The 230,686-nt window shown below is 68.8% G+C and carries 195 protein-coding genes, 2 tRNA genes and 1 pseudogene (1 of these 198 cut by a window edge); 68 read left to right on the top strand and 130 right to left on the bottom strand.

Annotated elements, in window-relative coordinates:
- Both B7K20_RS00990 and B7K20_RS00985 read left to right on the top strand, forming a co-directional pair.
- Positions 1–176 carry the 3' portion of a WXG100 family type VII secretion target gene (locus tag B7K20_RS00990; RefSeq protein WP_084099645.1) on the top strand. It extends 112 nt beyond the left edge of the window, so 176 of the gene's 288 nt are visible here — the last part of the coding sequence; its start codon lies off the left edge, out of view; its stop codon occupies positions 174–176.
- A 29-nt stretch (positions 177–205) separates the two neighbouring features.
- Complete coding sequence (locus B7K20_RS00985; RefSeq protein ID WP_084099644.1) at positions 206–472, top strand: DUF4031 domain-containing protein; 267 nt, start codon at positions 206–208, stop codon at positions 470–472.
- A 221-nt stretch (positions 473–693) separates the two neighbouring features.
- Here B7K20_RS00985 and groL read toward each other — a convergent pair whose 3' ends face one another.
- From groL to B7K20_RS00970, 3 genes are all read right to left on the bottom strand, one after another.
- Complete coding sequence (groL, locus tag B7K20_RS00980; RefSeq protein WP_084099643.1) at positions 694–2,319, bottom strand: chaperonin GroEL; 1,626 nt, start codon at positions 2,317–2,319, stop codon at positions 694–696.
- Positions 2,320–2,575: 256 nt separating this feature from the next.
- Positions 2,576–3,208 (bottom strand): LytR C-terminal domain-containing protein, encoded by a 633-nt coding sequence (locus B7K20_RS00975; RefSeq protein ID WP_084099642.1) that lies wholly within the window; start codon positions 3,206–3,208, stop codon positions 2,576–2,578.
- Between the two features lie 9 nt (positions 3,209–3,217).
- Positions 3,218–3,508, bottom strand: a complete 291-nt coding sequence (locus B7K20_RS00970) for a DUF3263 domain-containing protein (RefSeq protein ID WP_084099641.1) — start codon at positions 3,506–3,508, stop codon at positions 3,218–3,220.
- Between the two features lie 106 nt (positions 3,509–3,614).
- Between B7K20_RS00970 and B7K20_RS00965 the strand changes: the two genes are divergently transcribed.
- Positions 3,615–4,283 carry a uracil-DNA glycosylase gene (locus tag B7K20_RS00965; RefSeq protein ID WP_084099640.1) on the top strand — a complete coding sequence of 223 codons (669 nt, stop codon included), beginning with the start codon at positions 3,615–3,617 and terminating at the stop codon, positions 4,281–4,283.
- Here B7K20_RS00965 and B7K20_RS00960 read toward each other — a convergent pair.
- The 6 genes from B7K20_RS00960 to B7K20_RS00935 all read right to left on the bottom strand — a co-directional run bounded on the left by B7K20_RS00960 (position 4,280) and on the right by B7K20_RS00935 (position 10,029).
- Complete coding sequence (locus tag B7K20_RS00960; protein WP_159449284.1) at positions 4,280–5,692, bottom strand: signal peptidase I; 1,413 nt, start codon at positions 5,690–5,692, stop codon at positions 4,280–4,282. The genes B7K20_RS00965 and B7K20_RS00960 overlap by 4 nt on opposite strands.
- A 31-nt stretch (positions 5,693–5,723) precedes the next feature.
- Positions 5,724–6,182 (bottom strand): hypothetical protein, encoded by a 459-nt coding sequence (locus tag B7K20_RS00955; RefSeq protein WP_084099638.1) that lies wholly within the window; start codon positions 6,180–6,182, stop codon positions 5,724–5,726.
- 403 nt (positions 6,183–6,585) lie between these two features.
- A tRNA-Thr gene (locus tag B7K20_RS00950) sits at positions 6,586–6,658 on the bottom strand.
- A gap of 240 nt (positions 6,659–6,898) precedes the next feature.
- Positions 6,899–7,738, bottom strand: a complete 840-nt coding sequence (locus B7K20_RS00945; RefSeq protein ID WP_084099637.1) for a thioredoxin domain-containing protein — start codon at positions 7,736–7,738, stop codon at positions 6,899–6,901.
- Positions 7,739–7,780: 42 nt separating this feature from the next.
- Positions 7,781–8,266: a MauE/DoxX family redox-associated membrane protein gene (locus B7K20_RS00940; RefSeq protein WP_084099636.1), complete on the bottom strand. Its 486-nt coding sequence runs from the start codon at positions 8,264–8,266 to the stop codon at positions 7,781–7,783.
- 119 nt (positions 8,267–8,385) lie between these two features.
- Positions 8,386–10,029, bottom strand: a complete 1,644-nt coding sequence (locus B7K20_RS00935) for a serine/threonine-protein kinase (protein ID WP_159449283.1) — start codon at positions 10,027–10,029, stop codon at positions 8,386–8,388.
- Between the two features lie 165 nt (positions 10,030–10,194).
- Here B7K20_RS00935 and B7K20_RS00930 point away from each other — a divergent pair, with 165 nt between their 5' ends.
- Positions 10,195–11,346 (top strand): ABC transporter ATP-binding protein, encoded by a 1,152-nt coding sequence (locus tag B7K20_RS00930; RefSeq protein WP_084099634.1) that lies wholly within the window; start codon positions 10,195–10,197, stop codon positions 11,344–11,346.
- Between the two features lie 215 nt (positions 11,347–11,561).
- Positions 11,562–12,881, top strand: a complete 1,320-nt coding sequence (locus B7K20_RS00925; RefSeq protein ID WP_084099633.1) for a DUF4032 domain-containing protein — start codon at positions 11,562–11,564, stop codon at positions 12,879–12,881.
- Positions 12,882–13,064: 183 nt separating this feature from the next.
- On the opposite strand, the gene rlmB is transcribed toward B7K20_RS00925, so the two are convergent.
- The 5 genes from rlmB to B7K20_RS00900 all read right to left on the bottom strand — a co-directional run bounded on the left by rlmB (position 13,065) and on the right by B7K20_RS00900 (position 17,259).
- Entirely contained in the window at positions 13,065–14,015 is a 951-nt protein-coding gene (gene rlmB / locus B7K20_RS00920; RefSeq protein ID WP_084099632.1) for a 23S rRNA (guanosine(2251)-2'-O)-methyltransferase RlmB, read from the bottom strand.
- Between the two features lie 182 nt (positions 14,016–14,197).
- Positions 14,198–15,613, bottom strand: a complete 1,416-nt coding sequence (gene cysS / locus B7K20_RS00915; protein WP_084099631.1) for a cysteine--tRNA ligase — start codon at positions 15,611–15,613, stop codon at positions 14,198–14,200.
- Between the two features lie 10 nt (positions 15,614–15,623).
- Entirely contained in the window at positions 15,624–16,112 is a 489-nt protein-coding gene (gene ispF / locus B7K20_RS00910) for a 2-C-methyl-D-erythritol 2,4-cyclodiphosphate synthase (protein ID WP_200808994.1), read from the bottom strand.
- Positions 16,109–16,780, bottom strand: a complete 672-nt coding sequence (locus B7K20_RS00905) for a 2-C-methyl-D-erythritol 4-phosphate cytidylyltransferase (RefSeq protein WP_084099630.1) — start codon at positions 16,778–16,780, stop codon at positions 16,109–16,111. The genes ispF and B7K20_RS00905 overlap by 4 nt, the downstream gene beginning before the upstream one ends.
- Positions 16,777–17,259, bottom strand: a complete 483-nt coding sequence (locus B7K20_RS00900) for a CarD family transcriptional regulator (protein ID WP_084099629.1) — start codon at positions 17,257–17,259, stop codon at positions 16,777–16,779. The genes B7K20_RS00905 and B7K20_RS00900 overlap by 4 nt, the downstream gene beginning before the upstream one ends.
- A gap of 275 nt (positions 17,260–17,534) precedes the next feature.
- Here B7K20_RS00900 and B7K20_RS00895 point away from each other — a divergent pair, with 275 nt between their 5' ends.
- Positions 17,535–18,005: a hypothetical protein gene (locus tag B7K20_RS00895; RefSeq protein WP_084099628.1), complete on the top strand. Its 471-nt coding sequence runs from the start codon at positions 17,535–17,537 to the stop codon at positions 18,003–18,005.
- A gap of 415 nt (positions 18,006–18,420) precedes the next feature.
- Here the strand turns inward: B7K20_RS00895 and pstB are convergent, their stop codons facing one another.
- The 6 genes from pstB to B7K20_RS00865 all read right to left on the bottom strand — a co-directional run bounded on the left by pstB (position 18,421) and on the right by B7K20_RS00865 (position 24,513).
- Positions 18,421–19,200 carry a phosphate ABC transporter ATP-binding protein PstB gene (pstB, locus tag B7K20_RS00890; protein WP_084099627.1) on the bottom strand — a complete coding sequence of 260 codons (780 nt, stop codon included), beginning with the start codon at positions 19,198–19,200 and terminating at the stop codon, positions 18,421–18,423.
- 20 nt (positions 19,201–19,220) lie between these two features.
- The gene (gene pstA / locus B7K20_RS00885) at positions 19,221–20,213 is read right to left on the bottom strand and encodes a phosphate ABC transporter permease PstA (protein ID WP_084099626.1); all 993 of its coding nucleotides are present in this window, start codon (positions 20,211–20,213) and stop codon (positions 19,221–19,223) included.
- Positions 20,213–21,211: a phosphate ABC transporter permease subunit PstC gene (gene pstC / locus B7K20_RS00880; protein WP_084099625.1), complete on the bottom strand. Its 999-nt coding sequence runs from the start codon at positions 21,209–21,211 to the stop codon at positions 20,213–20,215. The genes pstA and pstC overlap by 1 nt, the downstream gene beginning before the upstream one ends.
- Before the next feature lie 102 nt (positions 21,212–21,313).
- Positions 21,314–22,471 carry a phosphate ABC transporter substrate-binding protein PstS gene (locus B7K20_RS00875; RefSeq protein ID WP_144018456.1) on the bottom strand — a complete coding sequence of 386 codons (1,158 nt, stop codon included), beginning with the start codon at positions 22,469–22,471 and terminating at the stop codon, positions 21,314–21,316.
- A 237-nt stretch (positions 22,472–22,708) separates the two neighbouring features.
- Positions 22,709–23,404: a response regulator transcription factor gene (locus tag B7K20_RS00870; protein ID WP_084099623.1), complete on the bottom strand. Its 696-nt coding sequence runs from the start codon at positions 23,402–23,404 to the stop codon at positions 22,709–22,711.
- Complete coding sequence (locus B7K20_RS00865) at positions 23,401–24,513, bottom strand: cell wall metabolism sensor histidine kinase WalK (RefSeq protein ID WP_144018455.1); 1,113 nt, start codon at positions 24,511–24,513, stop codon at positions 23,401–23,403. The genes B7K20_RS00870 and B7K20_RS00865 overlap by 4 nt, the downstream gene beginning before the upstream one ends.
- A 145-nt stretch (positions 24,514–24,658) precedes the next feature.
- Between B7K20_RS00865 and phoU the strand changes: the two genes are divergently transcribed.
- A complete protein-coding gene (gene phoU, locus B7K20_RS00860; protein WP_084099621.1) occupies positions 24,659–25,318 on the top strand; it encodes a phosphate signaling complex protein PhoU in 660 nt (219 codons plus the stop codon).
- 224 nt (positions 25,319–25,542) lie between these two features.
- Here phoU and B7K20_RS00855 read toward each other — a convergent pair whose 3' ends face one another.
- From B7K20_RS00855 to dacB, 31 genes are all read right to left on the bottom strand, one after another.
- Complete coding sequence (locus B7K20_RS00855) at positions 25,543–26,286, bottom strand: phosphoglyceromutase (protein WP_084099620.1); 744 nt, start codon at positions 26,284–26,286, stop codon at positions 25,543–25,545.
- 48 nt (positions 26,287–26,334) lie between these two features.
- Positions 26,335–27,336 carry a metalloregulator ArsR/SmtB family transcription factor gene (locus B7K20_RS00850; RefSeq protein WP_084099619.1) on the bottom strand — a complete coding sequence of 334 codons (1,002 nt, stop codon included), beginning with the start codon at positions 27,334–27,336 and terminating at the stop codon, positions 26,335–26,337.
- A gap of 75 nt (positions 27,337–27,411) precedes the next feature.
- Positions 27,412–28,467, bottom strand: coding sequence for a beta-propeller fold lactonase family protein (locus B7K20_RS00845; RefSeq protein ID WP_159449282.1), 1,056 nt, complete (start codon positions 28,465–28,467; stop codon positions 27,412–27,414).
- A 77-nt stretch (positions 28,468–28,544) separates the two neighbouring features.
- Positions 28,545–28,865 (bottom strand): Lsr2 family protein, encoded by a 321-nt coding sequence (locus B7K20_RS00840; RefSeq protein ID WP_084099617.1) that lies wholly within the window; start codon positions 28,863–28,865, stop codon positions 28,545–28,547.
- 155 nt (positions 28,866–29,020) lie between these two features.
- Complete coding sequence (locus B7K20_RS00835; protein ID WP_084099616.1) at positions 29,021–29,266, bottom strand: hypothetical protein; 246 nt, start codon at positions 29,264–29,266, stop codon at positions 29,021–29,023.
- A gap of 1 nt (position 29,267) precedes the next feature.
- Positions 29,268–30,728, bottom strand: coding sequence for a lysine--tRNA ligase (gene lysS, locus B7K20_RS00830; protein WP_084099766.1), 1,461 nt, complete (start codon positions 30,726–30,728; stop codon positions 29,268–29,270).
- A 245-nt stretch (positions 30,729–30,973) separates the two neighbouring features.
- Positions 30,974–31,897 carry a carboxylating nicotinate-nucleotide diphosphorylase gene (gene nadC, locus B7K20_RS00825; RefSeq protein ID WP_234985641.1) on the bottom strand — a complete coding sequence of 308 codons (924 nt, stop codon included), beginning with the start codon at positions 31,895–31,897 and terminating at the stop codon, positions 30,974–30,976.
- A gap of 46 nt (positions 31,898–31,943) precedes the next feature.
- Entirely contained in the window at positions 31,944–33,632 is a 1,689-nt protein-coding gene (locus tag B7K20_RS00820; RefSeq protein ID WP_084099614.1) for an L-aspartate oxidase, read from the bottom strand.
- A 147-nt stretch (positions 33,633–33,779) separates the two neighbouring features.
- A complete protein-coding gene (gene panD, locus B7K20_RS00815) occupies positions 33,780–34,241 on the bottom strand; it encodes an aspartate 1-decarboxylase (protein WP_234985640.1) in 462 nt (153 codons plus the stop codon).
- Positions 34,238–35,098 carry a pantoate--beta-alanine ligase gene (gene panC / locus B7K20_RS00810; RefSeq protein ID WP_084099613.1) on the bottom strand — a complete coding sequence of 287 codons (861 nt, stop codon included), beginning with the start codon at positions 35,096–35,098 and terminating at the stop codon, positions 34,238–34,240. The genes panD and panC overlap by 4 nt, the downstream gene beginning before the upstream one ends.
- A gap of 180 nt (positions 35,099–35,278) precedes the next feature.
- On the bottom strand, positions 35,279–36,160 hold the full coding sequence (locus B7K20_RS00805; protein WP_084099612.1) for a Rossmann-like and DUF2520 domain-containing protein: 882 nt from the start codon (positions 36,158–36,160) through the stop codon (positions 35,279–35,281).
- Positions 36,157–37,821, bottom strand: coding sequence for a PH domain-containing protein (locus tag B7K20_RS00800; RefSeq protein WP_084099611.1), 1,665 nt, complete (start codon positions 37,819–37,821; stop codon positions 36,157–36,159). The genes B7K20_RS00805 and B7K20_RS00800 overlap by 4 nt, the downstream gene beginning before the upstream one ends.
- A complete protein-coding gene (locus tag B7K20_RS00795; protein ID WP_084099610.1) occupies positions 37,821–38,300 on the bottom strand; it encodes a PH domain-containing protein in 480 nt (159 codons plus the stop codon). Before B7K20_RS00795 ends, B7K20_RS00800 begins: the two co-directional genes overlap by 1 nt.
- A gap of 429 nt (positions 38,301–38,729) precedes the next feature.
- Positions 38,730–39,140, bottom strand: a complete 411-nt coding sequence (locus tag B7K20_RS00790; RefSeq protein ID WP_084099609.1) for a hypothetical protein — start codon at positions 39,138–39,140, stop codon at positions 38,730–38,732.
- Complete coding sequence (locus tag B7K20_RS00785; protein WP_084099608.1) at positions 39,140–39,526, bottom strand: hypothetical protein; 387 nt, start codon at positions 39,524–39,526, stop codon at positions 39,140–39,142. The genes B7K20_RS00790 and B7K20_RS00785 overlap by 1 nt, the downstream gene beginning before the upstream one ends.
- A gap of 568 nt (positions 39,527–40,094) precedes the next feature.
- The gene (locus tag B7K20_RS00780; RefSeq protein WP_084099607.1) at positions 40,095–40,562 is read right to left on the bottom strand and encodes a DUF3180 domain-containing protein; all 468 of its coding nucleotides are present in this window, start codon (positions 40,560–40,562) and stop codon (positions 40,095–40,097) included.
- 1 nt (position 40,563) lies between these two features.
- On the bottom strand, positions 40,564–41,652 hold the full coding sequence (folK, locus tag B7K20_RS00775) for a 2-amino-4-hydroxy-6-hydroxymethyldihydropteridine diphosphokinase (protein ID WP_084099606.1): 1,089 nt from the start codon (positions 41,650–41,652) through the stop codon (positions 40,564–40,566).
- A 4-nt stretch (positions 41,653–41,656) separates the two neighbouring features.
- Positions 41,657–42,472 (bottom strand): dihydropteroate synthase, encoded by an 816-nt coding sequence (gene folP / locus B7K20_RS00770; protein ID WP_084099605.1) that lies wholly within the window; start codon positions 42,470–42,472, stop codon positions 41,657–41,659.
- A 3-nt stretch (positions 42,473–42,475) separates the two neighbouring features.
- A complete protein-coding gene (folE, locus tag B7K20_RS00765) occupies positions 42,476–43,042 on the bottom strand; it encodes a GTP cyclohydrolase I FolE (protein WP_084099604.1) in 567 nt (188 codons plus the stop codon).
- The gene (gene ftsH, locus B7K20_RS00760; protein ID WP_084099603.1) at positions 43,039–45,090 is read right to left on the bottom strand and encodes an ATP-dependent zinc metalloprotease FtsH; all 2,052 of its coding nucleotides are present in this window, start codon (positions 45,088–45,090) and stop codon (positions 43,039–43,041) included. The genes folE and ftsH overlap by 4 nt, the downstream gene beginning before the upstream one ends.
- 207 nt (positions 45,091–45,297) lie before the next feature.
- A complete protein-coding gene (locus B7K20_RS12805) occupies positions 45,298–45,741 on the bottom strand; it encodes an endonuclease domain-containing protein (protein WP_144018453.1) in 444 nt (147 codons plus the stop codon).
- Between the two features lie 655 nt (positions 45,742–46,396).
- On the bottom strand, positions 46,397–47,557 hold the full coding sequence (cysC, locus tag B7K20_RS00750; protein WP_084099601.1) for an adenylyl-sulfate kinase: 1,161 nt from the start codon (positions 47,555–47,557) through the stop codon (positions 46,397–46,399).
- Positions 47,557–48,597 carry a sulfite exporter TauE/SafE family protein gene (locus tag B7K20_RS00745; protein ID WP_084099600.1) on the bottom strand — a complete coding sequence of 347 codons (1,041 nt, stop codon included), beginning with the start codon at positions 48,595–48,597 and terminating at the stop codon, positions 47,557–47,559. The genes cysC and B7K20_RS00745 overlap by 1 nt, the downstream gene beginning before the upstream one ends.
- 2 nt (positions 48,598–48,599) lie before the next feature.
- A complete protein-coding gene (locus B7K20_RS00740; protein WP_084099599.1) occupies positions 48,600–49,844 on the bottom strand; it encodes a sulfate adenylyltransferase subunit 1 in 1,245 nt (414 codons plus the stop codon).
- A complete protein-coding gene (gene cysD, locus B7K20_RS00735) occupies positions 49,844–50,755 on the bottom strand; it encodes a sulfate adenylyltransferase subunit CysD (protein ID WP_084099598.1) in 912 nt (303 codons plus the stop codon). Before cysD ends, B7K20_RS00740 begins: the two co-directional genes overlap by 1 nt.
- On the bottom strand, positions 50,752–51,567 hold the full coding sequence (locus B7K20_RS00730) for an inositol monophosphatase family protein (RefSeq protein WP_234985639.1): 816 nt from the start codon (positions 51,565–51,567) through the stop codon (positions 50,752–50,754). The genes cysD and B7K20_RS00730 overlap by 4 nt, the downstream gene beginning before the upstream one ends.
- A gap of 120 nt (positions 51,568–51,687) precedes the next feature.
- Complete coding sequence (locus B7K20_RS00725) at positions 51,688–58,143, bottom strand: carboxypeptidase-like regulatory domain-containing protein (protein WP_084099597.1); 6,456 nt, start codon at positions 58,141–58,143, stop codon at positions 51,688–51,690.
- A 168-nt stretch (positions 58,144–58,311) separates the two neighbouring features.
- Positions 58,312–60,147 carry an O-antigen ligase family protein gene (locus tag B7K20_RS00720; protein WP_159449281.1) on the bottom strand — a complete coding sequence of 612 codons (1,836 nt, stop codon included), beginning with the start codon at positions 60,145–60,147 and terminating at the stop codon, positions 58,312–58,314.
- 80 nt (positions 60,148–60,227) lie between these two features.
- Positions 60,228–60,767 (bottom strand): hypoxanthine phosphoribosyltransferase, encoded by a 540-nt coding sequence (gene hpt, locus B7K20_RS00715; RefSeq protein WP_084099763.1) that lies wholly within the window; start codon positions 60,765–60,767, stop codon positions 60,228–60,230.
- A gap of 56 nt (positions 60,768–60,823) precedes the next feature.
- Positions 60,824–61,828, bottom strand: coding sequence for a tRNA lysidine(34) synthetase TilS (gene tilS / locus B7K20_RS00710; protein WP_084099595.1), 1,005 nt, complete (start codon positions 61,826–61,828; stop codon positions 60,824–60,826).
- Positions 61,829–61,831: 3 nt separating this feature from the next.
- Entirely contained in the window at positions 61,832–63,208 is a 1,377-nt protein-coding gene (dacB, locus tag B7K20_RS00705) for a D-alanyl-D-alanine carboxypeptidase/D-alanyl-D-alanine-endopeptidase (protein ID WP_144018452.1), read from the bottom strand.
- 93 nt (positions 63,209–63,301) lie between these two features.
- On the opposite strand from dacB, the gene B7K20_RS00700 reads away from it, so the two are divergent.
- From B7K20_RS00700 to B7K20_RS00685, 4 genes are all read left to right on the top strand, one after another.
- Positions 63,302–63,826 (top strand): inorganic diphosphatase, encoded by a 525-nt coding sequence (locus B7K20_RS00700; protein WP_084099593.1) that lies wholly within the window; start codon positions 63,302–63,304, stop codon positions 63,824–63,826.
- Positions 63,827–63,893: 67 nt separating this feature from the next.
- On the top strand, positions 63,894–65,213 hold the full coding sequence (locus B7K20_RS00695) for an O-antigen ligase (protein ID WP_144018451.1): 1,320 nt from the start codon (positions 63,894–63,896) through the stop codon (positions 65,211–65,213).
- Positions 65,210–66,007, top strand: a complete 798-nt coding sequence (locus B7K20_RS00690; protein WP_084099591.1) for a WecB/TagA/CpsF family glycosyltransferase — start codon at positions 65,210–65,212, stop codon at positions 66,005–66,007. The genes B7K20_RS00695 and B7K20_RS00690 overlap by 4 nt, the downstream gene beginning before the upstream one ends.
- The gene (locus B7K20_RS00685; RefSeq protein WP_159449280.1) at positions 66,004–66,858 is read left to right on the top strand and encodes a glycosyltransferase family A protein; all 855 of its coding nucleotides are present in this window, start codon (positions 66,004–66,006) and stop codon (positions 66,856–66,858) included. Before B7K20_RS00690 ends, B7K20_RS00685 begins: the two co-directional genes overlap by 4 nt.
- Here B7K20_RS00685 and B7K20_RS00680 read toward each other — a convergent pair.
- Together B7K20_RS00680 and B7K20_RS13335 are read right to left on the bottom strand one after the other, a co-directional pair.
- Positions 66,824–67,801, bottom strand: coding sequence for a sulfotransferase (locus B7K20_RS00680; RefSeq protein ID WP_084099589.1), 978 nt, complete (start codon positions 67,799–67,801; stop codon positions 66,824–66,826). The two genes, B7K20_RS00685 and B7K20_RS00680, sit on opposite strands and share 35 nt — an antisense overlap.
- Before the next feature lie 42 nt (positions 67,802–67,843).
- The gene (locus B7K20_RS13335) at positions 67,844–67,966 is read right to left on the bottom strand and encodes a hypothetical protein (RefSeq protein WP_255372748.1); all 123 of its coding nucleotides are present in this window, start codon (positions 67,964–67,966) and stop codon (positions 67,844–67,846) included.
- Between the two features lie 215 nt (positions 67,967–68,181).
- Here B7K20_RS13335 and B7K20_RS00675 point away from each other — a divergent pair, with 215 nt between their 5' ends.
- Positions 68,182–69,477, top strand: a complete 1,296-nt coding sequence (locus B7K20_RS00675) for a right-handed parallel beta-helix repeat-containing protein (RefSeq protein ID WP_084099588.1) — start codon at positions 68,182–68,184, stop codon at positions 69,475–69,477.
- Here the strand turns inward: B7K20_RS00675 and B7K20_RS00670 are convergent.
- The gene (locus B7K20_RS00670) at positions 69,474–69,995 is read right to left on the bottom strand and encodes a DapH/DapD/GlmU-related protein (RefSeq protein WP_159449279.1); all 522 of its coding nucleotides are present in this window, start codon (positions 69,993–69,995) and stop codon (positions 69,474–69,476) included. The two genes, B7K20_RS00675 and B7K20_RS00670, sit on opposite strands and share 4 nt — an antisense overlap.
- A gap of 241 nt (positions 69,996–70,236) precedes the next feature.
- A complete protein-coding gene (locus B7K20_RS00665) occupies positions 70,237–71,748 on the bottom strand; it encodes an NlpC/P60 family protein (protein ID WP_084099586.1) in 1,512 nt (503 codons plus the stop codon).
- A gap of 198 nt (positions 71,749–71,946) precedes the next feature.
- Between B7K20_RS00665 and B7K20_RS00660 the strand changes: the two genes are divergently transcribed.
- The 7 genes from B7K20_RS00660 (at position 71,947) to B7K20_RS13420 (ending at position 78,372) form a co-directional block, all read left to right on the top strand.
- Positions 71,947–73,146, top strand: coding sequence for a homoserine O-acetyltransferase (locus B7K20_RS00660; RefSeq protein WP_084099585.1), 1,200 nt, complete (start codon positions 71,947–71,949; stop codon positions 73,144–73,146).
- A 374-nt stretch (positions 73,147–73,520) separates the two neighbouring features.
- Positions 73,521–74,636, top strand: coding sequence for an acyltransferase family protein (locus B7K20_RS00655; protein WP_084099584.1), 1,116 nt, complete (start codon positions 73,521–73,523; stop codon positions 74,634–74,636).
- Positions 74,637–74,752: 116 nt separating this feature from the next.
- A complete protein-coding gene (locus B7K20_RS00650; protein WP_159449277.1) occupies positions 74,753–75,064 on the top strand; it encodes a transposase in 312 nt (103 codons plus the stop codon).
- Positions 75,061–75,981, top strand: coding sequence for an IS3 family transposase (locus B7K20_RS12800; protein ID WP_371327856.1), 921 nt, complete (start codon positions 75,061–75,063; stop codon positions 75,979–75,981). Before B7K20_RS00650 ends, B7K20_RS12800 begins: the two co-directional genes overlap by 4 nt.
- Positions 75,926–77,128 carry an IS30 family transposase gene (locus B7K20_RS00640; protein ID WP_234985655.1) on the top strand — a complete coding sequence of 401 codons (1,203 nt, stop codon included), beginning with the start codon at positions 75,926–75,928 and terminating at the stop codon, positions 77,126–77,128. The genes B7K20_RS12800 and B7K20_RS00640 overlap by 56 nt, the downstream gene beginning before the upstream one ends.
- Positions 77,112–77,462, top strand: coding sequence for an integrase core domain-containing protein (locus tag B7K20_RS00635; RefSeq protein ID WP_159449276.1), 351 nt, complete (start codon positions 77,112–77,114; stop codon positions 77,460–77,462). Before B7K20_RS00640 ends, B7K20_RS00635 begins: the two co-directional genes overlap by 17 nt.
- A gap of 193 nt (positions 77,463–77,655) precedes the next feature.
- Positions 77,656–78,372, top strand: coding sequence for an SGNH/GDSL hydrolase family protein (locus tag B7K20_RS13420; protein WP_084099579.1), 717 nt, complete (start codon positions 77,656–77,658; stop codon positions 78,370–78,372).
- A 20-nt stretch (positions 78,373–78,392) separates the two neighbouring features.
- Here B7K20_RS13420 and B7K20_RS00625 read toward each other — a convergent pair whose 3' ends face one another.
- The 9 genes from B7K20_RS00625 to B7K20_RS00585 all read right to left on the bottom strand — a co-directional run bounded on the left by B7K20_RS00625 (position 78,393) and on the right by B7K20_RS00585 (position 88,562).
- On the bottom strand, positions 78,393–79,244 hold the full coding sequence (locus B7K20_RS00625; protein WP_159449275.1) for a glycosyltransferase family 2 protein: 852 nt from the start codon (positions 79,242–79,244) through the stop codon (positions 78,393–78,395).
- Positions 79,245–79,282: 38 nt separating this feature from the next.
- Positions 79,283–80,371, bottom strand: coding sequence for a glycosyltransferase family 4 protein (locus tag B7K20_RS13415; RefSeq protein WP_084099577.1), 1,089 nt, complete (start codon positions 80,369–80,371; stop codon positions 79,283–79,285).
- Positions 80,368–81,507, bottom strand: coding sequence for a glycosyltransferase (locus tag B7K20_RS00615; protein ID WP_084099576.1), 1,140 nt, complete (start codon positions 81,505–81,507; stop codon positions 80,368–80,370). The genes B7K20_RS13415 and B7K20_RS00615 overlap by 4 nt, the downstream gene beginning before the upstream one ends.
- A complete protein-coding gene (locus B7K20_RS00610; RefSeq protein ID WP_144018450.1) occupies positions 81,504–82,727 on the bottom strand; it encodes a lipopolysaccharide biosynthesis protein in 1,224 nt (407 codons plus the stop codon). Before B7K20_RS00610 ends, B7K20_RS00615 begins: the two co-directional genes overlap by 4 nt.
- A gap of 56 nt (positions 82,728–82,783) precedes the next feature.
- Positions 82,784–83,899: a glycosyltransferase gene (locus tag B7K20_RS00605; RefSeq protein WP_159449274.1), complete on the bottom strand. Its 1,116-nt coding sequence runs from the start codon at positions 83,897–83,899 to the stop codon at positions 82,784–82,786.
- Positions 83,896–84,849 carry a glycosyltransferase family 2 protein gene (locus B7K20_RS00600; protein ID WP_084099573.1) on the bottom strand — a complete coding sequence of 318 codons (954 nt, stop codon included), beginning with the start codon at positions 84,847–84,849 and terminating at the stop codon, positions 83,896–83,898. Before B7K20_RS00600 ends, B7K20_RS00605 begins: the two co-directional genes overlap by 4 nt.
- Positions 84,812–85,657, bottom strand: coding sequence for a glycosyltransferase family 4 protein (locus tag B7K20_RS00595; RefSeq protein WP_159449273.1), 846 nt, complete (start codon positions 85,655–85,657; stop codon positions 84,812–84,814). Before B7K20_RS00595 ends, B7K20_RS00600 begins: the two co-directional genes overlap by 38 nt.
- A 251-nt stretch (positions 85,658–85,908) precedes the next feature.
- On the bottom strand, positions 85,909–87,018 hold the full coding sequence (locus B7K20_RS00590; protein WP_159449272.1) for a glycosyltransferase family 4 protein: 1,110 nt from the start codon (positions 87,016–87,018) through the stop codon (positions 85,909–85,911).
- An 11-nt stretch (positions 87,019–87,029) separates the two neighbouring features.
- Positions 87,030–88,562 (bottom strand): hypothetical protein, encoded by a 1,533-nt coding sequence (locus B7K20_RS00585; protein WP_084099570.1) that lies wholly within the window; start codon positions 88,560–88,562, stop codon positions 87,030–87,032.
- A gap of 621 nt (positions 88,563–89,183) precedes the next feature.
- Between B7K20_RS00585 and B7K20_RS00580 the strand changes: the two genes are divergently transcribed.
- On the top strand, positions 89,184–90,563 hold the full coding sequence (locus B7K20_RS00580) for a polysaccharide biosynthesis tyrosine autokinase (protein WP_084099569.1): 1,380 nt from the start codon (positions 89,184–89,186) through the stop codon (positions 90,561–90,563).
- A gap of 1 nt (position 90,564) precedes the next feature.
- On the opposite strand, the gene B7K20_RS12795 is transcribed toward B7K20_RS00580, so the two are convergent.
- The 3 genes from B7K20_RS12795 to B7K20_RS00565 all read right to left on the bottom strand — a co-directional run bounded on the left by B7K20_RS12795 (position 90,565) and on the right by B7K20_RS00565 (position 93,588).
- Positions 90,565–91,080 carry a hypothetical protein gene (locus B7K20_RS12795; protein WP_144018448.1) on the bottom strand — a complete coding sequence of 172 codons (516 nt, stop codon included), beginning with the start codon at positions 91,078–91,080 and terminating at the stop codon, positions 90,565–90,567.
- Positions 91,081–91,247: 167 nt separating this feature from the next.
- Entirely contained in the window at positions 91,248–91,769 is a 522-nt protein-coding gene (locus tag B7K20_RS00570; protein WP_084099567.1) for an LPXTG cell wall anchor domain-containing protein, read from the bottom strand.
- Positions 91,770–91,815: 46 nt separating this feature from the next.
- Complete coding sequence (locus B7K20_RS00565) at positions 91,816–93,588, bottom strand: DUF4012 domain-containing protein (RefSeq protein WP_084099566.1); 1,773 nt, start codon at positions 93,586–93,588, stop codon at positions 91,816–91,818.
- A gap of 60 nt (positions 93,589–93,648) precedes the next feature.
- Here B7K20_RS00565 and B7K20_RS00560 point away from each other — a divergent pair, with 60 nt between their 5' ends.
- Positions 93,649–94,185, top strand: a complete 537-nt coding sequence (locus B7K20_RS00560) for a hypothetical protein (protein ID WP_084099565.1) — start codon at positions 93,649–93,651, stop codon at positions 94,183–94,185.
- A gap of 22 nt (positions 94,186–94,207) precedes the next feature.
- Here B7K20_RS00560 and B7K20_RS00555 read toward each other — a convergent pair whose 3' ends face one another.
- From B7K20_RS00555 to B7K20_RS00540, 4 genes are read right to left on the bottom strand one after another with little or no spacing between them, the layout of a single operon-like run.
- Complete coding sequence (locus B7K20_RS00555; protein ID WP_159449271.1) at positions 94,208–94,678, bottom strand: CAP domain-containing protein; 471 nt, start codon at positions 94,676–94,678, stop codon at positions 94,208–94,210.
- 5 nt (positions 94,679–94,683) lie between these two features.
- The gene (locus B7K20_RS00550; RefSeq protein WP_159449270.1) at positions 94,684–95,181 is read right to left on the bottom strand and encodes a CAP domain-containing protein; all 498 of its coding nucleotides are present in this window, start codon (positions 95,179–95,181) and stop codon (positions 94,684–94,686) included.
- Between the two features lie 44 nt (positions 95,182–95,225).
- Complete coding sequence (locus B7K20_RS00545) at positions 95,226–95,786, bottom strand: hypothetical protein (protein ID WP_084099562.1); 561 nt, start codon at positions 95,784–95,786, stop codon at positions 95,226–95,228.
- Positions 95,783–98,659 (bottom strand): FAD-binding and (Fe-S)-binding domain-containing protein, encoded by a 2,877-nt coding sequence (locus B7K20_RS00540; protein ID WP_084099561.1) that lies wholly within the window; start codon positions 98,657–98,659, stop codon positions 95,783–95,785. The genes B7K20_RS00545 and B7K20_RS00540 overlap by 4 nt, the downstream gene beginning before the upstream one ends.
- Positions 98,660–99,042: 383 nt before the next feature.
- Here B7K20_RS00540 and B7K20_RS00535 point away from each other — a divergent pair, with 383 nt between their 5' ends.
- Positions 99,043–102,660 (top strand): hypothetical protein, encoded by a 3,618-nt coding sequence (locus B7K20_RS00535; protein WP_144018446.1) that lies wholly within the window; start codon positions 99,043–99,045, stop codon positions 102,658–102,660.
- Between the two features lie 71 nt (positions 102,661–102,731).
- On the opposite strand, the gene B7K20_RS00530 is transcribed toward B7K20_RS00535, so the two are convergent.
- Positions 102,732–103,532: a L,D-transpeptidase gene (locus tag B7K20_RS00530; RefSeq protein WP_159449269.1), complete on the bottom strand. Its 801-nt coding sequence runs from the start codon at positions 103,530–103,532 to the stop codon at positions 102,732–102,734.
- 100 nt (positions 103,533–103,632) lie between these two features.
- Positions 103,633–105,183: a sugar transferase gene (locus B7K20_RS00525; RefSeq protein ID WP_144018445.1), complete on the bottom strand. Its 1,551-nt coding sequence runs from the start codon at positions 105,181–105,183 to the stop codon at positions 103,633–103,635.
- A 112-nt stretch (positions 105,184–105,295) separates the two neighbouring features.
- Between B7K20_RS00525 and B7K20_RS00520 the strand changes: the two genes are divergently transcribed.
- Positions 105,296–106,975 carry a DUF389 domain-containing protein gene (locus B7K20_RS00520; RefSeq protein ID WP_159449268.1) on the top strand — a complete coding sequence of 560 codons (1,680 nt, stop codon included), beginning with the start codon at positions 105,296–105,298 and terminating at the stop codon, positions 106,973–106,975.
- Between the two features lie 10 nt (positions 106,976–106,985).
- On the opposite strand, the gene B7K20_RS00515 is transcribed toward B7K20_RS00520, so the two are convergent.
- The 4 genes and pseudogenes from B7K20_RS00515 to hpaD all read right to left on the bottom strand — a co-directional run bounded on the left by B7K20_RS00515 (position 106,986) and on the right by hpaD (position 110,315).
- Positions 106,986–107,792 (bottom strand): HpcH/HpaI aldolase/citrate lyase family protein, encoded by an 807-nt coding sequence (locus tag B7K20_RS00515; protein ID WP_084099556.1) that lies wholly within the window; start codon positions 107,790–107,792, stop codon positions 106,986–106,988.
- Positions 107,777–108,565, bottom strand: a complete 789-nt coding sequence (locus B7K20_RS00510) for a 2-keto-4-pentenoate hydratase (RefSeq protein WP_084099555.1) — start codon at positions 108,563–108,565, stop codon at positions 107,777–107,779. Before B7K20_RS00510 ends, B7K20_RS00515 begins: the two co-directional genes overlap by 16 nt.
- Positions 108,562–109,260 (bottom strand): annotated as a pseudogene (locus B7K20_RS00505) (hypothetical protein); the annotation flags it as partial. The gene B7K20_RS00510 and the pseudogene B7K20_RS00505, both read right to left, overlap by 4 nt.
- A 56-nt stretch (positions 109,261–109,316) precedes the next feature.
- Complete coding sequence (hpaD, locus tag B7K20_RS00500; protein ID WP_084099553.1) at positions 109,317–110,315, bottom strand: 3,4-dihydroxyphenylacetate 2,3-dioxygenase; 999 nt, start codon at positions 110,313–110,315, stop codon at positions 109,317–109,319.
- Positions 110,316–110,454: 139 nt separating this feature from the next.
- Here hpaD and B7K20_RS00495 point away from each other — a divergent pair, with 139 nt between their 5' ends.
- The 4 genes from B7K20_RS00495 to B7K20_RS00480 are packed head-to-tail and all read left to right on the top strand — an operon-like array spanning position 110,455 to position 113,899.
- Positions 110,455–111,504, top strand: coding sequence for a LysR family transcriptional regulator (locus B7K20_RS00495; RefSeq protein ID WP_159449267.1), 1,050 nt, complete (start codon positions 110,455–110,457; stop codon positions 111,502–111,504).
- The gene (locus B7K20_RS00490; protein ID WP_234985638.1) at positions 111,495–112,178 is read left to right on the top strand and encodes a GntR family transcriptional regulator; all 684 of its coding nucleotides are present in this window, start codon (positions 111,495–111,497) and stop codon (positions 112,176–112,178) included. Before B7K20_RS00495 ends, B7K20_RS00490 begins: the two co-directional genes overlap by 10 nt.
- A gap of 42 nt (positions 112,179–112,220) precedes the next feature.
- Positions 112,221–113,072, top strand: a complete 852-nt coding sequence (locus tag B7K20_RS00485; RefSeq protein WP_234985637.1) for a polysaccharide pyruvyl transferase family protein — start codon at positions 112,221–112,223, stop codon at positions 113,070–113,072.
- The gene (locus B7K20_RS00480) at positions 113,069–113,899 is read left to right on the top strand and encodes a methylenetetrahydrofolate reductase (protein WP_084099551.1); all 831 of its coding nucleotides are present in this window, start codon (positions 113,069–113,071) and stop codon (positions 113,897–113,899) included. The genes B7K20_RS00485 and B7K20_RS00480 overlap by 4 nt, the downstream gene beginning before the upstream one ends.
- A gap of 119 nt (positions 113,900–114,018) precedes the next feature.
- Here the strand turns inward: B7K20_RS00480 and B7K20_RS00475 are convergent, their stop codons facing one another.
- The 6 genes from B7K20_RS00475 to B7K20_RS00450 form a co-directional block, all read right to left on the bottom strand.
- Entirely contained in the window at positions 114,019–115,326 is a 1,308-nt protein-coding gene (locus tag B7K20_RS00475; RefSeq protein WP_084099550.1) for a DUF3500 domain-containing protein, read from the bottom strand.
- Positions 115,323–116,147 carry an ATP-binding cassette domain-containing protein gene (locus B7K20_RS00470; protein WP_084099549.1) on the bottom strand — a complete coding sequence of 275 codons (825 nt, stop codon included), beginning with the start codon at positions 116,145–116,147 and terminating at the stop codon, positions 115,323–115,325. Before B7K20_RS00470 ends, B7K20_RS00475 begins: the two co-directional genes overlap by 4 nt.
- A gap of 3 nt (positions 116,148–116,150) precedes the next feature.
- Complete coding sequence (locus B7K20_RS00465; RefSeq protein ID WP_159449266.1) at positions 116,151–118,049, bottom strand: dipeptide/oligopeptide/nickel ABC transporter permease/ATP-binding protein; 1,899 nt, start codon at positions 118,047–118,049, stop codon at positions 116,151–116,153.
- Positions 118,046–118,990: an ABC transporter permease gene (locus B7K20_RS00460; protein WP_084099547.1), complete on the bottom strand. Its 945-nt coding sequence runs from the start codon at positions 118,988–118,990 to the stop codon at positions 118,046–118,048. Before B7K20_RS00460 ends, B7K20_RS00465 begins: the two co-directional genes overlap by 4 nt.
- Positions 118,991–119,088: 98 nt before the next feature.
- Positions 119,089–120,660, bottom strand: a complete 1,572-nt coding sequence (locus B7K20_RS00455; RefSeq protein WP_084099546.1) for an ABC transporter substrate-binding protein — start codon at positions 120,658–120,660, stop codon at positions 119,089–119,091.
- A 532-nt stretch (positions 120,661–121,192) separates the two neighbouring features.
- The gene (locus B7K20_RS00450; protein ID WP_084099545.1) at positions 121,193–122,239 is read right to left on the bottom strand and encodes an amidohydrolase family protein; all 1,047 of its coding nucleotides are present in this window, start codon (positions 122,237–122,239) and stop codon (positions 121,193–121,195) included.
- Positions 122,240–122,579: 340 nt separating this feature from the next.
- Between B7K20_RS00450 and B7K20_RS00445 the strand changes: the two genes are divergently transcribed.
- A complete protein-coding gene (locus B7K20_RS00445) occupies positions 122,580–123,077 on the top strand; it encodes a MarR family transcriptional regulator (protein ID WP_084099544.1) in 498 nt (165 codons plus the stop codon).
- On the opposite strand, the gene B7K20_RS00440 is transcribed toward B7K20_RS00445, so the two are convergent.
- Complete coding sequence (locus B7K20_RS00440; protein WP_144018442.1) at positions 123,064–123,942, bottom strand: LysR family transcriptional regulator; 879 nt, start codon at positions 123,940–123,942, stop codon at positions 123,064–123,066. The two genes, B7K20_RS00445 and B7K20_RS00440, sit on opposite strands and share 14 nt — an antisense overlap.
- Before the next feature lie 168 nt (positions 123,943–124,110).
- On the opposite strand from B7K20_RS00440, the gene B7K20_RS00435 reads away from it, so the two are divergent.
- The 15 genes from B7K20_RS00435 (at position 124,111) to B7K20_RS00365 (ending at position 140,227) form a co-directional block, all read left to right on the top strand.
- Positions 124,111–125,199 carry a hypothetical protein gene (locus tag B7K20_RS00435; RefSeq protein WP_084099542.1) on the top strand — a complete coding sequence of 363 codons (1,089 nt, stop codon included), beginning with the start codon at positions 124,111–124,113 and terminating at the stop codon, positions 125,197–125,199.
- Positions 125,196–126,107 (top strand): aldo/keto reductase, encoded by a 912-nt coding sequence (locus tag B7K20_RS00430; protein ID WP_084099541.1) that lies wholly within the window; start codon positions 125,196–125,198, stop codon positions 126,105–126,107. The genes B7K20_RS00435 and B7K20_RS00430 overlap by 4 nt, the downstream gene beginning before the upstream one ends.
- Complete coding sequence (locus tag B7K20_RS00425; RefSeq protein ID WP_084099540.1) at positions 126,104–126,661, top strand: carboxymuconolactone decarboxylase family protein; 558 nt, start codon at positions 126,104–126,106, stop codon at positions 126,659–126,661. Before B7K20_RS00430 ends, B7K20_RS00425 begins: the two co-directional genes overlap by 4 nt.
- 127 nt (positions 126,662–126,788) lie before the next feature.
- Positions 126,789–128,414, top strand: coding sequence for an ABC transporter substrate-binding protein (locus B7K20_RS00420; protein WP_084099539.1), 1,626 nt, complete (start codon positions 126,789–126,791; stop codon positions 128,412–128,414).
- 65 nt (positions 128,415–128,479) lie between these two features.
- Entirely contained in the window at positions 128,480–129,418 is a 939-nt protein-coding gene (locus tag B7K20_RS00415; RefSeq protein ID WP_084099538.1) for an ABC transporter permease, read from the top strand.
- Positions 129,415–131,370, top strand: coding sequence for a dipeptide/oligopeptide/nickel ABC transporter permease/ATP-binding protein (locus tag B7K20_RS00410; RefSeq protein ID WP_084099537.1), 1,956 nt, complete (start codon positions 129,415–129,417; stop codon positions 131,368–131,370). Before B7K20_RS00415 ends, B7K20_RS00410 begins: the two co-directional genes overlap by 4 nt.
- Positions 131,367–132,413 carry an oligopeptide/dipeptide ABC transporter ATP-binding protein gene (locus tag B7K20_RS00405; RefSeq protein ID WP_371327853.1) on the top strand — a complete coding sequence of 349 codons (1,047 nt, stop codon included), beginning with the start codon at positions 131,367–131,369 and terminating at the stop codon, positions 132,411–132,413. The genes B7K20_RS00410 and B7K20_RS00405 overlap by 4 nt, the downstream gene beginning before the upstream one ends.
- Positions 132,410–133,654: a Bcr/CflA family efflux MFS transporter gene (locus B7K20_RS00400; protein ID WP_159449265.1), complete on the top strand. Its 1,245-nt coding sequence runs from the start codon at positions 132,410–132,412 to the stop codon at positions 133,652–133,654. Before B7K20_RS00405 ends, B7K20_RS00400 begins: the two co-directional genes overlap by 4 nt.
- Positions 133,655–133,838: 184 nt before the next feature.
- Positions 133,839–134,573, top strand: a complete 735-nt coding sequence (locus B7K20_RS00395) for a dienelactone hydrolase family protein (protein WP_084099535.1) — start codon at positions 133,839–133,841, stop codon at positions 134,571–134,573.
- Positions 134,574–134,637: 64 nt separating this feature from the next.
- Positions 134,638–135,969 (top strand): FAD-dependent monooxygenase, encoded by a 1,332-nt coding sequence (locus B7K20_RS00390; RefSeq protein ID WP_084099534.1) that lies wholly within the window; start codon positions 134,638–134,640, stop codon positions 135,967–135,969.
- An 18-nt stretch (positions 135,970–135,987) separates the two neighbouring features.
- Positions 135,988–136,770: an SDR family oxidoreductase gene (locus B7K20_RS00385; protein WP_084099533.1), complete on the top strand. Its 783-nt coding sequence runs from the start codon at positions 135,988–135,990 to the stop codon at positions 136,768–136,770.
- On the top strand, positions 136,767–137,273 hold the full coding sequence (locus B7K20_RS00380; protein WP_084099532.1) for a DUF4440 domain-containing protein: 507 nt from the start codon (positions 136,767–136,769) through the stop codon (positions 137,271–137,273). The genes B7K20_RS00385 and B7K20_RS00380 overlap by 4 nt, the downstream gene beginning before the upstream one ends.
- A gap of 4 nt (positions 137,274–137,277) precedes the next feature.
- The gene (locus tag B7K20_RS00375; RefSeq protein ID WP_084099531.1) at positions 137,278–138,144 is read left to right on the top strand and encodes a fumarylacetoacetate hydrolase family protein; all 867 of its coding nucleotides are present in this window, start codon (positions 137,278–137,280) and stop codon (positions 138,142–138,144) included.
- A gap of 3 nt (positions 138,145–138,147) precedes the next feature.
- Positions 138,148–138,546, top strand: a complete 399-nt coding sequence (locus B7K20_RS00370) for a RidA family protein (protein ID WP_234985636.1) — start codon at positions 138,148–138,150, stop codon at positions 138,544–138,546.
- Between the two features lie 214 nt (positions 138,547–138,760).
- Positions 138,761–140,227 (top strand): NAD-dependent succinate-semialdehyde dehydrogenase, encoded by a 1,467-nt coding sequence (locus B7K20_RS00365; RefSeq protein ID WP_084099530.1) that lies wholly within the window; start codon positions 138,761–138,763, stop codon positions 140,225–140,227.
- A 112-nt stretch (positions 140,228–140,339) separates the two neighbouring features.
- Here B7K20_RS00365 and B7K20_RS00360 read toward each other — a convergent pair whose 3' ends face one another.
- The 8 genes from B7K20_RS00360 to B7K20_RS00330 all read right to left on the bottom strand — a co-directional run bounded on the left by B7K20_RS00360 (position 140,340) and on the right by B7K20_RS00330 (position 151,664).
- Entirely contained in the window at positions 140,340–142,505 is a 2,166-nt protein-coding gene (locus tag B7K20_RS00360; protein ID WP_084099529.1) for a bifunctional diguanylate cyclase/phosphodiesterase, read from the bottom strand.
- A 115-nt stretch (positions 142,506–142,620) separates the two neighbouring features.
- Positions 142,621–143,817 carry an MFS transporter gene (locus tag B7K20_RS00355; RefSeq protein WP_200808993.1) on the bottom strand — a complete coding sequence of 399 codons (1,197 nt, stop codon included), beginning with the start codon at positions 143,815–143,817 and terminating at the stop codon, positions 142,621–142,623.
- Between the two features lie 94 nt (positions 143,818–143,911).
- Positions 143,912–145,153 (bottom strand): MFS transporter, encoded by a 1,242-nt coding sequence (locus tag B7K20_RS00350; protein WP_084099527.1) that lies wholly within the window; start codon positions 145,151–145,153, stop codon positions 143,912–143,914.
- 144 nt (positions 145,154–145,297) lie between these two features.
- Positions 145,298–146,542 carry an MFS transporter gene (locus B7K20_RS00345; RefSeq protein ID WP_159449264.1) on the bottom strand — a complete coding sequence of 415 codons (1,245 nt, stop codon included), beginning with the start codon at positions 146,540–146,542 and terminating at the stop codon, positions 145,298–145,300.
- Positions 146,539–147,858, bottom strand: a complete 1,320-nt coding sequence (locus tag B7K20_RS13010; RefSeq protein ID WP_159449263.1) for a hypothetical protein — start codon at positions 147,856–147,858, stop codon at positions 146,539–146,541. Before B7K20_RS13010 ends, B7K20_RS00345 begins: the two co-directional genes overlap by 4 nt.
- Before the next feature lie 126 nt (positions 147,859–147,984).
- Positions 147,985–148,752 carry a GntR family transcriptional regulator gene (locus B7K20_RS00340; RefSeq protein WP_084099525.1) on the bottom strand — a complete coding sequence of 256 codons (768 nt, stop codon included), beginning with the start codon at positions 148,750–148,752 and terminating at the stop codon, positions 147,985–147,987.
- 178 nt (positions 148,753–148,930) lie between these two features.
- Positions 148,931–149,974, bottom strand: a complete 1,044-nt coding sequence (locus B7K20_RS00335; RefSeq protein WP_084099524.1) for a family 43 glycosylhydrolase — start codon at positions 149,972–149,974, stop codon at positions 148,931–148,933.
- Between the two features lie 211 nt (positions 149,975–150,185).
- Positions 150,186–151,664: an oligosaccharide MFS transporter gene (locus B7K20_RS00330; protein ID WP_371327852.1), complete on the bottom strand. Its 1,479-nt coding sequence runs from the start codon at positions 151,662–151,664 to the stop codon at positions 150,186–150,188.
- 299 nt (positions 151,665–151,963) lie between these two features.
- Here B7K20_RS00330 and B7K20_RS00325 point away from each other — a divergent pair, with 299 nt between their 5' ends.
- Positions 151,964–152,602 carry a hypothetical protein gene (locus B7K20_RS00325; RefSeq protein WP_084099522.1) on the top strand — a complete coding sequence of 213 codons (639 nt, stop codon included), beginning with the start codon at positions 151,964–151,966 and terminating at the stop codon, positions 152,600–152,602.
- Positions 152,603–152,628: 26 nt separating this feature from the next.
- On the opposite strand, the gene B7K20_RS00320 is transcribed toward B7K20_RS00325, so the two are convergent.
- A complete protein-coding gene (locus B7K20_RS00320) occupies positions 152,629–153,642 on the bottom strand; it encodes a tocopherol cyclase family protein (RefSeq protein ID WP_084099521.1) in 1,014 nt (337 codons plus the stop codon).
- A gap of 54 nt (positions 153,643–153,696) precedes the next feature.
- On the opposite strand from B7K20_RS00320, the gene B7K20_RS00315 reads away from it, so the two are divergent.
- Positions 153,697–154,266, top strand: a complete 570-nt coding sequence (locus B7K20_RS00315) for a dienelactone hydrolase family protein (RefSeq protein WP_084099520.1) — start codon at positions 153,697–153,699, stop codon at positions 154,264–154,266.
- Here the strand turns inward: B7K20_RS00315 and B7K20_RS00310 are convergent.
- Positions 154,263–154,514, bottom strand: a complete 252-nt coding sequence (locus B7K20_RS00310; protein ID WP_084099519.1) for a hypothetical protein — start codon at positions 154,512–154,514, stop codon at positions 154,263–154,265. The two genes, B7K20_RS00315 and B7K20_RS00310, sit on opposite strands and share 4 nt — an antisense overlap.
- 97 nt (positions 154,515–154,611) lie before the next feature.
- Between B7K20_RS00310 and B7K20_RS00305 the strand changes: the two genes are divergently transcribed.
- Positions 154,612–154,839 (top strand): RNA-binding S4 domain-containing protein, encoded by a 228-nt coding sequence (locus B7K20_RS00305; RefSeq protein WP_200808992.1) that lies wholly within the window; start codon positions 154,612–154,614, stop codon positions 154,837–154,839.
- 201 nt (positions 154,840–155,040) lie between these two features.
- On the opposite strand, the gene B7K20_RS00300 is transcribed toward B7K20_RS00305, so the two are convergent.
- From B7K20_RS00300 to tmk, 4 genes are all read right to left on the bottom strand, one after another.
- Positions 155,041–155,116: transfer RNA gene (locus tag B7K20_RS00300), tRNA-Thr, on the bottom strand.
- 42 nt (positions 155,117–155,158) lie between these two features.
- Positions 155,159–156,709 (bottom strand): alpha/beta hydrolase, encoded by a 1,551-nt coding sequence (locus tag B7K20_RS00295; protein WP_084099518.1) that lies wholly within the window; start codon positions 156,707–156,709, stop codon positions 155,159–155,161.
- 43 nt (positions 156,710–156,752) lie between these two features.
- Positions 156,753–157,895 carry a DNA polymerase III subunit delta' gene (locus B7K20_RS00290; RefSeq protein ID WP_084099517.1) on the bottom strand — a complete coding sequence of 381 codons (1,143 nt, stop codon included), beginning with the start codon at positions 157,893–157,895 and terminating at the stop codon, positions 156,753–156,755.
- The gene (gene tmk / locus B7K20_RS00285) at positions 157,892–158,551 is read right to left on the bottom strand and encodes a dTMP kinase (protein WP_084099516.1); all 660 of its coding nucleotides are present in this window, start codon (positions 158,549–158,551) and stop codon (positions 157,892–157,894) included. Before tmk ends, B7K20_RS00290 begins: the two co-directional genes overlap by 4 nt.
- A gap of 145 nt (positions 158,552–158,696) precedes the next feature.
- On the opposite strand from tmk, the gene B7K20_RS00280 reads away from it, so the two are divergent.
- On the top strand, positions 158,697–159,293 hold the full coding sequence (locus B7K20_RS00280) for a GDSL-type esterase/lipase family protein (RefSeq protein WP_159449262.1): 597 nt from the start codon (positions 158,697–158,699) through the stop codon (positions 159,291–159,293).
- A 5-nt stretch (positions 159,294–159,298) separates the two neighbouring features.
- On the opposite strand, the gene B7K20_RS00275 is transcribed toward B7K20_RS00280, so the two are convergent.
- Both B7K20_RS00275 and B7K20_RS00270 read right to left on the bottom strand, forming a co-directional pair.
- Positions 159,299–170,878, bottom strand: a complete 11,580-nt coding sequence (locus B7K20_RS00275; RefSeq protein ID WP_159449261.1) for a PA14 domain-containing protein — start codon at positions 170,876–170,878, stop codon at positions 159,299–159,301.
- 350 nt (positions 170,879–171,228) lie between these two features.
- Positions 171,229–172,245 carry a Gfo/Idh/MocA family protein gene (locus B7K20_RS00270; protein WP_084099514.1) on the bottom strand — a complete coding sequence of 339 codons (1,017 nt, stop codon included), beginning with the start codon at positions 172,243–172,245 and terminating at the stop codon, positions 171,229–171,231.
- Positions 172,246–172,366: 121 nt separating this feature from the next.
- On the opposite strand from B7K20_RS00270, the gene B7K20_RS00265 reads away from it, so the two are divergent.
- Positions 172,367–173,002: a DUF998 domain-containing protein gene (locus B7K20_RS00265; RefSeq protein WP_084099513.1), complete on the top strand. Its 636-nt coding sequence runs from the start codon at positions 172,367–172,369 to the stop codon at positions 173,000–173,002.
- A gap of 16 nt (positions 173,003–173,018) precedes the next feature.
- Here B7K20_RS00265 and B7K20_RS00260 read toward each other — a convergent pair whose 3' ends face one another.
- The 5 genes from B7K20_RS00260 to B7K20_RS00240 all read right to left on the bottom strand — a co-directional run bounded on the left by B7K20_RS00260 (position 173,019) and on the right by B7K20_RS00240 (position 179,366).
- Positions 173,019–174,884 carry a hypothetical protein gene (locus tag B7K20_RS00260; RefSeq protein WP_144018441.1) on the bottom strand — a complete coding sequence of 622 codons (1,866 nt, stop codon included), beginning with the start codon at positions 174,882–174,884 and terminating at the stop codon, positions 173,019–173,021.
- Entirely contained in the window at positions 174,881–175,417 is a 537-nt protein-coding gene (locus B7K20_RS00255; RefSeq protein ID WP_159449260.1) for a sigma-70 family RNA polymerase sigma factor, read from the bottom strand. Before B7K20_RS00255 ends, B7K20_RS00260 begins: the two co-directional genes overlap by 4 nt.
- A 69-nt stretch (positions 175,418–175,486) precedes the next feature.
- On the bottom strand, positions 175,487–177,025 hold the full coding sequence (locus B7K20_RS00250) for a hypothetical protein (RefSeq protein ID WP_084099510.1): 1,539 nt from the start codon (positions 177,023–177,025) through the stop codon (positions 175,487–175,489).
- Positions 177,025–178,629, bottom strand: coding sequence for a hypothetical protein (locus tag B7K20_RS00245; RefSeq protein WP_084099509.1), 1,605 nt, complete (start codon positions 178,627–178,629; stop codon positions 177,025–177,027). The genes B7K20_RS00250 and B7K20_RS00245 overlap by 1 nt, the downstream gene beginning before the upstream one ends.
- Positions 178,629–179,366 (bottom strand): hypothetical protein, encoded by a 738-nt coding sequence (locus B7K20_RS00240; protein ID WP_084099508.1) that lies wholly within the window; start codon positions 179,364–179,366, stop codon positions 178,629–178,631. Before B7K20_RS00240 ends, B7K20_RS00245 begins: the two co-directional genes overlap by 1 nt.
- A 216-nt stretch (positions 179,367–179,582) precedes the next feature.
- Between B7K20_RS00240 and B7K20_RS00235 the strand changes: the two genes are divergently transcribed.
- Positions 179,583–180,227: a DUF998 domain-containing protein gene (locus tag B7K20_RS00235; protein WP_159449259.1), complete on the top strand. Its 645-nt coding sequence runs from the start codon at positions 179,583–179,585 to the stop codon at positions 180,225–180,227.
- A gap of 125 nt (positions 180,228–180,352) precedes the next feature.
- Here the strand turns inward: B7K20_RS00235 and topA are convergent, their stop codons facing one another.
- Positions 180,353–183,016, bottom strand: coding sequence for a type I DNA topoisomerase (topA, locus tag B7K20_RS00230; RefSeq protein ID WP_084099506.1), 2,664 nt, complete (start codon positions 183,014–183,016; stop codon positions 180,353–180,355).
- 174 nt (positions 183,017–183,190) lie between these two features.
- Here topA and B7K20_RS00225 point away from each other — a divergent pair, with 174 nt between their 5' ends.
- Together B7K20_RS00225 and B7K20_RS00220 are read left to right on the top strand one after the other, a co-directional pair.
- Positions 183,191–184,642 (top strand): oligosaccharide flippase family protein, encoded by a 1,452-nt coding sequence (locus B7K20_RS00225; protein ID WP_159449258.1) that lies wholly within the window; start codon positions 183,191–183,193, stop codon positions 184,640–184,642.
- A 58-nt stretch (positions 184,643–184,700) separates the two neighbouring features.
- Entirely contained in the window at positions 184,701–185,525 is an 825-nt protein-coding gene (locus B7K20_RS00220) for an inositol monophosphatase family protein (protein WP_084099504.1), read from the top strand.
- Between the two features lie 57 nt (positions 185,526–185,582).
- Here B7K20_RS00220 and B7K20_RS00215 read toward each other — a convergent pair whose 3' ends face one another.
- The 3 genes from B7K20_RS00215 to B7K20_RS00205 form a co-directional block, all read right to left on the bottom strand.
- Positions 185,583–188,576: a leucine-rich repeat domain-containing protein gene (locus tag B7K20_RS00215; protein WP_144018440.1), complete on the bottom strand. Its 2,994-nt coding sequence runs from the start codon at positions 188,574–188,576 to the stop codon at positions 185,583–185,585.
- Between the two features lie 121 nt (positions 188,577–188,697).
- Complete coding sequence (locus B7K20_RS00210; RefSeq protein ID WP_084099502.1) at positions 188,698–189,972, bottom strand: alpha/beta fold hydrolase; 1,275 nt, start codon at positions 189,970–189,972, stop codon at positions 188,698–188,700.
- 303 nt (positions 189,973–190,275) lie between these two features.
- The gene (locus tag B7K20_RS00205) at positions 190,276–191,847 is read right to left on the bottom strand and encodes a methyltransferase (protein ID WP_084099501.1); all 1,572 of its coding nucleotides are present in this window, start codon (positions 191,845–191,847) and stop codon (positions 190,276–190,278) included.
- Between the two features lie 111 nt (positions 191,848–191,958).
- Between B7K20_RS00205 and B7K20_RS00200 the strand changes: the two genes are divergently transcribed.
- On the top strand, positions 191,959–193,428 hold the full coding sequence (locus tag B7K20_RS00200; RefSeq protein WP_084099500.1) for an oligosaccharide flippase family protein: 1,470 nt from the start codon (positions 191,959–191,961) through the stop codon (positions 193,426–193,428).
- A 9-nt stretch (positions 193,429–193,437) separates the two neighbouring features.
- On the opposite strand, the gene B7K20_RS00195 is transcribed toward B7K20_RS00200, so the two are convergent.
- Genes B7K20_RS00195 through B7K20_RS00185 form a run of 3 tightly spaced genes read right to left on the bottom strand, consistent with a single transcriptional unit; the run spans position 193,438 to position 198,710 of the window.
- Positions 193,438–194,835, bottom strand: a complete 1,398-nt coding sequence (locus B7K20_RS00195; protein ID WP_084099499.1) for a M20/M25/M40 family metallo-hydrolase — start codon at positions 194,833–194,835, stop codon at positions 193,438–193,440.
- The gene (locus tag B7K20_RS00190; protein WP_084099498.1) at positions 194,832–196,370 is read right to left on the bottom strand and encodes an MFS transporter; all 1,539 of its coding nucleotides are present in this window, start codon (positions 196,368–196,370) and stop codon (positions 194,832–194,834) included. Before B7K20_RS00190 ends, B7K20_RS00195 begins: the two co-directional genes overlap by 4 nt.
- A 36-nt stretch (positions 196,371–196,406) precedes the next feature.
- A complete protein-coding gene (locus tag B7K20_RS00185) occupies positions 196,407–198,710 on the bottom strand; it encodes a sodium-translocating pyrophosphatase (RefSeq protein WP_084099497.1) in 2,304 nt (767 codons plus the stop codon).
- 201 nt (positions 198,711–198,911) lie between these two features.
- On the opposite strand from B7K20_RS00185, the gene B7K20_RS00180 reads away from it, so the two are divergent.
- From B7K20_RS00180 to B7K20_RS00165, 4 genes are all read left to right on the top strand, one after another.
- Complete coding sequence (locus tag B7K20_RS00180; protein WP_084099496.1) at positions 198,912–199,451, top strand: sigma-70 family RNA polymerase sigma factor; 540 nt, start codon at positions 198,912–198,914, stop codon at positions 199,449–199,451.
- Positions 199,448–201,274 carry a hypothetical protein gene (locus B7K20_RS00175; protein ID WP_084099495.1) on the top strand — a complete coding sequence of 609 codons (1,827 nt, stop codon included), beginning with the start codon at positions 199,448–199,450 and terminating at the stop codon, positions 201,272–201,274. Before B7K20_RS00180 ends, B7K20_RS00175 begins: the two co-directional genes overlap by 4 nt.
- A gap of 128 nt (positions 201,275–201,402) precedes the next feature.
- On the top strand, positions 201,403–201,654 hold the full coding sequence (locus B7K20_RS00170; protein ID WP_084099756.1) for a DUF4242 domain-containing protein: 252 nt from the start codon (positions 201,403–201,405) through the stop codon (positions 201,652–201,654).
- A gap of 16 nt (positions 201,655–201,670) precedes the next feature.
- Entirely contained in the window at positions 201,671–204,244 is a 2,574-nt protein-coding gene (locus B7K20_RS00165; protein ID WP_084099494.1) for an AAA family ATPase, read from the top strand.
- Positions 204,245–204,248: 4 nt separating this feature from the next.
- Here the strand turns inward: B7K20_RS00165 and B7K20_RS12790 are convergent, their stop codons facing one another.
- From B7K20_RS12790 to B7K20_RS00150, 5 genes are all read right to left on the bottom strand, one after another.
- On the bottom strand, positions 204,249–204,647 hold the full coding sequence (locus B7K20_RS12790) for an Rv3654c family TadE-like protein (RefSeq protein ID WP_234985635.1): 399 nt from the start codon (positions 204,645–204,647) through the stop codon (positions 204,249–204,251).
- Positions 204,644–204,940 carry a TadE family type IV pilus minor pilin gene (locus tag B7K20_RS00160; RefSeq protein ID WP_234985634.1) on the bottom strand — a complete coding sequence of 99 codons (297 nt, stop codon included), beginning with the start codon at positions 204,938–204,940 and terminating at the stop codon, positions 204,644–204,646. Before B7K20_RS00160 ends, B7K20_RS12790 begins: the two co-directional genes overlap by 4 nt.
- A gap of 26 nt (positions 204,941–204,966) precedes the next feature.
- Positions 204,967–205,134: a DUF4244 domain-containing protein gene (locus B7K20_RS00155; RefSeq protein WP_084099492.1), complete on the bottom strand. Its 168-nt coding sequence runs from the start codon at positions 205,132–205,134 to the stop codon at positions 204,967–204,969.
- Positions 205,135–205,261: 127 nt separating this feature from the next.
- Positions 205,262–206,212 (bottom strand): type II secretion system F family protein, encoded by a 951-nt coding sequence (locus B7K20_RS12785; protein WP_144018439.1) that lies wholly within the window; start codon positions 206,210–206,212, stop codon positions 205,262–205,264.
- Positions 206,196–207,233 (bottom strand): TadA family conjugal transfer-associated ATPase, encoded by a 1,038-nt coding sequence (locus B7K20_RS00150; RefSeq protein WP_234985633.1) that lies wholly within the window; start codon positions 207,231–207,233, stop codon positions 206,196–206,198. Before B7K20_RS00150 ends, B7K20_RS12785 begins: the two co-directional genes overlap by 17 nt.
- 148 nt (positions 207,234–207,381) lie before the next feature.
- Here B7K20_RS00150 and B7K20_RS00145 point away from each other — a divergent pair, with 148 nt between their 5' ends.
- Both B7K20_RS00145 and B7K20_RS00140 read left to right on the top strand, forming a co-directional pair.
- The gene (locus B7K20_RS00145) at positions 207,382–208,182 is read left to right on the top strand and encodes an HAD family phosphatase (RefSeq protein ID WP_084099490.1); all 801 of its coding nucleotides are present in this window, start codon (positions 207,382–207,384) and stop codon (positions 208,180–208,182) included.
- A 215-nt stretch (positions 208,183–208,397) separates the two neighbouring features.
- On the top strand, positions 208,398–209,357 hold the full coding sequence (locus tag B7K20_RS00140) for a hypothetical protein (protein ID WP_144018437.1): 960 nt from the start codon (positions 208,398–208,400) through the stop codon (positions 209,355–209,357).
- 18 nt (positions 209,358–209,375) lie between these two features.
- On the opposite strand, the gene B7K20_RS00135 is transcribed toward B7K20_RS00140, so the two are convergent.
- Both B7K20_RS00135 and B7K20_RS13005 read right to left on the bottom strand, forming a co-directional pair.
- A complete protein-coding gene (locus tag B7K20_RS00135; protein ID WP_084099488.1) occupies positions 209,376–209,645 on the bottom strand; it encodes a hypothetical protein in 270 nt (89 codons plus the stop codon).
- A 66-nt stretch (positions 209,646–209,711) separates the two neighbouring features.
- Positions 209,712–209,888, bottom strand: coding sequence for a hypothetical protein (locus B7K20_RS13005; protein ID WP_159449257.1), 177 nt, complete (start codon positions 209,886–209,888; stop codon positions 209,712–209,714).
- Positions 209,889–210,062: 174 nt separating this feature from the next.
- On the opposite strand from B7K20_RS13005, the gene acs reads away from it, so the two are divergent.
- The gene (gene acs, locus B7K20_RS00130; protein WP_084099487.1) at positions 210,063–212,066 is read left to right on the top strand and encodes an acetate--CoA ligase; all 2,004 of its coding nucleotides are present in this window, start codon (positions 210,063–210,065) and stop codon (positions 212,064–212,066) included.
- Between the two features lie 77 nt (positions 212,067–212,143).
- Here the strand turns inward: acs and B7K20_RS00125 are convergent, their stop codons facing one another.
- From B7K20_RS00125 to B7K20_RS00105, 5 genes are all read right to left on the bottom strand, one after another.
- Positions 212,144–213,823 (bottom strand): ABC transporter ATP-binding protein, encoded by a 1,680-nt coding sequence (locus B7K20_RS00125; protein ID WP_084099486.1) that lies wholly within the window; start codon positions 213,821–213,823, stop codon positions 212,144–212,146.
- On the bottom strand, positions 213,820–214,869 hold the full coding sequence (locus B7K20_RS00120) for an ABC transporter permease (RefSeq protein WP_084099485.1): 1,050 nt from the start codon (positions 214,867–214,869) through the stop codon (positions 213,820–213,822). The genes B7K20_RS00125 and B7K20_RS00120 overlap by 4 nt, the downstream gene beginning before the upstream one ends.
- A 1-nt stretch (position 214,870) precedes the next feature.
- Positions 214,871–215,956, bottom strand: coding sequence for an ABC transporter permease (locus B7K20_RS00115; protein ID WP_084099484.1), 1,086 nt, complete (start codon positions 215,954–215,956; stop codon positions 214,871–214,873).
- An 88-nt stretch (positions 215,957–216,044) separates the two neighbouring features.
- Complete coding sequence (locus B7K20_RS00110; protein ID WP_084099483.1) at positions 216,045–217,715, bottom strand: ABC transporter substrate-binding protein; 1,671 nt, start codon at positions 217,713–217,715, stop codon at positions 216,045–216,047.
- A gap of 232 nt (positions 217,716–217,947) precedes the next feature.
- Positions 217,948–218,139 carry a hypothetical protein gene (locus B7K20_RS00105; protein ID WP_144018436.1) on the bottom strand — a complete coding sequence of 64 codons (192 nt, stop codon included), beginning with the start codon at positions 218,137–218,139 and terminating at the stop codon, positions 217,948–217,950.
- 98 nt (positions 218,140–218,237) lie between these two features.
- On the opposite strand from B7K20_RS00105, the gene B7K20_RS00100 reads away from it, so the two are divergent.
- Positions 218,238–218,696, top strand: a complete 459-nt coding sequence (locus B7K20_RS00100) for a GNAT family N-acetyltransferase (protein ID WP_234985632.1) — start codon at positions 218,238–218,240, stop codon at positions 218,694–218,696.
- 21 nt (positions 218,697–218,717) lie between these two features.
- Here the strand turns inward: B7K20_RS00100 and B7K20_RS00095 are convergent, their stop codons facing one another.
- The 4 genes from B7K20_RS00095 to B7K20_RS00080 are packed head-to-tail and all read right to left on the bottom strand — an operon-like array spanning position 218,718 to position 222,504.
- Positions 218,718–219,416 carry a phosphatase PAP2 family protein gene (locus B7K20_RS00095; RefSeq protein WP_084099481.1) on the bottom strand — a complete coding sequence of 233 codons (699 nt, stop codon included), beginning with the start codon at positions 219,414–219,416 and terminating at the stop codon, positions 218,718–218,720.
- Positions 219,417–219,446: 30 nt separating this feature from the next.
- Positions 219,447–221,099: an ABC transporter permease subunit gene (locus B7K20_RS00090; protein WP_084099480.1), complete on the bottom strand. Its 1,653-nt coding sequence runs from the start codon at positions 221,097–221,099 to the stop codon at positions 219,447–219,449.
- Complete coding sequence (locus B7K20_RS00085) at positions 221,099–222,010, bottom strand: ABC transporter ATP-binding protein (RefSeq protein WP_084099479.1); 912 nt, start codon at positions 222,008–222,010, stop codon at positions 221,099–221,101. The genes B7K20_RS00090 and B7K20_RS00085 overlap by 1 nt, the downstream gene beginning before the upstream one ends.
- Complete coding sequence (locus B7K20_RS00080; protein ID WP_084099478.1) at positions 222,007–222,504, bottom strand: GbsR/MarR family transcriptional regulator; 498 nt, start codon at positions 222,502–222,504, stop codon at positions 222,007–222,009. The genes B7K20_RS00085 and B7K20_RS00080 overlap by 4 nt, the downstream gene beginning before the upstream one ends.
- Before the next feature lie 94 nt (positions 222,505–222,598).
- Between B7K20_RS00080 and B7K20_RS00075 the strand changes: the two genes are divergently transcribed.
- Both B7K20_RS00075 and B7K20_RS00070 read left to right on the top strand, forming a co-directional pair.
- Positions 222,599–224,815: an RNA degradosome polyphosphate kinase gene (locus B7K20_RS00075; RefSeq protein WP_084099477.1), complete on the top strand. Its 2,217-nt coding sequence runs from the start codon at positions 222,599–222,601 to the stop codon at positions 224,813–224,815.
- Entirely contained in the window at positions 224,812–225,786 is a 975-nt protein-coding gene (locus B7K20_RS00070; protein WP_084099476.1) for an NUDIX hydrolase, read from the top strand. The genes B7K20_RS00075 and B7K20_RS00070 overlap by 4 nt, the downstream gene beginning before the upstream one ends.
- Positions 225,787–225,952: 166 nt before the next feature.
- On the opposite strand, the gene B7K20_RS00065 is transcribed toward B7K20_RS00070, so the two are convergent.
- Together B7K20_RS00065 and msrB are read right to left on the bottom strand one after the other, a co-directional pair.
- Entirely contained in the window at positions 225,953–226,552 is a 600-nt protein-coding gene (locus tag B7K20_RS00065) for a hypothetical protein (protein WP_084099754.1), read from the bottom strand.
- 32 nt (positions 226,553–226,584) lie between these two features.
- Positions 226,585–226,986 carry a peptide-methionine (R)-S-oxide reductase MsrB gene (msrB, locus tag B7K20_RS00060; RefSeq protein ID WP_084099475.1) on the bottom strand — a complete coding sequence of 134 codons (402 nt, stop codon included), beginning with the start codon at positions 226,984–226,986 and terminating at the stop codon, positions 226,585–226,587.
- 487 nt (positions 226,987–227,473) lie between these two features.
- On the opposite strand from msrB, the gene B7K20_RS00055 reads away from it, so the two are divergent.
- From B7K20_RS00055 to B7K20_RS00030, 6 genes are all read left to right on the top strand, one after another.
- Complete coding sequence (locus B7K20_RS00055; RefSeq protein WP_234985631.1) at positions 227,474–227,755, top strand: DUF1540 domain-containing protein; 282 nt, start codon at positions 227,474–227,476, stop codon at positions 227,753–227,755.
- Positions 227,756–227,908: 153 nt separating this feature from the next.
- A complete protein-coding gene (locus tag B7K20_RS00050) occupies positions 227,909–228,745 on the top strand; it encodes an AzlC family ABC transporter permease (protein ID WP_084099473.1) in 837 nt (278 codons plus the stop codon).
- Positions 228,742–229,059, top strand: coding sequence for an AzlD domain-containing protein (locus tag B7K20_RS13000; protein ID WP_159449256.1), 318 nt, complete (start codon positions 228,742–228,744; stop codon positions 229,057–229,059). The genes B7K20_RS00050 and B7K20_RS13000 overlap by 4 nt, the downstream gene beginning before the upstream one ends.
- Positions 229,060–229,141: 82 nt before the next feature.
- Positions 229,142–229,582, top strand: coding sequence for a MarR family winged helix-turn-helix transcriptional regulator (locus B7K20_RS00040; RefSeq protein ID WP_084099752.1), 441 nt, complete (start codon positions 229,142–229,144; stop codon positions 229,580–229,582).
- Complete coding sequence (locus B7K20_RS00035) at positions 229,579–230,244, top strand: NAD(P)H-dependent oxidoreductase (RefSeq protein ID WP_084099472.1); 666 nt, start codon at positions 229,579–229,581, stop codon at positions 230,242–230,244. Before B7K20_RS00040 ends, B7K20_RS00035 begins: the two co-directional genes overlap by 4 nt.
- A gap of 39 nt (positions 230,245–230,283) precedes the next feature.
- A complete protein-coding gene (locus B7K20_RS00030; RefSeq protein WP_084099471.1) occupies positions 230,284–230,634 on the top strand; it encodes a YciI family protein in 351 nt (116 codons plus the stop codon).
- Positions 230,635–230,686: the final 52 nt, after the last annotated feature.

Here is a 230,686-nt window from a genome sequence, read left to right as displayed (position 1 = left end):
CCCTCGAGGGCACGTGGCAGGGCGGCGCGGCGACGGCGTTCGCCGGCGTCCTGGACCAGTGGCATGCGGCGCAGGCACAGGTCGAGGGCGCCCTCGACGCCCTCTCCGTGGCCCTCGGCACTGCAGCGACCGCCTACCAGGATGCGGAGGACGCCGCGACGCGCATGTTCGGGTGAAGCCCTCGCGGGGGCGTAGGGTCGCCTCCGTGACCGTGCTGATCGACCCGCCGCTGTGGCCCCGCCACGGCAAAATCTGGGGGCACATGGTCTCGGACGCGTCCCTGGAGGAGCTGCACGCCCTTGCGGCCGCGGCGGGCATCCCCGCGCGGGCCTTCGACCGCGACCACTACGACGTGCCCGAGGACCTTCACCCACGGCTCGTGGAGCTGGGAGCACAGCTCGTGGACGCACGCGAGTTGGTGCGCCGCCTGCGCGCCTCCGGACTGCGCGTGACGGGCGCCCAGCGCCGCTGATCTCCCGCTGCCACCATCGGTGTGGCCCACACATGGGAACCGAGTGACGGGTGAGGCCCATGGGGAGCCGCGGCAGGCCCCCTCGGCCACTATGCGTCACAGCTGTGGGCCAAACCGATGGCCACCTCCACACACGACGGAGGCGCAGACACGACGAAGACCCCAGGGCGAACCCTGGGGCCTTCGTGTGCGTATCAGCGCGGACGCTGAGGCGGCGGGGCTTAGAAGCCCATGCCGCCCATGTCGCCACCGCCGGCCGGCATGGCCGGCTCGGGCTCGGGGATGTCCGCGACGACGGCCTCGGTGGTGAGGAACAGGGCCGCGATCGAGGCCGCGTTCTGCAGCGCCGAGCGGGTGACCTTCACCGGGTCGTTGACGCCGGCGGCGAGGAGGTCCTCGTACACGCCGGTCGCAGCGTTCAGGCCGTGGCCGGTCTCGAGGCCCTTGACCTTCTCGACCACAACGCCGCCCTCAAGGCCGGCGTTGACAGCGATCTGGCGCAGGGGCGCGGAGATAGCGGCCTCGACGATGCGGGCACCGGTGGCCTCGTCACCCTCGAGCTCGAGCGAGCCCAGGGCGGCGGCGCCAGCCTGGATGAGGGCCACGCCACCACCGGCGACGATGCCCTCTTCGACGGCAGCCTTCGCGTTGCGAACGGCGTCCTCGATGCGGTGCTTGCGCTCCTTGAGCTCAACCTCGGTGGCCGCGCCCGCCTTGATGACGGCAACGCCGCCAGCGAGCTTGGCGAGGCGCTCCTGGAGCTTCTCGCGGTCGTAGTCCGAGTCCGAGTTCTCGATCTCGGCGCGGATCTGGTTCACGCGACCGGCAACCTGCTCGTCCGAGCCGGCGCCGTCCACGATCGTGGTGTCGTCCTTGGTGACGACGACCTTGCGGGCCTGGCCCAGCAGGTCGAGCGTGGCGCCCTCGAGCGACAGGCCCACCGACTCCGAGATGACCTGACCACCGGTGAGGATGGCCATGTCCTGCAGCATCGCCTTGCGGCGGTCACCAAAGCCGGGGGCCTTGACGGCGACGACCTTGAGGTTGCCGCGCAGCTTGTTGACGACCAGGGCCGCGAGGGCCTCGCCGTCGACGTCCTCGGCGATGATCGCGAGGGGCTTGCCCGCCTGCATGATCTTCTCGAGGATGGGCAGGAGGTCCTTGAGCGACGAGATCTTCGACTCAAGCAGGAGCACGTAGGCGTCCTCGAGGACAGCCTCCTGGCGCTCGCCGTCGGTGACGAAGTAGGGGTTCAGGTAACCCTTGTCGAAGCGCATACCCTCGGTCAGCTCCAGCTCGATACCGAGCTGGTAGGCCTCCTCGACGGTGATGACGCCTTCCTTGCCGACCTTGTCCATCGCCTCGGCGATCTTGTCGCCGATCTCCTGCTCACCGGCAGAGATGGCGGCGGTCGCGGCGATCTGCTCCTTGGTCTCGACCTCCTTGGCGGAGGCGAGGAGCTCGGCGGTCACGGCGGCGACAGCCTTCTCGATGCCCTTCTTCAGGGCGATCGGGTTGGCGCCAGCCGAGACGTTGCGCAGGCCCTCGCGCACGAGCGCCTGGGCGAGCACGGTGGCGGTGGTGGTGCCGTCACCCGCGACGTCGTCGGTCTTCTTGGCAACTTCCTTGACGAGCTCGGCGCCGATCTTCTCGTACGGCTCCGACAGCTCGATCTCCTTGGCGATCGAGACACCATCGTTGGTGATGGTGGGCGCGCCCCACTTCTTCTCGAGCACGACGTTGCGGCCCTTGGGGCCGAGGGTGACCTTGACGGCGTCGGCGAGGGCGTTCATGCCCCGCTCCATGCCGCGGCGGGCCTCCTCATCGAAGGCAATCATCTTTGCCATGGGTGTGAGTCCTCTTTCGATGACGGTGGCTGGTCAGTCGCCCGCGACGGACGACGCCTGCTGCGGACGTTCACGTCACGACCGCGCTGGGCGCCTCGACTGCTAGCCGAACTTCGTTAGCACTCTCGGGTCGAGAGTGCTAACGCCGATTCTGGCACTCTCCCCTGCCGAGTGCAAACCGTTCAGGGACAGTTCACGCATAGCGTGACGCTTCGACTCCAACCGGCCGATGCCGTGGCAGCCTTCGTACGAGCCGTCAGTTCCCGGGGTTCGTGGCGAGCAGGACCTCGATCTCGGCGCCGCCAGGGGTGCCGTCGCCCGAGATCGCGTCGATGCCGAGCGCGTCCGCGACCTCCTGGGCCGTGTCGGCCAGGGTCTCGTCGCCGTAGGTCACCACGTTCGCGCCGCCGGGGATGTTCCCCGCGGCGATGTTGTTGGCCTCGATATTGGTGAAGCCCGCGTCCTCGAGGATGGCCTGCTGTTCCCCCGCGAGCCCGGAGATTCCCGCACCGTTGCGCACGTGCACCTGAGCGTCGTAGTTGATGACGGGCTCGGGCTCCTCGGACGGGGTCTCCGAAGGCTCGGCCGAGGTCGATGCCGACGCGGAGGGCTCCGCCGACGGCGTCGCCGAGCCGCTGGGCTCCGGGGAGGCGGTCGCCTCAGCCGTGGGCGTCGTCGTGACGGTGGCCGCGGGCTCGGGCTCGTCGGAGCCTTGGCCGGAGTTCCACAGCATGACGGCGACGAGATAGGCGATCAGTCCGGCCGCGATGAAAGCGAACAGCGGAGGCAGTACCCGACCCCACCACGGGATGGGGGTGCGGTGAACACCAACAGGACCCCCCTGGTCGGCGATGTCGTCGAACTCGTCGCGGTCGTATTCCTGTGGCACGTCGTCACTCTAGCGAACGGTCGCTCCGCCCCAGGAACGCGTGGACCGGCCGCGTTGGCGCGCCGCGCGCATGCGACGCAGGCGCTTGACGAGCATCGGGTCGGCCGCGAGCGCCGCGGGCGAGTCGATGAGGGCACCCAGCACTTGGTAGTACTGCGTGCTGGACAGGTGGAACAGCTCGCGGATGGTGTCTTCCTTCGCGCCGCCGTACTTCCACCACTGGCGCTCGAAGGCGAGGATGGCGGCGTCGCGTTCGGACAGGCCCTCGGGCTCATGCGCCGCGATTGCTGGCTCACCCATGCGCCACCTCCCTCACGCGTGCTGGTGGACCCCAGCCTAAGCGGCAGGTGAGGCCGAATCGTGCAGGCGACCACGGCACGGCCCGCGTGTCGTTAGGGTGAGCGCCATGGTGCAGCCGTGGCGGGATCAGGTGGCCGATGACTGGGCGGCTGCGCTCGAGCCGGTAACCGCGCAGTTCGACGCGGTCGGCGAGTTTCTTCGTGCCGAAGTCGACGCCGGTCGCGGGTACCTTCCGGCGGCCGATGCCGTGCTGAGGGCCTTCCACGCCCCCGTCAGTTCCGTACGGGTGCTGATCGTTGGCCAGGATCCGTATCCCACGCCCGGCGATGCGGTGGGACTGAGCTTCTCCGTGGCTCCCGGTCACCCGATGCCGCGCTCGCTGCGCAACATGGCGCGCGAGCTGGCCGACGATACGGGAGAGGTGCTCGCCTCCGGCGACCTGTCTCCGTGGGTCGATCAGGGCGTGATGCTCCTCAACCGCGTGCTCACGGTCGCGCCCGGCGAGGCAGGTTCTCACCGCCGGCGCGGATGGGAGGCGATCACGGAGCATGCGATCCGGGTGCTCGCGGCGCGAGGCGGGCCGCTTGTCGCGGTGCTGTGGGGACGGGACGCGCAGAATCTGGCGCCGCTCCTGGACGGTGTGCCGTGCGTCATGTCGGCACACCCGAGCCCGCTGTCGGCATCACGGGGTTTCTTCGGATCACACCCGTTCTCAGCCGTGAACCGGCTGCTGGTCGAGCAGGGCGGCGAGCCCGTCGTGTGGGGGACGCGCTAGCGACAGACGGACGTTGCCGTCGCCGCGTTCGCACGGGCGTAGGCGTCAAGGCCGCCCCAGAAGGTATCTCCGCTGTTGTAGTTCTGGACCGGCTGCATCAGCCGCAGCGTGGGCAGCGAGCTGCACACATACCCGGGAGACAGGGTGACTCCCGTCACGGTGGGAGTGACCACCCGTGGCGTGAAGCCCATGTAGTCGGCGAGATTGACGACCAGCACGACATAGGGCGCCTTGGTCGAGCCTCCGTAGTAGAAGTTGCCCTGAGTATTGGCGCCGCTACTTGAGGCGGGCCAACCGGAACCTGACGCGCTCGACAGCGTGCAGGAGTCGCCCGTGGGGGCTCCTGCGGAGTTGACTCCAATGCAGTACGGGCCCGTTGGCTCGGGTGCAGGACCCTCCCACGTGGCGAGGAAGAGCCAGCCACCGATCTTCACCACGACGACTCCGACGGAGTTGGCGTTGTACTTTTCACCACTCGGCGAGGCGATGGTCGGATTGCTTGAGGTGGCGCCCGCAAGGAGTTCGCCGGTCCACTTTTCCTTGCCACCATTGTTGTGGACGAAAACCTCAATGGGGAGTTCTGCGCGTTGGCAACTCGCAGGCAGGTTCGCGAGTTTCACTTGCGAGTACTGCTGCCCCTGAGCGGTCCCTGCGGGGCTCACCGTGAGTGCGCCCGAAAGATCCGCGCACGGACGTAGCGTGGTGGCGAAGGTGCTCGACGTCGTCGTCACCGACAGTTGGGCTGCGCTGGCGGGCGTCACGCTCGCCATAGTGATGAGAGTGGCCGCGATAACGAGCGCCACGACTCCGGTCCCAGAGCCCGTGACCTTGCGGGGTGGGGATGCCTTCTGCTCGACGGGGTCGGAATCCGTCACGTCGGTGATGTCGCCGTCATCGGAACCGCTGGCGCCGCTGCCCCTACTCGGCCAGATCAGGACGGCGAGCGCGAGCAACAGGATAAAGAACCACGTCACCGGGTTCAGCAACACGACAGTGAGGTGACCGACCACGGGCAGGTGGACCTTCACGACGCCGCGTACCTCATCGCCCTTCGGCTCGAAGGGATCGATGAAGTCGTTGTTGTCGCCCTGCAGCACCCATCCGTCGTTGGCGCTGCCACCGACGATGCGGTGGACGATCTGAGCGCCGCCGAGCTCCTCGGGTGCGTAGACGATGACGTCGCCAACCTGGGGCTCACCGGTGCGGGCAATGACCAAGTCACGCGGCTCGTATGTCGGGAGCATCGACTCCCCCGACACGAGCACGTAGGAGGTCCCGCCGTGCAATGTGATGGGCCATGCAAACCACGCCACGACGGCGAGCAGAATCCAGGCGGCAACGTTGCCGGCCGCCCGGGCACCTCGACGAAGCGCGCCAGGGCGCGCCTCGTCGAGGGTCTGCTCAGCCATCGCGATGGGCATGGAGAATGCCTGTGCGTCGCTAGAGTGCCGTACCTGCGATGATCACGACGGCGTCGCCCAGGTCCGAGCTCACGGTAAGCGCGGGCGTGAACGAGGTCCACTCGGCGACATTGTCATCTGCCGTAGCGCCGTTGTCCGCGATCGAGGCCACGTTGAGGTCGAGAGTGCCCGCATCGGCGGTCGTTGCGTCGTCTCCGTCGACGTCGTAGTCGAGCGCGAGCGAAAGGTTCTCGCCAATGCATGCGTCGGCGATGCCGGTGACCGCAATCTTGGTGATCGCGTAGGAGGACTCGTCGTACTCGTAGTCGACCTTCACCGTGTCGTCGCAGGCCTCGAAGGTGCCCGTGCCGAGAGCAACCTCCGTGTCCGTGTCAACTGTCAGCGTGGACGCCGACGCGACCGACAGGCCCGCCACACCCACGATGCCCAGCAGCACCGCCGCGAACTTGCGCTTGTTCTTGTTGTTCTTCTCAGCCATGTTCCGTCCTCAGTAGTTTTTGGGGCGCACTCCACCCCTCATGAGTGGGTGCCATCTCGGCGTGAGTCCGTTCTCGACCAGTGGTCAATAGGTGACTTGCTTCACATCTCGACGCCTGATGTATCGGATCATGGCCTGAAAAACGTGAGGTAATTCACATGCCACGCATGGATCACACGGTTTCGATGCCAATTCGTGACGTCAGTGGCATGCTGCACTCCACGAACCGGACAAAGCGCTTGGGTCCTAGGTCCCGGTTCCGAAGCGGCGCGACGGACGGCGGACAACGTGGAGGCGCACGCGGGCGGGCGGAGCGACGCTGAGTCGCTACGCACCAAGGCGGTGCGGGCGCGTCGGCGAGAAGGTCAGCGCGACGCGCGTCGAGGCGAACGCGGGAAAGAAGAGCTGACAGCGGGACTCGAACCCGCAACCCCCGTATTACAAGTACGGTGCGCTACCAATTGCGCCATGCCAGCAGCGGCAAGCCCAGGCCCGCCGTCGCAACAGGATACCGAGAGCCAGCCACGGCATCGGCCGCCCATCCTCGCGGCGGGCGCCCCAAGAGCCACTTAGTGCCCGAGAATCGCGAGAAGCGGGCACTAACGGGTTCACAGGACGCGACGGTCCGGCCATCGGGCACTCAACGGCTCCCCGGACGCAAAACAACACCCCGCCGGCCACACGGGCCGGCGGGGTGCCGTCAGAAGCAGGAAGCGTTACTCGGTGACCGTCACGGTCCCCGCGTTGACGTCCGCGACGTACTGGGCGAGGGCGCCGGGCTGGAAGTACATGACGTCGTTCTCCTGCTCGAGCACCTTGCCGTCGGCGAAGGAATCGCCGGGGTCCGCCATGCGCAGGGTCGGGGTGCCGGGCACGCCGTCCTGCGAGGACTGGTCGGTCGCGGCGATGACCCACTTGGTGAACTCACCGTCGGTGAAGGTGTCGGCCACCTCCTGCGGCACGCCCACGCCCACGGCGATATCGGCGATCTCGGTGTCGGACAGGCCGTCCGTGCCCTCGGCGGGCTGGTTCTCGAACATCGCGGTCTGGAAGGCCATGAAGTGCTCGGGAGCGGCGTCCGCGACCGTGGCGGCGGCGTTCGCGGCACGCGTGGAGAAGTTGGTACCGTTGGAGTAGCGGTCAAGGATCGAGATGGGGTGCACGTAGAGCGCGACGGAGCCATCGGCAACCATGGCGTCGATGTCCTCGCCGTTGGTCTCCTCGAACTGGCCACAGATGGGGCACATGAAGTCGAGGTAGACGTCCAGGCGCGCGGCGTCCTCCGGGCCAGCCACACCGGCGATCGCGTCGGAGCTGATCGGAATGCCGCCGCTCGAGTCGGCTCCCGTCGGCGCGACAGCGTCCGCGGACTCGAGGTCCGGAACGTCGCCCGAGCGCACAATGAAGTAGACGACGCCCGCGAACAGCAGGATCACAGCGATCACGGAGATGCCGATGATGGCGGCGGTGCGACGCTCCTGCGCCTTCACCTGCGCCTGCGCGGCCTTGCGAGCCTGCGCGGCGCGCTCGTTCTTATTGGACTTGTTCGAGGCCATGGATCGGCTTCCTCCAGCAACGGGGGTCGGGATGGAAAGAGTCTAGACAGGCTTGGGCGACAGCCAGTTGTCGACCGAGAACTTCGATCGCGGCCAGATCGCCAGGTAGAGGCCGAGCACGATGAATCCGGCGCGCTCGAGCATGTGAACGGGATAGTTGGTGGTGCCCTCCGCGACATCGCCGCCGCCGCCAAAGCAGCCGCAGTCGATCGACAGACCCTGGCTCCAGGCGTAGATGACGCCGATCGAGAAGCCCACCATCATGAGCAGCCAGACAACGGCCGCCCAACGGGTGAAGAGGCCCGCCGCGAGCACGACCGCGAGCGCGAGCTCGAAGAACGGCAGCATGGTGCCCACGAACGGCACGATCGCCTCGGGCAGCAGCCGGTACGCGCGCACCGCGATGATCGACTGCGGAATATCCAGCATCTTGGGGATCGCGGCGGCCACCAGGATGATGGCCATGGCCAGACGGACCAGGGTCGACAGCCACGGCTGCACGGAGGTCCATCGCTCGGCGGCGGTCATTGATCAGTCTCCTCAGGCACGATCAAGCGTTCCCGGGCAGGGAACTTGTCGCTTCAACGTACCGTAGGCAGGCCAGGTTCCCAGGACCTTTGGTCCGTCGCAGACGGCCGATGCCAGGGTCAGGATGGGAGGTCGGGTAGCGGCCACCAGACGGGTTCCGTCAGCAGCAACACCACGAGCGTCATGACCGCGAGAGCGACGACGGCGACCACGACCCACGCGGTCGATACCCCGCGCGTGGGCGCGACGCCGGACACGGTGCGGTGCGCGCCCTCGCGCGTGAGCTGGGCCCACGGCCCCCACCACAGCGTGGCCTCGGCGGCCAGGCCCGCGACCACGAGCACGATCGCATGCCCCCACGTCTGCGCCTCGAGGCTCGCCCCGGCGACGGTCTGTGAACTCACCAACCACCAGCCGAGCGCACCCACGCCGACGCCCACGACCGCGGCCAAGAGGATTGACGGCAGAGCCTCCCCCGCGGCGCGCAGCAGGTGCCACGGCAAGCCGATGGTGTGGAGCGCTGCATCGCCGCGGCGCTGGCCGCGTTTGGCGCGCGCGGCCGCGAGCGCCATCGCTCGTCGCTGGACCGTCCGCACCACGATCGCGGAGACCACCATGAAGAGGAAGGTGATGACGGGGGCGAGCGCGGTGGCCGATGCCGTGGCGACGGCGAGCGCAGCGATCACCACCTTCCGGCGGGGCGAGGCGGGCAGCACCACCTGGGCCGGTTCGCCGTCCGATTCGCCCTCGAGGAGCCCGTCGAAGTCCTCTGGCGAGTCTGGGTCGGTGTCGCTCGCCACCGGCCACACCTCTGTCGCGCCGCCGTCGCCCACGGAGGCCGGGGTAAAGGTGCGCACAGGCTCGGTGACGTCGGAGTCGTCGGCGACCACGGCATCGGCCGTATGAGACATCACCGCGGTGGGGGCGATGGCGCCCATGACGGCGGTCGGGTCGATCCCTCCGGAACGAGACAGCACCGTGGTCTCGCCTCGCAGCGCGGCGACGACCTCGCGCGGGGCGGGCCGGGCGTCGATGTCGCGGCCGAGCGCGGCGGCGAGGGCGTCGGCGCCGGTGAAGTCGGGCAGCTCGATCTTGGCCTCGAGGGTCTTCGAGATCGCGCCCGTCCCGGAACCGAACGGAGCCTTCCCTGTCGCGGCGTAGGCAACAGTGGCCGCCCACGACCACTGGTCGGCGACCATGCCGGGCTCCTCGCCATCGATCACCTCGGGGGCGACGTAGCCGGCGGTGCCGGAGACCAGGCCGTCGCGCGTGAGGCGGTCGTCGGTGGTGAGGTGCGAGAGGCCAAAGTCGATGAGGACCGGGCCGTCGGGTCCCATCATGATGTTCGACGGCGTGACGTCGCGGTGGACCACCCCTGCGGCGTGGACCGCCTCGAGGGCCGATGCCATACGCTCGGCGAGGTCGGCGAGGGCTCCGTCGCGCATCGGCCCGTCTTGCTGGACGTAGTCCCACAGGCTCGCGCCGGGGATGTACTCGAAGACCACGAACGTCTCGTCGGCATCGAGCTCGGCGTCCAGGATCGACGGCACCGCGGGGTGCTTGAGGGTCTGCAGGGCGTTGACCTCGCGCTCGAGGCGCAGGGCCGCGACCTCATCCGCGCGGGCGTCCACGAGCTTCAGCGCTGCGGCCGCTCCCCCGCCGTCGAGCACCTTGTAGACGGCACCAGAACCGCCCCTGCCGAGCTGCTCGACGATGGTGTAGCCACCGATCTCGTCGCCCGGTTCGCGTGCTCGCACTGCCATGGCGTCAACGCTACATGCAGGCAGGTTGGACATCCCTGACCGTTGTGGGAAGATATGGCCAGTCGTCGCAACGGTTGCGGCGGCTAGTGTCACTGTGGACACCACACCGGCACTCTTCACCACGGATCGTCTGGCACGTACCTGCCAGTGAAGGGAAGCATCACTATGGCCACCGTTACCTTCGACAAGGCGTCGAGGATCTACCCGGGGACCGAGCGTCCTGCCGTCGACTCGCTTGAGCTCGACATCGCGGACGGCGAGTTCCTCGTTCTCGTCGGCCCGTCCGGCTGCGGAAAGTCGACCTCGCTGCGCATGCTCGCAGGCCTCGAGGACGTCGACAAGGGCAGCATCTACGTCGGTGACCGCGACGTCACCCACGTCCAGCCCAAGGACCGCGACATCGCAATGGTGTTCCAGTCCTACGCGCTGTACCCGCACATGACCGTCGCGGACAACATGGGCTTCGCGCTCAAGATCGCCAAGGTCGACAAGGCGGAGATCCGCCAGCGTGTCGAGGCCGCCGCGAAGATCCTGGACCTCACCGAGTACCTGGACCGCAAGCCCAAGGCCCTCTCGGGTGGTCAGCGTCAGCGTGTTGCCATGGGCCGCGCCATCGTCCGCCAGCCGCAGGTGTTCCTCATGGACGAGCCGCTGTCGAACCTCGACGCCAAGCTCCGCGTCCAGACCCGTACCCAGATCGCCGCCCTCCAGCGCCGCCTGGGCACCACCACCGTCTACGTCACGCACGACCAGGTCGAGGCGCTCACCATGGGTGACCGCATCGCGGTCCTCAAGGACGGCCTGCTCCAGCAGGTCGGCACGCCGCGCGAGATGTACGACGCCCCCGCCAACGTGTTCGTCGCCGGCTTCATCGGCTCGCCCGCGATGAACATCGGCACGTTCAACATCGATGGCGGTTTCGCCAACGTCGGTGGCAACAAGATCGCCCTCGAGCGCGACGTCGTCGGCCGCATGGGTGACGCGGACGCCGGAAAGCTGATCATCGGCTTCCGTCCCGAGTCGCTCGACCGCGTGGCCCCCAACACCGAGGGCGCGTTCCCGGTCGAGGTCGTCGTCGTGGAGGAGCTCGGCTCCGACGCGTTCGTCTACGGCCAGCTCGCCAAGCCCGTCGGCATCGCCGAAGAGGCCGTGTCCGACGCCGGTCAGGTCATCGTGCGCGTTGACCCCCGCGACGTGCCCAAGAAGGGCGAGAACGTGTGGGTCAAGATCCGCCCGGGCGAGCAGCACGTCTTCTCGTCGGCCACCTCGGACCGCCTGTCCGACGCGGTGACCACCGACAAGTCGGCGACCGTCTAAGCACCACGCAGTTTCACGCCGAAGGGGCGGTCCGGGGAAGCCCGGGCCGCCCCTTTCGCTGTGTCCACCCGCCCCCGCCCCGTCCCCCCTCTCGTGGCGGGTATCGGTACACCAGGAGACATCACCTGCCCGGCCGGCCGATGCCGTGGCGGGGCGCCGTACGAAAGCCCACCACGGCATCGGCCGCTGTCCGTGGTGAGCCCTAGAGTGGTGCCATGGCCCTGAAGATCACCGGCGCGGTTGACCCTGAACTGCTGGACCTGCCGTGGTCCGTTCCGCTGGAGACGTGGCCCAAGGACACCCTTGCGGCTCTGCCTCGCGGCATCTCTCGCCACGTGGTGCGGTTTGTGCGCTTCCGCGGGCGCGTGCTCGCGGTCAAGGAGACCGTCGCACCCATGGCCACGCGCGAGTTCGACATGCTCAAGGAGCTGGGCCGCATGGGTGCGCCATGCGTGGTGCCTTTCGCGGTGGTCGACGGGCGTGTGGACGAAAACGGCGAGGAGCTCGCCGCCGCGCTCGTCACCGAGCACCTCCAGTTCTCGCTGCCGTACCGTGCGCTGTTCAGCCAGGCGCTGCGCGACAACACGCTGACCCGCCTGATCGACGCGCTCGCAGTGCTGCTAGTGCGCCTGCACCTGCTGGGCTTCTATTGGGGCGACGTGTCGCTGTCGAACGCGCTGTTCCGCCGCGACGCCGAGGCGTTCTCTGCCTATCTGGTGGACGCCGAGACCGGCGACCTGCACCGCGACCTCACGCCGGGCCAGCGCGCGTACGACATCGACCTGGCGCGCACCAACATCATCGGCGAGATGTTCGACCTGCAGGCCGCCGCCGAGCTCGACGACGCCGTCGACCCGCTCGAGGTGGGCGACCGCATCGAGGAGCGCTACAAGGAACTGTGGAACACGCTCACCGAGAAACAGACCTACCGTGAGAACGTTCGCAAGCACGTCGCCGCGCGCGTGCAGGCGCTGAACGACCTGGGCTTCGACGTGGGCGAGCTGGACATGACGCAGACCTCGGACGGCTCGGAGCTCACCATCCGCCCCAAGGTCGTGGACGCAGGCCACCACTCGCGCCGCCTGCTGCGCCTGACGGGCCTCGACGTGCAGGAGAACCAGGCACGACGCCTACTCAACGACATGGACGAGTACCGCGTGGTCATGGGGGGCGAGGAGGATGAGGTGCTCGCCGCGCACGAGTGGCTCGCCGACGTCTTCGAGCCCACCGTGCGCGCGGTGCCGCGCGAGTACCGTCGCAAGCTCGAGCCCGCGCAGGTGTTCCACGAGGTGCTCGACCACCGCTGGTTCCTCGCCGAGAAGGATCCCTCGGTCACCATGCCCGAGGCCGTCGCGTCCTACGTCAAGAACGTGCTTCCCACGCACCCCGACGAGCAGGCCGTGCTGGGCCACGAAATCTCGGAGTTCGAGGACGGGGTCGACGCCGCCGGCGTACCCGTACCGCGAGAGGCGCCCACGCACACCACGATGATCCACGCGTGGCAGAACCTGCCGCGCACGGGGCAGTTGGACTAGGGCGCGCTCCTCGCGCGCCGCTCTTGCGCGCCGCTCTTGCGCGCCGCTCTTGCGCGCCACTCTTGCGCGCCACTCTTGCGCGCCGCTCTTCCGCGCCACTCTTGCGTCCTGTGAGGAGGTGGGTGCGAGTTTCGGGCGCGGAACTCGCACCCACCTCCTCACAGGACGCGGCGGCCCTGGCTCTTAGCCCAGCCGGCGGCCCGCCTCGTACAGCGCGATCGATGCGGCCACGGAGGCGTTGAGGCTCTCGACCTCCCCGATCGGGATCGACACGATCTGGTCGCACGTCTCGCGCACCAGGCGCGAGATGCCGTCACCCTCGGAGCCCACCACGATCACGAGGGGGCCGTCGAGCAGCTGCGACTCGTGCAGGTCCACCTCTCCGCCGGCATCCAGGCCGATAACGAATCGGCCGGCCTTCTTGTAGGCCTCGAGCGTGCGGGTGATGTTGGTGGCGCGGGCCACGCGCAGGCGGGCCGCGGCACCAGCCGAGACCTTCCACGCGGCCACGGTCACGCCTGCCGCACGGCGCTCGGGGATGACGATGCCGGCGGCGCCAAAGGCCGCGGCCGAGCGCATGATCGCGCCCAGGTTGCGCGGGTCCTGGATACCGTCGAGCACGGCGATGGGGCCATCCGCGTCGACGAAGTCCTCGGGGTCGGCGTACTCGTACGGCGGCACCTCAAGCGCGACGCCCTGGTGCGGGCTGCCGCCGGCCAGGCCGTCGAGCGTGGCCTTGGTCACCTCGCGCACCGGCACGGAGTTCTCGACAGCGAGCGACACGATCTCGGTGACGCGGTCGTCGGCGTCGATGCGGTTGAACACGAGCAACGTGGTCGCGGGCACGCCCATCCGCAGCGCCTCGAGCACGCTGTTGCGGCCGATCGCGAGCTCGTTCGAGGATGAGGTGCGGTCGCGGGGCGTCACGCGACCCTTGCCCTGGGGACGCTTGGCGGCCTCCGCCTCGGCCTTCTTCTTGGCCTTGTACGCCTTGTGGTTGGGTCGGTCCTCGGCCCTAGGGGTCGGCCCCTTGCCCTCGAGCGCCTTGCGCCCGTGCCCGCCGGTGCCGACGGTCGCGCCCTTCTTGGAGCCCGCGTTGCGAGTCGCGCCGCGGCGCTTCGAGTTACCTGCCATGGGGATAAGGGTAGTCGCCGAGGGCGGGGCTTCGCTTGCACGGTCGGTTTGGCCCACAAGTGTGACGCGTGGGGCCTGTGTGGTCAGTGGGATGACCCCATGGGTCACACCGCACTCATGAGTCACATCCGTGGGCCAAACCGACGGGTGGGGGCGCGGGTAGGAGTCGGCGCCCTGAGGGATTAGTCCTGGAGCGACCAGCGGGCGCCGTCGGCGCCGTCCTCGACCACGATGCCGGCCTCGGCGAGGCGGTCGCGGATCGCATCGGCGGTGCCCCAGTCCTTGGCCGCACGGGCGGCGGCACGGGCCTGTATGTCGGCCTGGACCAGGGAGTCCAACGCGGTCATGGCAGAGTCGGCACCGGAGTCCGCGGCCGCCCACGTGTCGCTCGCCGGGTCGAGCCCCAGCGAGTCGAGCATGGCCCGGACGGACAGGAGCGACTCGGCGACCACGGCATCGTCCCCGCTAGTGAGAGCGGCATTGCCGGTCCGCACGGTCTCGTGCACGTGCGCGAGGGCGCGCGGCACGGAAAGGTCGTCGTCCATCGCCTCGACGAAGGGCTCGGGCAGCGCGGCGGCACGCACCTCGTCAAGACTCAACGCACCCACGCGGTCCGAGGCACGCGTGACGAATCCCGCGAGGCGGTTCCACGTCGCGGTCGCGTCTTCCATGGTCTGCTCGGAGTATTCGAGCATCGAGCGGTAGTGCACCTGCGCGAGGGCCAGGCGGAGCGCCGCGGCTGGATAACGCGACAGCACCTCGGACACCAGCAGGCCGTTGCCCAGGGACTTCGACATCTTCGCGCCCGACTGGGTGACCCACGCGGAGTGCATCCACAGCTGCGCGAAGTCGTAGCCCGCGCCACGCGACTGCGCCTGCTCGTTCTCGTGGTGAGGGAAACGCAGGTCGAGGCCACCCCCGTGGATGTCGAAGGCATCGCCCAGGAAGCGCCGCGCCATCGCCGAGCACTCGATGTGCCAGCCGGGACGGCCCGGTCCCCATGGCGAGTCCCAGGAAGCGGTCTGGGGCTCCGTCGCCTTGCGCGCCTTCCAGAGGGCAAAGTCGCGCGGGTCGTGCTTGTCGTCGGCGGGGGCATCGGGCGCCGGCGTGAGGTCGTCGAGCGCCTGGCGGGTGAGCGAGCCGTAGTCGTCGAAAGAGCGCACGTCGAAGTACACCGAGCCGCTCAGCTCGTAGGCGTGGCCGCGCTCGATGAGGCGTGCGACGAGCGCGATGATCTCCGGGATGTGGCCGGTGGCGCGCGGTTCGGCCGCGGGCGGCAGCACACCCACGGCGGCATAGGCGGCCTGGAACTCGCGCTCGTAGGTGAGCGCCCACTGCCACCACGGGACACCGGCCTCGGCGGCCTTGGCGAGCGTCTTGTCGTCGATGTCGGTGACGTTGCGCACCATGGTCACCTGGTGGCCGGTGCGCTCGAGCCAGCGCTGCAGCACGTCGAACGCGACGGCGCTGCGCAGGTGACCCACGTGCGGGCTGCTCTGCACGGTGGGGCCGCACAGGTAGATGCCGACCTTCCCGGGTTCAAGCGGCTCGAAGGCGCGCTCGGTACGGGTCGAGGTGTCGAACAGCGTCAGAGTCACGCGAGCCAGGCTACCGGTCAGATGCAGGGAAGACGAGTGCCGTCGCGATCGCGGCGATGCCCTCGCCGCGGCCCGTCAGCCCCAGCCCGTCGGTCGTGGTCGCAGACAGGCTCACTGTCGCCTGGATGGCCGATGCCATGGTCGCCTCCGCCTCCGCCCGCCTAGGTGAGAGCTTGGGCCGGTTGCCGAGAATCTGCACCGCGACGTTGCCGATCTCGAAGCCCGCCTCGCGCACGCGTCGCGCCGTCTCCTCGAGCAGCGCGACGCCCGAGGCGCCGGCCCACTCGGGACGGTCGGTGCCGTAGTTGGAGCCCAGGTCGCCCAGACCCGCGGCGCTCAGGAGCGCGTCGCAGGCGGCGTGGGAGGCACAGTCACCGTCGGAGTGACCCGTCAGCGGGGTCTCGCCGGGCCACGTGAGGCCCGCGAGCGCGAGTATGCCGTCGCCGGGCTCACCAAAGGCGTGGACGTCGACGCCCTGGCCGATGCGGGGAATGGTCACGCGTTCTCCTTACGGCTCGCGACAATGGCCGATGCCACGGCGAGGTCGCGTGGTCGTGTCACCTTAAGGCCGTCCTCGTGCCCGTCGACCGCGACCACACGGTAACCGAGCGCGCGGGCGAGCGTGGCGTCGTCAGTCGCGCCGGCCTCGCCGCGCCGGTGCGCGTCCAGGATGGCTGCGGCGCGGAACGTCTGAGGCGTCTGCACGGCACGAAAGGCGGCGCGATCGACCGGATCGCCGAGGGCTCCGTCCGCGGCGGGGGCCGCGACAAGCGTGTCGACCACGTCGACGACGGGAACGGCCCCATCGGCGCCGGTCAGGACTGCATCGACCGTGGCCCGCATGACGTCCGTGGGCTGAAACGCACGGGCGGCGTCGTGGATGAGGACGACGTCGTCATCCGTGAGTGCCAACGCGACCAGTCCCGCGTGCACGGAACCCTGACGCGAGTCCGCGCCGGCGACCACGGTTGCCCCAGGGACGGCGGCACGGAACTCGTCGAGGTGAGACGCGGGCGCCGTGACGACCACGGCATCGGCCACCTGGGTGATGGCGCGCACCGCCCAGGCGACAAGGGGCAGGCCTCCGACAGGCACGAGGGCCTTGGGGAGGTCGGCGCCCAGTCGGGTACCGGAGCCGGCGGCCGTAACGACCGCCGCGGTGGTCACGAGGCGAGGACCTCGTCCAGGCGCTTCTCCGCCGTCTCCTCGTCGCACTTCTCGGCCAGGGCGAGCTCGCTCACGAGGATCTGGCGAGCCTTGTGCAGCATGCGCTTCTCACCAGCGGACAGGCCCTTGTCGGTGTCGCGGCGGGACAGGTCGCGGACGACCTCTGCCACGCGGATGACATCACCCGACGCGAGCTTCTCGACGTTGGCCTTGTAGCGACGCGACCAGTTGGTGGGCTCCTCGATGTAGGGCTCACGCAGCACGTCGAAGACCTTCTCGAGGCCCTCCTTGTCGACGACATCGCGGACGCCGACAAGGTCGACGTTCTCCGCGGGAACCTCAATAGTGAGGTCTCCCTGCGCCACCTTCAGCTTGAGGTACGTCTTCTCCTCGCCCCGAATGATGCGCTTCTTGATGTCCTGGATCTGCGCCGCACCGTGGTGCGGGTAGACGACGGTCTCGCCGACGGCAAAGTTCATGGTGCAGTGTGCCCCTTCGTAGAGATCCATAGTCTAACATTCCGCCCCTGTGAATAACAGGGGCGTCATTTGGGGCGGACCGCTCGCGCGCGTGGACGTGCACGTGCGCCCGCTCACGAGCGCCCGCACGTGGGCGCGCGCGGGCGGTCGCGCACGCCTGCGCACCACCGCCCGTGTGCGCGCTGGTGCACGCGTGTGTGTGCGCACGGCAAAGACGGTGCCGCGCGCTCTCGCGGCCCAGTATCCTGGTCGCAGTCTCCCCGGAAGGAACCGCAGTGAAGCTCACCGTCCCCGCCCGACTCGCCGCCGCGTCGCTGGCCGCCGTCGCGCTCGCCGGATGCTCCTACGTGAACCCCATCACGACCCACAAGAACTACTCGGCCTCCGATGGCACGCAGTTGGTGGTGGGCGACGTCTCGGCGCTGAACCTCATCGTGCTCGCCGAGGAAATCGACGCGCCGGCCACGCTCATCGGCACGCTCGTCAACGAGTCGGACGAGGATGTCGCGCTCGACATCTCGATCGACGGCCAGTCGACGACCTCCCTCACGCTGGAGGCCGGCTCCACCGTGAAGCTCGGCCCGGCCGACGGCGACACCGAGGTCTCGGGCGTCGCGGTGGCCGCTCCCGGCTTCATCGCGAACGTCGCGTTCGCTGCAGACACTGTCGACGTCCACGCCGTCGAGGTGCCCGTCATGGACGGCACGCTCCCCGAGTACGCGGACCTGGTCGCTGAGATCGGCTGACGCTCCACTCTTCTCACCAAGGCCTCGGCTCCCTCTGCGGGAGTCGGGGCCTTCGTGCATCCTGGCACCCGCCACGTCCGACACAGCCCCACCACGGCCACGGTCATCGGCGACCAGTTCTGTTGAGCCCACGGCTGGGACTGGCGTGACGTGTGTGACTGACGCGCATCACCGTGAGTCACACCAGCCACATGGGTCGCAGCCGTGGGCCAAACGGCACTGGGGGCGGGCCCGGCCCCACCACAGACAGAACGAACCGGAACGGAGGTCGACACGCGCGGACGACCACGCCGTTGGCCGCCTGGAGACGGCGTGGCGCAGCCGGATCCGGTTCACACTGTCCAAGGGGCGGCGGCCCGGGAACGCCAAAGGGCGCCGATGCCTCAGCACCGACGCCCTCAGCGACTGCGACGGATCAACCGAAGCGGCCCGAGATGTAGTCCTCGGTGGCCTTCTCGGACGGGGTCGAGAACATCACGGGCGTCTCGTTCATCTCGATGAGCTTGCCGGGCTTGCCGGTGCCGGCGATGTTGAAGAACGCGGTGCGGTCGGACACGCGAGCGGCCTGCTGCATGTTGTGCGTCACGATGACGATCGTGTACTGGTCCTTGAGCTCGGCCATGAGGTCCTCGATGGCGAGCGTCGAGATGGGGTCGAGCGCGGAGCAGGGCTCGTCCATCAGCAGGACGTCGGGCTTGATGGCGATCGCGCGCGCGATACACAGGCGCTGCTGCTGGCCACCCGAGAGCGACGAGCCGGGACGGTCAAGGCGGTCCTTGACCTCGTTCCACAGGTTGGCGCCGCGCAGCGACTCCTCGACCAGGTCGTCGGCCTGCGACTTCGACACGCGCTTGTTGTTCAGGCGGTAGCCGGCCAGCACGTTCTCCGCGATCGACATCGTGGGGAACGGGTTGGGACGCTGGAACACCATGCCCACGTGGCGGCGCACGGTGACGGGGTCGACGTTGTCGCCATAGAGGTTGACGCCGTCGATGAGCACCTCGCCCTCGACGCGGGCGCCGGGGATGACCTCGTGCATGCGGTTGAGGGTGCGAAGGAACGTCGACTTGCCGCAACCGGACGGGCCGATGAACGCGGTGATGGACTTGGGTTCGATCGACAGGGAGACGTCTTCGACCGCGAGGAACTCGCCGTAGTAGACGTTCAGGTTGTTGATGTCGATGCGCTTGGACACTGCTGGCTCCGGTTCTGGCCCTAGCGGCCGGACTTGGGGGAGAAGAACTTGGCGATGAGTCGGGCGACGAGGTTCAGCGCCATGACGATAAGAATGAGGACGAGCGCGGCCGCCCAGGCGCGGTACTCCGGGATCTCGGCGATACACGCGGTGTTGTCGGGGCTACACGGGATCGCGCCGGCCTCGTACTCCGAGATGATGTAGACCGGCAGGCTCATCATGCGGCCGTCGAAGAGGTTCCAGTTCATGGAGTCCGCGACACCCACGGCGACCAGGAGCGGCGCCGTCTCACCGACCACGCGCGCGATGGCGAGCGTGATACCGGTGGTGATACCGGCGATCGAGGTGCGCAGCACCACCTTGAGGATGGTGAGCCACTTGGGCACGCCGAGTGCGTAGGAGGCCTCGCGCAGCTCGTTGGGCACCAGGCGCAACATCTCCTCGCTCGAGCGCACCACGACCGGGATCATCAGCACGCTCAGCGCGATCGCGCCCACGATGCCCAGCTTGGTGCCCGGTCCCACGAGGATCGCGAACAGCGCGTAGGCGAACAGACCGGCGACCACGGAGGGGATACCCGTCATGACGTCCACGAAGAACGTGATCGCCTTCTGGAGGGTTCCCTTGCCGTACTCGACCAGGTAGATCGCGGTCAGCAGGCCCACGGGCACCGAGATCACGGTCGCGGCGAGCGTCATCATCAGCGTGCCGACGATGGCGTGGCTAATACCGCCGTACGGGGCCTCGCCGCCGAAGATGCCGCGCATGGTCTGGTTGAGGAACTCGAGGTTGAAGCCGCCGTCGCGGCCCTCGGCGTCCGAGATCATGAAGCGGTCGATGCCGTTGATGACGACCGTGACCATGAGCCAGATCAGGGGGATGACGGCGATGACGAAGGCGCCGTAGATGAGGCCCGTCATCATCGCGTTCTTGGTGCGGCGCGACGCGGAGATCTCGCCGAAGGCCGATGCGCCGTCCCGGGTGGGCGCGGCGGTGGTCTGGGTGGCGGCCATCAGTTCGCTCCCGAGAAGTCCTTGCGGCGGGAGACGACCCACCGCGCGAGCATGTTGACCAGCAGCGTGATCACGAACAGCGCCAGGCCCATCGCGATGAGCGAGTTCACACCCATGGCGTTGGCCTCGGGGAACTGCAGCGCGATGTAGGCGGCGATGGTGTTGTGCTGGTTGGGCTGGAGGATCGCGGCCGAGAACGTCAGTCCGGGGCTGATGATCATCAGGACGGCCATGGTCTCGCCGAGCGCGCGGCCCAGGCCCAGCATGGTCGCGCCGATCATGCCGGAGCGTCCGAACGGGAAGACGGCCATCTTGATCATTTCCCAGCGGGTGGCGCCCATGGCGAGGGCGGCCTCCTCGTGCAGCGTGGGGGTCTGGAGGAATACCTCGCGCGACACGGCGGTGATGATCGGCAGGATCATGATCGCGAGGACGATGCCCGCGCTCATAGCCACGCGGCCGGTGAAGATCTCGCCCGACTCCGGCGGCGCGAACAGCGGGATGAAGCCCAGGTAGTCCGCGAGGAACTGGTAGAAGGGCGTGAGGAACGGCACCAACACCGCGACGCCCCACAGGCCGTAGACCACGGAGGGCACGGCCGCGAGCAGGTCGATCATGTAGCCCAGGCCCTGCGCGAGGCGGCGTGGCGCGTAATGCGAGATAAACAGCGCGATGCCGATCGCGACGGGGGTCGCGATCAGCAGGGCGATGATCGAGATCACCAGGGTGCCGAAGATCAGATAGCCGATGATCTCCATCAGCGACTGGCCGTCTTCGGGCTTGATGAAGGAGACGGTCTCTCCGAGCTCCTCGGAGGACATCGCGAGCGCGGGCCACGCCTCAGCGAGGAGGAAGGTCGCCACCGCAGCGAGGGTGATGAGGATCAAGGCGCCGGCGCCGGTGGACAGCCACCGGAACACGCGGTTGGCGGCGGCTCCCGGGTGGGTGCCGTAGTCGTTCTCGGCGGGCGCCTCAGGCGAGGAGGTGCTCTGTGTCACGCGCGGGTCTCCCTCAGGGTGAGCGTCGTGGTGGTGGTGAACATGCAGTGGTGGGCCCACCCTATCCGGGTGGGCCCACCTCTGCGTGAGGCCCTGTCAGGATCAGGCGGCAGCCGCGATTCCGTCGAGGATCTCGGTGATCTGAGCGGACAGCTCGTCGGTCAGCGGGGCGATGCCGGCCGCGTCAGCGGCAGCGGCCTGGCCCTCGGCCGAGGCGACGTACTTCTCGAACTCGGTGACCAGCGCGCGCTCGGTCTCGTCGTCGTACTGCGAGCAGACGATGTGGTACGAGACCAGGGTCAGCGGGTAGGCCGACGAGTCGGTCGTGGTGCGGTCGATCGCGAACGCGAGGTCGTTCTCACCGTTGGCCTCCTCCGACAGGGGCGACGCGGCGACGATGTTCGCGGCGGCCTCGGGCGAGAAGGGCACGTACTCCTCGCCGACCTTGATCGCGACGGTGCCGAGCGAACCGGCGCGCGAGGCGTCGGCGTAGCCGATGGCGCCGTTGGTCGAGGTGACCGTGTCGACGACGGCCGAGGTGCCGTCGGCACCTATCGACTGGTCGGCGGCGGTCGAGAACTCCTTGGTGGCCTCGTAAGGCCAGGTGCCGTCCGACGCCTGCTCAAGGTAGTCGGTGAAGTTCTCCGAGGTGCCGGACGAGTCCGAGCGGTAGACCACGGTGATGGTGGTGTCGGGGAGCTCGACGCCCTCGTTCTGCGAGGCGATGGCCTCGTCGTTCCAGGTGGTGATGTTGCCGTCGAAGATGTTCGCGACGGTCTCGGCGTCGAGGTTCAGCGTGCCGACACCCTCGAGGTTGAAGATGATCGCGACGGGCGAGATGTACATGGGCAGGTGGTAGGCGCCACCGTCGCCGTCGCAGCGCTCGACGGCCTGCTCGTACTCGCCGGCCTCGAGGAGACCATCCGAGCCCGCGAAGGGCACGGCGCCCGACAGGAACTGCTCGATGCCGCCGCCGGAGCCGACGGGGTCGTAGCCGACGGTCACGTCGGGGTACATGTTCTGGAAGCCCGCGCGCCAGGCGTCCATGCCGGACTCCTGCGACGAGGCGCCGGCGCCCTGCAGGTTGCCGGAAAGCTCAGCGGTGGCCTCGGCGGTCTCGCTGCCCTCAGCGGCGGCGGTCGCGGTGGCCTCGGGGGCCTCGGACTCGGTGGTGGCCTCGTTCGAGGGCGAGCAGGCGGCGAGCGCGAACGTCAGCGCGGCGGCCGAGATCACGGCGCCAGAACGGATTGCGATCTTCACAGTGGGGTTCCTCACATGGATGGGAAGTCTGCTTGAGTTTCCGGCTTCCTGCCGGACGAGTCCAACGTAGGGACGCTAGGTAACGCCACGAAGGGCCTTAACTGAAGTTCCGGTGAACGTTCGGTGAACGAGGCACCCCTCGAGGTGCGCCGTTATCGATTCGTGATGTAGAGACGGCCGATGCCGTGGCGGGGTTTCGTACGAAACTCCGCCACGGCATCGGCCGCTGTCAATCCCTTACCCCTCGAAGGTGTAGCCCACCCCGCGCACGGTCTGGATGAGACGCGGGTGCGAGGGGTCCGCCTCGATGCGGCCGCGCAGGCGCTTGATGTGGACGTCGAGGGTCTTGGTGTCGCCGAAGTAGTCGGCGCCCCAGACGCGGTCGATGATGACCTGGCGCGGCAGCACGCGGCCGGCATTCTGGGCCAGCAGGTGCAGCAGCGAGAACTCCTTGGGCGGCAGCGACTGGGCGTCCTCGCCACGCACCACGGTGAGGCGCTCGGGGTCGAGGGTGATGCCGGCGACGGTGAGGCGCTCGGGCTCGTCGGGGAAGTCGGTCGCGCCGGCGCCCTGGCGGCGCAGCACGGCGCGGATGCGGGCGACCAGCTCGCGCGCGGAGTACGGCTTGGTGACGTAATCGTCGGCGCCCAGCTCGAGGCCGATGATCTTGTCGACCTGGTCGTCCTTGGCCGTCACCATGATGATCGGCACGTTGGAGCGCTCACGAATCTCGCGGAACACCTCGGTGCCGGACATGCGCGGCAGCATGAGGTCGAGCAGCACCACATCGGCCCCGTCGCGCGTGAATGCCTCGACGCCCTGCACGCCGTCGGCGGCGAGGATGACCTCGAAGCCTTCACGTCGTAGCAGGTACTTCAGTGAATCTCGGTAGGACTCTTCGTCCTCGACGACGAGGATGCGGGCCTCGCTCATTGCTCCTCCTGATGGGCGGTAAGGCGAATGGTGAAGGTCGAGCCGACTCCCGGCTTGGACCACACGTCGACGGTTCCGGAGTGCTGCAGGATGACGTGCTTGACGATGGACAGGCCCAGGCCGGTGCCGCCGGTGCTGCGCGAGCGGGCGGCGTCGACCCGGTAGAAGCGTTCGAAGATGCGTTCCTGATCGGCGCGCTCGATGCCGATGCCCGCGTCGATGACCTTGAGGACCGCGGCGCCGGCCTCGGTCTCGAGCGAAACGGTGACGTTCGCGGAGTCGTCCGAGTAGCTGATCGCGTTATCCACCAGGTTGCGCACGGCCATGACGAGCAAGTCGTGGTCGCCCATCACGAGGGGGCGCGTGCGGATGTCGGCGACCAGGTGCACGTGCTTGGACTCCGCGTGCATCTCGGCGCCCTCGCACACCTCCTCGATCACGGCCGCGAGCGACAGCTCGTGGTGGTCTACGACGGACTCGCCGCCCTGCAGGCGCGAGATCTCGATGATCTCCTGGATGAGCTTGGTGAGGCGGCGCGACTCTTTGCGAATCTTCTTCGCGAAGCTGCGCACCATCTCGGAGTCGTCGGGGTTGTCCTCGATGGTCTCTGCCAGGAGCGATAGTGCGCCCACGGGCGTCTTGAGCTCGTGTGAGACGTTGACGGCGAACTCGCGCCTGGTGAGCTCGGCGGCGTGGCGTTCGGTGTCGTCGTTGGCGACTGCGAGCGCGAGGTCATCCGACAGCGGGGTGACGCGCACGTGCACCACCGAGTCCACGCCGAGCACGCCGCGGCTGACGACGATGTCGTCCTCGCGTTCGGCATCGGCCGCCCAGGCGATCTCGGCGAGGTCTGCGACGCCGGGGTGGAGGGCGCCGTCGGGCCGGGTGACGCCGAGCGCGCTGGCCGGGGTGTTCGAGAACGCCGCGCGACGGTCGCGCCGCACCAGGATCGCGCCCGAGTGCAGGGCCGCGAGCACCTCACGCGTGCGGTGGGGAACGAGGGTGTTGGCCTGGGCCTTCTTGCGCTCGGCGCGCCACCGGGTGAACGCGAGGAAGCCGGCACCGAGGAGCGCGCCGGCCACTAAGGCCAGCCATGTCTCCGTGGTCATGTGGTCACAGTAACGAGCAGATGACGAGTTCACCCAACGTTTCCCGTTCGTCACCCGATGTTCACCGAGGCACCTGGGAGAACCTTTCGCGCGCGCTCGGCGCAGTGACACACTAGGGGGCGGACGACAGCCCCTAAGGAGAGTCATGCGCACGCTGTTCAACGCCGAGATGTCGGACCTCGCCGGCGATCTCATCACCATGAGCCGCCACGTCGAGTCCGCGATCACGCGAGCCTCCGAGGCACTGCTCACCCAGAATGTGGAGCTGGCCCAGGCCGTCATCGCCGACGACGTCAAGCTCGACGAGATCGAGCGTCTTGTCGACGAGCGCTGCGTGCTGCTCATCGCGCAGCAGCAGCCGGTAGGCCTGGACCTGCGCACGATCATCTCGTCGCTGCGCATCTCCGCGTCGCTCGAGCGCATGGGCGACCTGGCCCAGCACATCGCCGAGGCCGCCAGGCGCGCGTTCCCCGACAGCGCCGTTCCCGCCGGTCACGCCGAGATCTTCGCCGGAATGACCGAAGCCGCGAAGAAGGCCGCGAACGAGTTGGTGCTGCTGCTCGAGCAGCGTGACCTCAACACCGCCGCCGGCATCGTCTCCGACGACGACACCCTCGACGCCCTCCACTCCGAGTCCTACAAGACACTGCTGGCCGAGGGCTACACCGGCTCGGTCCAGGAGACGCTCGACATCGCGCTGCTGGCGCGCTTCTTCGAGCGCTTCGGCGATCACGCCGTCGCGGTCTCGCGCCAGATCGTCTACTTGGTCACGGGCGACCACTCGGGCTCGCGCGCGGTCTTCTAAGCCGCTCCCCCGTCTTCTCGTCAGCCCCGGGCCCGCTGGTCCGGGGCTGACGTGCGTTTGGGGTGGTGGGCTCAACCGCCCGCTTCCTGTGAGGAGGCGAGGTCAGCCGCGGGTCGGGGCGCCGCAGGCCCCGGACACAGCAACGGGGCCCTCACCCGAAGGCGAGGGCCCCGTTGGTGTCGGCCACGCAATGAGAGGGTGACCGAGCGTCCTGAAACCGGAGGTTACTTCTTGCCCTGGTTCGCGACGGCCTGGATCGCGGCGGCGGCGGCGTCGGCGTCCAGGTAGCGGCCACCAGCGGTGACGGGCTTGAGGGTCTCCTCGTCGAGCTCGTACACCAGCGGGATGCCGGTGGGCACGTTCACGCCGACGATGTCGTCATCCGCGATGCCGTCGAGGTGCTTGATGATCGCGCGCAGCGAGTTGCCGTGTGCGGCGACGAGCACGGTCTTGCCGGCCTTGAGGTCCGGCACCACGTCCGACTCCCAGTAGGGCAGGGCGCGCTCAAGGACGTCCTTGAGGCACTCGGTCTGCGGCACGGGCTCGCCCGCGTAGCGGGGGTCGCCGGCCTGGCCGTACTGGTTCTCGGCGCTGATGGGCGGCGGCGGCACGTCGTACGAGCGACGCCACGTCATGAACTGCTCCTCGCCGAACTGCTCGAGGGTCTCGGCCTTGTTCTTGCCCTGCAGGTCGCCGTAGTGACGCTCGTTGAGGCGCCAGTTGCGCTTCACGGGGATCCAGTGGCGGTCGGCGGCGTCAAGCGCGAGGTTCGCGGTCATGATCGCGCGGCGCAGGAGCGACGTGTGGACCACGTCGGGGAGGAACCCCTCCTCCTTGAGCAGCTCGCCACCGCGGACGGCCTCGCCCCAGCCCTTCTCGTTGAGCTCAACATCCACCCAGCCGGTGAACAGGTTCTTCGAGTTCCAGTCGCTCTCGCCGTGGCGGAGCAGGATCAGTGTGTAGGTCATGGTTTCAGCGTAGCGCCGATGCGCCTGGCACGGCCCGGGACCGAGGACTCACGCGGGCAGGATCTCGTCCAGCAGCGCGCGCACCCTGGCATCGATGTCCGCGACGATCTCGTCGACGCCTGCGGAGGAGGCGAGCGCGGGGTCGCCCACCTTCCAGTCCTCGTAGCGCTTGCCCGGGTAGATGGGGCAGACGTCGCCGCATCCCATGGTGATGACGACGTCGGAGGCCCGCACGGCATCGTCCGTCAGCGGCTTGGGGAACGCCGCCTCTCCCCCGCCGATCGCGTCGAGCCGGACGCGCACCGAGTCGTGGACGTCGGCCGCGGGCATGGACCCCGCCGAGCGGACCACCACCGCGTCCCCCGCGTACTTGTGCAGCAGCGCCGCGGCCAGCTGCGAGCGGCCCGCGTTCTGGACGCACACGAACAGGACCTGGGGCGGGTGGGTGGAGTCGGCACTCTCGGCTTTGCGCAGGTCAGAGAGGCGTTGGTGCGCGAACCGTCGCGTGAGCGGCACCAGGTGCTGGCGGATGGTGGCGCGCCGCGCGAGTGCGGCGTAGGACTCGTGCACCACGCGCTCCACGATGCGCTCGCCGAGTTCGGGGAACAGTCCGGTGAGCCGCTCAACCACCTCCACGAGCGCACGGTCCACGCTCTCAAGTGCGCGGTCCTGGACCGGAGCAGCATGGCCGCCACTCGCGGGCACCAGCGTCTCGAGCAGCCCGCGCACCGCGGGCACGAAGTCGGGCGCCACGCGGTAGTAGATCCACGTGCCGCGCCGCTCGGATTCGACGAGCCCCACCTCGCGCAGCGTCTTGAGGTGGTGCGAGACCGTGGGCCCGCTCACGTCCGCAAGCTCGGAAAGGTCACACACGCACGCCTCACCCTGGGGCGCCGAGGCGATCATCGCGAGCATCCTCAGCCGCAGCGGGTCGGCCACGGCCTTCAGCACAGCGGTAGCGCGCGCCGCAAGGACAGGGTCGACGGTGTGAGCCTCGAGCGCCGTGTGGACGCAGCTGTCGTGGTCGGGGTGGGCGGCGACGGTGGTCATGGCGGGCTCCTCAGGCTCTATTTCGATCTACATCTATTTAGACATAGATCGAAATAGAGCGCAAGAGATGGCGCGCTATCCCTCCATGACAAAGGCCGGGCTGGGCAGTCCGGCCGATGCGTAGGGAAGCTCCTGCATGAGGCCCGCCTCGGGCTCGGGGGCCAGGGCGAGGACGTCGGCGAGCGCATAGGTGCGCACCTCGTGTCCTCGCTCGCAGCCCACATGGAGTCTCTCGCCCACGACGGCAAAGTGGCGCGGCCAGTGGCCAGCGTCGAACGAGCCGCGGTAGCGCACCTCGCCCTCGGGCGAAAGATCATGCACGGCGATGACGTCCGCGCCACGCACGCCGACCAGCAGCACATCGTCAACCTGCAGGATGCCCGAGGAGTCGCGCGCCCCAGCGGTGCGGGCCTCGGCGGTGGTCGCCGGGACCTGAGCGATGAGATCGGCCGATGCCGTGGCCGGCTCCCAGCGCAGCGTCAGCACCGAGGTCGACAGCTCCCCCACCACGTAGATGAGGTCGCCGTTCACGGCGAAGTGGCGTGGTCCCGTGCCCGGCGGCAGCGCGGCGGCGATGCCGTCCTCGTCGAGCAGCCCGTCGGGGCGAAGCGCATAGCGGCGCAGTTCGTCGGTGCCCAGGTCGCACACCAGCAGGTGCTTGCGGCCGGGGGCGTAGCCCACAAAGTGAGCGTGGGAGGCCTCCTGGCGTGCCTCGTTGGGGCCAGATCCCGCATGGGCGAACACCTGCCCGGGCTCCTCGTCCTCGAACAGGCCGTCGTCGCCGATGCGGATGACCGAGAGCTCGGAAGAAACGTAGTGCGTGAGGTAGAGGGTGAGCGCGCCGGCGGCGAGCATGCCGTGGCACGCCGAGGATCCGCCGGTCGGGATGCTCGCGACCACGCGGGGCGACTCGGGGTCCGACACGTCGACCGCGTGCACCTGGGAGCCCTCCGACTCCGAGATCGCGTAGATCAGCGGCAGGCTCGGATGGGCGACCAACCACGAGGGTGCGTCGAGAGCGAGGGCGAGGGTGGCATCGGCCGGCGTCTGTCGCCACAGCCCCTCCCCCATGCCGGTGGGCGTGCCGAGGCCCGCCTCGGGGAAGGTGCCCCACCACAGTTGATCGGTCATGTCATCTCCATTGGTGCATGGAACACGGTCGGCCCCGCCCCGAGCGTGGGGCGGGGCCGAACGTGCGGAAAGAGTGGTTAGTGGGCTTTGGCGTACGCCTCGCGCACCTCGGTCGAGATGCGTCCGCGCTCCGAGATGTCGAAGCCGTTGTCCTTGGCCCATGCGCGAATCTTCGCGACGTCGTCACGGCGGCCGGCCGCGGCCCGGGCGGTGCTGCGCTTGGTCGAGACCTTGCGAGCCACCGAGGTCCAGTGCTCGAACGAGCCTCGCATTTCCGCCGCATGGTCAGCGGAGAGGTCAATCTCGTAGGAAATGCCGTCGAGGGAGAAACTCACGGTCTCAGTGGCCTCGCCTCCGTCGATATCGTCGACAAGAACGACCTTCACCTTTTGCGCCATCGAAAAATCCTTTCTATAAAGGTTTTCCTAGAGTCACATATCGGACACCCGCGCGTCAACTTTCCGGAACCCTGATTTCTTGGCTAAACGAGGAAATCCCCCTCAGGAAGGATTCCTGAGGGGGATTTGCCGCGATTATCGCGCCTACATTCTCATTACTGAGACTCGTCGGAGGCGGGTGCGGGCGCGGGGGTTGCCACACTAGCCGCGCTCGAGCCCTGCTCGGGTGAGCCGGAGGGAGAGCCGGCCACGGCATCGGCCGCCTGCTGTTCGTCGATGCGCGCGAGCGCCTGGCGCTCGCTACGGTCGGCACGGATCACGGCGCGCATCGCGAGCCAGAACACCAGCGCCACGCCGATGGACGGGATGATGCCGACCGCGACCGCCTGCCAGGTGGACATCTCAGGCCTCGGGCTTCACGAGCGGGAAGGTGATGGTCTCGCGGATGCCAAGGCCGGTGAGCGCCATCAGCAGGCGGTCCATACCCATGCCCATGCCGCCGGCGGGGGGCATCGCGTACTCCATCGCGGTGAGGAAGTCCTCGTCGAGCTGCATCGCCTCGTCGTCACCTTGGGCGGCCATGCGTGCCTGCTGTTCGAAGCGTTCGCGCTGGATGACGGGGTCGACGAGCTCCGAGTATGCGGTCGCGAGCTCGAAGCCGCGCACGTACAAGTCCCACTTCTCGACGATGCCGGGGATGGAGCGGTGGTCGCGCGTGAGCGGGCTGGTCTCGACCGGGAAGTCTCGCACAAAGGTGGGGGCCGTGAGGTCCGAGCCGACGTGGTGCTCCCACAGCTCCTCGACCAGCTTGCCGTGGTTGATGCGCTTGGGGTCGACGGACAGCTCGACCGCGTCGCACAGCTGTTGCAGCTCGGCCACCGAGGTCTGCGGCGTGATCTCCTGGCCCAGGGCCTCGGAGAGCGAGCCGTACATGGTCATCTCGGTCCACTCGCCGCCCAGGTCGTACTCCTCGCCGTCGGCAAGCGTGACGAGCGTGGTGCCGAAAACATCCGTCGCGGCGCCCTGAATGAGCTCGCGCGTGAGGGTTGCCATGGTGTTGTAATCGCCATAGGCCTCGTAGGCCTCCAGCATGGAGAATTCCGGCGAGTGCGAGGAATCCGCGCCCTCGTTGCGGAAGTTGCGGTTGATCTCGAAGACCTTCTCGACGCCGCCCACGACCGCGCGCTTCAGGAAGAGTTCCGGCGCGATACGCATATACAGGTCGATGTCATATGCATTCATGTGTGTAATGAATGGGCGGGCCGCAGCGCCGCCGGGCTGGGTCTGGAGCATCGGAGTCTCGATCTCCAGGAATCCGCGGGAATGCAGGCTCTCGCGAAGGCTCCGCATCACACCCGCGCGGTGGCGGACGGTGTCGCGGGCCAGCGGGCGGGCGATGAGGTCCACGTAGCGCTGGCGCACGCGGGACTCCTCGGACAGCTCCTTGTGCAGCACCGGCAGGGGGCGCAGGGCCTTGGCGGCGATGGCCCACTCGGCTGCGAACACCGAGACCTCGCCGCGGCGCGACTTAATGGCGCGGCCCTTGGCGAACAGGTGGTCGCCCAGGTCAACATCGGCCTTGAACGCCGCGAGCGACTCCTCGCCCACCTCCGCGAGGCTCAGCATCAACTGCAGGCGTTCGCCCGCCCCGTCCTGAACGGTCGCGAAGCACAGCTTGCCCGTGTTGCGCACGAACACCACGCGGCCGGCGACGGCGACGATGTCCTGGGTCTCTTCGCCGTCCTCGAGGTGCGCGTACGTGGACTTCACCTCCGCGATCTCGTGGGTGCGGTCCACGGACACCGGGTACGCCTGGCCACCCTCGGCGATCAGGCGGTCGCGCTTGGCACGGCGCACCTTCATCTGCTCGGGGAGGTCGTCGACTACGGGGGTGTTCTGCTCAGTCACGCCCTCTAGGGTACCCGCGCGCGTTCGCTCCCCCGCCGCCCCCGTACCGCCCAACACACGGCTGGGACGGTTGTGGCGGATGGGGCGGGTGGGGATTCACACCAGCCCCGTCACTCTCATGCGCCCCAGGTGTGTGTTGAGCGGTACGCGGATGGGTGGTTGGGGGATGGTGGGTGCGGCGCGGGGCCAGGGTGCGCCGGTCAGTCGAGGTCGAGCGCCAGGTCGATGATGGGGCTCGAGTGCGTGAGCGCGCCCACGGACATGAAGTCCACGCCCGTCTCGGCGACCGTCCGGGCCGTCGCGAGGGTGAGGCCGCCGGTGGCCTCGAGGCGGACTGGCCCTACCTCGGCCTCCAACCCGCGTACGACGGCTACGAGGGCCCGCATGGCATCGGCCGTCATGTTGTCGAGCATCAGGAAGCGGGCGCCGGCGGCGATGGCCTCGCGCGCCTGCTCCTCGGACTCGACCTCGACCTGCACAGGGACCTCGGGGAAGCGACGCGTAACCGCCTCGATCGCGGCCGTGATGGAGCCCGCGGCCACGATGTGGTTGTCCTTGATCATCGCGCAGTCGAACAGGCCGTGGCGCTTGTTGACGCCGCCGCCCATGCGCACGGCGTACTTCTGGATCTCGCGTAGGCCGGGCGTGGTCTTGCGGGTGTCCAGGACGCGGGTGCCGGTGCCGTCGAGGACGTCGACCCACAGGCGGGTGTGGGTGGCGACGCCGCTGGCGCGGGACAGGAAGTTCAGGATGGTGCGCTCGGCGATGAGGACCACGTGGCCGGGTCCCTCGATGGTCGCGACCGCGGTGCCGGCGGTCAGGGCGTCGCCGTCCTCGGCGTGCAGTTGGATGCTGGGACGCGGGAGGCTCAGGCGCTCGGCGACCTGGATGAGCACCTCGGCGATGACGGGCGCGCCGGCGAGGACGCCGTCGGTGCGCATGACGATGCGGCCGGCGACGTTGTCCGACGCGGCGATCGTGGCCTGGGTGGTGACGTCGCGGCCGGGCTCCGAGCCGAGGTCCTCGTCGAGGGCCTGGGCGACGGCCCCCGCGAGCCATGAGGCGCTCAAGGGCCGGGTCTGGTCGCGGTCTTCCGGGTGAATCATGTCTTCAGGGCGAATCACGGCGACTAGCGTAGCCCGGTCGCGGCGCCGGGGCGGCCCGAAGGTCCTAGATCTCGAGCGGCGCCTTCATCACGCGCAGGTTGCCGTCCGGGTCCAGGTGCGTCGCGATGCGCACCTTCCAGCGGTCGTCGGACTCGGGGAAGTCGGTGCGCAGATGGCCGCCGCGGGTCTCCTCGCGCGTGAGGGCCGCCGCGACGAGGGCCGATGCGCAGGCGAGCACGTTCGACGTCTCCCACTCGGCGGTCTGCGGCTGGCCGCCGCGGGCATCGGCCCCGCGGAAGCGCGAGCGGACGGCGTCGAGCCTCTCCCCCGCCCGCGCGAGCCCCGCCCCGTCGCGCACGGGGCCGGCGCCGCGGTGGGCGAGCGTCTGGATCTGCGGACGCATGGTGGCCGGTACCAGGGCAGACGGACCAGGCCGGTCGACGGGCTCACGCTGCGTGACGGTGGCATCGGCCACTGCGGAGGCCGCGTCCTTCGCGGCCCGGGCGCCAAACACGAGGCCCTCGAGCAGGCTGTTGGACGCCAGGCGGTTGGCGCCGTGGACTCCTGTGCAGGCGGCCTCGCCGATCGCGTAGAGGCCGGCCACGGTGGTGCGGCCGCGCAAATCGGTGAGGATGCCGCCCGAGTGGTAGTGCTGGGCGGGCGCGACTGGGATGAGGTCGCGGGCCATGTCGATGTCGCGCTCGGCGAGGCGCTCCCAGATGGTCGGGAAGCGCTCGCGCAGGTAGCGCTTGCCCAGGTGGCGGCAGTCGAGGAAGACGTTCTCGCTTCCCTCCTCCTCCATCATCGCGACGATGCCCTTCGACACGACGTCGCGCGGGGCGAGTTCGGCCATCTCGTGGCGCTCGACCATGAAGCGCTCACCCGCGCCATTGAGCAGATAGGCGCCCTCGCCGCGGACGGCCTCGGAGATGAGCGGCTGCTGGCCGCGAGCGCCGGCGCCCTGCCACAGGACGGTGGGGTGGAACTGCACAAACTCGATGTCGGCGACCGCGGCGCCCGCGCGCAGGGCGCTCGCCAGGCCGTCGCCGGTGGAGCTCGCCGGGTTGGTCGAGGAGCGGAACACCTGGCCGATGCCGCCGGTCGCCATGATCACCGACTTCGCCAACGCAGCACCCACGCCGTCGCGCGAGCCCTCGCCGATGATGTGCAGGGTCACGCCACACACAGGGCCCGGGCGGCCGTCGGCGTCGGGCGCCGCGGTGAGGAGATCGACCACCATCGCGTGCTCGATGACCTCGATACCAGGGTCGTTGTGCACCGCCTCGAGCTGGGCGATGAGGGCGCGTGAGATCTCCGCGCCGGTCGCGTCGCCGCCCGCGTGGGCGATGCGGTCGCGGTGGTGGCCGCCCTCGCGCGACAGGGTGATGCCGCCGTCGGGGCCGGTGTCGAATAGGGCGCCGCGACCTACGAGGTCCCGCACGCGGTCCGGGCCCTCGGTCACGAGAGCGCGCACGGCGGGCTCGGAGCACAGGCCGGCGCCGGCGACGAGGGTGTCCTCCAGGTGCTCGTCGGGGGTGTCATCCGGGTCGAGAGCAGCGGCGATGCCGCCCTGCGCCCACACCGTGGAGCCCGAGCTGAGGACGCCCTTGGTGACCACGAGCACGCGGTCCACCTTGGCGCGCAGCTCGAGCGCGGCGGTGAGGCCCGCGATGCCCGAGCCGACCACGATCACGTCGGCCGTGATGGTCCAGCCCGGCGCGGGCGCGGCCAAATGACGCACAAAGGAGGTCATAGGCCCAACTTAGTGGTGGCCATCGGCTCCCCACGCCATCGGTTTGGCCCACAGTTGGGACCGATGTTCGCCAGCGAGACTCGTGTGACGTGCATGCGTGGCACATCTGGCACACCAGCCACAGGTGTGGGCCAAACCGACACGGGGTCAGGACTTGAAGGCGTCCCAGCCGCGCGAGTGGAACTCGTGCACGGGGATGCCGGAGCGCTCCAGGCCGTAGCCGTCGGGCACCGAGCCGGGGTCGTCGCACTCCTGCAGGATGCGGTTGTCGCCGTCCACGAAGACCACGTGGGGCTCGAAGGTGCGCGCCTCGTCGTCGGCGAGCATGCCGTAGGCGATCACGATGATGAGGTCGCCAGGATTCACCAGGTGCGCGGCGGCGCCGTTGATGCAGATCTCGCCGCTGCCGGGCTCGCCGGGGATCGCGTAGGTGGTCAGGCGCGCACCGTTGGTGACATCGACCACGTCGACCTGCTGGCCGGGCAAGAGGTCCGCGTGCTCCATGAGGGTCGCGTCGATGGTGATCGAGCCCACGTAGTGCAGGTCGGCTTGCGTCACGGTGGCCCGATGGATCTTCGAGATCATCATGGGCCGCTGCAGCGAGGTCATCGCTGGTCTCCTTCCGCGCTCGGTGCGATGCGCGTGGTGATGTTGTCGATCAGGCGCGTGGCACCGACGCGAGCCGCGACGGCGAGCACCACCTCTCCACGGTAGTCGTCGTTCGCCTCACTCGCGTCCGCGGGGTCGAGGGCCGCGAAGTAGTCGACGTCGAGGCCGTCTTGTGCGTCCAGGATGTCGCGGCCGGCCTTGAGCGTGGTGGTCAGGGTGGCGCCGTATTCGGCAGTACGAGCGGCCGATGCGAGGGCTCGATTCAGCGCCAGCGCTCGCTTGCGCTCGTCGGGGCTGAGAAAGACATTGCGGCTGGAGCGGGCGAGGCCGTCGTCGTCGCGCACGGTCGAGGCCGTGGCGATCTCGACGGAGAAGTTCAGGTCCCGTACCAGGGCCTTCACTGCGATGACCTGCTGGGCGTCCTTGGCCCCGAAGACCGCGACATCGGGCGCGGTGAGGTGCAGCAGCTTGGCGACGACGGTGAGGACGCCGTCGAAGTGGCCGGGGCGCGCGGCGCCTTCGAGGACTCGGCCGATGACGCCGGAGCTCACCGTGACGACGGGCTCGCCGTGCGGGTACATCTCGGCGTCCTCGGGGGCGAAGACGGCGTCGACGCCGAGGGGCTCGAGGAGCGCGAGGTCGGCGTCGAGGGTGCGCGGGTAGCTGTCGTAGTCGGCGGCCTCGTCGAACTGGAGGGGGTTCACGAAAATGGTGACGACGACCTGGTCGCCGAGTTCCTTGGCCCGGCGGATCAGCGCCAGATGTCCCTCGTGCAGGGCGCCCATGGTCATGACGACCACTCGGCGCTCGCCGCGGGGTAGGGCGGCAAGGTCCGCCGCGGTACGGATGAGTCGCATGCGGCTATTGTCCCGCGCGGCGGGGGTGCCGGGTGCCGGTGACGGGCGGCCGCTGCGTCCTGTGAGGAGGTTGATGTCAGTGGAGCCGCCAAAACTCGCATCAACCTCCTCACAGCGCGCAGGGCGGAGGGCGGGGGCGGAGCGAGGCAACGCGGCGCGAGCGGGGGCGCGCGCCCCGGCTCAGTCCGCGCCGAGCGCCGCGATGATGTCCGCGTACTGCGCGGGGCCGATGCGCCCGCCGGAGAGCGCCAGGTCCGCCGTCGCGCGCGCCATGGCGCGGTAGGCGAACAACATCTCGTCGTGGCCCGTGAGCGCGTGGACGTGGGCTGCGACCGTGCCGGCGTCGCCGCGCACCACGGGTCCGGTGAGCGTCGTGACCGCTCCAGGCGCGTCGCCCAGTGCGCCGTCCACCGACGCATGCACCAGGGGTCCGAGGACTCGAGCGGGCTCCTCGACGCCGATCCGGGCCAGCAACCCCCCGGCCTGGCTCAGCGCCGTCACCACGTGATTCGCCCCGTGCACCAGCGCCGCGTGATACGCGGGACGGTCGCGGTCGTCGAGGACGAAGGGCTCGCCGCCCATCTCGACAGCGAGCGCCTGCGCAATCGGCAGCAGCGGGGCCGCACCCGACACGGCGAACGCCGCGCCCGTCATGCGCGTGAGGTCCAGCGATGTGCCGGTGAAGGTCATCGCGGGGTGAATGGCCAGCGGCAGCGCGCCGCACCGTGCGGCGTCCGCGAGCGCCTCGGTGCCCAGCCGGCCCGAGGTGTGCACCACGATTTGTCCGCCGCGCCACGCGCCCAGCGACGCGAGGCCAGCGGCCACGGCGGCGACCGAGTCGTCGGGCACGGTGAGCAGGACCACATCGGAGGCCCGTACCACCGCCTCGGGGTCCATGACGGGCACCCCTGGCAACAGCGCGTCGATGCGCGCGAGGGTCTCGTCGGACACGCCGGTGGCGCCGACGATCTCGTGTTCCGCCGCCCGCAGCGCCGCTCCCAGCACCGCGCCCACGCGCCCCGCGCCGACGATGCCGATCGACAGGCGGCCCGGCTTACTCATGCGCCATCCTCGCGAATTCCCACGGCCGTCATCCACTGCTCGGGCGTCTGGCGCCGGCGCCCCTCCGCGGCCCGGAGAGCCTGAGCGTCAAGGAGGGCCACGGCATCGGCCATATCGAGGTGCTGCGCGACGGGCGAGACGGGCCCGTTGGTCGAGTGCACCGTAAACGTCGCGACCCCACGCCAGCGCTGCAGGGGTCCTTGGGTGAGGCCCAACGATTGCGTGCGCTCGTGCGGCACCACGAACATGTCACGCACCAGCCAGCCGCGCCGGATCATCAGCGCGCGGTCGGTGGCGCGCACGCCCCGGTGGCGCCACTGCCACGGGTCGAACAGCCGCGCGCGTCGCGTCACGGGCGTGAAGCCGCCCTCGTCGCCGGTGCCGGACAGTGCGAGCGAGACGGTGCCGGCGGGGTCGGGGTCGCCCAGGTCGGGCAGCACCAGCCACAGCGCGGTGAGCGCGTCCTGGCGCGTGCCGACGGGCAGCAGCGTGGACACCGCGGCCTGATCGTCCTGGTAACCGGCCACATTGATGGTGACCCGCCACCAGTCCTTCTTCCGCCACAGCAGCGACTGCTGGAACTGGACGGCCTGCACGCGGCCCGGCGGGACGGTCTGCCTTCGAGTCTCGGTGAGCCCGTGACGCAGCCGGATGCCGTCCTCCGAGATCGCCGCGGTGAACCCGAATCCGCCCGACAGCTGCGACCAGAAATACCCCAGCAGACCCAACGCGGCGGGCACCACGGTGAACAGCGAGGCCCCCGCTACCGCCACAATCTCGTTGAACTCGATGGGGAAGATCCACACCGCGAGCCCCACCCACAACGGCAACGTGCAGATCCACAGGAACGGCCACGACAGCACGATCGACTGCAGGAGCCGTCCGATGGGCACCTTGTACACCTCACGCTCGGGCGCCGCGGCGGTCTCGGTCAGCCCCGCCGGCCCGCCCAGCGACCTCAAGCCATCGGTCACGTCCCTCAGGGAGGCGGCCGATGCATAGGCCGGGTTCTCGCCCTCGCCTCCCACAGGGGTGGGCTGGGCGGGAAACTTAGCCACGGCATCGTCCGAGAGAACGGCGTTGACGGAAGCGTCGCGGCCCTCCGCCTTGGCGCGCTTGACGCCGGCGGCGAGGGCGAGGAGCTCGTTGCGCATGGCCTCGGCGTCGCCCAGGCGCAAATACTCCAGGGCGATGCCGGAGTTCTCGCCGCCGGCGACCTCGACCTTGAGGACCGCGAAGCCGAAGATGCGCGCGAGCAGCGGCTGGACCACGTCGACGGCCTGCACGCGGTCGAGCCGGGCCTGCTTGTGCTGCTTGAAGAGGATGCCCTTGCGTTGCTCGATGGCCTCGTCCGACAAGCGGTACTCGTCCACGCGCCACTGCAGGTAGCCGATGCCGATGGCCAATCCCACGATCAGCACCGCGCCCAGGATCACCCACAGCAGCGAGCGCCACAGCCAGTGGGCGGCCTGGACGAGTTCCTCATCCGCGCCGACCCAGTCGGGGGCGACGTTGTACAGCGCGATCGAGCCGACCACACCGAACACCGCCCAGCCGCCCAGCAGCGGGGAGACGGGGTGCAGGCGGGTCCACTCGCGCGGGGCGCGGTACACGGGGGCGGGCCGCGCTGGCTGCGGGCGCGCCGGGTCGGGCTGGGTCATCACAGGCCCGCCAGCTGCGCCTCGCCGCGGCTGGAGAGGCGGTCACGCAGGCGGGCGGCCTCGGACTCGGGGACGCCGGAGATGGACGCGTCCGTGCCGGGCGAGGCCGTATGGAGCTGCACCTTCGCGATGCCGAATGCGCGGCTGAGCGGCCCCGCCTCGACCTCGACGTACTGCATGCGGCCATAGGGCACGACGGTGACGGAGCGCCACAGCCGCCCCTTTTTCACGATGAGGTCGTCCTCGCGCTCGATCCACGCGTGCGCGGTGACCTGGCGGTAGACGATCCACGATCCCCACGCGCCGCCCACCAGGAACACGGCCGCCGCGATCCACACCCACGCGGTGGTGAGCGCGCCGACCACGACGGCGGCGATCAGAGGGAGACCCAGGCAGATCCACAGCACAATCAGCCGCGCTGGGATGAGCTTGCGGGAGACGTAGGTCCAGGCGGCGCCGCCGGGCTCGTACCAACTCATGGGCCCAGTGTGCCAGGAGGGACGGTCATGAGGTCGCGCGTTCAGGTCGCGCTAGAACTCTACGATCCACAAGTTCACAATTGCCAGATATTCCGACTGCACAGGTTTGGCATCGGGAGACCGGGCGCGCGTCGACACATGTCCGACGGTGCCGCCTCTAGCTAGCGTGGATGCCCGGCTCCTACCGCTGCGTACACGAACCGCATCGTCGGATTACGTATGTGACTCTCCCGAACCGCACCCGTCACCGCAGTAAGTCTCGTGTCACTCAGCCGGAGATTGACTACTGCAACTCGTCCACGGTGGTGGTCCAACGCTCAAAACAGTTCCGAATGCCGGTGGGGTTTCTGCAACCGCGTCAACACACCCACTGACATCGACGGTACCGGCAACCTTCCGCCGCACGGCATTAGTGCATCGATGATTGAGTCAGCCCGTGACGACGTCGAAAGTGGCTCGCGCGACAACCTCATCGGCTACCGAAAGTTCCCAGCGGTACCTACCGGGCGGGACGTCCAAGCCCTGAAAGCGCATTACCAAAGGCACACTGATGTCTGCACCACGCGGGACTCCGGGGGGACGTCCCACCTCTAACTGACCGTGGACGGCGATTTCCTGGCCCTGATCCCCGGCCAATACCGGACTTCCATCGGGATCCTTGAGTATGAGCGTCAGGGGGTGCCGTTCGTTCGTCCGGTCCCACGGGACTAGAACCTTGCCCGCAACAAACACGTTCAGGAACGGCTCACGCTTGACAATGCGGTCCCATCCACCGCCATGGACGTACAACTTCCCGCCGAGCTCTTCGGCAAAGTCGCACATCATGATGAAGGCCTCCATCAAGCAGGCACCTTCGTCGACGCATATGGGTATGACAGCGTGGATGTAAGCGTCTCGCCACTGACCTCGCGCGTGAAAACGTCAGGCTCCACGTGGCCGTATGAGACCACGCGACTGGAGACCATGCCGCGACCACTCCAAACGAGCCTGTTCGCGACCGGCTCTGGCTCGCGATACGTCGCCCAGTCAACAGCAAGCTCAAGAGTTCCGTCGGCGGAGACTTCCAGCACCTTCGCCTCTGCCTCTGCACCGTCGCGGTCCTCGACACGGACTGCATCCCCTACCTCGGGGTCAACGAAGAACGCCATCGGGCGCTTTCTACTCGCGGCGGCAACTACGAGTCCGTCGTCGGCGACGGAGTTGAAGTCTATGAAGTAGGTCAACATCTCAGTTCCTTTTTCCTAGGCGAATCGGCGACGAGAAAGCGGCATCGATTGCCTCCCAGAGATCATCGTCAAGATCTCCCGGCAATTCAAGAGTGTAGTGAGGAACCGCAAACGTCGGCAGCGCGGAGATCCCGATCGACTCGAGCGTGGCGACCGTTGAGTAACGAAACGTCTTGAACGGTCGATGCCGACAGGCGAGTGCAACCGCTTCATCAACGTCAGATACGCCAGGAAAGCCCATCGCAGAGACTCCATATGGACGGTACTTCAGCCTGCACACCTCGAGTTGGTCTTCCAAAGTCTCGCGAGTGGACAGCCCACCTCTCAGAAGAACGTCCGAAGGCGCAAGCATGTTCCGCTCGGATCGCATCGGAAGTGGCGCTGGCATGGTTGGTTCACAGTGAATAGGACCCCGCCCGTTCGCGCAAGTGCCTCAACAACCAACTCCCAATGCTTCAAACTCCGACCGGCTTTGCGGACTGACGTCGCCCCTACCGACCACTTTCCGGGCCATGCCTCGCCCGAAGTCCTTTAGTGCGTGCCAATCTCGCGGTGCGCGAGCGGGGGTTTAGGCCGGGGTGGCCTCGCCGCGGTCGTCGTCCTCGTCCGAGTGCTTGCACCAGTGCTCCGCGACCACGCCGGCGATGACGAGCAGCAGCCCTGCAGCCGCGGCGATCAGCGCAGAGATGATGACCTCGCGGCGCGGACCGTGCGACCAGTCGTCGAGCAGGCCAAGGGCATAGCCGCCGTAGGCGCCGGTCAGCACCGCGCCGCCGTAGGCGCAGGCCTGCGCGAACACGGCGGTGCGGGCGGCGCGCAGGGCGGACAGGTCGGGCTTCTTGCCGGTGAGGAAGCGTCGCACCTGCCACCCGAACCACAGCGCGCACGCGGCGGCTACCAGGGCGATCGCGGGGGCGGACCACGGCACGTGCGGCGGGGTCGCCCCCGAGGACCACAGGCCTGCGGTGAGCAGCCACACCAGGGCGAGCGCGACCAGCCCCACGAGCGTGAGGCGCTGCCAAGAAAGCGCGGACACGTTACTGAGGCGTCACGCCCGCGGGCGCCACGTCGGGCACCGCGTCCCACCCCGCGCCCACGCGCGTCAGGGCGTCGAAGCTGGCCTGACGCAGCAGCTCGGCGACGGTGCCGTGCGGCACCAGGCGGGCATCGGGCTCGATCGCGGACCACGGCTCCAACACAAAGCGTCGCAGGTACGCGCGCGGGTGAGGCAGCTCGAGGTCGGCCGAGACGCCGGTGACGCCCTCGTACTGGACAAGGTCAAGGTCGAGCGTGCGGGCCGCATTGGGCACGGAGCGCTCACGCCCGTGCGCGAGCTCGATGCCCAGCAGCGCGTTCAGCAGCTCGCGCGGCGACAGCGCGGTGTTCACGCGCACCACGCCATTGAGGTAGTCGGGCTGCTGCAGGCCGCCCTCCGGCACGGAGCGCACCAGGGGCGACACGGTCACGACCTGGACGCCGGGGATCCGGTGCAGGTCGCTCAGGGCCGTGCGAAACGTCTGCTCCACGTCGCCCAGGTTTCCGCCGAGCGCAATGAGCGCGCCGGTGGGCTGCGCGGGGCGGGCGTCCATCGTGTCGCCGCCGCCGGCCACCTCGGGAGCACCGCCAAAGCCGCCGGTGCCCAGGCCCGAGACCTCCGACCCCTCGGTCGGGTCATCCGACTCCCCCGCCGACGAGCCGATGCGCTTGTCCGCCCACAGCGAGCCCTCGCGCTGGTCGCGGCGGATGGTCACGGTGACGTCCTTGAATTCGACGTGTAGGGGCGCCTGCGGCTTGTGCACGGTGACGTCCACGCACTCGACCAGGGGGATGCCGAGCACCGTCTTGGCGATGCGCTCCGCGACAGCCTCGATGAGCTTGACGGGCTCGCCGCCCAGGACGTCGGCCACGCGGTCGGCGATCTCCGAGTAGTTCACGGAGCGCGTGAGGTCGTCACGAGCGCCGGCGGCACGCGTGTTGGTGTGCGCCACGACGTCGGCGAAGAAGAGCTGTCCGCTCTCCCGTTCTGCCTGGAAGACGCCGTGAAATCCCTCGAGTCGGATACCTTCGACGGCGATCTGATCCAGCTCGATGCCGTCCTTGACGTACGGGCGCGTGTGCACAGTCATGTCCTCACTCTTGCGTGTGTTCGGCGTTCTGCCAAGAGGACACGACCTGGACGGCGTCCCTCGCCGCCGCCGCATCGTGCACCCGCACGGCCCACACGCCGCGCTCCGCGGCAAGGGTCGTGATGGCAGTGGTGGCGTGGTCCCTCGAGGCGGCCGATGCGTCACGCCCCTCCCGCTTCACGGCGGCACCCAGGAACCGCTTACGGCTCGCACCGATCAGTACGCGGGCGTCGCCCGCCCATCCGGGGATATCTGCCACGAGCGGCCAGTTGGATTCGGCGACTTTCGAGAATCCGAGGCCCGGGTCGAGGATGATCCGTGCGGGATCGATGCCCGCGGCGGTGAGGGCCTCGACGCGCCCGGCGAGCTCGTCGCGCACCTCGGCGACCACGTCCGTGTAGCGGTCGAGGGCGTCCATCTGGGTCGAGTGCGCGCGCCAATGCATGGCGATGTAGTCGCAGCCGGCGCCGGCGATCACGGCGGCCATGTCGGGGTCGGCCAGGCCGCCCGAGACGTCATTGATGACGCTCGCGCCGGCCTCGAGCGCAGCGGCGGCGGTGGCGGCACGCATGGTGTCCACGGATACCGCAATCCCCGCCTCGACCAACCCCTTCACGACGGGCACGACCCGTGCGAGCTCTTCATCGGGGCTCACGCGCTGGGCGCCCGGACGCGTGGATTCGCCGCCCACGTCGACCAGGTGAGCCCCGTCCCGGGCGAGGCGAACGCCCTGGGCGAGTGCGGCATCGGCCGTGTGAAAGCGACCCCCGTCGCTGAAGCTGTCAGGGGTGACGTTGAGGATCCCCATGACGAGCGTCATGGGCTATTTCCCGAGGATCAGGCTCATGGCTTCCGCGCGGGTGGCGCCGTCGCGCATGATGCCGCGCACGGCGCTGGTCACGGTGCGGGAGCCCGGCTTGCGGATGCCGCGCATGGACATGCACAGGTGCTCGGCCTCGACCACGACGATCACGCCGCGGGCGCCCAGGTGGGTCACGAGGGCGTCGGCGACCTGGGTGGTGAGGCGCTCCTGGACCTGCGGGCGTCGCGCATACATCTCAACTAAGCGAGCCAACTTACTTAATCCCGTGATGCGGCCGTCCTCGCCCGGGATGTAGGCCACGTGAGCCACGCCGTGGAACGGCACCAGGTGGTGCTCGCACATCGAGTACAGCTCGATGTCCTTGACGAGGATCATCTCCTCATGGCCCAGCTCGAAGACGGTGCTGAGGATGTCGCCCGGATCCTGGTGCAGGCCCGCGAAGAACTCGTCGTAGGCGCGCGCGACGCGGCCGGGGGTGTCCTTCAGCCCGTCGCGTTCGGGGTCCTCGCCGATCGCGAGCAGTAGCTCACGTACGGCGGCCTCGGCGCGCGCGTGGTCGACCGTCATGCCTGGTCGGTTCCGTCTTGCGGAACGTCGGTCGGTGCGTCGGTACGGGGCTCAGCCGCGGCATCGGCCGGCTCCTCGCCCACGGTGTCCTTGGGCTCCTCGAGCGGCGGCGCGGGGGCGGTGACGGGCTTCTTGCGGGGCGCGGTCTTGGGCGCCCACTCGCCGCTGACCCAGTGCTTGCGCTTGGCGACCTTCTTGACGTCGGCGAAGATCTCCGCGAGCTCGGTCTCGTTGAGGGTCTCCTTCTCGAGGAGCTCCTCGGCGAGGCGGTCGAGCAGGGCGCGGTTCCCCTGGAGGGCCTTGGTGGCCTCGGCCATCGCGTTGTCCATGAGCGCGCGGACCTCGCGGTCGACGATCGCGGCGTTCTGCTCCGAGTAGTCGCGGCCGTGGCCCATGTCGCGGCCCATGAAGACCTCGCCCGAGCTGCCGGCCAGGCGCACCGAGCCGATGTCCGTGGACATGCCGTACTCGGTCACCATTTGGCGGGCGATGTCGGTGGCCTGCGAGATGTCGTTGCTGGCACCGGTGGACGGGTCGCCGAACACGAGCTCCTCGGCAATGCGTCCGCCCATCGCGTAGGCGAGGTTGTCGAGCAGCTGGTTACGCGTCTTGGAGTAGCGGTCCTCCTGCGGCATGACCATCGTGTAGCCCAGCGCACGGCCGCGCGGGAGAATCGTGACCTTGGTGACGGGGTCCGTGTGGTTCATCGCGGCCGCCACGAGGGCGTGGCCGCCCTCGTGGTACGCGGTGACGGTCTTGTCGTGGTCGTTCATCACGCGCGTGCGCTTCTGGGGGCCGGCGATGACGCGGTCGATGGCCTCATCCAGCTCCACCGGGCCAATGAGTTGGCCATCCTTGCGGGCGGTGAGCAGCGCGGCCTCGTTGAGGACGTTCGCGAGGTCGGCGCCGGTAAATCCGGGCGTGCGACGGGCGATGACCTCGAGGTCAACCTCGGGCGCCATCGGCTTGCCCTTCGAGTGCACCTCGAGGACCTTGAGGCGGCCCTTGAGGTCGGGGCCGTCGACGCCCACCTGGCGGTCAAAGCGGCCCGGGCGCAGCAGCGCGGGGTCGAGGATGTCGGGGCGGTTGGTCGCCGCGATGATGATGACGTTGGTGGTGGCGCCAAAGCCGTCCATCTCGACGAGCATCTGGTTGAGCGTCTGCTCGCGCTCGTCGTGACCGCCGCCCATGCCGGCGCCGCGGTGGCGGCCGACGGCGTCGATCTCGTCGACGAAGATGATGGCGGGGGCGTTCTTCTTGGCCTGCTCGAACAGGTCGCGCACACGGCTCGCACCCACACCGACGAACATCTCGACGAAGTCCGAACCAGAAATGTGGAAGAACGGCACGCCTGCCTCGCCCGCGACGGCGCGCGCGAGCAGCGTCTTACCGGTGCCGGGAGGCCCGTACAGCAGCACACCCTTGGGGATCTTGGCGCCCACGGCCTGGAATTTCGCGGGGGCCTCAAGGAACTCCTGGATCTCGCGCAGCTCGTCGACGGCCTCGTCCACACCGGCGACGTCGTCAAACTTCACCGTGGGGGTGTCGGGCGTCACCAGCGAGGCCTTGGACTTGCCGAACTGCATGAGACGGCCGCCGCCGCCCTGCATCGAGGACATGAGGAACCAGAAGAGGCCCACCAGCAGCAGGATCGGCAGGAACGTGAAGAGGATGGTGGTCCAGATCGAGGTCTGCGGGACCTCCGAGTCGTAGCCGCCGGCGGGGTCGGCCGCGGTGATCGCGTCGACGACCTGCTCGCCCTGCGGCGCGACGTAGAAGAACTCGACACGGTCCTGGTAGTCGGCCCACTCGGCGGGAGCGTCCTCGGGCAGGTTATCCGCGAAGTCCTCGATCAGCACCAGCTCCACGCGCTGGTCCCCGTCGACCATCTTGGCCTGGTCCACCAGGTTGGCCTCCAGCAGCGCCATGCCCTGCGAGGTGTCGATCTGCTGCACGCGCGGCGCAAACAGCCCGGAGACGAGCCAGCCCAGCACAACTGCCAGGATGATCAGCGGAATGATGCGGCGCAGACTGAAGGCATTCTTCATGGTGCTACGAGACTACGCGAGGCCACGGGGTGGCTGTGAAGGGTTTCGCTGTGGGCGTTCTTCCCGGTCGCCGCGCCGCATCTCGCCCGCGTACCGCTCAACACACACCTGGGGCTGATGTGGCCCGTGGGACGCATGAGGATTCACACCACACGCAGAGGCCCCACGCGCACCAGCCGTGTGTTGAGCGGTACGGGGGCGGTGACCTCACCGGGCCCGGATGGCTTCCAGACAGGCCACGACATCTGCCACGAGGCGGTCCGGGTGATACACGGCATCCGCATAGGCGAAGCGGATGACGCTCCCCCGCTCGGCGACGATCCCGCGATCGCGCCGCCGGTCTTGAGTGAACTGGCCAGGGTCGCTGTGGTAGCTCTTGCCGTCGATCTCGACGTACAGAATGCCCTCGACGAGGAAGTCCGCGCGCTTGCCGTTGCCGAGTGGAGCCTGGACCACCACATGCAGGCCTGCTGCGCGCATGGCCACTCGCGCGCATGTCTCCGGCACTGACCCCGCACCGGGATCCGCCGCACATTCTAGCCAGCGCCTTCTGGCGAGCGGCGTCACGGTGAAGTCTGCGATCTGGGAGCGCCGCAGGGCACCTAGCGCGAGCGCGTGGTCGATGGCGACCAACTGAGCGAGGGGGCTCACGCAGTGACTCATCATGTCGAGCGCTCGTCCTACGGACACCACACGGTTCCCGGGTGTGTGGGTGCGCGTCCTGTGGAGCAACACCCCCTCACGCGCCTTCGAGTCACTCGCCGTGCCGCCGCGCCCCGCCGCGATCTCCAAGTGAAGCCCTTCTGGGGCATCGAGCAACCGAAGCCCGTGCTCCCGCGCCGCGCTGACACACGTCACCCGCGCGTCGAAGTAGCAGGCGTGAGCCGCATAGGCGTAGGTATGCGGCAGAGTGAGCACTCCGGTCAGCGGCCGTGACAGGGCGCCGTCACGCACGGCGGCATCGATCGCGCGCCTCGAGACCCCTTGCGCAAGGAGTGTGCCGCGGCGCGCGGCGCCGCCGAGCCTCATGACGGCGCGCACCGGGTCCATCGCCCCACCGTGCGCGACCCGCGCCATGAAGGGGGCTGGCACCCGCGTGTCTGGGGAGAACGACCCGGAACCGCACGCCTGTGGACGGCGCCTGGGCATCGCGCTGCCCGGTCCCGCTGTCGGCGTCCCCCGTACCGCTCAACACACACTTGGGGCTGATGGGGCGTGCAGGGCTGGTGTGCATGCACACGGGCCACATGCGCCCCACGCGCACCAGCTGTGTGTTGAGCGGTACGCGGGGCAGGCGGGAGCCCGGTCAGATGGTGTAGTCGCCGCCCGCGGAAGCCGTCAGGTAGCGCACCACCGCCGCAGCGCACTCCTCGACCGACTCACCGTTGGCGCCGACCACCACGTCCGCATCAGTGGGCGTCTCATACGGGTCGGAGATGCCGGTGAACTCCGCAATCTCCCCGCGCCGCGCGGCCGCGTACAGCCCCTTGCGGTCCCGCTCCTCACAGACCTCCAACGGAGTCGCCACGTGCACCAGCACAAAGCGGCCCACGCGCTCGGCCATGGCGCGCATCTCGGCGCGCATCGACTCGTAGGGCGCGATGGGAGCGCAGATCGCCATGCCTCCATGCGACGACACCAGCGACCCCACCCAGCCAATGCGGCGCACGTTCAGTTCCCGGTCGGAACGCGAGAAACCCAGGCCGGAGGACAGCATCGCCCGCACCTCGTCGCCGTCCAGGAGCGTCACGCGCTGCGAACCCTCGGCGCGCAGGCGGCGAGTGACCTGACGCGCGATGGTCGACTTGCCGGATCCGGACAGCCCGGTGAACAGCACCACCGCGCCATCGCCCGGCGCGCGCGTGGACCCGCGCTGCACCACCACGTTGGAGGCACACACCACGGAGGCGAGGTGCTCGAGCAGCTCGACTGAGGCGTCGCCCGACACATGCTCGGCCGCCGGGCGCGGCAGCACCCGCACGTCCAGTCCGTCACGCTTCAATGACCGCACCGACGCCGACAGCGCCGAGGGCTCCCCCTCATCGAGCACGATCACGGTCCCGGACAACCCGCCGGTAAACCGTCCCATCACCAGGGTCGCGTCCTCCGCGAGGTCGTCGAACGCGCCGGGGCGCAGTTCAGCCAGTACCGGCAGTGACGGCTCGCGCAGCATCGTCACCGGCCCAGCGATCCACGTGCCCGCGGCCGAGGTCCGCCTGTCCGAAACCTCGACCGTCGCGATCGGCGTCGCCTCGGTGTCGAGCAGGGTCACCGTCCGCCCGGGTGCCATGTCCGGGATTCGCAGCGTCGCGATATGCGCGCCCGCTACCAGGGAGGCACTGACGGCGGCCGATGCCTGGGTCGCCCCAGCGGCCGGCAGCGAGTATCGAGGGGTCGGGCCGTAGGCGCCGATGCGCAACAACTCGAGTTCATTGAGCTGCAGTGGGCTCAGGCGAACGCCGTGCATCACTTCTCCTGGTGGGGGTCGGCCGGGGACGCGGGCGAAGACAGCTCGTCCGAAGACGAGGACGAAGACGAGGACAACGACGAACCAGACGAAGACGAATCAGCCGACAACTCCGTCGCCGCCCCGCCCTTCTCCTGGAACGTAAAGAAGGCGAAGCCCAGGCGGTGACGGATCCAGCCCCACGCGAGCGTGCCGAGCACCATCTGGGCGCCCACCACGGAGAACGCGATGGTGTTCGACAGGCCCATCATCTTGAGGCCCGACAGCGTCAGCACAAAGACCAGCGCGCGGCGCACGATCCCGCCGGAGACCCGCGAGGACAGCTGCGCTCCCAGGTACGTGCCGGGGATCGAGCCAACAATCACCGGCAGCGTCACCGACCAGTCCACGTCACCAAACGCGAGGTGCGCTACCGAGGCAGCGACCACCAGCGGCACCGCCTGCACCAGGTCGGTTCCCACCAGCTGGTTCGCCTTCAGCGCCGGGTACAGCGCCATCAGAGCAATGATGATCAGCGAGCCAGAGCCCACGGAGGTTAGCCCCACCATGAGCCCGCCGAACACGCCCACCAGGATGGTCGGCACCGGACGCGGCACCACCACAGGCTTGTCGAACGGCAGCGCCGTCGCCCGCCCGTCGCGCACCATCGCCCGCTCGCGCAGTCGCAGATACGCGCGCACGGCCAAGCCGCCCGCAGCGATCACTAGCACCACGCCCAGCGCGTGCTTCACAAAGCTCTGCAGCGCCTCGGGATCGATCAGGAAGTGCGCCGCCACCACGCCCAAAAACGCGGACGGCACCGACCCGTACACCAACAACCGCACTAGCTGCCAGTTCACGGTCTTGTTCCGAATATGCACCCACGAGCCCGCGGGCTTCATGAACGCGGACGCCACCACGTCGGAGGACACGGCGGTCACCGGCGGGATGCCAAAGAAGAACACGAGCGTCGGCGTCATCAGGGCGCCGCCGCCCATGCCCGTCAGCCCGACGACCACGCCGATGCCGAGCGCCGCGAGGACGAGGAGGGCAATCTCCATCGTTAGTTGCGGATCACTCCGGCGCCGACGGTGCGGTTGGTCGCCTCGTCGATCAGGATGAAGGAGCCCGTGATGCGGTTCTCGGCATAGTCGTCCACCAGGAGCGGCGACGTCACACGGAGCGACACACGGCCGATGCTGTTGAGACCCAGTTCGGTCGCCTCCTGGTCGCGGTGAAGGGTGTTCACGTTGAGCTCGTAGGCGATGTCCTTGACCATGGCGCGCGCCATGCGCGAGGTGTGGAGGATCGACACCTTGTCACGCACCTTCAGCGCGGACGCGTCCATCCAGCACACCGTCGCCTCGACGTCCTGCGTGGGCTCCGGGTGGTTACCCTTGCGGCACAGAATGTCGCCACGGGACAGGTCAATCTCGTCCTCGAGGCGCACGGTCACCGACATGGGCGGGTACGCGGCGTCGACGGGACCATTCGGCCCGTCGATCGCGGCCACACGGGTCGACAGACCCGAGGGCAGCGCCATGACCTCGTCGCCCACCTTCAGGATGCCGGATGCCACCTGGCCCGCGAAGCCCCGATAATCCGGATGCTCGGCGGTCTGCGGGCGCACTACGAACTGGATCGGGAAGCGCACGTCCTGCAGGTTCCGGTCGGAGCCGATGTGCACGTTCTCCAAGTGATAGAGCAGCGACGTGCCGCCGTACCAGTCCATGTTGGCGGAACGGTCCACGATGTTGTCGCCCAGCAGGGCCGACACCGGGATGGCGGTGAGGTCGGGGATATCGAGCTTCGAGGCAAACTCCGTGAACTCGCGGTAGATCTCGTCGAAGCGCTCCTCGGACCAGTCCACCAGGTCCATCTTGTTGACCGCGAGCACCACGTGGGGCACGCGCAGCAGCGAGGAGATGGTGGCGTGGCGGCGCGACTGCTCGGTCAGACCCTTGCGGGCGTCCACCAGGATGATCGCCAGGTCCGCCGTCGAGGCGCCGGTCACCATGTTGCGCGTGTACTGCTGATGACCAGGAGTGTCCGCGATGATGAACTTGCGCTTGGGGGTCGCAAAGTACCGGTAAGCCACGTCGATCGTGATGCCCTGCTCACGCTCGGCGCGCAGGCCGTCGGTGAGGAGCGCCAGGTCGGTGGTCTCGGCGCCACGGTTCTTGGACGCGAGCTCGATGGACTCAAGCTGGTCCTCGAAGATCGACTTGGAGTCGTACAGCAGACGGCCGATGAGGGTGGACTTGCCGTCGTCGACGGAGCCGGCGGTAGCGAAACGCAGAAGGTCCATTAGAAGTACCCCTCCTTCTTGCGGTCCTCCATGGCGGCCTCGGACACTCGGTCGTCGCCGCGGGTGGCACCGCGCTCGGTCAGGCGGGTAGCCGCCGTCTCCTCGATGATCTTGTCGATGGTGTCCGCCTGGGACTCGACGGCCGCGGTCAGCGTCGCGTCGCCCACGGTGCGGTAACGCACCATGCGGACCTCGGTCGGCACGCCCTCCGGCGGCACCGCGAACTCGTTGGCGGCCATCCACATGCCGTCGCGGACAAACACCTCGCGCTCGTGCGCGTAATAGATCGAGGGCACCTCGATCTCGCGCGAGCGGATGTAGTCCCAGATGTCCAGCTCGGTCCAGTTGGACAGCGGGAACACGCGGATGGACTCGCCGGGGTGCACCTTGCCGTTGTAGAGGTTCCACAGCTCGGGGCGCTGGTTGCGGGGGTCCCACTGGCCAAACTCGTCGCGGAAGGAGAACACACGCTCCTTGGCGCGGGCCTTCTCCTCGTCGCGGCGGGCGCCGCCCATGCAGGCGTCGAAGCGGTTGTCCTCGATGGTTTCGAGCAGCACCGGCGTCTGAATGCGGTTGCGCGAGCCGTCGGGCGCCTCGCGCACCTTGCCCGCGTCGATGGCCTCCTGCACGGAGCCCACCACCAGCTTCAGGCCGTACTGCTCGACCACGCGGTCGCGGTACTCGATGACCTCGGGGAAGTTCTGGCCGGTGTCGATGTGCACCACGGGCATGGGCACGGGGGCCGGGGCGAACGCCTTGATCGCGAGGTGCAGCAGACAGATCGAGTCCTTGCCTCCCGAGAACAGCAGGGCGGGCCTCTCCATCTGCGCGACAACCTCGCGAATGATGTGGATGGCCTCCGCCTCGAGCGCGTCGAGCTGGCTCAACGCGTGGGACGCGGGTTGGGTCATGCTTCTTCTCCAGACGTTGCGGCGGCGATGGCCTCGAGGATGCGCTCGGCAAGCTCGGGGCGGCACACGACCAGGTCGGGCAGGTAGGGATCGGCCTCATTGTAGACAAGGGGCGTTCCGTCGATCCGGGAGCAGAACAGCCCCGCGGCACGGGCAATGGCGATGGGCGCGGCCGAGTCCCACTGGTACTGGCCGCCCGCGTGCACGTAGGCGTCGACCTGGCCGCGCACCACGGCGGCGATCTTCACGCCCGCGGAGCCCATGGGAATCAGCTCGGCATCGAGGGCTTCGCGCACAGGCTCCGTGATGGCCGGCGGCCGCGAACGCGACACGGCGAGGCGGATCCGTCCGTCTCGGGGGCCGATGCCGTCCACAGTTTCCGTGTCGAGCACCAGGTCTTCGCCCGGGATGGCGACGGCTGCCGCCGTCAGCTCGCCGGGGTAACTTCCAGCGGCCGACGCGTCACTTGGCTTGGCACCCCGGGTCCACAAGGCGACGTGGACGGCCCAGTCGGCGCGTCCCTCGGAGTACTCGCGGGTGCCGTCGAGGGGGTCAATGATCCACACGCGGTCGGCCGTGAGGCGCTCGGCGGAGTCCCGCGCCTCCTCTGACAGCACGGCATCGGCAGGAAAACGTGAGGCGAGCAGGGCCGCGATGCGCTCCTGCGCCTTCGCGTCACCGGCCTTGCCGCGGGCCTTGCCGTCGAAGTCCTCGGAGAACCCGGCGCGCACCTCGAGCAGCACCTCGCCGGCCTCGCGCGCGATCTCAGCCGCGGCTGCGGCGTCTACAGCAGTCAGTGTGATCTCCCCCAACGGTGGTCGTTTCAGAACCCTACCGTTTCAGTAGGCGTGTCACGCACTGGAGAGCCAGAGGTCCACCACATACCTCGGGGGCGAACCGACTGAGTCGATCCGCCCCCAAGGCGATGAGCATTAGGGCAGCATGCCTGCGGCAGTGTCGACCGTCCACGACTGTGCGGTCGTGAGGTCCTTCACGGCCCAGCGCCAGCTCTCGCCGTTGTCGCGGTACGACAGGAGCTCGGAGGTACCGTCCTCCGTCACGTCCGCGGTGCGGTACGACGTCGCGTCCCAGCCCAGGTTGTGCCACACGGTCGTGTAGCCGGTACCGGTCCACGAGATGACCGCGAACTGCGCCACCTTGCCGGGGCGTGCCTTGAAGGTCACGATGTCCGCGATGCCGTCACCGGTCACGTCGTCGAGCGAGGACTCCACGCCGTCGTCCCAGTTGCCCGTGGTGTACACGAACGCGCCGGTGACGCCGTCGAGGACCCACCATTCCTGGGCCTGGCCGGTGCGGTTGCGCCCGATGACCGTGTCCTCCACGTCGTCGCCGTTCACGTCGCCGCGAAGGATCGTGTTGCCCACGCCCCAACCGGTGGTGAAGTAGGCGGGAGTTGCGGTCATGCCGTCCCAGCGCCAGATCTCCGACTTCTTGTCTGCCCGCTGGCGAATCACCTCGAACTCGACGGTGCCGTCGCCGTCACGGTCCCAGGTGGTGAGCTCCGAATCGGTGCTGTAACCCATCTTGGCGACCTTGCTGGTGCGATCCGCAAGGTCGACCACGGCCACGACATTCATGCGGTCGGCCCAGGATCCAGACAGGACCAGTTCGGCGCCGGGAGTGCCGTCGACCTCTTCCCACGTGACCTCGCCGGTCGTGGGGGTGCGCACGTCGACGGTGCCTGCACCGTCTTCGTCATCCCACACCCACGCGAAGGTGTTGGTGATCGCGTTGGGTCGGATGGCCACGATCTCGCGATCGCCGTCACCGTCCACGTCCATGCGGTCCCACACGCTGCCGGTGTCCCAGCCCAGGTTCGAGACGTACTCGACGGAGTCTGTGCTGGGGCTCCAAACCCAGATCTCGGACCTGCGGCCGGTGTTCTCGAGCACCACCGAGAGGTCGGCGGCGCCGTTCCCGTCGTAGTCCTCAACCCACGTCATCCCGGCAGTGCCCCATCCGGCGGCGGCGGTGAGGTGCTCACCGGTCACTCCGTCGACCACGATCCACTGGCGGTACTGGTTGGCTGCCTGCTTCTGCCACAGCCCGTCGCCCTCGCCGTCACCGGTGAAGTCGACAGTGGACGACACCGCGGTGTACTGCGCGAGCGACGGCAGCGCCAGGTCGCGTGTGTGCACATCGCCGGGATTGACTCCGGTCCACTTGAACACGCCGAGTCCTTCGAGCTTGGCCTGCACCACGTCGCCGGGATCGACCTCGATATCAGCGGAGTAGTAGCCGTCCGGGTCGGTGGTGACCTCCACGGATCCGAGCCCGGAGATCAGGGTGAGGACGGCATCGGCCGCCCCGTTGTCACCCAGGCCCGTGATGCGACCGGAGAACGACGCGGTCGTGGCTACCTGCTCGGTGGCCAGGATGCCGTCGACGCCGTCGGTGACGGAACCTGCGGTGACCGTCACCACCGAGGCATCGTCGAGGGACGATGCCCCGGCGAAGTACGTACCAGGCTCGCCCGGCTGCTCCTCCAGGAAGGCCGTGTTGGACGAGTGGTCGCGGAAGCCCACCTTGTACTCGCCCGCGGGCAAGTCGTCGATGAGATAGTCACCCGCAGCGTCGGTGTAGCCCAGCGCCGTGGGCGATTCGCCGCCGCACTCGCTGCACTCGACCGGCTCCCAGTCACCGGCACCGGTCTGGGAGTAGACCACCACCTCGCGGCGCGCCGTCGGCGCCTCGGCGAGCGAGTCATCCGACCGCGTGACCGTTCCGGAGATCCCTCCCACGGGCTGGACCGGGAACGTCACCGCGACCGTCTCACCCGAGACCGCGTTGACGGCCAAGGCATCGGCCGCGTTCAAGGCATTCGAGTGATACTGGACCGTGGAAGGCGACCACCCCTCGTACGACATTGCCGAGAAGCTCAGCACGACCGCGCCTGTACCCAGTCCGGTGAGTTCGAGGACCTCGCCGTCGCCGACAGAGCCCTCGCCACACGCCGACGCGAGGTAAGAGCCGTCGGTAGTGCGTGCGGTGACGCAGTACCGGTCGCCTGCGGGAGCATTCTCGGCAGGAACGGACATCGTCACCTCGAGGGTGCCAGGCACGGCGAGCTCTGCCGAGATGTCCGTGCTTTCGCCCGCAACGAGATCGATCGGCGTCGCACCACCGAAGCTGGACGCGTCCTGGTACCACTCGTCGGCGCCGTCGAATCCGTAGAAGGAGGCGTAGACGTTGCCGGTCGACAGCCCGCCGAGCGAGAACGTCCCGTCCTCTTCGACACACGTGCTGCCGAGCCAGTCCTGATTGGCGTCAAAGACCTCGACGCAGCCGTAGCCTGCGAATCCGCCACCTTCCATGGTGACCGTTCCGGTCAGTGTCGCCGCAGCGCCGAGCTCGGCGTCGACCGTGGTCGTTTCGCCGCCCGCAACCGTGACGAGGGTCGCCTCATCGAAGGATGCACCGCCGTACCAACCCTTCGCGGCGTTCTCGAAGCCTTCGAACCAGAGCCGGTAGGAGCCGGCGGGGAGGCCGTCGATGAAGAAGTTGCCCTCGTCATCGGCCCAGCCCTCACCCACCCAGTCCCACGTGCCGTCGTACGCATAGACCCAGCCGTTGGTGGCGGGCTCGCCCCCGGGGACCGTCAACGCTCCGGCGATAGAGCCGGTCTGCTGCAACTGAATGTCGAGCGTCAGACCCTCGTTGGGCACCGTCACTGTGGTGGCGTCGTAGAAGGAACCCACGCCGTCGAACCACCCGCGCGCGGCATTGTCGTAGCCGCTCGCGTACAGCTTGACGTCTCCCGGGTTCATCTGCAGGGAGTAGTAGCCCTCGTCGTCGACCCAGGCGAAGGCGACCTCGTTGTAGTCGAGGTCGTAGGCGTCGATGTAGCCGCCCGTGGCCGGCTCGCCGCCCGCAACAGTGACCTGGCCCTGCAGGACGACGGGGACGGGGAGCACCGGGTCCACGGTGGTCGTCTCGCCTCCCACCACGCTCACCGACGCCGCGTCTCCAAAGGAGCTGCCGCCGTGCCACGTACGTGCGGCGTTGTCGAAGTTCTCGAACAACAGTCGGTACGAGCCAGCCGGCAGGCCGTTGATGACGAAGTCGCCATTCTCGTCGGCCCAGCCGTCGGCAACGTAGTTCTCATCCTCGTCGTACGCGGATACGGAACCGTTCCTGGCCGCTTCCCCGTTGGCGAGGGTGACGTTGCCCGAAATACTGCCGGTCTGCTCAAGCTCGATGTCGAGGGACGTCCCGCCCTGCGGCACGTTGACCACCGTGGCGTCGTCGAAATACTCGACACCGTCGTACCAGCCCGACGCACCATTGCTGAAGTAGCGCAGGCGAAGCTTGACGTCACCCGCGGGAACCTGGAGCGTGTAGGCGCCGTTCTCGTCAACCCACGTGGAGTCGAGAAGCTCGTAATTCAGGTCATATGCAGTGATGAGGCCATCAAGTGCGGCGGCCCCTCCGGTGACGGTGACCTGCCCCGACAGCATCTGCGCGGCCTGCAGGTCCATGTCGGCGGTGTCGCCCACCTGAACCGGGGTCGAGTCGTACTCCACGCCACCGCCGTACCAAGCGTCGGAGGCGCCGTCGAAGCCCGTGAACTCGAGGTAGATGTCGCCGCCGGCGAGTCCGTCGATGGTGTAGTGGCCGTTCTCATCGACGCATGCGGTACCAAGCTCTTCCCACTGGTCGAGGTCCCATGCGGTGACGCATCCACCGGTGGAGATCTCGCCGCCCACGGTCACGGTGCCGGAGATGGAACCACCCAAAGCAAGGGCAATGGTGCCAACATTGGTCGTGCCACCGTACGGGAGAGTCACGGGCGTCGCGTCGTACACGTTGTACACAGCGTCGTACCACTGCGACGGTGCACCGTCGAAGTCGGTCAGCTGGAGGAAGACCTGGCCGTCAGGCAGCTTGTCGATGCTGAAGAAGCCAGATCCAGACACCTGGTCGGAACCGAGCCAGTTTCCGTCGGCATCGGTCGCCTGGACATACCCACCTAGAGCTGGGGCGCCGTCGAGGCTCACGTAGCCCTCGACCGTGGAGGCCCGGGTCAGCGTCATCGAGATCTCAGTGGTCTCGCCCACCACCACCTCGACGGGGGCCGCATCCTCCCAGTAGCGGCCGCCACCGTAATACTCGGTGAGAGCGTCGTCGAAGGACACCTCAACGGTGTACTCGCCCGCCGGCAAGCCGGTCAGCAGGTACGTACCGGACCCGTGTCCACACTCCGACGCATACACATCGACATCGGGGTCCGTGGGCTGCACCCAGATGCAGCCGTTCGCGCTGGTGCCATCGATCGTGATGGCGATGGTGCCGCCGTCCAGCAGTTCGACGTCCTGTGTGACCTGCTCGCCCTCGGCGAGTGTCACGTAGGTGGCGTCCGCACGCCGGGTCACGCCGCCGAGCCACATGGTCGAGACCCCTTCGAAGTACTCGAACTTCAAGGTCACGTCGCCCGCGGGGAGATAACCCAGCGAATAGTGGCCGTTCTCGTCCGGAGAGGTTTGAGAGATGCGGAAACCATCGGGCGTGTAGGCGGAGACATTGCCGTACATCGCAGGCTCGCCACCGGGCATCGTCACGGTGCCGGAGACGATTCCCGTGCCGATCTCGACCGCGGGCTCGAACGCCGCGGTCGTCGTCTGACCAACCTCAACGGCGACAAACGAGGCGGAGTAGAAGTCGGTCACTGCACCGAGGAACCCCAACGCGGGTCCGCCGCTGATGCGCGCTTCCAGAGTGACGTCGCCACCGGGCACGCCCGTGAGCGTGATGGATTCCGACCCGCAATCATTGTCGACCCAGTTGTAGTCCAGGTCGTACAGCGTGACGCACACGTCGGCGTCGAGGTCGGCAAGTTCCTGCGGGAACGTCACCGTGAGCGCGCCGGCGCCGGGCAACGTCATGTCGATCGACTGCTCCTCGCCTGCGATGGCGACGATGGGCGTGGCGTACGCCTCGTCCTCGACGTCGCCGTACCAGCGGTCAAGCGCCCAGTCGACGTCCGTGACCCGCGCGTAGAGGTTGCCGTCCGGCAGTCCCTCCACTCGGAAGGTGCCGTCCTCACTAATCGAGGCCGAGCCTTGCCAGTCGCCGCGGTCGTCGTAGACAGACACGTTGCCATTGGCCGCAAGACCCAGCTCCTCGACAGAGATGGTTCCTGTCAGGACCGAGGCAAGGGACACCTGGATGTCGAGCGTGGTGTTCACGCTCGCGACCACGGTGGTGGATGTGGCGTCCTCGCGGATCTCGACAGCACCCAGGTACTCGTCCTGGCCCCAGTCGAAGGCCTGCATGTACAGGTACACGTCGCCCGCGGGCAGACCGAGGATCTCGTAGTGGCCCTGGTCGTCTACGCAGCCCTCGCCCAACCAGTCGCCGTCGGCGTCGAACGCGGTGACGCACCCCTCGAGCGCGACCTCACCGTTGGTGAGGGTCACCGAACCTGAGAGCGTGCCGGCGGGCGCGAGCACCACATCCTGGACATTCGCAGAGCCAGCCTCGAGCGAGACAGGCGTCGCCGCGGTCCGGGACTGGGCGCCGTCGAACCACGCGCCCACGGCGTTGTCGAAGTTGAAGAGGTTCAGCTTCACGCTCTCGGCCGAGAGATCGGCGAACGCGTAGGCACCGAACTCGTCGACACAGGACGAGTCGAGGAAGTCACCCGAGGCGGCGTCGTAGGCGCTAACGCAACCGTTGACCGCAATGTCGCCGCCCTCAATCGTCACCACGCCGGACAGAGTCGTCGCCGCAGCCAAGTCAATGTCGAACGTGGTGGTCTCGCCGGCCAGGACCGTCGCGGTCGTGTCCAGGCGCCCGTTCGAGGCATTGGCGAAACCCCAGACGTCCACGTACAACTCTTGGGCGTCCACGCCCTCGAACAGGTACTCGCCGTTTTGGTCCACACAGGTGCTGTCGACCCAGTTCTCGTCGAGGTCATAGAGCTCGATGCAGCCGTCGACGGCGGCCTCGCCGCCCACCGTCACGGTGCCCGCAAGTGCACCCGTCACCGGGGTCTCATAGGCGAAGTCGGCGACGTAGGTCTCACCCTCACCGAGAGTGACCTCGCCCGCCTCGTCCCACCAGTCCTCGAATCCAGCCACGCCGCTGACGAGCAGCACAAAGGCCTCGCCGGCGGGAACCTCGAGGCTGTAGTCAGCGCTCAGGTCGCACTCTTCGGCGATGATGCTCTCGTCCGAGGCCCGGTAGACCGTGAGGCAGCCCTCGGTGGCGTACTCGCCGTCGACGGTAACCGCACCAGTAACGGTGGCAGTCCCCGTGGCGGCCTGTGCCCCCACGGGATTCATCAGCGACAGCAGCAGAGCCGTGATGATCAGAGCAGCGATACGACCGGCGTAACGGGACAGCGGAATGGACGCGTAAGAACGCAAGATCCCCCCTCAGGAATGAAACGGCCCCTCAGCACGGCGCCGCACGATGGCCCGAATCTAGCGGCGCATTTGCACCCCGTCAATCGGAACAGAGGCCATTTGCCGCACACCGCAGAAATGTCCGAAATGTCTTTCTGACCGTTCAGGGACAGTTCAGAATGGAAAAATTCAGGAAACGGCGGACCGCGCCTCAAGCGCGGCGACTAGGTCGGCGAGATCGGCGTTGTCGGGCGCGAGGGCCACGGCACGCTCGGCCTCCAAGAGTGCACCGTCGGTTTCGCCCACGGTGGCGAGGGCCAGCGCGTGGCGCTGCGCGACCCACCAGTCCCGCGGGAGCCACTCGGCCATGGTTTCCCAGTTCGCGGCGGCGGCCACGGGATCCGTGGCATCCAGTGCGACGGCGCGCGCCTTGGCATGCTCCACCGAACCGGGCGTCCGGGACAAAGCGGCGTCGGCCCAGGTGACCGCAGTGGCGCCAGCGGTCGCCGCACCCGGGCCTCCGGCGTCGGTCACGCCGGCGAGGACCTGAGCGGCGTTGCCGGTGGTGTCACTGTCCCACGGGCGCAACGTCTGAGCGGTCTCGAGCGCCGCGACGTCGCCGCCCTGCTCGCCGCGAGCAAAGGGCAACTCCGCCGCCGTGGCCGTGGCGAGGACAAAGGCCCACACGGCGACGCTGGCCCACGCCGCGGGCCGCAGCCACGCACGCGTGGGAGTCTCGGCGGAGTCCGAGGCGAGCCGGTCAGCGTGGGCAGGCGGCGCGGCGATGAGTGCTCCGGCGAGCACGAGCGGAATGGCCAGCACCGCGGGACTCGTCACGCTCACCATGAGCCCGGCAACGACCGCGACCACGGCTGCGCCCGCAGCGGTCACCCACGCGCGGCCGTCGGCATCAGCCTCGCGCCATACCCTCCATCCGGCGCGCGCAGCAAGACCGACAGCCACCAGCGCCAGCACCACCAGCGCCACACCACCCGCGCCCCACACCTGCAGCACCACGTTGTGCGGCGAGTCCAGGGCCATGAAGGGGCCGACCTCGTCGTACCACTCCTGCGAATGCGCGGAGCCGACCGCATCGGCGAGACCGCTGGGCCCCCACCCCAGCCACCATTGCTCACGCAAGACGGCCCACACGTCCCCCCAGATGAGCGGGCGATCGGAGAGCCCGGCCTGAAGGTCGGCGGTGCCCAGCACGCGCCCTCGCGTCAAGGGCACGAGCAACGCCGCCACCGCTCCCACCCCAACCACGAGCGCAGGCAACAGCCACGAACGGGGACCGGACCGGCCCAGCACGCCCACAGCCGCCAGCACCACCATCGCGATCGCCAACGCCGCCAGGCCCGCACGGGATGCCGACAGCACCACGGCCGCGAGCGCGCCGAGCAGACCCACCCACAGCACCAGCGTGCGGCTGTCCCGAGGCGACCAGCCGTCGAGGGAGGCGCGCGCCGACAGCGCCCCCACCAGCACCGCCGCGAAGGTAACCCCCAGGAGCGCCTGGTCGGTGGCAGAGCCGGTCAGGCTCCCGGGACGGAGGGCGTCGGAAGAAATGGGGCGCAACCCGGCAGCCTCGAGCGCGGCCACGAACCCGAGCGCCACCGCGCACCAGGCGATGGCGCGGACAAACACACCACGCCGCGCCATGACAAGCCGCCGATCAACTCCGGGCCCTAGCAGGCGAGCCCCCGCCCACACCAGAGCCGCATAGACCGGCACGGCCACGAGTCCCTCGTAGCGGGGCCATCGACCCACCACTGCCGCCACGGGCGACTCCGACGCCAAAGAGGCCACCAGCAGCACCGCCGAGCCAAGGCCCAGACACCACAGCCACCAGCGCGGCAGCCTCCCCGCGGCCGGAGCCAGCAGCGCACAGCCCACCGCGACCACCGCCACCAACAACTTGGGCAGCACCCATCGGCTGGAGCCGCCCGGCAGGAACACCACCGTCGCCAGCGGGATCAGCCACAGCGCGCGCGTGGCCCACGCATCTCGCGCCGGAGCGGCCACGGCCCGGGACTTCGAAGTCCGCGTCTGCTGAGCCTGTGACCGTGCGGTCCGGCGACTCCCCCTCGAAGTCGCCATCCGCGTCAGTTGTCCCCGTAGACCTCGGGCTTGAGGATCGCGACGAAGGGCAGCGTGCGGTAGTGCTCCGCGTAGTCGAGCCCGTAGCCCACCACGAACTCGTTCGGGATGTCGAAGCCCAGGTAGCGCACGGGAATGTCGACCTGGGTGGCGTCGGGCTTGCGCAACAGCGCGGCGACCTCGACCGAGGCCGCACCGCGCGACTTGAGGTTCCCCAGCAGCCAGTGCAGCGTGATGCCCGAGTCAATAATGTCCTCGACGATCAGCACGTGGCGGCCGGTGAGGTCGGCGTCGAGGTCCTTGAGGATCCGCACCACGCCGGACGACTTGGTGCCCGAGCCGTACGACGAGACCGCCATCCAGTCCATCTGCACCTGCGGCGGCAGGCGCCGCGCGAGGTCGGCCATCACCATGACCGCGCCCTTCAGCACGCCCACCAGCAGCAGCTCCTCGCCCGCGTAGTCCTCGCGCACCCGCGCCGCAATTTCGTCGAGCTTCCGGCGGATCTCGTTCTCCGTGACGATGATCTTGGTGAAGTCGTCCATGTCGTACTGGGGGTCCACGGGGATCCTTCCGGGGATATCCGATGCGTCACGGCCCGCTAGGACCGGTCGCCTGTTTCTCGGGTGGGGTGGGAGATGACCAGCCTGCCATATTCGCGCCTGGCCTCGTAGCCTCCCGGCAACGAGACGGCGCCCTGGCCGCGGTAGCCGATCACCAGCTGGTCGACGGCGTTCACATGCGCCGCGGTGAGCGCACCGGCGCCGCGATGCTCGGCGAGCATCTTGATCATGCGCGAGCGGATCGCGTCGGGCAGGGCCGCGAGCATGTCGCAGCGCCACTGCTCGTCGGGCGACTGCGGGGCAGAGCCCAAGGTGGCGCGCGCCTGACGGTCCAGCTCGTCGGCGTCGGCCTGCAACAAGGCAGCGGAGCGCGCCAGCCCGGACACCACACCGGGCCCCAGCACCTCGACGAGCGCCGGCATCACCTGGGTGCGCAGCGCCGAGCGCCGCGGGCCGTCCGTCGCCGTATTGGTGGGGTCGTGCCACGGGTCCAGCCCCAAGGCCTGGCAGGCCGCGATGGTGTCCTTGCGACGCAGCGACAGCAGCGGGCGCACGATCCGCCCACGCCGTGCCGGAATCCCAGCCAAGGCACGCGCCCCGCTCCCCCGCGCCAGGGCCAGCAGGACGGTCTCGGCCTGGTCGTCCATGGTGTGGCCCGTGAGCAAATGAGGATGATGCCCGCCCACCTCGTCGATGCGCGCATTGAGCGCCGCGTACCGGGCGTTGCGGGCGGCGGCCTCGAGCCCGCCGTCGCGCCCCACGGTCACGCGCTCCACAAACACATGATGAATGCCGGCCTTGCGGACCTCGGCCGCGGCGCGTTCGGCCACCACAGCGGAGTCCGGCTGCAGCCCGTGGTCCACGATGATCGCGCCCGTGAGGTAGCCCTCCTTGCGGCCCACCCAGCCGGTGGCGGCCGCGAGCGCGAGCGAATCGGGTCCGCCCGAGCAGGCGACCCACACGCGGGTGCCGATGTCGCAACCGTCGAGGGATTCCCGCACCGCGTTGCGCACGGCGGCGACGGACGGGTGTGGTCCGGTCACGCGTTATCCCTCACAGCCACATTCTGCCAAAGCGACGACCATCTCGTCGAAAGCCTGCCGCGGTCCGCTGGGGTTGTACTCCATCCCGTCGGCCATGGCCGCGAAGGCGAGCCACCTCCCCTCGGCGGTCTGCACCACGCCCGCGAGCGCCGAGACTCCGGTGAGAGACCCGGTTTTCGCGCGCATCTGGCCCGCCGCGGCGGTGTCGACGTACCGGTTCACCACGGTGCCCTCGAGCGCACCCACGGGCAGCCAGTCCAGCAGATCGGCGGTCGCGGGAGTCGCGTACCCACCCACCAGCGTCGCGGTGAGCTGCGCGGGCGCGATGCGGTTGTTCTCGGAGAACCCCGCTCCGTCGAAGAGCTCGAGCCCACTCACGTCCACGCCCAATTCCTGAAGCCCCGCCTTCGTCGCCGCCGCCGCGCCCTCCACCGTGGTGGGCCGACCGGTCTCCATGGCGTGCACCAGGGAGGTGATCTCGGCGATGGTGTTGTCCGATTCGTACAGCGTGAGCGCCGCGACCTCGCTCAGCGGCGCGCCCTGAACGGACGCGACCACATTTCCGGCGGCCGGTGCATGGGTCACCTCCCCGTCGACGCTCACCCCACGCTCGGACAGCCGAGCGGCGAACGTTTCTCCCGCGGCGACCGAGGGGTCGTCGTAGCGGGGCGCGTAGTGGGCATCGGTCATGCGGGCGGCGTCCACAGCCAGTCCCGAGGCGGGGGCGATGTAGCCCGACGTAAGCGCGTATTCGGGCCAGTCGGGGTTCACCGGATCGGCCTCAAAAGGCGTGTCGTCGACCGCGACGGTGACGGCACCCTCGGCGAGCGCGGGCACGGCCTCCATCACGGCGGCGGCAAGATCCCCCAGCCCGGCCCAGCCGTTCGCGTCAGAACCGTCGCCGCCATGCCCCTCGTCCGCGGCGAGCAGCATGTCGCCGCCGGCCACGAGCGTGAACGTGCGCGACGACGCGTCCCACGCGACAGACGTGGTCATCCGATAGTCCGCCCCCAGGTCCGCGACCGCGGACACCGAGGTCAGCAGCTTGGTCGAGGACGCCGGCACCTGAGGATCGGAAGCGGACACGTCCCCCAGCACCTCGCCCGTCAGCAGGTCCACGACGGACACGTTGGTCGAGTCGCCCGTACGCGTGTCCGCTCTCACCGCCTCGGCCAGCTCCTGGACGTGCGCTGCCGCAGGCAGCGCCGGAGAGTCGGTGACCCCGCGGACGGCGACGCGGCCGGGGGGAGAGGCGACCACGGCATCGGCCGTCAGAAAGGGCGCAGGCTCGACAGGGAGAGGTGAGGAGGTCACGAAGCCGGGGACGGCATCGGCCGCATCCAGGGCCAGGTAGCCGGCGCCGGTTGCCAGGACCAACACAGCCCCGACTGCTACCCTTGCGCGCACGCGTCACCTCTTTTCGTGGGCCACACTAGTGCCATCACTGCCATCGACGACGCATAGGACTTTGTTATGGAATTCGACGTCACGATCGAGATCCCCAAGGGATCGCGCAATAAGTATGAGGTGGACCACGAGACCGGGCGCATCCGCCTGGACCGCATGCTGTTCACCTCGACCCGCTACCCGGACGACTACGGGTTCATCGACGGCACGCTGGGCGAGGACGGGGACCCGCTGGACGTGCTGGTGCTGCTCGAGGAGCCCACGTTCCCCGGCTGCCAGATCCGCTGCCGCGCGCTGGGTATGTTCCGCATGCGCGACGAGGCCGGCGGTGACGACAAGGTCCTCGCGGTGCCCGCGGGCGACCAGCGTCAGACCTGGCGCCGCGAGCTCAACGACGTCTCCGACTTCCACCGCCTGGAGGTCCAGCACTTCTTCGAGGTCTACAAGGACCTCGAGCCCGGCAAGTCCGTCGAGGGCGCCCACTGGGTGAGCCGCGAGGAGGCCGAGGCGGAGATCAAGGCCTCGATCGAGCGCGCCAAGGGCACGTCCTTTGCGCACATGAACCCGCTGGTGCCGCCGCCGGGGCACTAGCTGTTGGGGGCGCGACGACGCGCCCCTTCTCGTAACGCTGGGGGGCGGGATGGATGTGAGTGCGCCGGTGACGGAGGACGCGCCGGAGAGCGCGGTGCCTCTGTCGCTGGCGGCTGCTCCACCGCCGCTCGCCGCGGCCGCTCCGCGCCGCCGCGAGCGCGCCGCCTCCCCCCGCACGTGGCGCGAGCGCCTCATGGTGCGGTGGGTGGGGTACTTCCCACTCACCTGGGCCGTGGGCCTCGCATTCGTGTTCTGGCCCGTCGCCGCCCTCCTGAGCGTCGGTTCGCTGCGCCGCCGCCTGCCATGGCCCGCCGCGACCGCGCTCCTCATGGCGGGCGCACTCGCCCTTTCGGTGGTGGTGGGGGTCGCCGCGGGGCTCGGCAGCCCGGCACGCGTGCTCGGTGCGGCCACCAATATCTCCGTGTGGGTCGCGGTCGCCGGCATCATCGCCGCGGTGGCGTCGCGAGGCATGGGAGACGACTTCCTGCGGGCTCTGGTCTGGGTGGGGCTCGCGAACAGCAGCGCCGCAGTGATCGGGTGGCTGCTGGGCTCGCACGCCTCTCCCTTGCCCCTGCTTCACGGCCTGCAATACTCCGCGCCGGAGCCGGCCAGGGTGTGGCTCGACAACCTCCTCGCGGAGCAGGCGTGGTTTGGCGGACCCGTGGTGCGCTCGGCCGGCATGATGGCGTACCCCACCTGGCAGGGAGCGGTCTCCGCCGCGTCGCTGTTGCTCGCCATCGCGCTGTGGCAGCGCCGCGACATCGCACGGCGCTGGGTGCTGGTCGCGCAGATTGCTACCGCGGCCTTTGGCGTCTACGTGTCGTACTCCCGTGTGGTGTGGATGGGGCTCGCCGTCGCGCTGGCCGTCTGGCTCGTCGTGGCGCTCAGCCAGCGCATGCCAGGCGTCTGGCTCTTCACCGGCTTGCTGGCCGTGGGAGTCGCCGTGACGGCGTATGCGCTGCGCGACCATGTGGCCTCGCTCCTCGCCTCGCTCGACGAGAACCGCCCTGGCTCGTCTCAGACCCGAGAGTCCATCTACGCGGACACCCTTGCGCTCATGCGCACCCATCCGTTTCCGCTGTTGGGCTACGGCATCAAGGCCACCAGGGAGGGCTCCGAGATCAATATCGCGACGCACAGCACATATGTGGGGATCTACTACCGCGGCGGCCTCCTCGCGGTGGGAGCCCTCGCGGTGTTCCTGCTGGGACCCGTGGTGCACGCACTGCGCCACCGCTCGGCCGCTGTCGCGGCCATGGCGACCTTTCCGTTGGTGCCCCTCGCGTTCCAGGACTATGATCCCGGTCACCTGCTTCCGCTGTACACCGTGGCCGTTTTCGCCCTGGTGCCACTCGCATCGCCCCGTCCCCCGAGGAGTGCCCGATGACCGCGCTGCCCGTGCGGGTGCAACGCCGCACCCGGCTCCACGTGCCGGTGCTCGACCTTGAGGTCGCACCCGTGGATGCGGCGACCATTGTGGCGGCCATCACCGCACGCGAGGGGTGGAGGATCGCCAACCACAACCTGCATTCGGCCTACCTCACCCATGCGGGCGAAGCGTCGATGCAGCAGTGGCTCGCGAGCGCCGATGTGGTCCTCACCGACGGTTGGCCCGTGTGGGCGCTCGCGCGGCTGCGCCACCGGCGCGCGATCGGCGGCGGCACCCGCCTGGGGAGCTCGGATTGGCTCGACACCTTGCTCACCACCGATCCGGCCATCCGCGTGGTCGCCCTGGGCGGTTCTCCCGAGTCCGCCCGCCGGTGCGCCGCCAAGATGGGCGAGCGCAGCCGCCGACTCGTGTGGACGTCCTACGACGGCTTTGAATTCGCCTGGCAGGGCGGCGAGGAGTACGCCTCGTTGGACGATGCCCTCGCTGCGGCGGACCTGGTGCTTGTGGGTCTGGGCATGCCCGCCCAGGAGGAGTGGATCCTGGAGCGGCTGGACTCGCTGCCCGCCTTCACCTCTGTCGCGAACGTGGGCGGCACCTTCGACTACTACGCCGGCACCCAGTCGCGGGCGCCGCGATGGCTGGGGCGCATTGGATTGGAGTGGGCATACCGCCTGGCACGCAACCCCGCGCGGCTGTGGCACCGCTACCTGGTGGAACCGTGGAAGCTCGCGGTCTTGTTGGTGCGCCGCAAGCGTCGCTCCCCCGCTCCAGTGCCCGCCGCGCGTCCGTGACCAGCCTGACCGTGGTGGTCCCCACCCACGGCCGCGCCGCGATGCTGGGCGAGTGTCTCGACTCCATCGTGAGCCAGGCCGGCGGCCACGTGGCCCAGATCGTCGTGGTGTCCGACATCCCCGACCCTGACGCACGCAGCCAGGCCCTCGCACGGGACGGACAGAACGGCATCGCCGTCACCTACCTGGAGCGCCTGGACGGGTCGCCCGGCGTCTCCGCCTCGCGCAATGCCGGTACAGAGCTCGCGGAGGGCGGCGCGATCACGTTCCTCGACGACGATGACCTCTGGGAGCCCGGCATGGCCGCCGCGCTCGCGCACGCCTTTGACGATCAAGCGGTGGACTTCGCCCTCACCGCCATGCAGGACCAGGGCCGGAGCAGGTGGCTGACCGTACGCCCCGGCCTCGACGCTGCCGCCTACCTCGACCAGGGGGCGTTCGAATTTCCCCGCGGCGGCAACATCGCCGTCCGGGCAACCGTCTGGGCGGAGGGCCCGGGTTTCGACGCGACGCTGCCCTCGGGCGAGGATGTCGACCTCGTCGCGAGCCTCCTGCTGGACGGGCGGCGCTACGCGGCCATCAATGCCGTCGCCGTGGTGCAGCGTTCGCACGGCGACGTGCGTCTCTCGACCTCGGCACACCAGCAGCTCGAGGCGTCCCAGCGCCTGCTCGCCCGCTACGCGCCCGTCATGCTGCGTCGCACCCGCCGGTACTACCGTTTCAAGGTCGCCCACGCGCGCTGGAGGCTCGCCGACTCCCCCGCCGAGAAGGCTCGCGCCGGTGCGGTGATGCTCTTCTTCGTCACCCGCCATCAGCTCAGGCGTCTGGCGGCGGCGTGGCGCAGCCGTTGAGATCCTCGATGTCGTAACCGTACGCCGCGGCACGCTCCCCAAAGCGTGCGACGATCCGCGCGCGCACCCGCGGCAGCACCCACCTGTCCACGGCGACGTGCAGCCGCGAGTCGATCATCGCGGCCCGGGCCGCGCGCTTGGCGACCCGCGCCAGCCCCTCAGCCGATCCCTCGTTCCACGCGATGGTGCGGTTGGCCCGCGACGCCGCACGCGTGTGGGCGGCCAGCGCCGCCCACCTCTCGGCATACGGCCCGGTGTCACCTCCGCGGACCGCCTCGACCGACGGCACGGCTCCGTCCATCCCGAGCCCCCGCATCACCGATTCCACCACCGTGCCGGGATCCGCGACCAGGTGCTCGTAATGCACCACCTGGAGCCCGTCGAGCCCTGCGGCGCTGTCCGTGAAATGGTCCATGAGTCGGAACCAATTCTCCACCGTCCGCTCGAGGTCGGTCTGCAGGTAGCGGCCAGCGACGGACGCGGACCACTTCTGGACCGCGAGCGCCTGCGCGATCGGGTGGCGCATCAGGATCACGAACCGACTGTCCGGAAGGACCGCGCGCAGGAACCGCACCCGGGAGAGGTTGCTGGGAGTCTTCTCCACCAGCCACCGCGCCTGCGGATCCCAAAACGGCGACCACGCCTCCCACAGATGCGCGCGCACCTCACCCTCACGGCCCACAGCATCGCGCTCATCCATAAAAGTCTGTGGCCACGAGCCCGCGCGAGTGGTGCCGCCGCGTTGCCCGTAGGGCATGACAGTCTGCAAGTATTGCCCCTCGTCCTTAGGCACACCCGTACCCGTGAGTGAACTGGCGCCCGGAGCGGCGCCCAGCAGGCCCGCCATCAAGGTTGTACCGCTGCGGAGGCACCCACCCACAAACACCGGTACGCGCCCCCCGAACGGCTCACCCGGCGCCGGAGCCGGGGGGGTCGAGGACATGGCGCTCAACCTAGCAGCGCCAGCGAGAGCCCGAGGCGAGCCCTACGGCCGCCCGATGTATGGCATCAGGTGCGCGGTGCCCCAGCCGTAGAGCGAATGCGTCTTGGCCTTGTTCCCCGGCGTGGTGGCCTCCATGACCTGGCCGTTGCCGATGTACATCGCCACGTGAAAGATCGATTCTGCCGATAGCTCAACTCTTAGAGTCGCGACACCGCGTAGGCGAACCGCGAGGTCCTAGATGGCCCTTTCGGGCCCCATAGCAATTTGCTCGGTTCGGGACGCCGCTCGAGCACACCGCCACGCTCTACGTCATCACGGACGGCGATGACGCGAACGACGGCGCCTCCTGGGGTAGCGCGAAGGCGACGATCAACGCCGCTGTGGCAACCCTGCCTGCTCGCGGCGGCACGATCGAGGTGGGATACGGCGACTTTGCAGGCTTCACCATCGCGCCCGCCGACCACGCCTCTACTCCGAACTGGATTCGTATTCGTGGACGCGGGACGGGCCACGACCCGTCGGCTGGGACCTCGGAGACGAACCCCGAGCCGTCGCCTGGCCGTCACGCCACGCGCCTCACGACATCGTGCTCGATCATCGGCGCGCTCCCTGGTGCATACGACTCGGACGCCACGCCGAACTGGGTTCCGTTTGTCGTCGAAGATCTCGCCATCACCGGAGTCATGGGCGACGGCCTCGCGATCAAGACCCCGCTTGCTCGGCTGAAGAACGTCACTGTCGCGTCCTGCACGGGCCGAGGGATCGTGGTCGGCACTGGATGGTCGTGGTTCTTCCGCATGGACGACGTTCGGGCAGTCAAGAACGGCTCCTACGGGTTCTACAGTGATCGCGTCCAGACCCTCGTTGCCGTCAACTGCCAGTTCGACGGCAACGGAGCTCATGGCTGCTACCTGCCCAATGGTACCAGCGAGGACGTCTCGTTCATCAACTGCTGGTTCCAGCGCAACCAGGGCTCTGGCTTCCGTGGGTTCGCGATCACCGCAGCGTTCTTCTCGTCCCACTGGGATGGCAACGTGAACGCCGGCAACGCCCAGGCGTACTTCGAGGGCAACTCCTCCGTGTCCATGCTTGGGTGCGAGTTCCACCGCGGGAACCTCGTCGGATATGCGATCGACACGTCTGCGGGCGGAAGCATCGTCGCGTTCGGATGCAAGTTCGCCACCCATACCTACGGAGCCATCAAGGCTCGCCCGAACGACTCCACGCAGAACCCACCTGGGTTCCTCGGGTTCCTTGCAGGCAACTACTCCGACGGAGCACTCGTCCATGGGTCCACGTATCCGAGTGTTCCAGCCTCCGCCGCCGGTGGCCTGGTCGTCGGGGCGGGGACCTTCGTGCGCGGTGTCGCGGTCGACGTAGCGGTTGCCGCCGCGTCCGCGATCACTCTCGACACGACACGCTCGTCGGACTTCGTGGTCAAGCTTGCGGCCAACGTGACTGCGACGACGATGAGCAACCCCTCGCCTGGGCAGGTGCTGACCCTTTCGTATGCCCAGGACGCGACCGGCGGGCGGACCTATGTGTGGCCGACGGACTGCAAGTTCGCTGGCGGCGCGGCTCCGTCTGACGCGACGGCGTCGCGCATCACGTCCGTCACGTTCCGACGCAATGACTCGTACTGGATCGAGACGTCTCGAGCGGTTGCGGTCGGCTAGCGGCGAGGGGTAGACGAGTGCGCGAGCGAGCGGATCGGGCGAGCTGGCGTCCCGGCGACCACTGTGTCGGCGGGCACGTCCTTCGTGACGACACTGTTCGCGCCGATGATCGCGTTGTCGCCGATGGTGACGCCAGGCATGACTGCCACGCCTCGGCCGAGCCACACGTTGTTGCCGATCACGACCGGCGCGATGCGCGCGCCCTCGCCCGCGGTGATCTCGTGGCCAGCAGTGTCGGCGATCGATGCGAACGGACCCATCTTGAAGTCGTCGCCGATGGTGACGCTCGAGTACGCGGTGATGCTCGCGCCCGCGTTGATGTAGAAGCGGGAGCCGATCGAGAGGCTTGCCGGGGCGACCGCGCGCAGCATGACCCGGGCCTCGGGCGCTGCGAAGTTGCCGCGGTCTCCAAGCGTGATCGTGCCGCCCGCGTTGCGGACCGCTACACGCTGGTCCTCCATCGTGCAGCGGTTACCGCCGCGGACCCCCGCGGCGCGAAGGACGATGAGGGCGCGCATCGCGCGAGCCTCCCGGGTGATACGTGACCTCAGCGACATGACGTCACCCTACCGACGCACGCAAGCATCCCCAACCGCCCCAGTATGTGACGCCGCTGGCCGCCGATGTTCGGAGGGTAGGTCATCCGGCCCCAATCACGAAGTACTCCGTTCAAAGCACCGTCACAGCAACGCACCACGCCACCATTCCAACACTGGGCAACCCCGCCCACCGGAGGAGGCGCGTTGCCCGTGTAGACCGCTACGGCCGCCCGATGTAAGGCATCAGGTGCGCGGTGCCCCACCCGTACAGAGACCGCACCTTGGCGTTGTTGCCCGGCGTCGTCGCCTCCATGACCTGACCATTACCGATGTACATCGCCACGTGATAGATCGACGAGACGGACCCGTTGGAGCTGTAGAACACCAGGTCGCCAGGGCGCAACTCGGAGTACGACAGGTGGTTGAGGTACGAGTACTGCGAGCGCGACGAGCGGGTGATGTAGTGCCCCGCGGAGCTCCACGCGCCCGAGGTCAGACCCGAGCAGTCGTACGCCGGCCCGTTGCCCGCGTACTGGTACGGGGCGCCCGTCTTAGACACCGCCCACGCGGCCGCGGCCTTGCCCTCCGCCGCGGTCGAACTCCACGAGGTGGTGGGCTTCTCGGGCTCCTTGGTGGGCTCGGGGGCCGATGTCTGCGTCGGCTCCGGCTCAGACGTCTGGGTGGGCTCGGGGGCCGATGTCTGCGTCGGATCCGGCTCCGAGGTCTGCGTGGGCTCGGGGGCCGATGTCTCGGCGGGTTTGGGCGTGGACGTCGGCTTGGGAGTCGAGGTCGCCGAAGGCTTGGGTGTCGAGGTGGTCGTCGGCTTGGGCGAGGACGTGGGCGTCGACGTCGACCCGCCCGAGCTGGACGCTCCTCCGCCCACGGGGTTGGAGACCTGCTGGGCCTCCTGCTCCGCGGCGATGCGCTCCTGCTCGGCCTGGAACGCGGCCTGCTCGCGGGCGGCGCGCTCGGCGGCCAGGCCCTGCTGGCGCTCCAGCTCGAGCTCCTCGGTCACACCCCGCAGCTCGGCGAGCTTGGTCACGGCGGCGCTGCGCGCCACCTCCGCGTCGGCCACCGCCTGGGTGGCCGATGCACGACTCGCCTCCGCGGTCGCCAGCGCCTCCTCAGCGGCGGCCTGGGCCTCTTCGGCCTTGACCGCGGCCTCCTCGGCGTACGCGCGCGTGGTGGTCGCGACCAGCTCGGCGGCCGAGACCTCCTGCACGGTCACGTCGGCCTCGGCCGACGCCCGGTCGATCGCCTCGGAGCGCTGGATCACCTGGTCGAACCCGTCGGCCTGCGTGATGGCCTCGAGCGAGCCCATCGAGCCCGCGTTCTTGTACGACTGCATGGCGGCGCCAGCCAGGCCGCGACGGGCCAGCGCGAGCGCGGCCTCGGCGTCGTCGGCGCGCTGGTTCGCGTCCTCGAGCTCCGCCTGGGCGGCATCCGAGTCGTCGAGGGCCACGTGGTAGTCCTCGGCCGCGATCATCGCGGCAACCTCAGCGTCCTGGAGCGCCGACTCGAGCGACGCAATGGCGGCGTCGAGGGAGTTGACCGATGCGGCGGCGCCGTTGGCGGCCTCACGAGCAGCCGCGATCTGGTCCTCGCCCGGGTAGTCGTCGGCGACGGCAATCCCCGAGGGGCCCGCGGCCAGCGCCGTCACAGTAATACCCACCACAGCGAACGGCACGGCAATACGTTCGATACGGCGGCGCACGGCGGCAGAGCGGGCCATCGTTCTCGCTTCCCTCGGTGCGTGGGGCTTCCCCGCGCGAAACGTCACAGTTGTCACATGTGTCACATGCGAAGCAATGACTCACACTATAAACATGCGCCCCACGGGGTCACAACCCCTTGTGACGAGGTCGACGGCACGTGCCCGTAGGACTCCGGGCGCGTCGCGCAGGGCGCGCGGTGCCCTATCGTGGCGAGCATGGATGACGACGGCATCGAGTCGGACGCGTACGCTGCGGACCAGGGCCCCGGCGAGGGCGCGCCCATCCCCGCCTCGGCCGCGTGGCGCGAGGGCGACCACCCCGGCCACCGCCAGTTCTTCACGCTGGGCGACCTGCCCCTCGAGGCCGACCCCATGGGCGTACTACCGAACGTCACCATGGCCTACGAGACCTGGGGCGAGCTCAACGCCGCCAAGGACAACGCCGTCTACATCGCGCACGCCCTCACGGGCGACTCCCACGTATTCGGCCCCGCCGAGCCCGGCCACCACACCGGCGGCTGGTGGCATGCCTTCGTAGGACCGGGCAAGCCGATCGACCCCGAGCGCCACTTCATCGTCTCGGCCAACGTCATCGGTGGCTGCCAGGGCACCACCGGCCCGGCCTCGCCGCACCCCGAGGACGGCCAGCCGTGGGGAGGCCGCTTCCCATATGTGACGATGCGCGACATGGTCGCCGCCGAGATCCGCCTGGCCGATCATCTTGGGATTGACCGCTGGCGCCTCGTCGCGGGGCCGTCGATGGGCGGCATGCGCGCGATCGAGTGGGCCGTGACTGTCCCCGAGCGTGTGGGTGCCATCGCCCCCGTGGGTTCGACCGCGGCCGTGACCGCCGACCAGATTGCGTGGTCCACGGCACAGCTGGCCGCCATCAAGGCCGACCCCAAGTTCCGAGATGGCAATTACTACGGCGCGGCCGACGGCGACGGCCCGCATGTCGGTATTGGAATCGCCCGCATGATCGCGCACACCAACTACCGCAGCGAGGGCGAGCTCGCCGACCGGTTTGGACGCCGCTACCAGGGCGACTCGGACCCGTTGGGCAAGGGCGGGCTATTCGCTATCCAGTCCTACCTGCAGCATCACGCTCGCAAACTCGCGCGACGCTTTGACGCCAATACGTATGTGCGGCTGTCTCAGGCGATCCAGTCCCATGATGTGGGCCGCGGACGCGGCGGCGTCGAGACGGCGCTGGCGCGCTATACCGGGCCGGCACTCGTGGTGGCGGTGGACTCGGACCGACTCTATCCGCTCAAGAACTCGATTCAGCTGGATCGGGGGTTCGCGGGTTCAGCCGGAGTGAAGGTGGTCCACTCCCCCGTGGGGCACGACGGGTTCCTGGTGGAGTCCGGCCAGCTGAACGCATTCATTGCTGATTTCGAGCGAGAGTTGCAGTAGGCGTGACAGCTCGCCGAGGCGGGCACCCACGCAAAGGTCGATACAACACAGTGTGGGTATGCTCCAAACTCCCGAGGTGCCCCATGTCGCGGGGATCCAAACCTACGTCGATCCAGGCCCGGGCGGGCAGGCGGTTGCGGCTGTGAATACGCGGGCGTGCCTGACCTTGCCCTTCGCGGCGCCAGGGTCGCGCTCGCGGCACTCGGTCGGGCGGTTGCGACGGCCACAAGATCCGTGTCGCGGCACGCGTCCAAACATTGTCGACTGAACCGCGCTGTACCCTGAACGCGACCGTGGCGGGTGTTAGCACCACGGCTCATGCTCGCGCAGTGTTGCCGCGGGTGCCGCGTACTACGCTGACCCCCGAAGTCTAAATGTTCCAAGGTGGCACCTATGCGGAAGGCCCTCTTTTGACCGGAGAACAAACAACCTCGGTGGAGCCGTTAGTCAAGCGCAACGTCCGATTGACGTGGGTTGACTCTGCGAAGGGCGTGTCAATCTTCCTCGTGGTGCTTGTTCATGCGACCTCGTGGCTCCGCGACTTAGGGCCAGTCTCACAAGGACTCGCGCTCTTCAACGGAATTTTCGGCGACCTGCGCATGCCGCTGTTTATGTGCATGGCGGGGTTTTTTGCGAGCAAGTGGGTTGACTCAAGCTGGCGTCGATTGTTCTCAGGGAAGCTCTCTCTGCTGATCTGGGTCTACCTGATCTGGCAGCCACTGTTCTTCGTTGCGAAATACGCTGCGGGCATATTTATGGACGGCCAGGACCACACGTCGCTCGCTGCGCAAGCCCTACGAATGGCTGTCTCCCCCCTTCGACCCAACGGCGAGACGTGGTTCCTGTGGGCTCTTGCCATCTACTTCGTGGCGGCGAAACTGCTCAGTCGCGTCCCAACGTGGTGGCATCTCGTAGTCGCCGGCCTGGTCTCCGTCGCCTGGGAATACTTCGCTGTGCAGAGGATCTCGCCTGACATGGCGTCGATCCTGGGGATTGGCATCCTCAGTGTGGTCCACCTCTATTTCTTCTTCGCTTTCGGCCTTCTATGTCGGAATCTCATAGCCACGAGCGTTGCGAAAGTAGGGCAGATGGGCGCCTTGATCGTCCTCGTTGCGTGGCTGGCCGTGACTGTGCTCGCCACTCAAGCCGGATGGAGAGTACTGCCGGCTTTTCCTTTCGTCCTCGATTTTTTCGGCATGTGCGCGGGCATTGGGATAGGCCTTCTCCTGGCAAAGTGGAGGCCCTTGAACAACCTGGGAGGAAACACTTTGCAGGTTTACGTAGCGCACGTTCCGCTTCTCATCGTCCTGGCTCTGCTGCTCACCGCATTTGGCTTCTCGTGGCACTCGAATGTGGTAGGTACGCTGGCCCCCATCGTCGCCGCGATCATCGTGACCGCTGTGGCTCTCGTCCTTCACAGATGGGCTGGCGCCGGTGCGTTGAAGTATCTCTATGACCGACCGCAGTGGTTCGAGTTCCGAGGTCGCTAAGCCGGCTCTTCACAGATGAGGCTGTAGTTGTGGCCTGAAGCCACCGGTCTCGAGGAGGCTGAACCGTCCCCGGTTTGATGCCGCTTCCTTTCGAGTCTGGAAGGAAGATAGAGCCCATGCCCAAGAAGATCCCCGAGGACGTCCGTGCCCGTGCGGTACGGATGGTTCTTGACCATCTGGAGGAGTACTCGAGCTTGACCGCGGCGTGCCAAATCGTGGCTGACCGTGTCGGCGTCGGTGCGGAGTCGTTGCGCCGGTGGGTGCGCCAGGCCCAAGTCGACGCCGGCGCCCGTGACGGCATGACGACCGCTGATAGCGACGAGATGCGACGGCTTCGTAAGGAGAACCGTGAGCTGAAGGAAGCCAACGCGATCTTGCGGGACGCAGCGGTTTTCTTCGCTGGGGAACTCGACCCCCGACGCCGCTGATCGTCGACTTCATCGACGCTCAGCGCGCCACGGGCCGTGCGGTCGAGTCGGTCTGTGCCGTCCTGCGTAAGCAGGGCGTACAGATCGCCGCACGGACCTACCGCGACATGAAGCAACGCGCCATCTCGGATCGCTACCTCGAGGACGCGATCGTCGTCAACGAGCTGATGAAGACCGTCGACGCACCTGAGGGTCTCTACGGGCGCCGCAAGATGGTGGTCCACCTGCGCCGGAGCGGGTTGGACGTGTCCAAGCGGCGCGTGGACCGTCTGATGCGCCAGCAAGGCATGAACGGCTTGGTGCGGGGCAAGAAGGTCCGCACCACCGTCCCGGACCCGTCGGCCGAGCGGGCCCCGGACCTGCTGGATCGGGACTTCACTGCACCTGCCCCGAACCTGCGCTGGGTCGCGGATTTCACGTACGTACGCACCTGGGCGGGCTTCGCGTACGTGTCGTTCGTCATCGACTGCTACTCGCGCACGATCGTCGGCTGGCATGTCTCCATGTCGAAGACCACCCCGCTGGTCATCACGGCACTACGGATGGCGCTGTGGCGCCGAGACCGCGCCGGCACCCCCGCCGGGAAGGGCCTCATTCACCACTCGGATGCCGGCAGTCAGGGCGGATTCAACTGGTCGTCGCAACACCTCGAGTGGGAGGTGTGTGATGGCACGTCGTCAGCAGGATGCGGATCGGGCGATCAGGCCGAAGCTCCGGTCGCCGGGGCATCCAAAGTTCCAACGTCACGTCGAGGTCGCGTTCTGGGAGCAGATCGCAAAGGGTCTGCTTGCGGAGGAAGCCGCGGCGGTCGTCGGCGTGGCGCAGGCGGTCGGTGCGCGGTGGTTCCACAAGGCTGGCGGCATGCCGCCATTCGACATCAAACAGCAGCATTCGGGCAGGTATCTGTCGTTCACTGAGCGCGAGGAGATCGCGTTGCTGCACGTCCAGGGCCGGGGTGTGCGCGAGATCGCCCGCACCATCGGACGCGACCCAGGGACCGTGTCGCGGGAGCTGCGCCGCAACGCTGCCACCCGCTCCAACTCGAGTGGCTATCGGGCGTCGGTGGCGCAGTGGAAGGCCGACATGGCCGCCAAGCGTCCCAAGGTCGCCAAGCTCGTCGCCAACCCGCGCTTGCGGGCCTACGTTGAGGAGCGCCTGACGGGGCGGATCTGCTTGGCGGACGGCACGATCGTGCCCGGCCCGACACCACCGCGCTTCACCGGGCGGGGCAAGCCGCACCGCAAGGATCGGGCGTGGACGCAGGCATGGAGCCCCGAGCAGATCTCGAACCGGCTGCCGATCGACTTCCCCGATGATGAGTCCATGCGTATCAGCCACGAGGCGATCTACCAGTCTCTCTTCATCGAAGGGCGTGGTGCGCTCAAGCGCGAACTGGTGTGGTGCCTCCGCACGGGGCGTGCGCTGCGGGTGCCACGCGAGCGGTCGCGCCGCAAGACGTGGGCCCACGTCACCCCCGAGACGCTGATCAGCGAACGCCCCGCCGAGGCCGACGACCGGGCCGTGCCCGGCCACTGGGAAGGCGACTTGCTGATCGGACTCGAGCGGTCCGCGATCCGCACCGTCGTGGACCGTACGACTCGCTACACGATGCTCGTGCACCTTCCCCGTGAGGAGGGCTACCGGCACAAGGAGACGCCGAAGAACGGGCCCGCACTGGCCGGCTACGGCGCGGTCACGATGGCGAAGGCGCTGACGAACACCATGTCGACGCTGCCCACCGAGCTGGCGCGGTCGCTGACCTGGGATCGCGGCAAGGAGATGTCCGCCCACGCGCAGTTCAGGGTCGCCACAGGCATCCCGGTGTACTTCGCCGACCCGCAGTCACCGTGGCAGCGCGGCACAAATGAGAACACCAACGGCCTGCTGCGCCAGTACTTCCCCAAGGGCACCGACCTATCCCGCTGGTCAGCCGAGGAACTCGCCGCCGTCGCCCACGCCCTCAACACCAGACCCCGCAAGACCCTCGGCTGGAAGACCCCCGCCGAAGCCTTCAACGAGCAACTACTGTTGCTCCCACAAGCCGGTGTTGCGTCGACCGGTTGAACCCGGTCAGTTCACGTCGATCTCGTTCGCCGAGACCCTCGCGCTCGAGGGCATCGCGGCGTCGATTGGGTCCGTCGGTGATGCATATGACAATGCCCTGGCAGAGAGCACAATCGGGCTGTACAAGAACGAAGCGATCCGCGACAGCTCACCGTTCCGCGACGGACCGCTACGCACCCTCGACGACGTCGACTGGGTCACGCTCGCCTGGGTCGACGGGTACAACCAGCGACGCCTGCACTCGAGCCTGAACTACGTCCCGCCCGAGGAGTACGAGGCCGCTTTCTACGCTAACCTCAACACGCCAGCCCACCCGGTGCTGGAACCCGCATAGAAGCGGCAGATAACCGGGGACGGTTCAGTGTGAGAACTTCCATCCTGGGGGACCTCGGCCCCTACCCCCGACCACTCACCCCCAAACGACCCGGACAGCCTCATCGGTGAATAGCAACACAAGCACCACGGACGGTACGCACCACACATTCCAGCGCCAAGGTGCTGGCCGATACTGATGGAAGAATGGCTTGATGCGACATACGTACATTGCCCTCTTTGGGGACTCGGTGGCCAACGGACTCGGAGTTGGACCACGCAGGTACGGCGAGGTGGTCGCCGCTTCACTCGACGCGAAGCTGCTCGATTTTTCGGGAAGCGCGCAGCCAGTCTCGCAGTCCTCCATGCTCGCGCAAGAGAGCCTCGGGAACCTGAACGTGGTCCTCGCGCTCGTCGCGCACGGCATTACCGAAGCGATGGTGCGTCCAAGTGCGGCCCACCTACGTGGCATGCCTGCGAGGTGGCGCAGACTGGGGTGGATGGATCCTCGGCCGTATTATTCACGACGTTGGTGGAAGTCCGCTGGCCAGCGGCTTGAGTCTGCAGTTCGATGGCGGGCAAAGAACTTTCTGATCCGCCGAGACGGTGGGGAACAACTCATGACAAGGCCCGCCTACGAGTATCATCTTCGCAATCTCGTTGAGGGCTTAGTTACGCCTACGACCAAGGTCCTAGTCATTGGCCCGCCGCGGATCTCTGAGCGATACTTCCCGGGGTCAAACCCACAGTTGCAGGCCTACGCGGACACTTCTCGGCTAGTCGCGCACGAGATGGGCGCGACATACGTTGAGATCGCTCAGCACCTAGCCCCTGGCGCGGACTACCTGGCAGATCAGTTCCACCCGTCAGCGCTTGGGCACGCAAAGATCGCGGCGCTGATTCTCGAAACGCTGCCGCAAATGCGGGCTTAGCACGTACGCACCGCCAACACCTAGCGGGGAGGTGCCGCAGTGTCGTGCCGGTCACGTCGGATGAGACGGATCGCGTCGGCAACCGCTCGCCACGTCGCAGCAAGGTTTTGCCGCTTTAGGCCAACGGCGACAGCGTGTACCGACGCGGATGCAACATAGAACATGCCCTTGACGGGCCTGTGCTCATAGACGGCATACGCGCGATGGGTTAGGTAGATTCGTGAGGTCTCTAACTGCGCCAAATAGTCGTCGCGACTGTTCAACGACGGGTAGTGCTCCACCCAGAGTTCCGGGTCGAACGCGATTTGGAATCCCCCGACCACCGCCTGGCGGGCCATATCCAGCTCTTCGTACCCGTATCGGACGTGCTCGTTGAAACGCGCGGTTGAAAAGAGTGAAGCGGGGAACACTGTCGCGTTGATAACAATCGAGACACGCGGTTGGATGGTCACAGCACGAGCCTGGTGCCCGAGGAAGGTCGCGTTGCTTGACTCAACACGCCGTGGCGGGTCAGACGAGAAGTTCAGTTCCCATCCTGTCGTCACGCGGTCGTCGGGACAGCGATACGCGCGTTCGACGAAGTCCTTTGCGACTACGACGTCGTCATCGATGAACGCGACCCTTGAGAACCTCGCGCGCGATAGGCATGCGTTTCGATTGGGGCCCAGGCCGCGCTTTGGACCCTCATAGAACTCGACGCCTGGGAAAAGCCGCGAAAGGTCGCCTGCACCGACCCCGTCGTCGCTCACAATCACCTGATCGGGCGTGCGTGTGCCAGAGTGCAGCGACTCCAGTGCCTTCGCCAGTTCGTCGGGCCGGTTGCGCGTGCAGATGCAAACAGTCAGGCCATCATCCAGGTCGCGCTGGGACAACAACTGGTCACCTCCGTGCGAGTAGTAGGGGCTGTTTCTCATCCCGCAAAGAGCGATCGATAGACTTCAGAAACGAGGTAGTCCGCCGACGATCGCTTCGTAACCTCAGCGACGCGGGCGCTGACCCGGGCTTGGACGTCGGCTGGGACCCGCGCATTGTATTCGATAGCTGCGCAAACGGCAGCTGGCAAGTCTTCGTCGTCAACGATGCGCAACGCGGCATCATCGCCCGCAACCTCGCGGCGGAGGTAGTCGGATCCCGGGTTCGAGGTCGCAACCGCAGGCACACCAAGCGCGAGACTCTCGAACACCGGAATTCCGAAGCCCTCGTAGGAAGACGGTGCAAGAAGCAGCCAGCTCTCCGCGATGACATCGAGGACCTCGGCGTCCGTCAGCCCAGACCGGAATCGCACATCGGCCGGCCAGTTGGCAGCATCGGCCTGGTTTCCGATGACCGTCATGGTGATGTCCCTGCCAAGCTGCGATGATGCCTGCTGCACAGCGCGGTATGCGCGCTCTCCGCGCTTGCGCCCACGCCAGCCCCCAAGGAACACAACCGAAGGTTGCGCGGTCTTAGGTATAGCAGGTCGAAGAGCGATGTGGCTCACAGGCGGCATGAGGTGATCAGCGTGGAACTCAGCCATCGTGGGCGGCGCGATCGCAATCGCAATCGCAGCACGGTGCCGCGACCACCGTTCGAGCGCGCCCAGCAGATAGTGGTTAAGCCTGCGCATGCCCGTGGAGGCACGGGCTTCCTCGAACGAAGACCCATGGAACGTGCGTACGACGGGTATGTGACGTGGTAAAGCCCAGTCATCGCCGAAAGCATGGACAACATCGGGCTCAAGTCGCCGTATCGCGCGCCGCGCATGCCACGGGAACCCGTAGTAATGGCCCACTCTTGTAGACCATTCCTTGAGGTAAACCATCGATGCCCCCGGAACAGGAGTTCCGCCGTCCGTGGTGACCACTGTCAAATCAACACGTGTGGCGAGTGACTCGGCGAGTCGGAACCCGTATCGTGCCGCACCGCCAACTTCACCCCGGCCTGGCCAGCCAACGCTTAGGAGCACTACGCGTAGACGGTCGTTTGAGTCATGTCCGGGAATCAACTTCGCGTTGTTCATCCTTGGTCCTTAGATTCGGTCGGCACCCCGTCCTCAAACGTCGGTGCGCCGATCCACTCAGCGAGTTCCGCACTGAACCGTGCGTCATCGAAGTAACGTGCGGCATCCTGCATAGCGATCCGATCCACCTCCTGGACTTCCCGCCACGCGCGAGTCCACTCGCCTTCGACGTCGGGATCAACGAGCGCACCGCCGTCGCACCGGAGCACACTCTCGCCAGCCCCACCGAACTTCGAGGCGATCACAGGAGTGCCGAGTGCCATCGCCTCAACAGGCACGATCCCGAAGTCCTCTGTCGGAGGGAATACGAAAACCGCAGCAGCCTCGAACAGCGCAAAGAGCATTTCGTCCGATGGCGCCACTACAAACTCCACCGGTACACGCGCGGATACCGCAATCGAACGTAGTCGCGCCTCGTCGGGGCCCCGGCCAGCAAGCACAACCGGCATTCCGAGCTCTTCGCCTGCTGCAATGACCGCGTCAAGGCGCTTGTACGGCACGAATCGTGATGCCCCAAATATGAACTCGGGCGCGAGCGTAGAGAGTCTCGCGCGCTCAAGCGGCGCGACCTTGTCCCGCCAGGGCGTGCCAACTTGCAGCCGTTCCACTGCAACGGGCGGGTAGATGACCGTCGCATCCCTACCCCACGTTCGACGGATGCGTTGTCGGACGTATTCGCTGTTCGCGGCAATTGCAATCGCTTCGCGTGCGCGCTGTCTGTCAAGCGGCCGCAGCAAGGCGGACGCGGCACGCGCGGCTGCGCTGTTCCCCCGGCCGTCCCCTGACGGCTCCCAGATGTACCGAGCGGGAGTGTGCGCGTACACGTATTTGGGAATGCCTCGGCTCCGGGCATGGTGAGCGAAGAGGTGCGAGCTCACCAGCATCCAATCATGGCCCTGCGAATAATCTCTCGCCCGCCAAGTAATAGGCATGAAGGGCAACGCTGCCACCTTCGACCGGCGGAGCGCAGTGCGCGCGATCCATGACTCGGAGACCAGACGCGGACCGAGAGGAGCTTCTACATCACTCCAAAGCACTCGGACGGCCGCCTGAGGGAACGTGTCCGCCATTGCCTTCAGTACCTTCTCAGCACCTCCGTGATGCTCGAACCACTCGTGGACGATAAGCCCTGTCACGACGATAACTCCGTCTGGTCATTCGCTTCTCTCATGTGCCGTTCAACTGTCGTTGAAGCGGTGTGCTGCGTGGACCGTCGCGCAAGCACACGGCGGGCAAGGAGCCGCACGGTGGCCATGACGACCATAGAGATGGCGACAGCGACTCCCGAGAGGTGCCCCAAGACCGCGATCACTGACACCAGAGCGACAAGCACACCCAGGCCGACCACGGAAGACAACAGAAGGTCCCGGCTCTGACCTTGCGCACTGTCGTGGTAGGTCCGGAAACGCCACTGGTCGCCGAGTGTTTGGTAGACCAGTAGCACGGCGACGAGCGGCAACAAACCCTCGTATCCCTCTCCGAAGAGGGTGTCTCCAAACAGAGCCACCAGGGCCACCATGCCGAGCGAGGTAACAGCCGACGTCACCAAGCCCGCGCGGGCACGTGCCCGCAGAGCGTCACGTGAATCACCTCCGCTGCGCTCGACGAACTTGGCAAAACTCGTGTCAGCCAGCGCCTGGGTCGCAGCCCCGGCCGCCGACGCACAAGTAACTGCGACCGCGTACACGCCCAACTCCTCGAGAGGGAGAAGCGCGGCAAGCAACAGCTGATCGACGCGCACAGCCACGGAATCGACTGTCGACGCCCCCCAGAACGCGATACTGAACCGCCAGGGGATACGGGCACCCTGACGCTTGACATGGCCGAACGCAAAAGCCGAACCGAGCAGCACCGCAAAAACAGAACATGTAAGTTGCACTGCGAACGCAGTGCCGAGCGTCAACCGCCCTAGAAGGAAAAGAACAATCTGAAGAACCGAGGGCACGATGATCGCGAACGCACGGATCGCGTTCCATGGAAACATACGCCCTGCTGCGAGCAAGAGGTCAGAGCCGAGATGGCTCACGCCGGTGAGAACCAGAGTCAGGCCAAGCACGCGGATAAATCCGATTACCTGGCCATTCATATCACTGACCAGCACTGGCGCTGCCCACCAAACCCCGGCCGCCGCAATCATGCCAAGCATCGACAGCACCAGAACGCTCCGCACCGCCAGGCCTGCGGTATCGCGCGCGGCGACAGCGAGACCACGAGGGACACCGAGGAAAGCTATCCAGCTCAAAACCTGAACGGGCAATACTGCTGCAGCGAGTGCGCCTCGCCCCTCGGCGCCCAACGCCTGCGCGATCATCGGCGCGGAAATGATACTCAGGCCGTAACCCGCATAGGTGAACAAAGCAGTGGAGACGGCCCCGTCCGACCGGGTGCGCACTGCAACAACAACGCGACGCATCACCGTGAAGCCGCCGTATCGGAAGCCGGAGTTGTTTCGACTAGGCTGGCGAACCTTGCGGACAGTTCGCTGCGGTCGAAGCGAGCTGCCGCAGTCTCGCTCGCGATTCTCGCCCGATGGGCGAGGTCCGCGGGATCGAGTTTTTCGAACACGCTCGCGAGCTCTTTCGCGAATGCGTCTGAGGCTGGATGGAGTAGCGGAAGCGCCATTCCGGCGCGACCAACGTAGTCGTGGAATCCTGGTGACGCCGTCATGGCAACAGGGATCCCGCAAGCAAGATACTCCGGCATCTTGGTGGTGAGCCGACAGAGCCCCAGGACGTCAGGCGTCTGGCTGATCACCGCGAGATCCATTGTCCGGAGGTACGCGGGCATGTCCTCGAAAGGAACGCGCCCGGTAAAGACAAACCTGGGGTCCGTTCCAGCCAGTTCGCGTAAGCGGTCAAGGCCACTGCCGTCTCCGACAACAAGGAAGCGCACGTCGGCGCGCTTGGTGTGCGCCGAAGCCTTGACGAGTTCAAGGCCGTAGCAGTATTGCTGACGCTTCGACCAATTCAGACTGCCGGATACACCCAGAACGAGATCCGTGGGTGCGATGCCAAGTGTCTTGCGCATATCCGGGCCATTGGCGTCGAAGCCCGCCGGGGCGAACCCCTCCACAGTCAATCCTCGTGGCGCCCCCATCTCGATTGCACGCCCCACCAAATAGGGAGTCCATCCCACAAACGCCCATGAGCGCTTGTAGAGAGCCCGCTCATAGAGCTTTCCGAGACCGCCCACCACACGCCCATAACGATTCCGAAGAAAAGTCGATACCGCATCGCCCGAACTCACCACATAGCGAGCACCTGAGGAACGCCGGCGCGCGGCGAGCATTGCTGCTAGCCCGGTTGCGATACCCGTTCCTTCGACAAAGATCAGGCCTTCGGCCTGAGCCAACAGTTTGGCGATACGCGAGACTTCCGAGATGGTGTTCGCGCGCCGATCGCGAAAGACGAACTCATGACGGCCCGGAAGCGAGCTCGCGATCGCCACGCAGCGCCGATGGTCGCCACTGCCCTCACCCGCGGCGACGACGAATACGACGCCTGCGGGCTCCAATCCACTCTGACTCATACGGTGTTCCCCGAGGACTTGCGCACCGCGACATGGACGTTCGCTCCAGCACCAGTGCATGCGCCTCGGATCACTCCTCGCACGGTTGCGGCCACGGACCGCCATCCGCGGCCTCGGGCGAGGCGCAAAAGGCCCGGTGCGTGTTGATATCCGACTAGGATCAGCATCGCCAGATTCCGTCTCCGCAGTGGATGGCGCGCCAACCAGAATGCGAGAGACTCGTTGAACGCCGTCTCGTAGCTCTTGTTCGGCGAGGCGAGACGCTCGTCGCCCGAGGCACGCATTGCAGGGTAATGAGCTACCCACGCCGCCGGCACGAACCGCAGTCGGTATCCCGCGGCTGCGAGCGGCAAGCAGACGACGAGCTCGTTCCGATTTTGCGCGCCCTCACCAAGAATGAGGTCAGCCGCCGGCACCGAGAGGTACGCCTCGCGCCGAAAGCTCATGTTGACGCCCTTGAGGTGAGCCACGTCGCGTGCCATTCCTTCTGCGCGGTGGTGGCCTCCACGCACCCGCCCCCAGCGGTCGATCGTGCCTACGTCACGCTGCTCCGTGCGTGACAAGTCCCCACCACCAGGCTGAGCATCGCGACCGCCCACCGCCACGATGTCGATAGATGCGTCAAAGGCGCGCTCGATCGCCGGAAGCCACTCGGCGGAAACTTCCGCATCGTCGTCTGAAAAAGCGACTACGTCCGCGATCGATGCCTCTGCCCCCGCGCGCATTGCATGCGCGAGACCCGCACGCCGCACCTCAACAGCGAACGCACCGTGCGCGATGGCGACGGACTTCGTCGCATGGTCACCGGCCCGGTGCACCACAATTGTTTTATTGAGAGCAGGCGCACGCTCCGCGGCGGCAGCCAACGCACGTGCGAGTTGTTCCGGGCGCCCGATGCTCGGGATTACCAGGTCAACCGACGTCAAGGTTCTGTTCTCTTCCCACTCCATGCACTAGGACCCATTCCCTAAGGCCCATGTACGCCCGTTCAGTCCTGAAATCCTGTGCCGCGTCGTGCGCGCGATGCGCCATCGCCGCGGTTTCCATTGGATGCCGCATCGCTTTTCGTAGCGCCCTCACGAGCGAATCGACATTACCTGCTTCAAAGGTGAGGCAAGTCTCTCCGTCGTGCAGCCACTCCATCTGTCCGCCCTTGTCTGCACAGACTACGGGAGCGCCGACGGCCGCGGCCTGACAGACCACCTGCCCAAGCGGCTCGGGCGTGCGACTGGCATGGATCACGGCGGTGGCATTGCTCATATAAGTCCAGGGGCTAGACACGAAACCGGTCTGGTGTACGTAGGGACGGGTGTCGGACCCGCGCTCGGTCTCACCAAAGGTCTCGGCGCCCACGAGAATGAGCTCTACCTCTTCGCCCTCCGCTCGCATCGCCGAGATGGCTTCGACGACATCATCCTGCCCCTTCCACGGAGCAATGCGGCCTACCATCACGAACGTCGATACCGGGGGAGCTACCCAAGTCGCCGAAAAGTACGGGTCCGGTACAGCCGTGCGAATCACGCGCGAAGGGACCGAGATCTTCCACGAGAGCCTAGTCATCTCGCTGTTGAAGACCACGGCTCGCGCAAACATACGGACAAGTAGTCGGTACATGGTGACGGCGGCCTTGCTGCGGTTGCCTCCCTCTCCGAGATCCCGCACTACAGAAACCAGCGAGATGCGACGCAGCCGGCACGGTACCGAGAGGTGCAGGAGGGACTGTACGGTATTCGCGACCACCACGTCAGGGCGCCGCACGCCAAGCATCTTCCACACCCGCACCTGGACGGCTACTAGATCGCGGGCGACGCGGATCAGCCCTCCAATAGAGCGGGGCTTTCGATCGGCTGTCCGGGGAAACTGAACTACAGCCTCGGGACGCCTGCCATCCACGGAAACCGTAGGCCCGCCTTTTGGGAGCCAGAGCTCTGCGCCTAATTCCGTCGCGAGAGCGGGTGCCGCGAGCTCAGCGCCCGAGAGTGCTGCGCTATGGGTGTAAACAGCAACCTTCACGCGACCACCCGAGTTAGGGCCTTGATCGATTCAGCCACCGCGGGCCACGCGTGAGAACGAGCGTAGTCCCGCATCTCCCCGAGCTGCCTCGAATCCAAGTCGACCGCCGCAACGATGGCTCGCTCGAGACTCTTGGTATCCGCAATGTCGAACACGAAGGGCTCTCGCGCCCACGGGCCCATCGCCTCGCCCAGTCCGCCTTGGCCCGTGCTAATCACGGGCACACTTGTCGCCATTGATTCGATCACCACAAGTCCGAAGCCTTCAAGTTCAGTGGTCGGCACCACTGATGCATGCGCCCCCGCAACCAATGCGACGAGATCGACCTGGTTTAGGGCGCCGTGTATCACAACCCTCGCTGAGGCGTCATGGTCCTCGACCCACTGGCGAAGCTCGGGCTCGAGGTCACCGGTGCCAACGATATCGATCGAAATGTCGCGCCCTCCCGCCCGGAACGAAAGGTCGTCGAGTGCGGAAAGCAATCCGACGTGCCCCATTCGCCGGGTGAGGCGCCGCACACACACGAGGCGTACAGTTCCGCTGCCACGCTCACATGGTCGTTCGCCATTTCCGTCGAACCACACAGGCGCCACACCTGGTGGGATAACGTTCACGCGCTCGGGAAGCGCTCCGAGTTCGATCGCGCGAGATCGGAAGGTGCGGCTGAGTACGACAACATGGCCTCCCATTTTCAGGTGCAGCCTATCCATCGCGGACTTAACCATCGAGCTGAACGACCGCCGGCCCTGTGCAACTGCGCTCTCCTCGCCCCAGGGCCCGTGGAAGTGGACGATTCTTTGCGGGCTCGCGCCGCGCCACGAGCGAGCGCTGACAACGTCGCGTGCTCTGACTCCGAGGAGAAATGGCACCCCGTAGAGCGGGAAGTGGGTGTTGACAATGTTGTCGCTGCACACGAAGCCTTTGGCGAAGAACTGGGCAGCGCGCATGAGCGTGGTGCCGCGTGCCGCCGAGACCACGCTCGCCGCGCTCACCTCACCCGAGACCAACCAGGCGACAGCGGCACCTCGCTCTCGCAGCCCAGACACGAGCCCCGCTACGTAGGTGTTCAGTCCGCCGTGGACGACGGACGGGTCGTCCTTTCCCACTACGGTCCAACTCAAATGTTCCCCCTGCCCCTATAAGCGCGCAACGACCTGACGCGCGCCTGTTGTCGCGAGGAGCCTACATGGCTACGCACGAGCCGACCGCGCTGCTCGACCGCCGCACTCGCGTCCGACCGCATTTGAACAATTGACCGCGCAAATACCCCCAAACATGCCCAAATGATGGGAACCGTGCCGTACTGGTTCGGCGTGATCCACTGGGTGAAGGTGACGATGAGCACGAGAAGTGCTATCGCCCCGTCGCCGCCATCGGCAAAGACTGCGCTAAATCCGCGCGCGCAGGTCCACCATGCCACAAGGAGCGCCACGACGCCCAGTACCCCACCGACTAAAGCAGCGTTCCCCAGGTCCGTGTCGGCACTCCCGAGCCCGTCGGAGGCCAAGAGCCCGATCTGGCCAGATCCTGTGCCAACCACGCTTCTGGCTCCCGAGGCGAGACTGCTCCACATTAGTTCCAGGTGAATGGGGAGCGTGCTCGTCTCAGCCGATTCCTGCCCGCTCAATGTGGTGGTGATACGAGCGACACCCGCCGCATCCGAGGTCGCAGAAAAGTGCCCCGCAGCGAGGTAGACGACTGGTGCAACTAAGAGCCCGCTGGCCGCAGCAAAGAAGAGTGGGTGACGCCGACCTGCCGCCATCAGCGCAATCGCTGCAATTAGCAGCATGATCGTCGTCGTCCTGATCCCGGTGACGAGCAGCCCGTAGGCGCAAAGCAGCCCGAGGACGAGATGCACCAAACCGCGCCGATTCTTCAAACGCCAGAAGGCAATGATGGTACCGATGCCGGCCAGCGTGGCGCTCTCCGCCACGCTACTGGCTATTCCAAGCGGCCGGATCAGACCGGGTCCGAGGTACAGCGAAGCGTATCCACCCTGTTCAGCCCACGCGAGGTCCCACGCAGGGACACCCATGACCTCATGCCAAATCAAGTAAGCACTGTTCAACGCAGCTGTCACCAACACCGCAGTGAGCAAGGGCTTCAGCACGACCTGTCCTCGGAAGTACGGCATGAACACTGACATGCCCGCAAGGTAGAGAGCGCTGGTGAGTAGGTTGTTCACGATCCCGGCTCCGGCGGGATTGACGCCGGCAAGGACGAACACCGCTACGAACATTAGGAAGAACGCGGGCGCATGAACTCTCGTTGCATTTTGAGGCGCGGTGGGGCCGTCGTCTCTGAGAGATACGCCGGCGATCACGATCATGAGCGCCGGCACCAGGACGAGATAACTAATGAGTTCATCGCCCACTAGGAAGTACTGAAGGATTCGTCGAGTGATGCCCGCCGATAGCCCGAACACGACTGCGACGGGGAGTGCGGTTCCTGGATGGAGCACGGCAAGTATCGCTCCGAGCGCTGCGATTACGGCGACAACCATAAGGCTCTGGTACTCGGGCGTCGTGATGGCGACAGCCGCGATTACGGTGGCTCCGCCGATCCCAAGCGCGATTAGCGTGACGCGCATCCGCGCGCGCACCCCGCGCAAGTGGACACGCCGCGCGGATTTCGGGTTCACCATCTGCATGCGCATCATCCAGTGACGTTCGCCGCCACCACAACCCACGCCGCTTTCGCGACGACGAGAGCATCCATGACGAATCTCCTTTTCCCCGCAATAGGGTACGGGAACACCGGGGCTCCGCCCCATGACTTCCCAGCGCCCCGCCACATGCTACAGGGACGCCGAACGCGGACAAATTGGCTGGCGCAGACCCCAGCTCCCTCGATTGCCGATGTGACGACGAACCGCGGAGTGCACAGGCAGCCAAACGAAGACTCGAAAAGCGAAACGTTGGCCAGTTGCGCGAATCTCCCGCGCGGGTCTCGAACAGGAAGGCGCTGCCGCCGCAATTGCCATTGCTGACGACGTGGAACCGCATCAACCGCGCGTCGGCAGACGTGTGTGTCATGCGGAGATTGGGAGAATGTCGACTCGCAACGGTATGGCACTTTGGGACATCACCGCGCAAGATGACGCTCGGCAAGGGCTCGGAGAACCCTCGAGCCGGCAAGACCGACTCGACCCCCCGCAGCGACCCGAACACCTGCAATGGTTCGCAGACAACTGCCATGGTCCGTGATGATGGCGATCGGAGCGCGGCATGGCAGAATGTCCGCAGTTTGACCGCTGCTGATGGGGAGAAACGTGGAACTGCAGGATTATCTTCTGGTACTGCGTAAGAACTGGCTCACGATTGTGCTGCTGGCAGTGCTCGGAACTGGGGCCGGTGTGGCGTATTCCATGCTTGCTACGCCGAGCTACACCACATCGGCCAAAGTATTCGTGTCGACCACCGGCGCGGACGACGTATCGGAACTTCAACAAGGCAACACTTTCACCGTGCAGCGCGTGCAGACTTACGCCGACCTGGTGAGCACCGCCTCGGTCCTACAGCCCACCATTGAGAATTTGGGCCTCGACATCGCGGCTAGTGGCCTGCGCGGCATGATCTCGGCATCGGCTCCCACGAACACATCCGTCATCGACGTGACCGCGACGAACACGGACCCGGTCTACGCAGCGTCGCTCGCCACGGGGACCGCCAACGCACTGATCGAGGTGGTCGAGGGCATCGAGACGACCGACGCCGCAGACGGTGCCTCCCCCGTCCAGCTCACGCTGGTACAGGAGGCCGAGATCCCGCAGGCTCCCGTCAGCCCCAACAAGCCCCTCAACACCGCCCTGGGCCTGCTCCTGGGCCTTGCGGCGGGCCTTGCCATCGCGCTGCTCCGCCACGCCCTCGACACGCACATCCGTGGTGAACGCGACCTGGAACTGCTCACAGACACTCCCGTCATCGGCGGCATCGTCTTTGACCCCAAGGCCGCCGAGCGCCCACTAGTCATTCACGCCGACCCGCGCAGCCCCCGTGCCGAGTCCTTCCGAACGCTCCGTACCAACCTGCAGTTCCTGGACGCCGGACGCGAGCGCGCATTCGTGGTGACCTCGGCCCTTCCAGGCGAGGGCAAGTCCACCACCGCCGCAAACCTCGCGATTTCCCTGTCCGATGCGGGCGCGCGAGTGCTGCTCGTCGGATCGGACATGCGCAAACCCAAGATGGCCGAATACATGGGTGTCGAGGGCGGTGTGGGCCTCTCAGACGTCCTCATCGGCCGCGTGGCGTTCCACGATGCCGTTCAACGCTGGGGACGCACGTCGCTGCACCTCCTGCCCGCAGGAGCGATCCCGCCCAATCCGTCTGAACTCTTGGGCTCGACCGCGATGTCGGAACTCATCGAGCGCCTCAACAGCGAGTTCGATGTGGTGCTCTACGACGCCCCGCCACTGCTCCCCGTGACCGACGCCGCCGTGCTGTCGCGCCTGGTCGGTGGCTCCGTCGTCGTGGTGGCCGCAGGGAAGACCCGCACACACCAGGTCGAGGGTGCCCTCGACGCCCTCGCTAACGTCGCCGCACCTGTCTCCGGGTTCGTGCTCACCATGCTGCCGACCAAGGGGCCCGACGCCTACGGCTACGGCCGCTACGGCTACGCCTCCTCCACCTACGGGGAGAAGGCCGCGAAGTAGGTCAGTCGTCCTCGCGGCGGCGCCGTGCGACGATCGCGATCGCAGCACCGCCCCCGAGGAGCGCAACGGCCGCCACGGCAATACCGGCGACCTCGGGGCCTGTGAGGCTCAGCGCGTCATCCTCCGCCTGCTGTGCTGCCGCCTCTGTCACCACGGTGATGGTCGCGGTGTCGACGGCTATGCCGTCGAGCAGGGCCGTGACGCCAATGGTGCCGCTCGCAGTCGGGACCGTGACGGTGAACTGCGCGGGCGTGGTGTCCGCTTCAATCACCTTAACTGCGGACGTCACCGTCCCGGCAATACTGGCGTCCTCGCCCGAACTGGTCACTTGAACCTGGGCTTCGCTACCCGCGGGCCCACCCACCGACACCTGCACGGTTCCACCGGGTGCGACCTGCTGTGAGGTGACCGTCAGCGCGTCCTCAGAGGGAGGGTAGGAACCAGAGGCCATCGCTGCTGCGGGTGTCGCGACGAGCGTCGCTGTGAGGGCGCAGGTGGCGAGGGAACGACGGATCAACGGGTGCTCCAGACTGGCGGCGAGAAGGTCCCGCGCCCGCGTGACCTTAACATCCGGATTGCGCCGAATCCCAATCCCAGGGCGCCGCTGTGACAATGTCTGCGCACAAGCGACGACGGGCCCCGCACCATGAGGTGCGAGGCCCGTCGTGGAAAACGCTGGAGAACTTAGGCGTCCGTGCGGCGGCGCGAGGCGACGACCACTGCGCCGGCACCCGCAACGAGCAGGACCGCGGCGCCCGCGACGAGCGCGGTGTTGTCGGCAGGACCGGTGCCGGGAAGCGCGCCACCCGAGGCGGACGAACCGGTGCCACCGGCGGAGGCCGAGACGCCCGAGTCGATGGTGATGTCGCCAGCGTCGCCACTGGCCTCACCCTCGGCCGAGAGCACATAGGTGCCAGTGGCGTCCTCAGGCAGCGTCACGGTCGCGGCTGCGGCGCCATCGGCGTCGGCCTCCTTGGTCACCGAGGTGGTGCCGGCCAGGTTGCCGGGGCCAACGCCCTCGCCCTCGAGCGTGAACAGCACGTTCTCACCGGGCTCGAAGCCGTTGAACGAGAACACAGCACTTCCGCCGGGGGCGAGCGTGGCGGTCGAGCCACCAGTCGGGGTGGGCACGTACGCCATCGCGGCGGTCGGCGCGAGGGCGAGGGCGACACCGGCGATGAGCGCGGCAGCGGTCTTGCGAATCATGAGGTCCCCCAGTGAGACATGGTTCAGGTTTAAAGTCACGGACAGGCTAGCAGGGATTTGTGGTACCCCCGCTCAAAGTTTTCACATCTGTAACATTCGCCACTCGAGACAACGGCGTCCAGGCGACCTCAGGCGCGTCCGGCTGAGGCTCGGCGAGCGCGGTCTCGAACTTCACAGTAGTGCTTTCACCAGGGCCGAGATCGACCCGGAGCGTCAGCATGGCGCGCCCGTCGTGGGTGTCGGGGCTATACAGGGCGGCCTCGCCGTCCTGCTCCACGCCAGTCACGGCGGAGCCGGCCGGTGGATAAAAGTGCGCATTCGCGACGAATTGTCCTTCTTCGACGAAATTGCCGCCGCCGGAAACGTAGTCTGGCAATTCCTCAATATCACCGTCGTAGGTATGCGTGAAGGTGAACGCGAGCGTCTGGCCCGCCACCTGACCATTGGTGCACACGTTGGTGACCGCGATGGACTGGTCGAGGTAGTAGCCAATCTTGGCCCCGTTGGCGTCGTTGAGATAGACACCCATCACGTCGCCGTCGCTCACCAGGTTTCCCGCGAGGGGGACGGTGGCGAGGAGTTGCTGCTCCGAGGCATCGGCCGACCACGCCAGGAATCGGCGCTGGTCAATAGCGGCCTCCACGCCGCCCATCACGTCCGTGCCGCCACCGAGAAGCTGGCCGAAGAGTTCGCGGGCCGCGAGCGCAAAGAACGCGTCCGACTGCTGCGGGTCCGGGTACTTCCAGTACACGTCCGAAAGAAGCACCTGGGCGAGGTTGTCGCTCGTGATCTCCACATCGTCGATGGTCACCGGCTCCATCCCTTCCAGCATGAAGCCCATCGCGACGGGGTCGATAGACAGCACGCCATCCACGGTCTCGCCGGTCTCGCGCTCCCAGAAAGCCGACATGACCTGCGCCGCGCGCGGGTACGCGGGGGTGAAGTTCACGTTCTGGGCATACTGCGCCATCTTGATGGAGTAGATGCGCTCCTCGTCCTCAGTCAGTGGCGCGACGGGGTTCTGGGGATCACTCATCGCCGAGGCGGCGATGTACTGCCCGAGACTAATGCGGCCGTCATCCACCGTGAGCTCGAGCACGGCGCCGGGGATGCCCCCGGAGGCTCGGGGCTCGGCGTTGTTCTGGACCATCAGGGCGTAGGTACGAGGCTCCTCGCCTCCGAGCATCGTGGGGAGCAGCTCCGCAGCCACGTGGGCCGAGTAGACCAGCCCGCCCATCTGGCCGAGGTCGTCCTGCATGCCCTCGTAGGGTCCGGCGATCTGCGAGATGGTGCCGGTCATGTCGACGGACTCGAGCGCTGCGGTCTGCTCGTCGAGGACCTGAGAGGCCTGCGCGAGGGGCGCGCGGAACTCCTCCAAGAAGTACGGATTGATGCGGCCATCCTGGATGGGGGGCGCCTCCAGCGCGGAGAGGTTACCCATGTCCGCGAGGGGGCCCAGGGCGTCGTCAGCGATCACGCTGATCGAGGCGCCCACCTGCTGGAGCGGCACGGTCTGGTCGCTCACCCACGGCATGTGCGCGGCGAGAACCCAGTGCCAGCCTGACGAATGTGCGGCGAAGGTGGACGCCGCCACCTGCAGATCCGCGACCTCGGCGGTGAGCGCCGTCGCGTCGCGATCGGTGACGGCCTGCTGCGCGGCTGCTGCAGAGGACTCGAGCTCGTCGACGGAAGTGAGCAGCTTGTACCCGTCCCACGCGAAGAGCCCCACGGGTACCAGGGCCAACACGACGAGCGTGAGGACCAACCAGGGCCAACGGGGTGCTGGCTTGGTGCCGGCATGGGCCGCTACGGTGGGCACTGTTCGCTCGCTCCTACGCGTTGAGAGTCGGGGGCGCGGACGGGACTGAGGGGACCAGACATGACAAGCATCCTGACCGTGTGCACCGGCAACATCTGCCGCTCCCCTGCCGCGGAATTGCTGCTGAAAGAGTACCTGGGCGATCTCGCGACCGTGGGCAGCGCCGGCGTGAGCGCCATGGTGGCGCACGGCATCCCGGCAGAGATGCTGATCTGCCTGGACGGCGCGGGGATCGACGGGCGCGGGCACCAGGCCCGGCAGCTCACGGCGGAGTTGACCTCCGCCGACGTCATCGTCGCGATGACGCACGAGCACCGGCGCGAGATTGTCCAGGAGAACCCGGGGGCGCTCCGGCGCACGCTGCTGTTCGACGAGCTGGTGCATGCCGCTCGTGCCGGCGCCGAGCTAGAGGGCGATACGCCCGCCGAGCGGCTCGCGGACATGCCCGCCGCGATCGCCGCCTTCCGGCCCGAGCTGGCCGGCATGGCGATCGCCGACGTGCCCGACCCGTACCGGCGCGACCAAGCCGCCTACGACGAGTCGTTCTCTATCGTCGAGGCCGGCGTCAAGGCCATCGCCGCGTGGATCAGGGGCTAGGAGTCTCCCCAAGAAAAGGGGGCTAGGAGATCGCGGAACCTTCGCCGGGGTCGCCCTCGGCCACCCACGAGCACGCGAGCGCCTCGGCGGCCGGTACGCAGCCCACGCCGAGATAGTGATAGCCGGGCGTGAGGATGTTGGCCGCGTGGCTGGGCGAGTCCATCCACGCTGCGACCGCCGCGTCAGGCTCGACGTCCATGCGGATGAGGTTCTCCCCCGCCAGCTCCCCGTCGGTGCATTGCGCGGTGAGCGTCGCGTGGGTCAACTTCTCGTCGTCCTTGACCGCGTCGGCACGCTCGGTGGCCTCGGACGCCAGGCAGTCGTCCCAGACCAAGGGCTCCAGATCGTTCTCGGCGCGCACCACATTGGTCTCATCGAACAGCGCCTGCGCGTAGGTGTCCGGATCCGGAAGGTCGACCGGTGCGTCAGCACTGCAGCCCGCGAGGGCTGCCGTTGCCAGGGCGAGCCCGAGTACGGGCGCCAGCCGCCGCACAGGCCTCACTCGCTATACCCCTGGAAGATGATGGAACAGGCCATGCCGGCCACGCCCTCGCCGTCCTCGGCCACGCGGGTGTTGTCCGCGGCCGCGACGGGCACGCAGCCCACGCCAGCGATCTCGAACTGCTCGTCGACCAGGTTGGGGGCCTGGGTAGCCTCGGCGGCCCAGGTGTCGACCACCTCGGTCGCGGTCTGGTCCGAGCGGGAGACGTTCTCGCCCGCGTAGTCGTAGTCGCCGCAGTCGGCCGGCAGGTCCTCGGTGGGGGCCTCCACGGCGCCCAGGAGACCCACGGCACGCTCGCGCGCGTGGTCGGCGAGGCACTCGCTCACGTCCAGGCGGTCCACGTTTTGGTCGAAGCGCAGCACGTTCACCTGCTCGAGGATCTGGTTCTCGAAGGCCGTGGCGTCCGGGAGGTCGACGGCCTCGGAGGAGGGCGCGCAGGCGGCGAGGGCCAGCGTCAGGGCGGCGACGGGCGCGATGGCGAGGCGGCGGAACACGCCCCTAGGGTACGGGGCGCGCGTGGCGGGGCGGTGCCCGCCGGTCAGCACTGCTCGTAGGTGAGCCCGGCCTTCATGAATGCGCCGGTTTGATACGCGTACTGGTAGGCCCAGTCCCACAGCGCAAGGTCCTCGCCCGAGTCGATCATCGACAGCTCGCCGTCAAAGCAGCGCTCCATGTACATCTGGGCGCGCTCGATGTGCGGGGTGAAGGTGATGACGGAGGCGCTGTCCCACTCGTGGGCCGTGACCTCGGACTCGAGCCACTGCGCCTCGCCGCGCGTGGTGAACGGGTCGGGCATATCGCACAGCACCCGGTAGCGGGCAAAGTCGCCAGCCCCGGCGCACGCGGCCTGGGCCAGCGACCACTCGGTCTCGTCGGGGTCCAGCGACACCATGAGGGAGTCGGCGCTGCCGGATTGGAGCAGCTCGAGCGCGACCTGCATGCGCGCGTCCGTGGGCGGGCCGATCACGTAGGCGACGTCCGACTGCTCGGGGGCCGCGTCCACGTCGGGGGTGACGTAGACCTTCCAGCCGGCCGCGGCGATGACGGCCGCCAAGAGCGCGAGCCAGAAGATCCAGCCTACCAGGCGCTTGAGGGTCATGCCTGGGCCTCGGCGTCGACCCGGGCGCCGATGCGCTCGGCCAGCAGCTCCGCCAGGTGCATCCCTCGGGTGCCCGCGAGGTCCTCGGCCTGGGTGCGGCAGCTGACGCCGTCGGCCAGGTAGATCGCGTCCTCGGGGGCTTGGCGCAGGGTCGGGAGCAGCGAGTTCTCGGCGACTGCGACCGACGTGTCGTAGTGGCCCTTCTCCGTGCCCCAGTTGCCGGCCAGACCGCAGCATCCGGCGGTCTCGTTCACGCTCGCGCCGGCGGCCTTGAGCAGCTCACGGTCAGCGGCAAAGCCGGTCACCGAATACTGATGGCAGTGCGGCTGTACCACCGCGGTCACGTCATCCAGTCGTGGCACGCTCCACCCCTCACGTGGCTGTGCGGGTGCCCTCCCCGTGAGCACCTCGGCAAGGGAGAACGTACCGCGAGCGACCGCGTGAGCGCGAGGGTCGTCGGGCAGCAATTCCGTGAGGTCGCCGCGCAGGGTCGCGGTGCAGCTGGGCTCGACGCCAATAATGGGAATGCCGTTGACGGCGTACGGGCCCAGCACCTGGAGCAGGTCCTCGAGGCGACGGCGGGCCCCGTCCAGCTGCCCCGTCGAGATCCACGTGACGCCGCAGCAGGCGCTGGCCTGGGGCACGATGACCTCGAACCCGGCGTCCTCCAGCACCGCCACGATCGCGGCGGGGATCTGCGCGTCCAGGCCGTCCGTGAAGCTATCCGCCCACAAGACCACCCGATTTCCTGCGGCCGATGCCGTGGCCGGCTTACCGCTGCGGTGCGCCTTCGCGACGGCGGACTTCCTAAACGGCGTGGTCGAGAAGGTCGGAAGGGTGCGCCTGCTGTCCATGCCGGCGAGGCTCACCGCGGTCTTCTGGATCCAGCGGGGCTTCAGCGCCGCGTTGATGAGGCCGGGCGCGATGCCGATCGCCTTGAGCCAGCGCGGAAGCCACCCAATGGAGTAATGCGCGACGGGGCGGAGACGGTTCTTGTAGGTGCGGTGGAGCACCTCCGCCTTATAGGCGGCCATGTCCACGCCGCTCGGGCAGTCCGAGGAGCAGGCCTTGCAACTGAGGCACAGGTCGAGCGACTCGCGCACCTCGGGGGCCTTCAGCCCCCCGATGAGCGTGCCGTTGATCGCGTCCTGCAGCACGCGCGCGCGCCCGCGCGTGACGTCCTTCTCGTCCTTGGTCGCCGTGTAGCTGGGGCACATGAAGCCGGAGCCGCCGCCGATGGCATCGGCCCGGCACTTGCCTACGCCCGTGCAGCGGTGGACAGCCTCGGTGAGGTCGCCGTGGTCGTGCGCGAAGGCGAGGCCCGTGTGCTTGGGGGTGGGCTTGGCGGCGGGGCGGCGCAGGTCCCGGTCAAGCGGGGCGGGGTCGACCACCACGCCGGGGTTGAGGTGGCCTTGCGGGTCGAAGAGGCGCTTGATGTCGCCGAACAGCTGGATGGCTTCGGGGCTGTACATGGTGTGGAGCAGCTCGCCGCGGGCGCGGCCGTCGCCGTGCTCGCCGCTGAGCGACCCGCCGTGGCGCGCCACGAGCGCGGCGGCGTCCTCCATGAAGGCACGCAAGGGGCGGCCGTCGTCCTGGAGCGGGATGTCCAGGCGCACGTGGATGCAGCCGTCGCCAAAGTGGCCGAACGGCTGTCCCATCACCCCGTGGTGGTCCATGAGTACGTCGAACTCGCGCAAATAGCGGCCGAGGTTCTCGGGCGGGACGGCGGCGTCCTCCCAGCCGGGCCAGCACTCCTTGTTGTCCACGCTGCGGCCCGCGAGCCCGGCGCCGTCGGCGCGGATGGCCCACAGGCGTGCGGCCTCGGCGGGGTCCTCGAGGACGCGCACGGAGCTGGTGCCCGCATCGGCCGTGATCTTGGCCAGGATCTCGCGCGCCTCGTCTTCGGTGTCGGCGCCCACCTCGACGAACAGCCAGCCGGCTCCCGGCGGCAGCGCCGGGATGGCCTGGTCGCCCTTGGCGGCCCGGATACGGGCGATGAGCCGGGCATCCAAGCCCTCCACCGCGTGAGGCGAGTGAGCCATGATGGGAACCACGGCATCGGCCGCTTGGGGCATGTCCTCGTAGCCGAAGGCGACCGTGAGGCGCACGGGGGCGATGGGGACCAGGCGCACGGTGGCCTCGAGCGTGGTGGCGAGCGTGCCCTCGGTGCCGACCAGGAAACGGGCCAGGTCGCCGCCCAACTCGGGTAGCAGGTGCTGGAGCGAGTAGCCGCTGACCTGGCGCTCGAACCGGCCGAACTCGGTGCGGATCAGCGCGAGGTTCGCGCGGACCAGCTCATCCAGGCCGTCGATCGCGGCGGTGCCCTTGCGCCCGGCGGTGAGGCGGCGGCCGTCGCCGGTGACGACCTGGAGCTCGTGGACGTTGTCGCTGGTCTTGCCGTGGGCGACGGCGTGGGGGCCGCACGCGTTGTTGCCGATGAGGCCGCCCAGCGTGGCGCGGTTGGTGGTGGAGGGGTCGGGGCCGAACCTCAGGCCGTGCGGTGCTGCTTCTTTCTGGAGCTCACTCAGGACGAGGCCGGGCTGGACGCGGGCCGTGCGGGCCTCGGGGTCGAGACCGAGCAGCCGGTTCATGTGGCGGCTGGTGTCGATGACCACGCCGGGGCCGATGGAGTTGCCGGCGACGGACGTGCCGCCGCCGCGCATGGTGACGGGGGCGTTGATGTCCCGGGCGGCGGCGAGGGCGGCCTCGAGGTCGTCGGCGTCGCGCGGGAAGACGACCACCTGGGGCGGGACGCGGTAGTTGGAGGCGTCGGTCGAGTACTCGGCGCGGCGCCGGGGGCTGTCGTCGACCTCCCCGTCCACGCGCGCGCGCAGGTGTGCGGCCAGGTCGGTGCTCTCCGGGGCGATCGTCACGGCGCCATTGTTCCACTGGGCCTGGGCTCCTCCGGCGCGTCTTCGTCGGTTTGAACCGGATCGCGGGCCGGCGGGCCTGGGACACGGGGCGCTGCGGGGGCGATTCACGGCGTGTCGTGGGCCGTTCCGGTTCGCGCTGTCGGGTGGGGGACGACGATCGGGACCGTCTCAGGACGTAGGCCCTTGGTCCCGGTTTTGAGAGCATCGCGCTTTCCGCGCCGATAACAATGTGACTTTTGTCACACGATCGCTCTGGCGTCACATCAGTCACATCAGTCACGCTCTCAAGTTGACCGTGTGACAAATGTCACTAGCGTCATCTGTAAGTGTCACGGCGCTGAGGGGCGCTCTGGGGGGCGCCAGCCGTGGCAAAGGAGGATGCAATGAAGCTGAGGACACATTTCCACATGTGGGTGGCGGCCGTCGTGGCGGCCGCGCTCGCGATGATCGGACTGACGACGGCATCACTGCCGGCGCTCGCCACCGAGACGGACGACACGGTCAAAGTCTGTACGGACATCGTCTCGGGTGACGGCTGGTCGGCGAAGGTCGACGTCAGCGGTGACAAGAAGTCGGTAGAAGTCACCGCTCCCGACGGCAAGATGATCGACAAGTACTGCGTGAAGTCCGCGTCAGTGAACAATGGGTACGGCCCGGAGATCAAGAACGTCGACCCGCCGGCCAAGACGGTCACCATCACGCACTCGTCCGGCAAGGACGTGTCGCACTACATGGTGCATTACGTGCCGCAGGGCAAGCCCACCGTCGAGTACTACTGCGACGGCACCATCACCGCCACCTGGCCGTACGCCTTCGATGGCCAGCACATCAACTTCAAGGTCCAGCAGCTGGACGATGACGGCAAGCCCTTTGGCCCCGAGGAGTCCATCTCCTGGCACTGGGACGTCAACACCCCGGGATACGGGCAGAAGACCTACACGGTGAACTTCCGGGACACCGCGAAGTGGGCCACGCTGAACTGGGAGTACTTCCGGATCACCTTCATCCAGGTCAACGAGCTCGACATCTGGCCTAACTTCGACTGCGGCCAGCCCACACCCGACCCCATGTACGTGTGTGAGTGGGACGCCGAAAATGACTTCGCGGACATCGTCCAGGTTGCCGAGGGCGGCCTTCCTCGCGACCAGGTCGACGAGTCTGACTGCACCCCACAGATGATCAAGATCTGCGTGGCCGACGGCAACGGCGGCTTCGAGAAGGTCTCCGTGTACGACGACGAGGTGGGCTACACCGCCGTCGACCCGAAGAAGTGCGAGACTCCCCCGCCGCCCGTGTGTGAGAACTTCACGGAGAACGAGATCGCGGCCATCGAGGAGATGGGCTACGAGCTGAAGTTCAAGCGCGGCTCCACCACCGACTGCTACTACTACGTCTACGTCTGCTGGAAGGTCGACCAGGGCGTCGACAGGCTGGTCGAGGGCTACCAGGCCGTCGTCACCCAGGCGAACTTCCCGCAGAAGTGGCTGGCCGAGGGCGTCAGCAAGGAGGCCCTACTGGACAACGGCGACTGTGGAGTGCCGGTCTGTGCCGTGGACCAGTGGATCCAGCTGGACCGCTACCGGATCGACGGCACGTCGGACCAGGGGGTCCTCGACAACCTGCGCAGCACCAAGCTCCTGACGTGGCCCAACGGTGGCAAGCCCGCCGATGACGCCATCTGGACCCCCGAGATGGTCCACTGGATCATCAAGATCGAGAACTCGGGCGAGTGCGAGCCACCGCCGGTGGACTACTGCGTGTTCGACACGGAGACCGGTGAGGCTTCCCACGCTTCGCTGCCCGCCGCGACCGACCCTGCCTCCCAGGACTGGGACCACTACGTCCTGTGGGAGAACTACTCCGAGCAGGCCCCTGTCCCCGCCGGCTGCGAGCTCACCAACGACGAGTACTGCCTCCCCGACGGCAACGGCGGATACGAGTACGCCACGCTGTGGGAGGGCGACCCCGCCATCGACACTGCGGTCGACGCCAAGTACTGCGGCCCCGTGGTCACCATCTGTGAAGAGGGCGAGGGCGGCTGGTACGGCCAGGACTACTACGAGGAGGACCTCCCCAAGGAGTACACGGAGTGGACCGGCGACGCCCGCGACTGCTTCGACGTCTCCGACAAGGTGAAGATCTGCCACGCGACCGAGTCCGACCAGAACCCGTTCAACAACATCGAGATTTCCTTCAACGCGATCTTCAACGGCTCGCAGTGGGAGTTCGACTTCGACAACGGTCACGGCACCGACAACGGCACGCATGATGCCGACATCATCCCGCCGTTCAGCGTCGAGAAGAACGGGTACACCATCAGCTACGACGGCAAGAACTGGCCCGAGGCGTTCGAGGGTGAATCCGGCTGGGAGGCCTGGCTCGAGTACTGGGCCAACGACTGCGCCACCCCCGTCACGCCCAGCGCCGGTGGAACGCACACCGACCTGACCTGCCTCAACCCCGAGTTCGGCGGCTTCGACTACCAGGCCGTGATCGGCTCCTTCCAGAGCCCCATCACATTCCGCCTGGTCAAGCTGGGCGAGGGCAGCAATGAGCTGATCGGCACCTACGGTCCGTTCATGCCGGAAGATGAGGTCGACATCAGCGAGGCCGACCTCATGCCGGGCACCTACCGGATCACAGGAATGTCGGTCCCGACGTTCCAGGCGTCCGGCTTCGCCCAGCCCACGCTCGTCGAGATCAACCCCTACGCGCTGTTCACGTACGAGTTCACCATCGACGAGCCCGACGAGGACTGCTTCGACATCGACAGCTCGTACGTCGAGGCCATCTGCTCCGAGGGCGCGCCGCTGATCAACTGGATGGTCGACCTCAACGACCCGGCCGCCCAGCTGCCCAACGAGGCGAGCGACCTCACCGAGATCACCATCACGTTCTCGAAGGAGGGCTTCGAGCCCTGGTCCACCACCGTGGCCATCGACCTGGCGGACTACCCGCTGTGGTCCGGCCAGATCGCGTGGCCCGGCTTCGGTACCGACGGTGAGGGCAACCCCACCGCGTGGCCCGGCTGGGACTACATCGACGGCCTGCTGCAGAACGTGGGCACCGACAACTACGGATGGACCCGTGACGGCGCGACCGTGACGGTCCAGCTGAACCCGGAGACCGAGATCACCGGCGTCACCTACCCCGCCGCCGCGGGCGACTGTGAGCCTCCCGTGATCGAGGTCTGCGAGTACACCGACGGGGCTGCCCAGATGGTGACCTACTACGGCGAGGCCCCCGCGGGCGCCATCGAGTGGGTCAACGGCCTGGAGTGCACGCCCATCCAAATCTGCTCCGAGGCGGATGGCGAGTGGTCTCCCCTCACCATCATGGAGTCGATGTTCAACTCCGAGACCGACCAGCTGTGGGTGGATGGCATGTTCGCCGGCGGCTGTGAGGAGCCCGCGGAGCCCACGCTGACCGGGTCCTTCATCGGCGGCACCTGTGTGGCCGATGCCCCGTGGCTGTCCTACAACATCGTGGTCAACAACCCCGATGACCAGCCGCTCGAGGGAGTCGAGGAGGGTGAGGAGCCGATGGCCACCATCACCTTCGTCAACCCCGACGGCGAAGACTACACCCTGCCGGGCACCTACCCGCTGGGCGAAGGCCGGATCCTCTGGCCCGGAGCGGCCGTCGCACCCGCGGCGGGCTACACCGAGGACCAGATCGACCCGACCAACGGTGACACCTTCGTCGCCACGGACTGGCCCGGCTGGGTCCAAGACGAGGACGGCGAGTGGCTCCCGGTGGACGACCCCCAGGACAACTTCGGTTGGACGCGTGACGGCGTTCAGATCCTGGTCCAGGTCAACCCCGAGACCACGGTGACGGTGAACTACCCGCCGGCCACCCCGACGTGCTCGGCCAACCCGCCGACCACCACCACCGTGGTGCTCGACGCCCCGCCGCTCACGCCGGCCACGCCGACCAAGGTCGCCGACGCCCCCAAGCCCGTGGCTGTTCGCGTCGCGAGCGTCACGTACACCGGCTGACACGCACCCCTGCATCTGTCAGCCGGAGGGCCCCCTCCCGCGAGCCTCAGCCTCGCGGGAGGGGGCCCGCCTTACGCGGCGGTGAGGTCCGCGGCCTGGTCGGAGATGTAGACCGGGGTGCCCAGCGGGATGCCGAACTCGGTGACGAGCTCCGTGATCGCGTCGTTGGCCATGCGGATGCAGCCCGAGGAGACGTAGCTGCCGAGCTTCTCGGGCTCGTTGGTGCCGTGGATGCCGATGATCGCCTCGCCACCGTTGAACTCGTCCAGGACCGGCGAGTAGCCCGAGAGGCCGTAGGCGAAGGGGCCGTAGACCCCCTCGGGGTTGGGCGGCTGCAGGAGCTCGCGGATGTAATAGACGCCGCCGGGGGTGGGGCGGTCGTCGCGGCCCACGCCCACGTCGGTGGTGAAGACCTCGTCGTTGCCCTGGAACAGGCTGAGCGTGAAGTCCGTCAGGGAGATCTCGAGCCGGTAGGACGTGGCGGTGAGCTGCTCGTCGGCCAGCGGGATCCAGCCGGTGGAGCCGTTGGGGCGGATGGGCAGGTAGACCTCGGCCCAGTCGTCGCGCAGCTCCTTCACCAGGAAGGTGAGGGGCGTCTGGCCGGGGGCCGTGAGGACATCCTCGGCGGCGACGGTTTGGGTGACGGTGCCGTCGACCTCGTCGTAGACGTCGACGCTGTCGCTGGGCGCGGTGACGATGTAGCTGGCGGCGGTGACATCGACGTCGCCGCCCTGGGGCGAGGTCTCGACGTCCGGCGCAGTAATACTCGGCACGGGCGCCGAGGTCGCCGACGTCGAGACCACCGGCTCCGGATTGCCGCTGCAGCCGGCGAGGATCAGGGCGGACGCGCCCACGAAAGCCAGCGCGCGCATCGGCCTGTTCATGCTTTGCCTCCAGGAGCGTGGCGCCCTCACGACACGCCCCATCAGCCTAGTGACGAATGTCACTGGTGGCTACCGGCCGAGGGGCCGTTTAGTACGCGCCGCGGCCCGCGACGATGGCCCAGCCGGTGCGGGCCAGGATGACCAGGTCGCCGGCGATGGACCAGTTCTCCGCGTAGTAGAGGTCGAGGCGGACGGACTGCTCCCAGTCCAGGTCCGAGCGGCCCGAGACCTGCCACAGGCCCGTGAGGCCAGGCTTCACCAGCTGGCGGCGCCCCACGTTCTCCTCCCACTGCTCCACCTCGCGCGGCAGCGGCGGGCGCGGGCCCACCAGCGACATGTCGCCCTTGAGGACGTTGATGAGCTGTGGGAGCTCGTCGATGGAGAAGCGGCGCAGGATCTTGCCCACGCGGGTCACGCGCGGGTCGTCCTTCATCTTGAACAGGACCTCGTTGCCGGCGTCCACGCCCTGCTCGGCGTGGAGGGCGGCCAGGCGCTGCTCGGCGTCGGTGTACATGGAGCGGAACTTGTACATGGTGAACAAGCGGTGGTCCACGCCCACACGGATCTGCTTGAAGAGCACCGGGCCGGGGCTCTCGATCCTGATCGCGAGCGCGACGATCGCCATGGGGATCGCGAGGATGACCAGGCCGAGGAAGGCGGAGATCCTGTCGATGGTGTTCTTCAGCGCGTAGCGGCCGCCCTCGAAGCGGGGGGCGTCCACGTGCATGAGCGGCAAGCCGTCCACGGGGCTCATGGACACGCGGGGGCCGGCGACGTCGACGATGGTCGGCACCACGATGAGGCCCACGCCGGTGCCCTCGAGCTCCCAGCCCAATTCCTTGGTCTCGCGCAGGGAGATGGCGTCGGTGCCGGCCAAGATCACGTACTCGGCGTTGGCGTGAATGGCGTGCTCGGCGGCGTCGTCGGCGCCGCCCAGGACGGGCACGCCCTCGATGGTCGTGTGCTTCGCGGCGCCCTCGCCCGGGAGGCACGCGCCCACGATGGCGTAGCCGGCGCGCGGCACGGAGTGGAGGCGGCGGATCATCTGGCGTACGGTCTTGGGTGGGCCCACCACCACGCACTGCGCCTGGAGGTAGCCGGCGTCGCGCTGCGACTTCACCAGCGAGCGCCACGCCACGCGGTAGATCACCAGCATGAGCGTGCCGAAGGGGATGGCGAAGAGCAGGTAGCCGCGGCTGATCTGCCACTGGGTGAGGAAGCCCACGATCGCGATGCCCGCGAACACCAGCCACGAGGCATGCATGACGCGCTGGAACTCCTCCGGGCCGTGACCCAGGACGGCGGCGTCGCGGGACTTGGTCCAGCCCAGGAGAATCACCCAGACCACCACAATCGCGATGGTCACCAAAAAATACGCCGGCGCATTGTTCCCCTGCACCGGGATAAAGGGCTCCCAGCCGAATCTCACGCCATGCGCGAGGACCATCGAAAGGGTGACGACAAAGGCATCGGACCAGGCCAGGCGGCGCTCGTACTTCTTGGCCCAGCCTCGCCGGCCATGCATGCGCTGCGTGCTGGGCTGCATCAACGGCACGGCGCCGGTCACGTCTGCCGGCTGCATGCCGGTCGCTTCCTTGGCCTCTGCCACCGTGGCTCCCCCCACTGCACTCTCCCTCAAGAGTTTTTTGTTACGGCGTCAACAATAGCGGCGCATTCTGACAATGGCGGGCCGACGCGTCCCGACCACCGCGCCGTACGATGCCAAGGGAGGGCTGGGGAACGGAGAGGCGATGGGTGACACCTCGCGCAGTGAGAGCGACTCATGGAGCGCGCGGCTGCGGCACGCCTCCGCATCGCTGAGCAACCCCGCGTCGCTCAAGGGGCTTATTCTCGCCTCGGCGGGTGGGGCGGTGCTGCTCCTGCCCGGCCTCGCCACCGCCGCCGTGAGCGCCGTCGTGGTGATCGCCTTCGCCCTGGTCGGGGTGCTCGATGTGGCGTTCGCCTTCGGCGCCCGTCGCCGCGTGCGTCGCGCCGGCAATCGCGTGTGGTCGCTCACGCGTGGGCTGATGTCGATCGCGTTTGCGGTGCTGTTGGGCGTGGCCGCCTTCGCGTTCGACGCCGGGGCGGAGATCGGGCTGAGGCTGACGGTGCTGTTGGTCGGTTTCTATGTCGTCGTCCGCGGCCTGGCCTTCGTGATCCGCGCGACCGCTCGACGCGACTCGTCGCATCGAGGCGTGCGCATCACCGGCGGCATCACGGCCGTCGCGCTGGGCGTGCTCGCCGTCGTGTCTCCCGAGACCGTGACGAGCGCGATCATCTCCGGCGCGGCCGTGGTCGCGCTCCTCCTGGGTCTCATCCTCATCACCTGGGGCCTGCGGCGTGACGAGGGATCCGCGCCAGTGGCGGCGGACCCCGACTCCGACGGCATGCTTGCGGTGCTCTGGGATTGGATCGTCGGCTCAGACATTGGTCGTGAGCGCCGCATCGAGCTGGCGGACTCGCTGTACTACGAGAGCCCGGCACGGCTGTCGAAGCGGTCGTCGTGGTGGGTCATGCTCGTGCTGTCGGTGGCCATCGCCACCTACGCCGTGCTCGCCGACTCCACGGCCGTCGTGATCGGCGCCATGCTCGTCGCCCCACTGATGATGCCGATCCTGGGGCTGGCGGGCGCCATCGTGAACGGGTGGGGACGGCGCGCGGTGGACTCCGCCGTCATGGTCGGCCTGGGCGTCACGGTCTCGATCACCCTTGCGTACGGGCTGGCCGCATGGGCACCGGTGGCCGTGACATTCGACACCAACACCCAAATCGTCTCGCGCACCAGCCCCACCATCCTGGATATGTTGATCGCCATCGCCGCCGGCGCGGCGGGGGCGTTCGCCACGGTGGACAAGCGCGTGTCCTCGTCGATCGCGGGCGTCGCGATCGCCGTCGCGCTCGTCCCGCCGCTCGCCGTCGTCGGCGTCGCACTGGGCGGTGGGCGTATGGACGATGCCGCGGGCGCCTTCCTGCTCTTTCTCACCAACTTCGTGGCGATCGTGCTCGCCGCATGTGCCGTCTTCGTCCTCACCGGTTTTGCCCGGCCATGGGCGCTCCAATCCCGGGCCTCCGGCATTCTCACCACGGTCATCCCGTTCGTGGCTCTCGCACTCGTCGTCATGGTGCCGCTCATGTTCACCTCACGCGGACTGGTCGCCACCGCCGCGGTCGATGCACAGTCGCAGGAGATCGTCGAGGAGTGGCTGGGAGACGACTCCCCCTTCACGGTCGAGTCGATCGACGTCACCGCGACCGAGGTCACCGTGTCCCTGGTAGGCGCGGGGAACACCCCTCCGGCCGAGCAGTTGCAGGACGGGTTCTACGACTCGCTGTTTCGCCGCCTCGCCGTCACCATCCGTGTGACGCCGGTCGAGGTCACGCACCTGCCCGCGCCCACGCCCTCGGCGGGGCTTGTCGAGGAGCGCGACTGACCGGCCGCACTCAATAGGACGCGGGCGGGCCCTCGTCTCCGTCGGGCGCACCCCACTCGGCGGCCACCTGTTCCGTTGCGCGCGCGAGGATCGCCACGTCGGCGGCATGCAGCACGAACCGTGCGCCGGCCTCGATGTAGGCGCGCGCCTGATCGGCGACGAAGGCGTTGACGCCGATGGGCTTGCCCTGGCTCGCGATCCCCTCGAAGGCGCGCAACACGGCCGCAACCACATCAGGGTGCCCCTGCTGGCCCAGCAGCCCCATGCTCGCTGCCAGGTCGCTGGGGCCCACGAACACCCCGTCGACGCCGTCGACGGCGGCAATCTCGGCAGCGTTGTCCACGGCCTGCGCCGTCTCGACCTGAACGAACACGGACACGTGGCTCGCGGCATCGGCGAGGTAGCCCTCGACCCGGTTCCACCTGGCCGAGCGCGCCAAGGCGCTGCCCACCCCACGGATGCCGTGGGGCGGGTAACGGGTGGCGGCCACCACGCCTACGGCTTCCTCGGCCGAGTTCACCATGGGCACCAGGATGTTCTGCGCGCCCAGGTCCAACACCTGCTTGATCACCACCGGGTCGGCGGTGGGGATCCGCACCAGCGGCGTCGCGTCGTAGGCGGCGACGGCCTGGAGTTGCGCGAGGACCGACTCGAGCCCGTTGGGGCTGTGCTCCATGTCGATGAGCAGCCAGTCCACGCGCGATCCGGCGCAGATCTCCGCCACGAGCGGGGAGCCCGAGCACACCCACACGCCCGCGAGCGCGCGGTCGGTGGACGCGAGACGCTCGCGCAGGGTCGGTGCTAGATGAAGCGGCATCTGACGTCTCCCAGACCCTTGTACTCGCACACGACCTCGTCGCCCTTCTCGACCCACATGGGCCGGGTGAAAGAGCCCGCGAGGATCAGCTCGCCGGCCTCGAGCCGGTCGCCGTGCTGGTGAAACTTGTTGGCCAGCCACGCCACGCCCGTGGCGGGGTGGTCGAGCACGCCGGCCGCGACGCCCGTCTCCTGGATCTCGCCGTTGCGGCGCAGCAGCGCGGCGATCCAGCGCAGGTCGATGTCCTCGGGCCTCACGCGTGTGTCCCCCACCACCATGGCGCCGTAGGCGGCGTTGTCGGAGATGGTGTCGACAATCGTGCGGCCCTCGAGCTCGATGTGGCTGTTGAGCACCTCGAGCGCGGGCACCACGTAGTCCGTGGCCGCCAACACATCCTCGAGCGTGCAGTCGGGGCCCTCGAGCGGCGCCTTCAAGGCGAAGGCGAGTTCCACCTCGATGCGCACGTTGAGGAAGTCGCCGTGGCGGATCTCGCTGCCGCTGGCGTAGACGGTGTCGTCAAACATCACACCGTAGTCGGGCTCGGTGATGCCCGTCGCGGCCTGCATCGCCTTGGACGTCAGGCCGATCTTGCGCCCGGCGATGCGCCGCCCCTCGGCGAGCGCCTTGTCGCGCCACGCGGCTTGGATGGCGTAACTGTCCTCGACGGTGGCGTCGGGGTAGCGCGCGGTGATGCGCTCGATGACCGCATGGTCGCGTTCGGCGGCGGCGAGCTGAGCGGCGATCTCGTCGCGTGTGGCGGCGTCGAGGCTCATGCCTCACCCCGCTCGCGCTCGAACCTGGCCTTCCACTCGTCGTTCATGGGGAACAGCCCCACGATGGGGTGACCCTCGGCGACCCGCGCCGCGATCCAGGCATCCTTATCCTCCTGGGCGAGGGCGGCATCGGCCACCTCCTCGGCGATCCCCGGCGGGATGACCACGATGCCGTCGGCGTCGCCCACCAGCACGTCGCCGGGCTGCACCGCCACGCCGCCGCACGCGATGGTGAGGTCGAAGTCCCACGGCACGTGCCTGCGGCCCAGCACCGCGGGGTGCGGACCGGCGGCGTAGACCGCCAGGCCGGTCGCTGTGACGGCGTCCCAGTCGCGCACGCCGCCGTCGGTGACGATGCCCGCCGCGCCGCGCGCCTTCGCACGGATCGCGAGGATGTCGCCCAGGGTGCCGGACCCGGTCTCGCCGCGCGCCTCGATGACGATGATCTCGCCCTCGTCGACCGAGTCGAAGACACGCTTCTGCACGTTGTAGCCGCCCGCGTGCTCCGCGAAGAGGTCCTCGCGGTGCGGGATGAAGCGCAACGTGCGGGCGGTCCCGACGAGCTTCACGCCGGGGTTCAGGGGCGTGACGCCTTCAATGGTGACCTCGTTCATCCCGCGCTTGCGCAGCTCGCCCGAGAGCGCCGCGGTGGGCACCCGGTGGAGCTTCTCGCGCAGGGCGGGGGCGAGCGTGGGCCCGTGCGCCGGGGTGGACGCCGACTTCTCTGTCATCCGTGTCTCTCCTCAGCGGCTCAGTGGAGCTGCAGGTAGTCCTCGAGCGTATCGGGGGTCGCGGTCAAGGTGGGGTCAATCACGTTCTCGCCAGGGAACTCGCTCGCCTCAAAGAACCAGCGGCGGCTGGCGGGCATGCCCCACTGCTGGGCGCGCTTGGGGTTGGACACGTCCCAGCGGATGGGCTCGTCCTCGAGGTCGATGAACTGGTAGTGCGTGGTGAACAGCTCGATGCGGTGCTGATCGGGGTCGCGCAGGTACAGGAACAGGGCGTTCGAGATGCCGTGGCGGCCGGGGCCGCGGTCGATCTCCTGGCCGAACCCGCGGGCGCCGGCGACGTCCGCGGCGTGGATGATGTGCGTGGCGTCGGGCACCGTGAACGCGAAGTGGTGCAGGCGCGGCCCGCGGCCGTTGGTGAACACCAGGTCGTGGGTGTTGCCCTTGACCTCCATCCACGAGCCCCACAGCTCGTCGGTGCCGTCCTTCGCGGTGTACTCGCTCATGCGCATGCCCAGGCCCGTCCAGAAGTCGGTGGCCTCCTGCACGTCATACGTCACCACCTGGTAGTGGTCCAGGCGCTGCGGGGCGCCGGCGACGAACTCGTCGAAGGAGGCCATCTTGCGCTCCACGAGTGACATCTCGGAGGTGATCTCCATGAGCGTGCCCACGGGGTCGCGGAATCGCAGGGTGGGGCCCTGGTGCTCGACCTCGACGCGCTCGTACTCGATGCCCACCGCCTTGAAGTACTTTTCCGCGTTCAGCACGTCCTGCGCCTCGCGGACCCTCAGACCCACGCGGTGCGCCTTGGCCTCGGGCGAGAACTCCAGCACCAGCGAGTGGTGGGCGGCCTCCTCGAGCCCGCGCAGGTAGATCGCGGTGTCCGTCTCCTCGGTGACCACGAGGCCGATGGTGTCCCGGTAGAAGTCGCGGCTGGCCTCGAGGTCGGTGCATCCCAGGCGGACGTGGCTGGCCCGCGTGATGTCGAAGGCGGGCTCGCGGTTGGTGGTGGGCAGCGTCATCGCTGACTCCTCTCGATCGACGGTGATCCGATGGGTCCAGTGTGCGGCGCCCTCGCTATACAGGGAAGTTCGACTTTCCTGGGTGAGGTATAGCCTTTCGCTAATAGTTAACGCGTTAAGGACCGCGAGAGGGAACCCCATGGAGCTGCGCCACCTGCGGTACTTCGCCGCCGTCGTCGAGACCCGCTCCCTCACCGCCGCCGCCGAGTCGCTGCACATGACCCAGCCGCCGCTGAGTGTCGCGATCCGCAAGCTCGAGAAAGAGCTGGGCGTGCAGTTGCTCGACCGCACCGGACGCGGCGTCACGCCCACCGCCGCAGGCCGCACCCTGGTGGAGCGCGCCGCCCAGCTGCTGGGGGACGCCGACCAGATCGCCGCCGACCTGTCCCACTTCGCCGAGGGTACCGCCGGCACCCTCACGCTCGCCGCCGTGCCGGCGCTCCTGTGGGGCCCCGTCCCGCGCCTGCTCGCGGCCCACGCCGCCGCCGCCCCCGAGGTCGAGATCCTCGTGACCGACCCGCCGCCGTGGACCGCCATCGACCGATTGCAGTCGCGCAAGGCCGATGTCGCCGCCGTCTTGGTCGCCGACGCCGCCCGCTTCACCGAACGCCATCGGGGCGAGCTCACCGTGACGCCGTGGCTCGAGGTGCCGTTGGTCGCCGTCTTGCCGCCCACGATGGCCGATGCCCCCTCCCCCTTCCCGCTCGAGAACTACGCGGGGCGCACGCTTGTGTTGCCACGACGCACCGCCGCGGTGGCGAGTCTCCCCGAGGCCGTCGACACGACGCTGGGCGACCATGGCATCGTCCCCGCGCGCATCCGCACCGCCGAGACCATCCAGACATCCTTGCCGCTCATCGAAGCAGGCCTTGCCTGGGGGATCCTGCCCGCGGCCGATGCCGATGCCCTGTCCCGCTTCCCCGTCACCGTCCGGCCCCTCACGCCCCACCCGGCGCCGCTGGCCGCTCTGCTGCTGACCCGGCCGGGCGCCGAGCGCGACCCGGCGGTGGCGCGGCTGCTGGCCACGGCATCGGCCATACGAGATGATGGCGTGCCTGGCATCCGGTGGATCTCACACGATCTGCGATATGATCCCGGGAGGCTTCCGCGCGTGTCGATCCCCGGCTACGCGACACCGGCAAACCGTCTCAACGACGAGGCGATCAAGGAGGGCACGACGTGGCCGTGAGCAAGGCCGACCAGGCGTACGACATCCTCCGGGCGAAGATCATGGATGGGACCTACGGACCCGGATACCGCCTGGTCATCGACCAGTTGGCGCGCGAGCACGGCATCTCCTCGGTGCCGTGGCGCGAGTCGCTACGCCGGCTCGAGGCCGAGGACTGGGTCGACATCGTGCCCAACGTCGGCGCGCTCGTAAAGACGTTCGACACGCACTCGTGGGAGCGCACCATGCGGCTGCTCGCGCGTCTCGAGGGGCTCGCGACCGCGCTGTCGGCACAGCAACTCACCGCCGACGACATCGCCCACGCCCGCAGCCTCAACGCTCAGATGCGCGACGCGCTGGCCAACTTCGACACTGCGCGCTTCGGCAAGCTCAACCGCGCGTTCCACGAGCACCTGTGCTCGCGCTGCGACGACGACCGCCTCAACACCCTGGTGCACCACGAGTGGACCCGGCTCGAGCTGATCCGCCGCTCGGCGTTCTTCTACGCGCCGGGCCGCGCGCTCGCATCATTGTCGGAGCACGACTCGATCCTGGACCTCATCGAGGGCGGCGCCGACTTCGAGATGATCGAGACCGCCGCACGCCGCCACGAGGTCAACAACCTCAACGCGGTCATGGAGGACGACAAGAAGCGCGCCGCCGAGAACGCGCTCGAGGGAGAGCGCACCGCCTGACTCCCCCTACGCTCGTCCTGTGAGCTCGCAAGGGACGGACGCGTGAAGGGCCAGGCAGCCCGCGTCGCCGGCGTGCCGGTGGTGCACTGGAACGCGCGCGCGTCCGTGGGCTCCGGCCCGGTGCTGCGCCGGGTGCGCTGGCCGCACCGGCGCGCGAACAACTTTGGCGACCTGCTGGGGCCGCTCGTGGTGCGGGCGCTCGTGGAGAGCGCGCCAGGCGAGGTGGGCGCGGGCCCTGCCGCGGCTTCGGCCCGGCTGCTGACCGTGGGCTCGATCCTGCACCTGGCCCAGCCGGGCGACGTGATCTGGGGCACGGGCGTCAACGGCAAGGTCCCCGAGTGGTCCTACCGGCCACGCGAGCTGGACCTGAGGGCGGTGCGCGGGCCGCGCACGGCGGCGGCGCTGCGCGAGCGCGGGCTCGACGTGCCTGACGTGTTCGGCGACCCGGGAGTGCTTGCTCCCGCGCTTTTGGGGATCGAGCGCGCCTCGGCGCCGCACGGGGTGGTGTTGCTGCCCAACCTGCACGACGAGAACCGGTGGCGCGACCTTCCCGGCTACATGAGCCCGCGCCGGCCGGTGGCCGAGGTCATCGCGGCCGTGGCGGGCGCGGAGGCGGTGATCGCCTCATCCCTGCATGGGATCGTGATCGCCGATGCGCTGGGTGTGCCGAGCGCCGTGGTCCGGCCGCGCGCCGAGCCTCCGTTCAAGTACCAGGACTATTACGAGGGCACGGGCCGCGAGGCTCCCGCGTTCGCCGCCGACCCCGACGCGGCGCGAGCGGCCATCGCGGAGCCAAACCTGGACCTCGCCGCGATCACGGCGCCCCTGCTTGCTGCGTTCCCGTGGGACCTGTGGGGCGCGGCGGCCGGCGGGCACACGGACTCCGCCCGATGATCGGCCACGACGCCGTCCTCGCGGACCTCTCGCTCGAGATCTCCGCAGCGGACCTGCCGCAGGTCCAGTCGGCGGCCGCGCGACTCGGTGGCGGCGCCCGCGTGCACGTCACGGCTCTCACGACCGAGACCCACGCCGACCGCGTCGCGACTGCCTCCGAGCTCGTCACCCACGGCCTCACGCCCGTGCCGCATCTGGCGGCGCGCCGGATCGCGTCGGCCGAGGCGCTCGAGTCCATGGTGCGGGACCTCGCGCATGCGGCCGCAGCGGAGTCGGTGTTCGTCATCGGCGGCGACCCGCGCACCCCCGCGGGGACGTTCGACAGCGCACTGTCCGTGATCGAGACCGGCGTGCTCGCGCGCCACGGGGTGCGCGAGGCGGGCATCGGAGGCTACCCCGAGGGCCATCCCGACATCCCCGACGACGTCCTGTGGGACGCACTGGCCCGCAAGGCCGCGGCGCTGGCCGATCAGGGCATCGCGGGCTCGATCACGACGCAGGTGTCCTTCGACGCCCCCGCCGTCCTGGCCTGGATCGCGCGCGTGCGCGAGCACGGCATCATGCTGCCCATCCGTGTGGGGGTGCCGGGCCCCATGGGCGTCGCGAGGCTGCTCGCGTTCGCGAGACGCATGGGCATCGCCTCCACCGCGGGCCTGGCACGCAAGTACGGCGCGCAGCTGGGCGGCATGCTGGGCACCGCGGGCCCCGACGACTTCCTCGACGCGCTCTTCGGCGGGCTCGACACCGGCGTCCACGGCGAGGCGTCGACGCACCTGTACACGTTCGGTGGGCTGGGCGCGACGCTCGACTGGATCGGCGCCCGCTAGCCCGAATCGGTTTGGCCCACGGTTGTGACAGGTGAGGTCAAGGGGGACGGTGTGCATGCCACACCGTTCCCACCCGTCACGTGCGTCACAGTTGTGGGCCAAACCGATGGCGGAGGGGACTAGCGCAGGCGCGCGAGGAAGGCCTTGCCGTAGTCGTTGCCGTGGGGCAGGCGCAGCGTGGTGTGCACGTGGAAGCGCTGCGGTACCTCGTTGGTGAGCCACACGCCCGCGTGATGGTCAAGCTCCGCGATGATCGAGGGCCCGTGAATGCGCAGGTAGAACGGCTGCGATCCGTCCGTGGCGCCGTACCAGGCCAGGCGGGTCTCGCCCCACCAGCGCTCGACATCCGCCAACGCCAGCTCGCGCTGAGGCTCGGGCAACAGGAGCAGGAAGTCCTCGACGATCTCGAGCAGCAGCTCGCGCTGGGAGTCGTCGAGCCCAGTGACCGGGAGGCCCTCGAAGGGCACCACGCGGTTGTCGCGGAAGGCGCCGGCGACGTGGCGCTCGTCGGCGGGGTGCACGCGACCCTCGGGCATGGCGGGGTCCAGCACCGACTGGTAGACCACGGCGGCCGAGCGCTGCGCGTCCGGCAGCGAGGACGCGAGCGCGATCGCGAGCGCCTCGCGGTGCGCAAACAGCGGCACGCGCTCGTCGGCAAGCGCCGGTTCGGCGCCCAGGAACACCGGAGCGATCACCTGTCGCCCACCCACGAACACGCAGTTAATGTCCACGTGGTGGCCGAACAGCTGGAAGCCCCACGGCTCGGTCGCGCTGGGCTCACCGAAGAGCGAGAACCAGTAGGAGCGGTCGTTCATGATGCGCGGCAGGTCCGTCAGATCACCGAGGAAGCCGTTGAGCTCCATGGCCTCGGCCACGCGCGCGAAGCCCTCGGGGCTGAGGGCCGCCTCGACCACGCCCAGCGCGGCATCGGCCTGAATGAGCGCGAGCTCCTCGAGGCGAAGGCCCACCTCGTGGATCACGAACTCGGGGTTGGACCACGCCCGCCACTCGGGGGCGTCGATCGGGTACGAGACCGCCTCGACCTGGGGCTGGTCGAGGGTCTCGAGCAGGCGCCATGCCGCGCGGGCGGCCGCCTCCTGCTCGGGCGAGCCGGTGCCGGAACTGACAGCGGCATCGGCCCATACCTCGGGCCGGACCGTGCCGTCCTCGGTGAGGCCGCGGAAGGGCTCGTCGTAGAGCGCACGCCAATCGGCGAGGAGCTCCTGGACGAACCAGGGCGAGCGCTTGGCCGCGGAGAAGTCCCTGAACGACATGCCGCGCCACTGCGACAGTTCGTCGTCGCTGGGGTCGAGGACGAAGGACCGGTACGAGTCGGAGGTGACCGTCACGGCCTCGTCGCGCGCCGCCACGCGGGCGGTGGTGAAGAAGCCGTCGAGGTCCGTGCCCTCGCTCTGGCGCGCCATCATGCCGCCAGCGTCGCCTGGCGGCGACGGTCACGCGGGTGGGAGGCGGGCGTCGCGGCGAGCAGCGCGCGGGTGTACTCGTGCTCGGGGTGTGAGAACACCTGCTCGGCGTCTCCCTGCTCCACGAGCACGCCCTTCTTCAGCACGCCGATGCGGTGCGAGATATGCCGCACCACCGCGAGGTCGTGCGCAATGAACAGGTAGCTCATGCCCATCTCGGTCTGCAGGCGGTCCAGCAGGTCGATGATCTGCGACTGGGTGGACAGGTCCAGGGCGGACAGCGCCTCGTCGCACACCAGCAGGCGCGGTTCGAGCACCAGGGCGCGCGCGATGGAGACGCGCTGCAGCTGCCCGCCGGACAGCTGCGAGGGGTAGCGCTCGAGGTGACCCTCACGCAGGCCCACCTGCTCGAACGCCTCGACGGCGCGCCGATGGCGCCTGGCCGCGTCTCCGATGCCGTGACGCTTCAGCGCATCCGTCACCGACCGACCCACCGTGTGGCGGGGGTTCTGCGACGCGATGGGGTCCTGGAACACGGCCTGCACGTCCGAGCGGTACGACAGCGGCGTGTTCTTCCCGAACGTCGAGATGTCGGTGCCGTCGAACAGCACGCGGCCCTGCGTGACGTCGGCCAGGCGCAGGATGGCCTTGCCGATGGTGGACTTGCCCGAGCCGGACTCCCCCACCAGGCCGTAGGTCTCGCCCGCGCCGATGTGGAAGGACACGTCCTTGACCACGGTGAGGGTGTGCTTGCGCCACGACCCGGCCTTGGAGACCTCGTAGTCGATGTTGAGGTTGCTCACCTGGAGCAGCGGTGCGCTCATGTCTCACACCTCCAGCGTGTGGTTGCGGTCCTGCGCGGCCGGGTGGGACGCGAGCAGGCGGGCGGTGTATTCGTGGCCGGGGTGGTCGAAGATCTCGGTCACCGGCGCGGTCTCGACCACGTCGCCGTGGTAGACGACGGCCACGCGGTCGCAGATCTCCGCCGCCACGCCCAGGTCGTGGGTGATGGCGATGATCGCCATGCCCATCTCCTCGCGCAGGTTCAGCAGCAGGTCGAGGACCTGCGCCTGCGTGGTGACGTCGAGGGCGCTCGTGGCCTCGTCGGCGATGAGCACTTCGGGCTCTCCTGCGAGCGCCAGGCCGATGGCCACGCGCTGCGCCATGCCGCCTGAGAACTGGTACGGGTACTGGGTGAGGCGGCGGGGCGCCTCGTCGACCCCCACCAGGTCCAGCAGCTCCGCGGCGCGGGCCTTCGCGGCGGCCCGTGACATCGAGTGATGCGCCTGCAGTACCTGCGTCATCTGGCGGCCCACGGTGTGCACCGGGGAGAGGTTGGCCTGCGGGTTCTGGAACACCACGCCCAGCTGGCCGCCCAGCACCGCATGGTGATCCTTCTGCGAGCCGGCCGCGAGATCCTTGCCGTTCAGCAGCACCTGGCCGGACTCGAGCCTCACGCCCGCGGGCAGCAGCCCCAGCGCGGACTTCGCGATCATCGACTTGCCCGAGCCGGACTCGCCCAGGATGCCGAGAATCTCGCCCTTGTTGACGTGCAGGTTCGCGGCGTTGACCAGCGTGGTGGTCCCGCCGTCGGGACGGTCGGCCACCACGGTGAGGTCGCACAGATTGAGGACGGCCGATGCCGTGGCCGGCTCGGCGGTTTCCGTCACCACCGCGGGGGCGGCCGCCGGCGACGCTGGCGCCGTACGGGCCGTGTCCGTAGGGACTGTCGCCGTACGGGAGGCGACGTCGGTACGGGCGCCGGCGGGCGCATCGGCCGCCTGGACGACGACCTTCTTGCCGATCAGCGAGCGCTTCATACGGGAGTGGCGCCGGCCCGAGAGGGCGTCGTTGATGCCGTCGCCCAGCAGGTTGAACGCGAGCACGGTGAGCACGATCGCGAGGCCGGGGGCGATGACCATCCAGCCGTGATCGGCCTGGTTCTCCGCCGCGAAGCGGAGCATGCCGCCCCACGAGGGCTGGTCGTCGCTGAGGCCCAGGCCGAGGAACGACAGCGCCGCCTCGAGCTTGATCGCTGAGCCGAGGAACACCGCTCCCTGCACCGCCATGGGGCCGGCGAGGTTGGGCAGGACCTGGCGGAAGATGATCTGGGTATTGCTGTGGCCCACCACGGTCGCGGAGTCCACGTAGAGCTTCTTGCGCTCACCCAGCGTGATGGCGCGGGCGATGCGGGCGAAGTTCATGCAGAAGATCAGCCCGATCGCGAAGATCAGGATGCCGATGCCGCGGCCCAGGATCGCGATGACCACAAAGCCGACCATGAGGCCGGGCAGGGCATCGGCCATGTCCATGATGCGCGAGCCCAGGCGGTCGTACCAGCCGCCCTTGTAGCCCAGGATGAGGCCCATCGGGATGCCGATCAGCATCGCGAGCGCGACGGAGCCGACGGCCACGATCAGCGCCGTGCGGGCGCCGTAGATGAGCTGGCTAAACAGGTCGCGGCCCAGGGTGTCCGCGCCCAGCCAGTGCGCCGCCGTGGGGCCAGACATGGACGCCGAGGTGTCCGTCTGGTCCGGCGGGTAGGGGGCGATGAGCGGCGCGAACACCGCGCAGATCACCACGATCGCGATGATGACGATCGCGATGAGGGTCGAGGGCTGCGTGGCCAGGCGCTTGACGGCCTGGACCGCGCTCGACGCCTGCTTGCCCGACGGGGAGGAGGCGGCGGGATCGCCGACGGTGACGGCGCTGACCTGGGTACTCACTGGGGCCTCGCTTGGGGGTTGATGAGTCCGTAACAGACGTCGAGCAGCAGGTTCACGGCGACCACGATGATCGCGGTGACGAGCACGACACCTTGGACGACGGGGAAGTCCTGGCCGATGACGGAGGTGAGCATGAGTCCGCCCACGCCTGGCACCGAGAAGACCGCCTCGATGACAAAGCTGACGCCGATCAGGATCGCGAAGGTCACGCCGGCAGAGGCGAGCACGGGGACCAGGGCGTTCTTGATGCCGTAGCGAAGGATGATGGTGCGCCGGGGCACGCCCGCGGCGGTGAGGGTGTCGACGTACTCGGACGCCATCGCCTTGACCATGGCCGCGCGGGTCTGGCGGGCGATCATCGCGCCGCCGGTGATGCCCAGCGCGAGCGAGGGCAGGATGAGGCCGCGCAGCCACATCAGCGGGTCGTCCGTGATGGGGGTCCACGCGAGGATGGGGATCCAGCCCAGCTGGATCGCAAACACCGAGGTGAGGATGAGGCCCATCCAGAACTCGGGGATCGCGAGGCCCACCACGGTGCCGCCGGTGATGACGCGGTCCTGGATGGTGCCGGGCCGGGTGCCGGTGTAGACGCCCGCGGCGATGCCGAGGATCAGCGAGACGACCATGCCACCCGCGACCAGGGAGAGCGTGGCGCCCACGCGGTCGGCGAGGAGGTCCGTCACCGGGATGCCGAGCCGCATCGAGGTGCCCAGGTCGCCGTGCAACAGGCCCGAGAAATAGGTCCCGAGTTGGGTGAAGAACGGCTGATCGAGTCCCAGTTGAGCCTCAACCTGCGCGATGGCCTCCGGAGTCGCCGCGTCGCCAAGGATGGCGGCGGCGGGGCTGCCGGGGACCAGGAAGGTCAGGGAGAACACCAGCAGGCTCACGATCAGCAGCTGCGGGAGCGTGAACGCGAGCCTGTAGGCGACGAGCTTGCCCAAGGTGATCCGTCCTTACGTCGTTGTAGGGGTGAGGGGGGTGGTGCTGCGGTGCGGTCCGCGGCGTGAGCCGCGGACCGCGCCGACTGCCTAGCGAAGGATCACTCCACCGGACGCAGGTCGCGGTAGTTGATCAGGTTGGTCTCCCAGGTCTCCGTGGGGGCCGCGGCACCGCTGACGGTGTCGTCGTTCCACGCGACCAACTCGTCACCGGCGACGTGAGCGCAGGTGAGGGCCTCGTCGGAGATGACCTTGGTGACCTCGCCCCACAGGGCGTCGGCCTCGGCTGAGGTGCCCGCGGCGATGGCCGCGTCGGCGGCCGCCTTGAGCGCGTCGGACTCCACACCCGACGGGTTACCAGGGGCATCGGCCGCGAACCAGGCCTTGTACCAGTCGTACGCGGTCTGCTCGTCATTCGAGCCCAGGCCCAGCGGGTACGCGCCCGAGTTCCACTCGGAGAAGTACTGCGGCGGCGGGGCCTCGGTGACGGAGACGGTCATGCCGATCTCGCTCACCTGGTCCGCGTAGAGCTGCATCTGGGTCGTGTTGAAGACGGTCGACATCATCTCGGCGTCCACCGGCGGGTTGCCCGCGCCGTCGTAGAGCTCCTGCGCCATCGCCACGTCGTTCTCGTAGCCGACGATGTCAGCGTTGTAGCCGGACTCGCCCTCCACGAAGTGCTGCGACATGGGCTTCCAGTCGGTCTCGATCTCCGACAGCGTCACCGTGTCGAGCGCGTAGCAGAACGCCTGGCGCACCTCGACGTCCTCGAACATGCCGCCGGGGCCACGGTCGAAGAACATCGGGTTGTTGCGCAGCGCCGGGTAGGCGAGGTGGGAGATGTTGCCGGCCGAGTCGAGGGTGCTCAGCTGGTTCGCCTCGGTGTCGGTGACGTCGATCTCGCCGTTGGCGAGGGCGGCCGATGCCGCGGTGTCGTCATCGATCGCGACCAGCTGGATGGTCTCGAAGCCGGGCAGGTCACCCCAGTAGTCGGCGTTGGGGCCGAACGACATGCGCGTGCCGGTCACCGACGCGGCCTCGTCGTACATCCACGGGCCGGTGCCCACCGGGGTGGTGGCGATGGAGCCGTCCGCGATGGCGGTGGGCGAGGCGATGGGCAGCGCGCGGGTGGCCATGGCGGTCAGCAGCGACGGGGTGGGCTCGGACAGGTTGAGCGTCACCATGTACTCGTCGTCCACGTCGATCGAGGTCACCGAGGAGAACGTGCCGGCGTAGGGCCCGGGGGTGTTCTGCACGGTCTCGATGTTGACCTTGACGGCCTCCGCGTTGAAGGGAGTGCCGTCGTGGAAGGTGACGTCGTCGCGCAGGGTCAGCGTGAGGGACGAGTCGTCCTGCTCCCACGCGGTCACCAGGTAGGGCTGGATGGTGCCGGCGGCGTCCTTGACGACCAGGTTCTCGTAGGGAACCCGCATGAAGCCGGCTTCCATCTCGGCACCGGGGGTCCAGTTCTCGGGGAAGCCACCCCAGTTGACGGTGAGGACGGAGCCCGCGACCTGGCCGGAGGTTGCGGCGCCGGTCGACTCGCCGGAGCTCGACGTGGTGGGCTCGGAGCTGGTGCCTTCCTCACCCTCGTCGGAGGTACAGGCGGCGAGCATCAGGGTCAAGGCCGCGATCGGTGCGGCGGTCCGCGCGAATCGTGAGTATCTCTTCATGGTTCTGGCGCCTCCTTGCGCCTGCGAACATGGGGGACTGGTGGGGCCGTGGGCCGCGGTCCTGATCCGGGATCTCCGGGGCGGAACGGCCCTGATGGTTTACCCGGTCAGACTCGACTGGGCTCCCGTTCCGGCGACAACGCTGACACGCACTCCGAGCTGGCGGCGCTGCGAAACCGGTCGTGCTCCACGGCTGGCGCCGCGAGCGATAGACGAGGGCATTGACGCACGTCCCGGGAGCGGGGCCACCGATGGCCGCTGCACTCGCTTCATGCGAATCCTCCTCCGCCGGCTCCGCTTTGAACCGACTCCCTCGTGGCTCGAAATCGTATGCGATATCCCCATCGCATGCAAGATCGTGTAGGACTTTTGGCCCAGATTTTGATAACGATCCGGCATCGGCCCCTGCTCTTCCGACGGTGTGAACCGGATCACGCGCCGACACGCCGGTCCGAGCATCCCTGAGGGGCACCCGGCCGGCGTGTCGGGGCTACTACCGGTTCGTACTGTCGGAGGGGGTGGCGTGACGAGATCAGATGGGGAGGTTGAACATCTCCTTGGCGTTCTTCCACAGGATCTTCTCGCGGGTCTCGTCGTCGACCTCGATCTCGTTCTTCAGGAACTCCACGCCCTGGCTCATCCACGAGTAGAAGACGGGGAACGACGAGCCGAACATGTAGTGGTCGGCGCCGTTGATCTTGATCGCGGCCTCGACCTGCTCCTTGCCCCACGAGTGCGGGTGGGTCATGTCGAAGAAGATGTTGTTGTCGAGGTACTTCTTGATCGCATCGCCGCCGGTGGGGTCGAGGCGCTGCATCGCCTCCTTCTTGTGCGTGGCGTGCGGCGTCATGAGCGCGGTGTTGGCGAACCAGTTGCCGCCGAACATCGTGTGGGTGAACTTCAGGTTGGGCCAGCGGTCGAACATGCCGGAGAAGAGCTCGCGGCCCACGGCCGTGGCCTGGTCGACAATGCGACCGTACTCGCGGCGCAGGTTGGTGTAGTCGATGACCGAGCGCCACTCGACGGGCAGCGGGGTGTGGTGCACGATCACGGGCACGTTCAGCTCGTTGATCGCGTCGAGGTAGGGCGCGAAGGCCTCGTCGTCGAGGTAGAGCTGGCCGTAGTGGCACGCGAGCTGCACGGCGACCGCGCCGTTGTCCAGGCAGCGCTTCAGCTCGTCGATGTTTTCCTTGCCACCCCACGGCGGCACGCAGGCCGTCGAGAACAGGCGGCCGCCCGAGCGCTTCACGATCTCGTGCGCGTTGTCGTTCACGATCTTGCAGGTGTCCAGGCGCAGCCACTCCTGCCACACCGGCACGCGCATGATGCCGTAGTCGACCCCGGCGTCGTCCATCGCGGCGAGCTTGGCGTCCACGTTGTAGTCGCCCTCGACATAGTTGAGGTTCTGGTAGCCCGCGGGCTTTTCGAGGATGAGCTGGCGGCGGCCGTCATCCATGGTCTTGACGGTGGCGATCTCGCCGAACCCGCGCGGGGCGGTCGAGAGAAAGCCGTTGAGGGTCTGCTCGTTGTCGAACAGGTCCTCGGGCAGGTGGTGAATGTTGATATCGACGACGGTCATGGTCGTGTCTCCTGAACGGTCAAAGGGGTGAGAAGGGGATGCGGGCGGAGCGCGCTCACAGGCGGGGCGAGCCCCCGGCCCGGGTGCACGGGGCGGGCGCGGCGAGCCCGACGCACCGGCGCTGCTGCCTTCTTCATCGCTTCACCTCCCGACGTCCTCGTCGCCAGATCGAACCTGTGGGTCGCCCCATGGCGCCGGCCTCCACGGGCGACTGTGCCCGTGGAAGAGAACCACTCGGGGCGGCGCCATCCATCGGCGCGACCAATATAGTGAACCAAGGTTAACCATATTTCTCGCCATCGCGCACACGTTTCGCGCCGGGGCACCCAGGGAGGATCGCGTGACCACCGCAGCTCACACCCCGCATCCCGATGCGGTCGCCGTCATCGAGGCCGTCGGGGCGCTCTGGCGCCACGCCACCGAGGCGGCGCGGGACCAGGCGTTGCTCCCCTCCCTCACTCCGGCCCAGGTGCGCACCCTGCGCATCATCGCGAGGGCCGGCGCGAAGGGCATCACCCCCGCCGCGATCGCCGCCGAACTCTCCGTCTCCCGCCCCCTCGCGAGCGACACCGTCCGGCGCCTGGAACAGGGCGGCCTGGTGGAGCGCCGCCGCACGCCTCAGGACGGCCGCTCGGTGCTCATCTCGACCACCGCTCGCGGCGCGGCGGCGGAGCGGTCGTTTCACTCGGGCCTCGCGGTCGCGATGGACCGCGCCTTCGTCCAGCTCTCGACCGAGGAGCGCGCCGCGCTGGCCGCGGCGGTTCCCGCCCTCGAGCGCGCCGGCGACCTCCTGCACGGTGACCGAGGTGAGGGTGAGACTGCCTCTACGACGCCGTGACCATCTCCGTCACCGAGTCCAGGAAGGTCCGCGCGGCCGCGGCGAGCGGGCGCCGGCCGTCCCAGCACAGCAGCACCTCGATGCGCTCCGGCGGGTCGAGCTCCACGTAGGCCACACCCTCGGTGTGCATCTTCGCGATCGTCTCGCGCCTCACCAGCGTCACGCCAATGCCGTCGCGCACAAACTGGGCGATCGAGGAGCCCACATCGGCAGAGAAGATCACGCGGGGCTCGAACCCCGCCGCGCGGCACACCTCCTTGAGCCGCTGGTCCCCGTCGGAGCCGGGCGGGAAGGAGATAAACGGCTCGTCCGCGAGATCGCTCGCGGAGATCGCCTTCTTACCCGCGAGGCGGTGCCCGCGAGGAAGGCCCACCACGTACGCGTCGTGCGCGAGGACCAGGCGCGAGACGTGATCGGGCAGCCCCACCGGATCGGTCGCGACCACGAAGTGCGCCTCGCCACGCTCCAGGATCGAGGCCACGTGCGAGCTCACGGCCCGCTCAGTCGCGGGCCGCACCCGAATGTCAGGATGCGACGCACAGAACTGGGCGACCAGGTCCGCGATGTAGTAGTTGGTGACGATTCCTACGGCGGAGCGCTGCGCCGCCCTGGTGAGCCTCAGCCCGGCGCGGTAGTCGTCCCACTGCTCCACCACGGCGCGCGCATACGGCAGCAGCCTGTCCCCCTCGGCCGAGAGCTTGACGCGGCGCGAGGTGCGCTCGAACAGCGTTTCGCCGATCTCCTCTTCGAGGCTCTTGATGTGACGCGACAGCGACGGCTCGCTCACGGCCAGGCGCTCCGCGGTCTCGGTGAAGCTCAGCGTGGCGGCAAGGTCCACGAACTCCTCGAGGTACTCGATCCTCACGTCAACCCGACCTCTCCCACGGCGGCCCCGACACCTTGAGCCTATCAATGCACAATCCGAAATGATCGCGCCAAAAAGCGGTTTGCTCGCCGTTTCGGCGCGAACCTAGCATCGCACCGTGCGAAGGGGCACGAGGCCCCCTCCTATGCTTCACGGAAGGCGACACGCATGGTTCAGTACGTGCCCAAGGGGGGTCCCAAAGGCGGACCGAAGGCGGCCTGGGCGCTGCCCGGCTTCGACCAGGAGGCCTTTGACGCCTCCCCCGTCGCCAAGTCCATCGCGCGGATGAAGGCGATCTACTTGGCCCACCAGGACGACCCGATGCACCCCGAGGTGGTCGACTACTGGAAGCGCCAGGGCGTGCGCAAGGAACTCTTCGAGGCGGACGGCGAGGGCCGCTACGCGGTCTTCACTCCCCTCGACCTGGCCCCCGGCCACGAGTACGCGCTCGTCTACTCGTCCCACGGCGGCAAGGAGCCCATCAACCGCGCCGAGACCAACGGCTGGGCCGCCCTCGCGGCACGCGAGAACCTCATCGTGGTCTACCCCTGGAACGGCGGCCCCTCGAACGACCTGGTCGAGACCGAGTTCCCCCGCATCGTCACGCAGATGCGCGAGGCCGGGTACCCGATCGACACGTCGCGCATCTATGCCGTCGGCTACTCGGCAGGCTCCGATGCCACGGGCGTCCTGGCGTGCGCCCACCCCGCCACGCTTGCGGCGGCCTCGCCGAGCCCCGGCGGCAACCTGTTCGCGAAGGGCCGCTGGTACAGCGACCCCAGCTCGTACGTGAACAACGCCGCCGTGCGCCTTCCCATCGTCTGCGTCGCGGGCACCATGGACGGCGGCGACGTGTACCCGCTGCGCGAGAGCGAGCACATCGAGAACTTCAACATCTGGATGCGCGGCATCGCGAAGGTGCGCGACTTCACCCCCCTCACCCTCGAGCGCTCGCAAGAGATCGTCGCCACCTCCGACGACCCCGCGGAGCGGGCCTTCGGCTTCGAGTTCCACCGCACCTCCCACCTGCGCCGCGAGGGCATGGACTGGGTGTGTGGCGAGTTCCTGGGCGACGAGGGCTACCCGGTGGCCCGCTTCATCGCGGGCGTGGGCCTGCCCCACGCCGAGACCGCGTCCCACCCCATCTTCATCTGGGACTTCATCCGCCACTTCCGCCGCGACCCCGCGACCGGTGAGAGCGTGCGCGCCCTCGACGTCCTGGACGGGATGACCCCGCCCGAGGTGGTGACGGCGTGACCACCGACCCCACGACCCTGCTGGGGTCGCTTCCCCTGGTACTGGGCGGCCCGTTCGGCGTCGAGCCGGCCGCGGACACCGCGCGCCGCATCGAGGCGTTCGCCGCCGCGGGCGGCCGGTGCGTGGAGACCGGGTACACGTACGCGGGCGGTCGCGGCATGGAGGCGCTCGGGCGTTACCTGGCCGGAGCCCCCGGCGCCGTGGACGTCGTCATGAAGCTGGGCCACGGCGAGCGCGGCGTGGACATCCCCCTGTCGCGCGAGAACCTTCGCCGCGACGCCGAAGGCGCGCTCGATTCGCTCGGCGTGGAAGCCCTGACCGTACTGATGCTGCACTGCGACGATCCCGAGCGGCCCGTCGAGGAGATCGCCGACACCCTCGCCGAGCTGCTCGACGACGGCATGGCCATGAGCGTGGGCGCCTCGAGCTGGGAGGCCGGCCGCCTGGCGGCACTGGCCGAGCAGATGCACGCTCGCGGTCACGTGCTGCTCGCGAGCTACCACCGCAGCCTCGCTGAGCCCGAGGCCTCGCTCATGCCGGGCGGGGCACTCGCGGCGAGGCCCGAGATCCTCGACACGGTGGCCGCGCACCGCCTGCCGCTGCTCAGCTGGTCCGCGAACGCCGGAGGGTTCTTCGGCAGGGACGAGAACGACGAGCGCGCGGACGACCCGTACGACACCGCGGTCTCGCGCCGGCGCCGTGAGGCGGTCCGCACCGTCGCCACCGCCATCGGCACGCGCCCCGCCGTCGTGGCGCTTGCGTGGCTGCTGCACCACGGCCGCACGTGGGCGTCCATCGGCACCACCAGCGACGCCCACTGGCGCGACGCCCTCGACGCCGTCGAACTGTCACATCACCCGCTCGTCTGGGATGCCCTGGTCGAGTCACGCGAAGGAGTTGCACGATGAGAGACCTGTCCATCACCGAGCTCAGCCCCGAGGCCGTCGACCTCGCGGCCCAGGTACTTGGCGCCGACGTCGTTCCCCCGCCGCCGTTTTGGCTGTGGGCCCAGAGCCTCGGTCTCGCGGCGCACGTCGAGCCGCTCGGCGCCTATTGCCGCCACGAGTCGAAGCTCTCGAAGCGGGTGCGTGAACTCAGCGTGCTCCTCGTCGGCCGCCACTGGCGCTCCCCGTTCGCCTGGTGGGCCCACTACGACGACGCGATCGAGGCGGGCGTGCCCCGGGAGGCGCTCGACCGCCTCGCGCGTGGCGACGAGCCCGGCTTCGACGCGGCCGACGAGGACGTCGCCTGGCGCTTCTCGCAGGCCCTCCTGGTCACCCACGCCGTCCCCGACGCGCTGTTTGCCGAGGCCCGCGAGGTCTTGGGCGACGAGGGGCTGATGGACCTCATCGGCTGCTTTGGCAGCTTCTCGATGAGCGCCTGGGCCCTCAACACCTTCCAGGCGGGCATGGAGGAATCCACCCCCTGGCCCTTCCCCGACACCCCACCCGTCAGGCCCTAAACCCCCGGCCTGCTCACCCCCCCACCACCGCGGCGCCGGAGGGCCCGTCAGGAGGGAAATCGTCCCTTCGGTCACATGCCGCACCAGATCCCCATCATGATGTTGTCCACTCAGCAAGGAGGCTGACGTGTTCCCCACACTCAAGTCACGCGAGGCAAGCGCCTCGACGACCACCCGCCCGTTCCTGCGTCCGGCGTTCGCCGCGACGGTGGGCGTCGCGGCCCTCGCACTCGCGGCATGCGGCTCGCAGGCCGACCCGGAGGCGTCCGCGGACGTCTCCGCTGCCGGCGGCGAGATGACCCAGGGCGGCGAGCTGGTATTCGCCGAGCAGCAGGCCCCGCCATCGCTCGACCCCGGCACGCTCGACCGCGCCTACACCGACTTCACGATGCTCGCGTATGACCCGCTGTTCTACCTGACCCCCCAGGGTGAGGTGGAGCCCCGTCTGGCCGAGTCGTGGGAGTTCGTGGGCGGCGAGAACAAGGAGCTCGACGTGACACTGCGCGAGGGCATGACGTTCTCGGACGGCGATCCCGTGACGGCCGATGCCGTGGTCGCCTCGCTCGAATACTCTCGCGACGCTCAGGGTAACCACGCGCACTTCCTCGAGGACGCGACGTTCGAGGCGACGGGCGACCTCACCTTCGCCATCACCGTCGAGACGCCCAACCCGATGCTGCCCAAGCTCCTCACCCAGCAGTACCCGATCGGCCAGATCATCAGCCCCCAGGGCCTCGCGGACCCCGCAGCGCTCGACCTCGCGTCAGACACCCACGGTGCGGGCCCGTACGTGTACGTGCCCGAGGAGAGCGTGCCGGGCGACCACTACGTGTACGAGGCGAACCCCGACTACTACGACCCCGAGCAGCAGCACTGGGACTCCGTCGAGATCCGCATCTTCGCCGACAAGCAGGCTGCGCTCAACGCCGCGACCACCGACCAGATCATGATGTTCAAGGGAGATGGCAGCCTCGCCGCCCAGGCCCAGTCCAGCGGCCTGTCGGTCATCGCCAACCCCGGCATCATGACCGGCCTGTTCCTCATCGACAGGGACGGCGAGACCGTGCCCGCGCTGGGCGACGTCCGCGTCCGTCAGGCGATCAACTACGCGATCGACCGCGAGACCGTCACCACGGCGCTGCTCGGCGAGTACGGCATCCCGACGTTCCAGACCGCCATTGAAGGCGCCGACGGCTACTCGGAGGCCAACGCCGACCTGTACGCCTACGACCCCGACAAGGCGCGTGAGTTGCTGGCCGAGGCGGGCTACGCGGACGGCTTCGAGCTTCCCGTCATGACCGCCGTGTTCGCGGGCTTCGAGCAGATGGGTGAGGCCATCAAGGGCCAGCTGGCCGAGGTGGGCATCACGGTCACCACGGACGTGAAGACCGACATCGCCGCCTACTCGGAGGGCGCGACCGACAAGTCGTTCGGCGCGTTCGTCGGAGGCTACGACGCCAACCCCATCTACCAGCAGGGCCTGGACCTCTTCCTGCCCAGCTCGAACTTCTTCAACGGCTTCGGCACCGAGTCCGAGGAGCTCAACGACCTGTGGCTCCAGGCGGCATCGGCCGACCCGGCCACGCAGGCCGATCTCGACGTGCAGATCGAGGACTACCTGCTGGAGAACGCGTGGTTCGCTCCGGTGGCCTGGGCGCCGGTGATGTACTTCGCCACCGACAGCATCGGCGGCGTCGAGACCAGCGCGGGTTCGCCGTTCGCGAGCCCGCTCGCCTGGTACCCCGCCTCGTAACACCGTCCGGCGGGCGCCTGAACGGCGCCCGCCGGGCATCCCCCTTTCCGGAAGGAACGACGACGATGTCGAAAATCATCATCCGTTGGCTGCTGACAGCCCTACCCGTGCTCTTCGGCGTCTCCGTCATCACGTTCGTCCTGTCGAGCCTGGTGCCGGGCAACGCCGCGCGCGCCATCCTCGGCATCAACGCCACCCAGGAGCAGGTCGACGCCCTCAACACGGAACTGGGCTTCGACGAGCCGCTGCCGGTGCGCTACTGGACGTGGCTCACCGGGGCCCTGCACGGCGACCTGGGCGTCTCCGTCGTCAACGGCCTGCCCGTCACCGAGCAGATCGGGGCGAGGATCGGCATCACCGCATCGCTCATCGTCGGCGCCGTCATCGTCGCCGCGGTGCTGGGCGTCGCGTTCGGCGTCACGAGCGCGCTGCGCGGCGGATGGTTGGGCAAGGCGGTCGACGTCGTCGCACTCATCGGTATGGCGATCCCCGGATTCTGGTTCGCACTGGTGCTCGTGACCGTCTTCGCGGTGCAGCTGCGATGGTTCCCCGCGACGGGCTACATCATGCCGTCCGAGTCGGTCACCGGCTGGCTCCAGTCGCTCGTCCTGCCGCTGCTCGCGCTCGGCATCCCCTCTGCCGCGCCGGTCGCCAAGCAGACCCGCGACGGCATGCTCACCGAGATGGGCAAGGACTACATCAAGGTGCTGCGCGCGCGGGGCGTGCGCGAGCGCTCCGTCATCTTCCGCCACGCGCTGCGCAACGCCGCGTCGCCGGTCCTCACAGTGCTCGGCATCGTCGCCGTGGTGCTGCTGGGCGGCACCGTGCTCGCCGAGACCGTGTTCGTCATTCCCGGGCTGGGAGGCCTCGCGGTCAACGCGACGTCCAGCCACGACATCCCCACCATCCAGGGCCTCGCCGTGGTCTTCACGATGATCGTCATGGTCGTGAACCTCGCCATCGAGCTCACCTACGCACTCGTCAACCCGAAGGCACGCGCATGACCACCACCGCCTCCTCCCGCGGCTTCCTCCGCTCGCTGCTGTCCAAGCCGATGTCGGCCGCGTCGCTCATCGTCCTCGCCATCATCGTGATCGCGACGGTGTTCGCCGGCGTGCTCGCGCCCTACGAGCCCGACGCGCAGGACCTCACCGCGGCGCTGCAGGGCCCCAGCTCCGCTCACTGGCTCGGCACCGGCGAACTGGGCCGCGACGTGCTCAGCCGGATGATGTACGGCGGCCGCGTCACCCTCATCGCGGCGCTCATCGCCGGCGCCACCTTCATCCTCGCGGGCGTGCCCGCCGGCATGCTCGCCGGCTACCGCGGCGGCCGCTTTGACCAGGTGGTCCTCAAGACCGCGGACCTGGTCTTCGCGGTCCCCGTCATGATCGTGCTGCTGGTGGTCCTCGCGATCTTCCCCGGCAACGAGTTTGCCGCGATGGCCGTGTTCGGCCTGCTGGGCGCCCCTGGCCTCGCCCGCGTGGTGCGCTCGGCCACCCTGGGCATCCGCAACGAGCTGTACGTCAAGGCCGCGGTCGCCTCCGGCATTCGTGACCGGGTCATCGTGCTGCGCCACGTGCTCCCGCGGGTGTCCGGCACCATCCTGGTGCAGGCCTCGGTGTTCACCGCCGGCGCGGTGCTCATGGAGACGGGCCTGGGCTTCCTGGGGCTCGGCACCCAGAACGCCTCGTGGGGCAGCCTGGTCGCTGAGGCCTCGCGCAACCTGGGTATCCACCCGTGGCTGCTCATTCCCTCGGGCGCCATCATCATCACGTTCATCATGTCGGTGAACCTGCTCGCCGACGGCGTGCGCGACACCCTCGCCGAGCGCTACACGCCGCCGGCCGCCAAGGTGCGCGCGCCGCGCGGCGGCGCGAAGGCGAACGCGGGTGCGAGCGCGACCGCCGAGGCGACCCCGGTCGCGGGCGGCGCCGACAACGCTGGCGCAGCCCGCGCATCGGCCGCCGCGGATCCTCACGCGCTGCTGTCCGTGCGCTCGCTGACCGTGACGCTGCCGATCGACGGCGTCCCCACCGACATCATCCGCGACGTGTCGTTCGACATTCAGCCCGGCGAGGCGATGGGCCTGGTGGGCGAGAGCGGCTCGGGCAAGACCATGACGGCGCTGTCCATTCTGGGCCTGCTACCCGCGGGCGGCCGCATCACGTCGGGCTCCGTCACCGTCGAAGGCACCGACGTCGCAACCATGAACAAGGCGGCGCTACGACGCCTGCGCGGCGGCCGCATCGGCTGGATCTCGCAGGACCCCATCTCGAGCCTCGACCCGTCCTTCACCGTCGGCTGGCAGGTGGCCGAGGCCGTGCGCTCGCACCGCCCCATGTCGCGCCGCGCCGCCTGGCAGCACGCCCTGACGCTGCTGGAGAAGGTCAAGCTGCCCGACGTCGAGCGGGTCGCCAAGAGCTACCCGCACCAGCTGTCCGGCGGCATGGCCCAGCGCGTGGGCATCGCCGCTGCCCTCGCCGCCGACCCCGTCCTGGTGATCGCCGACGAGCCCACCACCGCTCTCGACGTCACCGTGCAGGCGGACATCCTCGCCCTGCTGCGTGACCTGCAGGCCGACGGGCTGGGCGTGCTACTCATCACCCACAACTGGGGAGTCCTCGCCGACCTGTGCGACAGGGCCGCCGTGATGTACGCCGGGCAGGTGGTCGAGACCGCCGACCTGCGCGCACTGGTGCACGGACCCGAGCACCCCTACACGGCCGCGCTGCTCGCGTGCGACCCGCACCAGGCCCGCCCGGGCGCTCCGCTGCCCGCCCTCGACGGGGCGGTGCCGCCTCCGCCGCAGTGGCCGCAGGGCTGCCACTTCCAAAGCCGCTGCCCATTCGTCAAGGACGACTGCCGCACGGGAGCCATCGCGCTCGCCGACGGCTCCGACTCCAGCCGCGCGGTGCGCTGCCACCACCCCTTGACCCGACAGGAGGTGACGCTGTGATCGCCCCCGACCACGCGCCCGCATCCCGCCCCCAGGCGCCGCAGGGCGACCCCTCCGCACCGCTGCTGAGCGTGCGCGACCTGCACGTCCAGTACCGCCGCCCCGGCCGCCGTTCCACCCCCGTCGACGCCGTCCGCGGCGTGAGCCTCGACGTCCCGCGGGGCCGATCCATCGGCCTGGTCGGGGAGTCCGGCAGCGGCAAGTCCACCATCGGCTCCGCCATCCTGGGCCTCACGCCGGTCACCTCGGGCACCGTGACCTATGCGGGCACGGACATCACCCACGCGAGCCGTTCCGAGCGCCGCCTCCACGCGCGGCGCATGCAGGCGGTCTTTCAGGACCCCTTCGGCTCGATGAACCCCGCCGTCACGGTGGGCGACACCGTCACCGAGGCGCTGCGCCATAACCTCAAGCTGGGCAAGCAAGAGATCGAGGAGCGGCTGCTGCGTGCGCTCGACGACGTGGGCATGCCCGCCTCGTGCGCCGAGCGCTACCCCGCCCAGTTCTCGGGCGGGCAGCGCCAACGCCTGGCCATCGCCCGCGCGCTCGTCATGAACCCCGAGTTCATCGTGTGCGACGAGCCCACGAGCGCGCTGGACCTGTCCATCCAGGCCCAGATCCTCAACGTGCTGCTGGACCTGCGCGAGCGGCGCGGGCTGTCGTACCTGTTCATCTCTCACGACCTCACGGTGGTGCGCCACCTGTGCGACGAGATGGTGGTCCTGTACGCGGGCGCCGTGGTCGAGCGAGGCCCCGCTCACGTGGTGGCCGAGTCCCCCGCCCACCCCTACACGCGGGCCCTGCTCGCGTCCGCGCCCGTGCCCGACCCCGACCAGCAGCGCGCCCGCCGCGAACTGCGGCTCGAGGCCGGCAACGCCGGCTCTGGCGCGCCGCGCCCCGACCACGGCTGCCGCTTCGCGCACCGCTGCCCGTTCGCCGTGGACCGCTGCGCGACCGCCGAGCCCACGCTCGCGCCCGTGGGCGACAGCGCCGCGGCATGCTTCCTCGCGGAGGACATCCGCGAGCGCGGCCTGCTCGCGTGAACACAGGGGCGGGCGGAGGATCCCCGCGTCCGGCGCTGGTCGCCCTGCTGGCGACCCTGTCGATGTTCGGCCCGCTGTCCATGGACCTGTACCTGCCGAGCCTGCCCCGCCTGGCCCAGGATCTGGAGGTCTCCGAGCAGACGGCGCAGCTGACCATGTCGGTGTGTTTCGTGGCCCTGGGTCTGGGCCAGCTGGTCTACGGACCGGTGAGCGACCGCTACGGCAGGCGCGGACCCCTGCTCGCGGCGACCTGCGGGTACGTGGCGATGTCCGCCGCGTGCGCCCTCGCCCCCACGGCCGGCGCGCTCATCGTGGCACGCACCCTCCAGGGCCTGTGCGGCGCGGGCGGCGTGGTCATCGCCATGGCGATCGCGCGCGACCTTGCGAGCGGCGCCGCGCTCGCCCGGCTGCTCGCCCTGCTCGCGTCCATCACCACCCTGGCCCCCGTGGTCGCACCCGTGGTGGGCGGCCAGCTCGCACGGATCATGGACTGGCGCGGGATCTTCTGGGTCCTCACCGCCATCGGCGTCGCCATCGTCGCCGCCGTGCTGGTGGTGGGAGTGCCCGAGGCCTCCACTGGTGCGGCCCGCCGCGAACACCCCGCCCACGCCGCGCGGGCGCTCGCGACCGACCCGGTGTTTCGCTCCGTGCTGCTGGTCATCGCGGCCGCATCGGTGGGCCTCTTCGCGTACCTCAATATGTCGACCTTCGCCTTCCAGACCGACCTGGGCGCGAGCGAGACCCAGTTCTCCATCGCGTTCGCCACCATCGCCGCGGCGGGCCTCGCGGGCGCCCAGGCCACCCGCGTGGCCGTGACCCACACCGGCCCCGGCCGGCTCTTCGTGGCGGCGGTCTGCGTGTGGGCCGGCGTGGCGGTGACGCTCGCCCTCGTCACACGGGTGGGAATCGGCCTCCCCCTCATCGTGGCCGCCCTCGCCCTATGCCAGGCGTGCCTCGCGACCATGCTGGCCACGGGCCCCTCCCTCGCGCTCGGCGCCCACGCCCCGCGCGCGGCGACCGCCGCGAGCCTGCTCGGGGTCGCGGGAACGATCCCCGGCCCCCTCCTGGTGCCGCTGTTCTCGCGCGCGCACGTGAGCGCCGCCTCCATGACCACAGCCATCGCCGTGGCCGCCGCGACCGCCGCGCTGCTCGCGCTTATGCTCGTGGCCCCCGCCCTTCGCCGTGCGGCCGCGGCCCAGGCGCCGGCCTCCCCCGATCTCGCCATCGAGCAGGAGCGTTAATCGCCATGACCCCCTCACCGACCTCATCACACTTGAAATCGCACACGATTTCACGTAGGCTCGCGTCACGCTTCACGGCTGGTCTGTCCCCGACCGCCGGACGCCCCGGGACGAGCAAGGTCGCTCGCCCCGAGAGTCCTCGTCGGGACTGGGCAGCCGTCCCGATCGAAGGAGATGGCGAGGCATGAGCGCATCTATCGAGCGCGACGTCGACTATGCATACGAGGACACCTCGATGCGCGGCTTCCTCGTCGCCCCCGCCGGCGCCACCGACGCGCCCACGCTCCTGATCATCCACGACGCCTTTGGCCTCACCCCCGCCGTCCAGGACCGCGCGCGCGAGCTCGCCGAGCGTCACGGCATCGCCGTGTTCGCCGCCGACGTGTGGGGTGAGCGCACCCAGCCGCAGTCCGAGGACGAAATCGGCCCCCTCATCGGCGCCACGCAGCACGATCGCACCCACTGGATGGGGCGCATCCGCGCCGCGCACGCCACCGCAGCCGCGCAAAGCGAGGTCGACGGCGCACGCGTCGCCGCCGTGGGCTACTGCGTGGGCGGATCGGGCGTGCTCGAGTACCTGCGCACCGGCGGCGACCTCGCCGGCGCCATCGCCATCCACGCAGGGCTCGACCTCCTCGCCCCCGGCTGGGAGGACCACACCAGCCACGCCAAGGTGCTCATCGCCACCGGCGCCAACGACCCCATGGCCACCCCCGCCGAGCGCGACGCCCTCACCCAGGAGCTGAGCGCCCAGGGCCTGTACTGGGAGATGGACGTGTATGCCGACACGGTGCACGCGTTCACGAGCCCCGGCGCGGCCCACTCGCCCCACAAGGACGTCATCGACTACCACCCCGTGAGCGCCGCCCGCGCGCACGCGGCGACCGACCGGTTCCTGACCGAACTGTTCGCACACTAAAGCCCCACCGCGCGAGCCGGCCACGGCATCGGCCGGTCTGAATCCCCGGAAGAGAAGGACAACCATGCTGGATATCGCCATCATCGGAGCTGGCCCCGCAGGTCTGGCCACGGCACTGCGCCTGCACCAGAAGGGCTTCCGCCCGCGCATCTACGAGACCGTCGAGGAGCTGCGCCCGCTCGGCGTGGGCATCGACGTCAAGGTGTACGGCACCAAGGAGCTCATCGAACTCGGCGTCTACGACGAGTTCAAGGACATCTCCGTCGACGCCAAGCACTCGATCTTCTACAACAACTTTGGCCAGGAGATCTACGCGGAGCTGTGCGGCGTCCACATGGGCTACGTGCACGAGCAGCGCTTTGTGCACCGCGGCTACCTGCAGATGCTGCTGTTCGACAAGGTGGTCGAGCGCATGGGCGCCGACACCGTCCGCCAGGGCGCCCGCTTCCTCGAGTACCGCAACGTGGACGGCGGCGTGGAGTTCGACCTGCGCCTCACCGACGGCACCGTCGAGACCCAGCGCGCCGACCTGCTGATTGCCGCCGACGGCATCAAGTCGCTCGCCCGCAAGCAGATGCACCCCACGCAGGCCGAGCCGCACTACTCGGGCATCACCATGTACCGCGGCACCACCCTCATGGAGCCCTACGCCGACGGTCACACCATCCTCCACATCGGCGCCCCGCAGATCGCCACGATGATCGTGTACCCCATCGCGGAGAACTTCGAGGGCACGGGCAAGACGCTGGTGAACTGGGTGGTCGAGCGCGAGCGCGACCAGACGGTCGAGGACTGGAACCAGACCGGCTCGGTCGACGAGATCCTGCCGCTGTTCGACACGGTCGACATCCCGTTCCTCGACGTGCAGGAGATGCTTCGCAATAACCGCGAGGTGTACCTGTTCCCGCTGATCCGTCACGAGCCGCTCGACAGCTGGATCGACGGCCGCGTGGCACTCATCGGCGACGCCGCCCACGCGATGTACCCGCGCGGCGGCAACGGCGCGTGCCAGGCGATCGTGGACGGCGGCGTCATCGCCGAGAAGCTGTCCTCGATTCTGAATGTTGAGGCCGCGCTGCAGGAGTTCCAGGACGAGCGCCTGCCGCGCGTCAACGCCATGGTCATGGCCCACCGCGGCGAGGGTTACGAGGTCATTCGCCGCATGGTGGGCGACCGCACCGACTGCCAGCCGTTCGAGAACATCGAGGACGTGCTGCCTCTCACGGAGGCCGACGAGATCTTCTCGAAGTACCACGCCATGGTGGGCCAGCCCCGTCCCGGCTTCGAGGCCGGCGAGCCCACGGGCTTCCGCACCTGGGAGCTCGACGGCGAGGACGCGGAGCACTTCCGTCCGGCTGGCTCCCCCGCCGGCTCCAGCCAGCCCGCGACGGCCTGACGCGCTAAGAAGGAACGCATGGATCTGGGGATCGGAGGGCGCCGCGCATTGGTAGCGGCGTCCTCCCAGGGGCTGGGGCTCGCGTGCGCGACCTCGCTCGCGCGCGAGGGCGTGTCCGTCACGCTCAACGGGCGCGACGCCTCGCGTTTACAGACGGCGGCCGATGCCGTGGTCGCCTCTGTCCCCCACGCGTCCGTCGGGTGGGTGGTGGGGGATCTCACCACCGCGTCCGGGCGCGCGGCGATCCTCGCCGCCGTGCCGGACACGGACATCCTCGTCACCAACAACGCCGGCCCCCATCCCGGCGGCTACGAGGAATGGGACGAGGACGCACTGCTGGGCGCCGCGGGCGCACAGCTGGTGCCCGCCGTCGAGCTCATCCGCGCCTACCTTCCCGGGATGCGTGAACGGCGGTGGGGACGCATCGTCAACATCACCTCCGCCATGGTGATGTCACCCGCGGCGGACATGGGGCTGTCCGCGTCGGCACGGGCGGCGCTGACCGCCGCCGCGAAGGCGATCTCGAAGGAGGTCGTCGCCGACGGCGTCACGGTCAACAACCTGCTGCCGGAAAAGATCGACACCCCCCGCATCGCGTTCATGGCGCAGCGGCGCGCACGCCACGACGGCATCACGGTCGACGAGGCCTACGAGCGCATCGCCGCGACCGTCGCCGCGGGCCGCCTGGGCACGCCGGAAGAGTTCGGCGACGCGTGCGCGTACCTGTGCTCGGCGCAGGCGGGATACATCTCGGGCCAGAACCTGCGGCTCGACGGAGGAAGTTACGAGGGATTGATATGACACAGGTGGTACTGGCAGACGACGCGACGCGGGCCGAGATCCTCGCCCTCGAGGAGCGCCGGCGCCGCGCCCTGCTCGACCTCGACGAGGCCGCGCTGCGCGACATCTACGACGAGCACCTCATCCACATCCACGCTCCCGGGCTGACCCACACCAAGGAGCAGCTCGTCGAGCACGCGCTCACCCGCAGCCCCTACCTCGACATCGAGCGTGGCGAGCTGCTGATCCGCGTGGTGGGCGACGTCGCGGTCATGACCGGCTCGCTCACCAATCGCCTGCGCAACCCCGACGGCTCCGAGCGCACCGTCAACGGCCAGGTCACCCAGGTGGTGCGCCGCGGCGACGACGGCGCCTGGCGCTTCCTGTCCTTCCAGATGACCCCCATGGGCGAGGAGGTGTGGGGCAAGCTCGCGTCCGAAAAGCCGGCCACGGCATCGGCCGCTCCCCAGGCCCCCACCCCCGACTCACCCGCGACCGACTCCCCTACAACCGAGGAGAACTGACCCCATGAAGCTTGCCCGCTACCGCATCGGCGACGGCCCCGTCCGGATCGGCCGCGTCGACGGCGACCGCATCACCAACGTCTCCGCCGTGCCCGGCGTGGGCACCTCGCTGCGCGCGATCCTGCCTCGCCTCGAGTCGCTGCGCTCGTCGATCGAGGCCGCCGCCGGCCAGTCCCGCCCGCTGTCCTCGGTGACGCTTCTCGCACCCATCGACGACCCGCAGAAATACCTGGGCATCGGCATGAACTACGCCGCGCACGCCGAGGAGGCACGCCAGGCCGGCATCCCCATCCCGGACAACCAGCTGTGGTTCAACAAGCAGACCTCATGCATCGTGGGGCCGTTCGACGACGTGGTGCGCCCGCGGGTGTCGAAGGCGCTGGACTACGAGGTCGAGCTCGCGGTGGTCATCGGCCGCGAGTGCCGCCACGTGAGCGAGGCCGATGCCCGCTCCGTCATCGCCGGCTACATGGTCGCCAACGACGTGTCGGTGCGCGACTGGCTGGTGAAGCGCTCCCCCACCTTCACGCTGGGCAAGTCGTTCGACACTCACGGGCCCATCGGCCCCTGGCTCACCACCGATGACGAGGTGGCCGACCCGCACGCGCTCGAGCTGTCGCTCAGCGTCAACGGCGAGGAGCGCCAGCGCGCCCGCACCGACGACATGATCTACGACATCTACGCACAGATCGCGGAACTGTCGACGGTCATGACCCTGAAGCCCGGCGACATCCTCGCGACCGGCACGCCCGCGGGCATCGGCGCCCCCACCCAGAACTGGCTGAAGCCCGGTGACGTGGTGCGGGCCGAGGTCGAGGGTCTGGGCTTCATCGAGAACACCGTCGTCGACGACGTCGTCACGGAGGGCTGAGCCGTGCCGCGCCGCGTCAGCATCGACATGCCAGGGTTCTCTCACGCGAACCCCATCCCGGCCGCCTCGCGGATCGGGAACCTGATGCTGTCCGGCGTGATCACGGGCCGTCCCGCGGGTGGCGAGATGCCGGCGGGGCTGTCCGAGCAGGTGGCGGCGGTCTTCGCGCACGTCCGCACCCTCATGAGCGCGGCGGGCGGCAGCACCGACGACATCATCAAGATGACGTTCTGGCTCGCCGACTACCGCGACCGCGAGGCACTCAATCGCGAGTGGCTCGCTATGTTTCCCGACTCGTCGAGCCGTCCCGCACGGCAAGCCATGCACGCCTCACTCGACGGGGGCTGCCTGATCCAGTGCGACCTGGTGGCGGTGCTCGACGACCCACCGACGGCGCCGTGAGCACGCAGGGTCGCGCACTTCGCACCGGGCAATCCTCGGTGGTGCGGCTCCTCTCCTCTCCTCGCCGTGCTCACGGCGCTGTCACCCTGCCCTCCCCCTCCCCCCTCCCCCGCAGCAGCGCAAATGAAGACATTTGCACCACAGGGCGGGGGTGCGGATGGGTCCCCGAGGCCGCCGCGTTGCCTCACCACAGACCTCAAGCGAAGGAGCTGACATGACCGACGAGACCACCCTGCTGGAGTCCGTCCCGGCTGGCCTGCTGATTGGCGGCCAGTGGCGTGGCGCCTCCGACGGCGCCACCGTGGACGTCCACGATCCCGCCACCGGCGACGTCATCAAGACCATCGCCTCCGCCACGAGCGACGACGCCCGTGCCGCCATGGACGCGGCTGCCGACGCCTTCCCCGCCTGGTCGCGCACCCCCGCCCGCGAGCGCGGGGAGATCCTGCGCCGCGCCTTCGACCTGCTCATGGAGCGCGCCGACGACTTCGCGCTGCTCATGACGCTCGAGATGGGCAAGCCCCTCGCGCAGGCCCGCGGCGAGGTCACCTACGGCGGCGAGTTCCTGCGCTGGTTCGCCGAGGAGGCGCCGCGCATCGCCGGTCGGTACGGCTCCAACCCCGAGGGCACCGGCCGCGTAGTGGTGAGCCAGCACGCCGTGGGTCCGTGCTTCCTCGTCACTCCGTGGAACTTCCCGCTCGCGATGGCGACGCGCAAGATCGCGCCCGCGCTCGCCGCCGGCTGCACCGTCATCATCAAGCCGGCAACCTTGACGCCGCTCACCACCTTGGCGTTCGCGGCTCTGCTCGAGGAGGCCGGCGTACCGGCGGGCGTGGTCAACGTGCTGACCTCGTCCTCGGCCAGTTCCATCTCGGGCCCCATCCTCGCCGACCCGCGCCTGCGCAAGCTGTCCTTCACCGGCTCGACGGGCGTGGGCATCAAGCTGATGGAGCAGGCCGCGAGCGGCGTGTTGCGCACCTCGATGGAGCTGGGCGGCAACGCGCCGTTCCTGGTCTTCGAGGACGCGGACCTGGATGCCGCCGTGGACGGCGCGATCGCCGCGAAGTTCCGCAACATCGGCCAGGCGTGCACCGCCGCCAACCGGTTCATCGTGCACGAGTCCGTCGCAGAGGAGTTTGCCGCCCGCGTGACGGCCCGGGTCGAGGCCATGCGGATCGGTCGCGGCACCGAGGAGGGCGTGGAGATCGGCCCCCTCATCGACGACCGCGCGGTCGATAAGGCGGCCTCGCTCGTGGCCGATGCCGTCAAGCGCGGCGGCCGTCTGCTCGCCGGCGGTGCTGCCGTCGAGGGTCCCGGAACCTTCTTCGCCCCCACCGTCATCTCCGATGTGAAGCCCGGCACCGAGCTGCTGCGAGAGGAAATCTTTGGGCCCGTCCTCGCCATCGCGCCGTTTTCCACGGAGGACCAGGCGGTTCAGATGGCCAACGACACCGAGTACGGCCTGGTCTCCTACGTCTACACGCAGTCGCTCGCACGAGGCCAGCGCATGATCGAGCGGCTCGAGACCGGGATGATGGGCCTCAACGCGGGCATCATCTCCAACGCCGCCGCGCCGTTTGGCGGGTGGAAGATGTCCGGTCTGGGCCGTGAGGGCGGCGCCGAAGGGATCCACGAGTACCTGCAGACCAAGTACACGATGACGCCGGACCCGTTCGCCTGAGCCTGCCCGGTCGGTGTGACCCGTCAGACAGATTGAACCGCAACCGGACGCGACGCGCCGAGCCGGCCACGGCATCGGCCGTCCGTATCGGCGTGGCGCGGCGCGACCCGGTTCACACCGTCGGCAACGAGGGGAGGCAGGCGCGCGCGAAGTCGGCCACCGCCATGGGCTTGCCCAACAGATATCCCTGGTAGGCGGCGCAGCCGGCGTCCTTGAGGACGCGCAGCTCGGCGTCGGTCTCGATGCCCTCGGCGACCACCTCGAGCTGGAACACGTCTGCGAGGTACATGACCGCCCGCACCACCGCGGAGTTGCTGGCGTCGACGTCGACGTGGTGCACAAACGTGCGGTCGATCTTGAGGCGTGAGACCGGGTAGAGCTTCAGGAGGCTGAGCGACGCGAACCCCGTGCCGTAGTCGTCGAACGCGAGGTGCACGCCCAGGCCCCTCAGCGAGCGCAGAACCTCCAGGGTGTCCTCGTCGTCGCGGGTGAGGATGGTCTCCACGAGCTCGAGCTCGAGGGCGTCACCGGGAAGGCCCATCTCGTGCAGCAACTGGGCCACCGTGTTGACCAGAGTGCCGCTGCGCAGCTGTGACTCGAAGAGGTTGACAGCCACGCGAAAGCCGGGAACGTGCTCTCGCCAGCGCGCCGCCTGCGTGAGCGCGGTGCGGATCACCCACTCCCCCACTTGCGGGGCGATGGGCTTATCCGCGAGCGTATCGATGAAGGCCGCCGGCGACAGCTGACCACGCGTGGGGTGGTTCCAGCGCATGAGAGCCTCGGCTCCCACCAGAGTCTCACCATCGTGAGCCCATTGAGGCTGGTAAACCAGCTCGAACTCGCCGTGCGCGAAGGCCTCCCGCAGCTCGTGGCGCAGCGTGTGCTGCACCACCGCGTCCTCGCGCAGGCTCGGCTCGTACACGTGCACCGTCCCGCGCCCGCGCGCCTTCGCCCGGTACAGCGCGAGGTCGGCGGCACTGACGAGCATTTCCGCGCTGTCGGCATCGCGCGGGTACATCGCCACGCCGGCCGAGGCACCGATCTCCACCTGCTGCGCCTTCGCGACGTAGCCACCGCTGACGGCGTCGATCACACGTTGGCCCAGGACCCGCGCCGCGTCGACATCGTCGCCGTCGACGACCACCACGAACTCGTCGCCGCCCAGCCGCCCGACCATGGCGCCGTCACCGACGTTCTCGTGGATGCGCGCGGCGGCGCACGACAACACCTCGTCACCGACGGTGTGGCCGAGCGTGTCGTTGACTTCCTTGAAGCCGTCAAGGTCGATCATCACGAAGGTCAGCGGCCGTGCGCGGTCCACGCGAGCCGCGAGGGCCTCATGCGCCGCGGCACGGTTCTTCAGCCCCGTCAGGGAGTCGGTGGTCGCCAAGCGGTACAGCCGGCGCTCCGTCTCGAGCTGCGCGGTGAGATCGCGCACGATCGCCCCGACGGCCATCTCGTCGCCCTCCCTCCACGACGACAGCGAAAGCTCGACCTGCACCAGCGAGCCGTCACGGCGCATGCCTTCCGCCCGCACGCGCTGGTCGAGCGGCGCGCCGTCCAGAGCGGCCGCGGCGCGTGCCATGTCGGCAAAGAATTCCCCACGACCGCGCTCGGGGATGATGCGGATCAGCGGGGTACCGATCATGTCGACCGAGCTGTACCCAAAAAGCTCCTCCGCGGCGCGATTCCAGAACGTCGTGATGCCCGCGGCGTTGACGCACATGATCGGATCGGGAGAGGTCGCCGCGATGTTGCGAAAGCGCGCCTCGCTCACGGATTGGCGCACCTCCCGGCAGCGCGCGGCCAGCTGGCTCGCCACCACGACGGCGACGTCGTCGAGCGCGCGCACCGTGACCTCGTCCAAGGGGCGGTCGCCCTCGAGGTCCGCGATCCCCAGGACTCCGAGGGCGCCGGCGCCGTCATCGCGCAGCGCCACGGAGTGCGCTCGGCCCGCGCGGATCGCCGCCGCCACGGCGGAGTGGTCGGTCGAGTCGGGCAACGCGGGTACGGCCGCGCCACCGTCGGCGCCGGAGGCATGCTGGGCCACGGCGTGGCGCGCAAGGGTGAGCACAGCGCCCTCCGTGCGGGCATGGGCGGGGGCCGTGAGGAGCATCGGCTCCTCGCCGTCGACGACGACGGCAGCAAGGGGTGAGCCGAGCAGCATGTCGACGACGGACACCACAGCGTCGAACCCGCGCTGAGCGTCCCGCGCGCGCTCATCCGGCGGCGCTGTGGGCGCCGGGGTCGCTGAGGCGCCCGCGAAAGGCGTGTCCACGGGGATGACTATGCCATCCACGCGGCACCCGATCTCACCCTTGGTGGTAGAAATACGGCCGATGCCTCACGCGCCTGTGAGGTATCCGTCACCTTTCCGAGGGACGTGAGGAACGCTAGCGCCGCCGTGCGGCGACGAGAATCATCGCCAGGCACGCCAGGGCGAGCACCGCGGCGTTGAGGGTGAAGGCCGCGTGGACACCCAGCGCGGCTCCCAGTGCTCCGAAGGTGATGCCTCCGAAGGTCCGCGAGCCCTGGCCTGCCATGCCAAACAGGCCGATGGCACGGCCGCGCTGCTCGGCGGGCGCCTCAAGCTGAACGATCGCGGTCGTCGTCGAGTTGGTCGCCATGGCCGCGGCGCCCGAAATAAACAGCATGAGCAGCGAGGCGGCGTACCAAGGCGAGAGCGCGAAACCGAGCAGCGCGACGGCGTACACGAGCGTGCTCACGACTGCCACGCGCGGGGTAGGCGGCAGCACGCGCGTGGCTTCGAGGAGGAAGCCACCCACGGCGCCACCGAGCGCCGTCGCAACGAGCAGCAGGCTGTACAGGACACCGCCCGCGAGCCCCATCTCCTCGGCAAAGGCCGGCATCGCCGACTGCAGCGACGCTCCGATGAGGAGGGACATCAGCAGTGCGAGGATCAGCGCGATCGCGATGGGGCGGCTACGGCGCGCGAGAGAGAAGGTCGCGAGGGTATCTCGCCACCCGGCGCGAGAGCGGGCGGGACCGGAGCCGGGCGCGGGGGCATCTCGGGTAAACCGGATGCGCACCAGCATGATGGTGAGCGGCAGATAGAACAGGACGTTCACGAGGATGCCGGGTCCCGGGCCGAGCCCGAACAGCAGCACCGAGCCAATGGCGGGACCAAGCACCACACCCAGGCTCTTGAAGGTCGCATTCATCCGCACGGCGCCGGGGAGGAGATCGCGGCCCACGAGCGAGTGGAGCAGCACCTGCTCCGAGGGCCCCCACATCGCGCCCGCCATGCCGTGGAACACGAGCAGCACGCACGCCATCCACATCTCGAGCGTGCCCGTGAGGAACAGCACGCCCCAGGCGACCGAGACGGCCATGAACAGCGCCTGACCGGTCTGGATCACGCGGCGCGGGTCGTGGTGATCCGCGAGACGCCCGAACGGGATCGAGAACAGCAGGAACGGCAGCCAGTGGCTCACCACCTGAAAGCCCACCAGCCACGGGGAGTGGAAGGTCTCCCACAACACCCAATAGGTGATGACGTGCTCGATGTTGTCGCCCATCATCCCCATCGCGGAGAAGATGAGGTAGGTGCGGGTGACGGGGTCCTTCAAAGCGCCGAAGCGAACGGGGGCGGCGGCGCTCGATGTCAGGGCGGATCACTTCCTCAGATTGGCGACATTGCAGGTTATCGCAACGGGCCTCGCGTCATGCATCGCGTTCTGCGGCCGACACCTCTGCCACGCGCCGCCGGAGTGCGGGCAGAAGCGCTATCAGGACCACCGCCGCAAGAATCAGGTACACCGGCAGCACCGCGAACATCGTGGCGTAGCCGAACGTCGTGGCAAGCAGCCCGCCCAACACGGGCCCCGCGAGCTGTCCGACGTCCGATCCGAGGTAGAACGTACTGCTCGCCGCCCCGCGCCGATTGCGCGGGACGACGTTCATCGCCATGGAGCGGACCACGGGCCCCGCCGCGCCGTATCCGAAGGCGGCGAAGGCGGCGGCGACGAGCAAGACGGGCAGCGAAGAGGAGACGCTGATGAGGTACAGCGACACCCCAAAGCTGGCCATCATCGGCAGCAGCATGACATAGCCGAAGCGATCGATGAGGCGGCCACCAAGAGGTGCCGCGATGAAGATACCGAGCCCATAGACGGTCGCGAAGTAGCCGACGTCCGTTCCCATGCCGCGTTCAAGACCGACCACGACAACGAAGGCGTTGACACACGACCAGGCGAGCATGAACAGCAACTGCAAGGCCGCGGGCGGGAGCGCCTCAGCCGCGATCGCCCCCCTCACGGACAGCCGGAAGGGCCGTTTCTTGACGGGCACGGTCCGAATGTTGACCGCGGCGACCATGGCGACGGCCATGATCCCCACGGCGGCGAGGAAGGTGAAGCGAAAACTCGTCGCCTCATAGATCTTGAGCGCGAGCGGCTCGCCCACCATGTGGCCCGCTCCCATCGCCACGGCAAAAATGCCCAGGCCGCTGGCAATACGTTCGCGCGGCAATGCGTCCGCGGCGAGGGTGATGCAGGTGGTGGCGGTGAAGGCTTGGCCGATCCCCTGCAGTACCCGAAACCCCATGAGGACCTGAATGTCCTGAGTCATCGCGTACCCAAAGAAGGATGCGCCGATGACCACGATGGCAGCCATGAGCACGTACTTGCGACGGAAGGCATCGATGGCCGGCCCCGACACCAACTTGAACACCAAGGCGCCGATGGCGAAGGCGCTCACCACGGCGCCGATCACCACAGGGGAGGCGCCCAGCGCCTGCGCGAAGGGCGACATGAGGACGTCGCTGAAGTTGAGGCCCAGGTTGATGAACAGGTAGGCAACGAACACGCTCGTGAAAGAGCGGCTCCAGACTCGCAGGGGCAGCGAGGTCGCGCCGGTCGGCGGCGCGAGCAGGCTTCGCCGGCTCGTGCCATCGTGTCGCGCCATGGTGTCGATCCCTACACGTCGTCGTGCGGCATCGTGCCGCGCCCCCGGTAAGAGGTCAAGGCTCCGGGGAGAGGGTGGACCGCTGAACGGGCCCGGGGTGGTGGGCGGGGCACACGCCTCGGCATGGCCCCGCCCATCGTGGAGTTACGCGGGTCGGACCGCCTCGGCATCTGCCGCGGCCTCAGCTGCCTTCTCTTCCGCAGCGACCTTGGCCGAGCGGCTCTTGACGTAGCCACGCGAGAAGATCAGCAGCAGCACCGCAAGGACAAGGTACACGGGCGCCACGCGGTACATGGTCTCGTAGCCGAACGAGGCGATGATGAGACCACCGACCACCGGGCCCACCAACTGGCCGATGTCGGACGCAAGATAGAGCGTGCTGCTCGCCGAGCCGCGACGAGACTTGGGCACGACACCCATGGCCATCGACCGCACCACGGGCCCGGCCGCACCGTAGCCGAACGCCCCGAAGACGGCGGCCGTGAGCAGCATGGGCATGCTCGTCGAGTAACTGATCAGCCACAGCGCGATCGCCATGAAGACCAGCATCGGGATCATCATGAGGTAACCGAAGCGGTCCACCAGGCGGCCACCGAGCGGCGCAGCGGCGAAGACCGCAAGGCCGTAGGCCGTGTTGAAGAATCCCACGTTGCTTCCCAGGCCCTGCTCCTGGCCAAACACGATCAGGAAGGCGAACACGCTCGACCACGCGAGCATGAACAGCAGCTGCATGAACGCCGGCGGGAGAGCCTCGGGCGCAATGAATCCCTTGACAGAGATGCGGAACTTCTTCTTCGGGAAGGGCTTGATCTTGATACGGGTGACGGCGAGGGCCCCGACGACGAGGATCGCGAACGCGACTAGGAACGCCACGCGATAGTTGGTCGCCTCCTGAATCTTGAGCACGATAGGCGCCCCGAGGATCATGGCGGCGGCCGTGCCGGTGGCGAAGATTCCCATGCCGGAGGCGAGCTTCTCACGCGGCAGCGTGTCGGCGGCGAGTGCGATGAAGCACGTCGCAGTGAAGGCCTGGCCGATGCCCTGGATGACACGGAAGGTGATGAGCACGGGGACTGTGGTCGACAACGCGTATCCGATGAACGCGATGCCAATCACACCGATCGCGCTCAGGAGCACCACCTTGCGGTTGAAGGTGTCAATCGCGGGCGCAGACGCGAGCTTGAAGACGATCGCGCCGTAGGTGAAGCCCGTCGCCACGACGCCCAGCAGCACGGGCGTGGCGCCCAGCGAGTTCGCGTACGGCGTCGCGAGGTTGTTCGACATGTTGAGCGCCAGGTTGACGAGGATGTACGCCACGAAGATGTTCGTGAACCCTCGATTCCAGACACGAGTTCCGGCGTCCTTGACCGCCGCGGTGACATCGGTCATCGCACGCCTCCCGACTCCACTCGCTTCTCGGACATGGTGTTTTCTCCTTGCACTTCGTTGTGACCGTCGTACGGATCGACGACGATGGAGCCCGTGCGCGAGTCGCGCCGGTACATTTTCATGAAGTCCCAGCCGAGCCGTCCCGCGGCGACGGGCCAGGCGTGTGGCGCGTTCTCGACGACGACGTAACGGAACGCCGTCACCCCGTCCTCGTTGTCGATCTCCGCGTTCCAGTGCTTGACGCCGTGAATGACGTCGGTGCGCTCGCGGTCGCCGTAGAAGCCGAGCACGCGGTGGAGCTCGGAGTCGGCACTGTCGAGGTAACCGAGGCAGGTCGCGGGGTCGCGGGGCGCACATCGCAGGCTTGCCATGCGTCGGTTGAGGCGATCCATCATCCACAGGTGTTTGTCGTCACCCTCGCCCGGTGCGGGGTTGTTCGAGAAGCGTCGGGGACCCTTGACATTGCGAGTGGGGTCGCGGTCGTCGTCGCGGCGCGGGTCGCGGTACGGCTCGACGGACGCGGTGGCGCCCCAGTTCTTGCGAGGCGCCCAGTCGTTGACCGGCGCGAAGCTCGAGGCCTCGAATTGGCCGTTGATCTGCATGAAGGGGACGAACGCGTCCTTCACCTCGGCAACCTCGGCGGGCGTGAACGGAGTGTTGACGTTGTCCCAGTCGCGCCAGATGTCGTTGCCGCACGTCACGACCGCGGTGATGCGACGCGGCATGCGGAAGAAGGTGGAGGTGACCTGGTAGCCGCCCTGCGACTCGCCGATCATGTAGACGCGCTCGGTGTCCACCGGGTAGAGCTCGATGAGGCGGTCCAGCACCCTTTCCGTGTTGCGCCAGTTCGTGTCCTGGAGCATCGCGACGATCACGCGCTCAGTCGCGGCGACCTCCGGCATACCGGAGATGAACTCGTCACCCGAGATCGACCTGAAGCCGCCGTGGTTGACGAAGACGACGGGGTAGCGGCGGCCCGTGGCTGCCTCGGTCTCCAGCTCCATCGGGGTGATCAGCAGCCAACGTGTGTAGTAGTCAGAGTTCTCGAACATCTGGCGGCGCAGACCGCGGCTGCGGTAGTACTCCTCCACCGCAGGTCCGGTCGGGTCCTCCTCGAACCGGTAACTCAGCTCGAGTGCATTTGCGTACGCGTCGCCGTACTCACTGTCGAGGAACGCGTCGATGTCGGCGCCTCCGTTGTGTGCGGCGCGCAGGTCCGCGAGGTCGGCCTCAAACTTGGCACCAAACTCGACGTTGGTCTCGCGCGACCACCGGTCACGGCCCGTCAGGGGCCGCACGTGCGCCTCAATCATCATTGATACATCTCCAAATACCTCAGTCATCTTCGACGATGACTGAGATCGTATCAGATACGTATCTAACGATGGCGCGCGATCAACTAGGCCCCGGGAGGCCGCAACGATCGTCGAAAAGGGCCTGGTCTACGGCTCGTAGGCGAGGAAAGGCTCCTGAGCATCAGTCGCGGGTGCGACCGTGACGACCGTGGCGACCAACTCGGAGCGTTCGAAGCTCTCGGCGTATTCGATCGGCCCTTCCTCGGACTCCGTCACCCGCTCGTGCATGATGAGAGGGGAACCCACGGGCACGTCCAAGACGCGCGACTCGATGAAGTCGGCCGCGACGGCACGCATACGACTCTGGCTGCGGCGGAATCGCACCGCGTAGTGCTCGGCGAGGAACTCATAGAGGTAGTGAATCTGCCCCGAATACTCGTCGAGGCCCGGGAACCGTCGCGCCTCGAGATAGCTTGCGATGTGTGCCGCGGGTTGATCACCCGCGATCTTGAGGCGCTGGACCCGAAACACGGGAGTTCCCAGGGGGATCCCAAGCGCATCTGCCACTTGGCCCGCTGCAGGCACGGTCTCGATGGTCGCTCCCTGCGCTGCCAGGGACGACGTGGGGTCCGCCACCAGGCGACTCTCGACCGTGGTGTGGCCCAGCAGCGAGGTGAACGGATAGGTCGAGTTCTCCTGGCGGTCCGGAACGAGCACCTCCGTGCCTCGGCCCTGGCGCGCCGCGACGTAGCCGTCGTCGCGAAGCATGGCGATCGCCTTGCGCACGGTGGTGCGGCTGACCTCGTAGTCCGCCATCAGTTCAGGCTCGGTGGGAAGGTAATCGCCCGCGGAGAACTTTCCCGACGTGATGTCCGCCTTGATGCGTTGGTACACATCCATATACTTCACGGCCATCTCCGCCGCCCCCTCACATTCGTCTGCAATACGACTCTATCGTGAGACGACTGCGCGAACCTTGAGTCGGCACGACAAGGACGTTTCCGTGCAAAGACATGTCACCACAACGGGCACACCATTCGCGCCCTCACGGCGTGCGCCCGAGTGCAACGGTGATGCACCCAGGGGCGGCCCGCTACGCGGGCTGAGCCTCCGCATCGGCCGCCGTCAGGCCGCTGGGCGGCAGCACCTCGATCGAGGTGGGCGCCGGGCGCTGCAGGGGCGCGGGCGTGCCCCACTGCGGTTCGCCGTCGACGAACGGCAGCACCTGCGCGCACGCCTGGCGGTTGGGCTCCCACAGCGGGTCACCCACGATGGTCGTGTAGGTGCGGGCGTGGTAAACGAGCACCGTGTTGCCGTCGGCGTCCTCGGTGAACGAGTTGTGGCCTGGCCCGTAGATGCCGACGCTCGGGTCCGAGGTGAAGACCGGCTGGTCCGACTTGGTCCACGACGCGGTGTCGAGGAGATCGGCATCGGCGTCCGCGGTGAGCAGGCCCATCGCGTACTCGATGCCGGTGCCCGACGCCGAGTAGGTGAGGTAGATGCGTCCGTCGCGGATGAGCACGCTCGCGCCCTCGTTGACGGAGAACACCTGGCACTCCCAGTCGAACTCGGGACGCGTGAGCAGCACGGCGGGCGTCGCGAGCGTCCAGGGGTTGGCCATGCGCGCGATGTAGAGATTGGAGTTGCCCTCGATCGCCAGGTCCTGCTGCGCCCACACCAGGTACTGCTCGCCGCCGTGCACAAAGCTGGTCGCGTCGAGCGCGAAGGTCTCCCAGCCGGTGTCGACCTGGCCGCGCTCGACCCAGGTGCCCGTGATGGGGTCCTCGTCGGTGCACTCGAGGCAGTAGACGCGGTGGTTAAAGGTCTCGGCCGTGTCGGGCTCGTCGGCGCTCGGCGCACCGTTGGGCGAGGCGGCGTAGTAGATGTACCAGGCGCCGTTCACACGGTGGATCTCGGGGGCCCAGATGAGGTTCGACTGTGGGCCGGACTCGTGCTTGGTCCAGATGGTGACCTCGTCGGCTGCCTGCAGGTCCTCGAGGCGCTCCGCGCGACGCAGCACAATGCGGTCGTACAGCGGGTACGAGCCCGTGAAGTAGTACTGGCCATCCACGCGCAGCACGCACGGGTCGGCGCGCTGCAGCACGATGGGGCTCGGGATGCTCTGGACGTTCTGCATGATGACCTCAGTCTTGATGGGCGCGGGTGGCGGTGACCGCCACGCCGGGCGTCCTCAGCGACGGCGCCCGGTTTTTCTAACGTTGTAAATGCTACCTGACGCGGCGCGGGAGGGCCAAGTGCGCGGGGTCCCGGACAGTACACCCGGCCAGCGCGTGAGGCCCCGGCACGCCGCGCGCCATCGATGCGGCGTGCCGGGACGGCTTGCGGAATCAGTCGCGGTCCACGCGCGACAGCTCCTCAATGTCCACCGTCGACGTCGCGACCGTCGGAGTCGCGGGCACCAACTCCGCGAGGGCCGGGTCGAGCTCGAGATCGGTGTCGTTCTGACCCGGAGCCAGGAGGCCCTTGTCGTTGCGCATGAGGAAGCTTGCGGCGACCGTCACGGCCACGATGACCACCGACATGATCAGGTAGGACGACGAGAAGCCGATGGCCTCGTACGCGGCTCCGAACGGCAGCGAGAAGGCGGCCACACCGAGCGACTTGGCGACGCCGAAGCCCAGCATGTAGGCGGTCGCGGAGATCCGCACGTCGAACATCCGGGTGATGTACTTCATCACCGACACCAGCATCAGCGGCATCTCGATCGCGGCGAGCAGGCGCCAGGCGATGAGCGCCTCGGTGGTCGTCACGAGCGCCGAGCCCAGCACGCGCACCACGAGGATCGCGGCGAACAGTTGGAGGCCACGCTTGGCGCCGATCTTGTTGACAAACCACGGCGCGACCAGCATCACGGCGGCCTCGGCGAAGATCTGGATCGTCACCACATTCGCGAACAGGCCCACGGGGTCCCCGCTCTGGACGTGCTGTTCGAAGTAGATCGAGAACTGCTGATCGAAGACGTCGTAGAGGGCGGCGGTGCCGAACATCAGCACCACGAAGCCGACGAAGCTGCGGTCACGCAGCAGGCTCTTGATGGTCTCTTTGCTGACGCGAGCGCCCTCGCCGGGCTCGTCGGACACACCAGCCTGGCGCGCGCCGTCGGGCACCTTCGCCACGAACAGCAGGACGCCGAGCACCAGCGCGCAGAAGGAGGCGGCCCACCAGATCGAATCCGGGTTCACGTTGGTCCAGATCCACCCGCCGACGGCCGTGATCGTTCCACCCGCGATCGAGCCGAACAGGCGGGCGTGGCCGTACTCAAACCCGTTGGCGCGCGACGCACGCTCGTTGAAGGCCTCGACCACGCTGACGCCGGCCAACAGGACGAACGACATGTAGATACCTGCGATGACGGAGGCCCCGATGACGTTCCAGCCCATGAGCGCGGGGAACGCGATCACAAAGAACGGACCCACCATTGCGCCGCACAGCACCACAAAGGAGAACAGGTGCTTGCGCAGTCCAAGACGGTCCTGAAGATAGCCATAGAGCGGCTGCAGGCACAGCGCCGTGATGGCCATCACGGTGTTGATCAGGCCGATGTTGGTCTCGCCCAGACCCGCCTGCTTGAACCACAGACCGTGGAACGAGAAGAAGATCTGCCAGACGGCAAAGTAGAAGAAGTACAGGCCGCCGTAGTTCCAGAACACTCCGCGCTTGAGCGATTCCTTGAGCGTCGACGTGGAGGCGGTCGCGGTGATGGCGCTCATGCGAGCCGTCCTTTCGGTACAGGGGCGCGCGGGCGCGTCCGGGGTAGGAGGGGGCGCGGGGGCCGATGCGTCACTCGGGCTGGCAACGACCGTCACGCAAGCGAGACGGTCACCGAACGAAGAAGCGCGGTGCGGCCGGGGCGGAAGGGCGACGGTCGCGCCGGCGAGGGGCCTCGCGCGAAAGGACCCGTCGTCGGGTCCGTCGTGTCACACTACCTTCCCATTGGGAGCGGTCACAGCCAACGGCCCTAGGTCCCGGTCCGTGTCCGAAATGTGACGCAACCGCAACCGGGGCGTGGCCGAAAACGTCCTGGCAGGCAGCGCCATCATGTGACGATGGACTCCCGCGCATCGAGGCGCCCGTGTTCCACGCGCCCCGCCTGAAAGGACCCTCGATGCGACGCCACCTCACCGCCACGCTTGCCGTCACGACGGCACTGCTGTGCTCGGCGTGCGCTGGCAGCGCCACCGATGAGGCCGCGCCGCTGACCGCTCCCGGGGCCGCCGACATCGCGCCGAGCACCGATCCCGCGGGCATCTATTGGGACACCGTGTCCGGCATCGAGACCGAAGTCGAGGAGATCATCTCGGTCGCGATCGGGCAGTCCTTCCACGACCGCGTGGGCGGCCAGGACACGTCCGTGGCCCTCGCGACCGTCGCGGCGACGGACCTCGCATGGCAGCTCGACGGCGGCTTCGACGAGATCCCGGAGCGCTCTCGCGACGAGGACATCTTGGTCGCCGCCGAAGCGGACCCGGCCTCGATCGGCGACACGTCCGCGGACGCCACCCGCGCCAAGGCCTTCCTCCGCTTCGGCTCCGAGGACTCGCGCGACCATGCGCGTGACTTCTGCCGCATCGTCGCCGAGGGCACGCGCGCGGAGTTCATCGCGGCGGTGGCCGATGCCGCAGACGCCTCCCGTACCGACGTCGCCTCCCCCGCCGCGTCCGGCGCCGAGCTCGCGCCGGTGGTGTGCCCCGAGCTCACCGACGAGTACCTTGAGGCGCTGCGCGAGCTCGGCTCGCTGGGCTGACCTCCGGCGCGACCGCCCCTCGCCGCTCACCCCAGCCGGGCGACGTCCCCGTGCACCTCAAGCCCCGCGGCCTCGCCCGTGTCGGCGAAGACCACCTCACCGGACGCGTCGACCAGTTCCACATGCACGCGCGCGTCGAGCGTCTCCTCGACCCGTTTGTGCATCTGGGTGCGGATGGGCGCGTGCAGCAACCCTCCCCGGCGGCGCTCGGCGCGCAGACGCAACTCCACTCCAGACCGGGCCTTCATACGCCAGGTGATGGTCGCATCGGCCGTCTGAAGTGACGTGACGCGGGCGCCGGTGTAGGTCGCGAAGCGGTGCAGCTCGTCGCCGATCCTCAGCCCCACAATGAAGCCAGGAAAGCTCGCGCGGCCCCACGGGATGCGCGCGATCGACGCGGACAGGCTCACGTCCGGGCGGGAGAAGTGGTTGGTCTGCATCCAGATGTACGCCTGCGGGAACGCGCGGCCCCAGTCCTTTTCGAGGTAGCCGCGCCCGCCGGTGAAGTCGAGTTCGCGGCCCGCGAGGGTCAGCGAGCCCGCGAGGTCGTGGCCGAACGAGACGAGCCCGTGATAGCACTCCATGGTCGGCACCCACGCGTAGCGGCCCATGACGCCGGGCTCGGCCAGGGTCACCGGCCACGGGTCGAGCGGGCTGGCGAAGCGCACGGTGCCGGCGAGCTGCGGACCCTCGAGATCCACGTCGACGCCTCCCGTGCCGAACCGATTGCGGCCCACCGCGACGTTGAACTCGCGCGCATCCGCGAGGAAGTCCGTGACCGGGAACGCGTCGTACCAGGACTCGCCCGTCGAGCCGTCGAGCACCTGGACGAAGGCCTCATCGGGCGCCGTCGCGCCGGGGCCTCCCAGGAAGATGCCGGGAATGAGGGCGAGCCGATGGGTGCGATCCGCGGACACGAGCTTGACGTACCAGCCCTCAAAGAAGCCGCGTCCGCCCTGATACGAGCCGTGATACCCGTCGGGGTGGAGTGTCGCGGCGAACGTGCGCGCCGTGCGCGTGAGGGAGCCGGGGATGCCCATCTCGTCAGCCTACGTGCGGTTGCGGTGCGCGGATAGGGCGGCGACGATGGACCGATGGCTCAGATACTGCTGCTGCACCACGTCCAGGGACTGACCGACGGCGTGCGCACCTTCGCGGACTCGCTTCGGGCCGCCGGGCACACGGTTGCGGTGCCCGACCTCTTCGACGGAAACTCGTTCGCCACGATCGAGGACGGCTTTGCATGGGTGCGCTCGCAGGGCTTCGAGTCGGTTCGCACACAAGGCCTGCAGGCGGCCGATGCCATGGCCGGCCCGGTCGTCTATGCCGGACTCTCGTTTGGGGTCACCATGGCGCAGCGGCTCGCGCAGACGCGACCCGATGCCGCCGGGGCGCTGTTGCTGCACTCGTGCATGCCCGTATCGGAGTATTCCGAGTCGTGGCCCGCGGGCGTGCCCGTGCAGATTCACGGGATGACGGGCGACGAGTTCTTCGACGAGGACCTGCCGGCGGCGCGGGCGTTGGTCGATGCGGCTGATGATGCGGAGCTGTTCGAATACGACGGCTCCGCACACCTGTTCACGGACGCGTCGCTGTCCGACTACGACGCCGCGGCGACGTCGCTCGTGATCGAGCGGGCGCTGTGCCTGCTGGAGCGGGTCTAGCCGCGCAACTCCGTCTGTGCCCGGGACAGCAAAGCCAGGGCGCGGACGCTCTCCCAGTTGCCGGGCCTCAGACCGTCAGCCGTGGAGGCCGCGCGGGCGAGGAGCGCCGCGGCATCGGGCGTGCCCTTGGCCGACAGGGCGAGCACGGCGAGCGCCTCGACGCTCTCCCAGGTACCGGCCTTGAGCTGCTCGGCGGCTGCGACCGCCGTCGCGCGGGTCGACGCCCCGGGGTCGTAGCGGGTATCCATGCGCACCTCCGTGGCGGGGCACTGGCGGGCCCCTCACCGCATAGTGGCACGCGCCGGGCGCCTGCGGAAGAGCCACGTCCACGGATACGATGCGGGCATGGCGAGACCTGCACCGATCGACGACGTCTCCAAGGGCGAGGGCGTGCTGCGCCTGGGCCAGTTCCTGCAGATGGCGGGCCTGGTGGACTCCGGCGGCGAGGCCAAGGAGGTCATCCGCGAGGGCCTCATCACCGTGAACGGAGAGGTCGACGAGCGCCGCGGCCGCCAGCTCGCCGTGGGCGACGTGGTGGCGTTCGGCGGGCGCCGGGCCCGCGTCGCGGAGTAGGCGCTCGCCGATTGCACGCGGCGAGCCACTTAGTGCCCGCTTCTCAGCGCGCATGCTCCCTACGAGCCATTCAGTGCCCGCTTTTCGCCGCAACCGTGCACCAGGTGGCTCCCAGCGCGCACGCACGAGCACGAAGCGGAGGAGAGCGCCCCACGGACCTAAGCAAAAGGCCCCGATCCGCATGGACCGGGGCCTTCTCGATGGAGCCGCCTAAGGGAATCGAACCCTTGACCTATTCATTACGAGTGAATCGCTCTGCCGACTGAGCTAAGGCGGCGTGCACCCCCCGTGAGGAGGTGCGGTCCACCATGATAGCGGGTCAGCAGCGAGTTCCCGAATCCGGCAAGACCTCGTCCACCAGGAAGCCGTCGACGTTGTCGATGATGCACTGGTTGGAGCGCCCGTACGCCGTGTGACCCTCGCCGTCGTAGGTCAGCAAGGGTGCGTCGAGTTGGGTCGCCATGGCCTCGGCCCATGCATACGGAGTGGCGGGGTCGTTGGTCGTCCCGACCACCACGATGCGGCCCGCGGCGCCGGCCGCTGCCTCGTCCAGGGAGTCCACAATCTGCGCGTCCGAGACCGGCCACCCCTCGCATCCGGTGCCCGAGGCGAACCACCAGCCGAACGTCGGCGACGCCTCCTCGGCCTCGACCGTGAAGTCCGCGATCTCGTCGTAGGTGACCGGGTCCTCCTCGGCGCTGTCGGCACAGTTCACGGCCGTGAACGCCCACGTCGAGTTGGTGAGGTACGTGTCCGAGGCGGCGTCGCGGTCAAAATACAGATTCGCGAGCTGGTACATGATCGCGCCGGTACCCGTGGTTTCGATCTCCCGGAAGCCCTGCGTGAGGTAGGGCCACGAGTCCTCCGAGTACAGCGTCACGATGATGCCGTACAGCAGCAGGTTGCGGTTCAGCCGGTAGGTGCTGAGGGTCTGGAGCGGCTCCTCGAGCGCCTGGTCCAACATCGCCGTGGTCTCAGCTAACCCCTCGTCGACCGTGTCGCCCAGCGGGCAGTTGCCCTGGTCGATGCACCACTCGAGGTAGTTGCGGTACGAGTTCTCAAAGCCCGCCGCCTGGCCCAGGGTCAGCTCCTGGCCGTCCATCTCCACGTCGAGCGCGCCGTCGAGCACCATGCGGCCCACGTTCTCGGGGAACACCTCCGCATAGGTCGCCCCCAGCTGCGTGCCGTAGGAGAAGCCCAGGTAATACAGCTCATCGTCGCCCAGCACCGTGCGAATCACGTCCATGTCGCGCGCCGCGCTGACCGTGTCGACCTCGGTAAGGAAGTCGCCCGTCTCCGCCAGGCAGCCGGCCGCGAACTGCTCGGTGCGCGCCACCTCGGCGTCCACGTCGTCCTGGCTCTCGATCACGACATCGGCCATGTAGTAGTCGTCGATCACGCCGTCGGGGCCGCACTGCACGGGGGTTGATTCGCCCACGCCGCGCGGGTCGAATCCCACGATGTCGTACGCGTCCAGCAAGTCGTCGCCCGCGATCGTCGCGAGGTATTCGGTCATGTCCAGGCCCGAGCCGCCCGGCCCGCCGGGGTTGATCAGCAGCGAACCGATGCGCTCGCCCTGGCTGCGCGCCGGGTGGCGGTTGATCTCGAGGCTGACGGTCTCACCATCCGGCTCGTCCCAACTCAGCGGCACCTGCAGCGTGGCGCATTCCACTTCGCCGCACGCGCTCCAGTCGACACCCTGGCGGTACACGTCAGGTAGATCCGTGACATTCGGGGCGGCCGATGCCGTGGCACCCCCCGTGCTCGTCTCCTGTTCCGTGGGGCTCACCTGGGTCTTGTCGGGGATGCAGGCGGTGAGGATCAGCAGGCTCGCCGCGGCGAGCGCCGCGACGCGGAGCGGGGATGTCATGGCGCCAGCCTACGGGGCGCGGGTAAGACTCCGATGGCGCCGATCAGGCGGCGACCCGGGGGCGCAGCGCGAGAGCCATCGCCTCCATCGCGAGGACCGGCGAGACGTTTCCCGCGAGGCGCTTGCGGGCCTCGGCGAGGGCGTCCAGGCACCGCAGGGTGTCCGACAACTGCGTGCGCCCCGCGAGCTGCTCAATGTGTCCGCGGTGGGATTCGTTGACGAGCGCCTGCCCGGCACCCACCTGGAGGACCGAGACGTCACGGTACAAGCTCATGAGGTCCACCAGCGCGCGGTCGAGGACGTCGCGCTTGTGCCGGGTGGCACGGCGCTTCTGGTCCTCCTCGAGCTGCTTGACCTGGCTGCGCAGCGCGGGCGGGAGGCGGCCACCGTCGTCGGCGCCCAGGGTGCGCAGCAGCTCGTTGCGCTCGGCGACGTCGCGCTCCTCGGTGGCGGCCTTCGCGTCTTCCTCGGCCACGGCGACAAGATCGGCGGCGGCGAGCACGGCGTCCCCCACTCCCCTGATCTCCGTCGCGAGGGCGAGGATCTGCTCGCGGCGCGCGCGGGCATCGGGGTCACGGGCCAGACGTCGAGCGACGCCGATGTGGCTCTGCGCCGCGTAGGCGCACTCCCGCGCGAGGCCGGGCTCGACGCCGTCGCGCTCGACCAGCAGACGCGCGACGTCCTCGGGGTCCGGCACGCGTAGGCCCACGTGCCGCGAGCGCGAGCGGATGGTCACCATCACGTCCTGGGCGCTCGGCGCGCACAGCACCCAGACGGTGCGCGCGGGCGGCTCCTCGATGGACTTCAGCAAGAGATTGGTGGTGCGCTCGGCCATGCGGTCGGCGTCCTCGACGATGATGATGCGCCAGCGCCCCTCGGACGGGCGCGACTGCGCCGTCGCCACCAGGTCGCGCACCTCGTCGATGCCGATGACCACCTTCTCCGTGGCCAGCACCGTGACGTCGGCATGGACGCCGGAAAGTGCCGTGGTGCAGGCGCGGCACTCACCGCAGCCGCCGTCGACGCACTGGAGTGCGGCGGCGAAGGCCCTCGCCGCGACCGAACGGCCGGAACCAGGGGGGCCGGTGACGAGCCACGCGTGCGTCATCGCCTCGGGCCGCTCGGCGGCCGCCCGCAGCGGCACGACCGACTCCTGCTGGCCCACCAGCTGGTCCCAGACGGTCATGGCGTGCCCCAGGGCTCGAGCCCCACGGGCTCCGCCGGCACCGGCGGCAACCCCGCGGCGGCCATGGATTCCGCAACGGCGGCGGTCACGTCCGCCGCCACCTCGTCGATGCTGCGTGCGGCGTCGATCACCGCGTAGCGCGCGGGTTCGAGCGCGGCGCGATCAAGGAACGCCTGGCGGATCAGGTGCTGATGCTCGGCGGTCTCTCGCTCCACGCGGTCCAGGTCGCGGTCGAGCCGCTCGGCGTGCGGCTCCATGTCGAGCACCACCGTGAGGTGAGGCACCAGATCCTCGGTGGCCCAGCGCGAGATGCGCTCGACCTCGTCTCCGAGTCCGCGGGCTCCGCCCTGGTAGACCACGGACGAGTCAATGTAGCGGTCCTGGATCACCACGCCGCCGGCCTCCAGCGCGGGGCGAACCTTGGTCGCAATGTGGTGGGCGCGGTCGGCGGCATACAGCAGCGCCTCCGCCCGCGGAGCGACGTGGCCGCCGTGCATGATCGCCTGGCGCAGCTCCACACCCAGGTCCGTGCCGCCCGGCTCCCGCGTCACGGTGATGTCCCGACCGGCGGCGCGCAGGTGGGTCGCGAGACGGTCGATCTGCGTGGTCTTGCCCACGCCATCGCCGCCCTCAAACACCACGAAGAAGCCGCTCATGCGACCAACCTACCGGCGGGGGCTGACACGAGCGGACGGGGAGTGGAGAACGGGAGCCGGCCACGGCATCGGCCGGATGAAAAACTGCGGCGAGCCCCTTGAGCTGCCGATAGGACTGGGGAGACACTGGTCACTGAGGGGTGACATGAGACGCGTGGCGATTCTTGTGGCGGCGATGATGGCATCGCCGCTCGTGGCATGCGCGCCCGAGCCGCCGACGGCGGTCTTTGTGGGCGACGCCGCGGCGCTGGTCGCCCCGACGAATGCGCCCTCGTGGGTGGACTCCGTGTCTGCGTCACAGGGGTGGACTGAGATTAATGCGGGCTGCTCGGACTCGGGCTATACGCAGCGCGGCACCGTGTGTATGGCGACGTTCCGCGAGCAGCTGCCCGCGCTGGTGCCGGACGAGCCCGATGTGGTGGTGGTCTCGGGCGGCGTGTCCGACCTGGACGCGACGCCCGGCGAGATCCGTGCGGCGGTGCGCGCGACGTACCTTGAGGCGCGCGAGACGTTCCCCGACGCGACCATCTACGCGGTGGCGGGTCTGGCGACGGGGCCGTCCGACGCCGTCTCGGTTCTGGATGACGCCGTCGCGGAGGCGGCGACGTCCGTGGGCGCCATCTACGTCGACGTCAGCGAGCCGCTCACGGACCCCACTCTCATGGCCGACGACGGCTCCTTGACCGCGGCGGGGCACGCCGCGGTCGCGGAACTGACGTCGAACGTCATCAGCGCGGAGTAGGTCTCCTAGTTCTTCACGATCTCGATCGCGGACACCTTGGGCTGGTCCACCGTCGAGACAAGCGAGATGTTCAGCGTGCCATCCACGACGGAAACCGTGTTGGTGGTCGTGTAGGCGGTCATCGGGGCGACCTGGGCGTTGAGGTCCAGGTTCACGATCTCCGTGGTGCCGCCCTCAAAGTTCACTGAGAACACCCGCTTGCCAGTGCCGCCCGTGCCGCCGCCGGTGGCGCCGTGGTAGATCTCTGCGAAGTGCATGGTGACGCTGTAGCCACCGGACCCCGCAACGGGAATGGCGTAGTTGATGGTTCCCGGGGACGCAGTGGTGCTGCGCTCCGTGAGGTAGAGCACGTCGTCGGTGGTGTTGGCGATCTGGGTCACCGCGCCGTTGGTGTATGTCTTGGTATTCACACCCGTGACGTACGGGGTGTCAGCGACCCACGTGTTGCCGCCCGTCGTCACCGTCGGACCGCCCGCATTGATGCGGATCGCCGGCTCGTCGACGGCTGAGGTGTCGATAGCCGTCGCGGCTCCCGGAGTGGCATTGCCCGTCGCGTCGAGGGCGACGATCCGGTAGAAGGTGGCCGCGGCACTGGGCGCCCCGGTGTCGCGGAACGAGTTGCCCGTGACGATGGCCGTGCCGCTGGCCGCGGTCCAGGGCCCGGACACGAATGCGGAGCGCTCGACGCGGTAGCCCATGAGGTCGGCATCGGTCGACGGAGCCCAGGTGAGGTCCACGCCGCTGCTGTCCGCCTCGCCCGTGGGCGCCGCGGGAGCCGCGGGAGCCGTCGCGTCTGGGGTGACGGGCAGCACGTTGGTGACGAGGTAGACGTTGTCCTGGAAGTCACAGTTAGTCGGGCCCACCCCACACTGGCTGACCGAGCCCACGTAGTCGTGACCCACCCACCAGGACCCAGGCACCACGTCACCGTCGACGTCCTTGAACGGCCAGGTCTTGACCGCCATGTAGTCCGTGCGGTTGGTGGACTGCCCGGCCACAGCCATATCGAACGTGGCAGCGGGGTTGTTGATGGTGAGCGTGACGGGGTTGCCGGCGCCGGTCTTGGGGAACAGCGACTGGGCGTCGAGCCCCGTCATCGACACGGAGCTGCTACCGATGCGCAAGGTCTCGGTGCCGCCCTGGCCGTGGAATGAGGCGAGCTGCACCGCCTGTACGGGCTTAGACGAGTCGAGCCGCTTCCATAGCGTGGAGCGCACCTCTTCGCCGTTGAGCGGGGAGCCGTGGTTCTCCGAACCGTTGCCCAGTCCCAGGTCCTCGGCACCGACGAAGGTGTCGCTCTTGAAGAGGTCGACGATCTGGCCGAGGCTCAGTTCACTGCCGCCCTCGGGCTGCGCCATGTATCCGGCGCGAAGCTCGATGGGGGTCTGCGCCGCACCCACGGAGCTCGACGCCACTGTGAGAGTGGCGGACCGGATGCCCTTGGCGCCGCCCGAACCGATGAATTGGACGGTGAGGTCCTGAGACTCGCCGGGCTCGAGGATGAGCGGCAGCGTGGGCGCGTCAACCAACTGGAACTGGCCCGCCTGGCCACCGCCCAACGTGAGCGCGGTAATGCGCAGGTCCTTGGCGCCCGTGTTCTCGACCTCGACGGTCGCGCTGTCGTAGGTCCGGTACAAAAGTGTGGGCGTCTCGCCGGTCGACGTGGTGCCGCTGTTCATGCGGTGCATGGTGAGTACATCGTCGTAGAGCCCGGGGATCGGCTCGCCGTTGGGCTGGTGAGGAATCTGCGTGTTGGTGAGCTCGAGCATGCCGCCGATGTCAAGCACGGTGAAGGTGATCGTGCGGGTCGAAACGCGGTCCTCGGAGTCGGTCACCTCGAACACCACCTCGTACTCCCCCGGCTCGTCGAGCGTGAAGGGCTCGGTGTAGTCGACGGGAGTGGTGCCGTCGATCGAGTACGTGAACGACGCGATCGTCGCACCGGTTGCCGCGAGCGCCTGGGCCTCGACCTCGACCACGCCGCCGTCGTAGGCGTCAGCGATGGCCGCACCGTTGCCAGAGATACTCAGGCTCGGCGCGCTCAGCGCAGTTCCGGCGATAGTGACCCAGTTGACCTTGGTGTTGATACCGGTCGGGGTCAGCGTGAGCTTGCCGTCGCTGACGAGCACCTCGGCGCTGCCGCTCGCGAACGGCGTCCCCGTCGTGGGCGTGAAGCCCTCGATGAGCGGCTCGCCCTCGGCCGCGAGGCCATGGACCGAGTCGGTGTACTCGCCGTCACCCACGGATGCGGTGACGGTGTAGGTGCCGTTGGCGAGGGCGTACTCCCAGGTGCCCACGGTGCCGTCGGTGATCGTCGAACCCGTAGTCGTCACGTTCTGCATAAGGATCAGGCCCTGCTGCAGCGGGTTGCCTGTGGGAGTGGCGCGCAGGCGCGTCATGGACGAGCGGTCGAATGGCGCGCCGTCGACGAGCCAGCCGTAGCCCGTGGTGTCGTTGTACGCCGCACCGGTGTCCGCCGACCATCCGGCGGGGACGGTGGCCGTCGACGGGCGGAACGTGACCTGCGCGGTCGTGGTGGGCTCGCTGGGCTCAAGGGCATCACCCTTGATGGATACCCAGTTGATCTTGGTGTTGCCCTCGGTCGCGTTGTCCACCACGTCGGTGTAGTCGGTGGAGACGGTCAGGCGACCGTCGGTGACCTCCACCGTGCGCACACCGGTTTGGAACGGGGTGGTCGTCGTGGGTACGAATCCGTTGATGATGGGCTGGCCCTCGACGTAGACACGGTGCGTGGAATCGAGGTAGTTCGCGTCACCGACGGACACCGCGATCTCATACGTGCCGTTAGGCACCTCGTACTCCCAGTAGCCGTCCGTGTAGGCCGGCTGCGTGACGTTGTCGAGGAACGAGTAGGTCTTGAGGCGCTCATCGCTGGGGTAGGCGATTCCGCTCAGGGCTCCCGTGCGGTAACGCGTGGCGACCGTGCGGTCCACCGGCTGGTCGTTCGCGGCGTTGACCCAGCCAAAGCCTCGCTCAGAGCTGAAGGCCCCGCCCGTCTCCGCGGTCCATCCGTCGGGGACAGGGGCCGATGCGGGCTGGAAGTTGACCTTGACCTGAGCCCCATCCGACGGGTCGTCTCCGCCGGGGTCCGTCACCGTGAGCGGCACGATGTCGATGAAACCGATCTTGGTGTTGGTGCCCCCGATCGGGTCGATGGTGAGGTGCTCATCGGTGACCTCGATGGTTCGCGTTGAGATCTGGTGGTGCGTATTCGTACCCGCAGCGCCCGTGGGGCTGAACGGGGCGATGACGTTGACACCTTCGGCATTGATCACGTGGACCTCGGGGTCGCTGTTGACCGCGGGGTCACCCGCGCCCACCGTGACCTCGTACTCGCCATTGGGCAGTTCGATCTCCCAGTAGGCATCGATCTTGGTCCCGTTGAAGGTGGCCGGGATCGACTCCGGTTGCATGTGCATGATGCTGTCGAGGCGCATGTCGGGCTGGCTGGTGCCGCGGTCGCGGCCGTTGCCCGGCGTGGTTCCTCCGACGGAGATGTCGAGGTCGACCTCCGTGTCGAGGTCCTTCCAGCCGTACACCAGACCACTGCCCTGGTCGCCGCCCATACGAGGGCCATACGCCTGGCCATAGTCACGGATGTAGCCGGCCGCGAGATCGCCCGATGCGGTGGTGAAGTCGACCTTGATGGCGTCGCCACCCGAGCCGGTGTCCGTCACGGGCTTGATGCCAGAGACGAGGAACACGTAGTCCTGGTAGTCGCCGTTGTCGGCGTCCTCGAAGGCCAGGATGTAGGTGTTGGCGATGCGCACTCCGTTGCGGTTCTCCGCCGGGTAGATGCGTGCGCGGTGTGCGCTACCGGCCGGGGTGTTGAGCCGGTCCTCCGTGAAGCCGTAACGGGTGAAGTACGGCGAGTAGTAGTAGAAGCCGAACTCGTCAGTGCTGGGGTTGAAGGACAGCGTCGATCCGGCTGTGGCGGGGGGCAGGAGCGACTGGTAACCGCCTGACTTGGTACCGTCCATCTCGCCGAGCGCCACACGGTCAGCGGCGCTGCCGTCTCCCGTGTACCAGCCGAAGCCGACGGTGTCCGCAGGTGCGTACTGCGCCAGCGGCTTCCAGGTGACGGGGCCAGTGCCGGACTTCGTGAAGAGAGGCTCAAGCACCTCGTCACCCTTGGCGAGCGGGCTCATCCCGCCTGCCAGGTTGGTCCAGCCCACGTTGACCTCGTAGCCGAGCGTGCCGAGGACCTGGTCGAGCGTGGGCTCGTATCCGCCCTGGATGCCGACCATGGCGAGGCCGTACAGCGGCACCGTCGCGGTCGACTCTCCGCCCGTCACCACCAACTGCGCGGACCGCTCTCCTCCCGTGGTGCCGGGAGTGAAGCGCACCGAGAAGGTGGCCGATGCTCCGGGTGCGAGGGTCGACGGAACGGTCCCCTGGATCGAGAACTCGCCGGCGTTGGCGCCGGAGATGGCCGCCGCGAGGCTTTGGTTCTCGGTGGACTCATTCGTCAGGGTGATGCTTTCGACATCCGTGCGGTGCGCGGCCGTCGAGTCGACCAGGTCCCCGTTACTCGTGACGGCCGAGAACACCAGCTCATCCTTGTTGGAGGTGACCTTTGCAGCCCGCTGGCTAGCGGGGACCCGTAGGAGGAACAGCGCCTGCGAGCTTCCCGCACGGTCGTACTGGTTCACGTAGAGGTTGCCGTTGCGGGTGTCCTCCACCACCTCGAGCGGGTCGTTGAAGCCACCCACGCCGCCGATGGTGCTGTTCGGGACGCCGGTGATGCCGACCTCGGTCTGTGCACCCAGGATCTTGCCGGTGACGGGGTCGGCCTGCAGGAAGATGAGGTCGTTGTTGTTCGAGAAGCGCACCACGATGATGCGGTTCTCGAGCTGACCGCCGAACGTCTTGCTCTGGTACTCGAGGGTGCCGTTGGGGCTCTTGTTGTACTCGAAGTCGTAGGCGACGCCCTTGTAGTGCGACTCGGGAAGCGTGCCCGAGGGGTACTTCGAGCCGCCCTGTCCCGCCCACTGGGGCGGGTTGGCCGGGTCGTTACCCTCGTGCAGCACAAACTCACAACGCGTGGGGTTCGGGTGGCCGTAGTAGCCGCCCTCGACCACGTCATACAGGTGGTCGCGCTGGGTCGGGTGGTTAGAGATCGCCGGCACCGAGCGCGGCGTGTAACTGGGGTCGCGCTCCTCGCGTGCGAGGCACGCGGCGGTGACGTCCTGGCCGTTCACCGAGCTATAGCCGGGGATACCCGATGCGGCGACACGCGTCCACGTGTTGGTAGCTGCGTTGTAGTTCACACCGGGGCTGTTACCTCCACCGGCGGTGCCATTGGTGGACACGTAGATGTGACCGTTCGAGTGATACGTGAGGTCGTACGCGTTGCGGATGCCGGTCGCGTAGATCTGCAGCGCGGCGTCCTCTGCCCACGGGTTGTAGGGGCTCGCGGGGTTGTAGCCGTTGCGAGAGTCCTCGCCCGAGTTGCCCGACGGAGCCGTCTGAACCAGCAGCGGGTTGTCACCCTCGGCATCGGCCACCGCGGCCTGCACTCGCGGGTGGTCCGTGTCGAAGTGGAGCAGTGCGGCGGTGAGCAGCTGCTCGCCTCGCTGACCCCATGAGTTGTCGAGGTCACCCGCAGCCTGGTTCGAGCCCTGGAGGACGTAAATGTCGCCGCCGGGGCCATAGACCATGGAGTTGGTGAGGTGGTCAGACTGGGATCGAGGCAGACCTGTGAAGATCTTCTTCTCGTTCTCGAGGTTGGGGCCACTGAGCATGCTGATGCCACTGATGAACTGGTTCTGTTCGTTGCCCACGTTGGCGGACGTCTTTGTCACCCACACCCGGAGGTCGCCCGCGGTGCTGGACTCGTCGAAGAGCAGGCCGATCATCGCGTACCCCTGGTAGCCCAGGTCGGTCATGTTCGACAGGGCACCCGTCTCCTCATTCACATCGAAGCGGAACAGACCCTGTCCGATGGTGGTGCCGTACAGGCGCTCGTCCGGGCCGAAGGTGAAGGAGGCCCAGTACTTGTTGACGTTCGGGAGGTTGATCTGCACCTTCTCGAAGGCCACGTTCGTCAGCGGCGTGAACTCCTCACCGCCCACGATCACGCCGTCGCCGGTCGTAAAGATCGACGTAAACGGCACGAACGGGAGCCCGAAGAGGTCCTTGACCTCGGCGCTCACGGTAAAGCGGTACGTCGTGTTCGGCGCGAACTCACCGTCCGGGTCGAAGTTGATGGTGTCGTTGCCGCCCGAGGTGTTCACGGAACCGGGCACCTCCGCGCCCGTGGCCACGTTGAAGACCTTGACGTTGCCCGGCATGGTCGTGTCGTCCACGCCGCCGCCCGCGTGAACGCGAGCGAAGGTGGCTGCGACACCTCCGGTGACGTCGGCGTCGGTGGAGCGGTTGAGCGGGTTCACGACATCGATGTGGGGGCGATCCACCTCGAGGCCCACGATCTCGACGTAGGCCATTTTGGTGTTGAACCCACCCCGGGCGTCGATGGTGAGGCGGCCGTCGTAGACGCCCACCTCCGTGGTCACGGTCTCGAACTCGTCGGCCGCCGAACCCTGGAACCCTTCGATGGCGACCGACCCCTCGACGTTGATCACGTGGAGGGAGTCATACTCGGTGGCACCCATCTGGTCGCCCACGGCGACGGTCACCTCGTAGAGGCCGTCGGGAACCTCGATCTCCCAAGTGCCGGGCGTGTGGACGCCGTTGGTGCCGTTGCCGCCGTCCACGTCGCCGTACTGCATGTGAATGATCGTGTTGAGGTTCGAGTCGATACCCGCGCGGGCACGGTCACGGCCGTTACCCGCGAGGGACAGCTCGTGGCCATCGGCGTCGACCCACCCGTAGGTGAGGCCCTCGCCCTGGGTGGACCCCGTGCGCTCGCCGTAGGCCTGACCCCAGTCGGCCACGTAGCCTGCCTGCGGCACGCCTCCGGTGGCGAGGAAGTCCACGCTGATGTCGGTGGTGTTGGGCACGCGCGGTGTCGCGTAGACCTCGTTGGAGGGATCTGAGGCGTTGTCCGACGAGTCGACGGCGACAACCTGGTAGAAGTACGTGGTGTTGTTGTCGACCATGGTGTCGGTGTACGTGGACTCGGTCACGAGTTCGGAGCCCGACACGACCACGTTACCGGTGTGCGCGCCGGTCTCAAGCGACCGGTAGACCCGATACCCGGCGAGGTTGCCCGCCGATACCGCGTCCCAGGTCAGGGTGACCTCGGCATCGTCGACCGTGGCCGCGAGGTTCGCGGGCGCCGCGGGCGGCTCCTCGTCACCCACGATGATGCCGGGGGCCTCATTGGAGGCGACCGACTCGTTGCCCGCGGCGTCAACGGCGGTGGCGATGTAGAAGTACGCGGTGTTCAGCAGGGCACTGGTGTCCTTGAAACTAGTGCCGATCACCGGAGTCGCCGTCAGCAGCACACCCGTCTCAGGCGTGACGCCCGGCGCCACACCGCGGTACACGTTGTATCCGGCGACGTCGTCCGAGGTTGAGGCGAGCCACTGCACGGTGAGTCCGTCAGCAGCGTTGGCGATGTTGATCACGGTGGGCGCAAACGGAGCCGTGGTGTCTGTGCCGTCGGGGCTCTCCCAGTCCACGGCGATGGCTGCTGCGCTGCCGCGCTGCACATACTCAACGACGATGTCGTGCAGCCCGGCGTCCAACACGACGTCCACGCTCGTGCTGAGACCACGGGTCCACTGGTCAGACTCGTAAACCACGGCCCCGTCGACGAGCAGTCGCGCCCCGTCGTCGTGGAGCACGGAGAACGTGTAAGTCCCAGCCAACTCGGCATCGAGCTCGCGCTCAAAGCGTGCCGAATAGTAGGTCGCAGGGACGCCAGCGAGGGGAGAAGTCCCTGCGGGAAGGCTTCGGTCAAGGTCGTCCAAGCACTCCGAGGCGATCGGCAGGCCCTGCAGTTCCGCGCCCAGGAAGTACGAGCCCGTCCACTCCGCTGCCGAGCACACACCCGTCGACAGGACGTCCCAGTCGACGACCAGTTTCGCCGTGTTGTACTCCTGGAAATACTCCACCATCAACGTGTGGACGCCCTCCGCGAGCGGAACGGCAACGCGCTTTGTCACATCTCCGCTGGACTTCACGAAAGCGTCGAACACCACTTCACCATCGACGAGGAGTCGGGCGCCGTCGTCGTGCATCAGAGAAAAGACGTAGGTCCCAGCGTCATCCACGATCAACTCGCGCTCGAAACGTGCTGAGTAGTTGTACGCGGCGACTCCCGGAATCGGGGACTGTCCCTTTGCGAGGCTTCGGTCGATCTCGGTGGCGCACTCGGACGCTACTGGCTCACCCTCGAGAGAGATTCCCGCGAAATACGTCACTGACCACTCGGCAGACGTGCACGTACCGCGAGGAGCGGGCTCCCACCCGACCACGAGCTTCGCACTCGCCCACTTCTGCGAGTATTCAACTTCGACGACGTGCTCGCCCGCGTCGAGATCGACTACCGCCTGGGCTCCGCGATCACCGCTCGACACGGTGAACTGGTCATAGACCGCCTCGCCATCGACCAAGATCCGAGCGCCGTCGTCGTGCACGATCGAAAAGACGTAAGGTCCTGCCTCGGCAATATCGACGGTCCGCTCGAACCGCGCCGAGTAGTCATACGAGCGCACGCCATCCATCGGCATCTCACCGCGCTCGAACGACCGGTCAATGTCGGTCACACACTCTGAGGCGATCGCATCGCCTTCTAGCGCTGTTCCCGCAAAATACTCAACAGTCCATTCGTCCGCTGTGCACTCCGTCGCCACGTCCACGGCCCAGCCCACGGTCAGCTTCGCCTGCGCCCATTGTTGGAAGTACTCGATGACGAGCTCATGTTCACCAGCGTCGAGCGCCACTGGGACGAACCGGGTCACGTCACCGTTGGACTTCACGAACTGGTCGTAAACCACCTCACCGTCGACGAGCAGTCGCGCGCCGTCATCGTGAGCGAGTGAGAAGACGTACGACCCTGCTTCGGCGATGTCGACCGTGCGCTCGAACCGCGCCGAGTAGTCATACGAGCGCACGCCATCCATCGGCATCTCACCACGCTCGAGGGCTCGATCGATTTCGGTCAAGCACTCCGACCCGATCACTTCGCCCTCGAGCGCCGTGCCGGCAAAGTACTGCACGGTCCACTCCCCGGCGAGGCACTCGCCAGGCTCGACATTCACGTCGACCGTCGCGTTCGCCGCCGCGGACGGGACTGACGTGAGGTCGTCCTCGCCGACCGCGATCACGACGTAGAAGTACTCGGTGCCAGGCACCGCGGTGGTGTCGTCGAACTCGAGCTCGATGATCGCGCTCTCGCCAGACAGCGGCGTCACGTCCGTCGACACCTCGCTCGAGGTGCCACGGAAGACCTGGTAACCCTCGGCATCGGCCACCGCATCCCACTCGACCAGGATGCTGTCGGCATCGGCCGTTGCCGTCACGTTTTCGGGTGCCGCCGGGGCTACCGCCTCGGCGGGAATCTCCACCGACTGCTCCGGCGCGGCCCCCGAGGTCGGTGCCGTCGTCGACTCGGCCACCACCGTGTAGTAGTACGTCACGCCGGGCTCGACGGTCGAGTCGGTGTACGTGGTCCCAGTGACAGCCTCGCCGTTCAGTGGAGAGTCGAGGGCCACGGGAGTGGTCTCGCTACGGAACACCTGGTACCCCTCGGCGCCGTCGACGGCGGTCCAGGTCAGGTCGACCGACGCCTCGTCGGCGCCAAGCGTCGCCGTGAAGTCGGCAGGTGCCACGAGCGGTGCCGCCTCGACCTCGTAGATCTCGACGAACGACAGCTTGGTGTTGACACCGCCGGTCGGGGCGACGGTGAGCTTGCCGTCGGTGACGTCGACCTCGACCACACCCTGCTCGAAGTACAGCGGCGCGGCTCCGTTGAACCCGTCGATAGCGGTCTCGCCCTCGACGACCACCGTGTGGCTGCTATCGAAGTTGCCGTCGCTCGTGTCACCCGCGGCGACCACGACGGCGTATGTGCCATTCGGGACGTCAAGCTCCCATACGCCCTGCTCGGAGTTCACTCCGTTGGTGGGTAGAGGGTCCAGGGGCCCCGTGGTCGACTGGCCGTACTGCATGTGAATGATCGAGGTCAGGCGCCCGTCGGTGATGCCGTTGGTGTTGCTCCTGACGCGAGTGTTCGGACCGAAGTTGAAGGGCGTCCCGTCGTCGGCGGTGATCCAGCCGAATCCGGCAGCGACACTGTAGGGGGCTCCGTTGTCGCGGGTGTAGCCGTCCGCGAGCGCACCGGCTTCGGTCGTGAAGTCGTACTTGCCCACCAGGTCACCGTCGGGTGCCGGGGTTTCGACCGTCGGCGTCAGTATCCCCGTCAGCGACTCGTTCCCGGCTTCGTCGACAGCGTGGACGGCGTAGACCCACTCCTGCCCGACAAACACGCGCGTGTCGGTGAATGTCGTCCCCGCCACCAACTCATCGCCGCTGAGAAGGTTCGCCGCCACCGCATCGACCGGAGAGGCTGCCGCGCGGTACACGCGGTAGCCCTCGACGTCGTCGTCAACGGATGGAGTCCAGGTCAAAGCAGTCGAGTCGGGCTCGGCATCGACCGAGAGGCCCTCGGGAGCCTCCGGCGGCACGGTGTCGAGCTCCACGACGGAGAAGTCAGCGAACCCAAACGGGACCGGCGTGGTGAGCGAGTCCATGTTGCGACGGGTGGCGAAGACTCCGCCGAAGGCCGTCGTCGCCGGGTCTGACGTCGCCTCGGGAAGGAGGCTGCCGTCCGCGAAGCTCGCGGGAAGCCCCACCTCGCCCAGCTCGACGGTAGCGGCCGCACCGATCGCGTAACTTGCGCTCGCCGTGCCCGTCACGGCATCGAGGGTCAGGGTCAAGGTGACCGGTGTCGCATCGGTGATCGGCACATTCGCCGACGTCACCTGGTCGTCGGTGGGAGCCGACGTGTCCATCGCCCCGCCGATCTCACGCGCCAACTGGACCTGACGGCTCGTGCCGGAGGTGAGCACCACGAGCTTGACGTAGTTGTCGTCATCCGGACCGAACCAGAGACCACCCTGTGCGGAGTTGGTCGCGTTGCTGGGCACCGACACCGTCGTCGTCAACTGAACCTTCGCCCCTGCCGAGGCCAGCGGGACACCGAAGGCGTTGTCCTGGGTGTTGCGGAAGCGATCGGTACCGGAGGGTCCTTGGGTGATGTACTGGATTCCCTTCGTCGCATCGATGACGAGGCTCCCGCCAGCGAGGCTCACGAATTGAGGGAGGTAGTAGCCCTGATAGAGGCCACCTGGGTCCGCACCACCGGTGCCGGTGGTCTGCTCTGAGGTCGAGGGCTGCACCATCGTGAAGCCAATGTCACCGCCCAGCGCGCCGACCCCCGCGTGCAGCCCCTCTTCCGTGCCGTCAAACGTGAGCGAGACGTCATTGGTCGCGACGAGCTCGTCGAGCGGAAGAGGCGAGTACGAGGAAGGCCACGTGCTCACATCCGGGTCATACGTGAAGTCATGCGCCGAGGCGGCGGGAGCTGTGACTCCCGTCACAAGCAACGCCAGCGCGGTGATCGCCGCGGCGTTCCACCACGCGTGATGCGACATCGAACGGTGGGTTCCGGCGTGAACAGGCGTGCTCTTCGACATTCCACTAGCCCCTCAGTAGTGAATCGTCCGGATCTCAACGGCGAGACCGGCTACCACATCAACCACACAACCAGGCGTGACATACGTCACGTGTCGCTGTGATGTTCGTCACAGTAACTGCTCTGTTGAGGTTCAACAACCCGAGCAGGAGAACTTTTCGCGAACTTGTGACAAAGATGCAAAGCGGCGTACGGGGGCAAACATCACAAAAGGTACGCCCGGCGAGAGCCGTGCCCCAGCGGGCACAAAACAGGCGGCGCCCCACTCACGAGGAGTGAGGCGCCGCCTGGCGTGCGAAGAGCGTGCGTCTAGCGCTCGTTGGGGTAGACCACGCCAATCTGGGCGCGGATCTCGTCCATGATGCGCATGAGCTCGAGCGACTCGTCAAGGGTGTGTAGCGGCGACTCGGTCAGGCCGGCAGCGACGCCGCGGGCGACCTCGGCAGCCTCCCACTGGAAGCCGTTCTCGGCGCGACCGTCGTAGGTCCAGCTGGTGCCATCGAGACGGCGCACCGTGAAACGCGTGGGGTTGTAGAAGGTGCCCTCAATCTCGATCGCGCCCGCGGTGCCGCCGATGTGCGCCTGGCACGGGGTACGCCCGGCCATGGTGGTGGTGAGGCTCGCCTGCGCGGTGGAGTAGTCGAAGACCATGGAGACCTGGGCGTCGACGCCGGCATCGGTGAGGCGGCCCACCGCGGTGATGCCGTCCGGTACCCCAAGGATGTCGTGGGCGAAGGCGATCGGGTAGATACCCAGGTCGAGAAGGGCACCACCAGCGAGGTCCGCGCGCGCCATGCGGGGGATGTGAGCGATGGGTTGGCCGTGGTCCGCCTGCACCGAGACAACGTCGCCGATCTCGCCGCGTGCGATGGCCGCACGCAGGGCATACATGTGAGGCAGGTGGCGGGCCCACATGGCCTCCATGACGAAGACGCCCTTGGCGCGGGCAGCATCCACGATCTGCTGGGCCTGGGCCTCGTTCTGCGTGAAAGCTTTCTCGACCAGCACGTGCTTGCCAGCGTTGATCGCGAGGATCGCAGGCTCATGATGGTTGTTGTGCGTGGTCGCGACGTAGACGATGTCCACCTCGGGGTCCGCGACCAGCTCCTCGTAGGAGCCGTAGGCCTTGGCGATGCCCTTCTCGTCGGCAAACGCCTGGGCGCGCTCCACGCCGGAGGCTGCCGCGACGGCGACGACCTCGGACTGGGTGTACTGCGTGACGGCGTCCGCGAGCTTGCGGGCGATGCCTCCGGCTCCGAGGATTCCCCACTTGTATCCGGGGGCGGCCATCGGGTCACGGGCGGTAAAGGGCTGCGTTGCACTCATGGTTCGAGACTAGCCACCCCACCGCGAAGGCTCCAACAAAGTCCCCGCGAAGCCGCCCGCGGTCGCGCGCCCGCGCGGCGCCGCCACCCATCTGAACTGTCACCGTGTGCGAACCTCAAGCATGTCCAGAACCGACCCCATCCGCATGCTCGGAAGCGCGGCCATCGCCGGCGCCGTGGCATGGGTCGCCATCATCGCGGTGCTCCACCTGCTACGCCCGGACCTGGCTCCCGGTGACGCCTACATCAGCAATTACGCCCGCGGCGACTGGGCATGGTTCATGCGGCTCGCGTTCTTCCTCAATGCGGCAGGCTGGGCGGCCGCCGGAGAGGGGCTGCGTCGCACAGTGCCAGGCCGGGCGGGGATCTCGCTCGCCGTCCTAGCGTGGCTGGGCGCCCTGGGCCTCGTTGTAGCTGGGGTGTTCCGCGCCGACCCGCTCGGCTCCCCCACGGTCAGCGTCGAGGGCTGGCTTCACTCTCGCGGCGCGGGACTCGCCTTCATCACCCTCATCGCCGTGGGGTTCGTCGGGTGGAGAACCTTCCGTGCCACCGACGTGTGGAGCGGGTGGACGGGGGTGTCGCTCGCCTACGGCATGGTCGCGAGCGGCCTCCTCGCCGTCTATCTCGCGTGGCCCGAGGTGGTCGGCGATGGGTTTGGGTGGTGGCAACGCGCGTTAGCCTTCGCCCTCATCCCGGGCTGGCTCGCGGCACTCGGGGCACGGCTCAGCAATGAGCCCTCGCGCGCCACGGACGAATAACACGAGATATCCGCAACTATCCGGCGGAGTCGATTTCCGGGAGCGAGGGGACGCCCTCCACCACCGCGATGTCGGAGAGCACCGCCGTGCCCGCCTGGTCGCCGTCGGCATCCGAGTAGATCAGCCGGGCCTCGTAGTCGCCTTCCGGGATCAAGTCGGGCGAGCCGCAGTCCCAGACCTGGCTCAGGGCCACGAACCATCCAGCGTCGTCGTGCGGGAGGTCGTCCCGCTCCGACCAGGCGGCATCGAACACCCACCGGTCCTCGCCGGACGAGAGCACCAGCCGCGCCGGTTCGCGGCCGAACTCCTCGACCGCGAACGTGGCATCGGGCCCGAGCGGCGCCGGGTAGCCACCCACCAGAGCATCGTCGCCGTACCCATACAGTCGACCGGTCTCCACGGTGCTCGGGATAGGCGCGAAGGCCCCGGTTGAGGTGTCCCCCACACCATCGTCTGCCGTGGCTTCCGCGGCATCCAGGGTCGCCTCGCAGGTGAAACCGCCTAGCAGCGTGACGACTTCCGCGGTCGCGAGGTCCTCGATGTCGAGCTCCCGCACGCCGCCCTCCCACTGTCCAAGACCCGTGTACTCAATGTCTCCGGCGCTCACCACAAACTGAGCGCCGACCGTGCCGTCGGCGAAGGTCCCCTCGATCAGGACCTTGGGGGTGAAGGTGTCGTCATTGCCGCTCACCCAGTCGCCGAACGCGCCGCAGTCCCCCGGCTGCGGCGTGTACACGACCGCCTGCACGCCATCGATGCCGACCGGATCGAGACGACCCACGATCTCGTCACCACGAAACAGCATTGGGTATGCGGCGTATGTCAGTCCGGCATCGGCCTCAACGGTGACCACGAACCGATGCGCCTCGTATCCCACCCACAGCGTCGATGGCTGCTCCACCACGCTCTCGTCGTCGGCGAGCGTCTGCGACACTGCCGCCACGTCGGCGTCCGTCGCGCCCTTGTCATACCAAGTGGCGCCCTCCTCGAGCCGCCCTTCGGCGCCGCAACGAAGGTCACTGGTGTCGACCGGTTGCGCGCCGTTATCGACTGCGCCCTGCGGCACGGCATCGGTCGACGGGGTCGTCAGCGGACCCTCCTCCACATAGTTCGACGGCTCGGTCGAGTCCGCGGCGAGAACGGCAAGCCTGGTACGCGCGCTCTCACCCGTGGTGCCCCACGCCTCCACCAGCACCACATCGCGCACGTCGGTCGCGCCGTTGAATTCGATGTCGTCGGACGCGCCGCCACAACGCGTGGGCTCCGGCGCCGACAGCGACGACCCTGTCGACCAGCCGTCGCTCACGCTGTGACCCGACGTGGAGCTGCCCACACCAACCACCACGTCGCCCACCATCGCCACAGCGGTCGCAGTGATCGAGGAAGCGCCGCCTCCCACACTGACCTCCCACTCAGCGGTCGTTCCGGCTGACTCAGCCGCGTGGAGCCGGGCGAGCAGGAACACGCCTCCGTCAGGCATTGCGCTGCTCAGCGAATACCCGCCCGCCTCGACATCGATGACGTCGCCGCAGACGACGGCAGAGTCGCCCGCCAGCGAGAAGGGAGCGCTCGTGTCGACCGGCGTGGTGCCGTCCACCTGATAGAGGTAGGGATCAGCCTCGGGGCTCCCCACTGCAGGTGTCGGCGGCAAAGTCCCCGCCGGTCCCACCGACGCCGCACCACCGAACGGCACCCAGCTCCACACTCCAACGGCCACGAGCGCCACACCCGCGACCACACCTGCACCCCCAAGGACCCGCGAGCGGCGTCCGCGACGCACCCGTGCGCCCAGACCGTCCGCTACCTCGGCAGAGGCGAGGCGCCCACGGGAGCCTGCCGTCGCATCGGCCCCGATCCTGCCCAACTCCTCGTGAAGGTTCATCGCCGCTCTCCCTTCGCCACGACATCGGCCCGCTCGTCGATCACCAGGTCAGCGCCCACCACTGTTGCCATCCGGTCCAGGGCCTCGGACAGGTAGCGCTTGACAGTGCCCGTCGCGAGGCGCATCTCGTGCGCCACCTCTGCGACCGGCAGGTCGTCGAAGTACCGCAGCACCACCGCGGTGCGCTGGCGAGGACTCAGGGCGGCAAGGCCGCGGGCGACGGCATCCGAGGCCGCCACTGCGTCCGCGTGATCAGGAAGCTCGCCGGCGCCCACCAACCCCGGCGCGACGTTCCGCCACCGCGCCTCGCGCCGCAGCCGGTCCACATGAAGCGTACGCATCGCCGCACGGACGTATCCCTCGGCCGCCGCCGCATTGGGGAGCCGACGGCGCCGCACGAAGACCTTCACGATCGCGTCCTGCACCAGGTCCTCGCCCGCATGCTGCGACCCGGTCAGCAGGTACCCGTACGCCGCGAGCCGGCCGGAGGCGCGCTCCAGTAGGTCCGTCAGCAAGGCATCGTCAGCGCTCACCGCACCCCCTTCGTCGGCATATGAACGGCCGATGCCGCACTTGGGTTGTGGCCGACGCCCCCTTTTTCTTTAGTCGACCAGGGCGATCTCGCCGGCGTCCACCCACGTGGTCAAGTACCCGTAGCCGTCACTCACGAGCCCCTCGACGTGTTCGCCGTCGTACTCAATCGAGAGCAGCGCTCGGTACGTTCCGGCCTCGGGAAGGGGCCATTCGCCGCACGTGGCCGCCATGTGGTTGGCCATGCCGACAAGCTCGGCGCGGTTCCCACTGGCCATGTCGATCAGGAAGTCCACCTGAACGGGAGTGGCCGAGACGAGTGCGCCGGTGGCCGGGTCGAGCAAGAACAGCTGCCCTTGCTGCGTCCACGAGGACCACTCGCCACTGGCTTGCTGTTCCTCGTCGAGGCTCGACCACCACTCGTCGCCCGTGACGGCTCCGCGCGGCAGGGTTGTGGGCAGCGACACGTCCGCCACCTCGGTAGGGACCACGGGCATATCGACGCCGTCACCCGCGACCGCACGAGCGTTCGCTACGCACGGCGCTTGGAGACGCACCCCACTGGCGGCCGATGACAGGGCGACGCCGGTGTCCGCCACCAGGTCCCTCACCTCGGCCGCGGTCGAGCGGTGCGGCACCTGTGGAAACTCCCGTGCCGCGGCTACTTCGGCATCCTCAATCTCCTCGGGGGTTGCGGGCTCCAGGGCGGTGGTGAGCCCCGCCTGATCGAACCCAGGGAACTCCACCATGGTCCCGTCGAGCCCTGCGGCGTCGGTATTTGTCAGCAACGGTGTGCCGTCTTCGTCCCTCACCTGCACAAACGTATGCAGGCTGGTGGGCAGATCCGGCGCGAGATACGGATAGCCCTCACTCGCCCCCAGCGTCCCTAGGCACGAGGGTTCCATCTGAGACATGTACGTGATCGAACTGCGGTCCTCAGCTGCGTCATAGACCGGCACGGGAGAGTCGAAGCTCCACTGACCGGTCTCGAGCACCGAAAGGTCGACCGGCCACGCAGCTGTCGCGCTGATGAGACGACCGCCCGACACCATGTAGGCCACGGCATCGACGTCGTACAGGGCATCACCGTCCCAGCTGACGGTGATGGCGGTCATGACGCTGGTGAGGCCCTGTTCGGGGTCCTCGGCGAGGGAGACTACGCCGTCGTGCCCGGTCTCAGTGATGGTGAGCTCGGCCTCCCACGTGAGTTCCAGGGGGCGGGCGACGATCTCGATCCCGAGGTCGCGCACCTCGTCAGATGCGATCACCACGCCGGGTTCGCCGAACGGCACGTAAGGCTCTGGGTTCATGCTGGCGCCGCAGTACCCACCCACACGGTCGTCGAGGCGCATGATGAGCGCCTCGCCCACGGTGCCATCCGCGGCCGCCATGCTCTCCAACGGTTGCTCGGGACGCAGAGTCAACGCGGAGGCAGCGGCGGCCACGATTGCCACGCACGCCGTACCGGTGCGGACGGTCGTGCGGCGCCGGCGCCGGCGGGAGGCAGTGGCCACGTCGACGGCAAGGGCGTCGGGGCCGGCAAGGCTGTCGGTGATCGCACCGGCCGCACTCTGGCCCGCCGCGTCGAAGGCGTCGCGTGCGTCGCGCATCACGCGGACCCCGTGATGAAGGGGCCATCGACGATCGCGATGTCGCCCAGGTCGTACCAGGCGACCATGACGCCCGCAGCCTCGGTCGGGACCGGCATCGAGGGGTAGTCGAACACCGCTGTCGAGTTGTCCTGGTCGACAACGAGCGCACGATACGTGCCGGGCGTGAGCTCATCGACGTCCTGACAGCCTCCTGCCCCGCCGTACGACGAGATGCGAGACACCTCATCAGGAAGCCCCTCGCTATCGAAGGTCCACTCGAGATCCAACGGAGCCTGCGCAACGAGAGCACCGTCAGAGTCCAGGAGGTAGAGCGCCAAGGAGTCCACCGCCCAGCTGCCCTCAAGGGGTGTGTCCGGCGCCTCCCACACCGTCCCGCCGCGCAACCCTTCAAGAGCAAGTTCGCCCGGGAAGTCGCGCAACCATGCGATCTCGCCTAGGTCTGCGGTGGCGGGGATCACGGACAGGTCGGCCCCGTCCCACTCCAACTGCGCCGCCACGTCCTCGCAGCCAGCGACGAGCCGTGCACCGGCGCCGGCCTCGGCGAGAGCCGTTCCTTGCTCCCGTACCTGATCCCGGACCTGTGCCAGCAACGACGGTGTGGGCACGATGAGCGGGCGGGCGTCGCGTTGTTCGGCGGCCTCTGCCAGCTCCTCGGGGCCGGGCGGCGTGAGGTCGATCGTGTCGCTGAGGTCGGCGTAGCCCTGAAACTCGATCGTGGTGCCGTCAAGGCCCGCCGCGTCGATGAACGTCGCCAACGGTTCGCCATCCTCGGAACGCACCTGCACCGCTGTATGGATCTCGGCGGGTAGGTCAGGGGCAAGGAAGCTATCCATGCCGGCCGACGTCTGGTCGTCGCCCAAGCAGTACGGAACCAGCGGTGACACAAACGTGACTGTGCTGCGATCGGTCGCCGGATCGTACCGGGGCAGCCATGCTGCGGACGAGTAATCCCACGCCCGGCGCAGGTCGCGCGGGGAACCGTAGACCGGGCTGATGGCACGTCCGCTCGCGACGAGTTGGGCGCCTGCGTCGACTTGATACAGCGCATCCCCCGTCCAGCTCACCTCCAGCGCGACACTATGGCCGTTTGCTTGGCTGTTGTAGGTGGTGGATTCGTCGACGATAAGCGCGCCCGGCTCGATGGCGGCATCCTCGAATTCGTAACCGATGTCGTCGTACCTCAGGATTCGACCTTCGACCCGAATATCGTCGTCGCGGACGTTGTCGGAGGCGATGGTCACGCCGCGTTCCGCTCGGGGCAGGTACGGGTCCGGATCCGTCGTGGGATAGCACCACTCGCCGCCACTCCAGCTCGCCCTTCCCCCGTTCCAGGTGGGTTCCATCACCCGCATGTCCCGTACCACGCCGTCGGCGCTCGTGCCCGCGGGCAGTGGCGGTTCGGGACGCAGAGTCAACGCGGAGGCAGCGGCGGCGACGATTGCCACGCACGCCGTACCGGTGCGGACGGTCGTGAGGCGCCGGCGCCGGCGGGCACTCGCGGCGATGTCGGCCGACACGATCTCGGGGTCCGTGAGCGTCTGGGTGATCTGTTCGGCGGCGCTGTGGCCGGCGTCCTCGAACGCATCGCGTGCGTCGCGCATCAGCCGACTCCCGTGACGACCAGGCGCTCGACGTCCTGCTCGCTGGTGCCGAGCGTCGCGGCCAGCCGAGAGCGGCCCAACGCAAGCAGTTCGATGACCTCGTCGCGACCCAGCCGCATGGCGCGGGCGATCGCACGCGCGTCCCGGTCGCACCGATAGTGAAGCGCCATGGCAAGCCGGATGTCGTCGGGCAGGGCAGCGATGGCGAGGTCGAGGTCAGAGAGAGGTTCGGGCGGCTGGGTTTCGGCTTGCGGCGCCTCGGCAGTGCGCTCGTCCGCCGGTTCTGGCGACGGCGGTGGGAAGTGCGGCTGAGCGGCTACCGGCACGGTCGCCGCGTCTACAGTCGGAGACACAGGAGCGACACTCGATGACGGCGGGGCATACGGGTTATGACCGCCAGCTGCCTCCGGCGCGAGTGCTGGTGGGGCGGGCTGCACGGACGCCGATTCCGGCGCGGCGGGAGGGGCAAAGGCCGAGGGGGCCGCGTCACCCTCACTCGGGGCGGACGGCTCATTGGCTTCCCCCGAGCGCCACCGCTCACACGCGACGACCGCGAGCGCGTCACGCATGCGCGACTTCAATCCGCGTGAGAGACGCCAACCTCGAGCCACGGCACGCGGCGCCGCGGCGCGCATGAGCGCCGTTCCCCCCTCGACCGAACCGGCCAGCGCGAACGCCAGACCGGCCAGCGCCGGGTCGCGGTACAGCGCCGTGACCGCGTCTTCCACCCTCGTCATCGGACCCCCTGGCGGCCACCCTAGACGACCAACCTCACCACCGGCCAGCACCCGCCGCCGTCCGCACCACAAACTCGGCGGGGACCCACCGCATCACACGGGGAACGCCCGCCCCACCGGTGGACACGGAGGAAATTGTGGTGTGCAGGGAGGATGGCCCGAGAGCGCACCGCGGGCGTAATCTGGAATTACAGGCAACCTCGAGAGGGGGCCGTCATGGAGGCAACGACGCTCTCCCCCCGCACCACCGGTCGCGTGCCGCTCTCCGTTGCGGCCTTGGGGTTAGCGGGCATGTACACGGCGACCATCTGGGTCGCCGTCGCCATCGCGATGCACGTGGTGCGCGACGACCTCGACCCGTGCTGCTCCGCCATCGGCGACTACGTGACAGGCGACCTCGAATGGCTCATGCAGGCCGGCTTCGCGATCGTCGGGTTCGGCTGGATGGGCGTGGGCATCGCGCTGCGCCGCGCTCTCCACGGCATCCCCGGTGCGCGGGTGCTGCGCGGCATGCTCCTCGTCGTCGGCACCGGCCTGGTCTTCGCCGGAGTGTTCCCCATCGACGACGCCATGCACACGGTGGGCGAGGTCGCCGCCTGGGCCGGGCTCGTCGCCTTCGGCGTCGCGGCAGCCATGACCTTCGCCCGCACTCCCACGTGGCGCCGGCTCGCAACACCGCAGGTCATCCTCGCCGTCACAGTCCTCGCCCTCGACGTCGCCTCCATGGTGTGGGAGGCGCAGGTCGGCGATGGCTTTGGCTGGTGGGACCGCGCGCTCACCGTCGCCGCGATGCCGGCCTGGCTCGCCCACCTGGGCTGGACCCTGCAGCGCGCAGCGAGCAGGCCACCGCAACACTCCTAGCCACCCGGGTCGGTTTAGCCCGCGGTTGGGGCTCTTGACGACCTATGTGGCACATGCGACGGTCGCACGTGTCACATCAACCCCACAGGTCACAGCTGTGGGCCAAACCGACGCGGGGGGCGGTGCTACTTCTTCTTGGGTGCGGCCTTCTTCGCGGGAGCCTTCTTCGCCGCCGGCTTGCGAGCAGCCGTGCGCTTCTTGGCCGGACCCTTGGATCGCTTGTCGGCGATGAGCTCGAAGGCGCGGGCCTCGTCCACGCCGTCCACCTCTTCGCCGCGCGGGATGGTCGCGTTGGTCTCCCCGTCGGTGACGTACGGACCGAACCGGCCGTCCTTGATCACCACCGGCTTGCCGGACACGGGGTCGTTGCCGAACGCCTTGAGCGGCGGCGCCGCGGTGCGGCCGCGGCCACGCTTGGGCTGCGCGTAGATCGCCAGCGCCTCCTCAAGGGTGATGTCCAGCAACTGCTGCTCCGACTCGAGCGTGCGCGAGTCCGTGCCCTTCTTGAGGTACGGACCGTAGCGGCCGTTCTGCGCGGTGATCTCCTCGCCGTCCTCGGCGGTGCCCACCACGCGAGGCAGGCTCATGAGCTTCAGTGCGTCCTCGAGCGACACCGTCTCGAGGTGCATGTCCTTGAACAGCGACGCGGTCTTGGGCTTGCCCTTGGCGTCCTCGGGCAGCACCTCGGTCACGTACGGGCCATAGCGACCGCCCTTCGCGACAATCTCGTAGCCCGACTCGGGGTGCTGGCCCAACGAGCGCTCGTCCCCACCCTGGTTCGCAAACAGCTCCTCGGCGACGGCCACGGTCAGCTCGTCGGGCGCCAGCTCCTCGGGGATCGACGCGCGCTGCTGCTTGCCGTCCTTGTCACGCTCGATGTAGGCACCGTAACGACCGTTGCGGGCTGCGATGCCGTCGCCGATCTCGAACGTATTGACGGCGCGCGCGTCAATCTCGCCCAGGTTGTCGAGCAGCTCGCGCAGGCCTTCCTGGGCTGCGCCGTCGCCGCCGAAGTAGAACTCGCGCAGCCAGTCCTTCATAGACCGCTCACCCGAGGCGATGCGGTCGAGCCCGGCCTCCATCTCTGCCGTGAACCCGTAGTCCACCAGGGACGGGAAGTGCTCCTCGAGCAGGCCCACGATGGAGAATGCGAGCCACGTGGGCACCAGCGCACGCTTGTCGATGCGCACATAGCCGCGGTTGATGATGACGTCCACGGTCGACGCATACGTCGACGGACGGCCCAGCTTGCGGTCCTCGAGCTCCTTGATCATCGCGCCCTGCGTGTAACGCGGCGGCGGGTTGGTCGCGTGGGTGAGGGCCTCGAGGTCGGACGCGTCCAGGGCATCCCCCGCGGCAACCTGCGGCAGGCGCGAGTCACCATCGGCGGGCTGCTTGCCCTCGTCATCGTCGTAGCGAGCCTTCTCGGTCGACTCCACGTACAGCGCACGGAAACCGGGTGCCGTGAGAATGGTGCCGGACTTCGTGAACTCGACCCGGTGCCCGCCGGACGACTGCGCCCCGACGGTGATGGTCGAGGTCGTGCCCACGGCATCGGCCATCTGCGATGCAAGGGTGCGCTTCCAGATCATCTCGTACATACGGAACTCATCGCCGCGCAGGCGGGCGCGCAGCGAGTCCGGGGTGCGGAACTTGTCTCCCGCGGGGCGGATCGCCTCGTGCGCCTCCTGCGCGTTCGAGTCGGCGGAGGCGTAAATACGCGGCGACGCGGGCACGGCATCGGGGCCGAACAGATCGATCGCCTGCGAGCGTGCGGCCTTGATGGCCTCGCTCGACAGCACCGGCGAATCCGAACGCATATAAGTGATGTAACCCTGCTGGTACAGGGCCTGCGCGACACCCATCGCCTGACGAGCACCCAGTCCCAGCTTCCGCGACGCCTCCTGGATCAGCGACGACGTGATGAACGGCGCGGCGGGGCGCTTCTTATAGGGCTTGGAGGAGACGTCGACCACGGAGAACGCGGCGTGCGCGAGGCCCGCGGCGATCGCGCCGGCCTCGCCAGCGGTGACGTGGTGCACCTTGTCGGAGGTGAGCACGCCGCGGTCGTCGAAGTCCTTGCCCGAGGCGACCCGCTTACCGTCGACCTTGGAGAGGCGGCCCACAAAGGTGACGCCGGCATCGGCCCCCTGGGTGGCCGTGAAGCGGGCGGTGAGGTCCCAGTATTCGGCGGACTGGAAGGCCATGCGCTCGCGCTCGCGGTCCACGACCAGGCGCAGCGCGACGGACTGGACGCGGCCCGCGGACGAGCCCTGGCCCACCTTGCGGCGCATCACGTCGGACATATCCCAGCCGTACAGGCGGTCGAGGATGCGGCGCGTCTCCTGCGCCTCCACCATCTCCATGTCGATCTCGCGCGGCGCGGCCAGCGCACGGTTGATGCCCTCGCGGGTGATCTCGTGGAAGGCCAGGCGCTTGACGGGAACCTTGGGCTTCAGGACCTCAAGCAGGTGCCACGCGATGGCCTCTCCCTCGCGGTCCTCATCAGTGGCGAGGTAGAGCTCGTCGGCGTCCTTGAGCTTCTTCTTGATGTCGCTCACGATCTTCTTGGAGCGCACCGACACCTGGTAATAGGGGTCGAAGTCGTTGTCGATGTCGACGCCGTACTTGCCGTAGGGGCCCTTCTTGACCTCCGCGGGCATCTCCTTGGGCTCGGGGATGTCACGAATGTGACCCACGGACGACACGACCTCGTACTCGGAGCCGAGGTAGCCGCCGATCGTGCCCGCCTTGGTTGGCGACTCGACGATGACGAGCTTGTGAGCCATGGATGCCTGCCTAAGATCGTTGAGGGGAGAGTGTCGCCGCCTGTCAAGGGGCGCGAGACGCTCACAGAATACATACGGGTGAACGGGTGTCCACCGGCGGCGGTTCCGCAGCCGGCCATGGCGAGGGTGCCGAGTAGCATCGCGACCATCACCTCACCCACCCCGAGGAGCACCGTGTCAGGACCCGAGCCGTCGCTCGCCACCTCCGGTGCGCGCGGTGCCGTGGTGACCCTCGCGGGCCAGGTGGTCATGGTCGCGACGCGCGTGGTGGGGCTGGCCGTCCTCGCCCGCCTGCTGACCCCCGAAATCTACGGCGTCATGGCGATCGCGACCGGGTTTTCCACCTTCGCCATCGCCGTCACCGCATTGGGGATCCCCATGGCCCTCGCCGGTGCCACCGAGATCTCGCGGCGAGCCCCATCGACACTGTTTTATGTGTCGCTTGCCTTCGGCGTGGTCGTGGGTGGTGCCATCGCCCTCGCCGCTCCCCTCATCGCCCAGCTGTGGGGCGAGCCGCAGCTCGAGCCCGTCCTGCGCTGGCTCGCCCTTGCCCCCGTGATGGGCTCGGTCCTGGGCATCTTCCAACTCCACCTCGCGCGGCAACTGCGGTTCGTCGCGGTCGCGGCCGTGGGCACCTTCGCCACCGTCACGAGCTTTGCCTTGGCGATCGCCGTCGCCGCGGGAGGCGCGGGGATCGAGGCGCTCGTGATTCAGACGCTGTCCCTGCCGGCCATCGAGCTTGTGGTGCTCGCCATCGTCGGCCGCTGGCTTCCCGGCCTGCCGCGCCGCCTGGGCGCCGACGAGCGCGCGCTCCTGCGCGACGCCCGCCACCTGCTGGGCATCAACGTGCTGGGCCAGACCGGTCGCTACGTCACGGCGCCGATGCTCGGCCTGGTCGCCACGCCCGCCCAGGTGGGCCTGTTCGACCGCGCCCAGCAACTGGTCCTGCTGCCCCTGGGCCTCACCATCGACCAGATGAAGCGCGTGGCCCTGCCCGTGCTGACCCGCGTGCGCGACGACCGCGAGCGCCTGGCCTCGTATTACCGCCGCGCACAGCAGCTCGCGACGTATGGCACTGGGCTGCTGTTCGCGCTCCTGGCCGCGCTCGCCGAGCCCGTGGTCGCGATCGTCTTCGGCCCTGGGTGGGAGGCCGCAGTCCCGCTGCTGAGAGTGCTCGCGATCGGCGGCATCGTGCGCGCGTTTGGGCTCACGGTCCAGTGGCTCCACATGGGCGGCGGCTCCGCGCGGGCGGGACTGCGCTTCAACGCGTGGGCGATCCCGCTCGTGGTCGCGATCACCGCGGCGGGCCTGCCATGGGGCGCGATGGGCGTCGCGGTCGCCAATGGCGTGGGCTGGCTCATGTACTGGCCGCTCGCCGTACGCGACGGGGCGCGAGCCGCTGGCATCCCTGCAGCACCGATAGTGGCCGATGCCGTACGCGTCATCCTCACCGTCCTCGCCCCCACGGCCGTGGTCGCCTGGGCGGCGGCGTCCCTGGTCACGGGCGTATGGCCGATGCTCCTGTTGGGTCTCGTAGGCGCCATGGTCACGCTCGCGGTCGCCTTCGCGGCGCTGCCGCGCGTGCGGTCCGACGTCACCGGGCTGGTGGCGATGGTGAGGGGCTGACGCACACCGGCGCTGGCACCGTCACGCCGCCGTCACCCGCGCGTGCCACGATGGAGGCGTGAACAGCGAAGCCGTCGAGACCCTCATGCGCCGCATTGCGGACGACGTGATCCGCCCCCGATTCCGTTCCCTTACCGACGGAGAGATCAGCACCAAGACCGGCCCCCACGACCTCGTCACAGTGGCCGACATCGAGGCCGAGCGGGCGCTCACCCCCCTGCTGCGCGAGATCGAGGACATCGCCGTGGTGGGAGAGGAGGCGACCGAGAACGACCCGTCGTTGCTGGACCTGCTGGGTTCCGAACCGGCCGCGTGGACCGTGGATCCCGTCGACGGCACCTGGAACTTTGCGCACGGCAAGGTCGACTACGCGGTCATGGTCGCGCGTGTTGTGGGCGGCGAGACCGCGGACGGCTGGATTCTGCACCCCGAGACCGGCGACCTGTTTGGCGCCCAGCGCGGCGAGGGCGCGTGGGTGGTGCGCGGTGAGGGCGGCGAGCGCGAGGCGCTGCCCACCCTTGACGGGCCCGCGAGACCGTTGTCGCAGCTACGCGGCGTGGCGATCGCACGCTTCCTTCCCGGCGGCCTGGCCGAGGGCGTCGCGGGGCTCGCCGAGGACGTGGGCGAGGTAGTGCCCCCGCGCATGTGCGCCGGCTGGGACTATTGGGACCTCGCGAATGGCACCAACGACTTCCTGCTGTGGTCGCGCGCCAAGCCGTGGGACCACGCGCCTGGCGTCGCGATCGTGCGCGAGCTGGGCTACGTGGCCCGCTACCTCGACGGCACGGACTACCGCCCCGACCTCCCCGGCCAGCCGTTCCTGGTCGCCCGCGCGAGCGAGTGGGACGCCGTCGCCGAGCGCATCACCGCTCGTATGCCTTAGACGGCCGATGCGCCCGTGCGGACGGCGAGGATCGCTCGTCGCCCGCACGGGGCTGCCTTATGCCCGGTAGCGTCGCCCGATCAGGACGATGCCACCCACGGCGATCAGCGCGGTCGCCACGCCGAGCGGCAGGGCGATATCGGCAGGACCGGAGCCGCTGAGGCTGTCGGCGTCGTTGGCCTCGCCGTCACCCTCCGCGTCGCGCTCCGCACCGTCGCCACCGTCGGCGGCCACGCCGCCCACGGGGTTGGCGACCTCGACGGCGTCGCCGTCGGCAGCGTCACCGCCAGCCGCGTTGTCGGAGCCGTCCCCGGCTCCGTCTTCGGCGCCTCCGTCGAGATCCTCACCGGCAGGCGTGTCGTCGCCTGGCGCGGGCGCGCCGTCCTCGGGATCCTCGGGCGCGATCTCCGGGTCCGGCGCGGCCGTGACGGTCAGCGGCTGCCATCCGAGCACGTCGCCAAACACCGAATAGACAGCGAGCTTGTGCTCGCCCGGCTCGGTGTCTGCGGGGATCAGCACCGAGATGGCCTCCTCGCTCGAGCCCGGCTGGATCTCGAGCTCCACGGGCGTCGAGAACAGGATCACGTCGACGAACTCGTTGGGATCGACGGCCTCGGGCTCCTCCGTGCCGGACGGCGCGGGCTCGGGCGTCTCCAACGGCAGCGCCTCGAGCGCCAACGGCGCCGCCAAGGGCTCAAGCGGCAACGGCAGCACCACGGGGTCTTCATCCCCAGGCTCCGGCGCCGGCTCCCCGAGGATCGGGATCAGCGTGAGGATCTCTCCCGCCTGGACAGTGGAGGGAGCGGTGAACCCGCCCTGGAGCTCGGGCGTGAGGTCGTCCTCGCTCGGCGTGTAGTCGCCGGGCACGGCGCGCTCAAATTGCGCCTCGAACACCAGGTCCTTGGTGCCGACGATGAAGGGCAGCTCGGGGTCGTACCCCACAAAGACGGTGCCGAACGGGGCGAACACCTCGGGACCCTCGGTGATGACCGAGCCCTCCTCGACGTGCTGCCACACCTCGTCGAAGGTGTCGGGCCCCTTGTCGAAGGTGACGTCTACCAGGCACATCGGGTCGATCACGCCACCCGAGAACGGTGCCCGTGGTCCCACGCAGCTCAGACCGAGGGCGCCGTCGTGGACGAAGAACTCGAAGGGAGGGACGTGAGAGAAGAGCTCGTCGGCCAACCCGAGCCTGTCCGCTCGATCGTGGAGCACCACCTTGCTCAGGTGGGTGTCGTCGAGGAACGCGAAGTTCCCGAGCGCCGTCATGTCGCCCTCGATCGTGACCTGGGTCAGCGTCGGGATGAACGCGAACGCCTGCTCGCCCGTCGCCGTCAGGGTCGGCGGGAGAGTGAGCGTGGTGAGCGCGGTCGACGCGAAGGCGGACGTGCCGATCGACCCGACGAGGCCCAGATCGACATCCGCGAGCGCGCTGGCGTGCTCGAAGGCGCGCGGAGCGATGGTGCTCAGGTTCACGGGAAAGTTGATCGAGGTGAGCGCATCGGCATCCGCGAAGGCGCGGTCCTCGATCGTGGTGAGGCCCCCCGCGAGGGTGACCGCCGTGAGCGCATCGGCGTCCTGGAAGGCCCGCGCGTCGATGATCTTCACCGCGCTGGGAATCGTCAGAGAGGTCGCGGTCGCAGCCACGCTCAGGCGTCCGTCGCCGTCGCCCAGGATTTCTACCGGCGCTCCACCTAGGCTTGACGGGACCACCACGTCGGTGCAGCCCGTGATGTCGAGGACTCGCGCCGCAGCACCCTCCAGCTGGTAGGTGTACGTGCACCCGTCCTCGCCCGCCGCGGTGCGGATGTCGGCCTCGAACTGCGCGACAAGCGTCGCGTCCGCGGTCCCCACCGTGTAGGGCAGGGCCGGCGAGAAGCCCGCGAGGCGCTGCCCGGGCGGAGTGATGAAGTCGGGCGCATCCGTGATCACGGAGCCCTCCACAAGGTCGCGCCGCACGTCGGTGCCCAGGGCCCCCAGGTCGAACGTGACGTCGCTTAGGCAGTCGCTGGTGAAGGTCTCGCCACCGATCGTCACGGACTCACCGCTGCAGTCGAGGCCCATGGCGCCGTCGTGGAACAGCAGGCGCAGCCGGAAGCTGGCGCCGTTGAACGTGGACGAGCCGAACGACGCGGACGTGCTGCGGTCGAGGATCGTGACATCACCCAACGCGGTGTTGCCCTCAAAGGTGTGGTTCTGGAAGGCGAGCACGCTGCCGCGAAGCACCACCTCGGTGAGGTCGTCCATGAAGGCAAAGGCGCGATCGCCCGTCCCGCCGACGGTCGCGGGGATGTCGAGCGAGGTCACGGCGCTGTCCCTGAACGCATCCGCGCCCACCTGATTGAGTCCCTTGCCCAGGTCGACCGAGGTGAGCGCGGTCGCGCCTGTGAAGGCATTGGTGCCGACGACCGTCACCGAGTCCGGAAGTGTCAGCGAGGTGAACGTGGACACGTCGCTCATGGGGTCACCCATGCCGACCGTGACCACCGAGAGGCCCTCGATCGTCGCGGGCACGACCACGTCGGTGCAGCCCTCGATGTCGCTGATGAGCGCTTGGGAGACCGCCGGGATAAAGGTGTAGCGGCAGCCATCGGCGCCGAGGAACCGCGGGTCGTCGTCCTCCTCGGCGGGCGTCGCCGCAGCCTTCGGCTCCTCCAGGCGAGCGGCCTTGGGCGCCGCCTTCGGCGCGGGCTCGGGAGCGGCCGATGCCGTGGGCGCCACCTCCGTCGGGGCCGGCTCGGGCTCGACCACCTCGGGTTCGGCCACGTCAGTATTGGCAGCGGGGACCTCGCTCAGTTCGACGACCGGCGCTGCCTCGTCGAGAACCGCCTGCTCCGTAGGCTCCTCGGCGGCCGGCGGCTCGGGTACGGGACTCGGTGTGGCATCGGCCGTCGGGACGGCGGAGGCGGACGGCGTCGCGGAAGGCGACGCTTCCGGGACGAGGCCGTCGGCGGCGCTCGCGGCGCTGCCGCCGAGTGCGGCGCCGGCGAGAACCGCGGCGGCGGCAATCGCGGCGCCCGCGCGGCGGGCATGGGACAGGGGGGAACGCATGGAGATGCTCCTGGGGTCGGCAGACGGGGTGCGGCCCGCGGCCATCTCGCGTGCTCGTTCTCGACGCTAGGGGCCCGCGCGGCCGGCAACCAGCGCTCTCAGGACTCCCTCATGAGGACCCTCAGAAGTCCTCAGAATCTCCCGATGCCGAGCCCAGGAAGGCGTCGAGGTGGCCCAGGAACTCCTGCCACGCGGGCTCGTCGGCACCCAGCAGATGATTGGCGCTTTCGAGCAGTACCAAAGAGGCGTCGGGGATGAGCGTCGCGAGCTCGCGCGCCTGGGAGACGGGGACCCGGACGTCGTCGCGCGAGTGCAGGATGAGCGTGGGGCACGCGACCCGCGACGCCTCATCGACCACGTCGATGTGGGCGAACTCCTCCAGGAAGTTCACGGCGTTCGCGGCAGAGGTGGTGCTGCGCTGGAACTCGGTGAAGGCGTCCCAGTCCTCGAGTGTCCCGCCTGGAACGAACTGCGAGGCGAACACGCGCATGAAGCTCGAGTCCTGTTGCTCCCAGCCCACTCGCGCGAGGTCCACGTCGAGGGCGGCGGCCGCACGCTGGGCCTCGTCCTCGGCGCGCACCACGCGCCCGCGGGCGTAGCCTCCCGACAGCACCAGTCGCTCGACCCGCTCGGGGTGCCGCGCGGCGTAGGCGATCGCCACCGCGGCGCCCTGCGAGATTCCCAGCAGCGGGAAGGTGTCGACGCCCGCGGCCTCGACGACCGCCTCGAGGTCCGCCACCCAGTCCTCGAAGGTGTTACTGGGCGGGTTCCAGTCGGACATGCCACAGCCGCGCTCGTCGTAGCGGACGAGGCGCCTGCCCCACGCCATGCCGCGGTTCCAGTGCGCCCACACGGGGCTGTCCCATTCGAGGTCAAGATGGGTGATCCAGTTGGCGGCCTTCACGAGGACGGGACCCTCGCCCACGGTGGCGTAGGCGATGCGGGAACCGTCGGCGGCCGCGCAATAGCGAATCGCCTGCGGGCCTACCACCGTGTGCGACGTGGCCACCGGGCTACCGGGGGCCGGGGCGAGCCCGGCTTGGGCGGCCGGAGCGGGAGGTGAGACGGGTACGGGGCTGGGCGTGGCATCGGCCGTCCAGACGGTGCCGACGAATTGATAGCCGCGGCCGTGGACGGTGCGGATGAGACGCTGCTCGCTGCCCGAGTCGCCGATCGCGCGGCGGACCGTGCGCAGGGCCGTGGTGAGGGCGGCGTCGCTGACGTAGGTGGTGCCCCAGACCTTGTCGAGCAATTCCTGCTTGGTCACGACGCGGTCGTGGTGCTCGACGAGGAGGCGCAAGAGATCGAAGGCGCGAGGCTCGATGCGCACCTGCTCGTCGCCATGCAGTAGCTGAAAACGGGCGCTATCCAGGGTGAAGTCACCAAAGCCACGCATTCCAGGCACGGGGGCGAGCGTAGCGCGGTGAGACCGCACCGGGAAGAGAGAGCCAGGATGCGGGTACGCCCCCTCATAGGGGAAGGGGGCGCACCCGCGGGCGAGCTCCGGGCGCGAACATCACTACCCCGCCGTGCGCGCCTGCAACATCGCTTGCCCCATCGGCGTGGCCGACACTGTCATCCGGCTCGACCCTGGTGCGGGGCCGTGCTTCGACGCTAGTGCCGCGCACGTGCGCGCTTCAAGGGTCGCGGCCCGTTCCTCAGGTCTCGCTCAGGACTTCCCCAGGCAGGCGCGGCCCGGTCACCCAGCGGGACGCAGCAGGAAGCCGTCGCGCACCAGGTCTCGCAACGCCGGGGCGAGGCCGCCCACCATGGCGGCCGCGGGCACGTCGAGAAGGGCGGCGAGGGCGTGGGCGATCTGGCCCGCGGTGAGTTCGCCGTCGCTCGCGCCCACAAGGCCCGCCAGCGCCGTATCCGCCTTAATCGACCTCCCCAGCGCGCCTCCCTGGCGCAGCAGGATGTGCTCGGGGTCGGCGAGCAGCGGGCGGCCGTAGGTCTCCTTGGTGACGTCCGGCGCGACCGTGAATGCGGTGGCGAGCAGGTCATCATCGCTGGTCTGCGCGAGCCAGTCGTGTGCCGCGAGGCTCGCGGCAAGGTGGGGGCCCAGCGGGCTGGGCAGCGCGCCCTCGTGCTCCTCGAGGCGACGCAGCGTGGGCGTTCCGTTCGAGGGCCGGCGCAGCAGGACGGCGCCGAAGCCGATCGCCTCCACCCCGGAATCGTCGAAGGCGCGCAGGTAGGACTCGTAGGCGGCCCGGAAGCGCGCGGCGTCGCGCTCGGGGGTGATGCCGGCGTCGCGCAGCCAGGTCTCGGCGTACTCGGCGGCGTCGAGGGCGTCACGCTGGATCACCCACGCGTCGAGCGGTACCGGGCTCTGGTCGAGCCACTGTTCGAGCCTGTCGGTCCATGTGCCACGGATCTCCCAGTTGCCCAGGAACTGCGCGATGCCGCCGGGGTTCAGGTGCGCTCCCGCCTCGCGGATCAGCGTGGCGACCACGGCGTCGCCCTCGAGACCACCGTCGCGGTACTCGAAGCGGGGCGCGCCGGGGGGCGTGATCACGAAGGGCGGGTTGGACACGATGAGGTCAAAGTGTTCGCCGTCGACGGGCTCGAGCAGGCTGCCGTGGCGCAGGTCCCAGGCGGCGTCGCCGAGCGCGGGGCGATTGAGAGCCTCCGTGAGCCGGGCGTACGCGAGCGCGCGGTGGGAGATGTCGGTCGCGACCACGGTGCTCGCGTGGCGCGAGGCATGCAGGGCCTGGATGCCGCAGCCGGTGCCGAGGTCCAGCACGCGTCCCACCTGCTGGCGGACGGTGACAGACGCGAGCATGGTGGACGCCCCGCCGACCCCCAGCACGTGGTCGTCGGCGACGGCGCGGCCCGTGATCGCCTCGCGCGGGTCCGAGGCCACCCACCAATCCACCTGGGCGTCACCGTCGGCCGAGGCGTGGGGGCTGAGTTCGATGGCGGCGGTCGAGGCTCCCGCTCTAGCGGTGGCCCCCGTAGCGGCCGCACCGGCCTCCCCTGCGTCAACCAGGCCCGCTCGGTACGAGCCATCCGCGCCGAGGCCGGGCAGTGCGCGACCCAGCTCAACGTCACTCAAGGCGTCGCCGAGAACAAACAGCCTGGTCAGCAGCGCGTGGCGGTCCGTACCAGCATCGCGGGCGGCCATCAGTGCCGGGGTGATCTGCTCGCGGCTGAGCGCACGCGCGGCCCGCTCGCCGATGACCTCCTCGACCGCGTCAACGGTCCAGCCGGCGAGGTCGTCGCGCAGACGCTCAGCCTGCTCGTCGGTCAGGCAGGGCACGGTCGAACTCATGGAGACGAGGGTAATCGGGCGTAGCCGTCGATCCGGCACCGCAGACTCAAGAATTCGACGCCTGTACTATCAGGGCGCCGCTGGCATGATCGCGTGAGCAGAGGGGGCCCCATGGCGCACGAGTCCGCGAACCTCGCGACGCGCGGCGCACGTGGAGCCCTGGTGACCGTGATCGGCCAAGCCGTGTCGGTGGCGAGCAAACTCCTCGCACTCGCCATCCTCGCACGGCTGCTGAGCCCGGAGGTGTACGGGGTCATGGCGGTGGCGACCGCGATTCAGACGCTCGGCATCATGGTGGCGACCCTGGGGATTCCGCTAGCCATTGCCCAAGCACCCACGGTTAGCCGCACGTCGGAATCGACCCTCTTCTTCGCGTCCGTCGTGGGCGGCATTGTCGTAGGGCTCTTCTTGTGGCTGGCCGCGCCTGGGGCAGGAGCCCTGTGGTCCTTTCCGGCATTGCCTGACGTCCTGCGCTGGCTCGCTATCAGTCCCGTCCTGGGCGCCGGAGCCGCCTTTGTGAGCATGAAGCTCGCCCGTGACTTGAGGTTCTCCGCCGCTGCCGCCATCGAAGCCATCAGCACGGCGGCCAGTTTCGCTCTCGCCGTGGTTCTCGCGTGGAATGGCCAGCAATTCACGGCGCTCGTGGCGCAGGCCGTGGCCTTTCCCCTCATTCAGCTCCTGCTCGGCCTGATCGTGGCGCGATGGCTACCGGGCATGCCCCGCTGGCCGTCTGCCGAGGACCGTGCGCTGCTCAGGTCCGGGCTTCACATGTTCGGCATCAATGCCTTGCGGCAACTGAGCAGATACGTCGTCGCACCCGTGCTCGCGCTGGTCGCACCGGTATCTCACGTGGGGCTCTTTGACCGCGCCCAGCAACTCGTCGTCATGCCACTCACCCTCAGCATCGAACAGATGCGGCCGGTGGCGCTTCCGGTACTCGCGCGCGTCCGTCACACGCCTGACCGACTTTCGCGATACTTCCTCCAGGCACAGCAGTTGACGAGCTACGGCACCGCGACCCTGTTCGCGGTGATTGCGGCCACGGCAGATCCACTCGTCGCGCTCGTGTTCGGGCCTCAGTGGAGCGGTGCAGTGCTGTTCGTTCAGATTCTCGCCTTGGGAGCCATTCCGCGTGCGCTCGGGCTGACTATGCAGTGGCTCCATATGGGAGGTGGAGCGGCGGCCGCCGGCCTGCGATTCAATGCATGGGCGCTTCCGCTACAGGTCGCCATCACACTGGCGGGGCTTCCGTGGGGCGCGGCCGGTTTGGCCGTCGCCAACGGGATCGGCTGGCTGGTGTATTGGCCCCTCGCCACCATGAACGCCTCGAGAGCGGTGGGGATCCGCCCCTGGCCCCTTCTGAGGGCCGCGACCCAGTCGGTAGGCCTCGTTGCGGTACCGACGGGAGTCGCCGCAGCGTTCGCCTCCCGCGTGTCAGCGGCACCCCTCTTGTCGATCGCGGCCGGGCTAGGTGCCGCGACACTTCTCGTGGCAATTCTGGCGGCGACCGTGCCCAAGGTCCGTAAGGACGCTGCCGTCACCGTCGGCCTTCTGCGCGCTTCCGGCCGCAATCGATCCTGAGGCACACAGCTACGCTGCGGGCCCCAGCGCCGGGCCGGTCAGCAGCGCCCGGTAGAACTCCACTCCCCGGCCCAGCGACTCGATCGACACTTTTTCGTTGGGGCCGTGGATGGCCTCACGCTGCGCCTTGTCCATGAGCAGCGGCGAGAACCGGTACACCGCCGGCGCGATGCGGGCCACGTGGCGAGCGTCGGACGCGGCCATCATGACGTAGGGCACCACGACCGCCTCGGGGTAGGACGCCGCCACGGCCGCGCCCAGCGCGTCCCACCGCTCGTCGCCGGCCGTGGGCGAGACGGGCGAGGGCTCGGAAGCCTCGACGATCTCGAGCTTCACCCGGGCGTCGTCGATCGCCTCACGCAGGTGCGCGACGGTCGCCGCGACCGACGACCCGACCGCGATGCGGCAGTTGAGCGTCGCGCGCGCCCGGGTGGCGAGCACGTTCTGCGCGGGGCTGCCCTCGAGCATGGTGATCGCCGCGGTGGTGCGCACCATGGCGGCCAGCTCGGGACCCAGGCGCGGCATGACCTTCGCGAGCGGCCCGCGGAGCTTGTCCGCGCGTCCCAGCGCGGTCCCCAGCGGGAACTTCAGCGACGGCGCGAGCCCCTCGAACATCTCCACCGACAGGTCGTGCAGCGACGACGGGAACGGGGAGGATTCCACGTTGACGAGCGCGGCGGCGAGGATCCCGGGCGCGGACTCGCGTGGCGGGGTCGAGGCGTGGCCGCCCAGCGACTCCACCACCAGGTCGATGGTCGCGATGCCCTTCTCCGAGGCTCCGATCACGGCGGCGGGACCGCTCATCCCGGGGAACGCACCGGTCGCGACCGCGCCTCCCTCGTCGAGCACCAGCCACGGCTCGATCCCGCGTTCCTCGAGCAACGCGACGGCCGCGACAGCCGAGGGGCCGTGCTGCTCCTCGTCGGCGCCAAACAGCAGGTAGAGGTCCCGCGCTGGCGTCCACCCGGACGCCAAGAGCCCCTCGAGCGCATCCATGAGCACCACGAGCGCGCCCTTGTCATCGAGCGTGCCGCGGCCGTGCACGTAGCCCGCGTCGATGGCGCCATCGAAGGGCGGGTGTTCCCATCCCTCGGCCTCCCAATCCTCGGGAACCGGCACCACGTCCTGATGCGCCATCAGCATCACCGGACGGTCGACCACGACACCGGGCACGCGCAGCAGCAGGCCCGCGCGGCCCACCTCGTCAACCTCCGCGGCGGCGAACACCCGCGGGTACGCCTGCTCCATCGCCGCGCGGTGGGCCGCGAAGACCTGCGCGACCTCGGCGCTCAGCGGCGCGTCGCCCGGCGGGCAGACGGTGGGGATCCGCACCAGGGTTTGCAGGTGGGTCGCGGCGCTGAGCGCTCGCTCGCTCGCTTGGGCGGCCGATGCCTCACGCTTCTTCATCGGGTCTCCTCGCCTTCGGTAGGGGCGCGCTTGGGGTCGCGCTCGGCGGCCGTACGCACGCCGTCGGGGACGGCGTCGGCCGCCGGCAGCCCGTCGCCCGCAGCGCGCGTGGCGTCGTTGGCCTGGAACGCCACCTTGGGCACCGCGAACAGCACCAGCAGCGCGACGATGGCCGTGCCACCACAGATGGCCCACACCGTCACGTAGCCCGAGAGGGACCCGGCCCCGGACTCCTCGCCCGAGCTCGTCGCGACGGCGCCCGAGGCGAGCGCGATCGCGAAGGCCGACGACGCGAACGAGCCGCCGATGGTCTTGGTCGTGTTGGTCAGCCCCGTGGCGATGCCGGTCTGGTGAGGCGGCGCAGCGGCCGCTGCGGCGGCGGGAAGCGCGGCGACGAGCGCGCCCGATCCCAGTCCCGCGACCATCATGCACGCGAGCACCTGGACAAAGTTGTCGTGCAGCGGGATGAGGGCGAGGTAGCCGGCGGCCACCAGACCCGAGGCCCCGATGAGTACGAACCGCGGCGACCACACCGCCGAGGCCTTGGAGAAGATCGCGGCGCCGATCAGCAGCGACACCACGTAGGCGCCGATGAGATAGGACGCGGTGGCGGAGTCGAGCCCTAGGCCGTAACCCACCTCGCCAGGATCGGTGCGGGCAAAGGTCGACAGCGGGCCCTGCGCTCCCAGGACCGAGACGCCGAACAGGGCCGAGGTCAGGATGACCGGCCAGACGGTGGGGAGGCGCAGCATCGCCATGTCGACGAGCGGGTCGTCGGAGCGCTCCTCGACCTTGACGAACACCCACAGCAGCGCGAGCCCGATGGCCACCATCACGACGACCCACGCGTTGATGCCGTTGAAGCGCACCAGCGACAGGCCGCCGGTGATCGCCAGCAGCGCGAGCGTCAGGACGGTGGTGCCGCGCGTGTCGATGCTGCCGCCGGCGCGCACGCCGGGGTCGGGCACCTTCACGATCACGACCACCAGCGCGATCGTCACCAACACCGCGGGTACCAGGAGCGTCGCCCACAGCGGCAGCATGACGCCGAGTTGGCCGCCCAGCAGCGCGCCCGCGATGGCGCCCGCCTGCAGCGCGACCACGATGACGCCGGCACCGCGCCGGGTCAGCGCCGCCCCGTCGGGGAGGTCGCGGGCGCGCGAGTGGATGATCGACACGTTCATGGGCAGCCACACCACGTAGAAGCCCTGGATGGCCCACGCCACCAGGAACACCGCGAAGGACGCGGAGAACGCGATGGCGTAGGACGCGAGCATCGTCACGATGAGCGATCCGATGAGCACCTTGCGGTGGCCGATCATGTCGCCCAGGCGCGCGAGCACGGGCACCACGATCGCGCTCAGCAGCAGCTGCGTGGCCTCGAGCCAGTTGATGTCCGCGTCGTGAATCGCGAGCTTGTCCGCGATGTCGCTGAACAGCGGCGTGTAGAAGCCCTGGATCACACCCGAGGTGGCCTCGACCACCACGAGCGCCCCGACGATCCCGCCGGCCAGGCGAACCTTGTTTGCCCTCATGGACGGATCATGCCAGGCCCAGATGTCGGCGACGTGTCACGGCGTGGGCGACTCCTCTCGCGCCACCTCGGGCTCGGACGCCTCCTCCTCGATGCCGCCCGCGTGCGAGCGGATCGAGGCGCGTGCGACCGCCGTCACCGCAATGGCCGCGGCCACACCCGCGATCACCCAGCGCAGCCACCCGGCCGCGTCGCCGTACATCAGCGCCACGACGGCGGGCGCGATGAGCAGCGCCACCAGGTTCATCACCTTGATCAGAGGGTTAATGGCCGGGCCCGCGGTGTCCTTGAACGGGTCACCGATGGTGTCGCCGATCACCGTGGCCTCGTGCGCCGGCGAGTTCTTGCCGCCGTGGTGGCCGTCCTCCACGATCTTCTTCGCGTTGTCCCAGCTGCCGCCGGAGTTGGCGAGGAACACCGCCATCAGCACGCCCGTGCCGATCGCGCCTCCCAGGAAGCCCGCGAGCGCGCCCGGGCCCAACGCGAAGCCCACGAAGATGGGCGCCATCGCCGCGAGCAACCCCGGCGTCGCGAGCTCGCGCAGCGAGTCGCGCGTGCAGATGTCGACCACACGGCCGTACTCGGGGCGGGTCTGGCCGGTCATGATGCCGGGCATCTCGCGGAACTGACGGCGCACCTCGAGCACGATCGCGCCGGCAGCCCGCGTGACCGCATCGATGGCGAGACCCGAGAACAGGAACACCGTCGCGCCGCCGATGATCACGCCCACCAGGGTCAGCGGGTGGATGATCGCGTAGGAGAAGTCTGCAGCCGTCGCGGCCGCGTCCTCGAGCGCGTGGGTGACGGCCTCGCTGTAGGAACCGAAGAGCGCGGTCGCGGCGAGCACGGCCGTCGCGATCGCGATGCCCTTGGTGACCGCCTTGGTGGTGTTGCCCACGGCGTCCAAATCCGTCAGGATCTGCGCGGCCTCCTCGTCGACGTCGCCGGACATCTCGGCGATGCCCTGGGCGTTGTCGCTCACGGGTCCGAAGGTGTCCATGGCGACGATGACACCCACGGTGGTGAGCAGTCCGCAGCCCGCGAGCGCGACCAGGAACAGCGCCAGCGCGACCGAGCCGCCCGCGACGAAGAACAGGATCACGATGGCGCCAGCGATGACGGTCGCTGTATAGACGGCGGACTCGAGGCCCACACCGATGCCGGAGAGCACCACCGTTGCGGCACCCGTGCGCGACGTCGCGGCCACGCGGCGCGTGGGCTTGGCACCCACGTCCGTGAAGAAGCCGGTGATCCACAAGATCAGGCCCGCCAGCCCGATGCCGACGAATACCGCGACGGTCGCGATCAGTCGCGGGTCACCGGACTCGGACTCGATCGAGGCTCCGGTGAACTCCGCGAAAGAGGCCGGCAGGTACAGGTACGCCGCGATCGCGGACAGCGCCGCGCCGATCGCGGCGGCTGTGTAGAAGCCGCGGTTGATCGCGGCCAGCCCGGACTCGCCCTGGCGCACCTTCGTGATGAACACGCCGATCGCCGCGACCACGGCACCCACCGCGGTGACGATCAAGGGGAACACGAGCCCCTGCTCCCCCATCGCCGCCTTGCCCAGGATGAGCGCCGCCACCAGCGTGACGGCGTAGGACTCGAACAGGTCCGCGGCCATGCCGGCGCAGTCGCCCACGTTGTCGCCCACGTTGTCGGCGATGGTCGCCGCGTTGCGGGGGTCGTCCTCGGGGATGTGCTGCTCGACCTTGCCCACCAGGTCGGCGCCCACGTCGGCCGCCTTGGTGAAGATGCCGCCGCCCACGCGCATGAACATCGCGAGCAGCGCCGCCCCGAAGCCGAATCCCTCGAGCACCGCCGCCGCGTCGCCGCGGAAGATGAGCACCACTGCGGCGGCGCCTACCAGGCCGAGCCCCACCACGGACATGCCCACGGCCCCGCCGGTACGGAACGCGATGCGCGCCCCCGCCGAGCGTCCATCCGGCCCGGTCGAGGCCGCCGCCACACGCACGTTCGCGCGCACCGCGAGCCACATGCCCATGTATCCGATCGCGGCGGAGAACCCCGCGCCCAACAGGAAGAACAGCGAGCGCCCCACTCGCACCCCAGCGTCGCCGGGCAGCAGGAACAGCAGGCAGAACACGATGGCGGCGAACAGCACGAGCGTGCGCATCTGGCGCGTGAGATACGCCGACGCCCCCTCCTGGACAGCCCCGGCGATGTCACGCATGCGCTCGGTGCCGTCGCGTTCACGCAGCACCTGTTGGCGCAGCACGTAACTGAAGATGAGGGAGACCACCGCGATGGCGGCGATCACGCCGACGATGACCAGGTTCGAGGAGCCGACCTCGACCTCGGTGCCTGTCACAGTGCGCATACGTCCTCCTTGACGAACGCTCACGGGGTCCACCACGCTGTGGACCCACCGGGCTGCTTGCCACTCTAGGGGAAGCCTGCAACCCACGTCGGGAACCCGGCGAGCCGGGGTGACAGGCCAGCCATCGCATCGTCCGCCCCAACGTTTTGGCGGACCTGTCCGTCGACACTGTGAACCGACAGCCTGTGAGCGGAGGACGTCATGGCCCAGTGGCGGGACACGATGGAGCAGCTGGTGCGCGACCGTGAACGCGCGCTGCTGTCGTACGCCTACCTGGTGTGCGGCGACCCGGTGCAGGCACAGGACCTGGTCCAGGACGCGCTGGTCAGGACGTTCTCGCGGGAGCGGCCGGGCCTCACCTCGTTGAAGGCCGAGGCGTACGTGCGCCGCGCGATTACCTCCACGTATGTCGACGGCTACCGCCGTCAGCAGCGGTGGCAGCGGGTGCAGCACCTGTTCAAGGCCGATGCGGTGGTGCCGGATCGCTTTGGTCAGGTCGAGGCGGGATCCGACGTGGCCGCTGCGCTGGCCACCTTGCCGCCGCGCGTGCGGGCCTGCGTGGTGCTGCGGTTCTTTGACGACCTCACCGTGCCGCAGATTGCGCGCCAGCTTGGGCTGGCCGGCGGCACGGTGAAGCGCTACCTCAGCGATGGGCTGGGGCAGCTGGAGCTGGCCCTCGGGCCACTCGAGGACGCGGCGGTCGCGGATGGCGCGCCCGCCGAGGGAAGGAACGCGCGATGAAGCTTTCGGATGCTTTGAGGGGTGCCGCGGATGGCGCACCCGTGGATGGCGTGACCGTCTCGACGGCCGATGCGTCACGCAAGGTGGCGCGCCGGCGCGCCCTGCGTACGGGTTCCAACGGCGCGGTCGCCGTGGGTGCGGTGGCGATCCTGGGCGTGGGGATCATCGGGCCTTCGTTTGCTTCTGCGGGCGACGAGGATCGGTTTGCCGCGGGCGACATGGCGACCGAGGAGTCGGCGCCGGCTGCGGGAGGCGGCGCGCCCGAAGGCATGGCGTCCGGCGAAGCCGACGGCGCCGCGGGTGATTCGATGCTGGCCTCGCCGTGGCTCTGCGGGTCCGACTTCTCCGCGGACGATCCCGCGTGGGCGTACGGCGACACCTCGGGTGTGACGTTCGAGGTGAGCGAGGCCGTGGCGACCGATGGTGGCTATGAGATCGAGCGCAACCTCACCGCGTCGCGCCCCGTGGACATGATCAGTGGCGGCGACTACGTGGTGACGTGGGACGGCGTCATCGTCGGCTCCTACCTCGAACCCGATCCCCTGGTCTACGGCCCGGCCGACGAGCCGTCGCTGCCCGCGGGCGAGGTCTACGAGCGGCTCGACCCCGCGACGGACTTTTCCTCGCTGCAGTCCTGGCAGAGCATCGCGGCGGTCAACTGCTGGGACGGCGCGGCGCTGCCCGCCGGTGACTACGAGGTGCACCTGGCGCAGACGCTCGCGTACCCGGCTGACGCTGCCACGGAGCTCCCGAGCGACTCCACGATGCCCGAACTGTTCCGCGTGGCCGCCGGGCCCGTCTCGCTCACGATCGCGGGTGAGAAGGTGGACGATCCGTTCGGCGCCTACCTCGGCACGGCAGAGCCCGAGCCCCTGCCCGAGCCGACCGAGACCATCGCGCCCGACCCGGTCGACCCCGGCACGCCCGTGGAGCCCAAGCCTGACCCGCTGCCCACCGAGCCCACCGACCGGCTGGGATCGCAGGCCTTGACGCCCGACGTCGCCCGGCAGATGTTTCAGTCCGCGGCCACCGACGACTCGTGGGACATGGCCGCCGGCAGCTACCGGTGGATCCTCAACGACGGCACGTCCGGCGTCTACCGCTTCTTCGGGTGCTCCTGGGGCGGGGGCGACGGCGCCACCTTCCCCGAGCGGTCCTCGACCATGGAACTGCTCGACGTGGACGTGACCGCGCCCGCGTCGCTATCCGTGAGTTATGGGTTCGTGGTCGACGGCAACCCGGAGATCTCCGCGAGCGTGACGAACGTGTCCGACTACGCGATCGCCAACTTCTGGGGCCTGCAGCCGCAGCTCTATCTCGCCCGCGATGGACGCATCGTCGCCGAGGGCTACCCGCAGTCGATCGACCGCAACGGCGACATGGTCATCATGCGCGAGGAGGCGGGAATGGCGGCCGATGCCGTCGCCCCCGACGGCGCCGAGATGCTCATCGCCCCGGCACCGGAGACGGGAGCGTTGACTCCCAGCACCTCGGCCTCCGGCACCTACCTGTGGCGCGACGTGAACCGCTGCGACGGCAACGGTGGCGGCGTGGAGGCCGGCACGTACACGCTGCTGACGGCGACCAGCGTCAATGTCTCAAGCTACGACGCCCAGTACTACGAGGGCGGCGCCGTGGACGACTCGGCGCTGCTGACCCCGCAGGTGGAGCCTCTGGTGCCCGAGACCGGAACCCTGGAGGGCGGCGGCACGTCGTCAAGTTCCGCCGACGTCGCGGAACCCGCGCCGGACACAGCGGTGGTCAACAGCGACTGGGTCGACCTTCAACGGTGGACGTCGCTGGGGACGATCACCGTGAGGTGACGCAGCACGCCAAGGTGAGTACGGCATCGGCCGAAAATAGGTGAACTCACCGATGTGCGCCTGTGGCGTTCGCGCTGGACTGGTGGAGCGCGGTCACCCGGGCCACGCGCCACTCGAAAGGCAAGAACATGGCTCTCTTCATGGATGTGCACCACCTGGACGGATCGGTGAGCATGGCGGACGTGGCACAGGCGCACGCCGCCGACCTCGAGAAGCAGGCGGACCACGACGTCCACTACCTGCGGTACTGGGTCGACGAGCCGGCAGGCAAGATCTTCTGCCTGGTCGACGCGCCCGATGCTGAGGCGGCCAACACCGTGCACCGTGAGGCCCACGGCCTGGTAGCGGACGAGATTCACCCCGTCACCGAGGGCGTCTGACCGCTTTAATGGTCAGATGATCGTCGAGCGCGAGGATCACCTGACACGCCTCGTCTCCCTGTGGGAGGCGACAGCGGGGGGTGCGGGCGCGTTCGTCCTCGTGGCGTCAGAAGCGGGTCAGGGAAAGACCACGCTGGTACGCGAGTTCCTCACGCGCCTGGACGAGGGGTGCCGGGTGCGCGAGGGAGGCGCGGACAACGTCACGACGGCGGACGCGCTCGCCGCTGTCCAGGAGGCCGTGCCCGAGATTGGCGACGCCGTGGCCGCCGTGCAGGCAGGCACGCTCACCCGCCATGCGCTTCACACACGACTGCGCGCCGAGCTCACCGGCGAGCCCACCGTGCTGGTCCTCGAAGACATGCACTGGGCAGACGACGCGACGCTGGATTCCCTTCAATTCCTGGGCCGCCGGATCGAAGCGACACCCCTGATGGTGATCGCCACCTTCCGGCCCGATGACGTCACCTCACGCCACCCGCTCACGCGCCTCCTCGACGAGGCCGCTCGGTGGCCCCATGCCACCCGGCTGGACGTGCCCGCACTCACGGTGGAAGGGGTCGCCGCACTCGCCGCGCAGGCGGGTTCGGACGCCGATGCCGCGGCGCTCCACGCGCGCACCTCCGGCAACGCCTTCTACGTGACCGAGGTGCTCGCGACGAGTGACGCGAGCCTGCCTATCGGCGTGGCCGATGCCGTGCGTGCCCGCCTTGCACTGCTCACACCCGAGGCGCGGCTCGCCGCCGAGGCGGCCTCGGTCCTCGGAGACACGGCCCCCGCCGACCTGGTGGCGGCCGTCGCGGGGTGCGAGCTCGACGCCATCGACGTGTGCGTCGAGCGAGGGGTGCTGGTCGCGGGACGCGCGGGCGTGGGCTACCGCCACGAGTTGGCGAGGGAAGCCGTCGAGGCCGGCATCGCGGCGCCCCAAGCGCGCCGCCTCCATCGTGCGGCGCTGGCGGAGATTCGCCGCCGCACCCCTGAGGACCACCGACGCATCGCCCACCACGCCGCTCAGTGTGGGGAGGCGACCCTCGCCGCGCAGCATGCGACCCTCGCGGGCCGGCAGCTGGCCGCGCTCGGCGCCCACCGCGAGGCCGCCACACAACTGCGCGCCGCGCTGCGACAGGGGCCACCTGCCGAGGACCGTGCGGGGCTCTTCGTCGAGCTCTCACACGAGTGCTACCTCACCGACCAGCTCCACGAGGCGTTGACGGCCCGCCATCATGCGCTCGAGTTTCACTCGATCGCCGGCGAGATGCTTGACGTGGGCGATGACCAGCGATGGCTGTCACGAATGTCATGGTTTCTGGGACGCGGGGCCGACGCGGAGCACTATGCCGGGGACGCGTGCCACACCCTTGAGCCGCTGGGCCCATCGGTGCCGCTCGCCGCGGCATGGAGCAACATGTCGCAGCTGAGGATGCTCGCGGACGACGCGGAAGAGGCGGTGCGTTGGGGCGAACGGGCGATCGCCCTCGCAAGCGAACTGGGCGCGGACGAGATTCGGATTCACGCGCTCAACAATGTGGGTTCGGCCATGGCCGTCGCGGCCTACGATGCCGCGGGCGTCGCTCGGTTGCGCCAGAGCCTCGACGGGGCGCTCATGGCGGGTCTCGAGGAGCATGCTGCACGTGCGCATACGAATCTAGGCTCCGCGGCGCTGAGGCATCGCGCGCTGCCCGACGCCCTGGCTCAGCTCGAGGCCGGCATCGACTACACCGAGGCCCACGACCTGGACTCGTGGACCCGCTATATGAAGGCGTTACGGGCCGATGCCCTGGTGAGGGTGGGTCGTCTCGACGAGGCTCTCGACGTCGCTCACGACGTGACGGGGCCTCAGGGTGTGTCTCCCATCTCCACGATCCCCGCGGCCTGCGCGGCGGCGAGGGCGACCATGCTTCGCGGAGACGATCCCCGGCCGTCCCTCGCCCTCGCGCAGCGACTCGCGGCGGAGACCGGTGAGATTCAGCGCATCGGACCGGTCGCGAGCGCCATCGCCGAACACGCGTGGCTGGAGGGCCGTGTCGAGGACATCCCTGCGGCGACCGACCTCGCCTGGGACCTCGTCCAGGATGCGTCGGATCCGTGGCTGCTGGGCGAACTTGCGTGGTGGCGTGAGCTCGCTGGGCAGTCCCCCGAGGCAGCGCCCGACTCGCTCGCACCGACCTTCGAACACATGCTCGCGGGCGACGGCGCAAGCGCGGTCCAGGTGTGGCTAGACGTCGGCGACCCAGTGTGGGCGGCCTACGGTGCGGCGGCCGGTGGGGACGCAGCGGTCGCGCAGCGAGCGACCGCGGCCGCACGTGGCGTTGGCGCGAGCGCCGCCGCGGCCGCGGTGATGCGCGAGCGCGAGCAACGCGGATGGGCGAGCCCGACGACGGGCGGTTCCGCGGGCGGTCTGACGCCGCGCGAGGGGGAGGTCCTGCAGTTGCTGGCCCATGGATTGTCCACGCCCGATATCGCCCAGCAGCTGGTCCTGTCGCGCAGGACCGTGGAGCACCACGTGTCTGCGGTGCTGCAGAAGCTTGGCGAGCCCACCCGGGCGCGCGCGGTCGCCACCGCCGTGCGCCGCGGCTTGGTGGAGCACGGGTGAGGTCCTAGGACTCACGGGCGAATGCGGGCCCCGCCGCCGCCGAGGCCGTCTGGCGGGCCACCCCGTCGCCCGCCGCGACGGACACGGTGACCACGCCACCATCGGCGTGGCACTGCGTGACGTCCACCCCGTTGCGTCGGGCGGCCTCACTGGCCGCCGAGCATCCCGGGCCTGCCGCGTCGCGTCCGGCCGCGACCGCCTCCCGCGCGGCGAGCGCTCCCGCGAGCGCGGCCATGTCGGCGCCGGTCCGGGCGCGCGACGCCGCCATCCACGTGCTCGCGGCCGCCAGTCCCAGCGCCAAGACGACGACCATTGCGACCACGATGCCGACCATGAGCACCGTCGCGGCGCCCTCGTCGCGCGCCCGCCCGTTGCGCGGGACCACCGAGGTCTCGCGGCTCACGATTGCTCCTTCGCCACCGCCCGCGCCACGACGTCGGGAAGCCAGGCAGGACCCGTGGCCGTGACGGTCGCCGTCACCCAGGTGCCGTCGGAGGTCACGGCAAGCGAGGCATCGGCCATCCGCGAGGCGAAAGCGGACCGTGCCGCTGCCTCGCCCTCGACGGCGGCGGTGCGGGCGACGGCGGAGGCGGCATCGGCCGCGCTGAGGTGCGCCAACGCCCACGCGAGGGCGCCCAGCATGAGCGCGAGCACGAGCACGGCGGCCGGGAGCACCAAGGCCAGTTCGGCCGTCACGGACCCCCGGTCGCCGCGCCCGCGGATCATCCGAAGGCCGATCTGATGACGCCCAGCAGCAGCTCCCGCACCTCGCCGGAGCGAATGATCGCGATGAGCAGGCCCGCGAACGCCGCCGCGGCGACCGTGACCAGCGCGTATTCGGTGGTCGCCATGCCGTCGTCCTCGCGCCACAGCCTCTCGAAGCGCCTCATGATCCTCCCTTCCGCGAAGGACCGTCCTTCGCTGACTCCACGGTGCGCGCGGGACGCAGGCGACGCTCGCGTCTTGTCCGCAACTGGGGACGGGGCACCGTTCCGCGGGGGCTGGGGACGACGCCATTCAGATCACGGCCCCCAGGTCCACCGACGCGATCACGGCGGCGATGAGCGGCACCACTCCGACCAGGATGAAGGCCGGGAGCAGGCACAGCGTGAGGGGCAGGGCAAGCGTCACGGACAGCTCCGCGGCTGCCTTCTGGCCGGCGCGCTTGTCCTCGCGCACCGCCTGGTCGATCGCAGCCGCGAGTGCGGGTCCGGCCGATGCCCCCGCGAGGTGAGCCGCCTGCAGTGCCTGGCGCACGGTGTCGGCCATGCCGTCGGCGTCCGGGGCCTCCCACGCCTCGTCCCACGGCGCTCCGCTGGCGAGCCGCTGCCCCGTCTCGACCAGTGCCGCGCCGTCCGCCCCTCCCAGCACGATGCCGATCCGTGTGAGCGTGCCCGGCACGTCGATGCCCGCCGCAAGGACCGCGTCGACGAGGGCGAGGACGAGCGGGGTGGGTACGTCCTCGGCGGGTGGCTCGGCGCGAGACAGCAGCGCCCGCGTCCACCGCCTTCCCACCCAGGTGAGCAGGCCCGCGCCGACGAGCAGCACCCACCCCAGGGGCGTCAGCGCCACGAGGCGCAGCGCGCCCGGGTCGAGCGCCGCCGCGAGGCCGAGCCCCGCGAGCGGCAACCACCCGAGGACACGCGCGCTCATGCGCGGGCCCGCAAGCGCGGCCTCCCGGGCATCGGCCGCCTCTTCGCGCGCATGCAGCACCGCGAGCACTCGCCGCAGCACGGCGGCGAGTGGCATCCCGCCCTCGTCGGCGAGTGTCGCGGAGGCTGCAACGGCCCGGGTGACCACAGCATCGGCCCCCGGCACGGTGGGACGGCCGTCGTCCGCGACCGGTAACCCCGCAAGTGACCACGCCTGCGCGGGCGGCAGTCCCGACTCGAGCAGCGCGACCGCGTTGGCAAGGGCCCGCGTGGGGGCCGGCGGCGATACCCGCGCCCGTTTACGCCGCCACCGCATGGCCCGCCTGGCTGAGCCCCAGGCCCTCACCGAGCGCTGCCCACGCGGGCCCGGCCTCCCAGCCCCGCGAGCCCCGGGTGAGGGCGGGGACGGCGACAAGGTCGCCCGCGCCCGATCGCGACAGCGTCGCCACCTGGGCCACGCGCCGCACACTCGCGCCGTCGCGCTCGACGTGCACCACGGCGTCGAAGGCGATGGCGGCCTGCAGCTCGACCGTGCGCTGGTCGAGTCCCGCCAGCGCCCCCAGCGCCACCAGCCGCGCGGGCACGTCCGCCGTCGAGTTCGCGTGCAACGTCGCGAACCCGCCGCGGTGTCCCGTGTTGAAGACGGACAGCACCTCGCGCACCTCCGCGCCGCGGCACTCACCCAACACCACGCGGTCGGGACGCATGCGCATGGCCTCGCGCACCAGGGTGGGAAGCCCCACCGCGCCGGAGCCCTCGATGTTGGCGCGCCGCTCGATCAGGCGCACCACGTGCGGGTGGTCGGGACGCAGCTCGCCGGCTTCCTCGATCACGAGGATGCGCTCGGCGGGATCCACGAGGCTCAGCATCGAGGCGAGCAGGGTGGTCTTGCCCGATCCCGTGGCGCCGGTGACGAGCACGGACAGGTGCCGCGCCACCATCGCGCGCAGCACCCGTCCGAGCTGCCCCGTCACCATTCCCGAGGCGACCAGGTCATCCATGTCGAGCGCCCGCTGACGCACGGTCCTCAGCGAGATCGCGGCGCACTCGGGCGACAGGGGCGGCAGGACCGCGTGCAGGCGCGTGCCGTCGGGCAGGCGCGCATCCACCACCGGCGCGGCGTCGTCGAGCCGGCGCCCGCCCGCCCCCGCCATGCGCACCGCCAGTGCCCTCACCGCAGCGGAGTCGGGCAGGTCCACACCGACCATCTGCAGCCCTCCTCCCCTATCGATCCAGGCCCGCCGCGGCTCCTGGACCAAGACGTCCGTGACACCCGGCAAGGCCAACAGCGAGCCCAGCGGCCCGGCCCACTGCGGTGCGTCACCCGGCCCGTCCATAGGGCGAGGCTGACACGGCGGCCGGCCACAGCATCGGCCGTCTGTCATATCGGTGGACAACTCCTCCGGGCGCGGCGGCTGGGGACGACGAGGCGCCCTGGCAGGGTGTCGGCGGGCGCCGCTAGGCTGGGCCGAAATAGGAGGTTTCATGGCCCGCTCGACCCGCCGCCCATCCGCGGCCTTCTTCGATCTGGACAAGACGATCATCGCGACCAGCTCGTCGATGGCGTTCTCTCGGTCCTTTTACGAGGGTGGACTCGTCACGCGGGCCGATGCCCTACGCACCGCCTACGCGCAGTTCCTGTTCCTGGTGGGCGCGGCGGACGAGCGTCAGACCAACCGCCTGCGCGACTCGCTGAGCGACCTCGTGAAGGGCTGGGAGGTCGCGAAGGTCACGCAGATCGTCAACGAGACGGTGCACGAGCACATCGACCCGGTGGTCTACGCGGAGGCGCTCGAGCTCATCGATCGCCACCACGCGAACGGCCGCGATGTGGTGATCGTCTCGGCCTCCGTGCGCGACATCGTGGAGCCCATCGCGCAGATCCTGGGCGCGGACCATGTCATCGCGTCCGAGCTCAAGGTGAAGAAGGGCTACTACACGGGCGAGGTCAGCTACTACGCGTACGGCGAGGCGAAGGCCGATGCCATGCGGGCGCTGGCCGAGGAGCAGGGCTACGACCTGCGTCGCAGCTATGCGTACTCGGACTCGATCACGGATGCCCCGATGCTTGATGCGGTGGGCCACGGCTTCACCGTGAACGCGGACCGCACCATGCGCAAGGCCGCGATCTCGCACGGCTGGGGAAACCTGCGCTTCAAGCGCCCCGTCGAGCTGCGCTCGCACCCGTCGACGCGCTCCACGCTGGCGGTGGGGCTCGCCATCGCGGCGATCGTGGTCGGCGTGCTGCTGCTGTCGCGCGCCGGCAGGGAGCCCGAGGACTCCTGACCGCGTGGGCCGTCGAGGCCCGCTCCCGATGTGGTCAAATCCACACCAACGTTTCGTGATGCTCGTGCGTTAAGAGGGTCAAGCGGCCTCAATGGTCGACGTGCATCGGGCACCTGCCAGGGGCCTCGCGCGGGAGGGGAAAATCGTGCTCGAAACGGGCACGCGCGGCACGTATCCTTGTGCCTCAACCCCACGATGGAGCAGCGGGCGCACGCATGCGCCGGGAGGAACGGGAGTCCATGCACAAGGGCCTCATGGTCATCGGTGCGATCACGGTGGCGAGCGCCTCCGCGGCCGTGGGGTGGTACGGCGTGAAGTGGATCGTCTCGAGCGACGAGGCCCCCGCCGCGGCCCCCTCCGACACCCCCGCCGGAGCGACCGTTCCGCTCTCCTACGACCTCGCGGCGATCGAGTCCGCGGCCGAGGGCCTGTTCAACCCGCCGGCCTGCGGTGAGACCTGGACGGCCGATGCGACATCAGCCAATGGCGTCATCCCCGTGGTGAGCGTCGAGACGGCCGACGGCGCCGCCTCGGCCCGCGTCGCGTTCACCTCCGAGGCCGAGGGCATCACCGCGTTCCTCGCCCAACAGGGCCAGCTGATCGTGACGCGTGACGACGTGGTCGTCACCCCCGAATGGGGCTCCGAGTTTGTGCCCGAGCTCATCATGACGGCGGGCGAGAGCCCCTCGGCGGCGTCGGACACGTACGCGATCACGGGCTCGTCACTGTGCGACGTGGCCGACGAGATGTCCGCGCTGTGGGACGACTTCGACTGGGACAACGCCACGGACGAGGAGGTCGCGGCGCGCTACGAGGAGGTCGCCGAGTTCGAGGCAGAGCACTCGAGCCTCCCCGCCGGCGAATACAAGGTCTACGCGTGGAGCCCGATCATCCAGGGCGAGGCGGCCGCCGTGGCGCGGTCGCTGACCGAGGAGGGCCTCACCGACCTCGCGCTGCTGCAGTACACCGCCGGCTACTCGGCGATCGCTGACGACGAGCGCATCGCGCCGTACTGCGAGGAGTCCGAGACCCCCGACGGCGCCACCGAACTGCTCTGCGACGTACCCCAGGACGTGCTGACCGAGGTGCTGACCCGCGACGTCCCCGAGTCCTACATCGTGGACGCGGAGCCCACCGTCGCGATCTCCGAGGCCTTCACCTTCACGGTCGAGTAGTCACGACCGCACGGGGGTTTACCCCGTCTTGCGCCGGAAGTCCTGGTGCCCGTGCGCGGCGCCGTTGTTGCGCATCCCGCCGCCGGACTCGGCGTGGCTGCCCGGGTGCTCCACCTGGCCGTCGTTGCCGACCCACGTGGCCATCGCCGCCTGGGCGTCCCCGCCCTCGACTGCGCGCATGAAAGTCTGAGCGTCATCGCCGTGAAGGGTCTTCGCGAGCTTGCCGTGGTGGAAGATCACCACCTCGCCGGTCGCGCGGGTCCGGTAGTCGTAGCCTTCTGCACTCATCTGCCCATCGTCACACCGTTCGCGCGGATGCGCGCGGCGAACGGCGGCTTGCGCCCGGCCGATGCGTCAGCTGGGGTTGTCTTGACCGTCCGTTTCGCGCGGCTCGCCATCTCCGTGGGGGATCTCCTCGCCCAGCGGATTGGTCTGCACCGGCTGCTCGTCGGGGTCGTGGCGCTTATCCTGCTGCTCCACGACCTCGTCCTTGAGATCTTCCGCCTTGGCGTCGGTGTTCTTGTCGCTCATGGCTCGATCGTCGCACCGCGCAGGCCGCCGTGCCAGGGGTTTCGCCCACCGCTGACGCGGGAATAGCCCGTACCGGTGTGGTCCACGACGACCGACCCGGCCGTTGCATCGGCCATCTAGCAGGGATCCTTACAAACGTTTGGCAATGTCAGGAGGCGCGCCTACTCTGACCGCATGGTCAACGATGCCCAGACAAAGTCCCCTGCCCTCGAGAATCTCCACACGGAGAGCCGCTCGTTCCCGCCGTCGATCGACTTCGCTTCGCAGGCGAACGCGCGCTCCGACATGTATACGCGCGCGGCCGCCGACCGGCTGGGCTTCTGGCGTGACCAGGCCGAGCACCTCCACTGGGACACGCCGTTCACCGAGACCCTCGACTGGTCCGACGCCCCCGTGGCCCGCTGGTTCGCCGACGGCACCCTCAACGCGTGCGACAACGCCGTGGACCGGCACGTGCGCGAGGGCCGCGGAGACCGGGTGGCGTTCCACTTCGAGGGCGAGCCGGGCGACACCCGCACGCTGACCTATGCCGACATGCAGCGGGAGGTATCCAAGGCGGCGAATGCCCTGGAAAGCCTGGGAATCACGAAGGGCGACCGCGTCGCGATCTACCTGCCACAGATTCCCGAGGCGGTGGTGTCGATGCTCGCGTGCGCACGCATCGGCGCGATCCACTCCGTCGTCTTTGGCGGGTTCTCCGCGGACTCGCTGCGCCAGCGCATCGACGACGCTCAGGCGAAGCTGGTCATCACCGCCGACGGCGGCAACAGGCGCGGCGCCCACCTGGCACTCAAGCCCCTCGTGGACGCGTCGCTCGCGCCGAGCGAGGCCCACCCCGAGCCCGCGGCGAGCGTCGAGCACGTCCTGGTCGTCAAGCGCACGGGCCAGGAGACGGCCTGGACGGACGAGCGGGACGTGTGGTGGGACGACGTGGTGACCACGGCATCGGCCGACCACACCCCCGTGATGGTGGAGGCGGAACACCCGCTGTTCATCCTCTATACCTCGGGCACCACGGGCAGCCCCAAGGGCCTGTTCCACACCACCGGCGGCTACCTCACGGGCGCGGCGTACACGCACCGGGTGGTGTTCGACCTCAAGCCCGAGAGCGACGTGTACTGGTGCTCGGCGGATGTGGGCTGGATCACCGGGCACAGCTACATCGTCTACGGCCCCATGATCAACGGCGCCACCCAGGTGCTCTACGAGGGCGTGCCGAACGCGCCCCACGAGGGCCGCTGGTGGGAGATCATCGAGAAGTACAAGGTGTCCATCTTCTACACGGCGCCCACCGCGATCCGCACGTTTATGAAGTGGGGCGAGGCGATCCCGGCACGGTTCGACCTGTCGAGCCTGCGGCTGCTCGGATCCGTGGGTGAGCCCATTAATCCCGAGGCCTGGATGTGGTACCGCCGCGTCATCGGTGGCGACCGCTGCCCCATCGTCGACACGTGGTGGCAGACGGAGACGGGATCGATCATGATCTCGCCGCTGCCGGGCGTGACGGCTACCAAGCCGGGCTCCGCGCAGGTGCCGCTGCCCGGCGTCTCGGCCGCCGTGGTGGACGACGACGCCCGCGAGGTGGGCCCGGGGCGCGGCGGCTACCTGGTGCTCGACCAGCCGTGGCCGTCCATGCTGCGGGGCATTTGGGGCGACCGCGAACGCTACGAGAAGACGTACTGGAGCCACTTCGACGGCCTCTACTTTGCAGGCGACGGCGCCAAGCGCGACGCCGACGGCGACATCTGGCTCATGGGACGCGTGGACGACGTCATGAACGTGTCGGGCCACCGCCTATCCACGACCGAGATCGAGCACGCGCTCGTGTCCCACCCGTGGGTCGCCGAGGCGGCCGTGGTGGGCGCCGCCGACGAGACCACCGGCCAGGCCGTGGTGGCGTTCGTCGTGGTGAAGTCGGACGCGGCGGGCGCCTCGGCAAGCGGGCACGAGGTCGCGCTGCGCGAGCAGGTCAAGGAGCAGATCGGGGCGCTGGCCAAGCCGCGCACCATCCTGGTGGTGTCCGAGGTGCCCAAGACCCGATCGGGCAAGATCATGCGCCGCCTGCTGCGCGACGTCGCCGAGCACCGCGCCGTGGGCGACGTCACGACCCTGGCCGATTCCTCCGTGATGGACGCGATCCGCGATGGGCTCGAGGGCGGCAAGGCCGACGACGATTAAGCGCTGAGCCACTCGGGCTTGGTTGACCTGAGCGCGACGCCGGCGTCCTTCCTCCTTGGGACGCCGGCGTTGTCGCGTCAGCCCCGCATCGCCTCCCACTCCTCACGGCGCTGCGCCTGCTCCTCGGGGTCCGGCACCGGAAGGGACGCGAGCAGCCGCTGCGTGTACGCATCCTGCGGGTTGCCCAAGACCTCGGCGCCAGTGCCCTCCTCCACGAGCTTGCCGCGGTGAAGCACCGCGATGCGGTCGGCGAGCATGTCCACCACCGCCAAGTCGTGACTGATGAAGAGCGCGGCGAACCCCAACTCGCGGTGCAGCTCGTCAAAGAGGTCCAGCACCCGGGCCTGCACGGACACGTCGAGTGCCGACGTGGGCTCATCCGCGATCAGGAGCTCGGGCTCAAGGGCCAGGGCGCGGGCGAGCGAGGCACGCTGGCGCTGACCACCGGACAACTCGTGCGGGAAGCGATCACCATAGGCGCGGGGCAGCTGGACCGCCTCGAGCAGCTCGTCCACGCGCCCGCGCGCCGCCGCCGGCGAGCCAAACCGCCGGTGGACCACCAAGGGCTCGGCGATGCACTGGGCGATGGTGAGCAGAGGGTTGAAGCTGGTCGCCGGGTCCTGGAACACGAAGCCCACGCGCGAGCGGATGGGGCGGATGATCCGCTCCTTCGCCCCAAGCATCTCCACCCCCAACACCGACAGCGACCCGCCGCTCACAGGAGTGAGCCCCGCCATCGCTCGACCGATGGTCGTCTTGCCCGATCCCGACTCTCCCACCAGGCCCAGCACCTCGCCGGGACGGATCGCGAAGGAGACTCCATCGACGGCCACGAAGTCCGGCTGGCGCAGCCGCCCGGGGTAGACGATCCGCAGGTCGTTCGCCTCGACCACGGGCGCCGCGGTGTCCCATTCCGGCGGGCGCCGTTCGGCACGTTCCGCGGCGCGTGCGAGACCCACGCCGATGCGCGGAACGGAACCCAGGAGCTGACGCGTGTACGCCTCGCGCGGCTCGGCGAAGAGATCCCGCACACCCGCCTGCTCCACGACCTTGCCCTGGTACATGACGGCCACCCGGTCGGCGAGATCCGCCACCACCCCCATGTTGTGGGTGATCAGCACGATCGCGGCACCGAACTCGTCGCGGCAGCGCCGCAGCAGGTCGAGAATCTCGGCCTGCACCGTGACGTCGAGCGCCGTCGTGGGCTCGTCGGCGACGATCACTCCGGGATTCAGCGCGAGCGCCTGCGCGATGACCACGCGCTGCTTCTGCCCGCCCGAGAACTGATGCGGATAGTGGTCCACACGCGTCTCGGGATCGGGAATGCCCACGCGCCGCATCACGTCGATCGCCTCCGCGCGGGCCGCCTTCTTCGACATGCGCCGATGCGCGCGCAACCCCTCGGCGATCTGCCAGCCCACCGTGTAGACCGGGTTGAGCGAGGTCGACGGCTCCTGAAACACCATGGCGGCCGTCTCGCCGCGCAGCTCACGCAGGGCGTCGCCCTTGAGCGTCGCGACGTCGACCTCGTGACCGTCGCGGCCGGTCACCACCACGGCGCCGCCCACGCTCGCCGTCTCCGGCAAGAGCCCCAGGATCGACGACGCCGTCACGGACTTGCCCGAGCCGGACTCCCCCACGACTGCGAGGACCTCGCCGGCGTGGACGTCGAGCGTGACGCCGTCGACGGCGCGCACTGCCCCGGCATCGGTCGCGAAGGTGACGGACAGGTCGCGGATCTGCACCACGTCGGTCATACGGTGCCCTCCTTCGTGGTGGGGGTGGCCGATGCCTCGGCAAGGTCCGTATCGCCGTCACCGGCTCCCGGGTCGCCCTCGGGGGCGAGCAGGTCTTCCGCAGGCTCACTACCCGCCGCGCGGCGGCGCAGTCGCGGGTCGGCGAGGTCGTTGAGACTTTCACCCACGAGGGTGAGACCCATCACCGACAGGACGATGGCGAGGCCGGGGAACAGCGCGGTCCACCAGATGCCGCTCGTGACGTCGGACACCGCCCTGTTGAGGTCGTAGCCCCACTCGGCGGCGGCGGTGGGCTCGATGCCGAAGCCCAGGAAGCCCAGGGCCGCGAGCGTGAGGATCGCCTCCGAGGCATTGAGGGTGATGATCAGCGGCAGGGTGCGGGTCGAGTTGCGCAGCACGTGCCTGGTCATGATGCGCACGTGGCTCGAGCCGATCACCCTCGCGGACTCGACGAAGGGCTCCGACTTGATGCGCACCACCTCCGCGCGCGTGACGCGCAGGTACTGCGGGATGAAGATCACCGTGATCGACAGCGCGGCGGCGAGGATGCCACCCCACATCGACGACTGGCCTCCCGAGACGACGATGGCGACCACGATCGCGAGGAGCAGCGACGGGAAGCTGTAGAGGGCATCGGCCACCACCACCAGGATGCGGTCGAGCCAGCCGCCGAAGTAGCCCGCGAGCAGGCCAAGCGCCACGCCGACCACGATGGAGGCGAGCACCGCGACGATGATCACGTACAGCGCGGTGCGGGCGCCCCAGATGAGCCGCGACAGCACGTCGTAGCCACCGGTCGTGGTGCCCAGGAGGTGGGCCGCAGAGGGCTCCTGCAGGGCGCCAAACGCGACGCCGTCGTCGCCGCGCAACTGGGAGAACCCGTAGGGCGCGAGCAGGGGCGCGAAGATGGCGGTCAGGACGAAGATGCCGGTGAGGATGAGGCCCGCGACGAGCATGCCTCGTTGCAGTCCCACCGAGGAACGCACCTGGGAGATCACGGGGAGCCGCCGCCAGAGAGAGCCGCGGGCCTGTGCGTCGGTCGCCATGTCAGTACCTCACCCTCGGGTCGATCAGGGCGGCGATGACGTCGACGATGAAGTTGGTCAGCGCCACGACTACCGCGAGGAACGCGACGATGCCCTGGACGGCCACGAAGTCGCGGGCCGTGAGGTACTCGGCGAGCTGGAAACCCAGCCCCTTCCATTCGAAGGTGGTCTCCGTGAGCACGGCGCCCGACAGCAGCATCGCGATCTGGAGGCCCACCACGGTCACGATCGGGATGAGCGCGGGACGGTAGGCGTGCTTGCGTAGCAGCCGCCGCTCGGACACGCCCCGTGAGCGCGCCGCGCCTACGTAGCCGGCGCCGAGCGTCGAGATGACGTTGGTGCGCACCACCCGCAGGAAGACTCCCGCGGTGAGCAGGCCGAGAGCGACGGCGGGGAGCACCGCGTGCAGCAGCACGTCGCTGATGATGTTCCAGTCCCCCGTGCGGATCGCGTCAATGAGGTAGATGCCGGTCGCGCCGTCCAGGCGCTGCAAGGTCAGCTCACTGCGGGTGTCCGCTCGCCCGGCGACCGGGAACCAGCCCAGCCACACCGAGAAGATGAGCTTGAGCAGCAGCCCTGCAAAAAACACGGGCGTCGCATAGGCGACGATTGCACCCAACCTGGCCGTCGCATCGGGCCATCGATCGCGACGGAAGGCCGCCATCCGGCCCAACGGAATGCCCACCGCGAAGGCGATGATGAGCGCGTAGAACGCGAGCTCAAGAGTGGCGGCGCCGAAGGTCGTGATGATCTCGGTCACGGGACGGTGATCGGACAACGCGGTGCCGAAGTCGCCCGTGAGGATGTTGCCGAGGTACTCCAGGTACTGGACGATCAGGGGCCGGTCGTAGCCGGCCTCGTGCACTCGCTCCGCGAGCTGATCGGCGGGCAGACGCCCACCGAGCGCGGCGGTGATGGGGTCTCCGGTCGCGCGCATCAGCACGAAGACGGTGGTGACGAGGATCCAGACGGTGGGGATGATGAGCAGGGCGCGTACGGCGATGTAGCGGCCCAGGGATCCCCCGCTGGCCTTCTTCACTGTCGCGGCAGGTTCTGGACCTGCGGCGACGGGTGCGGTGGTGGTCATGAGGTGTCCTTGCTCGCCGCTGACGCGACGTGGGGTGGGATGGGCATGGCGTCGGGGGCCGGGTCGCCCCGACCCCCGAGCTCATGCATCAACCCTTGGACAGGGCCCCGTAGCGGAACTTGAACGAGGCGTCGAGGGTGTCCGCGGCACCCGAGACATCGGTGCCGGTGACCGCGACCTGGGCGCCCTGCAGCAGCGGCAGGGTGGACAGGTCCGCCGCGACGGCGTCCTGGATCTCACCGATGAGCGCGGCGCGCTCATCGGGGTCGGCCGTGGTGGCCTGCGCGAGGATCATCTCGTCCACCTCCGGGTTGGAGTAGTGGTTGCCCAGGAAGTTCTCCGTGAGGAAGAAGGGCGTGAGGTAGTTGTCAGCGTCCGAGTAGTCCGGGAACCAGCCCAGCTGGTACGACGGGTACACGTCGGCGGTGCGGTCCTGCGCATACTGCACCCACTCGGTCGACTGGAGGTCGACGGTGAACAGGCCGGACGACTCGAGCTGGTCCTTGATCAGCGCGTACTCGTCGGCCGATCCCGCGCCGTAGTGGTCGGGGTTGTACTGCAGGCTGAGCGCGACGGGCGTCTCCACACCCGCCTCCTCGAGGGTGGCGGCCGCCTTGTCGAGGTCGGGCGCTCCCGCGCCGTCGCCGTACATCTCCTTGAGCGACTCGGTGGCGCCGGTGAGGCCGTCGGGCACGTAGGAGTACAGCGGGGTGTAGGTGCCGCGGTAGACCTGGTCGGCGATCGCCTGGCGGTCGACGATGTCCGCCGCAGCCTGGCGCACCGCAAGGGCCATCGCCTCGTCGGCCTCGTCGGTCGCCGCGCCGTACGGCATGGTGTCGAAGTTGAAGACGATGTAGCGAATCTCGCCGCCGGGACCGTCGATCACCTGGACGCCGTCGTCTCCGCGCAGGTCCTCGATGTCGGTGGCGGACAGCGAGCGGAAGGCCACGTCGATGTTGCCCTCCTGGACGTCGAGCTTCAGGTTCGACTCGTCCGCGTAGTAGCTCACGTCGATGATGTCGGTCTTGGGCGCGCCGAGCAGACCCTGGTAGTCGGGGTTCGCCTCGTAACTGACCAGGTTGTTCATGTCGTAGCTGACGATCGTGTACGGGCCGGCAAACGCGCCGCCCTCGACGATCTCGTCGTCAGGAGTCAGGGCGTCGGCCGCGAAGACGTCTTCGTCGACGATGGGGCCGGCGGGGCTCGACAGGATCTGCGGGAACACCTGGTCGTTCTCCGACTTCAGGTGGAAGACCACCGTGGTGTCGTCGACCGCGTCCACGGAGTCGAGGTTGTACAGCAGCGAGCCGGGGCCATTGCCGCCGTCGGCACCCGACTCGAAGATCGCCAGCATGCGGTCAAACGTGAACTTGACGTCGGAGGACGTGAGGTCGTTGCCGTTGGCGAAGGTCAGCCCGCTCTTCAGCGTCACGGTGTACTCCGTGGGGGCGGTGAACTCGGCCGTCTCGGCGATGTCGGGCTCCACGTCAGGGCTGCCCAGCGGGGTGTTGAGGAGGAACGGATAGACCTGGTTCATCACCGCGAACGAGCCGTTGTCGTACGAGCCCGCGGGGTCGATGGTGGTGATCTTGTCGGTGGTGCCGACGATGATCGGCTCTCCACCGCCGCTCGACTCGGCGCCGGCGGTGGCGGTCGAGCTCGACTCGGGGTCGCTGTCGGAGCAGGCCGCGAGCGAGAAGGCGGCCACGGCCACCGTGGCAAACGCTGCTGCACGGCGACGGCTAGACGGGTTGAACATGGATGGTTCCCTCCTGGATGAGACGGTTGCCGACCCCGGGTTGGGGGAGGCTCCGCGCCTTCTTTCCTAGCAGGGAGAATGCTCAGTTCTCACAGAGTGCGATCACTGTTTACATGCATGCAACAGGCCCGTGACGAGCGCCAGCGTGCCGTGATCGAAACGTGACCGAGGCCGTCCTCACCACGAGCGCGCTTGGCGTCCATGGGCCGTCCCACGAACCGGCCCGTCGCCCCTAGTCTTCTGACGGGATCCACTCGAACGAGGTGATCTCCTGCACACCCCAGCGCACCGCGAAGATCAGCACGAAGACGCCGAGGCCCACGAAGATTGCCTGGGGCCAGCGGTCGCGGTGGCGCACCAGGTACGCGGTGAGCGCGGCGATCGCCACGACGCCGGCGATCACAAGCCACGCGGTCATTCCCATGCGGTGAGAGTAGCGCCGCACGGGCGGGACTCCGTGCACCGACGGGGCTACGTGCGGCGGCGGGGCGGCGCGCCTCGCGCGCGTGGGACACTCCCGTCGTGGACATCGCGATCGACGACCTCACCCGCCCCCAGGTGCACGCACTCCTCTCCGCCCACCTCGAGGCGATGCACGCGGGCTCGCCCGCCTGCTCGGTCCACGCCCTGCCGCTCGAGTCCTTGCGCGGCCCCGACGTCACCGTCTGGACGGCGTGGGAGGAAGACGCACTACTGGGAATTGGCGCGATCAAGGAGCTCGATCCCACCCACGGCGAGGTGAAGTCGATGAGGACGGCCTCAACCGCGCTGGGTAGGGGCGTCGCCACCGCCATCCTGGGCGAGATCCTTCGCGCCGCCCGCGACCGCGGCTACGCCCGGGTCAGCCTCGAGACCGGCACGGACGAGCCGTTCTGGCCCGCGCACAGGCTCTACGAGCGCCACGGGTTCGTGGACTGCTCGCCTTTTGCCGGGTACGGGCCCGATCCGCTCAGCCGCTTCATGACGCTCGAGTTCGAGTAGCGGCGCCAACCGGGGGCTGCCTCATGCCGGTTGGGCACCGGGAGGCAGGCCCCGCTTGAGATCCATGAGTCGGTCGACCGTCACCACCAGGCCCAACGTGAACAGCCCCACGCAGGCACCAGCGGCGACGTCCGTGAGGAAGTGATAGCCCAGGTACATGCGGGTCAAGCCCACGATGCCGATGACCACAACCGACGCCAGCGCCCACCACCACAGCACGTGCCGGGAGCGTTCGCCGCGCCACAGCAGGTAGCCCGTGACCAGCACCAGGGTGGCGGCGCCCGTGGTGTGACCAGACGGGAACGAGAAGCTCGTCTCGAGCCCAGGGACGGCCTGGACCTCCTCGGAGGGCCGAGCCCGACCGATCGCCATCTTAGCCACCTGCGTGATTACGGTCGAGACGATCATGGCTCCCACCAGGAGTGCGGGGTCGCGCCACGACCCCGATCTCCATCGCCAGAAGCCCGCGCCCACCGCAACCAAGATGGGCAGCACGATGGGACCGAAGACGGTCGTGATCACGGTCATCACCGTGGTGAGCCATGCGACGCGATGGTCGGCGAACCACGCGATAAGCGGCTCGTCCCACGGGACGAACTCGTCCTGCTCGACCACCACGTCCATCAGCTCGAGGAACGCGACGGCAGACACCGCCGCGACGATCAGCCCTGGCAGGAGCGCACGAGCGAGCGGGGGAAGGCGAAGCCACTGGTCACGCATCGGGTCAGCCTACGTCGCGACGGAGCGCCGTCAGCGCAGGTCGCGTCTGCCGTACGCCACGACCCCCGCCGCGACGAGCACCGCCGCCAGCGCCGCGAGCAACCCCAGGCCGCCCCACAGCACGCCCGCCTCGAGCGGATTCTCGCTCGCGTACCAGTGCACGGGCGACAGCCTCGCCCACTCGGCGTAGTCGGGGTTGACGGGCAGGAACGCGTTGACGCCCCACGCGAGCACCGCGAGGCCCGCGGTGCCGGCCGTGGCCCACTGCGCGCGCCCCGTCGCGGCGCCGATCGCGAACGCGAGCGCGCCGAAGAACCACCCAAGCCCGGCCACCATTAGGCCGGACGCCGCGATGCCTGACCACGCCATGCCCAGTCCGCCCACGGCGTTGCCGATCGCGAAGCCCGCCGCGACGCACAGCCCCACCACCACGGGCACCACCGCGACCGCCACACCCTTGCGTGCGGCCACCGACGTGCGCGACACCGGCAGCGCCAGCAGCACCGCCACCGACCGGCGGCGTTCCTCGCCCGCGAGCGCGGCGCCCGCGCTCACCGCCGCCGCGATCACCACGAGCGGCGCGACGATCGACAGCACCTCGCCCGAGTAGAACCCCTCGGGCGTCGACATGTCGACGAAGCCGATCATGGCCAGGATCGCGTCCGGCATAGAGTCCACGAGCGAGCCGATGTCGCCGCCGATCGCCGTGAACAGCACGCCCACCACCACGGCCTGGAACGCGACGAAGGCGCCGCCGATCAGCATGAGCGGCCGAGCATCGGTGACGGCCTTGGTCGCGATGCCGCGCGTGGAGCCGCTGCCGACGAGCATCGACACCGCCTTGCCCACGCGCGGGTCGGTGCGCAGGCGATCCAACAACGGCGTGCGCGCGCCGCCGGCGCCCAGGTCGCGCCTGTTCAGCCCCCACCACGCCACCAGGGCGAGGGCCACAACGGCTCCCAGCAGCACCACTACGGGCGCCCAGTCCACGCCGTTCAGCATGGGCTGGGGGCCATTCAGCCAGTACCAGGGCGAGGCCTTGGCCCACGCCTCGCCGCCGTCCAGCAGCGGCAGCATGCCCGAGGCGAGGAAGGACAAGACGATGAGCCCCACGGTCACGGAGGAGGCCAGCGCCCTCAGCCCCGTCCACGCAGCCAAGGCCAGCGCCACCGCGGCATAGAACAGCGCGACCGCCACCAGGTGCACCGTCGCGGCAGTCAGGTTGATACCCGCGAGCGTCTCGCCCGATATGACGGCCGCGAGCCCGTACGACAGCGAGGCCAGGACGGCGGCGCCCACGACCACGGTCACAGCGGCCAGCCCCTTGGACGTCAGCAGGCGCGTGCGCGAGCGCGGCAGGGAGCCCAACACGTTCATGGTGCCCTCGGCCTCCTCGCCCGCGATCGCGGCGGCCGCCATCGATACCCCGATTCCGGCAATCACGAAGGGGCCCATGAAGTTGAACATGTTGCCGAGCATCATGCCGACCACGCCGCCCTCGGCGGAGATGCCCACGATCGACAGGTACGCCTCGGGCATCGCGGCGATGAAGTCCTCGGCGTCGTCGCCCATGCCGGCGAAGGCGGCGATCCCCATCCACGCCACCAGGAACAACGCGACTACGCCGATGGCCGCGCCCAGCCACCGGTCGCGCAGCGTCTTGAGGTAGACCGAGCGCAGCATCACTTCTCCGCCGCCTGGACCTCGTCGCGGTAGAACTCGAGGAAGATCTCGTCGAGGTCCACGCTCGCGGACGCGACCGAGAGCACGTCGTGCTGCGTCGCCACCGCGAGCAGCGGCGCCATGGAGCCCTCGTATTGGGCGGTGACGGTGGCACCCTCGACGGTCGCCTCGTGCACGCCCTCGAGTCCCTCGAACGCGGCCGCCGGCACCGGCGCGGCGAACTCGAGCGTGATGCGCCTGAGCGCCTTGTCGTGCAGCTCACTCATGCGCTCGACCGCGATGAGGTGACCGCGGCGGATGAACCCCACACGGTCGGCCACCCTCTCGACCTCCGAAATGGTGTGGCTCGACAAGAATACGGTGCCCCCCGCATCGGCCGTCTCCCTCAACAGCGAGTGAAACTCGAGCTGGACCAATGGGTCCAGGCCGGTGATGGGCTCGTCGAGGATGAGCACCTCGGGCCGGTGCATGAACGCCTGCAAGATGCCGATCTTCTGCCGGTTGCCGCTCGAGTATTCGCCCACCTTGCGGTCCAGGTCGGCGCCGATGCGCTCGCTGAGTTGGTCCACCCATTTCCAGTCCACGCCGCCGCGCAGATTCGCCAGGTATTGCAGCGTCTGACGGCCGGTGAGGTTGTTCCACAGCGCGAGGTCGGCGGGGAGGAACCCGATGCGCCGGTGGATCTCGACCGCGTCGCGCCGCGAGTCCATGCCCAGCACACGGCACGCGCCCGACGTAGGCCGGATGAGGTCCAGCAGCGTGCGAATGGTGGTGGACTTGCCCGCGCCGTTGGGGCCCAGGAAGCCAAAGATCTCGCCCGGGTGAATCGCGAAGGACACGTCGTCCACCGCGGTGAAGTCGCCGAAGCGCTTGGTGAGGTGGTCCACCTCGAGGCTTGGGGCGTCGGTCATGGCATCTCCTTGGCGAGAAAGGCGGCGAGGCGCCGGCGGGTGGCAGGCCACTCGGCCTCCCAAAAGCGGACCATGAGGTCCAACGAGTGGATGCGATCGGGTCGCTCGGCGGGCATGACCGCGGCGCCGGCGTCGGCGAGGACACGCAGCCCGGCGATCCGCTGGTCTTCCGTGGCCATCATCTCGGTCCACATGTCCTGGGGCACCTGGTAGCGCGCGGAGCGCTCGCCCGGCAGCCGCACCCGCTCGACCATCCCGATCTGGGTGAGCTGCCGCAGTTGAGTCGACACCGAGCCGGCTGACAGGCGAAGGGCCGATGCGATACGGGCTTGCGTTTCGGCCGCCGGTTCGCAAATCGACAGGTATCCGAGAATCAGGCCCGCCGCGTGCGTCAGTCCGCCGCGCTCCCAGTACGCCGCGACCTGGCGCACGTACGTGTCCCGGGGGTCCTCCCCAGGTGCGCCGCCGTCTTGGGCGACCACAGCATCGGCCATATTTCAGTCATACCTGAAAACTCTGAACTGCACAACGTCGCCCCACGTAAATTCCAGGCAAAGGACTAGTCCGGTCTGCGGGAGCCATGACACGATGGCCCCTATGTCAGAGACCTCGACCGCCGCTCACGAGTCCGATGAGACCACCGCGCTCGCCACGGTGGACCTGGCCGAGCCCGAGCCGGAGGAGGCCGACCTCCCCGACGACCGCTTCCTGGACCGCGAGCTGTCGTGGCTCGCGTTCAACCAGCGTGTGCTGGAGCTGGCCGAGGATGAGGCGACGCCGCTGCTCGAGCGCGCGCGCTATCTCGCGATCTTCGCTTCGAATCTCGACGAGTTCTTCATGGTGCGCGTGGCGGGCCTCAAGCGCCGCATCGCCGCGGGCTTCGCGCTGCCGAGCGCGACCGGCATGAGCGCGACTCGCCTGGTCGAGATCCTGATCGAGCGCGCCCACCAGCTCATGGACCGTCACGCCGCGGTGTTCGAGGAGCAGGTGCTGCCGTCGCTGAACGACCAGGGCATTCACATCGTGCGCTTCGACGAGTTGGCGGCGGGCGAGCAGGACCGGCTGCGCAAGCTCTTCCGCTCGGACATCTTCCCGGTCTTGACGCCGCTTGCCGTGGACCCGGCGCACCCGTTCCCGTACATCTCGGGCCTGTCGCTCAACCTCGCGGTCGAGCTGCGTGACCCCGACAACGGCAAGAATCTGTTCGCGCGCGTGAAGATCCCCGAGACGCTGCCGCGCTTCCTGTCGGTGGACTCCGAGGGCCACGCGACGGCCGTGGTCGACGCCTCCGCGCTCGACGACGAGCCGCGCTCGTTCGTGCCGCTCGAGGACGTCATCGCCGCGCAGCTGGACTACCTGTTCCCCGGCATGGAGGTCACCGACCACCACACCTTCCGCGTCACCCGCAACGAGGACGTGGAGGTCGAGGAGGACGACGCGGAAAACCTCCTCAAGGCCATGGAGAAGGAGCTGCTGCGCCGCCGCTTTGGCCCCGCCGTCCGGCTCGAGGTCGCGCAGGACCTGCCGCAGCACATCCACGACCTGCTGGTGCGCGAGCTGGGCATCACGGAGCGCGACGTGTTCGCCCTGGTCGAGCCGCTCGACCTGACCGGCCTGAACGTCATCGCAGACCTGGACCGTCCGCGCCTGCAGTTCCCCGCGTTCCGCCCCACCACACACCACCAGCTCGCCCCGGTCGAGACGGCCGACGAGCAAAACGTGTTCGAGGCGATCCGTCGCGGTGACGTGCTGCTGCACCACCCGTACGACTCGTTCTCGACGTCCGTGCAGGCGTTCCTCGCGCAGGCCGCGGTGGACCCCAAGGTGCTCGCGATCAAGCAGACGCTGTATCGCACCTCGGGCGACTCCCCCATCGTGGACTCGCTCATCGAGGCCGCCCGCAACGGCAAGCAGGTGGTCGCGCTTGTCGAGATCAAGGCGAGATTCGACGAGCAGCAGAACATCTCGTGGGCCCGCAAGCTCGAGAAGGCCGGCGTGCACGTGGTCTACGGCCTGGTGGGCCTGAAGACGCACTGCAAGCTCTCGCTGGTGGTGCGCCAGGAGGAGACCGGCCTGGTGCGCTACTGCCACGTGGGCACCGGCAACTACCACCCCAAGACCGCGCGCCTGTACGAGGACTACGGCCTGCTCACGCGCGACCCCGAGGTGGGCGCCGACCTCACCAAGCTGTTCAACCAGCTGTCCGGCTACGCACCCAAGGCGAAGTTCCGCCGCCTGATCGTCGCCCCCACGGGCGTACGCATGGGCCTCATCGAGCGCATCGACGCCCAAGCCGACCGCGCCCGCGACGGCAAGGAAGCGTGGGTCAAGATCAAGGTCAACTCGGTGGTCGACGAGAAGACCATCGACGCGATGTACCGCGCCTCCCAGGCCGGCGTCCGCATCGACCTGGTGGTGCGCGGCATCTGCGCGCTGCGCCCCGGCGTGCCCGGGCTGAGCGAGAACATCCGGGTGCGTTCGATCCTGGGACGCTTCCTCGAGCACTCGCGTGTGTTCGCGTTCGCGGGCGACGAGGAGCCCGAGGTGTTCATCGGCTCCGCGGACCTCATGCATCGCAACCTTGACCGCCGCATCGAGGCCCTCATCTCCATCGTGGCTCCCCAGCAAAAGGAGTTCCTCGTCGAGAACATCGACATGGCGATGTCGGATCAGGTCGCGGGCTGGGAGCTGGGCGAGGACGGCACCTACACGCGCGTGGTGGAGGACGCGGAGGGCACGCGTCTGCATGACCTGCAGGCGACCTATATTCGCCGTCAACCCAAGCGCAGGGCCAAGCGCAAGTGACCCACTATCCGCCGGGCACCGTCATCGCGGCAGGTGCGCTCGTGTGGCGGGTCAAGGGCGGCGAGCTACAGGTGCTCGCCGTGCATCGCCCCAGGTATCACGACTGGTCGTGGCCCAAGGGGAAATTGGACCCGGGCGAGACGTTGCCGGCCTGCGCGATCCGTGAGGTGGCCGAGGAGACCGGCAAGCAGGTCATCCTTGGCCAGCCGCTGCCCACGCTGCGCTACCCCACCGGCGGCAAGACCAAGGTCGTGAAGTACTGGGCGGCCGAGGTGGTTTCGTCGGCCTCGCATCCCGCGGTCGTTGCGCGCCCCGCGGTCAAGAGCGCCTCGAAGAACGAGATCGATCAGGTGCGCTGGCTCACCGTCGAGCAGGCGCGCGAGCGCATCACCTTCCCCGAGGACCTGCGCCCACTCGAGGTGCTGGTGCAGGCGTGGGAGGACGACCGCCTCGACACTCGCGCGTTCGTGCTGGTGCGTCACGCTCGCGCCAAGCGACGCAAGGCCTGGAAGGGGGCCGATGCGCGACGCCCCATCACGAAGAAGGGCGCCGAGCGCTCGCAGCAGTTGGTGCCGCTGTTCGCGGCCTTCGGGGCACGCACTATTGAGTCGTCGCCCGCCCGCCGCTGCGTGGCGACCGTGGAGCCGTATGCCGCGGCCGCGGGCCTGGAGGTCCACACACACGACGCCCTGACGGAGCCCGGCCACGCCGAAAAGCCCCTGGCAACCGCCAAGACCTTCGTCAAGCTGCTCAACAAGTCGAGCTCGCGCGTGGTGTGCGCGCACCGGCCAACCCTGCCCACGATCGTCGAGATGATGCGCGCCGCTACCAGGCCGTACACGCGCGGGGCGCTGCCGCGCAAGAACCCGTACCTGCCCGCCGGCGGCGTGCTCGTGGCCCACATGGTGGATACGGAGGCGGGCCCGCGCGTCACCGCGATCGAGACGCACCTGCTGCAGATCCACCCGTAGCCGCGAACGCGGCCGGCGGAAGGGGCGGACACCGGACCGGGAGCGCCAGTCGGCGCGAAGGCCGCTCGTGGCGGCTGATGTTGGAGCCCGGGGCTACCGCGGTCCGATGTCCTGTCTCTACTCTACGTCGGCTGGCCGGGTTTTGTTCCCGCCCTGGGGATGCGGCTCAGTCGAGCCGGTCCTCGTTCCACATCGCGGCACACTTCTCCAGGTCCTCGCCGGTGCGCAGCAGCTGCGAGGCGCGCAGCGCGGTGCGGTGGGCGCGGCGGTCGTTGTGGCCGTCGTCGGACTCGGCCTCGTACGCCGCGCCCGTGGCGACCACGCGGCAGAACGCCCCCGCGCGCTGCAGGGCGACGGCAAGGTCGCCGCTGAACACGCCCGAGAGCACCGAGTCCGCGAGCGTCTGCACCTCGCGCGGCCCGGGAGGATCTTCCACCCCGGCGATCGCGTGACGCACGTGCGCCGCGTGCACGCCGTGGTGATACGAGCGGGCGACGGATTCGGCGTCGTACTTGACCCACTCGCGCAGCATGTAGATGCGCCACAGCGCGCCGGGCAGCGTGTGGGCGCCGGCCTTCGACCACATCATCGCGACGGTGTCGATGCCTTCCTCGTCCACCAGCCGCACCAGGCGCTGGGTGAGTTCGGGGTCCTGCGAGGCGCGGGCCTGGGAGACCAGGGCGAGCGCGGTCTCGTGTGCGATGAGACCGCGGTCGGCGGGATCAATGTCGCCCTCGATCTGCTCGGCCTCCTCCATGTCGAGCATGGCGGGGCGGCGAAAGCGTGGCTCGACCAAAATCAGGCCTCGGCGTCCTCGAACGTGAGGGACACCGAGTTGATGCAGAAACGGTCGCCGGTAGGGGTCTGCGGGGCGTCGGCGAACACGTGACCCAGGTGGGAGTCGCACGTGGCGCAGCGGACCTCGGTGCGGATCATGCCGAGCGAGACGTCCTCGTGCAGGGTCACGGCGTCGTTCTCCGCGGTGAAGAAGGACGGCCAGCCGCAGTGGGAGTCGAACTTGGTATCGGAGCGGAAGAGTTCTGCCTGACATGCGCGGCACCGGTAGACGCCGTCGCGCTTGTTGTCGAGGAGTTCGCCTGTCCACGCCCGCTCCGTGCCGGCCTCGCGCAGTACCTGGTATTCGGCGTCCGAGAGCTCGGCACGCCACTCGGCGTCGGTCTTGGTGATCTTCGCGGTCATGACTGCCTCCAACGGTGGGGAAGTGAAGGAACCCGCCCCGGCGGGCGCGCCTGGCGGGTCGCGCGGTGCGCGGGGCCCACTCAGGGTACGCGACCCAGTGACTCGCTTGCCTGGCCGGCTGAGGGGGGGGATTCGGCCAGGCAAGCGTCGTCGATCTGAGTCGCCCATGCGGCTCGCGCCGTGACGGGTTCACAGTGTCAGACGCCGCAGCGGCCGGTTTTGTTCCCCACACCCGGAGACGGAAAAGTCACACCGTCCGCGGGCCGGGCGCCGCGAGGCCGCGCCCGGTGCCGGGGTCTCCAGCAGGCCCCTCTCCACGACCCGCATCCGGCCCTCCGCCACCCGCCCCAGAAATACGCGCCCTCCGCGCGCGAATTTCGCATTAAAGAATGACATTGTTTCTTTATCGAGAAATGTGGCGAAATGGCCATTTGCGTGCGTATTCTGAGCCTCACGGACCTACACACCTGGAGGAATCATGGCCACCATGATCAGCTTGCCCATCGTCTCTTCCTGCTCGGTCGCGTCGTGCGGCTTCAACCACGACGGCTGCCGCGCCGGCGCCATCAACGTCTCGGGCGACCACGCCCACTGCTCCACCTTCGTCGCGAGCGACGACAAGGGTGGTCACGCGGACCACGCCGGAGTGGGCGCATGCATGCGCACCGACTGCAGCTACAACGAGGACATGGCCTGCACCGCGGAGGCGATCGAGGTGGGCGCATCATTCGACACCGCCGACTGCCTCACCTTCGAGGCCCGCGCCTAGCTCTCTCCACGCGCCCTCCGTCACCAAGTGACGGTGATGCGGCGCGACACGCCATGATCGGCACCCGACACGCCGGAGCCGCGTCGGAATCACCGTCACTTCGTGACGCGGAGGGCGGAAGGCGAACCCGCGCGCCGTGACACACTGGCACGCATGACCCCGGACCCCGCCGATGCGGCCGGCGGACCGGATCAGCAGCCCGAACCCGCCGCGCCCCCGCGCAAGCCCAGCGCCCCAGACAAAGCCTTCGCGCGCATCGGCCATTCGCAATGGCGCGACTTCTGGACCGGCACCAAGGCGATCGCTCCCCTCATGCCGGGCTCTGTCGTGTTCGGCCTCGCCGTCGGAGCGCTCATTAATCTCGCGGGCTGGCCCGCCTGGCTGGGGCCGTACGCATCCGCGACAGTCTCGGCCGGCGCGAGCCAGATCGCGATCGTCGACGCCCTGACGCAAGGCGCGCCCGCCATCATCGCGATCGTCACCGCGCTGGTCATCAATGCGCGCCTCGCGCTGTACTCCGCGTCGCTCGCTCCCGTCTTCGCCGCCTTCCCCACGCGCTGGAAGCTGCTGCTGGCATACCTCATGACGGACCAGTCGGCGGCGGTCTCGGTCATCACCGCCGACAAATGGCCTGATCCGGTGCGCCGGCGCTGGTTCATCTTCGGCGTCTCGGGCCCCTTCACGGCTGTGTGGATCCTCGGCACCGCCGCGGGCGCCATCCTGGGCCCGGTCATCCCGGCCGAGTGGCAGATCGGCTTCATCGTGCCCCTCATGTTCATCGCCGTGCTCGTCCCCGCGCTGCGGACGCTACCCGCGGTCGCCGCGACCGGCATCTCGATTGCGGTCGTGCTCCTTCTCAAGGACCTCCCGTACGGGCTGAATGTGCTTGCGGGAGCCCTCGCGGGCATCGGCCTCGCCTCCTTCATGCCGGACAGAGCCGATGCCGTGGCCGGCACCGCACCCGGCTCACCCGAGGAGGTGGCCGAGTGATCACCGCCTTCATCGTCTTCACCATCGCCGCGATCGGCACCTATGCCATTCGCCTGTCCGGCGTGTTCTTGCTGGGCGGCGATCGCGAGCTGCCGCCCCGCGTGCGCAAGGCGCTGTCCCTGGTAGCGCCGGCGGCGATGGCCGCGATCGTCGCCAACTCGCTGCTCCTCAACGAGGGCGAGTGGCGCGCGTTCGGCGCGTGGCATCTGGCCGCACTCGTCGCGGTCGGGGTCGCACTGTGGAAGCGGTCCATGGGCTGGACGCTCGCCACGGGCGTGGTCGCGTTCGCGGCGCTGCTGCTCGCGGGACTCTAGGGAACGCGCCGCACCCACGTCACCCAACGTTCACGTGTCAACCAGTTGACATGACCACGAGTCAACCGGTTAACTCGTGGTCATGTCGGACAAGATCACCTTCACTCTCCACGAGCTCATCGCGGAGATCGATGCTCACGCGGACCACATCCTGCGCGCCCGCTACGGCGTGACCGGGAGCCAGTTCATCGCCCTCGCCGTCCTCGCAGACGAGGAGCCCACGGACATCACCACCCTCGCGCACTGCCTGGGCGTGACCAAGGCTGCGGTCTCTAAGCGCGTGCCGAGTCTCGTCGAGGCCGGCTGGGTCACGACCCGCTCCGAGCCTGGCCAGGGTCGGCGCGTGATCCTCGAACTCACCGCGACGGCACGCGAGCTCGTCGCGAAGGCCGGCCCCGAGCTCGACGCCCGGTTCGCCGACCTCGTCAGCCACCCCGATGCCGCCGGCATCGACCTCTCCGTGCTCAACGAGCAGCTCGCCGTCCTCACCCGCATCCTCCGTCAGAACGGACCCCTCTCATGACCCGCATCGCCGTCATCGTCGGCCACCCCATCGCCGGCAGCCTCAACCACGCCCTCGCGGCCTCCTACATCGACGCAGCCCGCGCCGCGGGCGCCGAGGTGCGTGTGATCGACCTCGCGGAGCCGTCGGAAGCCACCGCACACCCCACCGAGCGATCTCAACTGCGCCACCCGGACGTCGGCGGCAAAGAGCTCGACGCAGCCACCGCACAGGCCATCGACACCATCGACTGGACCGAGCATCTCGTCTTCGTCTACCCCGAGTGGTGGGGCTCCGCGCCGGCCGTCCTCAAGGGCTTCATCGACCGCGTGTTCCTGTCCGGCTTTGCGTTCCGCTACCGGGGCGACGGACGCGGCTGGGACAAGCTACTGACCGGCCGCACCGCGCGCATCCTCCACACCATGGACTCGCCGCGCTGGTGGAACCGATGGGTCTACCGCGACTCGTCACTGTGGTGGCTGCGCCGAGCGACGCTCTGGTACACCGGCGTGCGCACCATCGGCACGTCGGTCTTCACCCCCGTGCGCGGCTCGAGCGCCGCCGCCCGCGAGCGCTGGATCGCCAAGGCTTCCGCCTTGGGGACGGCCGATGCGGCACGCACCTCCCGTGTCATCGGCACCTCAGGCGCGGGGCGGCAGTCGGACGTAGTCTCGTCTCGGTAGGCGCCCGCGACGGCCGCCCATGTCGACCAGGAGGCGACCATGCCCGAATACCTACTGTCTGTCCTGCACAACTACTCCACCTTTGTGAGTCCCGAAGGCGACGAGCTGCAGGCGATGTACGACAGCGTCGCGGCATTCAACGACGAGCTGCAAGAAGCGGGCGCGTGGGTGTTCGCGGGCGGCCTCGAGTGGCCGGACAAGGCCTCCGTGGTCGACCCCACCGGCGACGAGCCGCGCACCACCGACGGCCCCGCCAACGATTCCGCGCCCACCATGGGCGGCATGTGGATCATCACCGCAGCCGACCGCGACGCGGCCCTGCGCTGGGCGACCCGCGGGGCGGTCGCCTGCGGAGCGCCGGTCGAGGTGCGCCCGTTCCAAGGCGAGTAGCGGCGAGGGCGTGGCCGGGTACGGAGCCCGGCCACGGCATCGGCCGCTAGTT

It is taken from the genome of Demequina sp. NBRC 110051, assembly GCF_002090055.1.
Taxonomy (GTDB): domain Bacteria; phylum Actinomycetota; class Actinomycetes; order Actinomycetales; family Demequinaceae; genus Demequina.
Note: the sequence above shows the minus strand (reverse complement) of the source record. Positions and strands in the feature narration are given on the sequence as shown.

Excerpts from the sequence above, each read along its gene's own strand:
- folK (WP_084099606.1), bottom strand. The coding sequence starts at position 41,652 with ATGACTGTGCACACGCGCCCGTACGTCAAGGACGGCATCGAGCTGGAT.
- B7K20_RS00290 (WP_084099517.1), bottom strand. The coding sequence starts at position 157,895 with ATGACCGTCTGGGACCAGCTGGTGGGCCAGCAGGAGTCGGTCGTGCCG.
- B7K20_RS00215 (WP_144018440.1), bottom strand. The coding sequence starts at position 188,576 with ATGCGTTCCCCCCTGTCCCATGCCCGCCGCGCGGGCGCCGCGATTGCC.
- msrB (WP_084099475.1), bottom strand. The coding sequence starts at position 226,986 with ATGACCGCGAAGATCACCAAGACCGACGCCGAGTGGCGTGCCGAGCTC.
- B7K20_RS00385 (WP_084099533.1), top strand. The coding sequence starts at position 135,988 with ATGGATCTGGGGATCGGAGGGCGCCGCGCATTGGTAGCGGCGTCCTCC.
- B7K20_RS00870 (WP_084099623.1), bottom strand. The coding sequence starts at position 23,404 with ATGAGCGAGGCCCGCATCCTCGTCGTCGAGGACGAAGAGTCCTACCGA.
- panC (WP_084099613.1), bottom strand. The coding sequence starts at position 35,098 with ATGCGACTCATCCGTACCGCGGCGGACCTTGCCGCCCTACCCCGCGGC.
- B7K20_RS00785 (WP_084099608.1), bottom strand. The coding sequence starts at position 39,526 with ATGTTGACCTACTTCATAGACTTCAACTCCGTCGCCGACGACGGACTC.
- B7K20_RS00295 (WP_084099518.1), bottom strand. The coding sequence starts at position 156,709 with ATGACATCCCCGCTCCGCGTCGCGGCGCTCGCCGCGGCGAGCCTGCTG.
- B7K20_RS12785 (WP_144018439.1), bottom strand. The coding sequence starts at position 206,212 with ATGCGGTGGCGGCGTAAACGGGCGCGGGTATCGCCGCCGGCCCCCACG.
- B7K20_RS00790 (WP_084099609.1), bottom strand. The coding sequence starts at position 39,140 with ATGGAGGCCTTCATCATGATGTGCGACTTTGCCGAAGAGCTCGGCGGG.
- B7K20_RS00670 (WP_159449279.1), bottom strand. The coding sequence starts at position 69,995 with ATGCGCGCCCTCATCGTCCTTCGCGCCGCGGGGGTCCGCGGCGGTAAC.
- B7K20_RS00085 (WP_084099479.1), bottom strand. The coding sequence starts at position 222,010 with ATGACCGACGCCCCAAGCCTCGAGGTGGACCACCTCACCAAGCGCTTC.
- panD (WP_234985640.1), bottom strand. The coding sequence starts at position 34,241 with ATGACCTCGCTGCAGCGGCCCATGATGATCTCGAAGATCCATCGGGCC.
- groL (WP_084099643.1), bottom strand. The coding sequence starts at position 2,319 with ATGGCAAAGATGATTGCCTTCGATGAGGAGGCCCGCCGCGGCATGGAG.
- B7K20_RS00350 (WP_084099527.1), bottom strand. The coding sequence starts at position 145,153 with ATGGCGCGACACGATGGCACGAGCCGGCGAAGCCTGCTCGCGCCGCCG.
- B7K20_RS00110 (WP_084099483.1), bottom strand. The coding sequence starts at position 217,715 with ATGTTCAACCCGTCTAGCCGTCGCCGTGCAGCAGCGTTTGCCACGGTG.
- B7K20_RS00455 (WP_084099546.1), bottom strand. The coding sequence starts at position 120,660 with ATGAAGAGATACTCACGATTCGCGCGGACCGCCGCACCGATCGCGGCC.
- hpaD (WP_084099553.1), bottom strand. The coding sequence starts at position 110,315 with ATGACGCTGCCCACCACCAACCGCGAGCCCGCCTTCGACATCACGCGG.
- B7K20_RS00515 (WP_084099556.1), bottom strand. The coding sequence starts at position 107,792 with ATGCCGCTTCATCTAGCACCGACCCTGCGCGAGCGTCTCGCGTCCACC.
- ftsH (WP_084099603.1), bottom strand. The coding sequence starts at position 45,090 with ATGAAGAATGCCTTCAGTCTGCGCCGCATCATTCCGCTGATCATCCTG.
- B7K20_RS00930 (WP_084099634.1), top strand. The coding sequence starts at position 10,195 with ATGGCCACCGTTACCTTCGACAAGGCGTCGAGGATCTACCCGGGGACC.
- B7K20_RS13420 (WP_084099579.1), top strand. The coding sequence starts at position 77,656 with ATGCGACATACGTACATTGCCCTCTTTGGGGACTCGGTGGCCAACGGA.
- B7K20_RS00140 (WP_144018437.1), top strand. The coding sequence starts at position 208,398 with ATGCGCCGGGAGGAACGGGAGTCCATGCACAAGGGCCTCATGGTCATC.
- B7K20_RS00855 (WP_084099620.1), bottom strand. The coding sequence starts at position 26,286 with ATGACCTACACACTGATCCTGCTCCGCCACGGCGAGAGCGACTGGAAC.
- B7K20_RS00600 (WP_084099573.1), bottom strand. The coding sequence starts at position 84,849 with ATGGAGTGGGAAGAGAACAGAACCTTGACGTCGGTTGACCTGGTAATC.
- phoU (WP_084099621.1), top strand. The coding sequence starts at position 24,659 with ATGCGCACGCTGTTCAACGCCGAGATGTCGGACCTCGCCGGCGATCTC.
- B7K20_RS00820 (WP_084099614.1), bottom strand. The coding sequence starts at position 33,632 with ATGACCTCCTTTGTGCGTCATTTGGCCGCGCCCGCGCCGGGCTGGACC.
- B7K20_RS00080 (WP_084099478.1), bottom strand. The coding sequence starts at position 222,504 with ATGGCCGATGCTGTGGTCGCCCAAGACGGCGGCGCACCTGGGGAGGAC.
- B7K20_RS00665 (WP_084099586.1), bottom strand. The coding sequence starts at position 71,748 with ATGGCCCGCTCTGCCGCCGTGCGCCGCCGTATCGAACGTATTGCCGTG.
- B7K20_RS00850 (WP_084099619.1), bottom strand. The coding sequence starts at position 27,336 with ATGACCACCGTCGCCGCCCACCCCGACCACGACAGCTGCGTCCACACG.
- B7K20_RS00585 (WP_084099570.1), bottom strand. The coding sequence starts at position 88,562 with ATGCAGATGGTGAACCCGAAATCCGCGCGGCGTGTCCACTTGCGCGGG.
- B7K20_RS00175 (WP_084099495.1), top strand. The coding sequence starts at position 199,448 with ATGAAGCTTTCGGATGCTTTGAGGGGTGCCGCGGATGGCGCACCCGTG.
- B7K20_RS00650 (WP_159449277.1), top strand. The coding sequence starts at position 74,753 with ATGCCCAAGAAGATCCCCGAGGACGTCCGTGCCCGTGCGGTACGGATG.
- cysC (WP_084099601.1), bottom strand. The coding sequence starts at position 47,557 with ATGCACGGCGTTCGCCTGAGCCCACTGCAGCTCAATGAACTCGAGTTG.
- B7K20_RS00245 (WP_084099509.1), bottom strand. The coding sequence starts at position 178,629 with ATGCGCGACGCACGCGATGCGTTCGAGGACGCCGGCCACAGCGCCGCC.
- B7K20_RS00380 (WP_084099532.1), top strand. The coding sequence starts at position 136,767 with ATGACACAGGTGGTACTGGCAGACGACGCGACGCGGGCCGAGATCCTC.
- B7K20_RS00640 (WP_234985655.1), top strand. The coding sequence starts at position 75,926 with ATGCCGCCATTCGACATCAAACAGCAGCATTCGGGCAGGTATCTGTCG.
- B7K20_RS00745 (WP_084099600.1), bottom strand. The coding sequence starts at position 48,597 with ATGGAGATTGCCCTCCTCGTCCTCGCGGCGCTCGGCATCGGCGTGGTC.
- B7K20_RS00545 (WP_084099562.1), bottom strand. The coding sequence starts at position 95,786 with ATGACCCTCAAGCGCCTGGTAGGCTGGATCTTCTGGCTCGCGCTCTTG.
- B7K20_RS00655 (WP_084099584.1), top strand. The coding sequence starts at position 73,521 with ATGTTCCAAGGTGGCACCTATGCGGAAGGCCCTCTTTTGACCGGAGAA.
- B7K20_RS00120 (WP_084099485.1), bottom strand. The coding sequence starts at position 214,869 with ATGGCGACCGACGCACAGGCCCGCGGCTCTCTCTGGCGGCGGCTCCCC.
- B7K20_RS00270 (WP_084099514.1), bottom strand. The coding sequence starts at position 172,245 with ATGAGTGCAACGCAGCCCTTTACCGCCCGTGACCCGATGGCCGCCCCC.
- B7K20_RS00095 (WP_084099481.1), bottom strand. The coding sequence starts at position 219,416 with ATGCGTGACCAGTGGCTTCGCCTTCCCCCGCTCGCTCGTGCGCTCCTG.
- B7K20_RS00560 (WP_084099565.1), top strand. The coding sequence starts at position 93,649 with ATGACAAGCATCCTGACCGTGTGCACCGGCAACATCTGCCGCTCCCCT.
- folE (WP_084099604.1), bottom strand. The coding sequence starts at position 43,042 with ATGACGGTCGACCACGCGCGCGCCGAGGCCGCCGTACGTGAGCTACTG.
- B7K20_RS00470 (WP_084099549.1), bottom strand. The coding sequence starts at position 116,147 with ATGAGCGCACCGCTGCTCCAGGTGAGCAACCTCAACATCGACTACGAG.
- B7K20_RS00250 (WP_084099510.1), bottom strand. The coding sequence starts at position 177,025 with ATGCGCGACGCACGCGACGCCTTCGACGCGGCGGGCCAGAGTGCGGCC.
- B7K20_RS00570 (WP_084099567.1), bottom strand. The coding sequence starts at position 91,769 with ATGATTCGCAAGACCGCTGCCGCGCTCATCGCCGGTGTCGCCCTCGCC.
- B7K20_RS00435 (WP_084099542.1), top strand. The coding sequence starts at position 124,111 with ATGGTTCAGTACGTGCCCAAGGGGGGTCCCAAAGGCGGACCGAAGGCG.
- B7K20_RS13010 (WP_159449263.1), bottom strand. The coding sequence starts at position 147,858 with ATGATGATTGAGGCGCACGTGCGGCCCCTGACGGGCCGTGACCGGTGG.
- B7K20_RS13415 (WP_084099577.1), bottom strand. The coding sequence starts at position 80,371 with ATGAACAACGCGAAGTTGATTCCCGGACATGACTCAAACGACCGTCTA.
- B7K20_RS00205 (WP_084099501.1), bottom strand. The coding sequence starts at position 191,847 with ATGAGTTCGACCGTGCCCTGCCTGACCGACGAGCAGGCTGAGCGTCTG.
- B7K20_RS00260 (WP_144018441.1), bottom strand. The coding sequence starts at position 174,884 with ATGAACCTTCACGAGGAGTTGGGCAGGATCGGGGCCGATGCGACGGCA.
- rlmB (WP_084099632.1), bottom strand. The coding sequence starts at position 14,015 with ATGGCAGGTAACTCGAAGCGCCGCGGCGCGACTCGCAACGCGGGCTCC.
- B7K20_RS00690 (WP_084099591.1), top strand. The coding sequence starts at position 65,210 with ATGACCGCGCTGCCCGTGCGGGTGCAACGCCGCACCCGGCTCCACGTG.
- acs (WP_084099487.1), top strand. The coding sequence starts at position 210,063 with ATGGTCAACGATGCCCAGACAAAGTCCCCTGCCCTCGAGAATCTCCAC.
- B7K20_RS00535 (WP_144018446.1), top strand. The coding sequence starts at position 99,043 with ATGAAGCTGAGGACACATTTCCACATGTGGGTGGCGGCCGTCGTGGCG.
- B7K20_RS00090 (WP_084099480.1), bottom strand. The coding sequence starts at position 221,099 with ATGCTGCGCTCGGTCTACCTCAAGACGCTGCGCGACCGGTGGCTGGGC.
- B7K20_RS00795 (WP_084099610.1), bottom strand. The coding sequence starts at position 38,300 with ATGAGTTGGTACGAGCCCGGCGGCGCCGCCTGGACCTACGTCTCCCGC.
- B7K20_RS00375 (WP_084099531.1), top strand. The coding sequence starts at position 137,278 with ATGAAGCTTGCCCGCTACCGCATCGGCGACGGCCCCGTCCGGATCGGC.
- B7K20_RS00335 (WP_084099524.1), bottom strand. The coding sequence starts at position 149,974 with ATGCAGAACGTCCAGAGCATCCCGAGCCCCATCGTGCTGCAGCGCGCC.
- B7K20_RS00155 (WP_084099492.1), bottom strand. The coding sequence starts at position 205,134 with ATGAGGCGCTTCGAGAGGCTGTGGCGCGAGGACGACGGCATGGCGACC.
- B7K20_RS00680 (WP_084099589.1), bottom strand. The coding sequence starts at position 67,801 with ATGTCCTCGACCCCCCCGGCTCCGGCGCCGGGTGAGCCGTTCGGGGGG.
- B7K20_RS00970 (WP_084099641.1), bottom strand. The coding sequence starts at position 3,508 with ATGGGTGAGCCAGCAATCGCGGCGCATGAGCCCGAGGGCCTGTCCGAA.
- B7K20_RS00395 (WP_084099535.1), top strand. The coding sequence starts at position 133,839 with ATGAGCGCATCTATCGAGCGCGACGTCGACTATGCATACGAGGACACC.
- B7K20_RS00425 (WP_084099540.1), top strand. The coding sequence starts at position 126,104 with ATGAGAGACCTGTCCATCACCGAGCTCAGCCCCGAGGCCGTCGACCTC.
- B7K20_RS00105 (WP_144018436.1), bottom strand. The coding sequence starts at position 218,139 with ATGGGAATGACCGCGTGGCTTGTGATCGCCGGCGTCGTGGCGATCGCC.
- B7K20_RS00840 (WP_084099617.1), bottom strand. The coding sequence starts at position 28,865 with ATGGCGCAAAAGGTGAAGGTCGTTCTTGTCGACGATATCGACGGAGGC.
- lysS (WP_084099766.1), bottom strand. The coding sequence starts at position 30,728 with ATGAAGGTGCGCCGTGCCAAGCGCGACCGCCTGATCGCCGAGGGTGGC.
- B7K20_RS00075 (WP_084099477.1), top strand. The coding sequence starts at position 222,599 with ATGGCCCCTATGTCAGAGACCTCGACCGCCGCTCACGAGTCCGATGAG.
- B7K20_RS00945 (WP_084099637.1), bottom strand. The coding sequence starts at position 7,738 with ATGGCCTCGAACAAGTCCAATAAGAACGAGCGCGCCGCGCAGGCTCGC.
- B7K20_RS00180 (WP_084099496.1), top strand. The coding sequence starts at position 198,912 with ATGGCCCAGTGGCGGGACACGATGGAGCAGCTGGTGCGCGACCGTGAA.
- B7K20_RS00450 (WP_084099545.1), bottom strand. The coding sequence starts at position 122,239 with ATGACCGTCGTCGATATCAACATTCACCACCTGCCCGAGGACCTGTTC.
- B7K20_RS00200 (WP_084099500.1), top strand. The coding sequence starts at position 191,959 with ATGGCGCACGAGTCCGCGAACCTCGCGACGCGCGGCGCACGTGGAGCC.
- B7K20_RS00660 (WP_084099585.1), top strand. The coding sequence starts at position 71,947 with ATGGATGACGACGGCATCGAGTCGGACGCGTACGCTGCGGACCAGGGC.
- B7K20_RS00340 (WP_084099525.1), bottom strand. The coding sequence starts at position 148,752 with ATGGCCGTGAAGTATATGGATGTGTACCAACGCATCAAGGCGGACATC.
- B7K20_RS00845 (WP_159449282.1), bottom strand. The coding sequence starts at position 28,467 with ATGACCGATCAACTGTGGTGGGGCACCTTCCCCGAGGCGGGCCTCGGC.
- B7K20_RS00605 (WP_159449274.1), bottom strand. The coding sequence starts at position 83,899 with ATGAGTCAGAGTGGATTGGAGCCCGCAGGCGTCGTATTCGTCGTCGCC.
- B7K20_RS00835 (WP_084099616.1), bottom strand. The coding sequence starts at position 29,266 with ATGTCCACCTGGCAGGCGGTCGCGGTCGGCATCATCCCGTCCATCGGC.
- B7K20_RS00280 (WP_159449262.1), top strand. The coding sequence starts at position 158,697 with ATGAGACGCGTGGCGATTCTTGTGGCGGCGATGATGGCATCGCCGCTC.
- B7K20_RS00935 (WP_159449283.1), bottom strand. The coding sequence starts at position 10,029 with ATGGCAGTGCGAGCACGCGAACCGGGCGACGAGATCGGTGGCTACACC.
- B7K20_RS00195 (WP_084099499.1), bottom strand. The coding sequence starts at position 194,835 with ATGAAGAAGCGTGAGGCATCGGCCGCCCAAGCGAGCGAGCGAGCGCTC.
- B7K20_RS00325 (WP_084099522.1), top strand. The coding sequence starts at position 151,964 with ATGCGACGCCACCTCACCGCCACGCTTGCCGTCACGACGGCACTGCTG.
- B7K20_RS00145 (WP_084099490.1), top strand. The coding sequence starts at position 207,382 with ATGGCCCGCTCGACCCGCCGCCCATCCGCGGCCTTCTTCGATCTGGAC.
- B7K20_RS00265 (WP_084099513.1), top strand. The coding sequence starts at position 172,367 with ATGTCCAGAACCGACCCCATCCGCATGCTCGGAAGCGCGGCCATCGCC.
- B7K20_RS00190 (WP_084099498.1), bottom strand. The coding sequence starts at position 196,370 with ATGAGGGCAAACAAGGTTCGCCTGGCCGGCGGGATCGTCGGGGCGCTC.
- B7K20_RS00210 (WP_084099502.1), bottom strand. The coding sequence starts at position 189,972 with ATGCGTGGCTTTGGTGACTTCACCCTGGATAGCGCCCGTTTTCAGCTA.
- B7K20_RS00865 (WP_144018455.1), bottom strand. The coding sequence starts at position 24,513 with ATGACCACGGAGACATGGCTGGCCTTAGTGGCCGGCGCGCTCCTCGGT.
- B7K20_RS13005 (WP_159449257.1), bottom strand. The coding sequence starts at position 209,888 with ATGAGCGACAAGAACACCGACGCCAAGGCGGAAGATCTCAAGGACGAG.
- B7K20_RS00475 (WP_084099550.1), bottom strand. The coding sequence starts at position 115,326 with ATGATGGCGCGCCAGAGCGAGGGCACGGACCTCGACGGCTTCTTCACC.
- B7K20_RS00805 (WP_084099612.1), bottom strand. The coding sequence starts at position 36,160 with ATGAGTAAGCCGGGCCGCCTGTCGATCGGCATCGTCGGCGCGGGGCGC.
- B7K20_RS00345 (WP_159449264.1), bottom strand. The coding sequence starts at position 146,542 with ATGACCGATGTCACCGCGGCGGTCAAGGACGCCGGAACTCGTGTCTGG.
- B7K20_RS00410 (WP_084099537.1), top strand. The coding sequence starts at position 129,415 with ATGACCACCACCGCCTCCTCCCGCGGCTTCCTCCGCTCGCTGCTGTCC.
- B7K20_RS00115 (WP_084099484.1), bottom strand. The coding sequence starts at position 215,956 with ATGACCACCACCGCACCCGTCGCCGCAGGTCCAGAACCTGCCGCGACA.
- B7K20_RS00050 (WP_084099473.1), top strand. The coding sequence starts at position 227,909 with ATGACCCCGGACCCCGCCGATGCGGCCGGCGGACCGGATCAGCAGCCC.
- B7K20_RS00165 (WP_084099494.1), top strand. The coding sequence starts at position 201,671 with ATGATCGTCGAGCGCGAGGATCACCTGACACGCCTCGTCTCCCTGTGG.
- B7K20_RS00940 (WP_084099636.1), bottom strand. The coding sequence starts at position 8,266 with ATGACCGCCGCCGAGCGATGGACCTCCGTGCAGCCGTGGCTGTCGACC.
- B7K20_RS00305 (WP_200808992.1), top strand. The coding sequence starts at position 154,612 with ATGGCGAGACCTGCACCGATCGACGACGTCTCCAAGGGCGAGGGCGTG.
- B7K20_RS00035 (WP_084099472.1), top strand. The coding sequence starts at position 229,579 with ATGACCCGCATCGCCGTCATCGTCGGCCACCCCATCGCCGGCAGCCTC.
- B7K20_RS00235 (WP_159449259.1), top strand. The coding sequence starts at position 179,583 with ATGGAGGCAACGACGCTCTCCCCCCGCACCACCGGTCGCGTGCCGCTC.
- B7K20_RS00170 (WP_084099756.1), top strand. The coding sequence starts at position 201,403 with ATGGCTCTCTTCATGGATGTGCACCACCTGGACGGATCGGTGAGCATG.
- B7K20_RS00965 (WP_084099640.1), top strand. The coding sequence starts at position 3,615 with ATGGTGCAGCCGTGGCGGGATCAGGTGGCCGATGACTGGGCGGCTGCG.
- folP (WP_084099605.1), bottom strand. The coding sequence starts at position 42,472 with ATGACGCTCGTCATGGGGATCCTCAACGTCACCCCTGACAGCTTCAGC.
- B7K20_RS00800 (WP_084099611.1), bottom strand. The coding sequence starts at position 37,821 with ATGACCCAGCCCGACCCGGCGCGCCCGCAGCCAGCGCGGCCCGCCCCC.
- B7K20_RS00055 (WP_234985631.1), top strand. The coding sequence starts at position 227,474 with ATGATCAGCTTGCCCATCGTCTCTTCCTGCTCGGTCGCGTCGTGCGGC.
- topA (WP_084099506.1), bottom strand. The coding sequence starts at position 183,016 with ATGGCTCACAAGCTCGTCATCGTCGAGTCGCCAACCAAGGCGGGCACG.
- B7K20_RS00700 (WP_084099593.1), top strand. The coding sequence starts at position 63,302 with ATGGAATTCGACGTCACGATCGAGATCCCCAAGGGATCGCGCAATAAG.
- B7K20_RS00740 (WP_084099599.1), bottom strand. The coding sequence starts at position 49,844 with ATGGACCTTCTGCGTTTCGCTACCGCCGGCTCCGTCGACGACGGCAAG.
- B7K20_RS00510 (WP_084099555.1), bottom strand. The coding sequence starts at position 108,565 with ATGAGCCTCGACGCCGCCACACGCGACGAGATCGCCGCTCAGCTCGCC.
- B7K20_RS00955 (WP_084099638.1), bottom strand. The coding sequence starts at position 6,182 with ATGGCTGAGAAGAACAACAAGAACAAGCGCAAGTTCGCGGCGGTGCTG.
- B7K20_RS00365 (WP_084099530.1), top strand. The coding sequence starts at position 138,761 with ATGACCGACGAGACCACCCTGCTGGAGTCCGTCCCGGCTGGCCTGCTG.
- cysD (WP_084099598.1), bottom strand. The coding sequence starts at position 50,755 with ATGACCCAACCCGCGTCCCACGCGTTGAGCCAGCTCGACGCGCTCGAG.
- B7K20_RS00310 (WP_084099519.1), bottom strand. The coding sequence starts at position 154,514 with ATGGATACCCGCTACGACCCCGGGGCGTCGACCCGCGCGACGGCGGTC.
- B7K20_RS00480 (WP_084099551.1), top strand. The coding sequence starts at position 113,069 with ATGATCGGCCACGACGCCGTCCTCGCGGACCTCTCGCTCGAGATCTCC.
- B7K20_RS00520 (WP_159449268.1), top strand. The coding sequence starts at position 105,296 with ATGGGTGACACCTCGCGCAGTGAGAGCGACTCATGGAGCGCGCGGCTG.
- B7K20_RS00185 (WP_084099497.1), bottom strand. The coding sequence starts at position 198,710 with ATGCGCACTGTGACAGGCACCGAGGTCGAGGTCGGCTCCTCGAACCTG.
- pstA (WP_084099626.1), bottom strand. The coding sequence starts at position 20,213 with ATGGCCGCCACCCAGACCACCGCCGCGCCCACCCGGGACGGCGCATCG.
- B7K20_RS00530 (WP_159449269.1), bottom strand. The coding sequence starts at position 103,532 with ATGCGCGCGCTGGCTTTCGTGGGCGCGTCCGCCCTGATCCTCGCCGGC.
- B7K20_RS00030 (WP_084099471.1), top strand. The coding sequence starts at position 230,284 with ATGCCCGAATACCTACTGTCTGTCCTGCACAACTACTCCACCTTTGTG.
- B7K20_RS00150 (WP_234985633.1), bottom strand. The coding sequence starts at position 207,233 with ATGGACGGGCCGGGTGACGCACCGCAGTGGGCCGGGCCGCTGGGCTCG.
- B7K20_RS00415 (WP_084099538.1), top strand. The coding sequence starts at position 128,480 with ATGTCGAAAATCATCATCCGTTGGCTGCTGACAGCCCTACCCGTGCTC.
- B7K20_RS00040 (WP_084099752.1), top strand. The coding sequence starts at position 229,142 with ATGTCGGACAAGATCACCTTCACTCTCCACGAGCTCATCGCGGAGATC.
- B7K20_RS00900 (WP_084099629.1), bottom strand. The coding sequence starts at position 17,259 with ATGAACTTTGCCGTCGGCGAGACCGTCGTCTACCCGCACCACGGTGCG.
- B7K20_RS00315 (WP_084099520.1), top strand. The coding sequence starts at position 153,697 with ATGGCTCAGATACTGCTGCTGCACCACGTCCAGGGACTGACCGACGGC.
- B7K20_RS00925 (WP_084099633.1), top strand. The coding sequence starts at position 11,562 with ATGGCCCTGAAGATCACCGGCGCGGTTGACCCTGAACTGCTGGACCTG.
- B7K20_RS00495 (WP_159449267.1), top strand. The coding sequence starts at position 110,455 with ATGGAGCTGCGCCACCTGCGGTACTTCGCCGCCGTCGTCGAGACCCGC.
- B7K20_RS00135 (WP_084099488.1), bottom strand. The coding sequence starts at position 209,645 with ATGAGTGCAGAAGGCTACGACTACCGGACCCGCGCGACCGGCGAGGTG.
- B7K20_RS00320 (WP_084099521.1), bottom strand. The coding sequence starts at position 153,642 with ATGGGCATCCCCGGCTCCCTCACGCGCACGGCGCGCACGTTCGCCGCG.
- B7K20_RS00065 (WP_084099754.1), bottom strand. The coding sequence starts at position 226,552 with ATGCTCGACATGGAGGAGGCCGAGCAGATCGAGGGCGACATTGATCCC.
- tmk (WP_084099516.1), bottom strand. The coding sequence starts at position 158,551 with ATGAGCGGCTTCTTCGTGGTGTTTGAGGGCGGCGATGGCGTGGGCAAG.
- B7K20_RS00240 (WP_084099508.1), bottom strand. The coding sequence starts at position 179,366 with ATGACGAGGGTGGAAGACGCGGTCACGGCGCTGTACCGCGACCCGGCG.
- B7K20_RS00275 (WP_159449261.1), bottom strand. The coding sequence starts at position 170,878 with ATGTCGCATCACGCGTGGTGGAACGCCGCGGCGATCACCGCGCTGGCG.
- B7K20_RS00125 (WP_084099486.1), bottom strand. The coding sequence starts at position 213,823 with ATGACCGACGTGGTGCAGATCCGCGACCTGTCCGTCACCTTCGCGACC.
- B7K20_RS00390 (WP_084099534.1), top strand. The coding sequence starts at position 134,638 with ATGCTGGATATCGCCATCATCGGAGCTGGCCCCGCAGGTCTGGCCACG.
- B7K20_RS00960 (WP_159449284.1), bottom strand. The coding sequence starts at position 5,692 with ATGGCTGAGCAGACCCTCGACGAGGCGCGCCCTGGCGCGCTTCGTCGA.
- hpt (WP_084099763.1), bottom strand. The coding sequence starts at position 60,767 with ATGGACGACTTCACCAAGATCATCGTCACGGAGAACGAGATCCGCCGG.